188 protein-coding genes, 4 tRNA genes, 2 rRNA genes, 1 pseudogene and 2 riboswitches (2 of these 197 running past the window's edge) are annotated in these 191,196 nt (G+C 65.2%); of the genes and pseudogenes, 108 read left to right on the forward strand and 87 right to left on the reverse strand.

Features of this window, described 5'->3' with window-relative positions; all coding sequences use genetic code 11:
• Together argF and I6F33_RS00520 are read left to right on the forward strand one after the other, a co-directional pair.
• Nucleotides 1–350 carry the 3' end of an ornithine carbamoyltransferase gene (gene argF, locus I6F33_RS00515; protein WP_036042744.1) on the forward strand. The gene continues 586 nt to the left of window position 1, outside the view, so only the last 350 of its 936 coding nucleotides appear in the window; the start codon falls outside the window, past its left edge; the stop codon is at nucleotides 348–350.
• A gap of 265 nt (nucleotides 351–615) precedes the next feature.
• On the forward strand, nucleotides 616–1,623 hold the full coding sequence (locus tag I6F33_RS00520) for an Hsp33 family molecular chaperone (RefSeq protein ID WP_109142180.1): 1,008 nt from the start codon (nucleotides 616–618) through the stop codon (nucleotides 1,621–1,623).
• 160 nt (nucleotides 1,624–1,783) lie between these two features.
• Here I6F33_RS00520 and apaG read toward each other — a convergent pair whose 3' ends face one another.
• Nucleotides 1,784–2,176 carry a Co2+/Mg2+ efflux protein ApaG gene (apaG, locus tag I6F33_RS00525; RefSeq protein ID WP_024337101.1) on the reverse strand — a complete coding sequence of 131 codons (393 nt, stop codon included), beginning with the start codon at nucleotides 2,174–2,176 and terminating at the stop codon, nucleotides 1,784–1,786.
• A 194-nt stretch (nucleotides 2,177–2,370) separates the two neighbouring features.
• Between apaG and I6F33_RS00530 the strand changes: the two genes are divergently transcribed.
• Genes I6F33_RS00530 through I6F33_RS00540 form a run of 3 tightly spaced genes read left to right on the forward strand, consistent with a single transcriptional unit; the run spans nucleotide 2,371 to nucleotide 5,408 of the window.
• Nucleotides 2,371–3,627: an OpgC domain-containing protein gene (locus I6F33_RS00530; RefSeq protein ID WP_036020420.1), complete on the forward strand. Its 1,257-nt coding sequence runs from the start codon at nucleotides 2,371–2,373 to the stop codon at nucleotides 3,625–3,627.
• Nucleotides 3,627–4,406: a lipolytic enzyme gene (locus tag I6F33_RS00535; RefSeq protein WP_036020422.1), complete on the forward strand. Its 780-nt coding sequence runs from the start codon at nucleotides 3,627–3,629 to the stop codon at nucleotides 4,404–4,406. Before I6F33_RS00530 ends, I6F33_RS00535 begins: the two co-directional genes overlap by 1 nt.
• Before the next feature lie 12 nt (nucleotides 4,407–4,418).
• Complete coding sequence (locus tag I6F33_RS00540) at nucleotides 4,419–5,408, forward strand: SGNH/GDSL hydrolase family protein (RefSeq protein WP_035996374.1); 990 nt, start codon at nucleotides 4,419–4,421, stop codon at nucleotides 5,406–5,408.
• A 114-nt stretch (nucleotides 5,409–5,522) separates the two neighbouring features.
• On the opposite strand, the gene I6F33_RS00545 is transcribed toward I6F33_RS00540, so the two are convergent.
• Nucleotides 5,523–6,710 (reverse strand): O-succinylhomoserine sulfhydrylase, encoded by a 1,188-nt coding sequence (locus I6F33_RS00545; protein ID WP_036042741.1) that lies wholly within the window; start codon nucleotides 6,708–6,710, stop codon nucleotides 5,523–5,525.
• Nucleotides 6,711–6,786: 76 nt separating this feature from the next.
• Nucleotides 6,787–6,866: riboswitch (SAM riboswitch) on the reverse strand.
• Nucleotides 6,867–6,976: 110 nt separating this feature from the next.
• On the opposite strand from I6F33_RS00545, the gene I6F33_RS00550 reads away from it, so the two are divergent.
• The 4 genes from I6F33_RS00550 to I6F33_RS00565 all read left to right on the forward strand — a co-directional run bounded on the left by I6F33_RS00550 (nucleotide 6,977) and on the right by I6F33_RS00565 (nucleotide 11,565).
• Nucleotides 6,977–8,083: a 2'-deoxycytidine 5'-triphosphate deaminase gene (locus tag I6F33_RS00550; RefSeq protein WP_225128481.1), complete on the forward strand. Its 1,107-nt coding sequence runs from the start codon at nucleotides 6,977–6,979 to the stop codon at nucleotides 8,081–8,083.
• Nucleotides 8,084–8,188: 105 nt separating this feature from the next.
• The gene (locus tag I6F33_RS00555; protein ID WP_035996379.1) at nucleotides 8,189–8,602 is read left to right on the forward strand and encodes a PAS domain S-box protein; all 414 of its coding nucleotides are present in this window, start codon (nucleotides 8,189–8,191) and stop codon (nucleotides 8,600–8,602) included.
• 105 nt (nucleotides 8,603–8,707) lie between these two features.
• Complete coding sequence (locus tag I6F33_RS00560; RefSeq protein ID WP_225140678.1) at nucleotides 8,708–9,760, forward strand: hypothetical protein; 1,053 nt, start codon at nucleotides 8,708–8,710, stop codon at nucleotides 9,758–9,760.
• 365 nt (nucleotides 9,761–10,125) lie between these two features.
• Nucleotides 10,126–11,565: an MATE family efflux transporter gene (locus tag I6F33_RS00565; protein WP_225140680.1), complete on the forward strand. Its 1,440-nt coding sequence runs from the start codon at nucleotides 10,126–10,128 to the stop codon at nucleotides 11,563–11,565.
• Here I6F33_RS00565 and I6F33_RS00570 read toward each other — a convergent pair.
• The 5 genes from I6F33_RS00570 to I6F33_RS00590 form a co-directional block, all read right to left on the reverse strand.
• Nucleotides 11,562–12,038 carry a hypothetical protein gene (locus I6F33_RS00570; protein WP_225140682.1) on the reverse strand — a complete coding sequence of 159 codons (477 nt, stop codon included), beginning with the start codon at nucleotides 12,036–12,038 and terminating at the stop codon, nucleotides 11,562–11,564. The two genes, I6F33_RS00565 and I6F33_RS00570, sit on opposite strands and share 4 nt — an antisense overlap.
• Before the next feature lie 114 nt (nucleotides 12,039–12,152).
• Nucleotides 12,153–12,554, reverse strand: coding sequence for an SRPBCC family protein (locus I6F33_RS00575; protein ID WP_225140684.1), 402 nt, complete (start codon nucleotides 12,552–12,554; stop codon nucleotides 12,153–12,155).
• A 150-nt stretch (nucleotides 12,555–12,704) separates the two neighbouring features.
• Nucleotides 12,705–13,064 carry a VOC family protein gene (locus I6F33_RS00580; RefSeq protein WP_225140686.1) on the reverse strand — a complete coding sequence of 120 codons (360 nt, stop codon included), beginning with the start codon at nucleotides 13,062–13,064 and terminating at the stop codon, nucleotides 12,705–12,707.
• Between the two features lie 58 nt (nucleotides 13,065–13,122).
• Entirely contained in the window at nucleotides 13,123–13,962 is an 840-nt protein-coding gene (locus I6F33_RS00585) for a helix-turn-helix domain-containing protein (protein WP_036020435.1), read from the reverse strand.
• A gap of 9 nt (nucleotides 13,963–13,971) precedes the next feature.
• Nucleotides 13,972–14,550 carry a methylated-DNA--[protein]-cysteine S-methyltransferase gene (locus I6F33_RS00590; protein WP_225140688.1) on the reverse strand — a complete coding sequence of 193 codons (579 nt, stop codon included), beginning with the start codon at nucleotides 14,548–14,550 and terminating at the stop codon, nucleotides 13,972–13,974.
• A 172-nt stretch (nucleotides 14,551–14,722) separates the two neighbouring features.
• Here I6F33_RS00590 and I6F33_RS00595 point away from each other — a divergent pair.
• The 4 genes from I6F33_RS00595 to I6F33_RS00610 all read left to right on the forward strand — a co-directional run bounded on the left by I6F33_RS00595 (nucleotide 14,723) and on the right by I6F33_RS00610 (nucleotide 16,427).
• Nucleotides 14,723–14,796, forward strand: a tRNA-Gly gene (locus tag I6F33_RS00595).
• An 83-nt stretch (nucleotides 14,797–14,879) separates the two neighbouring features.
• Complete coding sequence (locus I6F33_RS00600) at nucleotides 14,880–15,212, forward strand: hypothetical protein (protein WP_035996388.1); 333 nt, start codon at nucleotides 14,880–14,882, stop codon at nucleotides 15,210–15,212.
• Between the two features lie 135 nt (nucleotides 15,213–15,347).
• A complete protein-coding gene (locus I6F33_RS00605) occupies nucleotides 15,348–15,929 on the forward strand; it encodes a helix-turn-helix domain-containing protein (RefSeq protein WP_074447667.1) in 582 nt (193 codons plus the stop codon).
• A 24-nt stretch (nucleotides 15,930–15,953) separates the two neighbouring features.
• Nucleotides 15,954–16,427, forward strand: a complete 474-nt coding sequence (locus tag I6F33_RS00610) for a GNAT family N-acetyltransferase (protein WP_225128494.1) — start codon at nucleotides 15,954–15,956, stop codon at nucleotides 16,425–16,427.
• Between the two features lies 1 nt (nucleotide 16,428).
• Here the strand turns inward: I6F33_RS00610 and I6F33_RS00615 are convergent, their stop codons facing one another.
• Entirely contained in the window at nucleotides 16,429–16,956 is a 528-nt protein-coding gene (locus I6F33_RS00615) for a DUF1003 domain-containing protein (protein ID WP_109142190.1), read from the reverse strand.
• Between the two features lie 110 nt (nucleotides 16,957–17,066).
• Here I6F33_RS00615 and I6F33_RS00620 point away from each other — a divergent pair, with 110 nt between their 5' ends.
• The 8 genes from I6F33_RS00620 to I6F33_RS00655 all read left to right on the forward strand — a co-directional run bounded on the left by I6F33_RS00620 (nucleotide 17,067) and on the right by I6F33_RS00655 (nucleotide 25,796).
• On the forward strand, nucleotides 17,067–18,140 hold the full coding sequence (locus tag I6F33_RS00620; RefSeq protein ID WP_225140690.1) for a LacI family DNA-binding transcriptional regulator: 1,074 nt from the start codon (nucleotides 17,067–17,069) through the stop codon (nucleotides 18,138–18,140).
• Between the two features lie 85 nt (nucleotides 18,141–18,225).
• Nucleotides 18,226–19,677 (forward strand): xylulokinase, encoded by a 1,452-nt coding sequence (gene xylB / locus I6F33_RS00625; RefSeq protein WP_225140692.1) that lies wholly within the window; start codon nucleotides 18,226–18,228, stop codon nucleotides 19,675–19,677.
• Nucleotides 19,678–21,000: a xylose isomerase gene (gene xylA, locus I6F33_RS00630; RefSeq protein WP_225140694.1), complete on the forward strand. Its 1,323-nt coding sequence runs from the start codon at nucleotides 19,678–19,680 to the stop codon at nucleotides 20,998–21,000.
• 13 nt (nucleotides 21,001–21,013) lie between these two features.
• Nucleotides 21,014–21,772, forward strand: a complete 759-nt coding sequence (locus I6F33_RS00635; protein WP_109145592.1) for an ATP-binding cassette domain-containing protein — start codon at nucleotides 21,014–21,016, stop codon at nucleotides 21,770–21,772.
• A complete protein-coding gene (locus tag I6F33_RS00640) occupies nucleotides 21,772–22,842 on the forward strand; it encodes an ABC transporter permease (RefSeq protein WP_192893049.1) in 1,071 nt (356 codons plus the stop codon). The genes I6F33_RS00635 and I6F33_RS00640 overlap by 1 nt, the downstream gene beginning before the upstream one ends.
• 93 nt (nucleotides 22,843–22,935) lie before the next feature.
• Complete coding sequence (locus I6F33_RS00645; RefSeq protein WP_057028437.1) at nucleotides 22,936–23,868, forward strand: sugar-binding protein; 933 nt, start codon at nucleotides 22,936–22,938, stop codon at nucleotides 23,866–23,868.
• Between the two features lie 104 nt (nucleotides 23,869–23,972).
• Nucleotides 23,973–24,950, forward strand: a complete 978-nt coding sequence (locus I6F33_RS00650) for an aldo/keto reductase (RefSeq protein ID WP_225113049.1) — start codon at nucleotides 23,973–23,975, stop codon at nucleotides 24,948–24,950.
• A 3-nt stretch (nucleotides 24,951–24,953) separates the two neighbouring features.
• Nucleotides 24,954–25,796 carry an amidohydrolase gene (locus I6F33_RS00655; protein ID WP_109142195.1) on the forward strand — a complete coding sequence of 281 codons (843 nt, stop codon included), beginning with the start codon at nucleotides 24,954–24,956 and terminating at the stop codon, nucleotides 25,794–25,796.
• Nucleotides 25,797–25,978: 182 nt separating this feature from the next.
• On the opposite strand, the gene I6F33_RS00660 is transcribed toward I6F33_RS00655, so the two are convergent.
• Nucleotides 25,979–27,208, reverse strand: a complete 1,230-nt coding sequence (locus I6F33_RS00660) for an ABC transporter substrate-binding protein (RefSeq protein ID WP_225140696.1) — start codon at nucleotides 27,206–27,208, stop codon at nucleotides 25,979–25,981.
• 115 nt (nucleotides 27,209–27,323) lie between these two features.
• On the reverse strand, nucleotides 27,324–28,250 hold the full coding sequence (locus tag I6F33_RS00665) for a class I SAM-dependent methyltransferase (RefSeq protein ID WP_225140697.1): 927 nt from the start codon (nucleotides 28,248–28,250) through the stop codon (nucleotides 27,324–27,326).
• A gap of 66 nt (nucleotides 28,251–28,316) precedes the next feature.
• Between I6F33_RS00665 and I6F33_RS00670 the strand changes: the two genes are divergently transcribed.
• From I6F33_RS00670 to I6F33_RS00690, 5 genes are all read left to right on the forward strand, one after another.
• Nucleotides 28,317–29,354, forward strand: coding sequence for a ligase-associated DNA damage response exonuclease (locus tag I6F33_RS00670; RefSeq protein WP_225140698.1), 1,038 nt, complete (start codon nucleotides 28,317–28,319; stop codon nucleotides 29,352–29,354).
• Nucleotides 29,351–31,012 carry an ATP-dependent DNA ligase gene (locus I6F33_RS00675; protein WP_225140699.1) on the forward strand — a complete coding sequence of 554 codons (1,662 nt, stop codon included), beginning with the start codon at nucleotides 29,351–29,353 and terminating at the stop codon, nucleotides 31,010–31,012. The genes I6F33_RS00670 and I6F33_RS00675 overlap by 4 nt, the downstream gene beginning before the upstream one ends.
• Before the next feature lie 135 nt (nucleotides 31,013–31,147).
• Entirely contained in the window at nucleotides 31,148–31,453 is a 306-nt protein-coding gene (locus I6F33_RS00680; RefSeq protein WP_035996474.1) for a DUF6460 domain-containing protein, read from the forward strand.
• A gap of 27 nt (nucleotides 31,454–31,480) precedes the next feature.
• Nucleotides 31,481–32,215 (forward strand): MBL fold metallo-hydrolase, encoded by a 735-nt coding sequence (locus tag I6F33_RS00685; protein WP_225140700.1) that lies wholly within the window; start codon nucleotides 31,481–31,483, stop codon nucleotides 32,213–32,215.
• 3 nt (nucleotides 32,216–32,218) lie between these two features.
• Nucleotides 32,219–33,544, forward strand: a complete 1,326-nt coding sequence (locus tag I6F33_RS00690) for an MATE family efflux transporter (RefSeq protein ID WP_225140701.1) — start codon at nucleotides 32,219–32,221, stop codon at nucleotides 33,542–33,544.
• A gap of 123 nt (nucleotides 33,545–33,667) precedes the next feature.
• Here the strand turns inward: I6F33_RS00690 and I6F33_RS00695 are convergent, their stop codons facing one another.
• Entirely contained in the window at nucleotides 33,668–34,765 is a 1,098-nt protein-coding gene (locus I6F33_RS00695; RefSeq protein ID WP_035996478.1) for a quinone-dependent dihydroorotate dehydrogenase, read from the reverse strand.
• A complete protein-coding gene (locus I6F33_RS00700) occupies nucleotides 34,762–35,106 on the reverse strand; it encodes a DUF952 domain-containing protein (RefSeq protein WP_035996479.1) in 345 nt (114 codons plus the stop codon). The genes I6F33_RS00695 and I6F33_RS00700 overlap by 4 nt, the downstream gene beginning before the upstream one ends.
• A 292-nt stretch (nucleotides 35,107–35,398) precedes the next feature.
• On the opposite strand from I6F33_RS00700, the gene I6F33_RS00705 reads away from it, so the two are divergent.
• Entirely contained in the window at nucleotides 35,399–36,055 is a 657-nt protein-coding gene (locus I6F33_RS00705) for a helix-turn-helix transcriptional regulator (protein ID WP_225140702.1), read from the forward strand.
• Between the two features lie 9 nt (nucleotides 36,056–36,064).
• Here I6F33_RS00705 and I6F33_RS00710 read toward each other — a convergent pair whose 3' ends face one another.
• The 3 genes from I6F33_RS00710 to I6F33_RS00720 all read right to left on the reverse strand — a co-directional run bounded on the left by I6F33_RS00710 (nucleotide 36,065) and on the right by I6F33_RS00720 (nucleotide 42,445).
• On the reverse strand, nucleotides 36,065–37,708 hold the full coding sequence (locus tag I6F33_RS00710; RefSeq protein ID WP_036020521.1) for a lysine--tRNA ligase: 1,644 nt from the start codon (nucleotides 37,706–37,708) through the stop codon (nucleotides 36,065–36,067).
• A gap of 353 nt (nucleotides 37,709–38,061) precedes the next feature.
• Complete coding sequence (locus tag I6F33_RS00715) at nucleotides 38,062–41,487, reverse strand: tetratricopeptide repeat protein (protein WP_225140704.1); 3,426 nt, start codon at nucleotides 41,485–41,487, stop codon at nucleotides 38,062–38,064.
• 370 nt (nucleotides 41,488–41,857) lie between these two features.
• A complete protein-coding gene (locus tag I6F33_RS00720) occupies nucleotides 41,858–42,445 on the reverse strand; it encodes a PadR family transcriptional regulator (RefSeq protein ID WP_036020538.1) in 588 nt (195 codons plus the stop codon).
• A gap of 195 nt (nucleotides 42,446–42,640) precedes the next feature.
• On the opposite strand from I6F33_RS00720, the gene I6F33_RS00725 reads away from it, so the two are divergent.
• From I6F33_RS00725 to I6F33_RS00740, 4 genes are read left to right on the forward strand one after another with little or no spacing between them, the layout of a single operon-like run.
• Entirely contained in the window at nucleotides 42,641–43,027 is a 387-nt protein-coding gene (locus tag I6F33_RS00725) for a nuclear transport factor 2 family protein (RefSeq protein WP_036020541.1), read from the forward strand.
• 39 nt (nucleotides 43,028–43,066) lie between these two features.
• A complete protein-coding gene (locus I6F33_RS00730; RefSeq protein WP_225140705.1) occupies nucleotides 43,067–44,857 on the forward strand; it encodes an acyl-CoA dehydrogenase C-terminal domain-containing protein in 1,791 nt (596 codons plus the stop codon).
• A gap of 55 nt (nucleotides 44,858–44,912) precedes the next feature.
• Nucleotides 44,913–46,121, forward strand: coding sequence for an acetyl-CoA C-acetyltransferase (locus tag I6F33_RS00735; RefSeq protein WP_225140706.1), 1,209 nt, complete (start codon nucleotides 44,913–44,915; stop codon nucleotides 46,119–46,121).
• A 19-nt stretch (nucleotides 46,122–46,140) separates the two neighbouring features.
• Nucleotides 46,141–48,354: an FAD-dependent oxidoreductase gene (locus tag I6F33_RS00740; protein WP_225140707.1), complete on the forward strand. Its 2,214-nt coding sequence runs from the start codon at nucleotides 46,141–46,143 to the stop codon at nucleotides 48,352–48,354.
• A 129-nt stretch (nucleotides 48,355–48,483) separates the two neighbouring features.
• Here I6F33_RS00740 and I6F33_RS00745 read toward each other — a convergent pair whose 3' ends face one another.
• The 3 genes from I6F33_RS00745 to I6F33_RS38455 form a co-directional block, all read right to left on the reverse strand.
• Nucleotides 48,484–48,828 carry a hypothetical protein gene (locus I6F33_RS00745; protein WP_225140708.1) on the reverse strand — a complete coding sequence of 115 codons (345 nt, stop codon included), beginning with the start codon at nucleotides 48,826–48,828 and terminating at the stop codon, nucleotides 48,484–48,486.
• A gap of 372 nt (nucleotides 48,829–49,200) precedes the next feature.
• Nucleotides 49,201–49,509, reverse strand: coding sequence for a hypothetical protein (locus I6F33_RS00750; protein ID WP_225140709.1), 309 nt, complete (start codon nucleotides 49,507–49,509; stop codon nucleotides 49,201–49,203).
• Between the two features lie 227 nt (nucleotides 49,510–49,736).
• Nucleotides 49,737–49,859, reverse strand: a complete 123-nt coding sequence (locus I6F33_RS38455; protein ID WP_338060675.1) for a hypothetical protein — start codon at nucleotides 49,857–49,859, stop codon at nucleotides 49,737–49,739.
• Nucleotides 49,860–50,117: 258 nt separating this feature from the next.
• Between I6F33_RS38455 and I6F33_RS00755 the strand changes: the two genes are divergently transcribed.
• The 3 genes from I6F33_RS00755 (at nucleotide 50,118) to I6F33_RS00765 (ending at nucleotide 52,762) form a co-directional block, all read left to right on the forward strand.
• Nucleotides 50,118–50,612 carry a MarR family winged helix-turn-helix transcriptional regulator gene (locus tag I6F33_RS00755; protein ID WP_035996519.1) on the forward strand — a complete coding sequence of 165 codons (495 nt, stop codon included), beginning with the start codon at nucleotides 50,118–50,120 and terminating at the stop codon, nucleotides 50,610–50,612.
• A gap of 99 nt (nucleotides 50,613–50,711) precedes the next feature.
• Nucleotides 50,712–52,082, forward strand: a complete 1,371-nt coding sequence (locus I6F33_RS00760; RefSeq protein ID WP_225140710.1) for a glutamate--cysteine ligase — start codon at nucleotides 50,712–50,714, stop codon at nucleotides 52,080–52,082.
• 113 nt (nucleotides 52,083–52,195) lie between these two features.
• Nucleotides 52,196–52,762: a PAN domain-containing protein gene (locus I6F33_RS00765; RefSeq protein ID WP_225140711.1), complete on the forward strand. Its 567-nt coding sequence runs from the start codon at nucleotides 52,196–52,198 to the stop codon at nucleotides 52,760–52,762.
• A 109-nt stretch (nucleotides 52,763–52,871) separates the two neighbouring features.
• On the opposite strand, the gene I6F33_RS00770 is transcribed toward I6F33_RS00765, so the two are convergent.
• From I6F33_RS00770 to I6F33_RS00785, 4 genes are all read right to left on the reverse strand, one after another.
• Nucleotides 52,872–53,438, reverse strand: coding sequence for a nucleotidyltransferase family protein (locus I6F33_RS00770; protein WP_225140712.1), 567 nt, complete (start codon nucleotides 53,436–53,438; stop codon nucleotides 52,872–52,874).
• Nucleotides 53,439–53,448: 10 nt separating this feature from the next.
• Nucleotides 53,449–54,228 (reverse strand): signal peptidase I, encoded by a 780-nt coding sequence (lepB, locus tag I6F33_RS00775; RefSeq protein ID WP_036020560.1) that lies wholly within the window; start codon nucleotides 54,226–54,228, stop codon nucleotides 53,449–53,451.
• Nucleotides 54,225–55,652 (reverse strand): metalloprotease TldD, encoded by a 1,428-nt coding sequence (tldD, locus tag I6F33_RS00780; RefSeq protein WP_109145594.1) that lies wholly within the window; start codon nucleotides 55,650–55,652, stop codon nucleotides 54,225–54,227. The genes lepB and tldD overlap by 4 nt, the downstream gene beginning before the upstream one ends.
• Nucleotides 55,653–55,764: 112 nt before the next feature.
• Nucleotides 55,765–56,298, reverse strand: coding sequence for an invasion associated locus B family protein (locus tag I6F33_RS00785; protein ID WP_035996576.1), 534 nt, complete (start codon nucleotides 56,296–56,298; stop codon nucleotides 55,765–55,767).
• A gap of 458 nt (nucleotides 56,299–56,756) precedes the next feature.
• On the opposite strand from I6F33_RS00785, the gene coxB reads away from it, so the two are divergent.
• From coxB to I6F33_RS00830, 9 genes are all read left to right on the forward strand, one after another.
• Nucleotides 56,757–57,611 (forward strand): cytochrome c oxidase subunit II, encoded by an 855-nt coding sequence (coxB, locus tag I6F33_RS00790; RefSeq protein WP_035996579.1) that lies wholly within the window; start codon nucleotides 56,757–56,759, stop codon nucleotides 57,609–57,611.
• Nucleotides 57,612–57,694: 83 nt separating this feature from the next.
• On the forward strand, nucleotides 57,695–59,311 hold the full coding sequence (gene ctaD / locus I6F33_RS00795) for a cytochrome c oxidase subunit I (protein WP_035996582.1): 1,617 nt from the start codon (nucleotides 57,695–57,697) through the stop codon (nucleotides 59,309–59,311).
• Between the two features lie 61 nt (nucleotides 59,312–59,372).
• On the forward strand, nucleotides 59,373–60,317 hold the full coding sequence (locus tag I6F33_RS00800) for a heme o synthase (RefSeq protein ID WP_225140713.1): 945 nt from the start codon (nucleotides 59,373–59,375) through the stop codon (nucleotides 60,315–60,317).
• The gene (locus tag I6F33_RS00805) at nucleotides 60,314–60,490 is read left to right on the forward strand and encodes a CoxF protein (protein WP_197949212.1); all 177 of its coding nucleotides are present in this window, start codon (nucleotides 60,314–60,316) and stop codon (nucleotides 60,488–60,490) included. The genes I6F33_RS00800 and I6F33_RS00805 overlap by 4 nt, the downstream gene beginning before the upstream one ends.
• A 5-nt stretch (nucleotides 60,491–60,495) precedes the next feature.
• Complete coding sequence (locus tag I6F33_RS00810; protein WP_225140714.1) at nucleotides 60,496–61,149, forward strand: cytochrome c oxidase assembly protein; 654 nt, start codon at nucleotides 60,496–60,498, stop codon at nucleotides 61,147–61,149.
• A gap of 78 nt (nucleotides 61,150–61,227) precedes the next feature.
• Nucleotides 61,228–62,124, forward strand: coding sequence for a cytochrome c oxidase subunit 3 (locus I6F33_RS00815; RefSeq protein ID WP_035996590.1), 897 nt, complete (start codon nucleotides 61,228–61,230; stop codon nucleotides 62,122–62,124).
• Between the two features lie 97 nt (nucleotides 62,125–62,221).
• Nucleotides 62,222–62,623: a DUF983 domain-containing protein gene (locus I6F33_RS00820; RefSeq protein WP_225140716.1), complete on the forward strand. Its 402-nt coding sequence runs from the start codon at nucleotides 62,222–62,224 to the stop codon at nucleotides 62,621–62,623.
• Nucleotides 62,620–63,375 (forward strand): SURF1 family protein, encoded by a 756-nt coding sequence (locus I6F33_RS00825; protein ID WP_225140717.1) that lies wholly within the window; start codon nucleotides 62,620–62,622, stop codon nucleotides 63,373–63,375. Before I6F33_RS00820 ends, I6F33_RS00825 begins: the two co-directional genes overlap by 4 nt.
• Before the next feature lie 115 nt (nucleotides 63,376–63,490).
• Nucleotides 63,491–63,856, forward strand: a complete 366-nt coding sequence (locus I6F33_RS00830) for a nuclear transport factor 2 family protein (RefSeq protein ID WP_035996598.1) — start codon at nucleotides 63,491–63,493, stop codon at nucleotides 63,854–63,856.
• A 1-nt stretch (nucleotide 63,857) separates the two neighbouring features.
• Here I6F33_RS00830 and I6F33_RS00835 read toward each other — a convergent pair whose 3' ends face one another.
• Nucleotides 63,858–65,195 (reverse strand): histidine kinase, encoded by a 1,338-nt coding sequence (locus I6F33_RS00835; RefSeq protein ID WP_109142212.1) that lies wholly within the window; start codon nucleotides 65,193–65,195, stop codon nucleotides 63,858–63,860.
• A gap of 86 nt (nucleotides 65,196–65,281) precedes the next feature.
• Between I6F33_RS00835 and I6F33_RS00840 the strand changes: the two genes are divergently transcribed.
• From I6F33_RS00840 to I6F33_RS00865, 6 genes are all read left to right on the forward strand, one after another.
• The gene (locus tag I6F33_RS00840) at nucleotides 65,282–65,926 is read left to right on the forward strand and encodes a response regulator transcription factor (protein WP_028178165.1); all 645 of its coding nucleotides are present in this window, start codon (nucleotides 65,282–65,284) and stop codon (nucleotides 65,924–65,926) included.
• Between the two features lie 552 nt (nucleotides 65,927–66,478).
• Complete coding sequence (gene thrC, locus I6F33_RS00845; protein ID WP_225140719.1) at nucleotides 66,479–67,897, forward strand: threonine synthase; 1,419 nt, start codon at nucleotides 66,479–66,481, stop codon at nucleotides 67,895–67,897.
• Complete coding sequence (locus I6F33_RS00850) at nucleotides 67,894–69,183, forward strand: pitrilysin family protein (RefSeq protein ID WP_036020577.1); 1,290 nt, start codon at nucleotides 67,894–67,896, stop codon at nucleotides 69,181–69,183. The genes thrC and I6F33_RS00850 overlap by 4 nt, the downstream gene beginning before the upstream one ends.
• A 35-nt stretch (nucleotides 69,184–69,218) precedes the next feature.
• Nucleotides 69,219–69,806 (forward strand): GNAT family N-acetyltransferase, encoded by a 588-nt coding sequence (locus tag I6F33_RS00855; protein WP_035996611.1) that lies wholly within the window; start codon nucleotides 69,219–69,221, stop codon nucleotides 69,804–69,806.
• A gap of 100 nt (nucleotides 69,807–69,906) precedes the next feature.
• Nucleotides 69,907–70,557, forward strand: coding sequence for a hypothetical protein (locus I6F33_RS00860; protein ID WP_035996613.1), 651 nt, complete (start codon nucleotides 69,907–69,909; stop codon nucleotides 70,555–70,557).
• Between the two features lie 16 nt (nucleotides 70,558–70,573).
• Nucleotides 70,574–70,768 carry a hypothetical protein gene (locus I6F33_RS00865; protein ID WP_128265946.1) on the forward strand — a complete coding sequence of 65 codons (195 nt, stop codon included), beginning with the start codon at nucleotides 70,574–70,576 and terminating at the stop codon, nucleotides 70,766–70,768.
• An 18-nt stretch (nucleotides 70,769–70,786) separates the two neighbouring features.
• Here I6F33_RS00865 and I6F33_RS00870 read toward each other — a convergent pair whose 3' ends face one another.
• From I6F33_RS00870 to I6F33_RS00890, 5 genes are all read right to left on the reverse strand, one after another.
• Complete coding sequence (locus I6F33_RS00870; RefSeq protein ID WP_225140721.1) at nucleotides 70,787–71,272, reverse strand: ATP F0F1 synthase subunit B; 486 nt, start codon at nucleotides 71,270–71,272, stop codon at nucleotides 70,787–70,789.
• Nucleotides 71,273–71,277: 5 nt separating this feature from the next.
• Complete coding sequence (locus tag I6F33_RS00875) at nucleotides 71,278–71,838, reverse strand: F0F1 ATP synthase subunit B (RefSeq protein WP_036040220.1); 561 nt, start codon at nucleotides 71,836–71,838, stop codon at nucleotides 71,278–71,280.
• Nucleotides 71,839–71,898: 60 nt separating this feature from the next.
• Complete coding sequence (locus I6F33_RS00880; protein WP_008541273.1) at nucleotides 71,899–72,129, reverse strand: F0F1 ATP synthase subunit C; 231 nt, start codon at nucleotides 72,127–72,129, stop codon at nucleotides 71,899–71,901.
• Nucleotides 72,130–72,181: 52 nt separating this feature from the next.
• Nucleotides 72,182–72,931: a F0F1 ATP synthase subunit A gene (locus I6F33_RS00885; RefSeq protein WP_035996621.1), complete on the reverse strand. Its 750-nt coding sequence runs from the start codon at nucleotides 72,929–72,931 to the stop codon at nucleotides 72,182–72,184.
• 98 nt (nucleotides 72,932–73,029) lie between these two features.
• Nucleotides 73,030–73,404: an AtpZ/AtpI family protein gene (locus tag I6F33_RS00890; RefSeq protein ID WP_035996624.1), complete on the reverse strand. Its 375-nt coding sequence runs from the start codon at nucleotides 73,402–73,404 to the stop codon at nucleotides 73,030–73,032.
• Nucleotides 73,405–73,479: 75 nt separating this feature from the next.
• On the opposite strand from I6F33_RS00890, the gene I6F33_RS00895 reads away from it, so the two are divergent.
• The 3 genes from I6F33_RS00895 to I6F33_RS00905 are packed head-to-tail and all read left to right on the forward strand — an operon-like array spanning nucleotide 73,480 to nucleotide 74,766.
• On the forward strand, nucleotides 73,480–73,722 hold the full coding sequence (locus I6F33_RS00895) for a hypothetical protein (protein WP_192893052.1): 243 nt from the start codon (nucleotides 73,480–73,482) through the stop codon (nucleotides 73,720–73,722).
• A 41-nt stretch (nucleotides 73,723–73,763) separates the two neighbouring features.
• Entirely contained in the window at nucleotides 73,764–74,279 is a 516-nt protein-coding gene (locus I6F33_RS00900; protein ID WP_036040226.1) for a hypothetical protein, read from the forward strand.
• A gap of 13 nt (nucleotides 74,280–74,292) precedes the next feature.
• Nucleotides 74,293–74,766 carry a secondary thiamine-phosphate synthase enzyme YjbQ gene (locus I6F33_RS00905; protein ID WP_225140732.1) on the forward strand — a complete coding sequence of 158 codons (474 nt, stop codon included), beginning with the start codon at nucleotides 74,293–74,295 and terminating at the stop codon, nucleotides 74,764–74,766.
• 121 nt (nucleotides 74,767–74,887) lie between these two features.
• Here the strand turns inward: I6F33_RS00905 and I6F33_RS00910 are convergent, their stop codons facing one another.
• The 6 genes from I6F33_RS00910 to I6F33_RS00935 all read right to left on the reverse strand — a co-directional run bounded on the left by I6F33_RS00910 (nucleotide 74,888) and on the right by I6F33_RS00935 (nucleotide 80,330).
• Nucleotides 74,888–76,513 carry an MFS transporter gene (locus tag I6F33_RS00910; RefSeq protein WP_225141286.1) on the reverse strand — a complete coding sequence of 542 codons (1,626 nt, stop codon included), beginning with the start codon at nucleotides 76,511–76,513 and terminating at the stop codon, nucleotides 74,888–74,890.
• 245 nt (nucleotides 76,514–76,758) lie between these two features.
• The gene (locus I6F33_RS00915) at nucleotides 76,759–77,154 is read right to left on the reverse strand and encodes a hypothetical protein (protein WP_035996630.1); all 396 of its coding nucleotides are present in this window, start codon (nucleotides 77,152–77,154) and stop codon (nucleotides 76,759–76,761) included.
• A 64-nt stretch (nucleotides 77,155–77,218) separates the two neighbouring features.
• Nucleotides 77,219–77,542 (reverse strand): hypothetical protein, encoded by a 324-nt coding sequence (locus I6F33_RS00920; protein WP_035996632.1) that lies wholly within the window; start codon nucleotides 77,540–77,542, stop codon nucleotides 77,219–77,221.
• The gene (locus I6F33_RS00925) at nucleotides 77,539–77,859 is read right to left on the reverse strand and encodes a YggT family protein (RefSeq protein ID WP_035996633.1); all 321 of its coding nucleotides are present in this window, start codon (nucleotides 77,857–77,859) and stop codon (nucleotides 77,539–77,541) included. Before I6F33_RS00925 ends, I6F33_RS00920 begins: the two co-directional genes overlap by 4 nt.
• Before the next feature lie 201 nt (nucleotides 77,860–78,060).
• Entirely contained in the window at nucleotides 78,061–80,040 is a 1,980-nt protein-coding gene (locus I6F33_RS00930) for a sodium:solute symporter family protein (RefSeq protein ID WP_036040224.1), read from the reverse strand.
• 11 nt (nucleotides 80,041–80,051) lie between these two features.
• Nucleotides 80,052–80,330 carry a DUF4212 domain-containing protein gene (locus I6F33_RS00935; protein ID WP_035996678.1) on the reverse strand — a complete coding sequence of 93 codons (279 nt, stop codon included), beginning with the start codon at nucleotides 80,328–80,330 and terminating at the stop codon, nucleotides 80,052–80,054.
• A 269-nt stretch (nucleotides 80,331–80,599) separates the two neighbouring features.
• Between I6F33_RS00935 and I6F33_RS00940 the strand changes: the two genes are divergently transcribed.
• From I6F33_RS00940 to I6F33_RS00950, 3 genes are all read left to right on the forward strand, one after another.
• A complete protein-coding gene (locus I6F33_RS00940) occupies nucleotides 80,600–81,208 on the forward strand; it encodes a hypothetical protein (protein WP_057028414.1) in 609 nt (202 codons plus the stop codon).
• A gap of 72 nt (nucleotides 81,209–81,280) precedes the next feature.
• Nucleotides 81,281–83,416 (forward strand): DUF294 nucleotidyltransferase-like domain-containing protein, encoded by a 2,136-nt coding sequence (locus tag I6F33_RS00945; protein ID WP_225140734.1) that lies wholly within the window; start codon nucleotides 81,281–81,283, stop codon nucleotides 83,414–83,416.
• 184 nt (nucleotides 83,417–83,600) lie between these two features.
• Entirely contained in the window at nucleotides 83,601–84,281 is a 681-nt protein-coding gene (locus tag I6F33_RS00950; RefSeq protein ID WP_035996645.1) for a response regulator transcription factor, read from the forward strand.
• A gap of 5 nt (nucleotides 84,282–84,286) precedes the next feature.
• Here the strand turns inward: I6F33_RS00950 and I6F33_RS00955 are convergent, their stop codons facing one another.
• Nucleotides 84,287–87,118 carry a winged helix-turn-helix domain-containing protein gene (locus tag I6F33_RS00955; protein WP_225140736.1) on the reverse strand — a complete coding sequence of 944 codons (2,832 nt, stop codon included), beginning with the start codon at nucleotides 87,116–87,118 and terminating at the stop codon, nucleotides 84,287–84,289.
• A gap of 195 nt (nucleotides 87,119–87,313) precedes the next feature.
• Between I6F33_RS00955 and I6F33_RS00960 the strand changes: the two genes are divergently transcribed.
• From I6F33_RS00960 to I6F33_RS00975, 4 genes are read left to right on the forward strand one after another with little or no spacing between them, the layout of a single operon-like run.
• The gene (locus I6F33_RS00960) at nucleotides 87,314–87,733 is read left to right on the forward strand and encodes an organic hydroperoxide resistance protein (RefSeq protein ID WP_035996651.1); all 420 of its coding nucleotides are present in this window, start codon (nucleotides 87,314–87,316) and stop codon (nucleotides 87,731–87,733) included.
• Between the two features lie 35 nt (nucleotides 87,734–87,768).
• Entirely contained in the window at nucleotides 87,769–88,797 is a 1,029-nt protein-coding gene (locus I6F33_RS00965) for an alpha/beta fold hydrolase (protein ID WP_225128525.1), read from the forward strand.
• A 52-nt stretch (nucleotides 88,798–88,849) separates the two neighbouring features.
• Nucleotides 88,850–89,413, forward strand: a complete 564-nt coding sequence (locus tag I6F33_RS00970; protein ID WP_225140738.1) for a cytochrome P460 family protein — start codon at nucleotides 88,850–88,852, stop codon at nucleotides 89,411–89,413.
• Nucleotides 89,414–89,430: 17 nt separating this feature from the next.
• Nucleotides 89,431–90,252 carry an SDR family NAD(P)-dependent oxidoreductase gene (locus I6F33_RS00975; RefSeq protein ID WP_035996659.1) on the forward strand — a complete coding sequence of 274 codons (822 nt, stop codon included), beginning with the start codon at nucleotides 89,431–89,433 and terminating at the stop codon, nucleotides 90,250–90,252.
• 11 nt (nucleotides 90,253–90,263) lie between these two features.
• Here the strand turns inward: I6F33_RS00975 and I6F33_RS00980 are convergent, their stop codons facing one another.
• Both I6F33_RS00980 and hemA read right to left on the reverse strand, forming a co-directional pair.
• On the reverse strand, nucleotides 90,264–93,773 hold the full coding sequence (locus I6F33_RS00980; RefSeq protein ID WP_109145597.1) for a PAS domain-containing hybrid sensor histidine kinase/response regulator: 3,510 nt from the start codon (nucleotides 93,771–93,773) through the stop codon (nucleotides 90,264–90,266).
• 182 nt (nucleotides 93,774–93,955) lie between these two features.
• On the reverse strand, nucleotides 93,956–95,185 hold the full coding sequence (gene hemA, locus I6F33_RS00985; protein ID WP_035996665.1) for a 5-aminolevulinate synthase: 1,230 nt from the start codon (nucleotides 95,183–95,185) through the stop codon (nucleotides 93,956–93,958).
• A gap of 267 nt (nucleotides 95,186–95,452) precedes the next feature.
• Between hemA and aroQ the strand changes: the two genes are divergently transcribed.
• Complete coding sequence (gene aroQ, locus I6F33_RS00990) at nucleotides 95,453–95,884, forward strand: type II 3-dehydroquinate dehydratase (protein ID WP_035996668.1); 432 nt, start codon at nucleotides 95,453–95,455, stop codon at nucleotides 95,882–95,884.
• A 170-nt stretch (nucleotides 95,885–96,054) separates the two neighbouring features.
• On the opposite strand, the gene I6F33_RS00995 is transcribed toward aroQ, so the two are convergent.
• From I6F33_RS00995 to I6F33_RS01010, 4 genes are all read right to left on the reverse strand, one after another.
• On the reverse strand, nucleotides 96,055–97,116 hold the full coding sequence (locus tag I6F33_RS00995; RefSeq protein ID WP_035996672.1) for an MBL fold metallo-hydrolase: 1,062 nt from the start codon (nucleotides 97,114–97,116) through the stop codon (nucleotides 96,055–96,057).
• Nucleotides 97,117–97,253: 137 nt separating this feature from the next.
• Nucleotides 97,254–99,410 (reverse strand): methyl-accepting chemotaxis protein, encoded by a 2,157-nt coding sequence (locus I6F33_RS01000; protein WP_225140740.1) that lies wholly within the window; start codon nucleotides 99,408–99,410, stop codon nucleotides 97,254–97,256.
• Between the two features lie 161 nt (nucleotides 99,411–99,571).
• Entirely contained in the window at nucleotides 99,572–100,297 is a 726-nt protein-coding gene (locus tag I6F33_RS01005; protein ID WP_035996788.1) for an outer membrane protein, read from the reverse strand.
• A 224-nt stretch (nucleotides 100,298–100,521) separates the two neighbouring features.
• On the reverse strand, nucleotides 100,522–100,842 hold the full coding sequence (locus I6F33_RS01010) for a hypothetical protein (RefSeq protein WP_035996689.1): 321 nt from the start codon (nucleotides 100,840–100,842) through the stop codon (nucleotides 100,522–100,524).
• Between the two features lie 189 nt (nucleotides 100,843–101,031).
• Between I6F33_RS01010 and I6F33_RS01015 the strand changes: the two genes are divergently transcribed.
• On the forward strand, nucleotides 101,032–101,316 hold the full coding sequence (locus I6F33_RS01015; protein WP_035996692.1) for a hypothetical protein: 285 nt from the start codon (nucleotides 101,032–101,034) through the stop codon (nucleotides 101,314–101,316).
• A 32-nt stretch (nucleotides 101,317–101,348) separates the two neighbouring features.
• Here I6F33_RS01015 and I6F33_RS01020 read toward each other — a convergent pair whose 3' ends face one another.
• From I6F33_RS01020 to I6F33_RS01055, 8 genes are all read right to left on the reverse strand, one after another.
• On the reverse strand, nucleotides 101,349–102,290 hold the full coding sequence (locus I6F33_RS01020; protein WP_157285637.1) for an AEC family transporter: 942 nt from the start codon (nucleotides 102,288–102,290) through the stop codon (nucleotides 101,349–101,351).
• 105 nt (nucleotides 102,291–102,395) lie between these two features.
• Nucleotides 102,396–102,605 carry a hypothetical protein gene (locus tag I6F33_RS01025; RefSeq protein ID WP_035996696.1) on the reverse strand — a complete coding sequence of 70 codons (210 nt, stop codon included), beginning with the start codon at nucleotides 102,603–102,605 and terminating at the stop codon, nucleotides 102,396–102,398.
• The gene (locus I6F33_RS01030) at nucleotides 102,602–102,778 is read right to left on the reverse strand and encodes a hypothetical protein (RefSeq protein WP_192893053.1); all 177 of its coding nucleotides are present in this window, start codon (nucleotides 102,776–102,778) and stop codon (nucleotides 102,602–102,604) included. Before I6F33_RS01030 ends, I6F33_RS01025 begins: the two co-directional genes overlap by 4 nt.
• A gap of 361 nt (nucleotides 102,779–103,139) precedes the next feature.
• Nucleotides 103,140–104,759, reverse strand: a complete 1,620-nt coding sequence (locus tag I6F33_RS01035; RefSeq protein WP_225140742.1) for an ABC transporter ATP-binding protein — start codon at nucleotides 104,757–104,759, stop codon at nucleotides 103,140–103,142.
• Between the two features lie 2 nt (nucleotides 104,760–104,761).
• Nucleotides 104,762–105,601: an ABC transporter permease gene (locus I6F33_RS01040; protein ID WP_035996700.1), complete on the reverse strand. Its 840-nt coding sequence runs from the start codon at nucleotides 105,599–105,601 to the stop codon at nucleotides 104,762–104,764.
• Complete coding sequence (locus I6F33_RS01045) at nucleotides 105,598–106,569, reverse strand: ABC transporter permease (protein ID WP_035996702.1); 972 nt, start codon at nucleotides 106,567–106,569, stop codon at nucleotides 105,598–105,600. The genes I6F33_RS01040 and I6F33_RS01045 overlap by 4 nt, the downstream gene beginning before the upstream one ends.
• Before the next feature lie 199 nt (nucleotides 106,570–106,768).
• Entirely contained in the window at nucleotides 106,769–108,319 is a 1,551-nt protein-coding gene (locus I6F33_RS01050) for an ABC transporter substrate-binding protein (RefSeq protein ID WP_035996790.1), read from the reverse strand.
• A 301-nt stretch (nucleotides 108,320–108,620) separates the two neighbouring features.
• Nucleotides 108,621–108,932: a hypothetical protein gene (locus I6F33_RS01055; RefSeq protein ID WP_225140744.1), complete on the reverse strand. Its 312-nt coding sequence runs from the start codon at nucleotides 108,930–108,932 to the stop codon at nucleotides 108,621–108,623.
• Nucleotides 108,933–109,112: 180 nt separating this feature from the next.
• Between I6F33_RS01055 and irr the strand changes: the two genes are divergently transcribed.
• Nucleotides 109,113–109,598 carry a Fur family transcriptional regulator Irr gene (gene irr, locus I6F33_RS01060; RefSeq protein WP_225140746.1) on the forward strand — a complete coding sequence of 162 codons (486 nt, stop codon included), beginning with the start codon at nucleotides 109,113–109,115 and terminating at the stop codon, nucleotides 109,596–109,598.
• A gap of 29 nt (nucleotides 109,599–109,627) precedes the next feature.
• Here the strand turns inward: irr and I6F33_RS01065 are convergent, their stop codons facing one another.
• Nucleotides 109,628–111,175 (reverse strand): winged helix-turn-helix domain-containing tetratricopeptide repeat protein, encoded by a 1,548-nt coding sequence (locus I6F33_RS01065; RefSeq protein WP_225140748.1) that lies wholly within the window; start codon nucleotides 111,173–111,175, stop codon nucleotides 109,628–109,630.
• A 133-nt stretch (nucleotides 111,176–111,308) separates the two neighbouring features.
• On the opposite strand from I6F33_RS01065, the gene mddA reads away from it, so the two are divergent.
• Together mddA and I6F33_RS01075 are read left to right on the forward strand one after the other, a co-directional pair.
• On the forward strand, nucleotides 111,309–112,097 hold the full coding sequence (mddA, locus tag I6F33_RS01070) for a methanethiol S-methyltransferase (protein WP_225140750.1): 789 nt from the start codon (nucleotides 111,309–111,311) through the stop codon (nucleotides 112,095–112,097).
• An 88-nt stretch (nucleotides 112,098–112,185) separates the two neighbouring features.
• Complete coding sequence (locus tag I6F33_RS01075; protein WP_225140752.1) at nucleotides 112,186–112,608, forward strand: GFA family protein; 423 nt, start codon at nucleotides 112,186–112,188, stop codon at nucleotides 112,606–112,608.
• A gap of 80 nt (nucleotides 112,609–112,688) precedes the next feature.
• Here I6F33_RS01075 and I6F33_RS01080 read toward each other — a convergent pair whose 3' ends face one another.
• A complete protein-coding gene (locus I6F33_RS01080; protein ID WP_036020653.1) occupies nucleotides 112,689–112,913 on the reverse strand; it encodes a hypothetical protein in 225 nt (74 codons plus the stop codon).
• A 234-nt stretch (nucleotides 112,914–113,147) separates the two neighbouring features.
• Here I6F33_RS01080 and I6F33_RS01085 point away from each other — a divergent pair, with 234 nt between their 5' ends.
• On the forward strand, nucleotides 113,148–113,432 hold the full coding sequence (locus I6F33_RS01085) for a hypothetical protein (RefSeq protein WP_036020657.1): 285 nt from the start codon (nucleotides 113,148–113,150) through the stop codon (nucleotides 113,430–113,432).
• Nucleotides 113,433–113,567: 135 nt separating this feature from the next.
• On the opposite strand, the gene I6F33_RS01090 is transcribed toward I6F33_RS01085, so the two are convergent.
• From I6F33_RS01090 to I6F33_RS01105, 4 genes are all read right to left on the reverse strand, one after another.
• The gene (locus tag I6F33_RS01090; protein WP_035996724.1) at nucleotides 113,568–115,502 is read right to left on the reverse strand and encodes a sensor histidine kinase; all 1,935 of its coding nucleotides are present in this window, start codon (nucleotides 115,500–115,502) and stop codon (nucleotides 113,568–113,570) included.
• Nucleotides 115,499–116,182 (reverse strand): response regulator transcription factor, encoded by a 684-nt coding sequence (locus tag I6F33_RS01095; protein ID WP_036020692.1) that lies wholly within the window; start codon nucleotides 116,180–116,182, stop codon nucleotides 115,499–115,501. The genes I6F33_RS01090 and I6F33_RS01095 overlap by 4 nt, the downstream gene beginning before the upstream one ends.
• A gap of 159 nt (nucleotides 116,183–116,341) precedes the next feature.
• Nucleotides 116,342–116,569, reverse strand: a complete 228-nt coding sequence (locus I6F33_RS01100; RefSeq protein ID WP_036020661.1) for a hypothetical protein — start codon at nucleotides 116,567–116,569, stop codon at nucleotides 116,342–116,344.
• Between the two features lie 137 nt (nucleotides 116,570–116,706).
• Nucleotides 116,707–117,573 carry an alpha/beta fold hydrolase gene (locus I6F33_RS01105; protein WP_225140753.1) on the reverse strand — a complete coding sequence of 289 codons (867 nt, stop codon included), beginning with the start codon at nucleotides 117,571–117,573 and terminating at the stop codon, nucleotides 116,707–116,709.
• Nucleotides 117,574–117,715: 142 nt separating this feature from the next.
• Here I6F33_RS01105 and I6F33_RS01110 point away from each other — a divergent pair, with 142 nt between their 5' ends.
• Complete coding sequence (locus I6F33_RS01110) at nucleotides 117,716–118,093, forward strand: VOC family protein (protein ID WP_225140755.1); 378 nt, start codon at nucleotides 117,716–117,718, stop codon at nucleotides 118,091–118,093.
• Nucleotides 118,094–118,108: 15 nt separating this feature from the next.
• On the forward strand, nucleotides 118,109–118,993 hold the full coding sequence (locus I6F33_RS01115; protein WP_225140757.1) for an arginase family protein: 885 nt from the start codon (nucleotides 118,109–118,111) through the stop codon (nucleotides 118,991–118,993).
• Nucleotides 118,994–119,082: 89 nt separating this feature from the next.
• On the opposite strand, the gene I6F33_RS01120 is transcribed toward I6F33_RS01115, so the two are convergent.
• Nucleotides 119,083–119,167 (reverse strand) — tRNA-Leu (locus tag I6F33_RS01120).
• A gap of 156 nt (nucleotides 119,168–119,323) precedes the next feature.
• On the opposite strand from I6F33_RS01120, the gene I6F33_RS01125 reads away from it, so the two are divergent.
• Nucleotides 119,324–119,863: a disulfide bond formation protein B gene (locus tag I6F33_RS01125; protein WP_036020670.1), complete on the forward strand. Its 540-nt coding sequence runs from the start codon at nucleotides 119,324–119,326 to the stop codon at nucleotides 119,861–119,863.
• Between the two features lie 3 nt (nucleotides 119,864–119,866).
• Here I6F33_RS01125 and I6F33_RS01130 read toward each other — a convergent pair whose 3' ends face one another.
• Together I6F33_RS01130 and I6F33_RS01135 are read right to left on the reverse strand one after the other, a co-directional pair.
• Complete coding sequence (locus tag I6F33_RS01130; protein ID WP_225140759.1) at nucleotides 119,867–120,952, reverse strand: AbrB family transcriptional regulator; 1,086 nt, start codon at nucleotides 120,950–120,952, stop codon at nucleotides 119,867–119,869.
• Between the two features lie 100 nt (nucleotides 120,953–121,052).
• The gene (locus I6F33_RS01135; protein ID WP_035996742.1) at nucleotides 121,053–121,334 is read right to left on the reverse strand and encodes a PsiF family protein; all 282 of its coding nucleotides are present in this window, start codon (nucleotides 121,332–121,334) and stop codon (nucleotides 121,053–121,055) included.
• A 201-nt stretch (nucleotides 121,335–121,535) separates the two neighbouring features.
• Here I6F33_RS01135 and I6F33_RS01140 point away from each other — a divergent pair, with 201 nt between their 5' ends.
• Entirely contained in the window at nucleotides 121,536–122,018 is a 483-nt protein-coding gene (locus I6F33_RS01140; RefSeq protein WP_225140760.1) for a hypothetical protein, read from the forward strand.
• Between the two features lie 108 nt (nucleotides 122,019–122,126).
• Here I6F33_RS01140 and I6F33_RS01145 read toward each other — a convergent pair whose 3' ends face one another.
• The gene (locus I6F33_RS01145; protein ID WP_035996748.1) at nucleotides 122,127–122,675 is read right to left on the reverse strand and encodes a TetR/AcrR family transcriptional regulator; all 549 of its coding nucleotides are present in this window, start codon (nucleotides 122,673–122,675) and stop codon (nucleotides 122,127–122,129) included.
• A 107-nt stretch (nucleotides 122,676–122,782) separates the two neighbouring features.
• Between I6F33_RS01145 and I6F33_RS01150 the strand changes: the two genes are divergently transcribed.
• The 3 genes from I6F33_RS01150 to I6F33_RS01160 all read left to right on the forward strand — a co-directional run bounded on the left by I6F33_RS01150 (nucleotide 122,783) and on the right by I6F33_RS01160 (nucleotide 124,429).
• Entirely contained in the window at nucleotides 122,783–123,211 is a 429-nt protein-coding gene (locus I6F33_RS01150; protein WP_225140761.1) for a thioesterase family protein, read from the forward strand.
• A gap of 3 nt (nucleotides 123,212–123,214) precedes the next feature.
• Nucleotides 123,215–123,658, forward strand: coding sequence for a PaaI family thioesterase (locus I6F33_RS01155; protein ID WP_036020678.1), 444 nt, complete (start codon nucleotides 123,215–123,217; stop codon nucleotides 123,656–123,658).
• A gap of 111 nt (nucleotides 123,659–123,769) precedes the next feature.
• Nucleotides 123,770–124,429, forward strand: a complete 660-nt coding sequence (locus I6F33_RS01160; protein ID WP_035996797.1) for a DsbA family protein — start codon at nucleotides 123,770–123,772, stop codon at nucleotides 124,427–124,429.
• An 80-nt stretch (nucleotides 124,430–124,509) separates the two neighbouring features.
• On the opposite strand, the gene I6F33_RS01165 is transcribed toward I6F33_RS01160, so the two are convergent.
• The 3 genes from I6F33_RS01165 to I6F33_RS01175 all read right to left on the reverse strand — a co-directional run bounded on the left by I6F33_RS01165 (nucleotide 124,510) and on the right by I6F33_RS01175 (nucleotide 126,865).
• Nucleotides 124,510–124,716, reverse strand: coding sequence for a hypothetical protein (locus tag I6F33_RS01165; protein WP_035996755.1), 207 nt, complete (start codon nucleotides 124,714–124,716; stop codon nucleotides 124,510–124,512).
• 80 nt (nucleotides 124,717–124,796) lie between these two features.
• Nucleotides 124,797–125,867 (reverse strand): phospholipase, encoded by a 1,071-nt coding sequence (locus I6F33_RS01170; RefSeq protein ID WP_225140762.1) that lies wholly within the window; start codon nucleotides 125,865–125,867, stop codon nucleotides 124,797–124,799.
• A gap of 26 nt (nucleotides 125,868–125,893) precedes the next feature.
• Nucleotides 125,894–126,865 (reverse strand): S1C family serine protease, encoded by a 972-nt coding sequence (locus I6F33_RS01175; RefSeq protein ID WP_225140763.1) that lies wholly within the window; start codon nucleotides 126,863–126,865, stop codon nucleotides 125,894–125,896.
• Between the two features lie 264 nt (nucleotides 126,866–127,129).
• Here I6F33_RS01175 and I6F33_RS01180 point away from each other — a divergent pair, with 264 nt between their 5' ends.
• The 6 genes from I6F33_RS01180 to I6F33_RS01205 all read left to right on the forward strand — a co-directional run bounded on the left by I6F33_RS01180 (nucleotide 127,130) and on the right by I6F33_RS01205 (nucleotide 134,427).
• Nucleotides 127,130–128,548, forward strand: coding sequence for a M20 family metallopeptidase (locus I6F33_RS01180; RefSeq protein WP_036020686.1), 1,419 nt, complete (start codon nucleotides 127,130–127,132; stop codon nucleotides 128,546–128,548).
• A gap of 259 nt (nucleotides 128,549–128,807) precedes the next feature.
• Nucleotides 128,808–130,598 (forward strand): peptide ABC transporter substrate-binding protein, encoded by a 1,791-nt coding sequence (locus I6F33_RS01185; RefSeq protein ID WP_225140764.1) that lies wholly within the window; start codon nucleotides 128,808–128,810, stop codon nucleotides 130,596–130,598.
• A gap of 26 nt (nucleotides 130,599–130,624) precedes the next feature.
• Nucleotides 130,625–131,584, forward strand: a complete 960-nt coding sequence (locus tag I6F33_RS01190; protein WP_225140765.1) for an ABC transporter permease — start codon at nucleotides 130,625–130,627, stop codon at nucleotides 131,582–131,584.
• A complete protein-coding gene (locus tag I6F33_RS01195; protein WP_225140766.1) occupies nucleotides 131,550–132,467 on the forward strand; it encodes an ABC transporter permease in 918 nt (305 codons plus the stop codon). Before I6F33_RS01190 ends, I6F33_RS01195 begins: the two co-directional genes overlap by 35 nt.
• On the forward strand, nucleotides 132,467–133,462 hold the full coding sequence (locus tag I6F33_RS01200; protein ID WP_035996773.1) for an ABC transporter ATP-binding protein: 996 nt from the start codon (nucleotides 132,467–132,469) through the stop codon (nucleotides 133,460–133,462). The genes I6F33_RS01195 and I6F33_RS01200 overlap by 1 nt, the downstream gene beginning before the upstream one ends.
• The gene (locus I6F33_RS01205) at nucleotides 133,459–134,427 is read left to right on the forward strand and encodes an ABC transporter ATP-binding protein (RefSeq protein WP_225140767.1); all 969 of its coding nucleotides are present in this window, start codon (nucleotides 133,459–133,461) and stop codon (nucleotides 134,425–134,427) included. Before I6F33_RS01200 ends, I6F33_RS01205 begins: the two co-directional genes overlap by 4 nt.
• A gap of 29 nt (nucleotides 134,428–134,456) precedes the next feature.
• On the opposite strand, the gene I6F33_RS01210 is transcribed toward I6F33_RS01205, so the two are convergent.
• Both I6F33_RS01210 and I6F33_RS01215 read right to left on the reverse strand, forming a co-directional pair.
• Nucleotides 134,457–136,361, reverse strand: a complete 1,905-nt coding sequence (locus tag I6F33_RS01210) for a diguanylate cyclase (protein ID WP_036020705.1) — start codon at nucleotides 136,359–136,361, stop codon at nucleotides 134,457–134,459.
• Nucleotides 136,362–136,534: 173 nt separating this feature from the next.
• Nucleotides 136,535–136,756, reverse strand: coding sequence for a dodecin (locus I6F33_RS01215; protein ID WP_036020706.1), 222 nt, complete (start codon nucleotides 136,754–136,756; stop codon nucleotides 136,535–136,537).
• 178 nt (nucleotides 136,757–136,934) lie between these two features.
• On the opposite strand from I6F33_RS01215, the gene I6F33_RS01220 reads away from it, so the two are divergent.
• Nucleotides 136,935–137,816 (forward strand): DMT family transporter, encoded by an 882-nt coding sequence (locus tag I6F33_RS01220; protein WP_225140768.1) that lies wholly within the window; start codon nucleotides 136,935–136,937, stop codon nucleotides 137,814–137,816.
• Nucleotides 137,817–137,836: 20 nt separating this feature from the next.
• Here I6F33_RS01220 and I6F33_RS01225 read toward each other — a convergent pair whose 3' ends face one another.
• The 6 genes from I6F33_RS01225 to I6F33_RS01250 form a co-directional block, all read right to left on the reverse strand.
• Nucleotides 137,837–138,394, reverse strand: a complete 558-nt coding sequence (locus I6F33_RS01225; protein WP_057028390.1) for an HNH endonuclease — start codon at nucleotides 138,392–138,394, stop codon at nucleotides 137,837–137,839.
• 200 nt (nucleotides 138,395–138,594) lie between these two features.
• Nucleotides 138,595–139,572, reverse strand: a complete 978-nt coding sequence (locus tag I6F33_RS01230; protein ID WP_225140770.1) for a peptidyl-alpha-hydroxyglycine alpha-amidating lyase family protein — start codon at nucleotides 139,570–139,572, stop codon at nucleotides 138,595–138,597.
• 144 nt (nucleotides 139,573–139,716) lie between these two features.
• Complete coding sequence (locus I6F33_RS01235) at nucleotides 139,717–141,480, reverse strand: NAD(P)/FAD-dependent oxidoreductase (RefSeq protein ID WP_225140772.1); 1,764 nt, start codon at nucleotides 141,478–141,480, stop codon at nucleotides 139,717–139,719.
• 163 nt (nucleotides 141,481–141,643) lie between these two features.
• Nucleotides 141,644–143,170: an acyl-CoA synthetase gene (locus tag I6F33_RS01240; RefSeq protein WP_225141288.1), complete on the reverse strand. Its 1,527-nt coding sequence runs from the start codon at nucleotides 143,168–143,170 to the stop codon at nucleotides 141,644–141,646.
• 22 nt (nucleotides 143,171–143,192) lie between these two features.
• Nucleotides 143,193–144,374, reverse strand: a complete 1,182-nt coding sequence (locus I6F33_RS01245) for an ABC transporter substrate-binding protein (RefSeq protein WP_035996813.1) — start codon at nucleotides 144,372–144,374, stop codon at nucleotides 143,193–143,195.
• A 34-nt stretch (nucleotides 144,375–144,408) separates the two neighbouring features.
• Nucleotides 144,409–145,383, reverse strand: a complete 975-nt coding sequence (locus I6F33_RS01250; RefSeq protein WP_035996871.1) for a nitronate monooxygenase family protein — start codon at nucleotides 145,381–145,383, stop codon at nucleotides 144,409–144,411.
• 181 nt (nucleotides 145,384–145,564) lie between these two features.
• Here I6F33_RS01250 and I6F33_RS01255 point away from each other — a divergent pair, with 181 nt between their 5' ends.
• Nucleotides 145,565–146,452 carry a LysR family transcriptional regulator gene (locus I6F33_RS01255; RefSeq protein WP_035996816.1) on the forward strand — a complete coding sequence of 296 codons (888 nt, stop codon included), beginning with the start codon at nucleotides 145,565–145,567 and terminating at the stop codon, nucleotides 146,450–146,452.
• Here the strand turns inward: I6F33_RS01255 and I6F33_RS01260 are convergent.
• Nucleotides 146,449–147,102 carry a DNA-3-methyladenine glycosylase gene (locus tag I6F33_RS01260; protein WP_057028386.1) on the reverse strand — a complete coding sequence of 218 codons (654 nt, stop codon included), beginning with the start codon at nucleotides 147,100–147,102 and terminating at the stop codon, nucleotides 146,449–146,451. The two genes, I6F33_RS01255 and I6F33_RS01260, sit on opposite strands and share 4 nt — an antisense overlap.
• A 123-nt stretch (nucleotides 147,103–147,225) precedes the next feature.
• Between I6F33_RS01260 and I6F33_RS01265 the strand changes: the two genes are divergently transcribed.
• The 3 genes from I6F33_RS01265 to I6F33_RS01275 all read left to right on the forward strand — a co-directional run bounded on the left by I6F33_RS01265 (nucleotide 147,226) and on the right by I6F33_RS01275 (nucleotide 150,277).
• Nucleotides 147,226–148,053, forward strand: coding sequence for a nucleotidyltransferase domain-containing protein (locus I6F33_RS01265; protein WP_225141290.1), 828 nt, complete (start codon nucleotides 147,226–147,228; stop codon nucleotides 148,051–148,053).
• The gene (gluQRS, locus tag I6F33_RS01270) at nucleotides 148,050–148,922 is read left to right on the forward strand and encodes a tRNA glutamyl-Q(34) synthetase GluQRS (RefSeq protein ID WP_225140775.1); all 873 of its coding nucleotides are present in this window, start codon (nucleotides 148,050–148,052) and stop codon (nucleotides 148,920–148,922) included. The genes I6F33_RS01265 and gluQRS overlap by 4 nt, the downstream gene beginning before the upstream one ends.
• Nucleotides 148,923–149,023: 101 nt before the next feature.
• Nucleotides 149,024–150,277 carry an ATP-binding protein gene (locus I6F33_RS01275; protein WP_109142242.1) on the forward strand — a complete coding sequence of 418 codons (1,254 nt, stop codon included), beginning with the start codon at nucleotides 149,024–149,026 and terminating at the stop codon, nucleotides 150,275–150,277.
• On the opposite strand, the gene I6F33_RS01280 is transcribed toward I6F33_RS01275, so the two are convergent.
• A complete protein-coding gene (locus I6F33_RS01280) occupies nucleotides 150,204–151,097 on the reverse strand; it encodes a YihY/virulence factor BrkB family protein (RefSeq protein ID WP_109142243.1) in 894 nt (297 codons plus the stop codon). The genes I6F33_RS01275 and I6F33_RS01280 overlap by 74 nt on opposite strands.
• A gap of 312 nt (nucleotides 151,098–151,409) precedes the next feature.
• Between I6F33_RS01280 and I6F33_RS01285 the strand changes: the two genes are divergently transcribed.
• The 6 genes from I6F33_RS01285 (at nucleotide 151,410) to I6F33_RS01310 (ending at nucleotide 155,475) form a co-directional block, all read left to right on the forward strand.
• Nucleotides 151,410–151,604 (forward strand): twin transmembrane helix small protein, encoded by a 195-nt coding sequence (locus tag I6F33_RS01285; protein WP_036020744.1) that lies wholly within the window; start codon nucleotides 151,410–151,412, stop codon nucleotides 151,602–151,604.
• Nucleotides 151,605–151,606: 2 nt separating this feature from the next.
• On the forward strand, nucleotides 151,607–152,179 hold the full coding sequence (locus I6F33_RS01290; protein ID WP_057028384.1) for a cob(I)yrinic acid a,c-diamide adenosyltransferase: 573 nt from the start codon (nucleotides 151,607–151,609) through the stop codon (nucleotides 152,177–152,179).
• Nucleotides 152,180–152,306: 127 nt separating this feature from the next.
• Nucleotides 152,307–153,056, forward strand: a complete 750-nt coding sequence (locus I6F33_RS01295; protein WP_157286821.1) for an electron transfer flavoprotein subunit beta/FixA family protein — start codon at nucleotides 152,307–152,309, stop codon at nucleotides 153,054–153,056.
• Nucleotides 153,056–154,000 (forward strand): electron transfer flavoprotein subunit alpha/FixB family protein, encoded by a 945-nt coding sequence (locus I6F33_RS01300; RefSeq protein WP_036020748.1) that lies wholly within the window; start codon nucleotides 153,056–153,058, stop codon nucleotides 153,998–154,000. Before I6F33_RS01295 ends, I6F33_RS01300 begins: the two co-directional genes overlap by 1 nt.
• Nucleotides 154,001–154,194: 194 nt before the next feature.
• Entirely contained in the window at nucleotides 154,195–155,076 is an 882-nt protein-coding gene (locus I6F33_RS01305) for a 3-hydroxybutyryl-CoA dehydrogenase (RefSeq protein ID WP_035996839.1), read from the forward strand.
• Nucleotides 155,077–155,280: 204 nt separating this feature from the next.
• Entirely contained in the window at nucleotides 155,281–155,475 is a 195-nt protein-coding gene (locus I6F33_RS01310) for a hypothetical protein (RefSeq protein WP_036020754.1), read from the forward strand.
• Between the two features lie 4 nt (nucleotides 155,476–155,479).
• On the opposite strand, the gene I6F33_RS01315 is transcribed toward I6F33_RS01310, so the two are convergent.
• Complete coding sequence (locus I6F33_RS01315; protein ID WP_225140776.1) at nucleotides 155,480–156,145, reverse strand: TlpA disulfide reductase family protein; 666 nt, start codon at nucleotides 156,143–156,145, stop codon at nucleotides 155,480–155,482.
• Between the two features lie 100 nt (nucleotides 156,146–156,245).
• Here I6F33_RS01315 and argH point away from each other — a divergent pair, with 100 nt between their 5' ends.
• The 3 genes from argH to lysA all read left to right on the forward strand — a co-directional run bounded on the left by argH (nucleotide 156,246) and on the right by lysA (nucleotide 159,320).
• The gene (argH, locus tag I6F33_RS01320; RefSeq protein ID WP_225140778.1) at nucleotides 156,246–157,643 is read left to right on the forward strand and encodes an argininosuccinate lyase; all 1,398 of its coding nucleotides are present in this window, start codon (nucleotides 156,246–156,248) and stop codon (nucleotides 157,641–157,643) included.
• Between the two features lie 94 nt (nucleotides 157,644–157,737).
• Entirely contained in the window at nucleotides 157,738–158,031 is a 294-nt protein-coding gene (locus I6F33_RS01325; RefSeq protein ID WP_225140779.1) for a lipoprotein, read from the forward strand.
• Between the two features lie 23 nt (nucleotides 158,032–158,054).
• Complete coding sequence (lysA, locus tag I6F33_RS01330; RefSeq protein ID WP_225140780.1) at nucleotides 158,055–159,320, forward strand: diaminopimelate decarboxylase; 1,266 nt, start codon at nucleotides 158,055–158,057, stop codon at nucleotides 159,318–159,320.
• A gap of 131 nt (nucleotides 159,321–159,451) precedes the next feature.
• Here the strand turns inward: lysA and I6F33_RS01335 are convergent, their stop codons facing one another.
• Together I6F33_RS01335 and I6F33_RS01340 are read right to left on the reverse strand one after the other, a co-directional pair.
• Nucleotides 159,452–160,342: an NAD(P)-dependent oxidoreductase gene (locus tag I6F33_RS01335; protein WP_109142248.1), complete on the reverse strand. Its 891-nt coding sequence runs from the start codon at nucleotides 160,340–160,342 to the stop codon at nucleotides 159,452–159,454.
• A gap of 218 nt (nucleotides 160,343–160,560) precedes the next feature.
• Entirely contained in the window at nucleotides 160,561–160,944 is a 384-nt protein-coding gene (locus I6F33_RS01340; protein WP_028134137.1) for a carboxymuconolactone decarboxylase family protein, read from the reverse strand.
• A 169-nt stretch (nucleotides 160,945–161,113) separates the two neighbouring features.
• Here I6F33_RS01340 and I6F33_RS01345 point away from each other — a divergent pair, with 169 nt between their 5' ends.
• Nucleotides 161,114–163,783, forward strand: a complete 2,670-nt coding sequence (locus tag I6F33_RS01345; protein WP_225140781.1) for a TIGR02302 family protein — start codon at nucleotides 161,114–161,116, stop codon at nucleotides 163,781–163,783.
• Between the two features lie 203 nt (nucleotides 163,784–163,986).
• Here the strand turns inward: I6F33_RS01345 and I6F33_RS01350 are convergent, their stop codons facing one another.
• Both I6F33_RS01350 and I6F33_RS01355 read right to left on the reverse strand, forming a co-directional pair.
• Nucleotides 163,987–164,361 (reverse strand): response regulator, encoded by a 375-nt coding sequence (locus tag I6F33_RS01350; protein WP_035996894.1) that lies wholly within the window; start codon nucleotides 164,359–164,361, stop codon nucleotides 163,987–163,989.
• Between the two features lie 37 nt (nucleotides 164,362–164,398).
• Nucleotides 164,399–165,277 carry an MJ0042-type zinc finger domain-containing protein gene (locus I6F33_RS01355; RefSeq protein ID WP_225128574.1) on the reverse strand — a complete coding sequence of 293 codons (879 nt, stop codon included), beginning with the start codon at nucleotides 165,275–165,277 and terminating at the stop codon, nucleotides 164,399–164,401.
• A gap of 180 nt (nucleotides 165,278–165,457) precedes the next feature.
• Here I6F33_RS01355 and ftsE point away from each other — a divergent pair, with 180 nt between their 5' ends.
• The 4 genes from ftsE (at nucleotide 165,458) to I6F33_RS01375 (ending at nucleotide 168,847) form a co-directional block, all read left to right on the forward strand.
• Nucleotides 165,458–166,117: a cell division ATP-binding protein FtsE gene (gene ftsE / locus I6F33_RS01360; RefSeq protein WP_057028593.1), complete on the forward strand. Its 660-nt coding sequence runs from the start codon at nucleotides 165,458–165,460 to the stop codon at nucleotides 166,115–166,117.
• Nucleotides 166,110–167,078 (forward strand): ABC transporter permease, encoded by a 969-nt coding sequence (locus tag I6F33_RS01365; RefSeq protein ID WP_035996909.1) that lies wholly within the window; start codon nucleotides 166,110–166,112, stop codon nucleotides 167,076–167,078. The genes ftsE and I6F33_RS01365 overlap by 8 nt, the downstream gene beginning before the upstream one ends.
• Before the next feature lie 282 nt (nucleotides 167,079–167,360).
• Complete coding sequence (locus I6F33_RS01370) at nucleotides 167,361–168,065, forward strand: YdcF family protein (RefSeq protein ID WP_225140782.1); 705 nt, start codon at nucleotides 167,361–167,363, stop codon at nucleotides 168,063–168,065.
• Nucleotides 168,066–168,076: 11 nt separating this feature from the next.
• Nucleotides 168,077–168,847 carry a 1-acyl-sn-glycerol-3-phosphate acyltransferase gene (locus tag I6F33_RS01375; RefSeq protein ID WP_225134267.1) on the forward strand — a complete coding sequence of 257 codons (771 nt, stop codon included), beginning with the start codon at nucleotides 168,077–168,079 and terminating at the stop codon, nucleotides 168,845–168,847.
• A gap of 97 nt (nucleotides 168,848–168,944) precedes the next feature.
• On the opposite strand, the gene I6F33_RS01380 is transcribed toward I6F33_RS01375, so the two are convergent.
• Nucleotides 168,945–169,556 carry a gamma-glutamylcyclotransferase gene (locus tag I6F33_RS01380; RefSeq protein ID WP_109142250.1) on the reverse strand — a complete coding sequence of 204 codons (612 nt, stop codon included), beginning with the start codon at nucleotides 169,554–169,556 and terminating at the stop codon, nucleotides 168,945–168,947.
• A gap of 110 nt (nucleotides 169,557–169,666) precedes the next feature.
• On the opposite strand from I6F33_RS01380, the gene I6F33_RS01385 reads away from it, so the two are divergent.
• Nucleotides 169,667–170,851, forward strand: a complete 1,185-nt coding sequence (locus I6F33_RS01385; protein WP_036020798.1) for a DUF2125 domain-containing protein — start codon at nucleotides 169,667–169,669, stop codon at nucleotides 170,849–170,851.
• Nucleotides 170,852–170,970: 119 nt separating this feature from the next.
• Here I6F33_RS01385 and I6F33_RS01390 read toward each other — a convergent pair whose 3' ends face one another.
• Genes I6F33_RS01390 through I6F33_RS01400 form a run of 3 tightly spaced genes read right to left on the reverse strand, consistent with a single transcriptional unit; the run spans nucleotide 170,971 to nucleotide 173,883 of the window.
• On the reverse strand, nucleotides 170,971–171,906 hold the full coding sequence (locus I6F33_RS01390) for a prephenate/arogenate dehydrogenase family protein (protein WP_035996931.1): 936 nt from the start codon (nucleotides 171,904–171,906) through the stop codon (nucleotides 170,971–170,973).
• Complete coding sequence (hisC, locus tag I6F33_RS01395) at nucleotides 171,903–173,000, reverse strand: histidinol-phosphate transaminase (RefSeq protein ID WP_225140783.1); 1,098 nt, start codon at nucleotides 172,998–173,000, stop codon at nucleotides 171,903–171,905. The genes I6F33_RS01390 and hisC overlap by 4 nt, the downstream gene beginning before the upstream one ends.
• 34 nt (nucleotides 173,001–173,034) lie before the next feature.
• Nucleotides 173,035–173,883: a chorismate mutase gene (locus tag I6F33_RS01400; RefSeq protein ID WP_036040392.1), complete on the reverse strand. Its 849-nt coding sequence runs from the start codon at nucleotides 173,881–173,883 to the stop codon at nucleotides 173,035–173,037.
• Between the two features lie 155 nt (nucleotides 173,884–174,038).
• Nucleotides 174,039–174,118: riboswitch (SAM riboswitch) on the forward strand.
• Nucleotides 174,119–174,212: 94 nt separating this feature from the next.
• Between I6F33_RS01400 and I6F33_RS01405 the strand changes: the two genes are divergently transcribed.
• Both I6F33_RS01405 and metW read left to right on the forward strand, forming a co-directional pair.
• Nucleotides 174,213–175,415: a homoserine O-acetyltransferase gene (locus I6F33_RS01405; RefSeq protein WP_035996975.1), complete on the forward strand. Its 1,203-nt coding sequence runs from the start codon at nucleotides 174,213–174,215 to the stop codon at nucleotides 175,413–175,415.
• A gap of 2 nt (nucleotides 175,416–175,417) precedes the next feature.
• On the forward strand, nucleotides 175,418–176,080 hold the full coding sequence (metW, locus tag I6F33_RS01410; protein WP_035996939.1) for a methionine biosynthesis protein MetW: 663 nt from the start codon (nucleotides 175,418–175,420) through the stop codon (nucleotides 176,078–176,080).
• Nucleotides 176,081–176,196: 116 nt separating this feature from the next.
• Here metW and I6F33_RS01415 read toward each other — a convergent pair whose 3' ends face one another.
• Nucleotides 176,197–177,060, reverse strand: coding sequence for an alpha/beta fold hydrolase (locus I6F33_RS01415; protein ID WP_225140784.1), 864 nt, complete (start codon nucleotides 177,058–177,060; stop codon nucleotides 176,197–176,199).
• 213 nt (nucleotides 177,061–177,273) lie between these two features.
• Here I6F33_RS01415 and I6F33_RS01420 point away from each other — a divergent pair, with 213 nt between their 5' ends.
• Complete coding sequence (locus I6F33_RS01420; protein ID WP_109142255.1) at nucleotides 177,274–177,927, forward strand: TIGR02594 family protein; 654 nt, start codon at nucleotides 177,274–177,276, stop codon at nucleotides 177,925–177,927.
• Nucleotides 177,928–178,054: 127 nt separating this feature from the next.
• Here I6F33_RS01420 and I6F33_RS01425 read toward each other — a convergent pair whose 3' ends face one another.
• A complete protein-coding gene (locus I6F33_RS01425) occupies nucleotides 178,055–178,843 on the reverse strand; it encodes an MOSC domain-containing protein (protein ID WP_225140785.1) in 789 nt (262 codons plus the stop codon).
• A gap of 238 nt (nucleotides 178,844–179,081) precedes the next feature.
• Here I6F33_RS01425 and clpB point away from each other — a divergent pair, with 238 nt between their 5' ends.
• A complete protein-coding gene (gene clpB, locus I6F33_RS01430; protein ID WP_225140786.1) occupies nucleotides 179,082–181,721 on the forward strand; it encodes an ATP-dependent chaperone ClpB in 2,640 nt (879 codons plus the stop codon).
• A gap of 41 nt (nucleotides 181,722–181,762) precedes the next feature.
• Here the strand turns inward: clpB and I6F33_RS01435 are convergent, their stop codons facing one another.
• A complete protein-coding gene (locus tag I6F33_RS01435) occupies nucleotides 181,763–182,182 on the reverse strand; it encodes a nuclear transport factor 2 family protein (RefSeq protein ID WP_225140787.1) in 420 nt (139 codons plus the stop codon).
• A gap of 576 nt (nucleotides 182,183–182,758) precedes the next feature.
• Between I6F33_RS01435 and I6F33_RS01440 the strand changes: the two genes are divergently transcribed.
• Nucleotides 182,759–183,049 (forward strand): helix-turn-helix transcriptional regulator, encoded by a 291-nt coding sequence (locus I6F33_RS01440; RefSeq protein WP_225128593.1) that lies wholly within the window; start codon nucleotides 182,759–182,761, stop codon nucleotides 183,047–183,049.
• Nucleotides 183,048–183,192, forward strand: a pseudogene (locus I6F33_RS01445) (AAA family ATPase); the annotation flags it as partial. The gene I6F33_RS01440 and the pseudogene I6F33_RS01445, both read left to right, overlap by 2 nt.
• Before the next feature lie 59 nt (nucleotides 183,193–183,251).
• Here I6F33_RS01445 and I6F33_RS01450 read toward each other — a convergent pair.
• The 3 genes from I6F33_RS01450 to I6F33_RS01460 all read right to left on the reverse strand — a co-directional run bounded on the left by I6F33_RS01450 (nucleotide 183,252) and on the right by I6F33_RS01460 (nucleotide 187,435).
• Nucleotides 183,252–183,515 (reverse strand): hypothetical protein, encoded by a 264-nt coding sequence (locus tag I6F33_RS01450; RefSeq protein WP_035996955.1) that lies wholly within the window; start codon nucleotides 183,513–183,515, stop codon nucleotides 183,252–183,254.
• An 82-nt stretch (nucleotides 183,516–183,597) separates the two neighbouring features.
• On the reverse strand, nucleotides 183,598–185,217 hold the full coding sequence (locus tag I6F33_RS01455; RefSeq protein WP_225140789.1) for an SMP-30/gluconolactonase/LRE family protein: 1,620 nt from the start codon (nucleotides 185,215–185,217) through the stop codon (nucleotides 183,598–183,600).
• Between the two features lie 154 nt (nucleotides 185,218–185,371).
• On the reverse strand, nucleotides 185,372–187,435 hold the full coding sequence (locus I6F33_RS01460) for a M23 family metallopeptidase (protein WP_225140791.1): 2,064 nt from the start codon (nucleotides 187,433–187,435) through the stop codon (nucleotides 185,372–185,374).
• 1,109 nt (nucleotides 187,436–188,544) lie between these two features.
• On the opposite strand from I6F33_RS01460, the gene I6F33_RS01465 reads away from it, so the two are divergent.
• The 4 genes from I6F33_RS01465 to I6F33_RS01480 form a co-directional block, all read left to right on the forward strand.
• Nucleotides 188,545–190,033, forward strand: a 16S ribosomal RNA gene (locus I6F33_RS01465).
• A gap of 192 nt (nucleotides 190,034–190,225) precedes the next feature.
• Nucleotides 190,226–190,302, forward strand: a tRNA-Ile gene (locus I6F33_RS01470).
• 33 nt (nucleotides 190,303–190,335) lie between these two features.
• Nucleotides 190,336–190,411, forward strand: a tRNA-Ala gene (locus tag I6F33_RS01475).
• Nucleotides 190,412–190,796: 385 nt separating this feature from the next.
• Nucleotides 190,797–191,196 (forward strand): 23S ribosomal RNA (locus I6F33_RS01480); it runs 2,447 nt beyond the window's last position.
• The 16S and 23S rRNA genes sit together here with 2 tRNA genes alongside, the layout of an rRNA operon.

The following is a 191,196-nucleotide window of genomic DNA, read 5'->3' on the forward strand; positions in this document are numbered from 1 at the left end:
AGGCCATGCGCGACTGGATCAAGGCGACGGGCGCGCCGATCGTGCTCGGCACCGATCCGGAAGCCGCCGTGCGCGGCGCCGATTGCGTCGTCACCGACACCTGGGTGTCGATGGGCGACAAGGAGGGCGAGCACCGCCACAACGTGCTCAAGCCCTACCAGGTCAATGCCAAGCTGATGTCGCTGGCCAAGGCGGACGCATTGTTCATGCATTGCCTGCCGGCCCATCGCGGCGAGGAGGTCACCGACGAGGTGATCGACGGGCCGCAATCGGTCGTGTTCGACGAGGCCGAAAACCGCCTGCACGCGCAGAAGGGCATCTTGGCCTGGTGCTTCGACGCGGTGAAGTAGGCGCGCTGGAAGCCCGGCTGCGGCCTCACACGCAATTGTCGTCCCGGACAAGCGCGCCAAAAGCGCGCGCAGATCCGCAGGAAGTCGTTTGGCGAAGACTCGGAGTTGCCATCTCGCTCGATGACGTGGTCCTGTGGTTATGGGTCCCGGGCTCGCGCGTTGCGCGCCCCGGGACGACACCGAGCTTGCTGTAGCGTTGTGCACCCTCATCGCATCCGGAACGCGCCCCCTTCCATTTCCGCCCTCCGACCCCAGATAAAGCGCCATGGTTTCCCAGTCTCCTGACATGAACACCGGGCCTGAAGGCCCGGTTCGCGCGCCATCATCGGTTCCGATCGATGACGCCGTGCTGCCTTACGAGGTCGACGCGCTTGACGTGCGCGGGCGCCTGGTGCGGCTTGGCCCCGCGCTCGACGACATCCTCACCAAGCACGATTATCCCGCAGCCGTGGGCAAGCTGCTCGGCGAGGCCATCGTGCTGACGACGCTGCTCGGCTCGACGCTGAAATTCGAGGGCCGCTTCATTCTTCAGGCCCAGACCGACGGTCCGGTGTCGTTCCTGGTGGTCGACTACAAGGCCCCGGACCGCCTGCGCGCCTATGCGCGCTTTGACGCCTCGCGCCTGGGCACGGCCAAGGATTCCGGCACGCTGCTCGGCCGCGGCCATCTCGCCATGACCATCGACCAGGGCCCCGACATGAGCCGTTACCAGGGCCTGGTTGCGCTCGACGGCGGCAGCCTGGAAGACGCCGCCCACGAATATTTCCTGCGCTCCGAGCAGATCCCGACGCGCGTGCGCCTCGCGGTCGGCGAGGAGTGGCGCTCGAGCGACGGCGGCAAGCATCGCTGGCGCGCCGGCGGCATGCTGATGCAATTTCTGCCGAAGGCGCCGGAGCGCGCGCGGCAGGCGGACTTGCATCCCGGCGATGCGCCCGACGGCACCGAGGTGCACAGCGTCGCGGAAGACGATGCATGGGTCGAGGCACGCTCGCTGATCGAGACGGTCGAAGACGTCGAGCTGATCGATCCCGAGCTCTCCGGCGAGCGGCTGCTCTACCGCCTCTTCCACGAGCGCGGCGTGCGCGTGTTCAATCCGCAGGTGCTCGAGGCGCGGTGCTCCTGCTCGCGCGATGCGGTCGCCGCGATGCTCAAGAGCTTCTCGCACGACGACCGCGCCGCCATGGTCAAGGACGACAAGGTCGTCGTCACCTGCGAGTTCTGCTCGTCGGTGTATCAGTTCACGCCGCACGAGGCGGGCGTCGAGGACGCCTGAGCCTACCCGCGTCGCTGCACTCGCAATGTCGAGTGGAGCAGTGCCACACGCGCGGTGTCATCGCCCGACTTGATCGGGCGATCCAGTACTCCGAGACGATGCTGATCGCAACGAGAGGCCGCGGCGTACTGGATGCCCCGGTTACGGCGAACTCGCCTCTCTAATTCAACACCCGCTTGTTGTCGGGGCTGTCCAGCGAAAACGTCGGCACGTCGATCTCGAAACGCTCGCCGGTTTCGCTGACCATCTGGTAGCGGCCGGTCATGAAGCCCGAGGCGGTCGAGAGCGGCACGCCGGAGGTGTATTCGAAGCGTTCGCCGGGGGCGAGGATCGGCTGCTCGCCGACCACGCCTTCGCCCTTCACCTCCTGCTGGCGGCCGGAGGCATCGGTGATGATCCAGTGCCGCGTCTTGAGCTGCACGGTCTCCTCGCCCGAATTGGTGATGACGATGGTGTAGGACCAGAAGTAGCGCGAGCGGTCGGCCGACGATTGCTCCGGAACAAAGTTCGGCTCGACGGTCACTTCGATCTGGCGGGTCACGGCGCGGTACATGGCTGTCATCATACCGAATCCGCCTCGGGAACCAAACCCCGCCGGCGGCTTTGGCGACATCGTCCCGCCAGAATTGGAGGAAAAGCACACCACCGAGGGAGACACCCTTATGTGATCCGCGCGCTTTGCGAGACGACACCCGGACCATTACACTGCTTCGACGTCGCGATTTGCGGAACGGTTTCCAGGCCCCGATGACCATTGCCGACCAAGTGACGGGATCGACCATCGCAGGAACCGCGGGCGCCAAGCCTGCGGGGACCAAGGCGCGCGCCGCGGCACCGGCCATCACGCTGCCCGCCATCGGCGAGCGCGAGCTCCGGCTCGATCTGTTCCGCGGGCTCGCGCTGTGGCTGATCTTCATCGACCATCTGCCGCCCAGTCTGCTGACCTGGTTCACGATCCGCAATTACGGCCTCAGCGACGCCACCGAGATCTTCATCTTCATCTCCGGCTACACCGCGGCCTTCGTCTATGGCCGGGCCATGCTGGAGAGCGGCGTTCTCATCGCCACCGCGCGCATCCTGCGCCGGGTCTGGCAGATCTACGTCGCCCACGTCTTCCTGTTCACGATCTTTCTCGCCGAGATCTCCTATGTGGCGACCAGGTTCGAGAACCCGCTCTACACCGAAGAGATGGGCATCATGGACTTCCTCAAGCAGCCCGACGTCACCATCGTGCAAGCGCTGCTGCTGCGCTTCCGTCCCGTCAACATGGACGTGCTGCCGCTCTACATCGTGCTGATGCTGGCGCTGCCTCTGATCCTGTGGTCGATGAAATGGCGGCCGGACGTCACGCTCGGGCTGTCGGTCCTGCTCTACGCGGTGACCTGGGAGTACGACCTTTACCTGTCGGCCTATCCGAACGGCTTCTGGGCCTTCAATCCGTTCGCCTGGCAATTGCTGTTCGTGTTTGGTGCCTGGTGCGCGCTCGGAGGAGCGCGTCGCATGTCGGGCATCCTGGCCTCGCCCGTGACGATGTGGATCTCGATCGCCTATCTCATCGCGGCGTTCTACGTGACCTTGACCTGGTACGTGCCCCAGCTCTCCCAGTTCATGCCGAAGCAGATCGAACAATGGATGTATCCGATCGACAAGACCGACCTCGACGTGCTGCGCTTCGCGCACTTCCTGGCGCTGGCGGCGCTGACCGTACGCTTCCTGCCCCGCGATTGGCCGGGCTTGAAATCGCGCTGGCTGCGACCATTGATTCTATGTGGTCAGCATTCGCTCGAGATCTTCTGCCTCGGCGTCTTCCTGGCCTTTGCCGGCCATTTCGTCCTCGCCGAAATCTCCGGCGGGCCGGTCATGCATGCGTTGATTAGCCTCTCCGGAATCCTGATCATGTGGGGGGTGGCCTGGGTCATTTCGTGGTACAAGCGTGTGGCTGACAAGAGCGGTGCGAAAACCAAAAACGCCGTCGGCAACGCCGATCTGGCGGGAGGGGGCTGATGAAGGCGAAGGTTCTCCTGAGCCTGGTCCTGCTATGCGGTAACCTCGCCGCGCCCACGGCGCGCGCGGGCGATGCCGCGTCTGCCGCATCCCCTATGCCTGCGGCCTGCGAACTGCCGTCCTATCTGTTGACCAGCGAAAGCCAGCTGCCCAAGGTCGCCGAGGCGATCAAGGCCGGCAAACCGCTCGACATCCTGGTGATCGGCAGCCGCTCGACCACGATTCCCTCGTCGGAGAGCAGCTCCTATCCGGCGCGCATGGAGGCGATCCTCAAGGAGAAACTGCCGCCCTCCGAGCCGGTGCACGTCTCCGTAGAAATACAGAGCAAGAAAACGGCAGAGGAGACCGCGTCCACCTTCGTTAAGCTGATGGAAGCAAAAACGCCTACTTTGGTCATCTGGCAGACCGGGACCGTGGATGCTATCCGATCCATCGATCCCGACGAATTTCGTAGCGCGGTGACCGACGGGGTTGTTGCGTTGCAAAAGGCAGGGGCGGACGTCGTCTTGATGAATTTGCAATATAGCCCGCGCACCGAGACCATGATCTCGGCGCAGCCTTTTCTCGATAATATGCGCGTCGTGGCACAGGAGCACGACATCCCGCTGTTCGATCGTTTCGCGATCATGCGGCAGTGGAATGAACAGGGTCAGTTCGACCTGTTCAACCCGTCCCGCGGGCCTGAGCTGGCGAAGCAGGTCCATGATTGCCTTGGCCGGGCGTTGGCACAGTTCGTGATTGACGCTGCTCATCTGGAGCCGGCCCAGCAGCAAAATTGAGGTCTAGCGTTAATGAGTTCTCTCCGCCCTTTTTGCCTGACGTCATGGCTGGCCGTGCCTGCAACAGCAGTGCTGTTGTTGCTGACGCCCGCCTCGCATGCGCAGACGCCGGCTGCACAGCCGGCGACCCCCGCACCCGCCCAGTCGCCTGATCCCGCGCCCGCTACGCCGTCCCAGACCACCGTCGCCGCGAGGTCGCCCGAGCAGCGCGGCGTCACCTCGCGCGCCATCGACAAGGTGAAGGAGGTCGCAAAGTCCGCCGCCGACATCTTCAGCCGCGTGCCCTGCCTGCCGCCGAAGGGCGGCTCCAAGGCGATGGGCTCGCTGCCGCATGTTGCGAGCAAGCTGGTCGCCGGTCAGCCCGTCGTCATCGTCGCTTTCGGCTCCTCGTCGACCCAGGGGTTCGGCGCGAGCTCGCCGGAGTTCAATTACCCCAATCGTCTCGCCGCGCAGCTGCGCCGGCACTATCCGACCGCCGACATCAGCGTCATCAATGCCGGCGTCGGCGGCGAGGACGCCCCCGAGATGATGAAGCGTCTGCAGACGCAGGTGATCGACAGGCATCCGGATCTCGTGATCTGGCAGGTCGGCACCAACGCCGTGCTGCGCAATCTCGATCCTGCCGATACGGCCAAGCTGGTCGAGGACGGCATCAGCCGCATTCAGGCCGCCGGCGGCACCGACATCGTGCTGGTCGATCCGCAATATTCGCCGGCCGTCAACCAGCGCAAGGAGAGCGCCGGCAAGATGATCAAGCTGCTCGGCAACGTCGCCGAGCTCCGCAAGGTCGGCATTTTCCCCCGCTTCGAGGTGATGCGCGACTGGCACGAGAACCAGTCGATCCCGGTCGAGGGCTTCGTCATCGCCGACGGCCTGCACATGAACGATTGGGGCTATGCCTGCTTCGCCCAGCTGCTCGGCGACGACATCATCCGCTCCGTCGGCCAGATCAAGCTCGGTGTGAGCGTGCCCGCCGATGTGAGAACGTACCGGCCGATGTGAGAGGGTGCGTAGGGTGGGTTAGGCGAAGCCGTAACCCACCACTGTCTATCTCCGCGGATGCAGCAGAGGTGGATTACGCCTTCGGCTAATCCACCCTACGAGACCTCGCTTCCCTCACGCCTTCTCCAGCGCCGCGGTGAGATCCTCGATCAGGTCATCCGCGTGCTCGAGCCCCGCCGAGAAGCGGATAAATCCCTCGCTGATGCCGAGCGCGGCGCGGTCTTCCGGCTTGAGGCGCTGATGCGTCGTGGTCGCCGGATGCGTGACGAGGCTCTTGGCGTCGCCGAGATTGTTGGAGATCTTGGCGAGCTTCAATTCGTTGAGCACACGGAACGCCGCCGCCTTGCCGCCCTTCACCTCGAAGCCGACCAGCGTCGAGCCGCCGCGCATCTGCTTCTTCACCAGCGCCGCCTGCGGATGATCGGCGCGGCCGGGATAAACCAGCCGCGAAATCTTCGGATGGCTCGCCAGCACCTCGGCGACGCGCGCGGCCGTGTCGGTCTGCGCGCGCACGCGCACGCCCAGCGTCTCCAGGCCCTTGAGCAGGACCCAGGCATTGAACGGCGAAATCGACGGGCCGGTCTGGCGCATGAAATTGTGGATGTGCTCGGCAATGAAGGCTTCGGAGGACAGGATGATGCCGCCGAGACAGCGGCCCTGGCCGTCGATGTGCTTGGTCGCAGAGTAGACGACGACGTCGGCGCCGAGCGCGAGCGGGCTCTGCCAGATCGGGGTTGCAAACACGTTGTCGACGACGAGCCGCGCGCCGCCCTTGTGCGCGATCTCGGCGATCGAAGGGATGTCGAGCACGTCCAGCGTCGGGTTGGTCGGGCTCTCCAGGAAGAACGTCTTGGTGTTGGGCCTCAGCGCCCGCTGCCACTGGTCGAGATCGAGCCCATCGACCAGCGTGGCCTCGATGCCGTAGCGCGGCAACAGGTCCTGGATGACGTAGAGGCAGGAGCCGAACAGCGCACGGGAGGCGACCACGTGATCGCCGGCCTTGAGCGGCGCCAGGATCGCAGTCGTCACCGCCGCCATGCCGGTTGCCGCCGAGCGCGCGGCCTCGGCGCCTTCGAGCTCGATCATGCGGCGCTCGAACATTGCAATCGTCGGGTTGGAATAGCGCGAATAGATGAAGCCGGGATCTTCGCCCTTGAAGCGCGCCTCGCACTCCTCCGCGCTGGCGTAGACATAGCCTTGCGTCAGGAACAGCGCCTCCGAGGTCTCGCCATATTGCGAGCGCAGGGTGCCGGAATGGACCAGGCGGGTTTCGGGGCGATAAGTGGCAGACGACTTCGACATAGGACCCTCTCCGACATGACCGTCGAGGCGAAAACGGTCACAAAAAAACCGGCCTGGATATCTCCACGGGCCGGGATCACAGAGGTCCCCGGCCTGTTTAGCGACTTATTTAACGTGGCTGCAAGCCGGCCGGCTCAAATCACCACGGGATAAGTGATGCTCATATTCCGCAATGCCCTTTCCGTCAAGGCGTCCATCGGATAGCCGTAAAAGACTTGTATTTCCGGCATGTCCGGATGCACTCGACCCCTGATGAGGACCCCCGGTTGACGTTCACGGTCGCCGCCGACGCCAATGGTATCCTGCCCGACCGCATGATCGCGGCGATGGCGGAAGAAGGTCTCATCCTGCCCACCTACGACTTCGTCGAGAGCCAGATCCAGCCGGCGAGCCTCGATCTGCGCCTCGGCGACATCGCCTATCGGGTCCGCGCCAGCTTCCTCCCCGGGCCCGGTGCCACCGTGGCAGAGCGCATCGACGAGCTGAAGCTGCACGAGTTTAGCCTCGCCGACGGCGCGGTGCTCGAGACCAACTGCGTCTACATCGTGCCGCTGCTCGAGAGCCTCGCGCTGCCGCCGGAGATCGTCGCTGCCGCCAATCCGAAGAGCTCGACCGGCCGGCTCGACGTCTTCACCCGCGTGATCGCCGACGGCACCCGTCGCTTCGACATGATCGGCGCCGGCTATCACGGCCCGCTCTATGCCGAGATCAGCCCGAAGACGTTCCCGGTGCTGGTGCGCGAGGGCTCGCGTCTCAGCCAGGTGCGCTTCCGCACCGGCGATGCCATCCTCAATGCCGACGAGCTCGATGCGCTGCACGCCAGCGAGCGTCTCGTCGACATCGACGATGCCGATCTCTCGGGCGGCGTTGCCGTCTCGGTCGATCTCTCCGGCGAGAAGGCGAGCGGCTTCGTCGGCTACCGCGCCAAGCGCCACACCGGCGTCGTCGATGTCGACCGCCGCGCGGGCTACGCGGTGGAGGATTTCTGGGAGCCGATCTCGGCGCGCCCCGACGGCAGCCTGATCCTCGACCCCGGCGAGTTCTATATCCTCGCCTCCAAGGAAGCGGTGCAGGTGCCGCCCGATTACGCCGCTGAGATGGTGCCGTTCGATCCCCTGGTCGGCGAATTCCGCGTGCACTATGCCGGCTTTTTCGATCCCGGCTTCGGCTATGCCGGCGCTGGCGGGCTGGGATCGCGCGCCGTGCTGGAAGTGCGCTCGCGCGAGGTGCCGTTCATCCTCGAGCACGGCCAGATCGTCGGCCGCCTCGTCTACGAGAAGATGCTGGCCCGCCCCGACGCCATGTACGGCCAGCGCATCGGTTCCAACTACCAGGCGCAAGGCCTCAAGCTCTCGAAGCATTTTCGGGTGTAGCCCGATCCTGTAGCCCGGATGGAGCGCAAGCGTAATCCGGGAAGGTCTCACTTGTGGCGCGATCCCGGATTACGCTTTGCTCCATCCGGGCTACAAGGTGGTGACATGATTGAGCCATCCCAACTCGACGCACAGATCATCAACGACGTCGCGGACGCGCTGATCTATTCCGATCGCTCCGGCACGATCACACGCTGGAATCGCGCATCGACCGCGCTGTTCGGCTTCACGGCCGACGAAGCGCTCGGCCAGAATCTCGATCTGATCATTCCCGAACATCTTCGCGCCGCGCACTGGAAAGGCTTCGACGCCGCGCTCGCGAGCGGCACCATGAAGCTTGCGGGCAAGCCGACGCTGACCCGCGCGCTGCACAAGAGCGGGCGCAAGCTCTACATCGAGATGACCTTCGCATTGGTGCGAGACAACGATGGCGCGGTGCAGGGATCGGTGGCGATGGCTCGCGACGTCACGGAGCGCGTTGAGCGCGAACGGGCGGCCAAGGCGGCGCAAAATTCGTGATGCGGAATTGACGGAAAGCCGCGCAGGGAGGCCTGCACGCGCGTCATGTTGCCTGTCACCGGCGGCGGTGACACACTCGATCAAAACCATGATCAGGGAGCGAACATGACCACCGCACCAGACCTCGCGCGGGAAGCGCAATGGAAGCGCTGGCGTGCGATCGCCGATCTCTATCACGCCTGTTTCACCGGGCTGATCCTCACCGTCGTCACGCGCCGCGGCACGGCGGATGCCGCAGAATTCGTCTTCCGCGTGTTTCGTCGGCAGCAGCAGGAGCGTTTCCTGCCGGGGCTCAGGAAGCTCGGGATCGACCATCTGCCGCCGGCGGTCGCGGCTGCGCAATACCACTATCTCTCCAACTGGATCGGCGGCGTTCATGTCGAATACATGTACGAGAGCGACACCAAGGCTTGGATCCGCTATCCGCCGCCGCGCTGGATCTGGAAGGGCACTGCGATCTGTGGTGTGCCGGGCGAAGTCTCCCGCGCCATGCTGCGCGGCTGGCACGCCAACAACGGAGTTGCGCTCGGCGATCTCAGGCTCGGCTTCGTCTGCACCAAGCAGAGCGTCGACGGCCAGGACGGGCTCGAAGGCTATTACCATCTTTACGACCATCCGCTCGAGCTCGACGAGCGCCTGGTGTTCGCGCGGCACCTGGAGGCGCCTTTGTTCGATGCGACGACGGCGCCCGCATTGCCGGTCGCGAGCTGGCCAAGACCGCGGCTGGAAAAGGCCTATCGCAATTACGCGATGGAATATGTCCGCACTGCCGCGCCCGTGATGGTGCAGCTGTTCGGTCCGGAGGATGCCGGCTATCTGCTGCACCTCACCGGCAAGCTGATCGGCATGCAATATTTCGACGAGGTCGCCGCGGCGCTGGCGACGACCCGCGGCGGCGCGCGAGAATTCGCATCGTTCCTGAACGCTCTGCTTGCCGCGCAGGATGATGCGGCCGAGATGACGCAATCGGAAGGCACGTTCGAGATCCGGCAGCAGAGCTGGAAGCTGATGGACGACGTCGCCGATTATCATCGCGCCTGCGCCAAGGTGCTGGAGGGATTGTTCGAAGGGCTCGCCGCAGGCTGCGGCCGGCACATCGGCGTGCAGATGCGCACCGCGGTAGGCGGGCGCCCACCGCTGGTGTGGACCATCGGTTAGGCGACGGCCGCAGCGGGCCTCACCTCGCCCCGCTTGCGGGGAGAGGTCGGATTGCATCGAAGATGCAATCCGGGTGAGGGGGAGTCTCCGCGAGTCCAACTCTCGCCGTCTTCGCGGATAGAGCCCCTCACCCCCACGCTCTCGGCGCGAGCAAGGCTCGTCGCGGCCCCGCAAGAACGGGGAGAGGGAGAAGAACGAATTCCACCGCTTGAAATGCGCTGCCGCAGGGCACGCCTGCATCGGGCGCAGGCAGAATTGGAGCACGCCGTGCTAACACGCCTCAGCCGCGCCATTCGCGCGAACGACGCCATTGGCACACCAAGTGATTGCTGCGCTGCAAACGGCGCCTGCGCCCGGGAGAGGACATGTCCGACATCGCCGAAATCCCGGTCGATGAGCAAGAGCGCCCACTGCCGCCGCCTTCGCCGCCGATCAGAAGCGCCCTGACCGAGGGGCCGATTCTGCGCACGCTGCTGTCGCTCGCCTGGCCGAACGCGATCGGTCTGTCGGCCGGCATTTGCGTGGTGATCGCCGAGACCTCCTATGTCGGCCGGCTCGGCGTCGAGGCGCTGGCGGCGATGGCGCTGGTGTTTCCGACGATCATTCTGACCATGACGATGTCCGGCGGCGCTATGGGCGGCGCGGTGGCTTCGGCCATTGCGCGTGCGCTCGGCGCCGGGAATCGCGAGCGCGCCGGCATATTGGCCGTGCACGCGATGCTCATCGGCATCAGCTTCGGCCTCGTCTTCATGCTGGGCATGTTGATCTTCGGGCCGAGGCTGCTCGAGATGCTCGGCGGCCGCGGCGATGTGCTGACGCATGCGATCGCCTACACGCAGGTGTTCTTCGGCGGCGCCGTGCTGCCCTGGCTGCTTAACACCATGGCGGGCATCCTGCGCGGTACCGGCAACATGAAGCTGCCGTCGTTCCTGATCCTCAACTCCGCGGCCTGGCAGATCGTGCTCGGCGGCACGCTCGGTCTCGGGCTCGGGCCAGTGCCGCAGTTCGGCATGCGCGGCGTCGCCGCTGGCGCGCTGATCGCCTATACTATGAACATCGGCATCATGAGCTGGTACCTGTTCTCCGGCCGCGCGCGGATCACGCTGAAGCTGCGCGGCCTGCGCATCCAATGGGCGATGTTCTTCGACATCCTCAAGGTCGGCGCCATCGCCTGCTTCTCGCCGCTGCAATCGGTGCTGACGATCTCGATCTTCACGCACATGCTGGCGCAGTTCGGCACTGCGATCCTCGCCGGCTACGGCGTCGGCGCGCGGCTCGAATTCCTGCTGACCTCGATCGCATTCTCGTTCGGCATCGCCTGCGTGCCGATGGTCGGGATGGCGATCGGCGCCGGCCGCATCGCGCGGGCCCGGCGCATCGCCTGGACCGCCAGCGTTGCTGCTTTCGTGGCGGTCGGCGTGCCGGCGTGCCTCGTTGCGATCTTCCCCGATCTCTGGGTCAACATGTTCACCGACAGTGTGGCGGTGCGCGCGGCGAGCCATCAATATCTTTCGACGGTCGGGCCGTTCTACGCCTTCTTCGGCCTTGCGACGACGATGTATTTCTCCTCGCAAGGCGCGGCCAAGGTGATCGGGCCCGTGCTGGCGCAGACCGCGCGGCTGATCTACATCGCCGGAATCGGCTGGTGGCTGTCGAGGCACGGCGCCAGCGCGCAGAGCTTCTTCTGGCTCGCCGCGAGCTCGATGGTCGTGCTCGGCCTCTTGTCGTGCTCCAGCGTCGTGCTGACACGCTGGGGACCGCGCGAGACGCCTGCGATCAAGCCGGCGCTTTCGGCTGCCGATTAACGGTGCTTGCGGCGATGGCCGCCGCCGCCGGTATTGGCGAGACGCATCAATTGCGGGATCATCGCCATCATGTCGCTGCCGCCGCTGCCGCCGAGCATGCCCATGATGTCGCCGCCGCCCATGCTGCCGATCCCGACCGGCATGGTGCCGCCGCCCATCGGCGCGTAACCGCCGTAGCTCGGTGCACCGAATCCGCCGCCGAAATTGTCGCCGCCCATCATGCCGCCGAGCCCGCCGCCGCCGTTCTCCATCATGCGGCTCATCATCGGGCCCATGGTCTGCATCAGCATGGCGAAGCGGCGCTTGCCCATCTTCGCCTTCATCATCTCCAGCATCGGCGCCATCTGGGTCATCATGTCCTCGCCGCCGGCTCCTCCGCCGCCGAGGAATTGCGCCTTTGCCGGCACGCTCGAGATTGAAAACAGCAGCAGCACCGCGGCCGCCTGGCAGATCACCTTGTCCGCACCTCTCATGGCATGCTCCTCGCGTGCGTGGCGCCGCCGGGAGAGCGGAGCCGACCGGACGCACGAGGGGCATGGTTAGGGCGGTCGAGGACGGGCTTCTGTGAGACAACTCACAGTGAATGATCAGGCCGAAGCGGGCGGAAACGCCTTGTGCATGGCGGCCACCGCCTCCTTGGTTTGCCCCTGAACGTAAGGCGCGAGCTCGTTCGGCAGCATGTCGATGATCCAGACGAGACGGCAGCTCGCCTCGCCCTCGGCAATGACCTGCACCGAGGCGCTGTAATGCCTCAGCCGCTCGTTGCTGATGGCATAGACGAGGCGCCGCCGCGTATCGTCGCAATCGACCAGCACCTCGCGCGCGACCGAGCCGTTGGCGAAGGTGACGATGCGCGCATCGCCATCGAGCGTGCACGCCGTGACGAAGCCCGCCACCAGCCGCCGATGCAGCGCGCCGAAATCGCGCACCGCGTCCCAGACGTCGCGCGCGGAGGCGGGGAGGGAGATGTCGTTGTGGATGGAGGCCATGATCTCTCCTGGAATGCGTAGGGTGGGCAAAGGCGCGCTCTTCGCGCGCCGTGCCCACCATTTATCGGGCATTGTCGCGAGCAATTGGTGGGCACGCTACGCTTTGCCCACCCTACGCGATCTCGCAATGACGGAGCGAGTGGCTAGCGCTCACGCGCAAACCGCCTCGACATTGTTACCATCAGGATCGATCAGGAACGCCGCGTAATAGGTCGGGCTGTAATCCCTGCGCGGGCCGGCGCCGCCATTGTCGCGGCCGCCGCTCCTGAGGCCTTCGCTGTGAAATGCCTTGACCGCATCATGATCCCCGGCGCGGAAGGCGATGTGGACGCCGTCGGCCTTGCGGCCCTTGTTCAGGTGCAGCCACAGCGCCGGCTCGCCCTTCGGCCCGAAGCCGGCATAACCGTCGCCGCTCGAGCACAGGACAAACCCGAGCGGCGCCAGCACCGCGCTGTAGAAGCGCGTGGCGGCGTCGAGGTCGGCAACGCGCAATCCGATGTGGTCGTACATGTTCGTCTCCATTGCGAAGAAGCGTGCCGCGAAGGGCACGCGCCGGAGACGACCCTAGTCAGTTGAGGGCAAGCTGCTCTTGGAGAATCTTGCGCTCCCCCTTCGACGCCTGCCGGAACTTGGTCGGCGACACGCCGGCGGCGCGATGGAAGGTGCGGACGAAATTGGAGAGATCGCCGAAGCCGACGTCATAGGCGATATCGGTGACGGCGATGTCCTCGTCAGCGAGCAGCCGTGCCGCGTGGCGCAGCCGGGAGCGCACCAGATATTGGTGCGGGGTGACACCGAGCACGGCCGAGAACAGCCGCAGGAAATGAAACGGGCTCAATCCCGCCTGCTTGGCTGCTTGCTCGAGGTCGAGCTCGGCATGCGAGTTATCGTCGATCCACAGCGCCGCCTCCACCGCGCGGCGGCGGTCGCGTGCGGTGGGAGTGGCCGGCTTGCGCGCTTTGCCCGAGACGGCGTCGACAAAACGGCCGGCCAGGATCTGGCCGATCTCGTCGAGGCCGAGATCGCTGTTGCCTTCTGCTGCCGTCTGGGCCAGCTCGCCCAGCACCATCAGCTCGGGCAGCGGCGGCGTTGCGCCGATCTGCCAGACCTCGCGCCGCCCGCCGAGGGCGTCGACCAGGTCCTCGCTGAAGAAGAAGCCGAGGCAGACGTCGCCGGACACGTGCTCATGCGTGCAGGTGTATTCCTCGCCGGGGGCGCCGATCAGCATCGAGCCCGCCACCAGCTCGAAGAAGCCGGCGCGGCAATGGCAGCCGAAGCTGCCGGAGCGCACATAGGCGATGGAATGGCCGGTGCGGCATTCCGCAAACGGCCTGTCGTCCGGTCCCGCATCGCAGCGAAACTCGGAAGCCGTGATCGAGGGCGTCGTCAGCAACGTGGTGGCGTGCATCCCGCGTATTTAGGTAGGCGCGCGGGGCGGAGCAACCGGCAGCAGCACCTCGAACAGCGTCTTGCTGGCGATGGGATGGGCCCCTTCCAGCGCCAGCAGCCGCCGCTTGGAGATCACGCCGCCATAGGGCGAGAGCCGGTCGGTGTAATTGCCAGCCTCCAGCACCCGGTGGCAGGGCACGATCAGCATGAAGGGATTTTTCGCAATCGCCTGCGCCACGGAATAGGACGCGCCGGTGGCGCCCAGCGCCCGGGCGACCTCGTGATAGGTGCGTGTCTCTCCGCGCGGAATGCTGCAGGTGTACTCGTAGACGCGCCGGTCGAAGCCGGGCACCCCGCCGGCGTCCAGGCTGACCTCGGAGAAGTCGGGATCGTGACCTTGCAGCAGGCCCGTGATGCCCTCGATCGCAAGCTCGGCGTTCTCGGACGGGCGCTGCTCTCGCGCCTCGGGATGGACCTGGAAAATCCGGCGGCGGGTGTCGATCTCCCGCGCCTCCGGCAATTGCACGGCGACCACGCCGGTGCCGCTCCAGATGATGCCGCAACGGCCGATGGCCGTATCGAATATCGCGTAAGCCCGCCCCACCATGCACACGCCCCACTCAGTGCACGTTTCTCCCCGGAGAAGCGATCATAACACCGCCACAATCCGGCGCACCTGGAATCTTATCAGGACGTTAACAACCGCCCCGCTGGTCGCGCCAAACCGCTTGGCGGCAGGCGCCGTCTCGGCTAATCAGGAGGGCGCGGCTTGCGCATCCGCGGGCGTAGTTCAATGGTAGAACGGCAGCTTCCCAAGCTGCATACGAGGGTTCGATTCCCTTCGCCCGCTCCAAGCTCCTGAAAAGATAGCATCGGCCGTATCCTATCCAGCAGTCGGAGCTAGGCGAACTGCAACTGGCCTCAAGGTGTTGGTCCATGTGGGCATCCGTCAAAAAGATTCTGGCGAAATCCAATCTCCTGAATCAGGCCCTGGGCGACGTCGTGTTTGAAACGCCTGAAATCAAAGGCGGATATCCACGCTCTTTCCTTCAATGGCGAGTCAAGAAGAGCGTTGAGGGTGACCAATATTTCGTCGCTCTCAGAATGCGCCCCGACGCCTATGCAGGCCCGGAAGGGGAGCCGGTCAACTATATGAACTTCGACATCGAAGCCGCGCAGCGCCTACGGTCCGATCTCGACCTTTGTATTCGCGAGTATCACCGGCTGGTGGGCGATGCCTCCGCGCAGGGGCGAGCAAGGGGCGAATGACGCCGCGCTCGCGAACAGGATCAAGATTCTAATATATTGGTCTTGGAGACCCCGCATTGGCCACTCGTTGGCTTAAACTCCCTCATGCTTTGGCGGGGTGCGGTCCTCCTGTCGGGCCATATTCGGATGAAACCCATGGACCAGCAAAAACTCGATCGCGCCATCGGTCGGCGCCTGAAGACGCTGCGGACGCAGGCCGGAATGACGTTGAACGAGCTTGCAGGCCGCTCCGGCGTCAGCCGGGCCATGATCGGGCGGGTGGAGCGGGCACAGAGCAGTGCGACGGCGGCGCTGCTCAACAAGCTCTGCGCGGCGCTCGACGTCACGCTCAGCGATGTCGTCGCGCTCGCCGAGAAGCCGCCGGAGCGCCTGGTGCGGCTGGCGGACCAGCCGCTCTGGCGCGACCCCGACAGCGGCTATCGCCGGCGGCACGCCTCGCCGCCGGATGCGGCCAGCGGCATCGAGATCATCGTGGTCGACCTTCCCGCCGGCGCGCGCGTCTCCTACAGCCCCTGGGGCCGCAACGCCTTCACCCAGCAGCTCCTGATGCTGGAGGGCGCCATCGCCGTGCATATCGACGCCAAGGCGGTGCGGCTGCGCGAGGGCGATTGTCTGGATTTCGACGTGATGCGCGCGGTGATCTTCGAGAACGAAACCAAGCAGGACGCGCGCTACGTCATCATCGTCAGGCGCGGCGCGTCCTACGGCAAGATGTGAGGGCAAAGCGTGGAGACGAGCACGATGCAGATCCGGACCGGCGACACCTATGATCCGCGCGTCGTCGCGCTGCTCGATCACCACGTTGCTGCTGCGCGGGCGCAGACGGCGCCGGGCAGTGCCCATGCGCTCGATCTCGCGGGCCTGCGTGCACCCGACGTCGCATTCTGGACCGGCTGGGACGGCGAGACGCTGGTCGCGACCGGCGCGCTGAAGACGCTTTCGGCTGGCCATGGCGAGGTCAAGTCGATGCACACGCTGCAGACCGCGCGCCGGCGCGGCTATGGCGGCCAGATGCTGCGCCACATCATCGCGGAAGCCCGCGCGCGCGACATGACGCGGCTCAGCCTCGAGACCGGCTCGTGGGACTATTTCAAGCCGGCACACGCACTCTATCTGGCGCACGGTTTCGTCGCATGCGGCCCGTTCGAAGGTTATGTCGAGGATCCCAACAGCCTGTACCTGACGCTCGACTTGTCGGCGCCAGAGCGCGAATAGCTTAAGAGCGTGTCTCCTCGATCTTGTCGAGCACGCGCTCGGGGGCGATGTCCCGGGCCGCCTCCTGCAAGTCGCGCTCCGCGTCCGGCTTGACGTCGAGCCGCTCGGCGACCTGAGTGAGCAGGCGGGCCACCTTGGTCAGCTCGTGCTCGGCGAGCAGGCTGATCTGGAGATCGAGATCGGCGCGCTTGTCGGCCGCCGCGGTCATGCGGTTCTGCGAGATCAGCACGAAGGTGGAGAGGAAGATCGCCTCCACCGAGGCGATCATCGCCAGCATGACGAAGCTCTCGTCCCAGGCCGGAATTCCCGGAATCCAATGCAGGTTGGCGATGATCCAGAACCCGAACAAGGCGAGGTGCAGGTAGACGAAGATCATGCTGCCGGTGAAGGCCGTGATCGCGTCCGCGACCTTGTCCTGGCCGCGTGCCGCCTGCTGCTCACGGCGCCGCCGCGCCACCAGTGCCTGGATGTTGCGCTCGAGCGTCGGGCTCAGCCCCTCGCCGGAATCATGGGTGATGTCGTTATGCACGCCCCGGCAACGGTCCGCTCGCGGAGCCGTTCCTGTAAGGGGAAGCAAAAAGACCGATCCCCTCATCAAATGAGTTGCGTACCTCAAAACACCTCTGCTAGCCTTCAGCCATGGCCGAGACCTTGACCCCGACTGTGCTGACGCTGAAGGACATCGCCCGCGAGGCCGGTGTCAGCCTCGCCACGGTCGATCGCGTGCTGCACAACCGGCCGGGGGTCCGCCCGGATACGGTCCGGCGCGTCAAGGACGCCATTGCGCGCAATTCGTTCCAGCCGCATGTGGCGGCCGCCGAGCTCGCGCGCGGCCGGGCCCGCCGCTTCGCCTTCGTGATGCCGTCGGGCTCGAACCCGTTCATGCAGCAGATCGAGGCCTATCTCGGCGAGATGGCGGGCTGGCTGTCGGCCCGCCGCCTCAATGTCGAGATGATCGCAACCGACGTGTTCGAGCCCGCCGCGCTCGCGGCCTCGCTCGAGGCGCTGTCCGGCGACTATGACGGCGTCGCCGTGGTGGCGCTGGACCATCCGAGCGTCCGCGCCGCCATCAATGACCTCGTCGATGCCGGCGCCAAGGTCGTGACGCTGGTCTCGGATGTGCCGTCGTCGCGCCGCCACCATTATGTCGGCATCGACAACATCGCCGCGGGCCGCACCGCCGGCGCGCTGGTCGGGCGCCTGGTCGGCCAGAGGTCCGGCAAGGTCGCGATCATCGCGGGCTCGCAGGGCCTGCGCGATCATGCCGAGCGCATCTTCGGCTTCAACCAGGTGATGGCGTCGGAATTCCCCGATCTCAGCGTGCTGCCGGTGCTGGAAGGGCGCGACGAGGACGATCGTTCGGAGCAGCTGCTGGCGCGGCTGCTTGGCAAGCATGGCGACATCGTCGGCCTCTACAACGTCGGCGCCGGCACGCAGGGCGTCGCCAAAGCGCTGAACGACAAGGCCCAGAACGCGAAGGCATCCGGCGCGGCCGGGCGCGACAAGCAGGTGGTGTTCGTCGGGCACGACGTCACCGCGCTGACGCGCCGCTTGCTACTGCAGGGCGTGATGGATGCCGCGATCTCGCAGAACCCCGGACATGAAGCGCGCGCGGCCGTCCGCGTGCTGCTCGCGCTCGCCCGCGGCGAGCCGATCTTGAGTGAACAGGAGAAGATCCGGATCGACATCGTGATGCGGGACAATCTGCCCTAGCGGCAGGTGAACTTGGAAACGGGACCGCCAGCGGGGAAAAGCGACGCAAGATCGCTCTCCCGCGGCAGGCGAAAGGGAGGACGATTTGTATCTCGGGATCGACATCGGCACGTCCGGTGTGAAAGCGGTGCTCGTGAGCGAAGCCGGCGCGGTGACCGCGACGGCGGCGCGCGAGCTTGCGCTGTCGCACCCGGCGCCGCTGTGGTCCGAGCAGGATCCCGACGCCTGGGTCGATGCGGCCGTCGGCGCCGTCGACGATCTCGCCGCGCGCCATCCGCGCGAGGTTGCGCAGGTGCGCGGCATCGGGCTGTCGGGTCAGATGCACGGTGCGACGCTGCTTGGCGAGGACGGCCGGCCGCTGCGTCCGGCCATCCTCTGGAACGACGGCCGCTCGCAGGCCGAATGCGCCGCGCTGGAGCGGCGCTGTCCCTCGCTGCACGCGATTGCCGGCAATCTCGCGATGCCGGGCTTCACCGCGCCGAAGCTACTCTGGGTGGCACGGCACGAGCCGAAGATCTTCGACCGCGTGGCAAAGGTGCTGCTGCCGAAAGCCTATGTCCGCTATCGCCTCACCGGCGAGATGGTCGAGGACATGTCGGACGCGTCAGGCACGCTGTGGCTCGACGTCGGCCTGCGGCGCTGGTCCGCGCTGCTGCTGCATGCCACCGGGCTCGATCTGCACCACATGCCGCGCCTCGTCGAGGGCAGTGCGGTGAGCGCGGTGCTCGCGCCTGAATACGCGCAGCGCTGGGGCATGGCGAAAAATGTCGTGGTCGCGGGCGGCGCCGGCGACAATGCGGCCAGCGCGATCGGGCTCGGCGCCATCGCGCCGGGCGATGCCTTCCTGTCGCTGGGAACGTCGGGTGTCCTGTTCCGCGTCACCGATCGCTTCGCCCCCGCGCCGGCTTCGGCGGTGCATGCCTTCTGCCACGCGCTGCCCGGCCTCTGGCACCAGATGGGCGTGATGCTGTCGGCCGCAGCTTCGCTCGCCTGGCTGGCCGGCGTGATGGAGACGCCGGCCGCAGCGCTCCTGGCGCCGCTCGGCGAGCGCGTCGATGCACCTGGCACGGTCCAGTTCCTGCCTTATCTCGACGGCGAGCGCACGCCGCACAACGATGCCGCCGCCAGCGGTGCCTTCGTCGGTCTGCGCGGCGCGACCGGGCGCTCAGAGATCGTGCAGGCAGTGCTCGAAGGCGTCGCCTTTGCCGCGCGCGACAATCTGGCGGCGCTGAGCACAGCCAGCGGGCCGATCGGCGAGGTCGATCTCGTCGGCGGCGGCTCGCGCTCGCCGCTATGGGCGCAGATCTGCGCCGACGTGCTCGGCATGCCCGTCCACCGCGTCGAGGAAGGCGAGGTCGGCGCCGCGCTTGGCGCTGCGCGGCTCGGCCGGCTCGCCGCGACCGGCGAGAACCCCGCGGACGTCTGCACGCGCCCGCGCAGGCTCGCAAGCTTCACACCCCGCCCGTCCGTCGCTGCGGCCTATGACGAGGCCTATCGGCGATGGCGCGCGCTTTATCCCGCATTGAAGGAGCCTTAAGTGAACGCGCCAGCCAAATTCTTCGATGCAAGTGTACCCGTCGCCTTCGGCGGCAAGGAGGCCGAAGGTGCGCCCGCCTTCCGCTGGTACGACAAGGACCGCCTGGTGCATGGCCGCCGGCTCGAGGATCACTTGCGCTTTGCGGTCTGCTATTGGCATTCGTTCTGCTGGCCGGGTGGCGATCCCTTCGGCGGCGAGACCTTCCTGCGGCCTTGGCACCACGGCACCGACGCGATGGCGATGGCTCGCGCCAAGGCCGATGCCGCCTTCGAGCTGTTCCGCCTGCTGGACGTCCCCTTCTTCACCTTCCACGACGTCGATGCGGCGCCGGAGGGCGCTTCGCTCGCCGAGTCCGTCGCCAACCTCAACGCCATCGCCGATCTGTTCGAGCAGAAGATGGCATCGAGCAAGGTCCGCCTGCTCTGGGGCACTGCGAACCTGTTCACGCACCGCCGCTACATGGCGGGCGCGGCCACCAATCCGGACCCTGACATCTTCACCTATGCCGCCGGCCAGGTCCGTGCTGCACTGGAGGTGACTCACCGGCTCGGTGGGCAGAACTACGTGCTGTGGGGCGGACGCGAGGGCTACGAGACGCTGCTCAACACCGATCTCAAGCGCGAGCTCGACCAGCTCGGCCGCTTCGTCTCGCTCGTCGTCGAGCACAAGCACAAAATCGGCTTCAAGGGCCCGCTGCTGATCGAGCCGAAGCCGAAGGAGCCGACCAAGCATCAATATGATTTCGACGTCGCCACCTGCTACGGTTTCCTCGAACGCTACGACCTGCTCAAGGACGTCAAGCTCAACATCGAGCAGAACCACGCCATCCTCGCCGGCCATTCCTTCCATCACGAGGTCGCGCTGGCCGAGGCGCTCGGCGTGTTCGGCTCGCTCGACATCAACCGCGGCGACGATCTGCTCGGTTGGGACACCGACCAGTTCGCGATGAACGTGCCGGAGCTGGCGCTGGTGTTCCACGAGATCCTAAACCGCGGCGGCTTCACCACGGGCGGGCTCAATTTCGATGCCAAGATCCGCCGTCAGTCGATCGATCCCGATGATCTCATCCATGCCCATGTCGGCTCGATGGATGCCTGTGCGCGGGCCTTCCTCGCCGCCGCCGACATGCTCGACGCCGGCACGCTGAGTGCGCCGCTCGCAAAACGTTACGAGGGCTGGGCGAGCCCGGAGGGCCGCGCCATTCTCGGCGGCCAGCGCTCGCTCGCCGATCTCGCCGACCGTGCGATGTCTCCCGGGTTCGATCCGCAGCCGCGCTCGGGCCGGCAGGAATATCTGGAATCCCTGGTCAACCGCTATGTCTGAGGAAACGCCGCTGATGACGAAGACTGACGCGACGCCGGTGCTCGAGCTCACCGGCATCGGCAAGGAGTTCGGCGCGATCCGCGCGCTGCACGATGTCGATATGCAGGTCTGGCCCGGCGAAGTGGTCGGCCTGATGGGTGACAACGGCGCCGGCAAGTCGACGCTGGTGAAGATCATCGCCGGCAATTTCCGCCCCACGCATGGCGAGATGCGCTTTGCCGGCAGCGCGGTGCATTTCAACCGGCCGGTCGATGCCCGCGCCGTCGGCATCGAGGTCGTCTACCAGGACCTCGCGCTCGCCGACAATCTCACGGCGGCCGCCAACGTCTTTCTCGGCCGCGAGCTGAAGCGCAGGTTCGGACCCATTGCCTTGCTCGACCACAAGGCGATGGCGTCGCGCGCGCTCGAGCTGTTCGGCGAGCTGCGCTCGGAGACGCGACCCGACGATCTCGTCAGACAGATGTCGGGCGGCCAGCGCCAGGCGGTCGCGATCGCGCGCACCCGGCTGTCCAATGCGCGGCTGGTGATGATGGACGAGCCGACCGCCGCGATCTCGGTGCGCCAGGTCGAGCAGGTGCTCGGCCTGATCCACCGGCTCAAGGAGCAGGGCGTCGCCGTGATGCTGATCTCGCACCGCATGCCCGACGTGTTCGCCGTATGCGACCGCGTCGTCGTCATGCGGCGCGGCGAGAAGCGCGCCGACAAGTCGATTCACCAGACCTCCCCCGAGGAGGTCACCGCCCTCATCACCGGTGCGAAGGAGGCGGCGTGATGGCCATGCCCTTGGAATCCCCGATCAGCTTCACCAATGTCGGCAAGATCAGGTGGTGGCAGCGCGGCATCTTCGCCTCGCAGACCGGCTACGTCCTGCTCGCGCTGGCGGTGCTGCTGGTGATCATGCATTTCGCCAGCCCCTATTTCTTCACCCAGGGCAACATGCAGAACGTGGCGAAGAACTTTTCCTTCATCGCCATCGCGACGCTCGGCGTCACCTTCGTGATCATCACCGGCGGCATCGACCTGTCGGTGGGATCGATGATGTGCTTCTCCGCCATGATCACCTCGATGGTGATGACCGAGCTGTCGGCGCCCGGCTCGCCGCTGGTGCACATGGCGGCCGACGGCAAGACCGTGCTCGCCAATGTTCCGGGGCTGATCCTGCTCGTCTCGATCCTCGCCGGCCTCGGCGCCGCGCTGATTGCCGGCCTCGTCAACGGCTTCTGCATCGCCGTGCTCGGCCTGTCACCCTTCGTCACCACGCTCGGCATGCTCTCGATCGTGCGCGGGCTCGGCTATGTCGTCTCCAACGGACGCGGCAGCTTCCCGGGCGGGCCGGACGCCGATTATTTCTATGCGCTCACGTCCGGTGACGTGCTCGGCGTGCCGGCGCCGTTCATCTATCTCGTGATCCTGGCGCTGACCATGGCCGTGGTGCTGCACCACACCTCGTTCGGCCGCCACGTCTTCGCGCTCGGCGGCAACGAGAAGGCGGCCGAGCTCACCGGCATTCCGGTGGTGCGGGTGAAGATCGAGGTCTACGTGATCTGCGCGCTCGCCGCGGGCCTGCAGGGCATCATCATCTCCGGCTGGCTCGGATCGGCGCCGGCCAACATGGCGATGTCCTACGAGCTCAACGTGATCGCGGCGGCCGTGATCGGCGGTGCCAATCTCGCCGGCGGCATCGGCGGCCCGCTCGGGGCCATCGTCGGCTGCGTGCTGCTGGAGGTGATCCGCAACGGCCTCGTGCTGGCCCAGGTCAGCTCGTACTGGCAGCAGACGTTGGTCGGCGTGATCATCATTCTGGCTGTGCTGGTCGACCGCGTCCGCTCGCGGATGACCTGAAATGACGACATCTCGGGAAGGCAAGGAAAACGTCGCCTATCCGCTTCCCGGGGGCTTTCGAGGGGATAGGCACCAACAAGAGTGGAGGAGACAATGAGGAAACTGCTTCTTGCCGGCATCGCGGTTGCGATGATGGCGACGCCGGCATTTGCTGCGAACTACCGCTTCGTCATCGTGCCGAAGGCGATGAACAATCCGTTCTTCGATTTTTCGCGCGACGGCTGCCTGAAGCGCGCCAAGGAGCTCGGCAACATCGAGTGCATCTACAAGGGACCGGTCGAGCATGAGCCGGCGAACCAGGCCCAGATCATCCAGGACTTCATCACGCAGAAGGTCGACGGTCTCGCCATCTCGGTCGCGGACGTCGCGGCCATGACCAAGTCGATCGAGGCGGCGACCGCCGCCGGCATTCCGGTCATCACCTTCGATGCCGACGCGCCGGGCTCCAAGCGCATCGCCTATATCGGCACCAACAACAAGGAGTTCGGCCTGGCCCTCGGCAAGGAATTGCTGAAATTGCGGCCTGACGGCGGCAAATACGCGATGGTCTCCGGCGGTCCCGGCGCAAAGAACCTGGCCGAGCGTGTCGACGGCGTGCGCGAGGCGCTGAAGGGCTCGAAATGGACCGAGGTCGCGGGTTCGCCGAGCTTCTGCAACGACGATCCCGCGCTCGCGGTCCAGCAGATGACGGACATGCGCACCGCAACGCCGGATCTCGCCGCCATCGTTCCGATCGGCGGCTGGCCGATGTTCGCGCCCGAAGGTTTCAAGGCCTTCGCCAGCAGGAACAAGAAGGACATCGATTCCGGCAAGTTCACGCTGGTCGTCGCCGATACGCTGAAGATGCAGCTCGAGCTGCTGCGTGACGGCTATGCCAATGCGCTGGTCGGCCAGCGTCCGTTCGAGATGGGCGAGAAGGCGATGGACACGCTGCTCGCCATCAAGAAGGGCGAGAAGGTGCCGGAGATCGTCTACACCGGCCTCGATCTCGTCACCAAGGACAACGTCGCGAAGATGTTGAAGTAGGAGCGCTGCCCAGCCCCGCGCTTCTGCATGCCTCTCCCGCTTGCGGTTTCCGCAAGCGGGAGAGATGATTTGGAATGGACGACGACTGCTGGAAGGCGATGGGAATGAAAAGGTCGCGGCTCGGCGCTCTCGATGTCACCTCGATCGGCCTCGGTTCAGCCCCGCTCGGCGGATTGTTCTCGCCCGTCAGCGATGCGGATGCGCAAGCGACGATTGAACGCGCCTGGTCGCTCGGTGTCCGATTCTTCGACACCGCCCCGCTTTACGGCTTCGGCCTCGCGGAGCGGCGGCTGGGCGCCTTCCTGCGGCAACAGAGGCGCGACTCCTACGCCATCTCGACCAAGGTCGGCCGCCTGCTGCGCGCACCGGACAATGCTGCGCCGGAGGACGAGCACTACAAGGGCACGCCGCGCGAGCGGCCGGTGTTCGATTTCAGCTATGACGGCGTGATGCGGTCGGTGGAGGAGAGCCTGCAGCGCCTCGGCCTCGACCGCGTCGACGTCCTGCTCGTGCATGATCCCGACGATCACTATGACGATGCCGTCACCGGCGCCTTCCGCGCGCTCCAGCGCCTGCGCGAGGACGGCACGGTGAAGGCGATCGGCGCCGGCATGAACCAGTCGGGGATGCTGGCTCGCTTCGCCGAGGCCGTGCCGGTCGACTGCTTCCTGCTCGCCGGCCGCTACACGCTGCTCGACCAGGGCGCACTGGATGCGCTGTTTCCGCTGTGCCAGGCCAGCAATATCGGCATCCTGCTCGGCGGCATCTACAACAGCGGCATCCTGGCCAATCCGCGGGCCAGCGCGAAATTCAACTATCAGGATGCTGATGCTGCGCTCGTGGCACGCGCGCTGGAGCTCGACGAACTTTGCCGCGGGCACGGCACCGAGCTGAAAGCCGCCGCGCTGCAATTCTGCATGGCCCATCCGGCGGTGACGGTCGCCGTGATGGGCGCGCGCAATGCCGCCGAGGTCGCCGACAACATCGCGATGTCTGAGAAGGCGGTGCCGCCGGCATTCTGGCAGGAGCTGCGGGCACGAAAGCTGGTCGATACGCGCGCGCCGCTTCCTGGCGGAGGTTGAGGCATGATCGTCGATGCACACCAGCATTTCTGGGATCCGGCGCGCGCCGATTATCCCTGGATGGAAGGGGACGAGCTGGCGCCGATCCGCCGTGCCTTCGGCCCGGCCGATCTCGCGCCGCTGCTACAGGCGAACGGCATCGAGGCCAGTATCGTGGTGCAATGCCGCTCCGCGCTGGAGGAGACCGAGGAGTTTCTGCGTATCGCGGCCGCAACGCCCTCGGTGGTCGGCGTGGTCGGCTGGGCCGATCTCACCGATGCGGCGCTCGGCGAGACGCTCGACCGGCTGCGCGCTCTGCCTGGTGGCGACAAGCTGGTCGGCATCCGCCACCAGGTCCACGACGAGCTCGATGCGGATTGGCTGCTGCGCGAGGACGTCCAGCGCGGACTCACGGCCGTGTTCGCCCACGATCTCGCTTACGATTTCCTTGTCCGCAGCCGCGAGCTGCCCGCGGCGGTCGCAACCGCGCAGGCCTTTCCGCACGCGCGTTTCGTGCTGGATCACGCCGCCAAGCCGCCGATTGCCGCCGGCGGGAGCGCGGAATGGACCGAGCGCATCGCAGCGCTGGCTGCCTGCGGCAATGTCTGGTGCAAGATCTCGGGATTGGCGACCGAGGCGGTCTGGGACGACTGGAATGCAGAACGGCTGTTTCCGTTCGTGGAGCACGCCGCGAAATGTTTCGGCGAAGACCGGCTGATCTTCGGATCGGATTGGCCCGTATGCCTGCTCGCGGGAAGCTACGGCGAGATCAAGACCGCGCTGGAGACCTGCCTGGCGAGGCTCGGCCCGCGCGTGCGGGGCAAGGCTTTCGGCGTGAATGCCAAGGCTGTGTATCGCTTGGGTTAATCTGCAGTGGATGTGCGCTCTTACCCTCTCCCCTTGTGGGAGAGGGTGGCTCGCCGCGAAGCGGCGAGACGGGTGAGGGGTCTCTCTCCGCGAGCTCGCGTGTGGATAGATACCCCTCATCCGGCGCTTCGCGCCACCTTCTCCCACAAGGGGAGAAGGAAAAGGCGACGGGGCCCGCCTCGCTACTCCGACATCGGCTTGTCGGAGATGTCCCAGTCTTTCCCGGTGAAGGTGGAGATGAACAGCGTCTTCATCGGTGTGTAGTCCTCGGGCGTGTAGCTGTAGGTGACGCCATCGAGGAAATACGGCGAGTGGAAACCTTGCAGGTTCGATGCCTGCTTCAGCACGTTGGCGCGGGTGAGCTCGTTGCCGCAGCGGCGCAGGATCTCGGCCATGGTGGCGGCCTGCCCATAGCCGGCGAAGGCGATGGTGTTGTCGGGATCGATCGCCGGCGTGTACTTCTTGCGCAGCTCCTCGAACGCCATCACGTCCGGGTCCTTCTCCCATTTGGGCAGGCCGACCTCCTTGTTGTAGCGGATCGCGACGATGCCGGTGGCGTTCTCGAGCCCCGCGGCATTGAGGATCGAGCGGCCCGTGGATCCGGCGGACAGGAGGTGCAGCGGCTTCCAGCCGAGCTCGGCCACTTTCCGGATCGACTGCGACGAGGCCTTGCCGGTCGAGATGTTGTAGAAGACGTCGGCTCCGGACTTGGAGAGATTGATGAGCTGGGAATCGACGGTCGGCTCGGTGAGATCGTAGGTCTGCTCCATGATCACTTGCGCGGTGCCGCCGGCGTCAGCCAGCACCTTCTTGAAGGGACCGAGGAAGTCGCGGCCGAAATCGTCGTTCTGGTAGAGGATGCCGATCTTCGCGTTCGGCTTCACGCTGACGACGTGGCGCGCGAGGATGCGCGCCTCGGTCGGATAGAGCGGCAGGCCCGCCATCGTCCACTTGAACTCTTTCGGATTATTCCACTTCGACGCGCCGGTGTTGAGCAGGAGCTGCGGCACGCCCTTGGAGTTCAGGTATTTGTGCACGGCGGTCTGCGGTGCGGTGCCGAGCGAGCCGTACAGCGCGAGCACTTCTTCCTGCTCGACTAGGCGCCGCGTCGCCTCGACGCATTTCGGCGCGCTGTAGGCGTCGTCCATGGTGAGGAACTTGACCTTGCGCCCGTTGATGCCGCCCTTCTCGTTCAGCATCTGGAAATAGGCTTCGCCGACGCGGCCGAGCACGCCGTAGAGCGAGCCGGGGCCGGAATGCGGCACGGTCTGACCGATCTTGATCTCGGTGTCGCTGGCACCCGCATCGTATTTCTTCTCCACGGCCCAGACGTAGGGCGCGGGCAATGTCGATGCGGCGATGGTGGCGAGCGCGCCGGCGCTGAAATCGCGCCGCGATGGATTCTTGGTCATTGTTGTTTTCTCCCTGATGCGCGCATTGTGCTGACATCGCAGCTCGGCTCGCAAGTGGGAAGTCGCAGCTTTGCGACGCAATGACGCTCAAATCGCCAGGCGTTAGCGCCTAGACTCAAGTTTTCTCGGCGACGACGACGAGGCCACGCACCGGCTCGTTGTTCTCGTTGCGTGGCGAGGCCGGCTCCAGCGTCAGCAGCTTCATCCCGGCCTTCGCGATGGCGCCGCGCACATATTCCGCGGAATGGGCATAACGCAGGCCATCGCCGAGCACGATGCCGTTGCCGTCATGCGTCTCCAGAGTGAAGGCGAGCACGCCGCTGGATACGAGCACGCGCCTGACTTCGCTCAGCACCGGTGCGAGATCGGAGAGATAGACGAACGCATCGGCGGCCACGACGAGGTTCGCGCTGGCATCCAGCTTGCCGCGCAGGCCCTCGATCATGTCGGCGACTTCGAGCTCGGCATAGAGGTTGGTCGCCCGCGCCTCTTTGATCATGCCGGGCGACAGATCGATGCCAATGAAATGATCGACCTGCTTGGCGAAGGCGGCAGCCGCGAGCCCGGTGCCGCAACCGAGATCGATGGTGCGCTTGAAGTAGGCCGGCTTCTTGGCGGCGACGCGTGCCGCGAGCACCGCCTTGAAGATCAGCGCAGGGGCGCGATAGCCGAGATCGTTGATCAGCGCGTGCTCGAACCGCGGCGCGTATTGGTCGAACAAGGCCTGCACATAGGCCTTGGGCATCTCCGCCAGCTCGGTATCGCCGAGCCGCATCAGGTGCAGGCCGGCGCCGTGCTGATCCTCAGGGTCGCACCGCCGTGCTTCACGGAAGGCCGCGATGGCCTTGTCGCGCTCGCCGAGTTGCTGACGGATTTCGCCGAGCGTGAACCAGGCCGAGGTGAAATCAGGTGCGAGCTCGATCGCCTGCTCCAGGAGGTCTGCGGCGGCGGGCAGGTCGCCCTTGAGCTGGAGATCGCGCGCGAACTCGAAGCGGCGGTCGGCCATGAGATCGCCGGAGGTCAGGAACAGGCGGAGCGGCATCGAGGAACCAGAAAACGAAATGGGTAAGTGACTCGAAGATGTAATGGTTCGACTTATATAACAGGCATGCGCCCCAAAGACATCCTGCTGCCAAATGCTGCCGGCCTGTGCTGCAAGCCCGGCGGCTTCCATATCGACCCCGTCCGCCCCGTGGAGCGGGCCGTGATCACCCACGGCCATTCCGACCATGCCCGTGCGGGCCATGGCGCGGTGCTGGCGACGCAGGAAACGCTGGACATGATGCGGCTGCGTTACGGCGAGAACTTCGCCGGTTCGACCCAGGCCATCCGCTATGGCGAGGAGATCCGGCTCGGCGACGTCAAGATCAAGTTTCACCCGGCCGGCCACGTGCTGGGATCGGCGCAGGTCGCCGTCTCGTGCAAGGACACCTGCATCGTCGCCTCCGGTGACTACAAGGACGCGCCGGACCCGACCTGCGCGCCATTCGAGCTGGTGCCTTGCGATGTCTTCATCACCGAGGCGACGTTCGGCCTGCCGGTCTTCAGGCATGGCGATGCGAGCGACGAGGTCAAGAAGCTGCTGGCTTCGGTCGCGCTGTTTCCGGAGCGCGCGCATCTCGTCGGCGCCTACTCGCTCGGCAAGGCGCAGCGCGTGATCAAGCTGCTGCGTCTGGCCGGCTATGACGCGCCGATCTACCTGCATGGCGCGATGGAGACGATTACGCATTACTATCAGAGCCGCGGGATCGACCTCGGCGAGCTCAAACCAGTGAAGGGCATGAAGAAGGCGGCGCTCGCCGGCACCATCACGCTGGCGCCGCCCTCAGCCACCTCCGATCTCTGGACGCGGCGCTTTCCCGATCCGGTCACCGCCTTCGCCTCCGGCTGGATGCGCGTGCGCGCCCGGGCGCGGCAGCGCGGCGTCGAGCTGCCGCTGGTGATCTCCGATCATGCCGACTGGGACGGCCTCACCGCGACCATCGCGGCGACCGGCGCCGGAGAGATCTGGGTCACTCACGGCCAGGAAGATGCGCTGGTGCATTGGTGCCGGAGCAAAGGCCTGAAGGCACGGCCGCTCGACCTCGTCGGCTATGGCGACGAGGAGGAGAGCGAGACGCCGATTCAAGCCGAGGCCGAAGCATGAACCGCTTCGCCGAGCTGCTCGACCGCCTCGCCTATGAGCCCGGCCGCAACAACAAGCTGCGGCTGATCACCGGTTATTTCCGCGAGGTCGACGACCCCGACCGCGGCTATGCGCTGGCTGCGCTGACCGGCGCACTCAGCTTCAAGCACGCCAAGCCCGCGCTGATCCGCGACCTCATCGCAGCACGCACGGACGAGGTGCTGTTCGGGCTGAGCTACGACTATGTCGGCGATCTCTCCGAGACGGTGGCGCTGATGTGGCCGAAGGCCGCGCTCGCCGCCCACAACAACCCGCCGCCACCGAGCCTCACCGAGGTCGTTACCACGCTGCGCACGCTGGGCAAGACCGAGCTGCCCAAGCAGCTCGAGCGCTGGCTCGACGAGTTAGATGAGACCGGGCGCTGGGCGCTGCTGAAGCTCGTCACCGGGAGCTTGCGGATCGGCATCTCCGCGCGCCTTGCCAAGACTGCGGCCGCAGCGCTCGGCGACAAGGACCCACACGAGATCGAGCTGATCTGGCCGGGGCTCGTCCCGCCCTATCTCGACCTGTTCGCCTGGCTGGAAGGCCGCGGCGACAAGCCCGTCAATCGCGATCCCGCGCCGTTCCGGCCGGTGATGCTGGCGCATGCGATCGAGGACAACGATTTCGCCGCGCTCGATCCCGCCGACTACATCGCCGAATGGAAATGGGACGGCATCCGCGTGCAGGCGGTGGCCGGGCGCGACGAGCGCGGCCATATCACCGCGCGGCTCTATTCGCGCACCGGCGAGGACATCACGGGAAGCTTTCCGGATCTCGTGCCGTCGCTGCGCCTGCCGGGCGCAATCGACGGCGAGCTCTTGATCCTGCGCGAGGGCCGGGTGCAGAGCTTCAACGTTCTGCAGCAGCGCCTCAACCGCAAGGTCGTGTCGCCGAAGCTGATCAAGGAGTTTCCGATTCACCTGCGCGCCTACGATCTGCTCGGCGACGACGAGAACGATCTGCGCGAGCTGCCTTTTGCCGAGCGGCGCGAGCGGCTGGAGCGATTCATCGTCAAGCTCGACGATCCCCGCATCGATCTCTCGCCCACCGTGCCCTTCGATAGCTGGGAAGCACTGACCGCCGCGCGGGCCGATCCCGCCAGCGCCGGCGCCGGCGAGGATGCGGACGCCGTCGAAGGCGTCATGCTGAAGCGGCGCGATGCGCCTTATCTGCCGGGGCGGCCGAAGGGGCAATGGTGGAAGTGGAAGCGCGACCCGCACGTCATCGACGCCGTCCTGATGTATGCGCAGCGCGGCCACGGCAAGCGCTCGTCCTATTATTCCGACTACACCTTCGGCGTCTGGACCGAGACCGAGAATGGCGAGGAGCTGGTGCCGGTCGGGAAAGCCTATTTCGGCTTCACCGACGAGGAGCTCTTGCAGATCGACCGCTTCGTCCGCCGCAACACCACGGAAAAGTTCGGCCCCGTGCGTCATGTCGTGCATGAGGGCGACAAGGGGCTGGTGCTGGAGGTCGCTTTCGAAGGATTGCAGCGCTCGCCCCGGCACAAATCCGGCGTCGCCATGCGTTTCCCCCGCATCAGCCGCCTGCGCTGGGACAAGCCGCCGCGCGAGGCCGACCGGCTGGAAACGCTGGAGAAGATGCTGAAGGCCGAGGCAGCGGAGATCGAGGTGTGAACTGTTGCCACGAGGACGGTGCGCTCCCTCTTCCGCCCGAATTAAACTCCCGTAACCCGATTGACGGCCCCTTGCGGGTTCCCCATGTCCCCCGCCGTGCCTATAATGGGGTCGAATCCCCGCGAGGAGTTTGCGATGGTCCAAGACGTCAGAGATTTGCCGGCCGGCCGCAGCGACGGCCTGCACCGCTTTCTCGGCGGCTCGCCGCTGGCGGTCGCGTTCCGCCTGGTGCTGCTCTCGATCCTGGTCGGCGTCGTGCTGGCGACGATCGGCTTCGACCCCTGGAACATCATCCACAGCATTCGCCTGTTGTTCCAGCGGCTGTGGGACCTCGGCTTCGATGCGGTGAACTGGCTGTGGCGCTACTTCCTGCTTGGTGCGGTCATCGTGATTCCGATCTGGCTGCTGTCGCGCGTGTTCGGCGCGCCGCGCGGCCGGTAAGGATCGGATTGAGGGAGTGCGCAGCCGATGCAACTGCGTTTCGTCGGCTGCGGTGATGCCTTCGGTTCCGGCGGCAGGCTCAACACCTGCTTCCACGTCTCGGGGCGCAAAGCGAACTTCCTGATCGACTGCGGCGCGTCGGCGCTGCCGGCGCTGAAGCGGCTCGAGATCGATCGGGGCGACATCGACCTGATCCTGATCACGCATTTCCATGGTGACCATTTTGCCGGCCTGCCGTTCGTTCTGCTCGACGCGCAATTCTCGCGGCGAACGCGGCCGCTGACGATCGCGGGCCCGCAAGGCATCGACAGGCGGCTGCGCGAGGTGATGGAGGCGCTGTTCGAGCATTCCTCGAACACCAAGCGGCGCTTCGAGCTGAACGTGGTCGAGCTCGCGCCCGGGCAAAGCCAAAGCTTCGGCGCGGTGAATGTGACGCCCTATCCGGTCGTGCACGGCGAATCAGGCGGACCGTTCCTCGCCTATCGCATCGCGGCCGAGGGCCGCACGCTCGCCTACACCGCCGATACCGAATGGACGGAGACGCTCATTCCGCTGGCGCATGGCGCGGACCTTTTCATCGCCGAAGCCTATATGTACGAGAAGGTGGTCAAGAATCACCTCAGCCTGAAGACCTTGGAACAGCATCTGCCCGACATCGGCGCCAAGCGGCTCGTCCTCACCCATATGAGTGACGACATGCTGTCGCGCCTGGGCGAGGTCGAGCACCTCGCCGCCGAAGACGGCATGGTGCTCGTGTTCTGAAAGATGCACGCACCCGTCCATCACCGCGTCGGTAGCCGGCAGGTCTTCGCCATTGCAGGTCCGGCGATGGTCGCGAACCTCACGACGCCGCTGATCGGCGTGGTCTCGACCACCGCGATCGGGCGGCTCGACGATGCCGCGCTGCTCGGCGGCGTCGCGATGGCCTCCGTCATCTTCGACTGCCTGTTCTGGTTGTTCGGCTTCCTGCGCATGAGCACGCTCGCCTTCACCGCGCAGGCGCTCGGCGCGGGCGAGACGCGCGAGCAGACCGTGATCCTGGTGCGCGGTTTCATCGTCGCCGGCCTGATCGGTGCGGCGCTGATCGTGCTGCAGCTGCCGCTGGCAGGCGCACTGTTCGACCTGATGGGCGGCAGCGAGGGCGTGACGCAGGCCGCAAAGACCTATTTCATGATCAGGATCTGGTCCTCGCCCTTCGCCTTCGCCAATTACGTCATCCTCGGCTGGCTGGTGGGGCAGGCCCGCGCCAATCCGGCCCTTGCGCTCCAGGTCGTCATCAACCTCATCAACATGGTGGCGACGATCCTGCTGGTGCTGGTCTACGACACCGGCATTGCCGGCGCGGCGATCGCCGCGCTTCTGTCCGAGACGATCGGCTTCATGCTCGGCGTGATCGTGTGCAGGCGCCATGCACTCGGCGGTTTTGCCATACCTCGCGCAACGCTGTTCGATCGCGACAAGCTGATGCGGCTCCTGGCGGTGAATACCGACATCCTGATCCGCACCGCGGCGCTGATCGCCGTGTTCCTGTTCTTCACCGCCAAGGGCGCGCGGGCCGGCGACGTCACGCTGGCCGCGAACTCCGTGCTCAACAATTTCCTCCTGGTCAGCGCCTTCTTCCTCGACGGCCTTGCCAATGCGGCCCAGCAGCTTTGCGGCCGCGCCTTTGGCGGCCGCGACGCCAAGGGATTTGCGGATTCGACCAGGCTGGTGCTGCTCTGGGGGCTCGGCTTCGCAATTGTCGTCGCCGTGCTGTTCGCCGCGTTCGGCCCTCACATTATCGACGTCATGACGGCGAGCGAGGACGTCCGCCGCGCGGCGCGCGAGTTCCTGCCCTTCATCGTGCTGGCGCCGCTCCCCGGCGTGTTCGCCTTCGGTTTCGACGGCATCTATGTCGGCGCGACCTGGGCGCGGGAGATGCGCAATCTGATGCTGCTCTCGCTCGCGATCTTCTTCGCCGCCTGGCTGGCGCTGCAATCGTTCGGCAATACCGGCCTGTGGAGTGCGCTGATCGCGTTCTACGTCGCGCGCGGCGGCTTGCAGGGCGCGAGGTATCCGGCGCTGTATCGCGCGACGTTCGTGAAGCCGTAGAAGAACCGTAGCCCGGATGGGGCGCAGCGTAATCCGGGGGCTTTGTCCATGCCGATAGCTTCCCGGATTGCGCTGCGCTCCATCCGGGCTACGAAGTCTGCGCAGGCGGGGAGAGGCGAAGAGCTACATCCCCGGCCAGTCTTCCGCCGTCAGCGTCGCCGCATCGGCGCCGACGATCTCCGACAGCGAATCCCGCCCTGTCCGCAGCAATGTCGAGGTCAGGTCGCGCTTGATCTCGTCGACGAGGCCGAGGCCCTTGTAGACCAGCGAGGAATAGAGCTGGATCAAACTGGCTCCGGCGCGGATCTTGGTCAGCGCGGCGCCGCCCGAATCCACGCCGCCGACGCCGATCAGCGGGAATGCGCCCTCGACGCGCACATAGGTTTCCGCGACCATGCGCGTCGACAGGCGGAACAGCGGCCGGCCGGACAGGCCGCCTTGCTCCTTCGCCCGCGTCTCTTCACGCAACGTGCTCGGCCGCGCGACCGTGGTGTTCGACACGATCATGCCGTCGACCCGGCGCGAGCGCGCGACCTGCACGACATCGTCGAGCTGGGCGAGGCTTAAATCCGGCGCGATCTTGAGCAGCACGGGCGTGTCGCCGGCCTTCTGCCTGACACGCTCGCGGGCCTCGATCACGCGCGCGAGCAGATCGTCGAGCAGCGCGCCTTCCTGAAGGTTGCGCAGGCCCGGCGTGTTCGGCGAGGAGACGTTGACGGTGAAATAGCTCGCCACCGGCGCGAAGGTCTCGATGAGCTTGACGTAGTCGCCGACGCGGTCCGGCGAATCCTTGTTGGCGCCGACATTGACGCCGACGATGCCGCCGTGCTGCGCGCGCGCGGCAAGCCGGCGCAGAGCCGCCTCCGCGCCGTCATTGTTGAAGCCCATGCGGTTGATGATCGCCTCGTCGCGCTCGAGACGGAAGAGCCGCGGCCGCGGATTGCCGGCTTGCGGCTTCGGCGTCACCGAGCCGATCTCGACGAAACCGAAGCCGAGCCGCAGCAGCGCGTCCGGCACCTCGGCGCTCTTGTCGAACCCCGCGGCCATGCCGATCGGATTGGGAAAGTTCAGCCCGAAGGCGCGCACCGCGAGCTTGGGATCATCGGCGCGCGGCTTGACCGGCGGCAGGAAGCGTAGGCCCTGGATCGCGAGGCGATGCGCGTCCTCGGGATCGAGCCAGCGCAGCACCGGCAGCGAAAAGGCGTCGAACGCGCGGATCACGGCAACAGCTCCGGAACATCGTGACTGCCGTCAGAGCGCATGTTGAGGTTCATCACCGCCAGGACCGCGCCGAGATCGAGCTCGCCATAGAGATGCGGGAAGAGCTCGTCATTGCGCGAGCGTTCCCAGCGCAACTCGCTGCCGAGCGCGTCGCCATCGACCTCGACCAGGAACAGCGCGCGCTGCCCGAAATAGTGCTTGCGCAGGGTCTCGGGAACCTGGGCCGCGGTCGAGAAATGGATGAACCCGTCGCGCGCGTCATCTGCGCTGCCCCGGTAGACACCCTGCCGTTCCGCCTCGCGCCAGGCCGAGGCCGGACAGATTTTGTAGATCTTGACCACCGCTACCGCAGCCTTGTTTGTTCTTTGAGTCTCTTGGGTTTTTTCGCTTTTCGCGGGTCCTCGAAACCCGGGCGCGACCGTAAAGCCCGCCCCTTCCGAACTCAAGGCTTAGAGCCTTTTCCGCGCCGATGAAATCGGCTCGGGGCTCCAGATTCCCGTTTTGCGCGCTTTCCTGACGCGAACGGCTACCCGCTTCGTTTGCGAACGCCGCCTCGGTCGCCTCTTGCGCGAAAAACGGAAAACCGGTTGATTTGAGGACAGTTTTCCTGAGTTGCGACGGGCTGGGCCTTCCATGGTCAGACAGGCCAAAGCGCAGAGGATGCTGACTCACGACCAGATCTGGGCCGCGCTGGACCGGCTGGCGGCGCGCGCCGGACTGTCGCCGTCCGGCCTTGCCAAGCGTGCCGGGCTCGACCCCACCACCTTCAACAGGTCCAAGCGCGTCACCGCCGACGGCCGCGAGCGCTGGCCCTCGACCGAATCGATCGCAAAAGCGCTGGCGGCGGCCGACGCCTCGATCGACAGCTTTGCGAAGCTGATTGATGACGACGGTGGAAGCGGCCGCGGCTCGGTGCCGCTGCTCGGCTTTGCACAGGCCGGAATGAGCGGCGCCTTCGATGAGGCCGGTCTTCCAACCGGCAGGGGCTGGACCGAGATCGCGCTTCCGATCGGAGAGGACGGTCAAGTCTTTGCGCTGGAGATTTCCGGCGCTGCGCTACTGCCTGCCTATCGCGACGGTGACATCATCCTGGTCTCGCCTGCGGCGCCGATCCGCAAGGGTGATCGCGTGGTGGTCAAGATCAAGACGGACGAGATCACGATTGCGACCCTGAAGCGCCGCACGGCAAAGACCCTGGACTTGGCGCCCCTCGATGCGTCACAGGCGGCGCGAACGGTCGCGGCGAGCGAGGTCGCCTGGGTTGCGCGCATCATCTGGGCGAGCCAGTGATGGCGTCGCTCACGCACTCCTCGCCAGCGCGCCGTCGATCATGTTGACCGCGTTTTGCACGCCGTAGACCGCGACGAAGGAGCCGAAGCGCGGGCCCTTCTCCTGGCCGAGCAGGACCTGGTAGAGCATGTTGAACCAGTCCAGCGTGACGCCGGGGCGGCCGTCCTTGCCCTTCTTGACCTGGTCGAGGAACGGCTCGCGGCGGCCGATCTCGTAGACGACGTTCTGGATGTCCTCGGCGGATGCGTCCTGCGCAAGCTGCGACAGCGCATCGCGCAAATCCTGCAGCGCGGCGCGCTCGCTGTCCGTGGGTACGCGGAACTGCTTCGTCGGCGCGACGAAGTCGCGATAATAGTTGATGGCATAGCCCACCATCGCATCCAGCTTCGGATGGGTCTGCGGGCTCACGCCGGGCCGGTAGCGGCCGATGAAGCCCCACAGCGTCTCGGCGTTCTCCGCGTTCGACGATGACACCAGCGTCAGGAGCAGCTGGAAGGTGACGGGCATGTCGCCCGTCGGCGGCTTGCCGTTGTGGATGTGCCAGACCGGATTGCCGAGCTGCTGCTTGCCGTCCTGCTTCGGAAAGCCGTCGAGGAATTGCTGGTAGTCGTCGACATTGCGCGGGATGACGTCGAAATACAGCCGCTTGGCCGCCTTCGGCTCGCGGTACATGAACAACGAGAGCGATTCCGGTGAGGCGTAGCGCAGCCATTCGTCGATGGTCAGGCCGTTGCCCTTCGATTTCGAGATCTTCTGGCCCTTCTCGTCGAGGAAGAGCTCGTAGTTGAAGCCTTCGGGCGGCGTGCTGCCGAGCGCTCTGGCGATCGCGCCGGACAGCTTCACGGAATCGATCAGGTCCTTGCCCGCCATCTCGTAGTCGACGCCGAGCGCGACCCAGCGCATCGCCCAGTCGGCCTTCCACTGGCACTTGACGTTGCCGCCGGTGACGGGCGTTTCAACTTCCTGGTTGGTATCGGGATCGACGTAGGTCACCGTGCCCGCCGCGACGTCGCGGCGGATCATCGGCACCTGCAGCACGACGCCCGTGGTCTTGCTGATGGGCAGGAACGGCGAATAGGTCGCGCGACGATCCGGTCCCAGCGTCGGCAGGATGATCGCCATGATCTTGTCGTAGGCGGCGAGCATCTTCAGCAGCGTCGCATCGAAGCGGCCCGACGTATAATAGTCCGTCGAGCTCGCGAACTCGTAGTCGAAGCCGAAATGATCCAGAAACGCGCGCAAGCGCGCGTTATTGTGCGCGCCGAACGACGGATATTCGTTCGAAAACGGATCCGGCACCCGCGTCAGCGGCTTGCCGATATGAGCAGCCAGCATCTCCTTGTTCGGAACGTTGTCGGGCACCTTGCGGAAGCCGTCCATATCGTCGGAGAACGCCAAAAGGCGCGTCTTGACCTTGTCCTCGGTGAGCACGCGGAAGGCGTGGCGCACCATCGAGGTGCGCGCCACCTCGCCGAACGTGCCGATATGCGGCAGGCCGGACGGACCATAGCCGGTCTCGAACAGCACCTCGTCCTTCGGGCTTTTCTTCAGCCGCGCGACAATGGCCTTCGCCTGCTCGAACGGCCAGGCGTTGGATTGTTCGGCGAGCGCACGCAACTCGCTCGGGTTTGCGGCTAGATCAATAACGGACATCAGGGGCCTCCGGGCCGCGGAAAATAGCGATTTCCCGGCAGAATGCAAAAGCTGCGAGCTGATTCCCCCAGCCGTCTCCCGCTGGCGCAGGGGCTAGCGCATTTGGGAGTTTTCCCCTGCGGCCATCCTTCGAGACGCCCGCTTTGGGCGGGCTCCTCAGGATGAGGGCGGAGTGCGCGGCAGCGGTTTCAACGAGCACTGATGCTGATTAGCCTCATCCTGAGGAGGCGCGTTAGCGCCGTCTTGAAGGACGAGGCGTGCGCGCAGCCCGCCGCCACAAGTCATATGCGCTAGCCATGCGCTTGCGGGGGAGGGTTGGGAGTGTCTCCGCGTCGGATCGAATGCGATGCGGCTCAATGCGCCGCTGAGGCCGAGCGTTTCGTCGCCACTTGCTTGGGGGCCGGCTTCGCGCTGGCCTGCGGTGCGCTGTCCCAGCCGCCGTTCGGGGTCGCAACGTTGACGGCATCGTCGGGCTGCGGCTCGGCGCTGAAGGTCTGGATCGCGAGCTTGGCGGCCGCCAGCGATTGCGGGTCGAGGCGCTTGGCGACGTCGTCGCGCTTGCCGGCGGCATCCGCATCGCCCTGGGCGGCAGCTAAGCTGAACCATTTGTAGGATTCGGCGAGGTTCTGCTCGACGCCGATGCCGCGGGCATAGAGGATGCCGAGGTTGAACTGGCTATCGGCGACGCCGCGATCGGCCGCTTTCCGGAACCACTGCGCCGCGCTCTTGTAATTGGCGCCGCGACCGCCGCCGTCGGCATCGAGCACGGCGAGATTGTGCATCGCCTTGGCGTTGCCGCGCTCGGCGGCCTGGGTGTAGTAGCGGCGCGCGATGTCGGCGTCCTTCTTCACCCCTAGGCCCTTTTCGTAGAGCGTGCCGAGGCGGAAGATTGCGGGGACGACCCCGGCCTGCGCCGCGCGGTCGTACCACTTCGCCGCTTCGTCGTAATTCGTGGCAACGCCCTTGCCTTCGGCAAAACGCACGCCGATCTCGTAGGCCGCGGTCGCATCGCCCTTCATCGCGGCGCTGCGCAAGGCCGGGCCGCCGATGCCGTCAGGCAGCTTCTCGCTCGGCGGCACCTGAACGACGCCGAGCTTGGCGCGACTCGTGCCCGACAGCGCGCCGGTGACGTCGCTTGAGACCGGCGGCATCGCCGCGGCGGGCGCTTGCGGGATCTCAACGGAGGCCGAGCTGCCGGAACCGGGAAGAGGCGCCGGCGCGGCATTGTTCTGCGATTGCCGTCCGATCGGTGTCGGCGATGTCATCGACGGGGTGACCTGCTCGGGCGCGGCTGGCTTGGTCTCGACCGGCGGCGGCGCCGGCTGCGGTGCCGGCTCGCTCGGGATGTTTTGCATCGCCTGCGGCGTCGGTGACGAGCTGCCGCCTTCGAGCAGGTTCATCGCCATCTTGAAGGTGCCGAGCACGATCACGACCACGCTCGCGCCGACCAGCAGCGAGCGGATTTTTGAGGTGATGGTCGAGCCGCCTTCCTGGCCCTTCTCCTTGGTGCGGGCGATCGCGGCCTTGGCGCCGCGGGCCGGCTTCTCGGGCGGCTGTGCGGCGGCAGCTTGCGCCGCGCGGCGGGCGGCCGCGATGAAGCTCGACGACGACACCGGCTCCTTCGGTGCGGCGGCAATTCCGCTGATCGCGTCCTCGGAGGCGGCGATGCGCTCCGACGGCGTGGCGAGGCGTCCGCCCGGCCGTGTGCCCGGCTCGAGCGGGTGATCCGGCGGCAGTTCCGGCGCGAGTGCAGCGCGCGCCGTGTGCGGCTCCAGGATCTCGCTGATCGCGCGCGGGGGAACCGGCGGCGCCGCCGGCACGGGCGGCGGCGCGGCGGGGGTGGCGGCGTGGAACTCGCGCGGTGCGGCGACGAAGGCAGCCGGCGGCGCCTGCGCGGCAGCTGGATTGGGCAGCTCGGGCTTCGGATCGTATTTCGGCGGCTGTGCTGGCGGTTGCGGCCGCGGCTCGCGCGCCATCGGCGCCGGCTCCATCGCCGCCGCCATCGGCATCGACATCGTCTGTGGGGCGGGGGGAGGCGGCGCGGTGCGCACCGCGCGCAGATCGCCCTCGATCATCGAGAGGCGATCGACGACGTGACCAAGCGCGCTGTGGACGGCCTCGAGCGAGTCCTGGGTGTGCCGGTTGGTCTCGGCCTGACTGAAGCGGATGTCGGAGAGCTCGCGCTTGACGAGGTCGACCATGCCGGAATCGGGCGGCGGCGCGGAGCTGCGGCTCTCGGCGAGGGCCGCATAGGTCGCCTGCTGCCGTTCCAGGTGCCTGAGGATGTCGTGCAGCCCGTCCTCGACGCGGCTCAAATTGCCGTTGCGCGGATCGGCGGCGGCCTCGATCCGCTCCAGGAGATAGGAAACACGCTGCTCGAGATGGGCGAAGGTCGAGGCGGAATCGTTGCCGACCTGCATGCGGTCGAAACGGTCCGACAGCGCGCGGATCGCAGCTTCGAGATGCTCGGTGCTCTCGGACGGCTGCGGCCGCTCGCGGGTTTCCAGCGCCGCCGTGAGCGCCGCGATGCGCTGCTCCAGCGCCGCGAAGCTGTCGCCATGGCCGGAGGCGCGGGTGATCTGGTCGACCTTGGACGACAGCAGCTGTACGTCTTCGGATAGCCGTGCCAGCGCCTCGTTGGAGGCGACGTTGGAGACGATGGCGCGCAGCGCGGAGATCGCGCCTTCGAGCTGCTGCACGGTCGAGGGATCGTCATTGGCGCGCAGGATCAGGTCGAGCTTGGCGCCGAGATTGCGGATCGCCTCGTCGTATCCGGTGAGCTGCTCGGCCGGCGTCAGCGTGCGCAGTACCTGCTTGATGTCGGACAGTGCGCGCTCGATGCCGGCAAGAACCTGCCCGTCGGTGCCGTTGTAGCGGGTCTCGTCGATCCGGCGGTGCAGCGAGCGGATCTCGTTCTCAATCGATTCGATCGCGCGCCGCGGCATCGCCTCGGTGATGGCGGCGCGGATTTCGGCCAGCTCGCTGCGGAAGGCGTTGATGGCCTGCTCGGTATTGTCGGGCCGCTGCAGCGATTCGATCTGGCTCGTGATCTTGAGCAGATGGCGCTCGAGCGCGGAGAAATCCGGCCCCGGCTGCGGTGGCGGCGGCGCATAGCCAGGGGCGGGCGCCATCGGCGGCGCGCAAGGAGCCGTTGGCGCAAGCGGCGGCGCGGCACGCGGCGGCATCTGCCGCGGCGCAAAGCCGTCGAGCTCGCTCTGGCGCGCGGTGATCTCGGCGACCGCGACGTCGAACGAAGCCGGGCTCAGGGGTGGTGAGCCGCGATAGACCTGCGCGGCGGCGCGCTCGACGGCATCGGCCTGGCGCTGGCGCGTCTCGGCCGGGGTGAGGCGAGGGGCCTGCGGCTGCGGCGCTTGCCGCTGTGGACGGGAGATCTGCGACAGGCGCGCGTCGAGCCGCGAGATCGCATCGTTGAGCTGGCGCGCGACGCCCTGCTCACGCGAGACGTCTGGTCGTGAGGAGTCTTGTCTTGAGGAGTCTTGGCGCGGCGCGGGTTTCGAGATCCGCTCGATCTGCTGGGTGATCGCGTCGAGCCGCTGGTGGATGTCGGCGACTTCGCGGCTCTCCTGACTCGGTCCTTGGCTCGGCACGTGCTGCGGACGCTGATCGTAGGATCCGCGGAAGTTGGGCGGGGCAGTATCGCCGAGCGTGGAGTTCAGCCAATCGTTGAGCGACATGCCGGCACGGCGCGCAGCAGCCTCGGCCCGCTCCCGGACGGATGGATCGATGCCGTCGACACTCCACGATACGCGCGAATTCATGACTCTGTCCGGTTCCGACTTCGGCACCCCACCCCGGCGCCTCCAGCTTCCCCACGCGTGCCGGTTGCAAAGACAATCGAATTTGGCGCGGGTCGTCTGCCTCGAAAACCGACTTTTTCCTGTTACGGTAAATAACGAGTTAAGGAAGGCGGCGTGGCTGTCTTAAAGTTGGGCGGCGGGAACTGGGGGGCGGTGTTGTGTCGCGCATCCGGGCCCCGAAACAAACCGGTGTCATGCCCCGCGAAGGCGGGGCATCCAGTACGCCGCGGCTCCTCGGTTCTAGCCGCGCCGTCTCTGGAATACTGGATCGCCAGCCTTCGCGGGCGATGACAGCGGGGAGGCGGAAAGGGCTCGCGTAACGTCGGCGCCCTCAGCCCTTCTCGCGCTTGCCATCCTCGATCGGCACCACCGTCGCCTTGCCGCTCATCGCCGACAGCGCTTCCAGCGCCTCCTCGCAGAAATCGGCCACCATCTGCTCGTGGCGGGCGCCGAGCTGGAGCAGCAGCAGATTGCCGAGATCGAGCCGTCCCTCCGCCGTGCCGTCGGGAAAGCGCTTCTTCAGGATGCGCTCGTAATTGGCGTGGCGGTCGCGGTGGTGCTCCAGGCGGGCCATCAGGTCGGTGCGCATGGGCTCGATGTCGATGCTGTCGAGCGCATGCAGCCGCACCAGGAGGTCGTCCTTGATCGAGGGCGGCGTGCTTGGCCGCGCGGCCCAGTGCCGCAGTGCTGTTCGGCCCTCGGGAGTCAGCGTATAGATCAGTTTATTGGGCTTGCCCGACTGCACGACCTCGCGGCCCTGGATGTAGCCGCGGTCCCGCAGCTTGGAGAGCTCGCGGTAGATCTGCTGATGGTCGGCCTTCCAGAAGAAGCCGATCGAGGAATCGAACGTCTTGGCGAGTTCGTAGCCCGTCATCGGGCGTTCCGTCAGGCATGCGAGGATTGCGTCGCCCAGTGCCATGATCGGCCCCCTTCTTTAGGTTTGACCAAGCTGCTTGACTTTATGCGCATCGGCGCATATGCGTCAATGTGCATATGAGGCGGCGTGCAGGCGGGCCACAGGCCCGGCTGAATAATCAAGTGAAATCAATCTCCTCGCTACTGTGCATGGGGTTGTTTTCGCACTTTTGCCCTTAGCCTAGGGAGGCACCTGAGAATGACCGGCCTCGATTCCTGGTACGCCTACATGAAGTCTCACGACCGCACCGCGCTCTGGGACCTCCTGCATCCCGACGCCGTGTTCGAAAGCCCGGTCGTGCATACGCCGCAGCGCGGCCGCGACATCACCTTCAAATACCTCTCCAGCGCCGAGAAGGTGCTCGGCGGCCCCGGCTTCACCTATGTCGGCGAGTGGCGCAGCGACAATGGCGCGGTGCTCGAATTCAAGAATGTCATCGACGGCATCGAGATCAACGGCGTCGACATCATCAGCTTCGATAGCGAGGGGCGCATCACCCACTTCAAGGTGATGGTGCGTCCGCTCAAGGCGATCAACATGCTGCACCGCCTGATGGCGGAGCAGCTTGCCGCCGCCCAATCATAAGCCCAACATCCTCCTCAAGCCCCATGCCGGGAGACCACTATGCCGATCTATAAAGCCCCCGTCGAAGACGTGAACTTCCTGCTCAACGACGTCTTCCAGATCGATCGCTACGACAATCTCGCGGGCTTCTCCGATGCGTCGAGCGACGTGCGCGAGGCCATCCTCGGCGAAGCCGCCAAGCTCGCCGAAGAGGTGCTGCAGCCGCTCAACCGCGTCGGCGATCTCGAAGGCTGCAAGCGTGCGGATGACGGCAGCGTCACCACGCCGAAGGGGTTCAAGGAGGCGTTCAAGCAGGTCGCCGAGGGCGGCTGGCTCGGCCTGTCGGCGCCGACCGAATATGGCGGCCAGGGCCTGCCGGTGACGCTGAGCCAGGCGGTCAATGAATTCCAGATCTCCGCCAACATGGCGTTCTCGATGTATGGCGGCCTCACCATGGGCGCGACCGCGGCGCTCTTGGTGCACGGCACGCCCGAGCAGAAGAAGACCTACGTGCCGAAGATGGTGGCCGGCGAATGGACCGGCACCATGAACCTCACCGAGCCGCATTGCGGCACCGATCTCGGCATGCTCCGCACCAAGGCAGTGCGGCAGGCGGACGGCAGCTTCAAGATCACGGGCACCAAGATCTTCATCTCGGCCGGTGAGCACGACTTGGCCTCCAACATCATTCACCTCGTGCTCGCCCGCATCGAGGGCGCGCCGGCCGGCATCAAGGGCGTGTCGCTGTTCGTGGTGCCGAAGTTCCTCGTCAACGCCGACGGTTCGGTGGGCGCGCGCAACGGCGTCGTCTGCGGCTCGATCGAGCACAAGATGGGCATCCACGGCAATTCGACCTGCGTGATGAACTACGACAACGCCACCGGCTGGCTGATCGGCGAAGAGAACAAGGGCATGCAGGGCATGTTCGTGATGATGAACGAGGCCCGGCTCGGCGTCGCCGTGCAGGGCCTCGCGCAATCCGAGGTCGCCTATCAGAACGCGGTCGCCTATGCCCGCGAGCGCATCCAGGGCCGCGCGCTGTCAGGCGTCAAGGCGCCGGACAAGCCGGCCGACCCGATCATCGTGCATCCCGACGTGCGCCGCACGCTGCTCTCGATCCGCGCGTTCAACGAGGCCGCGCGAGCCTTCGTGATGTGGACCGCGCTGAAGAGCGACGTCGCCCACCGCTCCGAAGACCCCAAGGACCGCCAGGCCGCCGACGACCACATGGGCCTGATGACCCCGGTGCTGAAGGGCTTCCTCACTGACTATGGCTTCGCCAACGCGGTGCAGGCGCAGCAGATGTATGGCGGCCACGGCTACATCGCCGAGCAGGGCATGGAGCAGTTCGTGCGCGATGCGCGCATCGCCATGATCTATGAAGGCGCCAACGGCATCCAGGCGCTCGACCTCGTCGGCCGCAAGCTGCCGCGCGACGGCGGCCGCGCCATCATGGCCTTCTTCGGCGAGGTCATGGCGTTCGCCAAGGAGAACGGCGGCGACGAGGCGCTGAAGCCCTTCATCACGCCGCTCTCGACCTCGCTCGGCCATCTGCAGCAGGCGACGACCTGGCTGATGCAGAACGCGATGGCGAAGCCCGACAATGCCGGTGCCGCCGCAACCGACTACCTGCATCTCTTCGGCTTCGTCGCGCTGGGCTACATGTGGGCGCGGATGGCCAAGGTGACGAATGCCAAGATTGCCGAGAGCGGGGCGACGCCCTATCTCTCCACAAAACTCGTCACCGGCCGCTTCTTCATGGAGCGGATGCTGCCGGAGACCGCCGCCAATCTCGCGCGCATCCAGGCCGGCTGCGCCACCATCATGGAACTGCCGGCGGAAGCTTTCTGAGCCTGCTTCCGCTGCCTGCTCCCAATCGTACCGAACATCACATCAGGAGGGCGTCATGCCTGAGGCATTCATCTACGACCACGTTCGCACCCCGCGCGGCCGCGGCAAGGCGGACGGCGCGCTGCACGAAGTCACCGCGCTCGCGCTTGCGACCGTGCCGCTGAAGGCGCTGAAGGACCGCAACAACCTGCCCGAGGATTCGGTCGATGACGTCGTGCTCGGCGTCGTCGATCCGGTTGGCGAAGCCGGCTCCGACATCGCGCGCTTCGCGGCGCTGAAGGCCGGTCTCGGCGAGGCCGTCCCGGGCGTGCAGATCAGCCGCTTCTGCGCTTCCGGCCTCGATGCCGTGAACTTCGCAGCGGCGCAGATCATGAGCGGCCAGCATGAGCTCGTGATCGGCGGCGGCGCCGAATCCATGAGCCGCGTCGGCATCGGCGCCTCCGGCGGGGCCTGGCCGATGGATCCCTCGATGGCGGTGCCTGCCTACTTCATGCCGCAGGGCGTGTCGGCCGACCTGATCGCCACCAAGTACGGCTTCTCGCGCGACGACGTCGACGCCTATGCCGTGCAGAGCCAGCAGCGCGCCGGCAAGGCCTGGGACGAAGGCCGCTTCAACAAATCCGTGGTGCCGGTGAAGGACATCAACGGCCTCACCATCCTCGCCAAGGACGAGCACATGCGCCCCTCGACGACGATGCAGTCGCTGGCGCAGCTGCAGCCGTCGTTCACGATGATCGCGCAGATGGGCGGCTTCGACGGCGTCGCGGTGCAGTCGCATCCGGAGATCGAGCGCGTCAATTACGTGCACCACGCCGGCAATTCCTCGGGCATCGTCGACGGCGCCGGCGCCGTGCTGCTCGGCAGCAAGGAAGCTGGCAGCAAGTACGGCCTGAAGCCGCGCGCCAAGATCCGCGCATTCGCCAACATCGGCTCGGAGCCGGCGATGATGCTGACCGGTCCGGTCGACGTCACCGAGAAGCTGTTCGCGCGCTCCGGCATGAAGAAGTCGGACATCGACCTGTTCGAGCTCAACGAGGCTTTCGCCTCGGTCGTGCTGCGCTACATCCAGGCCTTCGACATCGACAATGCCAAGATCAACGTCAATGGCGGCGCGATCGCGCTCGGTCACCCGCTGGGGGCCACCGGCGCAATGATCCTCGGCACCGTGCTCGACGAGCTCGAGCGCACCAACAAGTCCACCGCCCTGGTCACGCTGTGCATTGGCGGCGGCATGGGCACCGCGACCATCATCGAGCGCGTCTAAGGGTTGAGGAGCAACCAACATGTCGTACAAGAACTTCAAGGTTGAGACCGATTCCGACGGTATTGCGCTCGTCACCTGGGACATCCCAGGCCGCTCCATGAACGTGCTCGACGAGACCTCGACCAACGAGCTCGAGGCGATCGTCAAGGCGACCACGGCGGATGCCGCGGTGAAGGGCGTCGTCATCACCTCGGCCAAGGAAGCGTTCTGCGCCGGCGCCGACCTGTCCATGCTCGAAGGCATGAACCAGGCCTATGCGAAGGTTTTCAAGGAGCAGGGCGAGACCGCGGCGAACCAGATGCTGTTCGACCAGAGCCGGCGCTTCTCGCAGGTGCTGCGCGGAATTGAAACCTCAGGCAAGCCGTGGGCGGCGGCGATCAACGGGCTCGCGCTCGGCGGCGGCTTCGAGATCACGCTGTGCTGCCATTATCGCGTCGCGGCGGAGAATCCCAAGACGCGCCTCGGCCTGCCCGAGGTCAAGGTCGGGCTATTCCCCGGCGCCGGCGGCACGCAGCGCGTGCCGCGCCTGGTGCCGCCGCAGGACGCCATGACCATCCTGCTCAAGGGCGACCCCGTCACCGTCGACAAGGCCAAGGCGCTGAATTTGATTCACGCCATCGTGCCCGCAGCCGACCTCATCAAAGCCGCCAAGGACTGGATCAAGGGCGGCGGCAAGGCCGTCGCGCCGTGGGACGAGAAGGGCTTCAAGCTGCCCGGCGGTCCGGTGTTCTCCAAGGCCGGCATGATGATGTTTCCGGCCGGCAACGCGATCTATCGCCGCGAGACCTACGACAATTACCCGGCCGCGCGGGCGATCATGAGCTGCGTCTATGAAGGCCTGCAGCTGCCGATCGACGCCGCGCTGCGGGTGGAGTCGCGCTACTTCACCTCGGTGCTGCGCTCGAAGGAAGCGGCTGCGATGATCCGCAGCCTGTTCCTGTCGATGCAGGAGCTCAACAAGGGCGCGCGTCGTCCGAAGGATGTGCCCGCCACCAAGGTGAAGAAGATCGCCGTGATCGGCGCCGGCTTCATGGGCGCGAGCGTCGGCTATGTCTCGGCCCGCGCCGGCCTCGACGTCGTCCTGATCGATCGCGACCAGGAGAGCGCGGACAAGGGCAAGGCGCATGCCCAGAAGGTGATCGAGGAGCAGATCAAGAAGGGCCGCGCCAAGCCTGCGGACGCCGAAGCGCTGCTCGCGCGCATCACGCCGACCGCAGACTACGCCGCGCTGAAGGACGTCGACCTCGTCATCGAGGCCGTGTTCGAGGACCGCAAGGTCAAGGCGGAGACCTTTGCCAAGGCGCAGCAATATCTGAAGCCTGATGTGATCTTCGCCTCCAACACTTCGACGCTGCCGATCACCTCGCTGGCCGAGAGTTTTAAGGATCAGGGGAAGTTCATCGGCATTCACTTCTTCTCGCCGGTCGAGAAGATGATGCTGGTCGAGATCATCCTCGGCAAGAACACCGGCGACGTCGCGCTCGCGACCGCGCTCGACTACGTCCGCCAGATCGGCAAGACGCCGATCGTGGTCAACGACTCCAGAGGCTTCTTCGCCAATCGCTGCGTCGGCCGCTACGTCGCCGAAGGCAACGAGATGTTCCTGGAGGGCGTGCCGCCCGCCATGATTGAGAACTGCGCCAAGATGGCCGGCATGCCGGTCGGCCCGCTCTCGCTCTCGGACGAGGTCGCGCTCGATCTCGGTCTCAAGATCATGAAGGCGACCGAAGCCGATCTCGGCCCCAACGCGATCAATCCCGAGCAGAAGAAGCTGATGGTGGAGATGGTCGAGAAGCAGGGCCGGCTCGGCCGCAAGAACAGCAAGGGCTTCTACGATTACCCCGAGAAGGGCAAGGGCCAGAAGAGCCTGTGGCCGGGCCTCTCGGCCTTGCAGCCGAAGCAGCTCGATCCCGATACGCTCGATATCGAGGAGCTGAAGCAGCGCTTCCTGGTGGTGCAGGCGGTGGAAGCTGCGCGCACCGTTGAGGACCACGTCATCACTGATCCGCGCGAAGCGGACGTCGGCTCGATCCTCGGCTTCGGCTTCGCGCCGTTCACCGGCGGCACCCTGTCCTACATCGACTTCATGGGCACGAAGAAGTTCGTCGAGCTCTGCCACAAGCTGGAGGCCAAGTACGGCTCGCGCTTCACCCCGCCGAAGCTCTTGGAAGAGATGGCCGCGAAGGGCGAGACCTTCTACGGCCGCTTCGCGCCGAAGAAGGCGGCGGCCTGACGAGAGGCTTGTAGCCCGGATGGAGCGCAAGCGAAATCCGGGAGCAGTCCTTCAACGCGAGAACCCCGGATTGCGCTTCGCTTCATCCGGGCTACGCAAATAAAGGCCGGATCATCGATCCGGCCTTCTTCATTTGCTGTCTCCGAACGGCGAGAAGGCGCGGCCCCCGACCGCATCGTCGGCGAGGCTGGCCTTCCAGCTGCCTTCGTCGCCGCGGCCGATGCGCACCTCGAAACGCCAGCCATTCTGGTTGGTGAAGGCGACGTCCGCGCCGCTCTTCGTCCTGGCGTAGCGGCAGGGATATTCGGTCGGCCGGTTCGGAAAGACGATCTTTCCTTCTCTGCTCTCGAACACGGCCGAGGTGATCTGCGGATGGATCATGAAGATGCAATTGCGTTCCGGCGCGACCGGCGTCGAGAGCCCGAGCATCGCCAGCGGCGCGCCCGCGGCGGTCATGAGGACGATCATGTTCATGGAGGCAATTGTCTCCTGGAGATGTTCTTCGACGTCGCCGCTGATCAAGTGGTTCACAAAAGGAAGGGCTGGATCATCGCTTGGGCGCTCTGCCTTGAGCCTTGTCACATCGATTGATGCGCTTTCGTCTCACCCCAGCACCCAATCCTCCACCCCGGCCACGCTCGCTTCGCCCTGGCACCGCTCTTGCTGATGATCCGCCGGATGGCCCATCGACATTGAAGGTGTCCCGCAATGATCCCCACGGTGTCTCAAGACAGCGCAGCCGGCGTTGCGGTAAGATACGCCCCCTTGTTGCTGCTGGATCGGCCGTGGCGCCGCCGCAGGCTCCTCCGGTGGCGCAGAAAAATTCCTTCGTGGTTTGGCCTGGTCTTACTCGTCCTCGTCTTTGATGTTGCGCTGGCCGTGCTTGCCTGGTTCGCCGTCGATCTCGTCCTGCACTGAAAGCTCACCTCTGTGCACGTGGAACGTCGCCGCCAAATAGGCGACCTGGCCGGCAATCAGGCAGCCGACGACGATTGGAACGCCCGTCCAGAATCCAAAGCCCGAGGTCTGAAGCACCGTCGCGGCAAGGATCGCAGTCGCCGGCGAGACCAGCAATAGAGTCCAGACTCGGAAGAATAGACCCGTCGCCAAGCCGGTGATTGCGCTCGCGAGCAGGAGGAGGATTACAGTCGTCACAATAGCTTTCCGGTCCGACGGTTAGCGTCCTGTCCCGCGCTGAAGTTGAGGCACAGGAGGATTGCTCTCACAAGGATGGCGACGTCCGCGGAGCGCAAAAGGCGGAGTTATTGTTAACCCGGACAATGCTCGTAAAATCCCCGTCAGCGCATCGCGAATCATCGGATTAGCGAATGACGCAAGCAAAGAGCCGAATCATCGGTTCGGCTCTTCGTCGACCCCGCCGGTCACGCTTCGCGAACGGCGGACCAGAGCTGATCGGCGATCATCTGGACAATCACTTGGCCTTCCGTCACGATCTGATTGCCGTCGAGGCCCAGCGCAGGGACTTGGCCCGAAGGAGGCCCCAACTTCAGATAATCCTCACCATTTCGGGCTTCTTGGCGCCGCTACCGACCTCGACCAGGCCACAGAGCGGGCTGGCCTCCACGAGCACGAGGCGGGGACGGCGGGCACACACCGGGGAAACCATCCGGTTTCGAGGAATTTCCTTCCCCTGACGCTTGGCTCGGCCGAAAGAACGACTACATGCACCTGCTTGAAATAGTCAAGATTGATGCAGGTGCATCGAATGGAGTAAGAGACGGGCGACGAGCTTGAGCGGGACCATGAAACGCAAACCATCGACCGAGGCAACCGCCGCCTGGATCCGCCTGATGCGGGTGCAGAGCCGCGTGCTCGATTGCGTCGAGCAGGACTTGAAGAAGGCCGGCTTCCCACCGCTGGCCTGGTATGACGCGCTGCTCGAACTGTCGCGGGCGCCCTCGGGCGAGCTGCGGCCGGTCGAGCTCGAGCGGCAGATGCTGATCCCGCAATATTCGACCTCACGCCTGATCGACCGCCTGGTCGACGAGGGCCTCGCCTCGCGGCGCGAATGCAAGATCGACAAGCGCGGCCAGTTCGTCGAGATCACCGAAGCCGGCCGCGAGCTGCAGAAGCGGATGTGGGGCGCCTATTCGGCCGCGATCGAGAAATATGTCGGTTCGAAACTGTCGGACGCCGACGCCGTCAAGCTCAGCAATCTGCTCGATCGCCTGGGCTGCTCGTGCGGCGAGATGAAACTGCCGCCCGCGGCCGCCAACGAAACCATGCCGTCGCGATGATCGCGCGGCAATCCCGCTCGCCCGTGCAACCGGTGGGTTCGCGGGCCGTCCCTGTCACCCGCGCGCGTTCGGTCGAAGCGCTTTTGATTAGAGTTTGATATGGCGCGAGACCAGATCGACATGACGCCGCTGCAATCACGCGACGAGCTCGTCGCGTGGTTCGAGGCAGGCTGCAAGGACCCGTCCGAGTTCCGCATGGGCACCGAGCACGAGAAAACGCCGTTCACGCTCGACGACCATCGTCCGGTGCCTTACGAGGGCGCGCGCGGCATCGGCGCGCTGCTCGAAGGCATGAAGCTCCTGCTCGGCTGGGAGCCGATCATGGAGCAGGGCAACATCATCGGCCTCTACGACGTCACCGGCGGCGGCGCCATCTCGCTCGAGCCCGGCGGACAGTTCGAGCTGTCCGGCGCGCCGGTCGAGAACGTGCACCAGACCCAGAGCGAGCTGATGGCGCACTTGGCGCAGGTGCGCGAGATCGCAACCCCGCTCGGCATCGGCTTCCTCGGCCTCGGCATGACGCCGTCCTGGTCGCGCGCCGATATCCCGGTGATGCCCAAGGGCCGCTACAAGATCATGACCAATTACATGCCGAAGGTCGGCCAATACGGCCTCGACATGATGTACCGGACCTGCACGGTGCAGACCAATCTCGACTTCTCGTCGGAAGCCGACATGGTCAAGAAGCTGCGCGTCTCGCTCGCGCTTCAACCGGTCGCGACCGCGCTGTTCGCCAATTCGCCGTTCACCGAGGGCAAGCCGAACGGCTTCCTGTCATTCCGGTCCGAAATCTGGCGCGACACCGACAATGCCCGTTCGGGCATGATGCCGTGGGCGTTCGAGGACGGCATGGGGTTCGAGCGCTATGTCGATTATGCGCTGGACGTGCCCATGTATTTCGTCAAGCGCGGCGAGGAATACATTGACGTCTCGGGCTCCTCGTTCCGCGCCTTCTTCGACGGCCGCAACAACAACCTTCCCGGCGAGCGTCCGACCTTGTCGGACTGGGCCAACCACCTCTCGACGATCTTCCCGGAAGTGCGGCTCAAGCGCTATCTCGAGATGCGCGGCTCGGACGGCGGCCCGTGGGGCCGCTTGCCGGCGCTGCCGGCGTTCTGGGTCGGGCTGCTCTACGACGATGCCTCGCTCGATGCCGCCTGGGAGATCGTCAAGCACTGGAGCGCGCATGAACGCCAGGCCCTGCGTGACGACGTGCCGCGCATGGGCTTCAAGGCGCGGATCAAGGACCGCTATCTGTTCGAGATCGCCAAGGAATGCCTCGTTCTTGCCCATGCCGGCCTGCGCCGGCGCGGCCGGATCGACCAGCTCGGCCGAGACGAAACCCGGCATCTCGAGCCGCTCGATCGCATCATCGATTCCGGCCGGACGCCGGCCGAGGAGATGCTGGATAAATTCAACGGACCCTGGAAGGGCTCGGTGGAACCGGCCTACGCGGAATACGCGTTCTAGACCTCTGAAGCCGGGCACCCAGGATTCAGTCGTTCATCGCCCATACAGGTTTGCGGCGATCAAATGACCGGCTGAAAAACCTGAGCGTCGTCAATAACTCGAAAGCTGTTCCGATGTGGAAGGGCCGCCTGTCCGGGGCCATCATGGCCAGCGCCGCGGCATGTGTCACGCTGCTTCCGCTTGCGTTTGCGAGCGCGCCGGCGCTTGCCCAGACGGCGTTCGACCGGCCCGGCGGCGACTATTTCAGTACGCCCGTCACCTCCGGCGATCCCGAGGATTGCGCGCTGCTGTGCGAGCGCGATCGCCGTTGCCGCTCCTGGAGCTTCAACTATCCCGATGTCGAAGGCGGCTCGGCCGTGTGCTGGCTGAAGAACACCGTGCCGGCCCGCGTGCCGGGTAGCTGCTGTATCTCCGGGGTGCGCGGCGCCGGCGTGATCGAGCCGCGCGTCGAAGGCGTCGAGACGTCGATCGACCGTCCCGGCGGCGACTTGCGCAATTTCGAGCTCAAGGACGGCGAAAGCGTCGAGGCCTGCAAGGCCGCCTGCACCGCCGACAACAAATGCCGCGCCTTCACCTATGCCCGCCCCGGCTACACCGGGCGCGAGGCGCGCTGCTTCCTGAAGAAGGAAATCAAGCCGCCGCGAAGGAAGGCGGGGTTCACGTCGGGCGTGGTGCGGTAGCATCCATACTCGTGCCCCGGACGCCATCAGCGCGTTTACGCGCGTCTTCGACGCGCTATGGCGGCGCTTCTTCAGCGCCGCACTGCAGAGACGGGACACGTGAGGCACCTCACTCCGCCGCGATCACCGTGATCTCCGGCCACAGCGCTTTCCAGCGCTTAGCCTTCGCTTCGTAGTTCGCCGCGGAAAAATTCGGTCCTGGATTTGGCCGCGCGATCAGTGCCGCAATGTCGTCAAACCCGCGCGGTGCGTAGACTTCGTGGCCATCGCTTGCGCGCCTGACGCCGACCTGCGTGTTCTGCGTGAGGAAGCGGTCGATGCCTTCCCTCGAGCTTCTCAGCGGCGGATACGGCAGGCCGTGCTTGGCCGGGTACCACATGTGCACGCGGGCCTGGTTGCGGACCTCGATCTTGGCGCCGAGATGCGCGAGGCGCGCATGGAGGGTGCGGATCACCGCGTCCTCGGCCTCCCACGATGTGTCGGCGTCGAAATAGAACACGTCGTAATCGGCGATGCCGTGGTCGATCGGGCGCCCCGTGAGCACGTTCCATACCGTCTGCACCAGGCATCCCGACACCAGCCACGCATCCGGCAGCGCGAGCCGGTGCAGTTCGTCGAGGATCGCGGCGTTGACCGGATTGCGTAAGGCGAGCGCGAGGAATTCGTCCTTGCTCACCTGCGACCGGTCAGTGCACGGCGGTGAAGAACCGCGACAGCCTGAATCCGGACAGCCAGGTCCATACCGGCTGGCTGCGCATGCCGAGGTCCCAGGAGCCGACCACGGCGTCCGCACGGCCGATCAGATTGTCGATCGGCAGCAGGCCGACGCCGCCGGAGCGCAGCGGCACGCGGCTATCGGCGGAATTGTCGCGGTTGTCGCCGAGCACGAACAGATGTCCCGCCGGCACCGTCACCTCGGGCGTGTTGTCGAGCGGACCGCTGTCGCGCATCTTGAAGATCAGATGCGAGACGCCGTTCGGCAGCGTCTCGACATAGCGATAGGCGGGCTCGCTGCCGCCACGGTCGTTCTCGGCGGCACCGACGCCGTCGGGCTTCAGCTCGGCCGGACGGTCGTTGATGAAGAGCTGGCCCTGCCGCATCTGGATGCGGTCGCCGGGCAGACCCACGACACGCTTGACCCAGGCCTGCGAGCGATCGCCGGGCCAGCGGAAGACGACGACGTCGCCGAGCTTCGGCGTCTCCGCGAACACGCGGCCGCTCTCCGGCAGGCTGATCTGGATCGGCAGCGACGAGGTGCCGTAGCCATAGGGGAATTTCGAGGCGAGCAGCGCATCACCAATCAGGAGCGTCGGCTCCATCGAGCCCGACGGCACGTAGAACGGCTCGGCGAGCGCGCCCTTGGCGATGAAGACCGCGGCGACGATGCCGGCGAGCTGAGCGATCTGTCCGCCCCAGCCGCTGCTTTTGCGCTTGGGGCTGACCGTGACCTTGTCTTCAACGCTCATGCGCCGGTTCCACCCACGGTGATGCGTTCCATCAGCAGCGACGGCTGGCCGACGCCGACAGGCACGCCCTGGCCGTTCTTGCCGCAGGTGCCGATGCCGGTGTCGAGCGCGAGGTCGTTGCCGATCATGCGGATGCGATGCAGGTCGGTCGGTCCGTTGCCGATCAGCATGGCGCCTTTCAGGGGCGCCCCGATCTTGCCGTTCTCGATCTTGTAGGCCTCGGTGCACTGGAACACGTATTTGCCCGAGGTGATGTCGACCTGTCCGCCGCCGAAATTCGCGGCGAACACGCCGTTCTTCACCGAGGCGATGATCTCGGCCGGATCGCGGTCGCCGGCGAGCATGTAGGTGTTGGTCATGCGCGGCATCGGCACATGGGCATAACCCTGGCGACGGCCGTTGCCGGTCGGCTTCATGTTCATCAGCCGTGCGTTCTGGCGGTCCTGCATGTAGCCGACCAGGATGCCGTCCTCGATCAGCACGGTGCGATTGGTCGGCGTGCCCTCGTCGTCGATCGACAGCGAGCCGCGGCGCGAGGCGATGGTGCCGTCGTCGACCACGGTGACGCCCTTGGCCGCGACCTGCTGGCCCATCAGGCCCGCAAAAGCAGATGTCTTCTTGCGATTGAAGTCGCCCTCGAGGCCGTGGCCGACCGCTTCATGCAGCATCACGCCGGGCCAGCCGGCGCCGAGCACGACGTCCATCTCGCCGGCGGGCGCCGGAATCGACTCCAGATTGACCAGCGCCTCGCGCAGCGCGCCGTCGGCGGCCTCGCGCCAATTCCTGCTCTCGATGAACTCGGCATAGCCGGCGCGGCCGCCATAGCCCTTGCTGCCGCTCTCCTGGCGGTCGCCCTGGCCGGCGACGACGGAGATGTTGACGCGCACCAGCGGACGGATGTCGCGATAGCTCTCACCGTCGGGCCGCAGGATCTCGACGACCTGCCAGGTCGCGCCGAGACTGACGCTGACCTGCCGCACCCGTGGATCCTTGTCGCGCAGGTAAGCGTCGATCTCGGCGAGCAGTTTTACTTTTGTCTCGAAGCCTGGGGCATCCAGGGGATTGTCGTCGCCATAGAGGCGGACATTGGTATGCGGCGGCGGCGCCGAGAAGCTGCCGGAGTAGCCGCCGCGCACGGCGGCAACCGCATCGGCAGCGCGGATCAGCGCCGGCAGCGAGACGTCGGAGGAATGCGCGTAGCCGACCGCATCGTCCTTGACGGCGCGCAGGCCAAAACCCTGCGAGGTGTCGTAGGTCGCCTGCTTGAGCCGCCCATTGTCGAACATCAGCGCTTCGGTCTGGCTGTATTCCAGGAACAGCTCGCCGTCGTCGGCGCCGGAAAGCCCACGCGCGACCTCGCTGCGAACCTGGTCGCGATCGAGATTGGCACGGTCGAGCAGGGAGGTCGTGGCAGGATTGGTCATGCGTCCGTCCATTAGCCGGGGATGTGGGGCAAGATAATGGTTTCGGATCGGTTCCGCGAGAGCGCGAAGCCTCACATTACGGAAACAAAAGGATTGTCAAGGTTAGCCGCTGCTACGGCAGCTTGTCATAGCCCTCACCCAGTCCGTTCAGGCTGAGCGGGAAGCCGATGCCTTCTTCCGGCGTCTCGAAGATGATGAAGGTCGCGGTCTTGGCGCTGCGGAGCTGGCCGAGCAGCTTGTCTTCCAGCACGACCTCGGCGACGCAGCCATTGGGCAGGCAGCGGACGAAGCCGGCGCGGCCGACGTCCTGGTTGTCGAGCTTGAGCCCGAGGCCGGAGGGCAAGAGGACCCCGAGCGGAGCGACCACGCGCATCAGCCGGCTCTTCTGGTCGGCGGTCTTGAGCACGATCACGGTCAGGCCGGCATTGGAGCGGTCTTCGGCCACCACGCTCTGGATCAGGGCGCATTGCTCGGTCTGGGCGCCGGGCGGGGTGTCGCAGCGGATCTGCCAGTCGCCATGGACGGAGCGCACCGCGCCCTGCGCATGGGCGAGCCCCGGCAGCGCCAGCAGGACCATCGCAGCCACGAGGCCGGCGAGCGCCGGGAGGCCGTTCGCCGGCCTTGCCATCGATCTCGAAAGCCCCATCGGGTCGGTCCCTCTGCTCGCCTGGGTTGCTCGCGCTTGGCGGACTGATCTGGCGGACTGATACGGAATGACGGCGTCTTGAAGGCGATTCCCAAGCAAATTCCGCGCCGCCCACACCGCCATTGCCCGCACGAATCAGGCTGCCGCGTGGCAGTCTTCCAGTGCCTACCGCGGGCAATTCCGCTGTCAAGCCGCAGCGTCCCGGGAAACGGTATTTTTGTCTGATCTTGCTGGGAAATATCTTGCCGGTGATGGCTGGCAGGCGGGGCTCAAGACTGCATTGCGATAGATCAAGAATTATGGTTTGAGAGGCTTGATTTCGCGTTCTAGCGATCTGGCCCCAATTCCTCTTAGAGGTATTCTTGCGTGGCGGTTTGTCGGACTGGCGGATCGAATAAGCGTTTCCCGCAAGCAGGGGAATGCACGTGGGGTGATCTCGGAAGGGGAGCGCGAACGACATGAGGATGTCGATGGGTCGGGTGGGCCGGCAATTGCTGGGATTGGCCACCATCGCCTTGGTGGCGACTGGAGTCACGCTGGCGACGGGTGGTGCGGCCTTGGCCGAGCTCGGGCAGCCGGCGCCGTGGGAGTGGACGCTTCAGCAGTCCGGTTCCCCGGTGATGGACAACATCGTCTGGTTCCATAACTTCCTCTTCGTGCTGATCACTCTGATCACGCTGTTCGTCCTGGCGCTGCTCGTGATCGTGGTCGTCAAGTTCAACGCGAAGGCCAATCCGGTGCCGTCGCGGACCACCCACAACACGCTGATCGAGGTGGCTTGGACGCTCGTCCCGGTGCTGATCCTGGTCGGCATTTCGGTGCCGTCGTTCCGGCTGCTGTTCCTGGAGCTCGACATTCCGAAAGCGGACCTGACCGTGAAGGCGACCGGCAAGCAGTGGTACTGGTCCTATGCCTATCCGGATAACGGCAAGTTCGAATTCGATTCGCTGATGGCGCAGGACAAGCAGCCCCGTCTGCTCGGCGTCGACAACGAGATGGTGGTGCCGGTCAACAAGGTGATTCGCGTCCAGACCACGGGTGCGGACGTCATCCATGCGTTCGCGCTGCCGGCTTTCGGCGTCAAGATCGACGCCATTCCCGGCCGTCTGAACGAGACCTGGTTCAAGGCTACCAAGACCGGCATGTACTACGGTCAGTGCTCGGAACTGTGCGGCAAGGATCACGCCTTCATGCCGATTGCGATCCGCGTGGTGAGCGACCAGGAGTTCGCCTCCTGGGTCGAGACGGCGAAGAAGAAATTTGCGAGCGGCGGCACCAGCACCTACGCCTCCGCGGCCGGCCCGACGCAGTAAGCGCCGGGGGCGGCCTGAGGGACTGAAAGCGATAAGGGTGGGACCTCCAAAGGTCCGAATGGGACGCAAGGCAGGATTTGAAAATGGCAACGAGCGCAGCGGCACACGGCGATCACGCGCATCATGACGAGCATGCCCATCCGACCGGATGGCGGCGCTACGTCTATTCGACCAATCACAAGGACATCGGCACGATGTACCTGATCTTCGCGGTCGTCGCCGGCATCATCGGTGCGGCGATGTCGATCGCGATCCGGGCCGAGTTGATGTATCCGGGCGTGCAGGTCTTCCACGAGGCCCATACCTACAACGTGTTCGTGACCTCGCACGGCCTAATCATGATCTTCTTCATGGTCATGCCCGCGATGATCGGCGGCTTCGGCAACTGGTTCGTGCCGCTGATGATCGGCGCGCCAGACATGGCGTTCCCGCGCATGAACAACATCTCGTTCTGGCTGCTGCCGGCATCGTTCGCGCTGCTCTTGATGTCGACCTTCGTCGAGGGCGAGCCGGGCTCCAACGGCGTCGGGGCGGGTTGGACCATCTACGCGCCGCTGTCGACCTCGGGCCATCCCGGCCCGGCGGTTGACTTCGCGATCCTGTCGCTGCACCTCGCCGGTGCTTCCTCGATCCTGGGCGCGATCAACTTCATCACCACCATCTTCAACATGCGCGCGCCGGGCATGACCCTGCACAAGATGCCGCTGTTCGTGTGGTCGATCCTGGTGACGGTGTTCCTGCTGCTGTTGTCACTGCCGGTGCTCGCCGGTGCGATCACCATGCTGCTCACCGACCGCAATTTCGGCACGACGTTCTTCGCCCCCGACGGCGGCGGCGACCCCGTGCTGTTCCAGCATCTGTTCTGGTTCTTCGGTCACCCCGAGGTCTACATCCTGATCCTGCCCGGCTTCGGCATGATCAGCCAGATCGTCTCGACCTTCTCGCGCAAGCCCGTGTTCGGCTATCTCGGCATGGCCTATGCCATGGTCGCGATCGGCGGCATCGGCTTCGTGGTGTGGGCGCACCACATGTACACGGTCGGCATGTCCTCGGCGACGCAGGCCTATTTCGTCGCCGCCACGATGGTCATCGCGGTTCCGACCGGCGTGAAGATCTTCTCCTGGATCGCCACGATGTGGGGCGGCTCGATCGAATTCCGCGCGCCGATGATCTGGGCGGTGGGCTTCATCTTCCTGTTCACGGTCGGCGGCGTGACCGGCGTCGTGCTGGCGAACGCGGGTGTCGATCGCGTGCTCCAGGAGACGTACTACGTCGTCGCCCACTTCCACTACGTGCTGTCGCTCGGCGCGGTATTCGCGATCTTCGCCGGCTGGTACTACTGGTTTCCGAAGATGTCGGGCTACATGTACAATGAGGGCCTTGCCAAGCTGCACTTCTGGGTCACCTTCGTCGGCGTCAACCTGGTGTTTTTCCCGCAGCACTTCCTCGGCCTGTCCGGCATGCCGCGCCGCTACATCGACTATCCCGATGCGTTCGCGGGCTGGAACCTGGTCTCGTCGGTCGGCTCATACATCTCCGGCTTCGGCGTGCTTATCTTCCTCTACTGCGTGCTGGACGCCTTCATGAAGAGGGTGCCGGCAGGCGACAATCCCTGGGGTGCCGGCGCGACCACGCTGGAGTGGACGCTGTCCTCGCCGCCGCCCTTCCACCAGTTCGAAGTGCTGCCCCGCGTGCAGTAACCAATCCCCCGCGGCGCCCGTGACGGGCGCCGCGGCGCTGTAACGAAGCGAGTAGATCTAAGTGTCCGTCCTCGACCACAACGCCATCGACATCAATCCCCACATCTCCGAAGCGGAGGTTGGCGATTATCTCGCATTGCTCAAGCCGCGGGTGATGTCGTTGGTGATCTTCACTGCGCTGGTCGGGATGGCGATGGCCCCGGGGCATTTCCACCCGGTGCTGGCGATCACCTCGCTGCTCTGCATCGCCGTCGGCGCCGGTGCCTCCGGGGCGCTCAACATGGCGCTCGAAGGCGACATCGACGCCAAGATGTCGCGCACGGCGAACCGGCCGATCCCGCGCGGCCGCATCACCCGCCCCGAGGCGATGGCGTTCGGCATGACGCTCGCCTTCTTCTCGGTGATGACGCTCGGCATCCTCGTCAACTGGGTCGCGGGCGCGCTGCTCGCCTTCACCATCTTCTTCTACGTTGTGATCTACACGATGTGGCTGAAGCGCTGGACCGCGCAGAACATCGTGATCGGCGGCGCCGCCGGTGCGCTGCCGCCGGTGGTGGCCTGGGCCTCGGTGACGGGCACGGTCGATGTCGAGCCGCTGCTGCTGTTCGCCATCATCTTCTTCTGGACCCCGCCGCATTTCTGGGCGCTGGCGCTGTTCCGCTCCGACGACTACGCGCGCGCCGGCATTCCGATGCTGCCGAACGTCGCCGGTCCCGACGCCACGCGTCTGCAGATCCTGCTCTACACCATCGTGCTGATCGCGGTCGCCGCCGCGCCCTGGGCGCTCGGCTATTTCGATGCCGTCTACGGCGTGGTCTCGCTGATTCTCGGTGCCGGCATGCTGGTGCTCGCCATCAACGTCTATCTCCGCCGCGAGCGCAGCCAGTCGCTGCGCGCGACCCGCAAGCTGTTTGCCTTCTCGATCCTGTACCTGTTCGCGCTGTTTGCGACCCTGCTGGCCGAGGTCGTGTACCGGGCGCTTGCTCCGATGGTTGGGGGCGCATGATCACCGCGATGGCCGACAAACCCGAGCCGGAAGGAATCGTCCTCACCGAGGCGCAGCAGAAGAGCCGTCGTCAGCGCTCCATCGCCATCGCTTTGGCGCTCGGCGTGCTCGTGGTGCTGTTCTTCGCCGTCACCATGGTCAAGGGGCCGGCCGTGCTCGTGCGGCCGATGTAGGAAACATGGATCACGAGCCCACCATATCGCAGGACGTCAGCGCCAAGCCGGGCCATCGCAACCCGGGCAAGGGCCGCGGGCTGGGGCGCGATGTGGTGGTCGCGTCCATCTGCGGCGGCGTGGTCGCGCTGATGGTCGGCGCCTCCTACGCGGCGGTGCCGTTCTACAATTGGTTCTGCCGCGCCACCGGCTTCAACGGCACGACGCAAGTGGCGACCTCTGCGCCGGCCACGGGCCCGATCGCGCGGAAGATCTCGGTGCGCTTCGATTCCAACGTCGCGCCCGGCCTGCCCTGGAAGTTCGAGCCGGAGCAGAGCGAGATCGAGGTCAATATCGGCCAGGTTGTGACGGTCTTCTACACCGTGACCAACCAGGCGGCGCGCGCCACTGCGGGCCAGGCCGCCTATAACGTCGCGCCCCTGACGGTCGGCGCCCATTTCCAGAAGATCAACTGCTTCTGCTTCACCGAGCAGACCATGGCACCCGGTGAGAAGCGCGAGATGCCGGTCGTGTTCTACGTCGACCCGTCGATCGCCGCCGACCACGAGAACGACGGGCTGAGCACGATCACGCTGTCCTACACGTTCTATCCGGTGCGCGATCCCGTGGTGAAACCGCTGGCATCGGGCGAAGCCGACAAGCGCAAGGGAAATCTTTGACCGCAGGGCTCACGCGCAGGCGGTTGGACGCAAGGGGATAAGTGCCGGACAGGCACGGGATTGAGGAGAGAGACGGAAATGGCCACGGCGCACACCAAGCATCACGACTATCACCTGGTCGATCCCTCTCCCTGGCCGGCGGTCGGCTCGCTCTCGGCCTTCATCATGGCGGTCGGCGCGGTCGCCTGGATGCACCACATGTTCTCGGCGGCGCCGATCGTGTTCGGCGTCGGCACCGTGGGCGTGCTCTACACCATGGCGAGCTGGTGGGCCGACGTGATCAAGGAGGCCCAGTACAAGGGCGATCACACCCGGGTCGTGCAGCTGCATCACCGCTACGGCATGATCCTGTTCATCGCCTCCGAGGTGATGTTCTTCGTCGCCTGGTTCTGGGCTTATTTCAACGCGGCGCTGTTTCCGGCCGACGCCGTTCACGCCACCCGCGATGCGGTGTTCGGTTGCGGCCTCGGCACGCAGCCCGGCGCCTGCGCGGTCCCGGGCACCTGGCCGCCGAAGGGCATCGAGACCTTCGATCCCTGGCATCTGCCGCTGCTGAACACGCTGATCCTGCTCACGTCAGGTACCACCGTGACCTGGGCGCACCATGCGCTGCTCGAGAACGACCGCCAGGGCCTGAAGTATGGCCTGATCCTCACCGTCGTGCTCGGCGCGCTCTTCACCTGCGTGCAGGCCTATGAGTACGCCCACGCGGCGTTCTCCTTCGGCGGCAACGTCTACGGCGCGACGTTCTTCATGGCGACCGGATTCCACGGCTTCCATGTGCTGGTCGGCACCATCTTCCTGCTGGTGTGCCTGTTCCGCGCCTATGCCGGCCACTTCACGCCGAAGCAGCATCTCGGCTTCGAGTTCGCGGCCTGGTACTGGCACTTCGTCGACGTGGTCTGGCTGTTCCTGTTCCTCTGCATCTACGTCTGGGGACGCGGCGCCGAGACCATGGCCAGCGCCGCGCACTGAGCCCGATCGAACCGATCAGAAAGGGCGGCCGCAGGGCCGCCCTTTCGCTTTCCGGCCGCCGGAAGTTTCGTCGGAAACTGTGATAGAGTCCGCCATCATGAACGACAGTGCCGGCACACCCCCGTCCGAAACCACCGTCCTGCAAAGCGCGCTGCGTGGGCTTGCCTGCAAATGCCCGCGCTGCGGCCAGGGCAAGCTTTATGCGGGCTTTCTGACGCTCGCGCCCGCATGCGACCGTTGCGGGCTCGACTATGCCTTCATCGATACCGGCGACGGCCCGGCGATCTTCATCATCATGTTGGCCGGCGGCATCGTCGTCGCGTGCACCCTCATCGTCGAAGTCAAATACCAGCCGCCATATTGGCTGCATGCGGTGCTCTGGCTGCCGCTCATCCTCGCCACCACGCTGTTGCCGCTGCGCTCGATGAAGTCGTTGCTGATCGCGCTGCAATTCCACCACAAGGCGGCGCCGGGCCGGTTGGTCGATCGCGCGAAATGAATGAGCCTGCGTCGCGCAAGGCCCCCGTGGCCGGCTTCGCGCTGTTCACGCTGTTCCTCACGGCTGTGTTCGTGGCGCTCGGTGTCTGGCAGCTGCAGCGCCGCACCGCCAAGCACGAGTTGATTGCGGCGCTCACCGAGCGGCTTGCGGCCGCGCCGGTTGCGCTGCCGCCGTCCGCGCAATGGGTCGCGCTCAATCCCGCCCGCGACGAATTCCGCCGCGTCAGCTTCACCGCGACCTACGCAGCCCTCCCCGATGCAATGGTCTATTCCTCCGGCTCGGCGGTGCGCAAGGACGCCTCCGGCCCTGGCACCTGGGCGTTCCTGCCGGCGCGGCTTCCCGGCGGCGAGATGGTCGTGATCGACGCGGGTTTCGTCGAGAACACGATGCAGGACCGCGGCGTCGAGGATCGCGCGGTGAACAAGCTTATCACGGGCCAACCGGTTGAGCTCACCGGCTATCTGCGCTTTCCCGAGGCGCCAAGCTGGCTGACTCCGGCGGAGAATCGCGGCAAGCGGCTCTGGTTCGTGCGCGATCATCTGGCAATCGCAAGCGTGCTGGGCTGGGGCACGGTTGCGCCGTTCTATATCGATCTCGAACGGCCCGCGCCGGCGAACCGCATCCCGCGTCCGGGACCGCTCCAGGTGAATCTCAAGGACGACCATCTGCAATATGCAATCACCTGGTTCACGCTTGCAGGCGCCGTGCTCATCGCCTTCGGCGTGTGGGCAAGAGGCCGGCGGCAGAGCTGAGCTCATTGGCAGGTCCATCGAGGGAACCCGGTATCGCCCGGGGTTTATTATTCAGCGCATATTCACGAGGGTGGTTCTAAGCCGCCAATATTGTCCGCGGCAGATTGGGTGCGGCGTGAGTGATTTCGACCAGATGGGAATTATCGTCGACTGGGTGGATGCCTGCCGTAAGGGCGACCTCACAGCCCTGCTCGACCTCTATGCCGACGACGCGCAGCTCGAATGCACCTGCGACGGCGCGCGGCGCTTTCGTGGCCGGAGCGAGATCGAGGCCTATTGGCAGCCGCGGCTCAGCGCCTTCTCCTCGGCGGGGTTCGGGCTGGAAGAGATCAATCCCGCGCCCCACGGCGTCCACCTCGAATATTCCGTCGCCGGCGCGCTGCGCATTCAGGCCTCGTTCCGCTTCAGCCCGGATGGCAAGATCCGCAGCACGCTGTGCGAACCGGCGCGACAGAATGCGCATGATGGTTGCGCCTGCTGAATTAGCCTGGTGACGGAACGTCCCGCATCGTCTCCGCCGGAAGGCGGCAGCGCACGTAGGTTCGGTCATCCACGCGCAACAGCGATAGCGATCCGCTGAGCGCGCGCACGCGCTCATGCATGCCGGTCAGGCCCCGGCCGAAGACGTTGTCCGCAGGGAAACCGCCGCCATCGTCGGAGATCTCGACGACGAGCGTCTTGTCGGCAACCGTCGCCTGCACATGTGCGTTGCCGGCGTTGGCATGTCGCAGCACGTTGGTCAGTGCCTCCTGGATCACTCGATAGACGGTCTGCGCCAGCGGTCCGCCGATTGCGCTGAGATCGCGATCGATCGCATCCGTCAGCACGATATGAGGTGCCTGCTTGCGAAAATTCCGGAGCAGCGTTTGCACGCTGCTCGAAAGGCCGAGCTCTTCGATATAGAGCGGCCGCAGCCGGTCCAGGATGCGGCGGTTGGTCTGCTGCAGGGCCTCGACCGATTGCAGCAGGTCCTGTGCCGAATTGCCGAGATGTCCCGTTGGCTCGGAGGCATCGGTCAGCGCGATCGTGCCGGCGCGGATGCTGAAGAGGAGGGGCCCGAGCTCGTCGTGCAGTTCGCGGGCGAGATCGCGCCGCTCGTCATCCTGCAGCGACACCAGGCGGTGCATCAGATAGCGATTGTCCTGGCTGAGTTGCGCCAGTGTCGCTGCCAGCGCATTGGCTTCCTCGCAGCTCTGCCGGATCTCCGGCGGTCCTCCGACCGGGATCGGCCTTGCGTAGTCGCCGCGCCGAATCCGCGTAAGACCGTCGCCGAGATGTTGCAGGGGGCGCAGGGCCGAACCGGCGAAGACATAGGCAACGGTGCCGGTGAGCACCATCAGGACAGCGACCAGGCTGGTCAGCGCAAGGAAGCCGATCCACTTCTCGAACAAGTCGGCCGATATGTCCGGGAAGAACACGATATCGCCGACATGTCTGCCGTCTATGACGATCGGAAACGCCGCTTCCATCTCTGGTATGGTGATGAGGTTGACGAACCATTGCGGAACCTTCTTCAGGTTGCGCAAGTCTTTCGGAGAAGGCGGGGGACCTCCGTCCATGCGGCGGAATTGAATATCCGTGGAGGCGTCCAAGGACTGAACAAATGCATCGAGGGTCTTTTGCGGATTGTCCGATGCGCGCAGGGTGCTGTTGAGCGCGGCGGCGATGGTCTGGATCGAGCGTCGAGCCGGCTCGTGTTCATCAGCTACCTGACCTGGTGCAAATATCCGCAGTAATATGCCGCCCAGGATCAGGGCTGCGAGAAGGCTCGCGCCGAGCGGGAGAAACAATTGCGTTCGGAACGAAAGTCGTCGCCACATTAGGTCAATTCTAACGCGTATCGGCCGGATTTGCTCTTTCCATTTATTCCCGGCGGGCTATGAGTCGAAAAACAAGAGAGTGCGCGATGCAAGATACCGCCAAGCTGGCGACGAGGGTCCTGATCGTCGACGACCATCCCGTGGTGCTGTCCGGCTGCCGCACCCTGTTCGCATCCGACCATTCAATCCGCATTGACGAGGCGAGCGATGCCAAATCCGGGCATCGCGCCTATGTCAGCAAGCGGCCCGACGTCACCGTGATCGACATCAGCCTGCCCGACGTCTCCGGGTTCGAGCTGATGCGGCGCATCCGCAAGGACGACCCCGACGCCAAGATCATCATGTTCAGCATGAACGACGATCCGGCGTTCGTCGTGCGGGCCGTCGAGCTCGGGGCGCAGGGCTATGTCTCCAAAGGCGACGATCCCAGGATCCTGCTCAAAGCGGTGCGCAAGGTGGTCGCGGGTGACAACTTCATCTCGCCGCAGCTTGCGGAAGCCGTGACGTTTTCCGGCGCGGCGATCAAGGCCAACCCCGCGTCACAGATGACGCCGCGGGAGCTCGAAATTCTTCGCTTGCTCGGACGCGGCGACAAGATCGTCGAGGTCGCCGAGGCGCTCGGCATCTCCTACAAGACGGTCGCCAACACCACGTCCCTGCTCAAGCAGAAGCTTGGCGCCAAGAACCATTCCGACCTGATCCGGATCGCAGTGGAAATCGGAATGAACTGACTTTCGCCATCGACCGAACCGGCTGCTCCGGGATGCAGCGGTTCGGCCGACGGATCGACGCCGCCGTTGGCCGGGCAATGCATTGGACAACGGGCTGACACCCATCCGCCGACACAATGGGCCGAGGCTGTATTCGTTCCCGCGACTGATTCGGGAAAAAGCGGAATTCAGGGTCAGGATCACGGCCGGGGCTTGGCTGCAACTGCCAAAAGCGAACCAGAGCCGGATCGGGAAGAATAGGAACATTTTCGACACGCGCGGGGTTTTGGACTTGACGATTTCATGACAGGCGACGAAAGCTTGCCGGAACAGTTTTGAGGGCTCGGCGACCCCGACGAGGCAACTGGTCTGCACACAACGACAGGCCTTCCAAGAGAAGGGCTGCGGCAATGCCGCAGCCCTTTTTCATTGGGCGAGGGGTACGCCGGAAGCGGTTTCCCGATGCCGCAAAACACTCTATGGTGGTTCAAAGCCACCGGCTGTTGACAAGTAATTACGTAAAATCAAAGGCTTAAGGGTCGAGCTCCGGCCCGGCCGCCTTTGGAGGGCAGTTTGACTCGCTATATCTCGACCCGGGGCGAAGCCCCCGAACTAGGCTTTTGTGACGTGATGCTGACCGGGCTTGCCCGCGACGGCGGCCTGTATGTGCCGGCGGTGTGGCCACAGCTTCCGAGCGAGACGATCGCCGGCTTCTTCGGCCGCCCCTATTGGGAGGTCGCGGTCGACGTGATTCGTCCCTTCGCCGGTGGCGAGATTTCCGACGCCGAGCTCGGGCGCATGGCGAACGAGGCCTATGCCACCTTCCGCCATCCTGCGGTGGTGCCGCTGCGCCAGATGTCCCCGCACCAGTTCGTGCTGGAGCTGTTCCACGGTCCGACGCTCGCCTTCAAGGACGTGGCGATGCAGCTGATCTCGCGGCTGATGGACCATGTGCTCGAAAAGCGCGGCCAGCGCACCACCATCGTGGTCGCGACGTCAGGCGATACCGGCGGCGCCGCGGTCGAAGCCTTTGCGGGCCTCGAGAACGTCGATCTGATCGTGCTGTTTCCGCACGGCCGCATCTCCGAGGTGCAGCGGCGGATGATGACCACGACGGGCGCGGCCAACGTCCATACGCTCGCCATCGAGGGCACCTTCGACGACTGCCAGGCGCTCGTGAAGGGAATGTTCAACAACCATCGCTTCCGCGATGCGACCTCGCTCTCCGGCGTCAATTCCATCAACTGGGCGCGCATCGTCGCGCAGGTGGTCTACTATTTCACCTCTGCCGTCGCGGTCGGTGCTCCGGCGCGCGCGGTCGATTTCGTCGTTCCGACGGGCAATTTCGGCGACATCTTCGCCGGCTACGTCGCCAAGCGCATGGGGCTGCCGGTGCGCACCCTGCGCATCGCCGCCAACGTCAACGACATCCTGGCGCGCACGCTGAAGACCGGCATCTACGAGGTGCGTGAGGTGCACGCGACGGCATCGCCGTCGATGGACATCCAGATCTCCTCGAACTTCGAACGGCTGCTGTTCGAGGCCGGCCGGCGCGATGGCGCCGGCGTGCGTCGCCTGATGGAACAGCTGAAGCAGTCCGGCCGCTTCGTGCTACCCGATGCGACACTCGCCGCGATCCGCGAGGAGTTCGATGCCGGGCGCGCTGACGAGACCGAGACTGCGGCTGCGATCCGCGCCGCCTGGCGCGAAGCAGGCGAGCTGGTCGATCCTCATACCGCCGTGGCGCTCGCCGTCGCGGACCGCGACACCACCGATACGAAGGTGCCGAGCATCGTGCTCTCCACCGCCCATCCGGCCAAGTTCCCCGACGCCGTCGAGGCGGCTTGCGGCCAGCGGCCGCAACTGCCGGCCTGGCTCGACGGCCTGATGACCAAATCCGAACACATGAGGGTGATGAAGAACGATCAGGTCGAGCTCGAGCGGTTCGTGCTGTCCGCCAGCCGCGCCGCAAAGCAGGGAGTTGCCGGATGAGCGTCGAGATGTCCAAGCTTGCCTCCGGCCTCACCGTCGTCACCGACGAGATGCCCCACCTCGAGACGGCGGCGCTCGGTGTCTGGGCCGGCGTCGGCGGACGCGACGAGAAGCCGAACGAGCACGGCATCTCGCATCTGTTGGAACACATGGCGTTCAAGGGCACGACCAGGCGCTCCTCGCGCGAGATCGTCGAGGAGATCGAGGCGGTCGGCGGCGACCTCAATGCCGGCACCTCGACCGAGACCACGTCCTATTACGCGCGGGTGCTGAAGGCCGACGTGCCGCTCGCGCTCGACGTGCTCGCCGACATCCTTGCCAATCCCGCCTTCGAGCCCGACGAGCTGGAGCGCGAGAAGAACGTCATCGTGCAGGAGATCGGTGCCGCGCAGGACACGCCCGATGACGTCGTGTTCGAGCATCTGAACGAGCTCTGCTATCCCGACCAGCCGATGGGCCGTTCGCTGCTCGGCACCGCCAAGACGCTGCGCGCCTTCAACCGCGACATGCTGCGTGGCTATCTGTCGACGCATTATCGCGGGCCCGACATGGTGGTGGCCGCGGCCGGGGCGGTCGACCACGGTCAGGTCGTCGCCGAGGTCGAAAAGCGTTTTGCGAGCTTCGAGGGGACGCCCGGGCCGAAGCCGCAGGCCGCTCGGTTCGGCCAGGGCGGCGCCAAGGTGGTGCATCGCGAGCTCGAGCAGGCGCATCTGACGCTGGCGCTCGAGGGGGTGCCGCAGACCGATCCTTCGCTGTTCTCGCTGCAGGTCTTCACCAATGTCCTTGGCGGCGGAATGTCGTCGCGCCTGTTCCAGGAGGTGCGCGAGAAGCGCGGCCTCTGCTACTCCATCTACACCTTCCACGCCCCCTACACCGATACCGGCTTTTTCGGCCTCTATACCGGCACCGATCCCGCCGATGCGCCGGAGATGATGGAGGTCGTGGTCGACATCATGAACGAATCGGTGGAGACGCTGACTGAGGCCGAGATCGCCCGAGCCAAGGCACAGATGAAGGCGGGGTTGCTGATGGCGCTGGAGAGCTGCTCCTCCCGCGCCGAGCAGCTCGCCCGGCATGTGCTGGCCTACGGGCGGCCGCAGACAGTGCAGGAACTGGTTGCCCGGATCGACGCCGTCAGCATCGAATCGACGCGGGACGCGGCCCGTGCGCTCCTGTCGCGCAGCCGGCCTGCGGTCGTCGCATTGGGCAGCGGCAGGGGTCTGGACACGGCGGTGTCTTTTGCGGAAGGATTGACACGGGCGCGCGCCAAGGCGCGGCTGCATTAGGAGCCGCGCGCGGGCCTCGCCCCGGGAAGCATCACATGGCCCTCTTTCGCCTGCCATCCAGTGGACCCGCCGCCCTGGCGCCGCGCGGCAACGGGCTGCTCCTGCGCGCGCCGCAGATGTCCGACTTCCTGCAATGGGCTCATTTGCGCGAGACCAGCCGCGACTATCTGACGCCTTGGGAGCCGATCTGGCCGTCCGACGATCTCACCCGCTCCGGCTTCCGCCGCCGCCTGCGCCGCTATGCCGAGGACATTGCCGCGGACCGCTCCTATCCCTTTCTGATCTTCCGCGAGCTCGACGGCGCCCTGGTCGGCGGCATCACGCTCGCCAATGTCCGGCGCGGCATCGTGCAGGCCGGCACCATCGGCTATTGGGTCGGCCAGCCTTATGCCCATCGCGGCTACATGACGGCCGCACTCCGGGTGCTGCTGCCGACGCTGTTCGGCGAGCTCAATCTGCACCGGGTCGAGGCCGCCTGCATCCCGACCAATGCGCCGTCGATCCGGGTGCTGGAGAAGTGCGGCTTCTCGCGCGAGGGCCTGGCGCGCCGCTATCTCTGCATCAACGGGGTCTGGCAGGATCACCTGCTGTTCGGCCTGCTGCACGAGGACTTCCGCGGCTGAGCAGCCTGATGGATGCAGCCAAATCCCTTTTTGCCGCCTTGGGTTCGCCGATATTGGCGATATAACCCGGCCGGAACATTGTCATGGAGTACGGGTGTTGATGGTGCAGGAGCTTCGGTCATCGCGGACGAGGTTGCGGCGGGGCGCAGCGGTCGTGCTGGCATTATCGGTCGGGCTCGCCTCCGTCTCGCCGGTGGCGGCACAGTCGTTGACCGACCGCTTCAAGAGCCTGTTCGGCGGCAAGTCCGACGAGCCGGCGGAGCCGAAGCCGGCGCCTGCGCCCGGGCAGCCGGCCGAAGACGACCTCGATTGCCCGCAGGTCACGGTGCGCGCGGGCGCCTCGACCTACGCGGTCGGCGCCAGCGGCAAGCCGGCGGTCGGCAATGACATCCGCTTCCAGGCCTCGATCACCAAGATGGCGCGCGAATGCTTGCGCAGCAGTGCCGGCATCACCGCCCGGATCGGCATCCAGGGCCGCGTCATCGCCGGCCCCGCCGGGGCGCCTGCCTCCGTCGAGGTGCCGCTGCGCATCGCCGTCGTGCAGGGCGGCGTCGGCGAGAAGGTGATCGCCTCGAAGGCCTACCGGACCACGGTGGCGATGTCGGAAGGCGGCAGCGTGCCCTTCACCTTCGTCGCCGAGGATCTGGCCTATCCGGTGCCGGCGCCCGCGGTCGCCGATACCTACATCTTCTATGTCGGCTTCGACCCGCAGGCGCTCTCGCCGGAGCCGAGAGGGAAGAAGAAGAAGTAGGGGAGATCTTGCGGCAATGTCAGCTGTCATTGCCCGCGAAGGCGGGCAATCCAGTATTCCAGAGGCCGCAGTGCTTGAATTGAGAAGCCTCGGCGTACTGGATCACCCGCCCCAGTGCGCAAGTGCGCACAAGGTGGGTGATGATACCGCACTTGTGGATGCTGTTACCCGACAGACAAAAAAGCCGGCGCTCGTCGCGCCGGCTTTTTGATTGGGTAGGGCAAATCCCTCAGTTCAGCTTCTGCCTGACTTCGTTGATGCCCTTGGCGAGCAGGTCGTCGGCGATCTGGCCCTTGACTGACTGCGACAGGATCGTGGAGGCAGCCTGCACGGCGGCTTCCGCGGCGGCTGCCCGGACGTCCGCGAGAGCCTGAGCCTCGGCGAGTGCGATCTTGCCCTCGGCGGTCTTGGTGCGGCGGGTGACGAAATCTTCCAATTTCGACTTGGCCTCTGCTGCGATGCGCTCCGCTTCGGCATTCGCGTTGGCGATGATGTCGGCGGCCTCGCGCTCGGCACCGGCAGTGCGCGCCTTGTAGTCGGCGAGCACCTTGGTGGCCTCCTGCTTGAGGCGCGCCGCCTCGTCCAGCTCGGCCTTGATACGAGCGGCGCGATGATCGAGCGCCGACATCGCCGTCTTGAACACCCCCACATAGGCGAAGATCACCATCAGGATCACGAAGGCGACGGCGACCCAAAACTCAGGTGTGAAGAACATCGAGACTAACCCTTCAAGGTCGCATCAACGGCGGCATTGACCGACGCTGCATCCGGAACGACGCCCGTGAGCTGCTGAACGATGGTGCCGGCTGCATCGGCCGCGATGCCGCGGACGTTGCTCATGGCGGTCGCGCGGGTCGAGGCAATGGTCTTCTCCGCCTCGGCGAGCTTGGCGGACAGTTGCTCTTCCAGCGCCTTGCGTTCGGCTTCCGCCTGCGCATTCGCCTTCTCGCGGGATTCGTTGCCGATCGCCTGTGCACGTGCGCGCGCCGACGCGAGCTCGCCTTCATAGGCCTTGAGCGCCGCCTCGGACTGGTCCTTCAGCTTCTGCGCTTCGGCGAGATCGCCCTCGATCTTGTTCTGACGCGCCTCGATCGCACCCCCGACACGCGGCAGCGCGAACCGGGAGACGATCAGATACAGCGCGACGAAGGCGATCGCGAGCGACACCAGTTGCGAAGCAAAGGTGCTGCTCTCGAAAGGCGGAAAGCCACCGCCGTGGTGACCGCCGTCGGCCTCCGTGTGAGCGCCGGTACCTTTGGCGCCGCCATGACTTTCAGCCATGGAGTTCTCCTGTTGCTGTCAGACGCGCCGCCTCCCACCTGGAAGCGGCGCGAAACGCGTTCAGAGCGGGACGAACAGCAGCAGCAGAGCGATCAGCAGCGAGAAGATGCCGAGCGCTTCGGTCACGGCGAAGCCGAAGATCAGGTTGCCGAACTGGCCCTGAGCAGCTGCCGGGTTGCGCATGGCTGCGGACAGATAATTGCCGAAGATGAAGGCCACGCCGATGCCGGCGCCGCCCATGCCGATGCACGCGATGCCCGCGCCGAGAAACTTAGCTGCTTGCGGATCCATTTTTGACTCCTTGGAAGAAAGACAGGTGTGGGTGGAAAAGCACCCGGATCACTCAGTGTCCAGGGTGAATGGCGTCGTTGAGGTAGATACAGGTCAAGATCGCAAACACATAGGCTTGCAGGAACGCGACCAGCAGTTCGAGCGCGGTGAGCGCGACGGCGAGCGCCAGCGGCATGACACCGCCGATCCAGCCGACCACGCCAAGAGACGCGCCGAGCATGGCAACGAAGCCGGCGAACACCTTCAGCGCGATGTGGCCCGCGAGCATGTTCGCGAACAGTCGAACGCTGTGCGAGACCGGCCGCAGGAAGAACGACAGCACCTCGATCGCCATGACCAGCGGCAGGATGTAGCCGGGAACGCCCGAGGGCACGAACACTTTCAGGAACTTCAGGCCGTTCTTGTAGAGGCCGTAGATCAGGACCGTGAAGAACACCAGCAGCGCCAGCGCCGCAGTGACGATGAGATGGCTCGTCACGGTGAACGTGTACGGAACGATGCCTACGAGGTTCGAGACGCAGATGAACATGAACAGCGAGAAGATCAGCGGGAAGAACCGCATGCCATCCGCTCCGGCAGTGCTGCGGATCATGCTGGCCACGAACTCATAGGAGAGCTCGGCCACCGACTGCAGACGCCCCGGAACCAGCTGCTTGCCGCTGGTGAGCAGAAGCAGCGCGATGATCCCCACCGCGACGAACATGTAGAGAGAGGCATTGGTGAAGGCGATCGTGTGATCGCCGATACGGCCGATCGTGAAGAGCGGTTCGACGTTGAACTGATGGATCGGGTCGATTTTCATCCGCGCGGCATCTCTCGTCTGCTGGACAAGCCGACCAGTGAAGATTGGTCGGCCGGCTGTGCCGGCGAGCGGCACGACAGTTAACCCGGCTAGGCCAATTACGAACCACCGCGCCTGTTCGGACCCGCGCCTGCCGTTCTCACCACATTCACCACGCCGGCGATGAAGCCCAGCAGCAGGAACGCGATGAATCCGAAAGGCGACGTCGACAGCAAGTGGTCGAACCCCCAGCCAATCCCCGCTCCGACAGCGACGCCGGCGATCAACTCCGAGGATAGTCGGAAACCAAGCGCCATCGCCGAGGCTCTGGCCGCTTTGTCTCCATCGTCACCTGCGGGTTGCTCGGTCTTGGCCCGGCGGTCGCGAAATTCGGACAACCGCTGATCAAGATTTCCGAGCCGATCGGAAAGCGCGGCTTCCTCGGGCGATCTATCGCGATCTCCATCCTCGCCGTGTCCCGTGCCCTGTGTCATGCAACGAAGACCCGAAACGCTGCGGCTGAATGGAAATTGCGCCCGTCACCCTCAAAAGCCGCGCGGACCATACTGATGGCCTATAATCAAGTCAAGCCAAGTCACGATTGCGTCCCTTCCGATTATGTATTTGATTTACTTGATGATATTGACGCGCACGGCAGCGCTGCACACAGCGTGACGCCGCACCGCAGCAGGTCTGCTTGCGAACGGCGGACGCAGCCGTGCTTTCGCCGCGCTCGCGGGATCAAAGAAGCCGCCGCGTTCGTTGATTTCGGGGGCGGCTTTTTGGCGGCGGATTGCCGGCTGGGGGTGTAGAATTGCAACCGCAGCCGCAGCAGTGCCGGGCGGAGACAATGATGAGACCTGCGACGTCATCCACGACATCATGGCTCGCGGCGGCGGCCGCGGTGATGGTAGTCAGCGGCGGCCTCGCGGCCGCGCAATCTACGCCCGACGGCGAAAATGGCCGCTACAGCATGACGCCCATCCCCGAGGGCGTGCTGCGGCTTGACACGCGCACCGGCACGGTGTCGACCTGCACCAGGAACGGCGCCGGTTGGGCCTGCTACGCGGTGCCCGACGAGCGGACCGCACTCGACGCCGAGATCGGCAGGCTCCAGGCCGAGGTCGAGCGGCTGAAGGCACAGCTCGCGGCGGGGCCAACGGTATCGGGCAAGATCGACGAGGCGCTGCCGAAATCCGATCCACTCAGGAAGCCCGAGCCCAAGGTCGCCGAGGGCGAGCGCAAGATCGAGATCCCGCTGCCGAGCGAGCAGGACGTCGACCGCATGATGTCGTTCCTGGAAAAGGCTTGGCGGCGGCTGATCGACATGGCCAACCGCGTGCAAAAAGACGTGTCGGGGAAGATCTGATGCGGGCCCCTCCATGACCTCAGCCAGATCCGTCACCCGCTCCGCACCATCGTCCGTGCAGGCAACCACCGTCACATCGACACTGCTCACCGTGCAGACGCCTGGCCGCGGCTTCACCGATCTGACCAGCGAGGCCGCACGATTCATCGCCGAGGCGCGGGCGGGCGAGGGTGCATTGACGCTGTTCATCCGCCACACCTCGGCCTCGCTGACGATCCAGGAAAACGCTGACCCTTCCGTGCTCGTCGATCTCACCACGGCGCTGTCACGGCTCGCACCGGAGAACGCCGGGTGGACCCATGACACCGAAGGCCCCGACGACATGCCGGCCCACATCAAGACCATGCTGACGCAGACTTCGCTCCAGGTTCCGGTCCTGAGCGGCAGGCTCGCGCTCGGCACCTGGCAGGCGATCTATCTGATCGAGCATCGCAGCGGCCCGCACCGCCGTGAAATCGTGCTGCAATTCATCGGCAGCAACCGATAGAGCGTTTTCGAGCGAAGTGGGTGCCGGTTCGCGTGAAGAAAACGCGTCCAAGCAAGAAGCACACAAAGCAAAACCGGCCGCGGAGACCGCGGCCGGTTCGTGCCGTCGATTGTTGCTGCGATCAGTTCGCCTTGATGTCGACGTCCTTGGTTTCCGGCAGGAACAGGAAGCCGATCACCACGGTAATCGAGGCGAAGATGATCGGGTACCAGAGACCGGCATAGATGTCGCCGGTCGAGGCCACGATGGCGAAGGCGGTGGCGGGCAGGAGGCCGCCGAACCAGCCGTTGCCGATGTGGTAGGGCAGCGACATCGAAGTGTAGCGGATGCGGGTCGGGAACAATTCGACCAGCATCGCCGCGATCGGGCCGTACACCATGGTCACGAACAGGACCAGGACGAACAGCAGGCCGATGATCGCCGCCGGCTGCGGACGGAAGACGTCGAACGGATGCGACATCTTCACGATGCCGGTGTCACCCGCCTTGGGATAGCCGGCCGCCTGCACCGCGGCGAGAACCGCCGGGTTGCTGTCCTTGGCGTTGGCGTAGGGCACGTCCTTGCCGTTGACCACGACCTTCACGCCCGAGCCGGCCGGACCCGAACTCGTCGTGTACCTGACCGACGATTGCGACAGGTAGGCGCGTGCGGTGTCGCAAGGCGCGGTGAACACGCGGGTGCCGACTGGGTTGAACAGATCGCCGCAGCTGGCGGGATCGGCCACCACCTCGACCTTGACCGACTCGATGGCCTTTTCCAGCGCCGGGTTGGCGTTGGACGTGATCATCTTGAAGATCGGGAAGAAGGTCAGCGCCGCGATCAGACAGCCGCCGAGGATGATCGGCTTGCGGCCGATCTTGTCGGAGAGCATGCCGAACACGATGAAGAAGCCGGTGCCGAGCAGCAGCGACCATGCAATCAGCAGGTTGGCGGTATAGCCGTCGACCTTCAGGATCGATTGCAGGAAGAACAGCGCGTAGAACTGGCCGGTGTACCAGACCACGCCCTGGCCCATCACACCACCGAGCAAAGCGAGCAGCACGAGCTTGCCGTTCTGCCAGTTGCCGAAGGCCTCCGTCAGCGGCGCCTTCGAACCCTTCCCCTCTTCCTTCATCTTCTGGAAGATCGGCGATTCGTTCAGGCGAAGCCGGATCCAGACCGAGATGCCGAGCAGCAGCACCGAGACCAGGAACGGAATGCGCCAGCCCCACGCTGCGAAATCGGCCTCGCCGAGCGCGGTGCGGGTGAACAGAATCACCAGCAGCGACAGGAACAGGCCGAGGGTTGCCGTGGTCTGGATGAAGGAGGTGTAGAAGCCGCGCTTGCCGTTCGGCGCATGCTCCGCGACGTAGGTCGCCGCACCGCCATATTCGCCGCCGAGCGCCAGACCCTGGGCGAGGCGCAGCACGATCAGGATGATCGGGGCCGCGATGCCGATGGTCGCCGCGTTGGGCAACAGGCCGACGATGAAGGTCGACAGACCCATGATCAGGATGGTGACGAGGAAGGTGTATTTGCGGCCGACGATGTCGCCGACACGGCCGAACACAATCGCGCCGAACGGACGCACCAGGAAGCCCGCGGCAAACGCCAGCAGCGCGAAGATATCGCGGGTTGCCGGCGGATAGGCCGAGAAGAACTGCGCGCCGATGATGCCGGCCAGCGAACCGTAGAGATAGAAGTCGTACCACTCGAAGACGGTACCGAGCGAGGAGGCGAGAATGACGAACCGTTCGTCCTTCGTCATCCCGGCGCCGGCAGATGGTGCCGATGTTGCAGTTACTGTCGTCATTCAGATTCGCTCCCGCTTGTTTTCTTTTCAAGAACCGATTCGCGCCACGCGGGCGCGCCACCAATCGGGGGCGAGCAATTACATGCCTATCGCGTCCGGCCCAATAGTACTTTCGACGCGAATCGGAAGGATCGCGGAGATGTCGGACGGGAAATCACGGAGCCGCGGGAACGAAATACCGTGGGGTCTGCAGCCTCAAACTAAAGTCCAAGGACGGAAAAGCCCATCGCGACAATCCACATCACGACTGACACCAGGGCAGACCAGTATGCGAACACCAGATAGGTTTCTCGCATCACCGCCGAGACTGTTTTTTGTGCATGCGGCTGAGGCGGGCGTCTGTCTTTTGGAAGATACAGCCACATCTCGGTGCGGCGGTGGTCTTTGGTCCGCGCCTCCTGCGCTTTCAGGAGAAGCACCAGTGTCATGATCAGGCTCAGAAAGCCTCCCGCCTGAAACGCGGAGCGCGGCAGAAACGAAAGGCCGATCATGACGCAGAATATGGCGAGGGAGGCAAATCCGCACGCGCGCAGGACCGTTTCAAAGGCGATGCGGCGCATTTCTTCCATGAGGAGGAACTCCGTCGCCTGGCTCATTGGGATCGAGATGCGTCTAGGGTAGTCCCTGCGGGGCCTGCCTTCAATGGTTCCCGCCCGCCGTTCAGAGGCCGACGCTGATGAAATTGCCGGCGGCGGGGAGCGCCAGGATAGCCGTGCCGGCCAGCCAGATCCAAAGCGAGACGCCGTTCGACTCCTGTGCGCCGGTGACGCGTTCGTAGATGGCGGCGGGAATGCCGCCCAGGATCACGGTGGCGGTCGAGACCATCAGCGAGGCGAACATCAGCGTCAGCGACATGTTTCCGAACAGAAGAGGGCCTGCGAGCGGTTGGACGTAGAGCAGGGCGAAGATCAGCCAAAGCTGGTTGAAGAGGCCGTTGATCATTCCGAAGAAGGCAATACCGATCAGGAAGAAGTTGCGGTTCATGATCCTCCTCCCGCAAGCCGCGGCGCGAGGTTGAGCACGAGCAATGTGTAGTGGAGCACGATCCGCAACCAGAACATCCAGACAAAACCGAACAGCCACACGATGGCTGGAGGAACTGCCTTCGGCGTGACGGTTGCAATGGCGGTGAGCACCGGATCGGTGAGGCGGCAGAAGAAGCGCCAGATATAGTTCGGCGAGTCGGCGTCGACGAAGAGGCCGAGCAGGAAGCGGCCGAGCATGGTGTACATCAGAGCCGCCAGAACGAAGTTCGGCAGGTGGAAATACCAGTATCTGGCGAACGAGTCGGCAATGTCCAAAATCTGTCCTCCTCCGGACCTCGCTCTGGCGCAGTATGGTCTTGCGAGGGCTGCCTGCTCGGCCCGGGCCGTCGGGCATTCTGCACCGGCCGCCGCACCCAACAATGTCAAGGCGGACGGTTCTGGGCAAGCGAGCGCCGCCGGTCGCAAACAAGAACGGGGCCTCGCAAGGCCCCGTTCGTCGCAATCGATCCGATCCGCTCAGGTCGTTTTCTCTTCGAGCACCGTGCGGCCTCGCGGCTTGCGAATCTCGTCGACATAGGCCTGCATTTCCCGCGACGGCGCCCTTCCCAGCAGGCTCACGATGATGATCACCGCGAAGCCGAATGGCGTCCCCAGCAAACCGCATGCGATGTTGTTGAGGTTGAACCAACCCACCTTGTTGGCGAGCGGGTGGGCCAGCGTCGGCCAACTCTCCATGGCGTTGGGCAATGCCATGGCCTTGGCGATGTCGACCAGCGGTGCGCCGGTGACCGGATTGAGCAGCGACGTCATGCCGAAATACTTGACGCCCGCGCCAGGGAAATAGCGCGTGACGAGCAGGTAGAACATGCACAGCCCAAATCCGGCGATGATGCCGCAGATCGCGCCCGTGGACGTCGTGCGCTTCCACCACACACCCATCACAAGCGCCGGGAAGTTGCCCGCCATCGCCAGGGAGAACGCCCAGCCGACCATGGCCAGGATATCCCCGGGCTTGGTGGCAGCCGTCGCCGCGGCAATGACTGCGACCGCCAGCAGCAGCACGCGCGCGATGATCAGCCGGCGTGCCGTCGGCGCGTTCGGATCGATCATCTTGTAGTAGACGTCATGCGACAGTGCATTGGCGATCGCGAGCAGCAGCCCGTCGGCGGTGGACAGAGCCGCGGCCAGGCCGCCGGCCGCGACGAGGCCCGAGATCACGTAGGGAAGGCCCGCGATCTCCGGTGTCGAGAGCACGATCACGTCCGTGTTGATCACGAAGTCCTGCAGCCGGACCACACCGGGGTGACCGGCAACGGCCTTGCAGGCGGCAATGACGGCGTCGATGTTGACGGCGTTCTTGCCGCAGATCTGGATCAGCCCGAGCTCGCCCCAGCTGAACAGCCAGGGCCTGATCGCGGACAGATCGCGCCCGATGATGTTCGTGTACACCTCCAGCTTCGAGAACGCCGCATAGGCAGGCGCCGAGAAGTACAGGAGGAAGATGAACAGCAGCGACCATGCCACGGATTGCCGCGCCTCACGCACCGACGGTGTCGTGAAGTAGCGCATCAAGATGTGCGGCAGCGAGGCCGTCCCGACCATCATGCACAGAATGATCGCAAAGAAGTTCAGCGGGCTATAGCTGAAGAACGGCTGAATGTGCGGCTTGAGGCTTGCCGCCGCCGCCAGTCCGTTCGCGAGCATGTCCTGTTCGCGCGCCGTGATGTCCGCGATCGCGTGCCCATAGGTCAGCTGCGGAAGCGGTATCCCGTAGATCTTGGTCGACAGGATCACGATCGGTGTCAGGTAGGCTATGATCAGCACGATGTACTGGGCCACCTGCGTCCAGGTCACCGCGCGCATGCCGCCCAGCATCGAGCAGACCAGGATGCCGACCAGTCCCGCGAAAACCGCGAGCTCGAACTGCATTCCGAGGAAGCGCGAGGCAATGATGCCCGTGCCGTAGATCTGCGCCGTGACATAGGTGAACGAGCAGGCGACGAGCACGACGACGCCCAGCGCCCGGGCGAAATTGCCGCCATAACGGAAGGACAAGAAGTCGGGCACCGTATAGGCGCCGAATTTGCGCAGATAAGGCCCGATCAGGATGGAGACCAGCACGAAGCCGCCGGTCCATCCGAGCACCCAGGCAAGTCCGTCATAGCCGAGCAGGAACAGCGTGCCCGCCATGCCGACGAAGGACGCTGCCGACATCCAGTCGGCACCGGTGGCCATGCCGTTGTAGAACGCCGGTACGCTGCGACCGGCCACATAGTATTCCGAGACTTGCGCCGTTCGCGACAGAATGCCGATGATGGCGTAGACCGCGAGCGTGAAGAACACGAACAGGTAGCCGAGAACCTTGTTCGGCACCCCGATCACTTCGAGGGCGGCGAGCAGAAGGACGAACGCGACGAATCCACCGGTGTAGAAGCCGTAGATCCGCCCGAGGTTGCTGAGAAAGTCGGAGCCGCCGGTTGAGGCCTGCGTAGCCATGTTCAATCCCCCTAATCGTCTTCTGCGAAGCCGAATTCTCGGTCGATCTTGTCCTGCTGTCTGGCGAAGACGAACAGGATGACCACGAAGGCGATCAGCGAACCCTGCGCGGCCATATAGAAGCCGAGCGGGAAGCCAAGGATCGGCAGCTTGATGGCGTTGAGCGGAACCACGAACATGTGGATGACGTATCCGAAGAAGAACCAGATGCCGAGGTTGATCAGCATCAGGCGCGAGGTCTTGCGCCAGTGGGCTTCTTCTCGTTCTTTGAGATTTTGGGAGTCAGGCATGGGCTGCATTTCCTCTGTCAGCACTCCGGCATGCGAGCCGGAGGAATCGAGGGGTTGCATACCCGTCGCTGCGGCCCCCCCGTGCCGCCTTCCAACCGGTCTTTCGCCAATTTGGAATGTCGGAGGCTAACATCAGGAGTGCCGAGGTCTTTCTAATACTTTCGGAGGGAACCGATGTTGCGGATGCGAACGGCGCTGCGGCCGTTGACAATTCGGGCGCGGCGAGCGCGGGATAGCACGGCGATTCCGTTTGGCAGGATCGGATTGCGATGAAGCTGCTGCAGAAATTCTTTCGTCCCCGGCCGCCGATTGGCGATCGCAAGGCGCTTGCCGACTTCATAGACGCGCAGTCGGCATTCATCGTGCAAAAGGGTATTTACGAGTATTCGCGTGCCCGCGCGGGCCATTACGCCAAGGTGCTGTTTGCCGAGGAAGGCTTTGCACAAGCCGTCGAACGGTCGCGCTGGCAGGCTTATCCGCTCGGGCTTGCGATGGTCGGCGAGATGGTCGAGGGGGTATTGCGCCCACATGCCGGCATGCACCGCCGGGCGGTTCTCGACCAGATGATCCTCGTCGTCCTCTCGGTTTTCGACCGTTACCCCGTGCCGCCGTCGCTCGGCGAGGACGCCTGGCTTGAGGCCCGGCGCGAGCTGGAGCAGAGGCTCGACCTTGTTGGCGGGCATGCGCCCAAGCGCGTGATGGACATTCCCGAGCCGCTGGCGGAAACCTATTTTGCGATGATGCCGATCCACGAAAAGCTGCGCGGACGGGATTTCGAGACGATCCGCAATTACCTGCGCGTCAGCCTGTGCAACATCCATGACGAATTGGTCGATCGCATCGATGCGGCTGCCGTGACCAACAGGCTGCTGGCGTAGGATCGCCCGGCCTCTGCCAATGCCCGGTTTGCCGGCCAGCATCGCACGGTCCGGGCCTTCCGAGGGAGGACAATGGATACGACGAGTGGTGCTGCCCCGCTTTTGTCGCTCGACGCCGTTGTCATCGATGCCGAAACGACTGGGCTCGATCCGCGCAAGGCGCGGGTGATCGAGCTTGCGGGCGTGCGTCTGTCGGCCGGAAAGCTGGTCGACGGCGGTTCGTTCGTTCAATTGCTGCGGCCGGCCGATCAACCGATCCCCGCCGAAACGACGCGCATTCACGGCATCGATGATGCCATGGTCGCTGAATCGCCGCTATTCGTGGATGTGTGGCCGCGTTTCGAGGCATTCCTCGGCCGGACGGTCGTCATCGGGCACATGATCGGTTTCGATCTGGCCGTCCTGAAGCGCGAATGCGATCTGGCGGGATTGCCATGGTCCCGGCCTCGAACGCTCGATACCAGACTGCTTGCGGAGATCGTTGCGCCGGACCTCGGCGGATACCAGCTGGAGAATCTTGCGGCCTGGCTTGGCATTGACGTAGCCGGCCGGCACTCCGCTCTCGGCGATGCGATCACGACGGCACGGATCTTCCTTGCGCTGCTGCCGAGGCTGCGCGAGCACGGCATCCGGACCGTCGCTCAAGCCGAGCGGGTCTGTCGCGCGCTCACCACGGTGCTCGACGATCAGGTGCGGATGGGTTGGGTCGAGCCGGTCGAAGCGACGGCTCGTATCGATGCAGAGCAAACGCTGAAGCGATTCGACGCCTATGCCTATCGCCACCGCAACCGCGACATCATGCGGTATCCCGTCATTTTCGTCGGTCCGGACGTTTCGGTGAGCGAAGCCCTGGCGCGAATGACCAGCGAGAGAATATCGGCTGTGTACGTCGGTGCGGCGGATGCGGCCGCCGACGATATCAAGGCCGTCGAGGCCGGGATCGTTACCGAGCGTGACGTGCTGCGGGCGATCGCCCGGCTCGGTGCCCCCGCGCTGGAGCTGCCGGTGCACCGCATCATGAGCAGGCCGCTGGCGGCGATTCCCGAGGACGCGCTTGTCTATCGCGCGATTGGCCGGATGAATCGCCTCAAGACCCGCCATCTCGGCGTCGTCGATGAGGCCGGCCGGGTGGTCGGTGCGTTGTCCGCGCGGGACCTGCTGCGTCTGCGGGCAGGGGAGGCCATATCGCTCGGCGACGAGATCGAGGATGCTGCGGATACGCAGGCATTGGCGCTGGCCTGGGCGAAGCTGCCGCGGGTTGCGGAGGTGCTCCTGGCGGAAGGATTGTCCGGGCGTCAGATTGCGGAGGTGATCTCCAGCGAGCTCTGCGCCCTCACCCGTCAGGCCGCTGTGATCGCCGAGCGGATCATGCGGGATCGCGGTCGGGGCGCGGCCCCCACGCCCTACACGCTGATCGTGCTCGGGTCTGCCGGGCGCGGCGAAAGCCTGCTGGCGATGGATCAGGACAATGCCGTGATCTTCGCGCAAGGCGAGCCGGGAGGCGACGAGGATCGCTGGTTTGAGACGTTCGCAGCGCACGTTGCAGATATTCTGCACGAGGCCGGTGTGCCTTATTGCAAGGGGGGCGTCATGGCGAAAAACCCACCCTGGCGCGGCTCTGTCGCAACCTGGCGGGACCGCATCGAGCACTGGGTCTGCCGCTCCAGTCCAAAGGATCTGCTGTCGGTCGATATCTTTTTCGATCTCCGGGCCGTTCATGGCGACGGCAGCCTTGCCGTCGCGGTCAGGCAGGCGGCTTTCGCGGCAGCCGAGGGGCAGGTCGCGTTCGCCAAGCTTCTGGTCGAGGGGATCAGCGTCCCTGCGAGCCTGAAATTCTTCGGCGGCATTCGCACTGACGGCGGTCGCATCGACCTCAAGGCGGCAGGGCTGTTCGGCCTGGTCGCTGCAGCGCGTGCGATGGCGATCCGATACCATGTGATGGACCGATCGACATCGCAACGCCTCGCGGGCGTGAAGGCCCTGGTTGGCCGTGGCCAGACCGATCTCGATGCGCTCGACGAGGCCCATGGTATCTTTCTGGAGCTGATCGTGTCGCAACAGATTGCGGATGTGGCGCAGGGGACGGCGCCCTCCAATGCGGTGTTGGTCAAGCCGTTGTCGGCCCGTGATCGCGAGCGATTGAGGGCAGCGCTTCAAGCGGTCGCCGTGATCGATGAGTTGACCCGAGACCTGCTGTTCAGGGATTGATGAGACTCGTCAGCGGCTTTTTGCGCTGCAACATCAGTTGGTTGACGCCTGTGATTAACCGCCTTGCGACTACGGGCGGAAGGTTGCCTTGCAAGACGGCTCCAGTCAGTAAACAATCGCAATTGCTGCTTGATCAGCAACGAGTTGAACTTCTTTCCCGATCTTTCGTCGGCCTGCGGAACAGATGACTGCAACAGCCAATGCAAACACCCATCTCGTCATCGCCGATGATCATCCCCTGTTCCGCGATGCGCTGCGGCAGGCGGTGGCGGGCGTTCTCCCCGCGGCTCGGATCGACGAGGCCGGATCCTTCGAGGATCTGACCAAGCTTCTTGAGCAGGCCTCCGAGGTCGACCTGGTCCTGCTCGACCTCTCCATGCCTGGGATCTCCGGCTTTTCCGGCCTGATCTATCTGCGTGCGCAATACCCGGCGATCCCGGTCGTGATCGTCTCGGCCTCCGACGACAGCGCCACGATCCGCCGTTCGCTCGATTTCGGTGCGTCCGGCTTCATCCCGAAGCGATTCGGGGTCGAGACCTTGCGCGACGCCATCCTCAAGGTGATGGAGGGCGACGTCTGGGTCCCCGCCGATACCGACCTCTCCGCCGCCGCCGATCCCGACATGACCCGCCTGCGGGACCGCCTGGTGACGCTGACGCCTCAGCAGGTTCGCGTCCTGATGATGCTGTCGGAGGGCCTTCTCAACAAGCAGATCGCCTACGAGCTCGGTGTCTCAGAGGCCACCATCAAGGCGCATGTCTCGGCGATCCTGCAGAAGCTCGGCGTCGAGAGCCGGACGCAAGCGGTGATTGCCGCCGCCAAGATCGCCGGCGGCCAGTGGAAGCAGGGTACGCCGACGGAATAGGGCTGCTACAGCGTGGTCAGAAGCACGCTGGCCGCTTTGATATCCGCCGTATCGGCGCCCTCGGCAAAGCCCTCGAGCGCCGATTGGAGCCATCGCTTCGCCTCGTCGCGCTGCCCGCGTCCGGCAAACAGCCCGGCGAGATCGATCGCAGCGCGCAGCTCCCAGGCCGCGGCGCCTTGCCGGCGGCTGAGATCCAGGGATTGCATGAAGTGGGCTTCTGCCTGCTCGGCGTCGGGCTCCGGCAGCGACAACAGAACTCTGCCTTTCATCCGCAGCAACTCGGGCATGTAGAGATGATCGCCGCTCTGATCGACGAGGCGGATCGCATCGTCGATCAGGCGCGCACTCTGCTCGACCTGTCCAAGCGCCAACAAGCCTTGAACCAGTGCGATGTTGAAGGTCGTGGTGAGCAGTTCGTAGCCGGCCTCGTGGAGCTCGCGTAGGCAAGCCATGATCGTATCGACGCCTTGCGCGGCGTCTCCCCGACGGATCGCCAGTTCGCCCTTCACGCCGCGGCCCACCACGAGATAGGGACCCATCGAGCGAGATTCGGCATGCGCGATGAATTGGTCGATGCTCTGCTCGGCGCCGTCGAGATCGCCGTCCCAGAGCGAGATCGAGACCGCCCAGATCAGGGCGATGCAGAGCGTGATCGGATGCTCCATCTGCGCGGCTTCAGTCACCGTCTGTTGCGCCAGCTGCCGCGCGTCCGCGGGCCGGCCCTGTAACCAGAGTTCGCGCGCCAGCGTGATGCCGGCCCGGTTGCGATGATCGAAGCCATGGATGGTGCTGATTCGTTCGGCGCCCGGCCCTTGCCATGCGACCTCCAGCATCTTCAGCGCGTCGCGGTGCTCGCCGGCCAGATGCAGCGAGACCCCGAGCAACGAATGGGCGAGGACGATCGAGCCGGGATCGCCGAGCGGCTGCGCGACCGCAAGGCTCTGCTGCGCATAGCCAAGCGCGGCATGGAACTGCCCCATCCGTTCGTGAAAGATATGCATGCGGCCGAGCAGCTGCAGCTGGTTCGGCGCGTCGCCGCGCGCCTCCGCGATCGCAAGGCTCCTGCTCAAGGCCACGCGCGCCGCCTCGCTGCCGCCGCGCGTGAACATCAGGGTCAGCCCGAGGGCAGCCTGGATGTGCATTTCATCGGCGCTGCCGCGCGCGGACGGGGTCATCGCAAGCAGTGCCCGTTCCGACCAGCGCCGGCATTCGATCAAGAGGGACATCGCGAGGAAGATCGGCGCTGCCGCGGCGGCGAGCGCAATGCCGGCGGTGGCGTCGCCGCCCGCGCCAAAGCACCAGTCCAGCGCGGCACGCACATTGTGGAGCGCGGAGAAGTGGATCGCCCGTTCGTCGGCGTTCGGCGTTGCCGCCCATGTGCTGCCGGCCTGCTCCAGCCATCGCCGGTAGTAGGTCGCGTGGCGGGCGGCGAGCGCGGCGTCGTTCGGCTCGATCTCGAGCAGATAGGCGCGCGTGGTATCGAGCAGACGGTAGCGCATCATGGCGCCGACCGGCCGCGGCGCGACCATCGATTTGGTGACGAGACTGTCGATGGCATCGAACAAATGGGAGCGGTCGGCACGTTCATCCGGGACGACCTCGAGGGCGGCGTCGATGGTGAAGTGACCTGCGAAGACCGCCAGCCTGCGGAGGACGAGGCGCTCGATGTCGGACAGCAGCCCGTAGCTCCAGTCCAGCGTCGCCCGCAACGTCTTCTGTCGCCGGGGCGCGGTGCGCTGGCCCTGCCAGAGCAGATTGAGACGCTCATCGAGCAGCGCGGCCGTCTGCTCCAGGCCGTAAGCTTCGACCCGGCCGGCGGCGAGCTCGATCGCCAGGGCCATGCCGTCGAGCTTGCGGCAGATCCTCGCGATAGTCGCGGCGTTGGTATCGTCGAGCGCGATCTGCGCGCCGCCAGCGGTCGCCCGTTCGATGAAGAGCTGAAGCGCGGGATAGGTTTGTGCAGCCGCCGCACTCAGCCCGGCACTATCAGGCGGTACGGCGAGCGGCGCCAGTCGATAGACCTGCTCGCCCTCGACGCGCAGGGCTTCGCGGCTGGTGGCGAGGATGTGGACATCAGGCGCAGCGTGGAAGATCGCCGAAGCCAGCGGTGCCGCCGCGGCGATGACATGCTCGCAATTGTCGAGGATGAGCAGCAACCGCTTGTCCCTGACATGCGCGAGCAGCGCGGGCAGGGGATCGTCGGTCTCGGCCGGCAAGCCGAGCATCAACAGGATCGAGGTGATCACGAGATCGGGATCGCTGAGCGCGGCAAGGTCGACGAAATGCGCGGCGTCGGAGAACGTCGCGAGCAGGTCGTGGGCGATCGCCACCGCGACGGCAGTCTTGCCCACGCCGCCCGGACCGACGATCGTGACGAAGCGCGAGGTGAGAAGCTTGTCGGAGATGGTGGCGACCGCCTGGTCGCGTCCGACCATCCGTTGCAGCCGATTCGGCAGCTTGACCGGCGGCAATTCCATCGGCGGGGACGAGCGCCGCGCCGCCGGAGGCTCCGTGTGCGAGATCGGCGCCACGAAGCAATAGCCGCGCCCGGAAAGCGTCGTGATGTAGCGTGCGCCGTCATTGCCGTCGCCGAGCGCCTTGCGGAGAGCGGCGATGTGAAAGCGCAGATTGGCCTCTTCGACGGTGATGCCGGGCCACACCAGCGCCATCAGATCCCATTTGCTGACGACCTCGTTCGGCCGCGACATCAGTGCGATCAGCGCGTCGAAGGCCTTCGCACCCAGCGGCACCGCGAGGCCGTCGCGCGTCACGAGCCTTTCATGTGGCGCCACGGTGAATGGTCCGAACGAGAGTCTTGGCCCGGTCGGCGTGGTCATCGCGAAATCTTGCTCATTTGCGAACCGGATAGCCAGAGGGCAGCCATCCCGCAAGGCCTGCGTTGCATCGGCCTCAGACCTTGTTTGCAGACCTCGCATCAGCTTCTGCGCCGGCCTCACAACTTCTCACAAGTCCAAACGGGTCTCCGGAGCGCGTCGCTGCTAGTCAGTTTGCGCGACTGCAAGGAGCTCTTCATGACGCAAACGGCAAAACTGCTCTACACGGCCCGGACCCACACCAGCGGCGGCCGGCACGACGGCATATCGCGCAGTTCCGACGGTCGCCTCGACGTCAAGCTGTCGCCGCCGGGCGGGGCCGGCATCGGCACAAATCCCGAGCAATTGTTTGCGGCCGGCTGGTCGGCCTGCTTCGAAGGCGCCATGGAACTCGCCGCGCGCAAGCAGAAGGTGACCCTTCCCAGGAAAAGCGCGATCGACGCGGAGATCGATCTGGTGCTCGACGAGGGCGCCTACGCGCTGAGGGCGCGCCTCAATGTCAGCCTGCCGGGACTCGACCCCGAGATCGCACGCGGCATCATCGATGAAGCGCATCAAACCTGCCCCTACTCCAAGGCCGTCCGCGGCAACATCGACGTCACGGTCGCGCTGATCTGACGCACCATCATCAACCACGACGAGGTCACACCATCATGAAGCAGCTCATCGATCAGCACCGCCGCCAGTTTCTCGGCATCGCCACCGGAGCCGCCGCCGCGGGCATCGGCGTGATCGCGTTCGCTCGTGCCGAGACGGAACCGCAGCGATCCCAAGCATCGAATGCGTCCTTCGGCGCGATCAAGCAGATCGATGCCGGCGTTCTCAACGTCGGCTATGCCGAGGCGGGTCCCTCGAACGGTCCGGTAGCGATCCTGCTGCATGGCTGGCCCTACGACATTCACGCCTTCATTGACGTCGCGCCCCTCCTGGCAAAGGCCGGCTATCGCGTGATCATCCCATACTTGCGTGGCTACGGCACGACGCACTTCCTCTCCAGCGAAACGCCGCGCAACGGCGAGCCTGTGGCCATGGCCGCGGACATCATCGCGCTGATGGACAAGCTCGAGATCAAGAAAGCCGTCGTCGCCGGCTTCGACTGGGGTGCACGCACCGCCGACATCATCGCCGCGCTGTGGCCGGACCGTTGTCGCGCGTTGGTAGCGGTCAGCGGCTATCTGATCTCGAGCCAGGCTGCCGGCAACGCGCCGTTGCCGCCGCAGGCGGAGCTGCAATGGTGGTACCAGTTCTACTTCGCGACCGAACGCGGCCGGGCCGGATACGAGAAGTACACGCACGATTTCGCCAAGCTGATCTGGAAGCTGGCCTCGCCGCAGTGGAAGTTCGACGACGCCACCTTCAACAGGAGCGCGGCGGCGCTCGACAACAGGGATCATGTCGCGATCACGATCCACAATTACCGCTGGCGGCTCGGGCTCGCCCAGGGCGAGGCAAAATACGAGCCTCTCGAAAAGAAGCTGGCCGCGGCTCCGCAGATCGAGGTGCCGACGATCACGATGGAGGGCGACGCCAACGGAGCGCCGCATCCCGAGCCGAGCGCCTATGCCAAGAAGTTCTCAGGCCGATACGAGTTTCGCCTGATCACAGGCGGCGTCGGCCACAATCTGCCGCAGGAAGCGCCACAAGCCTTCGCCAAGGCCGTCATCGACGCCGACGGCGCCTAGGCATTCGTCGGCACCTCCGTCCAGCCTCATTGATCGAGCCCGATGAAACATCATGACGATAGCCGAACCCGAAAAGAAGAAATCTCTCTACACCACGATGATCGTGCTGACCGTGGTCGTCCTCGTCGTGCTCCTGACCTGCATGCCCTACCTCGTCACGATCGCCTTCGCGGAAGGGCCAGCGGAACAGAGCGCGGCGGACGCCTCGCCGATCTTCGGCGTCACAATTCCAGCCGGCTATAAGCGGTGGGAGCTGATCGCGCCGGCCGAAGAGGCCGCGCCGCTCGACGAGCTGCGCGCTGTTGTCGGCAACCAGATCGCCATCGATGCCTATCAGGCCGGAAAACTGCCGTTCCCGGACGGCACCATCCTGGTCAAGCGCGCCTGGAAGCGAAAGCAGTCACCCGAGTTTGCGTCCGCGACGATTCCCGGCGCCGCCACCACGGTCCAGGTGATGGTGAAGGATTCCAGGAAATACTCGGCTACCGGCGGCTGGGGCTTTGGCCGCTTCATCAACGGCAAGCCGGTGGACGAGGCGCAGCACCGCACCTGCTTCGCCTGCCACGACGCCCGCGCCAAGAGCCGCGACTATGTCTTCACGCGGCTTGCGCCTTGAGACATACGGTGACTGGCTTGAAGACTTGGTTCATCAGCGGCAGCTCTCGCGGGCTTGGCCGTGCCATCACGGAAGCGGCACTCGCCGCGGGCGACCAGGTGGTTGCCACTGCGCGGACGCTCCAACCGCTTGAACCGTTGCGGGAACGTTTCGCTGAAAGACTGTGCCTTGCAACGCTCGACGTCACGGATGAAGCTGCCGCGCCGGCAGCCATCGCGCTTGCTGCGGAGACGTTCGGCGGACTCGACGTGGTCGTCAACAATGCCGGCTACGGCGACCTCGGATCGGTCGAGGATACTGGCCTGGACTCGTTCCGGCGGCAGATCGAGGCCAATTTGATAGGCACCATTATCGTCACCAAGGCGGCGATTCCGGTGCTGCGCCGGCAGCGCCGTGGCCACATCGTGCAAGTCTCGTCCGTAGGCGGCCGGATCGGCGCCCCAGCCCGCGCCGCCTATTCGGCCGCGAAATGGGGTATCGAGGGCTTTTCGGAATCGCTGGCGCGCGAGATGGCGCTGATCGGCGTGAACGTCACGATCGTCGAGCCCGGCGGCTTTCGCACCGGCTTTGCGCGAGCCGCACATGGGACCGGCGAAGGACGCCCGGAATACGATGCGCTCGTCGGCGCTGCCGTCAGGATGCAGCGCGATTACGACGGCCGGCAGCCCGGCGATCCAGCCAAAGCCGCGGCCGTGGTTCTGAAGCTTGCCGATATGGAGCGCCCGCCTCTGCGCATTGCGCTCGGAAGCGATGCCGTCGACGCCATCGCTGCGATCGATAAGCTCCGCCTCGAAGAGCTGGAGAGGTGGCGAGCGCTCAGCGTATCGACTGACTATTGACCCCGGGGGCCTCACTCCGCCGCCACCATTTGTTGCGTGCGCCACTGGCCCAGCAGGGCACGCAGCGAAGCCGGCTTCACCGGCTTGTTGAGCACCGCGATCTTCTCGTCACGCGCGGCGACCTGCACGGCGGGGCTGCGGTCGGCCGTGATCAGGATCGCAGGGATGGTATCGCCGAAACGGCGGCGGATCTCGCGGATGGCGGCGATGCCGTTGCCGCGATCGAGGTGATAATCGACCAGAAGGCCGGTGACGCGGCGGCCGGCGGTTTCGATCGCAGCGATCGCGCCTTCGGGATCGGCGACCGCGATCACCTCGGCGTCCCAAGCCTTGAGCAGCGTGCGCATGCCGTCGAGGATCGCCGCATCGTTCTCGATGCAGACGATCAGCGCGCCCGAGATCGGTGTGCGCGCCAGCGGCGTCGCGCTGGTCACGGCCGCGGTGTGGGTGACCGCCTTCGCCGTCGGCACGGTCACCGAGAACACCGAGCCGCCGCTTCGATTGCCGTCGATGGCGATGCCGTGCTTGAGCACGCGAGCCAGGCGTTCCACGATCGAGAGGCCGAGGCCCAGACCGCGCGCGATCCGCGCCCCCTGCTCCAGGCGATGGAATTCCTTGAAGATCTCGCCGCGCTTGACCGCGGGGATACCGACGCCGGTGTCGTAGACGCAGATCTTGAGCGAGGCGCCGCGGCGGCGGCAGCCGACCAGCACGCGGCCGCGCGGGGTATACTTGATCGCGTTCGAGATCAGGTTCTGGAGCAGGCGCCGCAGCAGGAGCCGGTCCGACTCGACCGGCAGCGAGCAGGGCACGAAGGCGAGCTCCAGGCCCTTGGCGCGCGCGATCGGCGCGAACTCGATTTCCAGCGACCGCATCAGATCGGCCATCTTGAAGCTCGAGATCGAGGTCGCCATCGCGCCGGCATCGAGCCTGGAAATGTCGAGCAGCGCGCCGAGGATTTCCTCGATCGCCTGCAAGGATTCGTCGATGTTCTCGACCAGCCGCGTCTCCTCGCCATTGTGCTGGCGCTCGACGAGGCTGGTGACGTAGAGCCGCGCCGCGTTCAGCGGCTGCAGGATGTCGTGGCTGGCGGCGGCGAGGAAACGCGTCTTGGAGATGCTGGCGTCCTCCGCCGCGCTCTTGGCGATGGCCAGCTCGGAGTTCAGCCGCGTCAGCTCCTCGGTGCGGTCGCGCACGCGCTTTTCCAGCGTCGCATTGGCGCGCTCCAGCGCTTCGGCGGCTTCGAAGCTCGGCGTGACGTCGGTGAAAGTGATGACGAAGCCCCCGCCGGGCATGCGGTTGGTGAGCACTTCGATCACCATGTGGCGTTCCGGCAGCCGCTCGAGATAAGGCTCGCTGTCGGTGGTGTAGGCCGCAAGGCGCCGTTCCAGCAGGGCCTCGCGCTCGAGCGGATCGTTCGGATCGCCGAGGCCGATGAACTCCAGGATCTCGCGCAAGGGCGTGCCGAACTGGATCAGATGCAGCGGCACATTGAGGAGGTCGCCGAACTGCCGGTTGGAGCAGATCAGTTGCAGATCGGCGTCGAACACGGCGATGCCCTGGCGCACATGGTTGAGCGCGGTCTGCAGGATCTCGCGGTTGAAATGCAGCGCGGCGTGCGAATCGTCGAGCAGCTTCAGCGCGGCCTTGGCGGAGACCGTCCGCTTGCGCAGCAGCAGCGACATCACGAGGCGGGAGGAGGCCGCGCCGATCGAGGAGGCAATCAGATGCTCGGCGTGTTGCAGCAGCTCGAAATCGGCGGGCGCACCGGGCTCCAGCCGCACGTTGCGCCGCGCCGAGAAGGCCTCGAAGGAATGTCGCGCGCGGTCGGGCCCGAGATATTGCGCCACCGTGGTCTGGATGTCCTGCACGGTGACGGTGCTGCGCCAGCGGCGGAAGCTCGGGGAGATCGGTGCGAGCGTATTGGGCACGAACAGATCGGCTTGCAGCAGCTCGATGGAGGATGGCCGGCGTGCCAGCGACAGCAGCACATAGGTCAGGATGTTGAGGGACAGCGACCAGATCACGCCGTGCATCAGGGGCGGCAGGTCGGCGCCGAACAGTGCCTGCGGCCGCAGCGCCTCGATGCCGAACGGGCCGTGCTGCAGCAGCAGGATGCCTGACGTCGAGGAATCCATGAAGCTCGGCATGAACAGCGTGTAGAGCCACACCGCAAACCCGACCAGCATGCCGCCGATCGCCCCGCGCGCGGTCGCGCGCCGCCAGAGCAGGCCGCCGAAGAAGCTCGGGGCGAGCTGGGCGATGGCGGCAAAGGAGAGCAGGCCGATCGCCGCGAGCTGGGTGCTGCCGAGCGCGCGATAGTAGAAATAGGCCATCACCATGATGGCGAAGATCGCGAGCCGGCGCGAGCGCAGCAGGAAGTTGCTGAAATCGGCCCCGCCGGCGCGCCCCTCCGGCCGACGTTTCAGCACCAGCGGCACCACGAGGTCGTTCGAGACCATGATGGAGAGCGCGACGCATTCGACGATCACCATGGCGGTTGCCGCCGACAGCCCGCCGACGAAGACGGCGACGCTGAGCAGGTTCGCGCCGCTCTCGATCGGCAGGGCCAACACGTACATATCAGGGTCGGCCGTGCCGAACGGGAAGGTCACGAGGCCGGCGAGCGCGATCGGGATCACGAACAGGTTGATGGCGACGAGGTAGAGCGGAAACAGCCAGCGCGCGCGGCCGACCTCGGCATCCGAGGAATTCTCCACCACGCTGACGTGAAACTGGCGCGGCAGCAGCATGATCGCGCACAGCGACAGCAATGTCATGGTCAGGAAGTTGCCGATCGACGGCGAATAATTGATGGCGCGCACCGCTTCCGGCGTCCTCATCGCGCGCTCGATCAATTCATGCGGCGAGAACATCCAGAAGGTGACGAAGATGCCGGCGGCGAGGAAGGCGACCAGTTTGATGATGGACTCGGTCGCGATCGCCAGCATCAGGCCGTGCTGGTGCTCGGTCGCGTCGGTCTGTCGCGTGCCGAACAGCACAGCGAAGGCCGCCATCGTCAGCGTCACCATCAGCGCCATGTCGCCGAGGATCGGGATGTGCGAGAAGGCCTGGTCTTCGCTCAGGATTGTGCCCAGCGAAGAAGCCACCGCCTTGAGCTGGAGCGCGATATAGGGCACCGAGCCGATGATCGCGATTGCGGCGACGGTCGCCGCCACCGCTTGGCTCTTGCCGTAGCGGGCCCCGATGAAGTCGGCGATCGAGGTGATGTTGTGGGCTTTCGCCAGCTGGATCACGCGTCGGAGCACCCCGGCCCCCAACCCGATCATCAGGATCGGGCCGACATAGATCGCGAGGAAATCGGTCGAGGTGCGGGTCGCGAAGCCGACCGACCCGAAGAAGGTCCAGGACGTGCAGTAGATCGCCAGCGACAGCGGATAGATCAGCCCGGAGGCGCGGCCGCGACCGGCCGGCGAGCGGCGGTCGCCGTGGCTCGCCACCAGGAACAGGAAGCCGATATAGCCGAAGGCGGCGGCGATCACGCCCCAATCGTGCAGCATGGGTCGGGGGCTCTCTCCCTGGGCGCCGGCGGCGCCCGAGCTCATTTTCCTTGCAAACCTAGCGCGTTGAGCGGACGCAAGCGACAGCGAAATGCCGTGCGGCGGTAGGAACTGCCGGCGTCGTTAAGCGGTGGGGCGAGCTGTCCGCCCGCTCTTACCCTCCAGGGGAGGGTAAAAGAGGCCTATTCCGCGGCCAGCGACTTCGCGCGCAGCGGCAGGCCGAGGCGGTCCCACACTTGCAGCAGCGCTTCGGCGAGCTGATCGATAAGGCCGTCGTCGTGATACGGCGAGGGCGTGATGCGCAGGCGCTCGGTGCCCTTGGCGACGGTCGGATAGTTGATCGGCTGGATGTAGATCCCGTGCTGTTCGAGCAGCAGGTCGGAAGCCTGCTTGCACTTCTCGGGATCGCCGACGAACAGCGGTACGATGTGTGTGTCGCTCGACATCACCGGCAGGCCGGCGGCATTGAGGATCGCCTTGACCCGGGCGGCACGGTCCTGGTGGCGCTCGCGCTCCCAGCTCGACGTCTTCAGGTGCCTGATCGCCGCGGTCGCGGCCGAGCAGACCGCCGGCGGCAGCGCGGTGGTGAAGATGAAGCCCGGCGCATAGGAGCGCACGGCGTCGATGATCTGGCCGTTGGCGGCGATGTAGCCGCCGAGACAGCCGAACGCCTTGGCCAGCGTGCCCTCGAGAATGTCGATGCGATGCATCACGCCGTCGCGCTCGGCGATGCCGCCGCCGCGCGGGCCGTACATGCCGACGGCGTGGACTTCGTCGACATAGGTCATCGCGCCATATTTCTCGGCGAGATCGCAGATCCTGGCGAGCGGCGCGACATCGCCGTCCATGGAATAGAGACTCTCGCAGACGATCAGCTTCGGCCGATCGGGACCGGCCGCTTTCAACAGCTCTTCGAGATGCGCAACGTCGTTGTGGCGGAACACGATCCGCTCGCAGCCGGACTGGCGGATGCCCTCGATCATCGAATTGTGGTTGAGCTCGTCCGACAGGATCAGGCAGTTCGGAATGAGCTTTGCGATGGTCGGGATGCCGGTCTGGTTCGAGACATAGCCCGAGGTGAACAGCAGCGCGGCTTCCTTGCCGTGGAGATCGGCGAGCTCGGCTTCGAGCTGCACCAGCGGATGATGCGTGCCGGCGATGTTGCGGGTGCCGCCGGCGCCGGTGCCGACGCGCGTGGCAGTCTCGACCATGGCGCCGACCACCTTCGGATGCTGGCCCATGCCGAGATAGTCGTTGGAGCACCAGATCACGACGTCGCGCTTGCCCTTGGGCGAGTGCCAGACCGCATGCGGGAACCGGCCGGCCGTGCGTTCGAGGTCGGCGAACACGCGATAACGCCGCTCGGTGTGGAGACGATCGAGGGCGGAATCGAAGAATTGGGCGTAATCCATCGGCAAACCTGCAACGGAACCTGACCAAGGGGACGGGTCTACTTAGAGCTTTTCCAGCTCCAATGTCTATGCGCTATCCCACATTTGGATCTGTGGGGCATTTGGGCAAAATGCCCTATCCGGCGCGTCTCAGTTTGATCCCGATCAATCCTGCGCGACATATAATGCTGCTCTGCACCATCTGCCGGGGCGACCCAGCCTATGGTCTTCCGTCGCGGCCCGGCGCGCGCTTTCCTTGCTCAACCAAGCTCTCGAAAGGACCCTTCCATGAAGCGCGTGATGATCCTCAACGGTCCCAACCTCAACATGCTCGGCATCCGCGAGCCGCACATCTACGGCACGACGACGCTCGCGGAGGTCAACGCGAGCTGCGAGGACGCAGCCGCCAGGCTCGGCCTCAAGCTCGCCTTCCACCAGTCCAATCACGAGGGCGTGCTGGTTGATCTGATCCAGTCGGCGCGGCAGGACGCCGAGGCCATCGTCATCAATCCGGCCGGCCTCTCCTTCACCTCGGTCTCGATCATGGACGCGATCAAGACGTTCGAGGGCCCGGTGCTGGAGGTGCACATCTCCAACATCCACGCCCGTGACGAATATCACCGGCATTCCAAGATCTCGTTCGTGGCGACCGGCGTGATCTGCGGGCTCGGGCCGTTCGGCTACATCGCGGCGCTGCACGCGATCGCGAATATGAAGTGAGGCGCCAGCCGCGCCGGAGGTCTGCTCCCTCGCCCCGTTCTTACGGGGAGAGGGTTGGGGTGAGGGGCTGTTTCGGCAATGATGGTGAGAGTTGGACTCGCGGAGACTCCCCCTCACCCGCCACGCTTCGCGTGTCGGCCTCTCCCCGCAGGCGGGGAGAGGCGAATAACTCACGTCGTCCGAAACTGCAGCACGCCGTCCTGCATCTCGGGCGTGAGGCGGCCCTCGACGATCATGTAGTTGACGTGGGCGACGAGCTCGCCGGCGGCAAAGCCCATCTGGTGCTCGTCCAGCACGTGCTTGTTGAACACCACGGGCACCAGAGCGCGCGAGGTTTGCGGCACCTCACGGCAGGCTTCCGCGATCAATCGGCAGCGCTCTTCATGGTGGTCGGCGAGCTGCTTGATGCGGGTCTTCAATCCGTAGAACGGCACGCCATGGCCAGGCAGCACCAGCACGTCATAGGGCAGCGTCGTGGTGAGGCTGGCGAGCGAGGCCAGATATTCGCCGAGCGAATTCTGGTCGGGCTCGACCGCCCAGACGCTGACATTCGGCGAGATCTTGCTCAGCACCTGGTCGGCGGAGAGGAACAGCTTGTCGTCGGCGCAATACAGCATCACCTGGTCGAGGGCGTGGCCGCCGCCGGTGATGACCTTGAAGCGGCGCGTGCCGATCACGACGTCGTCGCCATGCGAGATGCGGCGGTAGGACGGCGGCAGCACCGAGACGCGCTTCAGATAGTCCTGGCCGCGGCCGAGCAGCTTTTCGGTGAGCGACTCGTCCATGCCATGGCGGCGGAAGAACAGCCGCTGCGCCTCGCGCCGCTCCTCGGTGCCGCGGTTCTGGTGATAGACCGATTGCAGATATTCGACCTGCGACATCACCAGCGGGCAGCCGAACCGCTCGACGATCCAACCGGCGAGACCGACATGATCCGGGTGGGAGTGGGTGACGATCAGGCGCGTGATGTTGACGCCTTTCAGCGGTCCGTCGAACAGCTTCGTCCAGGCCTCGATCGTCTCCTCGTTGCCGAAGCCGGCATCGATCATCGCATAGCCGTCGCCATCGGCGAGCAGGTAGATGTTCACGTGGTTGAGGCGGAACGGCAGCTTCAGCCGCGCCCACAACACGCCGGGCCGCACCTCGACCACCTGTTCGGGGCCGGGATGCTGTTCCCAGGGGTAGCGCAGGGCCTCGGCCGAGGACTGCGGGGTGTCGGTTTTCGAGCTCATGCTATCGGCTTAAACCCAGCGCGCGCGGGGCGCCAGCCGAAAAAGGATGCTGGGCGGCGACAGCATGGCGGTCATACCGAGGCAGTTTTCCGTAGCCCGGATTGCGCTGCGCTCCATCCAGGCTACAGGACAGGGACTTACGCCGCCCGCATGTCGTTGAGGAAGGCGTCGATCTCCCCGCGCAGCATATCGGCCTCGCGGCGCAGCGCGTCCGAGGCGCCCAGCACCTCGGTGGCCGCAGCGCCGGCTTCGGCGGACGCGGTAGAGACGCCGACGATGTTGCTGGAGACCTCGCTGGTGCCGCCGGCGGCATGCTGGATGTTGCGGGCGATTTCGCGCGTGGCGGCGCCCTGCTCCTCGACCGCTGCTGCGATCGTGGTGGTGACGTCGTTGATCTCGCCGATGATCCGGCCGATGCCCTGGATGGCGCCGACCGCGGAGGTCGTGACTGACTGCATGCTGGCGATCTGGGTGCGGATCTCGTCGGTCGCCTTGGCGGTCTGGCTCGCCAGGCTCTTCACCTCGGAGGCAACCACCGCGAAGCCGCGGCCGGCCTCGCCGGCGCGTGCCGCCTCGATGGTGGCGTTGAGCGCGAGCAGATTGGTCTGCGAGGCGATGGTCTGGATCAGGTCGACGACGACGCTGATGCGGCTCGCGCTGTCGGCAAGGCTCTGCACCGTGGCGTCGGTCGCTCCCGCTTCGTCGACCGCCTTTTTGGCGATCTCGGCGGAGGTCACGACCTGACGGCTGATCTCCTGGATCGAGGAGGACAGCTGCTCGGTGCCGGCCGAGACGGTCTGCACGTTGACCGACGTCTCCTCCGCGGCGGAGGCGACCGCGTTGACCAGCGCGTTGGACTGGTCGGCGGTGTTCGACATGCTCTGCGCGGTCGATTGCATCGAATTGGCCGATTGGGCCAGATTGTCGAGCGCGGAGCGCACCGTGCTTTCGAACTGGGCGATCTTCGCCTCCATGCGCGCGGCGCGCTCGGCCTTGGCGATACGGTCCTTGTCCTGCTCGCTGGTCAGCGCGCGGGTCTCGATCATGCTCTCCCGGAACACCTGCAGCGTGTTCGCCATGACGGAGATTTCGTCGTTGTGGTTCTTCGAGCGGTAGATCTCGGTTTCGAGATCGCCGTTCGCGAGCAACTGCATCGACTGATGCAAGGCGCCGATCCGGCGCAGGATGTTACGGCCGACATAGAGCCAGACGAACAGCGCCGAGCCGACCAGCATCAGCGCGCCCAAGCCCAGCATGACCGACGTCGCGAGCGAAATCTCCTGCCGCGCCTGGAAGGTCGAGGTGTTGGTCTCTTTCTGCACGCCGTCGACGAGCTGCTGCACGCTGATGCCGAGCCCGACATTGAGCTTGCGGGTCTCGTCCAGGATGGTCTGGCCGTAGTCGATGGAGTCGAGCTCTTTCTCGCGCAGATTGAACACGCCGGTCTTGCCGGTGCCGAGCGCGAGCAGCTTTTCCGCGGTGTCGCGCAGCATCTTGTTGCCCTGGTTGTCCGGCAACAGATCGAGGTTCGACCGCAGGCGCCCCTGCGCCGTCTTGAATTCCTTCTGGATGTCATCGAGCTTGTCGCTGGTGTTCGCCGACAGCGCCGCGCTCATGTTGGCGGCGGCGAGATTACCGCTGGCGACGACGTTGCCGAGCTGACCGACGGTCTGCGCGGCGTCGGTCGCGTCTGCGGCTGACAGGTCGGCTGAACCGAGAATGGCATTGACGCGGGTCTGCGCGTCCAGCATCGCCGGACTCGCTGCGCCGACGAACGCGCCCTGCGCGGCGCGAAGCGCGTCATATTGCTTGTCGTGCAGCGCCGCGATGTCGAGCCGTTCGCGGGCGGCTTTCGTCAGGCTCTGAGCCGCCTCGTTGATGCTCTTCATCGTCTCGCTGAGCCCGGAGACGACGCTCTTGTCGCCGCCGAGCTCGATGATCTCGTTGAGCTTCTGCTGCGTCTGCTCCTGTAATTCCCTGAGTTTCTTGGTGCGCTCGTTCAGAGCGTCCTCGCTCTGCGCCGCAAGCAGGGCCGGTCCCTGCGCCGCGAGGCTCGCACTCAGCGCCGACAATTGCAGGCTGGCGGAAAGGCGCGGAATGTCCCGTCCGCTCAGTTCAGTCATGCGTCCGCCGAGATTCTGCAGCGCAAGGCCGGCGCCGGCCGCGATCACGAGGCCCATGCCCGCGATGATCGCAAACGCCGCGAACAGGCTGCCGCGCACGCCCCATTTCGGCATTCTGAAACGCGGACGGAAACTGCCAAGGAAGCGGCCAAGGCCCAAACGGATCGGCATCGAAAATTCCCCCAATGTTCTTCTATTTGTGGCTGCAGTATCGGCAGCACCGGTTAAGGAATCGCAATGAGCCCAATCGGTTGACGTTGTTCCGCAGAGCGAAAAAAGAGGGGCCGGCAACGAGGCCGGCCCCTTCATCTTGATAAGGTCCTGGTAACCGATCAGTAGCGCGCCATGGCCGGGCTCGCCCAGTTGAAGCGGTAGTTGACGCCCGCCTTGAAGGTATGGTCGTCGGTGGTGAAGGCGCCGGTGCCGGCGAGCGGACCGGCGGTGAAGCTGGCGTCGCCGAAATTGTAGTACTGGTACTCGGCCTTGGCCGACCAGTTCGGGGCGAACATGTATTCGAGGCCGGCGCCGACGGTGTAGCCGTTGCGGTGATCGCCGGTGATGACGAAGGCGGCCGGCACGCCGCCGACGGTGACCCTCTCGTTGTTGTCCGAATAGGCGTAGCCGCCCTTCACATAGACCAGGCCGGGACCCCAGGTGTAGCCGACGCGGCCCGTGATCGAGCCGAGGCCGCGCTGGTCGTTGGTGTAGGCGATGCCGCCCGGGAACACGGCGCCGACGCTGCCGGAGAGCCAGGAATACTGGCCTTCGACGCCGACCACGAAGTTCGGGTGGAACTGCCAGTCCGCACCGACCTGCACGCCGCCGAGGAAGCGGCCGTTGCCGTTGTTGCCGGTGGAAAGGCCATTGAAATTGTTGTCGCTGGAGAACGCGCCGCCGACATGGGCGCCGAGATAGAAGCCCGTCCAATTGTAGATCGGCGCGGCGTAGGCCGGCGCGGGCGTCTTGTAATAATTGCGGTTGCCGAGATCGGCACCGACGGCCGGCGCAGCCGCGCCCAACACGAGCAGCGCCACGGTCGCAAACAGAATCTTCTTCATCGTCTTGAACTCCAACACGTAAGGTCCCCGGCAGGCGCGTTTTCTGCGCCGCATTGGTTTTGCAGATAGCTCGCTTTTGACGAAAATGCTGTCACATCCGTGGCACAGCGACGGCCAACGTAACTTGTTGGGCCGTAAATGATTTTCGTGCTTAATGGCAACTTAAGAAGTGGTGAAGGAAGGCTTAAAGGCGCACTCTGTCGGTAACTTGCGCGCGCCTTGCGTTAACCAAGACGCCGCCGTGCCTCATCGCGCATCTGCGCGCGAAAGGCGGCGCGCTTTGCCGGCCTGTCTTCCTCACGCACGTCGTGTCGATCGAAGATGTCGAACTTCTCCAGGATCGGATAGCGCTCGCTCGCCATCGCGAGCACGCGCAGTATCCTGGTCCCCTCCGGCGTCGGGCCGCTGACCTCCCAGCGCCGGATGGTGTCGGCGCCGCCTCTTTCCGGCAGTCCGCAAAGCTTGGCCATGTCGGCCGCGCTGAGCTTGCGCTCGAGGGCATCGGAGAGGTCGTTGCGAAGCTGCTTCAGTTCGGCGCCGGTCATGCTTGCGTCCAGGGAAGTCACTGAAAGCAATGCACTAGCGCTGATTCGGGTCCATCCGAAGACGGTGTGAGTCCGCCGCGCTCCGGCACCTTCGTCCGCACACGGAGTTATGAAGGGAGAACCCATGGAAATTTGCCGATGCATGAACACTTGGCATATCGGGGCGCGCAACGGGTGAAGGGATCAGCCATGAAAACCATCAGACTCGCCATTTCCGCGCTGATCACGACGGGACTGCTTGCCGCACCATTCGCAGCTGAGGCGAAAAAGGTCCGGTCCAGCCGGCAATACAGCACTGGTGTGGTGGCTCCGACCTATGGCGGAGCCGGAGCGCCGGCCGCGCAACCGAGGGCGGCCTACGGATCGTCGGGACAGACGGTTGGCACTGTCACCGCGCCGTCGATCGGATCATACAATTGGCCCTCGGTCGGCGTGACCAACTCGGCTCCCACCTGGAGCAACACCACGAGATAGAGGGCTCCGGCAAGGTGGAGGCCACTGGCGGATCAACGCATGCCGCTCGCCGATCCCGAGAGCAGATAAAGCGCGATGAGCAATGTCGCGACCGATAGCATCGTCGTGATCGAGACCGTGGCCGCAACCAGCTTCTCCTCGACCTTGTGTTCATGTGCGAGGACGTAGACGGTTTTCGCCGTCGGCACGGCCGCGCAGATGACCGCCGCAACCGTGTAGAGAGGGGTGAGGCCGATCACGACGCAAAGCCCGTAGACGATGAGCGGCATGACCACCAGTTTCACCGCGGCGAGCGCAAACGACGCTTTCAGGTTGGACCGCAAGCCCTCGATGGACAGGCCAAGCCCAATGGCGAACAGCGCGCACGGCGTGAGCGCGGCAGCGATCATGTTGAGATAGGCCGCGACCGGTGCCGGAATCGGCAGTCCCGTCACCGCCCAGGTGAGGCCGATGAACGTCGACAGCACCATGGGATTGAGCAGGATCTGCTTTGCCAGTCCCATAGAGCGCACGGAGGCCCCGCGTGCATCGCGCTTTTCCAGCAGGATCACCGTGATCGGAAACATCACCGCGGCCACGAACACCGTTGCGACGGCCGCGGGCAGGACGGCGGGTTGGCCGTAGATCGCATGCAGGATCGGCAGCGCAACGAACCCGGTGTTGGTCATCGCCGCCGCCATCCCGTGAATGGTGCTGCTGGCGAGGTCGTGTTTGCCGCCTGCGCGGACCGGCACGAACACGAGCGCGAAGCAGATCAGCGAGCCGCCGCCGAAGGCGAGCAGAAAACGCCATTCCAGGAGATTGCGCGCCGGCTCCTGGGCGATCGTGACAATCAACAGCGCCGGCATCGCCACGTTGTAGGCGAAATGCACCAGGGCATCGGCCAGCGCCCGCGAGAGATAGCCGAGCTCGCCGGCGAGCCAGCCGGTGACGATGATCGCGAATACGGGAAGAACGAGGCTGGCGACCTCCATCCGGCTTCCCCCTCATTTTCGAACAGGGAGGGTAGACCGGCAATGGACTGGCGTCACTCCGTGATTTGTGGGTCGCCTTGATTTGTCGGAGGAGAATCCGCCTCGCTAGATTCCCCGGCGCCCCTGGTCTCCGATCACGCAGCGCCAGGCCGCCAGGCGCTCGGCCGGATGCTGGTTCATCCATTCGGCAAGCTGCGGCGCGCCCATCAGGCAGGCCTGCACCGAGATTTGCGCAAAGTCCGACGTGGTGACGATCTGCTCGTGACAATTGGAGGGAGAGGCGAGGCTGCAAAGCACGGCGATGATCTTGATCACGATACGTTACCTCCGTCGCGGCCGATGAACGGGCGACGGATCGCCGGCTTTCCCTGGCCCTCGTCCGTCGGATCGACCGGCGGGAAGATGCTGTCGTAGATCGCCCGCGCTTCCTGGATGAGGCGCGTTCGCTCGCGCTCGGACTTCGAGACAAATCGAATAACTTCGCCCATGTTGGCTCCGAATAACAGTGTGAGTCCGTCATGAGATGACGTCGATCATTCAAACGTCATCTATGGTCATGCCGTTAAGCTTTGAAGCGGCCGGTCCAGTCACGACCGGATAAAAAGCGCGTGACCAGGCTGCGCAGTTCCCAGCATCCCGGTGCGTCTTGCTTGCTGGGTTGTTGAGCTGCCCATCACATCACGTTCGTGCCAGCCGCGACGAGCGACTATGGCGTCAAGTCACCCCTTGCCGACATGAGCAAGGATGATCTCACGAAAGCAAATGCCGCTGAATCGAATATGTTTCGCCTCGCTCGGCGTGCAAGTTTTTGGAACCATCACGGAAATCAATGAACGAGGACGAGCCGCCTCAGGCCGCTGGCGCGTGCTCCTTCCGTCCGGGCACGGCTGCGAGCAATTCGCGCGTATAGGCGTGCTCGGGCGCGGCGAACAGTTGCGCCGTCGGCTTCAGCTCGACGATAGCGCCGCGCTGCATCACCGCGATGCGGTCGCAGATCTGGGCCGCGACGCGCAGATCGTGGGTGATGAACAGCATCGACAGGCCGAGGCGCGCCTTGAGATCTTCCAGCAACTTCAACACCTGCGCCTGCACCGAGACATCGAGCGCGGAGACGGCCTCGTCCGCGACGATGATCTCCGGCTCGAGCGCGAGCGCGCGGGCAATGCCGATACGCTGGCGCTGGCCGCCGGAGAATTCATGCGGATAGCGCTCGAGCGCGCCGGCATCCAGCCCGACCATCCTGAGGAGATCGCGGGCGCGGTCGAACGCCACCTTCGGATCGGTCCCGGCTGCGATCGGCCCGTCGGCGATGATGTGGCCGATCTTGCGGCGCGGATTGAGCGAGGCGAACGGATCCTGGAAGATCATCTGGATGCGATGGCGCTCGCCGCGCAGCACCTTGCCGGAAAGCGAGGTCAGGTCGGTCTCGCCGATCCGCACCGTGCCGCGGTCGGCTTCGATCAGTCGCATCACCAGGCGCGCTACTGACGACTTGCCCGAGCCGGATTCACCGACGAGGCCGAGCGTCTCGCCCTTGAGGATGTTGAAGTTGACCGCGCGCGCCGCATCGACGCGGCGGGCCTGGCGGAACCAGCCGCCCGACGTGACGTAGGTCTTGTCCAGCCCGATCACCTCGACGGCCTTGGCCCGATCGTCCAATGGCTCTCGCGGCGGCGGATCCATCGAGGGCACGGCGGCAAGCAATGCCTTGGTGTAGTCGTGCTGCGGCTCGTTGAAGATGGCCGCGGCCGGACCTTCCTCCACGACCTTGCCGTGGCGGAGCACCACGACCTGGTCGGCGATGTCGGCGACCACGCCGAAATCATGGGTGATGAACATCACCGCCATGTTGCGGCTCCGCTGGAGGTTGCGGATCAGCTTCAGGATCTGGGCCTGCGTGGTGACGTCGAGCGCGGTGGTCGGCTCGTCCGCGACCAGCACCGCGGGCTCGAGCGCGAGCGCCATCGCGATCATGGCGCGCTGGCGTTGGCCGCCGGAGAGCTGGTGCGGATAGGCGCGCACGATACGCTCAGGGTCGGGCAGGCCGACTTCGCTTGCCAGCGCCAGCGCCTTGGCCCGCCGCTCCTTCGGCGTGAGCAGGCCGTGCGCCTCGAACATCTCCGCCATCTGGTCGCCGATCCGCATCAACGGATTGAGCGCGGTCATCGGCTCCTGGAAGATCATCGCCAGCCGACGGCCGCGCAGATCGCGCCAGCCGTCGTCAGCGAGCTTGAGCAGGTCCCGGCCCTCGAACTGGATTTCACCGGAGGTGACCGAGACCGTATCCGGCAAAAGGCCCATCAGCGCATGCGCGCACATCGACTTGCCGGAGCCGGACTCGCCGACGACGCAGACGATCTTGCCGGGCTGCAGATCGAGCGAGACACCGTCGACCGCGAAGGGGCGCTCGGCGCCCTTGGGCAGCGCGATCCACAAGTTCCTGATGGAGACGGCGGGCGGGGCGGTCATCGTCAGCGGCCCTCCCGCGACAGGCGCGGATTGAGCGCATCGTTGAGGCCTTCGCCGATCAGGTTCAGCCCGAGCACCGAGATCAGGATGGCGATGCCGGGAAACACGGTGATCCACCAGGCCTGCCGGATCACGGTGCGGCCGGCGCCGACCATGTAGCCCCAGGAGATCAGATTGGGATCGCCGAGGCCGAGGAAGGACAGCGAGGATTCAAGCAGGATCGCGGTGGCCACCATCAACGAGGCCAGCACGATCACGGGCGACAACGCGTTGGGCAGGATCTCGCGCAGGATGATCCAGCTGTTGCTCTGGCCGGTGACGACGGCGGCCTGGACATATTCGCGCGTGCGCAGCGACAGCACCTCGCCGCGAACGAGGCGAGCGACCGGCGGCCAGCTCACCACCGCGATCGAGGCGACGATCGAATAGATCGAGGGCTGCAGGATGGCGACCAGCACGATCGCGAGCGCGAAGCTCGGAATGGTCTGGAAGAACTCGGTGAAGCGCATCAGGGCGTCGTCGACCTTGCCGCCGAAATAACCGGCCATGGCACCGATCGGCACGCCCACGATCAGCGCCGCCAGCGTGGAGACGAGACCGACCAGCAGCGAGACGCGGGCGCCGAAAATCATGCCGGCGAAGATGTCGCGGCCGAGCGCGTCGGTGCCGAGCGGCACGGCCCCGAGCGTGAACGGCGGCAGGAACGGCCGCTGCACCATGCGCCAGGGCGAGTTCGGGAACAGCATCGGTCCGAACACCGCGACAGAGATTGCAACCAGGAGGATGACGAGCCCGATGACGCCGCTCGGGCTCTTCAGCATCGATTTCCAGAACTGTTTCATGCGGCGTATTCGATCCGCGGATCGACCAGGCGATAGACGAGGTCGGTGATGAGGTTGAAGGTGAGGACCATGGCGGAGCAGATCACGAACACGCCGAGCAGCAGATTGTAGTCCCGCTGCAGCAGCGCGTCGTACATCAGCCGCCCGATGCCGGGCCAGGCGAACACGGTCTCGGTGATGACGGCGCCGCCGATCAGCGTGCCGGAATGCACGCCGGCGAGCGTCACCACCGGCAGCAGCGCGTTGCGCAGCACGTGGCGGCGCTGGATCACGGCGTCGGAGAGCCCCTTGGCGCGCGCCGTCTTGACGAAGTCGAGGCGTTTCACCTCCAGCATCGAGGCGCGCGTCATGCGGGTGTAGGTCGCCATGAAGAACAGTCCCAGCGTCATCGCCGGCATGATCAGGTGCTTTGCGACGTCGAACGCGTGGGCAAGGCCGGTGAGATTGGCGCCGACCGTCTCGTAACCGAAGCTCGGCAGCCAATCCATCGTGACCGAGAACAGGAGGATGCCCATCAGCGCCACCCAGAAGATCGGCATGGCGTAGAAGATCAGAGCGAACACGGTGATGGCGGTGTCGAGGAAGGTTCCGGCAAAGCGCGCGGCGAAGGTGCCGAACAGGATGCCGAGCGTGAGCGAGATCGCGAAGGCGGTCAGCGTCAACAACAGCGTCGCCGGCAGCCGCTCGCCGATCAGTTTTGCGACCGGAGCCTGCTGGCGGAAGGAAAAGCCGAGGTCGAGGCTGACGACGCCCTTGACGTAGATGAAGAGCTGCTCGGGCAGCGGCTTGTCGAGCCCGAACTTCTCCCGAAGCTGCTTGACGAAGACCTGATCGCTGGCCCCGGCCTCGCCCGCCATCACGATCGCGGGATCGCCGGGCGCCAGGCGGATCAGGAAGAAATTGAGAACGACGATCGCGAGCAGGACGATCACGCCCTTCAGGACGCGCTGAGCAACGAAGGAGAGCATCTAGTGAGTCATATTGGTGATGTGACCTGGCGCCACGGAGACGGAGTGACTCCCTCGCCCCGCTTGCGGGGAGAGGGTTGGGGTGAGGGGGACTTCCCGCGAGCGTATCAGCAGTTGGACTCGTGGAGACTCCCCCTCACCCGAATGTGCGCTATGCGCACATTCGACCTCTCCCCGCAGGGGAGAGAGGTAAGAGGCTTCACTTGTCGAGCCATGCGTCCTTGAAGCCGTCATTGACCCCGATCCCCGTGGTGATCAGGTTCTTGACCTTGCAGCGCATGATGGTCGGAAATTGCAGCTCGAGCATCCAGGCAACCGGCACGTCCTCGACCAGGATCTTCTGCGCCTTCTCGTAGATCTCCTTGCGCTTGGAATCCGGCGTTGCAACCGCGCCCTCGGCGAACAGCTTGTCGATATCCGGGTTGGAGTAACCCTCGACGTTGTTGAACATCTGGCCCTTGGCGATGTTGCTGGAGATGTAGTTGCGTCCCACTCCGAGCGCGGGGTCGCCGTACTGGTAGAGATAGGTAAAGGCGATGTCGTAATCCCACTCGGCGATCTTCTGGTTGCCGCCGGCGACGTCGGTGGCGATCGTCTCGATGGTCATGCCGACATCCTGGAGGTTCTGCTTGACGGCTTCGCCCCAGCGCTGCCAGGTCTCGCCATAGGCGAGCGGCAGCAGGCGGATCTTTTCGCCCTTGTAGCCGGCTTCCTTCAGCAGTGCCTTGGCCTTGGCCGGATCGTAGGGGTATTTCTTCACGTCATCGGTATAGAACTTGATGGTCGAGGCCGACGGGCCGGTGGCGACCTTGCCGAGCCCGTTCCAGATCACGTCCTTGGCGAAGTCGCGGTCGACCGCATACATGATCGCCTGCCGCACCCGCTTGTCGGCGAGCGGACCCTGGCGGTTGTTCAGCCACAGCCAGGCCAGCGGCGAGAAGAATTCCCAGCCGGCGCCGGTGACGCAGGTGTCCTTCAGCTTGGACAGCCGCGGCACGTCGAAATTCTCGACCGAGCCGCCGGGCAGCACGTCGACCTTGCCGGTCTCGTAAGCCACCGAGCGCGCGGCGGCGTCCGGGATGATCTGCCAGTAGATTTCGTCGAGATGGGGCTTGCCCTTCTCGTGGTAGTTCGGGTTCTTGACCAGTCGGATGAACGAGCCCTTCTGCCATTCCTTGAACATGAAGGGGCCGGTGCCGATGGGTGCGTTGTTGTAGGGGTTGGTCTTCCAGTCGGTGCCTGCATAGAGATGCTTCGGCACCATCGGCATCGAGCCGACCTCGAAGATGCCGAGGAACGGGCCGAACGGCTGCTTCAGTGTGAAGACCACCGTATGATCGTCCGGCGTCTCGACCTTGTCGACCTGCGCCAAATTGGTGCGGGCGCGCGCATGGGTCTGCTTCAGCATCTCGATCGAGAACAGCACGTCGGCGGCGGTGAAGGGCTTGCCGTCGTGCCAGGTCACGCCCTTCTTCAGCTTGAAGATGTAGGTCTTCGCGTCCTCGCTGACGCTCCAGCTCTCGGCGAGCTCCGGCAGGGGATCGAGCTTGGGGCTGTAGCGCAAGAGGCCTTCGAAGATGTTGCCCGAGACCATCTGGGTCGGGCCGTTCTGGACCTGCGCAAGCATCAGGCCGGGCGGCTCGGGCTGGATCACGGCATTGATCACACCCCCCGTCTTCGGCTCTTGCGCCAGCGCAGGGGCCGCAAGGCCGCAAGCCAGGAGGAGACCAAGCAACACTCGTTTTGGCATGTCGTAATCTTTCTCAAGCGAGACCAGCCGGAAACGCTTCGCACGCGCCCTCGCGCGCAAAGCGACGGTCGGTCCATCCCAGTCCCCATCCGCCATCGAGGCTCACACAGTCCCGTTCGGCGCGGCAAGATGAAAGTCGCGACAGTGCTCGCACAAAAAATGTACAGCTCGTCCTGTTTCTCCGCCTGTGCGACGGCACGGCAGATCGGCCAGCTCCGAGGGATCAGGCGGCCTTCAGAAGTGAAGAGAGCATGCAGGGGCAGTGCACAAGTCCGCGCCTGCGACCAAAAGCATCAGCCCCTCATTTTGCGCCGAGCGCCCGCCGCAATTCGTCGAGCGCCTCTGCAAGCTGCTCGCGGTGCGCGATGTCGTCCTTGGGCAGCGCGGCGACGCTGCCGGCGAGCTCCCGCAGGATTCCGGCCAGAAGGCCGAAGTTGATGTGCAGATGCACCGATTTGCGTTCATCGGCCGCACCAGGATGTTGCAGCACCAGCGCAATGCCGCTGCCGTCGAGCTTCGCCTCGAAGCGGGACGAATGCTCGAAGGTGCCGACATAGAATTTGTCGGGATATTCGAGTGCGACCTCTGCCTTGTCGGGAACCGGCTTGGACATGCGAACCTCATCTATGCCCGCGCATTCTGGCCGGGAATGAGCCGGCCCGCCTTGCGCCAGGTCAGAGGCGGTCGACGCCAAATTTGATCCGGATCAAAGCCGGCCCGCCGCTTTTGCGATCGAATGGCAAGTAGCGGGACGCGGCTGCGCATCCCGTTTGCTTGAGCCGTGAGACGATGGATGGACATTCAGGCCACGACTATCCCTGCGGATGACGACGGCGGATCCGATGTCGCCGGTCTTGAGCCGTCGCCGGATGCGGGCGTGCAGCACTGCCTGCAATTGCTCGGCAATGTCGGCTTGCGCCCGACACGCCAGCGCGTGGCGCTGGGCCGATTGCTGTTCCTGGGCGGCCATCGTCACGTCACCGCAGAAAGTCTCTACGCAGAAGCGATGGCTGCGAACGCATACCTGTCGCTCGCCACCGTCTACAACACGCTGAACCAGTTCACCGAAGCGGGCCTCTTGCGCCGGATCGCGGCCGACGGCATCAAGTCGTTCTTCGACACCGACACGTCCCTGCATCCGCATTTCTATCTCGAAGGCGAGGACGTGCTGGTCGACGTGGCCGAGGGCCTCGCCTTCACCAAGATGCCCGAGGCGCTTCCCGGCCACGAGATCGCGCGGCTCGATGTCGTCGTCCATTTACGCCGGAAGCGAACCTAGCGCTTGCGCTGCAGGGAGGCTAAGACGCCTCACTGCAACCCGGCGCGGCGGAATCCCTCCAGATAGTGTTCGCGATCTCGCTCATTGGCCCACGGTAGCTGCGTCGCGATCCAGTGCAGCGAGATGCCCGGCTGGGTGCGGCGGAGCTCTCCGAGTGCCATTTCCGCAAGCGTGCCATCGCCAGTCATGCCGGCGGAGACGGCGAGCACGCGGTATGCGCCGGTAAGATCGCCGCGGTGGCGGATCGCCTCGCGCGCCAGCGCGATGGCCTCGCCATAGTGCCGTTCGGTGAAGCGCGCATAGGCGGCGATACCGTGATAGATCGCCAATGACGGATCGCGCGGCGACAACCGGATCGCCTTTTGCGCGGCCTCGAACGAGTCGTTCGAGCGTCCGGCATAGGACAGTGCCAGCGCGTAATAGCCCTGCGCCAGCGAGAAGTTCGGATTGAGCGCGAGCGCCTGCTCGAACTCGGACAGCGCGTCTGGGAGCCTGCGGGTCGAGAAGCAGACGCTGCCGAGCGCGGCATGTGCCCAGGCGTCCTCATGGTCGCAGCGTACCGCTTTGAGCGCGGCGGCTTCCGCGGACGGCGCAACCGCGGCCAGCTCGGTCCAGCCGAGATGCACGCCGAACATGTCGTTCACGGCCAGCACCGACAACGCCTGGCCGTAATCCGGATCGATCGCGATCGCGCGCGCGAGCAGCGCCTTCGCGGCCGCATGGTCCTGCCGGGTCACGCGCCAATAATGCGACAGCGCGCGCATCAACAGGTCCCAGGCGTCGAGGCTCGCCGGCGGCTTCCGACGGCTGCGGAAATTCTCGGCGGCGTGGATCTGCGGCTCGATCGCGGCGGCGATCGCGTTGGTGATCTCGTCCTGCACGGCGAAGACGTCGACGAGCTCGCGGTCATAGCGCTCGGCCCAGAGATGACCGCCCGACACGGCGTCGTTGAGCTGCGCGGTGATGCGCACCCGGTTGTCCGTCTTGCGCACGCTGCCTTCGACGATGTAGCGGACGCCGAGCTCCTCGGCGATCTGCCTGATATGGACCGCGCGTCCCTTGTAGGTGAAGGAGGAGTTACGGGCGATCACCATGAACCAGCGCTGCTTCGACAGCGCGGTGAGGATGTCCTCGCTGATCCCGTCGCCGAAATAGTCCTGCTCGGGATCCCCGCTCTTGTTCTCGAAGGCGAGCACCGCGACCGCCGGGCGGTCCGCCATGCGCGGGGGAGCGAGCCTGGCTTCGGTCCGCGCGGGCGATGCCGCCACCTCTTCCCGGACCTCGCCGACGAACCGAAAGCCCTTGCGCGGAATGGTCTTGATCAGGCGCTGGCTCGCGCCGTCGTCGCCGAGCGCCTTGCGCGCGGCGTTGATCCGGCTGTTGAGGGCGGAATCCGAGACGATGCGGTCGTTCCAGACCTGGCTGATCAGGTCATCCTTGCTGACCACACGCGCCCGTTGCGTGACCAGATAAAGCAGCAGATCGAACACCTGCGGCTGCAACGGGACGAGTTTTCCGTCGCAATTGAGCTCCCGGAGGTCGCCGTCCAGCACGTTGTTTTCAAAGCGAAATCGCACGTTCTCGTCGTCTCAAGCAAAAATCAAAGTCGTCTCAGGCGAAAATCAATCGTCCGCGAAAGCCGCGGGACGTCCGATCCGGCATGGTGCGAAGACCAAACCGTGTCGATGCCTCGGCACAACGGAGTGTTTCATGACCCAAATTGATCATCAGGTTCATTCTCTCGGCCCGGACGTTACGGGCTCTCGTATTTTCAGGTTCATCGCCTTTCTGTACGGAATTGCGGCGTATCTCGTGTTTTTCGTCACCATTCTCTACGCGATCGGCTTCGTCATGGGGGTGATGGTGCCCAAGACCATCGATACCGGTGCCGAAGCGCCCGTCGTTCGCGCGGTCGTCATCAATCTGCTGCTGATGTCGCTGTTCGCGGTTCAACACAGCGTGATGGCACGCCGGCAATTCAAGGATTGGTGGACGCAGTTCGTCCCCAAGCCAGTCGAGCGCTCGACCTACGTGTTGTTCGCGAGCCTGTCATTGCTCCTCCTGTTCTGGCAGTGGCGTCCGCTACCCGCGGTCATATGGGAGGTCGAGAACCCTGATCTTGCCGTGACACTGGTCACGTTGTCCTTCGCTGGCTGGGTGCTGGTGTTCACCTCGACCTTCATCATCAACCATTTCGAACTGTTCGGCCTGCATCAGGTGGCGAATCATCTCGTCGGCAAGGAAATGCAGCCGCCGCGTTTCAAGACGCCGCTGCTCTACAAGTTCGTCCGCCATCCGATCTATCTCGGTTTCATCATCGCGTTCTGGGCGGCGCCGGTCATGACCGCGGGTCATCTGCTGTTCGCGGCCGTGACCACGCTCTACATCTTCGTCGGCATCGCGCTTGAGGAGAGCGATCTCGTCGATCTCTTCGGCGACGAGTACCGGCAGTACAAGCAACGCGTCTCCATGCTTATTCCCTGGCGCCGGTCGGTATAGTCTAGGCCAAGCCCCGCGCATCCAATCGAAACGGCGCGCGGGGCGCCGACGCGCGATAGCGATCCATCGGAAAAAGGGAGACGTCCAAATGAAACATGTCGGAAACTGCTTCTGCGGCGCGGTCACGGTCGAGGTCACGGGCGCGCCGGAGGCGATGGGTTACTGCCATTGCCGCTCCTGCCGCTCGTGGTCGGGCGGCCCGGTCAACGCCTTCAGCCTGTGGAAGCCGGAAGCCGTGCGCATCACCGAAGGCGCTCAGAATGTCGAGACCTTCGTCAAGACGCCGCTCAGCCAGCGCAAATATTGCAGGAAGTGCGGTGGCCATCTCATGACCAACCATCCGCCGCTCGGTCTGGTCGACGTTTTCGCCGCCACCATCCCCACCCTCGCGTTCACGCCCGTCGTCCACGTCAACTATGCCGAGACCGTGCTGCCGATGCGCGATGGCCTGCCCAAGCTGAAAGATTTTCCCGCCGAGTTCGGCGGAAGCGGCGAAATGATGCAGGAATAGCGGCGCGCCTTTGGCATTTTTTCGAGAGGGCGGCAGAGCGCCGCCCTCTCTGTCTTCTTCCAAGAGAGAAGGATGAACGACTAGCCTCCGCGCGATTCGACCACCTTGCGGCAGGAATCGGACAGCTTCGACTTGTTCTCGCGCAGGCAGGCGTTCATCTGCGGCGGCTTGCCGATATGCTCGGCGCAGAATTTGCTGGCGTCGCCGCGGCAGGCCATTTGCTCCTGCACAGATGGACCGGACTGTGCGGCAGCAGGCAGGGCGGCAGCTGCGAGCAGCAGCGCGGCAAGAACCGAAATCTTCATAGAGCACCTCTTTGGAATTCTCGTTGGTCCCGACCGGGATCAATCGGGCCGGACCATTCCGCAAAGGCCGGGCGCCGGTCCATGCCATGTTCATGGCAGCGGCCAGTCCTCCCGGCCGCGGTACCCCCATCTTCATGGCATGTATCCGCGCGCCGACTTTTGTCATTCAGGCTGCACCTCGGCTGCGAGACCCGGTGATTGCGTCGGGACGCCGAACGGAACCAGGAGAGCAAGATGTCGAAGAGAGCTGGAGCGCTGGGCGCAGGGCTGACGGTCATGGCGCTGGCGGGCGCGGCGACGGTGTCGCTGGGCACGAGCCCGGCGCAGGCCGTGGTCTATTGCAAGACCGTTGGCGTGCCCAAGGGCTGCGTGGTGCGGCCGACTGGCGCCGTGGTGGTGGGAGCGCCGGTCGCGCGGGCTGCCGTCGCGACCCCCGGTGTCGGCGCGCCCGGTGTCGGTGTGCGTGCCGGCACGCCGATGAATCGCGGCGGCCCGGTCAATCGCGTCGGCGTGCGCTGATATTTCCGCTTCATTGAATTGATGCATCGCTTCGGGCCAAGGGGCCTGCGGACGAACCCCCCGTCCTCCGCAGGCAATTTTACCCGGCCCGTCCCCTCTCTCCGTGCGCCCCACACGTTCGGGGAGGGGGCCCTTTCAGCCCGCGGCCATGTCGCTGTCGGGAAAACGTTGCGGCAATTTCAGCCGCACGCGCGTGCCGGAGGAATCAGACGTCAGGTCGAGCACCGCGCCGCAGCGCGCGGCGCGGCTTTTCATGTTGCGCAGGCCGCGCGCGGTCTGGCCGGCCCCCGCGGCCTCGCCATTGCCGGCCAGCGCAAAGCCGCCTCCGTCGTCAGTCACGCTGATCACGCCGTACGGCCCCTGGCCCGCGTCGAACGTATCGATGGTTACCGCGATGCGGCGGGCCTGCGCGTGCTTGACCGCATTGGTCACGGCTTCGTCGAGGATGCGCACGATCTGGACGACGTGCCATGGCCTGAGCTCGGGATGCAGCGGCAGGCCCTGCGGCGTCGCCACGCGCCAGTCGAGCGTGATGTCGTGCGGCCGCAATTGGGCCGTGGCGCGCTCGCGCCAGGAGCCGAGCGCCAGCATCAGGTCGCCGCCGATGTCGTCCATGGAATCGATCACAAGACGGAGATCCTTCAGCGCCGCGCGGGCGGCGTCCGTGATGCTCGCGCTCGCGCTGCCGCGCTCGGACAGCGCGACGATGCTTACGAGCTGGCCGCCAAGGCCGTCGTGCAGGTCTCGCATCAGGCGCGTGCGCTCGTTGGCGAGCGCCGCCGCGCGGGCGCGCTCCTCCTCGCGGGCAAAGCTCGCCTTCAGCCGCTCCTCGGCCTCCCGCACCCGCGTCACCAACTGGCCGGCAAAGCTGTCGACCTGGTTCAAGGCGCGGGCAAAGCGCCAGGTCAGCCCGGCGCCGATCGCGACCAGCATCGCCGAATAGGACAGGCGCGAGACGAAGATGCGATCGTTGCTCACGATGTCGAGCACTGTGAGCATGTCCTGGACCCAGCAGACCAACACGATGGTCACCGCGCAGCCGATCGTGAAGCTCGCCGCGTCCTGCCGCCGCACCACCGCGGTTGCGGTGACGCAGGCCATCAGGAACAGGCAGAGCCCGACGGTGGGAATGCCGAGCACCAGGAACAGGATGCGCGGCAGCGGCGGGCCCCCGATCAGCCCGACCACGAACACGAGGACGCCGGGCACGAACAGCAGCGTGCCGTAGCGCGGCCAGCGCCAGCCGAAGAACAGCACGCCGAACACGACGATCAGCGCGCTCTCGATCGGTGCAGAGGCCAGCAGCACCGCGGCCAGGTGCGATACCGTGGCCGGCGGCACCGGCGGCGGCGCGAATGCCTGCACCACGCCGAGCACCATCGCCGTCGCCAGTACGCCATAGACCGGCTCGTGACGCCGCATCAGCCACATGATCGCGAGGATGACGGCAAGGATCGCCTGCCAGGCGGAAAACACCACAGGCAGCGTGACGAACAGCAGCGTGCGTGTCTCATAGGCCGGGCGCAAGGCGGCATCCGGCCCGACATAGACGGTGTCGAGGAAGCCCTTGAGCGGGCCCCATACGAACAGCCGCACCGTGATCTCGTTTCCGCCCTCGCGCAGCAGCGACGCGGGGATGGCTGCGATCTGCGGCGTGTTGCGGTCGGGCCGGTTGGCGTTGGTGTCGCGTCGGGAGTCGAGCACGACGACGCCGTTGACGGCGACCTCCACCGCGTTGCTGAAGCGCGGCAGGAACACCGACCAGCCCGAGGCCGCATCGCCGCTCCGGAACGTGAAGGTGCCGGCGTAGATCGGCGGGTCGGCCAGCGAATAGCGCGACGAGGTGAAATGCGGCAGCGTCACCGGGCGCGTCAGACCGTCCTCCCGCGCCGAGAAATCGTCCACCGCGTAGTCGTCGGGATCGCTCGGCTGCAGCAACCGAATCCCCAGGATCGTGACGATCACGATCAGCGCCTGAAGCAGCAGATAGGGCACGAGGCGCGAGGCGATTAGCCGGCGCCGCGGGCGTGTCGGTGCCTTCGTAGGTGCTTTGGCCGCGATCTCGCTCACAGCTTGATCAGGCCCTGCTGCACCGCCTCGAACACCGCCTCGCTGCGCGTATGCACCTCGAGCTTGCGATAGATGTTCTTGATATGCCCAGGCACGGTCTGCTTGGACAGGCCGAGATGGCTCGCGATCTCGGCATAGCTGAAGCCTTTGGCGATGCCCCACAGGATGTCGATCTCGCGCGGGGTGAGCCTTGCCGTGTTGAGCGCGGGACCGGGCGGCGGCTCCGCCGAATTCTGCGCGGCACCTTGCGTCCTGCGCACGATGAAGCGGGCGATCGAGGCCGAGATCGGCGAATGTCCCGCGACCAGATCGCGCACCGTGGTGGCGATGTCGGTGGGGAAGGCGTCCTTGAGCAGATAGCCGGTGGCGCCGACCGTGATCGCGGAGATCACGCTCTCCTCGTCGCCGAGCGCGGAAATCACCATGATTTCGGTGTCGGGGAAGCGCTGCCGCATCTCGCGGATCAGCTCGACGCCGTGGCCGTCGGGCAGCCGCAGATCGGTCAGCAGCACGCGCGGCGCGCCGGCGGCGAGGGCCTGCCGCGCCTCCGCGAGCGTCCCTGCGCTGCGCACCTCGTAACCGGCCTTGGCCAGCGCATCCTGGAGCCGCCAGCAGGTCGGCGCATCGTCCTCGACGAGGAGGATGGTGATGGCTTCACCCGTCTCGCCCTGTTCGGTCATGATCATGGTCCCGCGATCCGCGTGTCCCCCGCGGCGCGAGGCAAGTCTAACCGCAGCCCGAAGGCCGTGACACCCATAATCATGGGGGCGGGAAAGTCACGGGACTGCCATGTGCCGACCCAACGTTGCCGCGCGACGGAGTGCCGCCGCCAATCCAGCTTACGAAAGATCAACCCGCGGCGGCGGATATCGCCGCGCCAGGACCGATAGCGACAGCGGCCGTTCGTCTTCCGGCAGCTCCAGATAGGCCAGCACGAGCGGCCGCTTCCAATCGCCGACGCCGAAATCCATCGCCGTCCATTTCTGCGGCTCGGGCCCTTCGAGCCCCCGGACCCAGACGAAATAGCGGGGAAGGTCGTCCGTGTCCGTCGTGCGTCTCCTGGCCATCGAAGCGGTCCGCTGCGTCAAGATCGTTGCCGCACGATATAGGGAATATCTGGGGGAAGTCGAACGCCCCGGGACGATCGGGGAAGCTTGCCGCCCGCGCCGGTGCCGGTTGGCGACAAAAGCGCTGTCGTTGCCCGTTAAGGTTCGATCCGTTCGAGAAATGATCGCGTCAGCGCGACAACCTCATCGAGGTTGGTTTCGAGCAGCCAATGGCCGCCATCCAGGAGATGCAGTTCGGCATCCGGCAGGTCGCGGAGATAGGCCCGCCCTGACTCCTCAGGCATGTAATGGTCCTGCGGCCCCCACAGGATCAATGTTGGCGGCTTGTGCTGCTGAAGATATCGGCGGTGCTCGGGAAACCATTGGCGGTTCGCCTTGAGGCCAAACAGAACGTCTGCGGCGGCGTCTTTCCGCCGCTCGGTCATCAGCGACCAGTGCAATCGCCAAAGGTCCGGCGCGATGAGCCCAGCCAGATCCGCACGCACGTCATTCAGGAACTCGTCGCGGAAATTTTCCTCCGTAACTGCTTCCCTCATCGCCGCACGCATCTCCTGATCGGGCAGTGACCAGAACTTCTCGATGTCAGCGTATGCCGGGCCAAGCGCATCTTCGTAAGGTATGTCGCCGTTTTGAATGATCTGGGCCACCACCCTCTCAGGCCGCATGATCGCCAGCCTCGCTCCGATCGGTGAGCCAAAATCATGAAGGTAGATCACGAAGCGTTCGATCTTCAGCTGCTTCACGAACTGGTCGAGCCACGCGGCATAGCCGTCGAAGCTGTAGTCGAAGTCATCAGATGTCCCGCTATAGCCGAACCCGGGATAGTCGGGAGCAATCAGCCGCCAATTATCGGCCAGTCGCGGCATCAGATTGCGGAATTCGTAGGATGAACAGGGATAGCCGTGCGGCAGCAGAACGACGGGCGCGCGTTCAGGACCGGCTTCTCGGTAGAAGGTATCCACGGATCCGATCCGGACCCTGCAATGTCTGACGCGTGTGTCCATGTCTTGCTTCCTTTGTAGATAAAGCAACTTCGGGGGCGGGGTTCCCAGCATCTGCTTCGTGGTGGGTAGAACCGCAGGCGGCTCTGCGGAACAACGACCGGAAGCTTACCGTTACGAAGCAACATCGGAACGGGAGGTCGTTGTGATCCACCATGTCTCGGTCGGTACGAACGATGTTCAGCGTGCGAAGCGCTTCTACGATGCCGTCTTGCCCATCGTCGGGATCACGCCGATGGCCGAGGACGAGGGTGGACTGGGCTACGGAAGCGGGACGTTTCACTTCAGCGTTCAAGTTCCGATCGATGGAAAGCCCGCGACCGTGGGTAACGGCAGCCACATCGCCTTTGCCGTCGAGAACCGCGCGATGGTCGATCGCTTCTACGCTGCCGCATTGAAGCATGGTGGCAGCGACGCTGGCGCTCCCGGGCTGCGGCCGAGTTACGACCTCAACTATTATGGGGCGTTTGTCCGCGATCCAGACGGTCACAAGATCGAGGCCGTGACCTACTCGGCACAATAGTCGCGAGCGAGCGCCATGCCGACCATGCCCTATGCAATTATCGAAGCTCCTTCGACGCTCGGCCTTGCGACCGACGGCGTGGAGCGCTTGCCCGAACAGCTGCTGAAGCTTGGACTTGCGGAGCGCATCGGCGCGCGGCGCGCCGGGCGGCTGGTGGTGCCTCCGAAAGATCCGGCGCCGGATCCCGAGACCGGCACCTTGAACGCCGGCGCAATAGCGGCGTGGTCGCCCCAGCTCGCCGACGCGGTGGAAGCGGTGCTTATCGCGGGCGAGTTTCCGCTGGTGCTGGGCGGCGATTGCACGATCTTGCTGGGCTCGATGCTCGCGCTTCGACGGCGCGGCCGCTACGGCCTGTTGTTCATCGACGGCCACGCCGATTTTTTCCAGCCCGAGGCGGAGCCCAATGGTGAGGGCGCCTCGATGGACCTTGCCTTCGTTTCCGGCTACGGCCCGTCCCTCCTGGCCGACATCGAAGGTCACGGTCCTCTGGTCCGCCCTGAAGACATTGTGGCGTTTGGATATCGCGATCACCAGGATCAGGCGGAATATGGAAGCCAGCCGCTTCCCGAAGAGCTCAAGGTGCTTGATCTTCCTGCTGTGCGGGCGCGGGGCATCGAGGCCGCTGCACGCGAAGCCGTCGATTACCTCACGCGAGCCGAGCTGGATGGCTTCTTCATCCATCTCGACGCCGATTGTCTCGACGATGCCATCATGCCGGCTGTCGATTTTCGCGTGCCGGGTGGGTTGTCGTGGGACGAGCTATCGACCGTGCTCCGGGTTGGCTTGGCGAGTGGCAAGGCGGTCGGCCTGGAGATCACCATTTACAATCCGGGCCTGGATGAAGACGGCAGCGCCGGGCGTGGCCTGGCCGATGTGCTCGCAGCAACGCTCGGGTCGTAGCTCGAGTTTGCTGAACCAGTTCGACTTCGCCAAGAGGCTTCGCCGGACACGCTTCGCCCTTCGAGCCCCGCCACGCGAAGCCCGAAGCGTGGTGCCCCTGGCCGGAATCGAACCAGCACTCCTTGCGGAACTCGATTTTGAGTCGAGCGCGTCTACCAGTTCCGCCACAGGGGCCCTCGGTCGGCCCCATAGGCGGCGTCGCGAAGCCGGCGGACTATAGCCATGGACGGGACGGGGTCAACCCGCGCCAAAGTGATACGGCCGTTCTCGACAGCCGCATGGGCCGGGGCTAGAGGCTTAGGGCGCGCGAGAGATACGAAAGAGGCTGCCGTGACCACCCAGAGTGCCGCCATACCTGCGTTCAAGCCGGGCGCCACGAGCCCCGCGCTGACCGCCGCGGTCCTGGTCACGCTGATCGGCGCAGCCACGATTGCGGGCGCCTGGTTCTTCCAGCTCGTCCTGGAGATCCTGCCCTGCCCATTGTGCCTGGAGCAGCGCTACGCCTATTACCTTGCGATACCGCTCGGTGTGCTGACGGCGCTGGCGGCGCGAAGCGGCGCGCCGCGGCCGCTGCTGCTGGCGGGGCTGGCGATCCTCACCCTGGCCACGCTCGCCAATGCCGGCCTCGGCGCCTACCATTCCGGGGTCGAATGGGGGTTCTGGAAGGGGCCGACCGATTGCTCCGGTCCGGTCGTCAACCTCGGCAGCGCCGCCGATCTCTTGTCGAAGCTCGATACCGTGAAGGTGGTGCGCTGCGACGAGGTACAATGGCGCTTCCTCGGCCTCTCGCTCGCCGGCTACAACGTGCTGATCTCCCTCGTGATGGCCGCGATCGCCGCGTGGGGATTCGTGCGGACCGCGAAGCGCTAAAGCTCAATCATCCACGTCGTCCTGCGTGCGCCCGAACAGGTGCACGATGCCCGGCGTTGCGATCGTCACGAAGACGAAACGCGACAGGTGGTGGGCGCCGACGAAGATCGGGTCGATGTGCAGCGTCAAGGCCAGCGCCAGCATCGCGTCCATCGCGCCCGGCGCGAAGGCGACGACGACGTCGGAGAATTTCACCGGGGTGGTCAGCGCCACGATGCCAACGAAGATGGCGGAGACGGCGATGGCCACGGCAAACGAGCCCAGCGCAGCGCGGAGGTGGCCGGCGAGCGTCTTGATCCGCATCCGCGCGAAACGGCTGCCGATCAGTGCGCCGATTCCGATCAGCGCAACGCCACGCACCCAGTCCGGCAGGCCGCCCTCGACCCATCCGGCACCATGCAGCACGCTGGAGGCGATCATCGCGCCGAACATCCAGCTCGCGGGAAACCTGATCAGCCGCAACACGAGCGCCGCGGCCAGCGACGCGGCGGCCAGCTCGAGCAGGTCGAGCGGCGAGGCGATGGTCGTTGTCAGCGACTGTGCAGCGGAGGGCGTGACGCCTGCAATCGCCAGCACCATCGGCAGCGCGGCGGTCAGGATCATGACGCGCATGGTCTGCACCACCGCAATGCCCGGCAGGTCGGCGCCGCGCTCGACCGCCAGGATCGTGATCTGCGACAGCGCGCCGGGACTGCCGGCCAGGAAAGCGGAGGTGCGGTCCCAGCCATGCATGCGCTGGAGGTAATAGCTCGACCCGAACGTGGAGCAGAACGTGGCGAGCGCAAGCAGGCCGATGGTGACGGGGTAGGCGCTGACCTGCTGAAGCAAATGGCGCGAGACGACCGAGCCCAGCGAGATGCCGAGCAGCACCAGCACGGTCTGGGTCAAAATCGGCGGCAAGGTCAGCTGGCGGCCGGCGATCGCGGCGATCCCGACCGCGATCATCGAGCCGGAGATCAGCCCGCCGGGAAGGCCGGCGAGCAGAAACACAAGGCCGCCGGCGGTGCCGATGACGAGCGTCTCCACCGTGCTCAGGATCGTGGCACGGCTCGGCCATTCGAACGACAGGGAGGCGGTGATGTGCTTCACGCCACCTTATCGCAAATCAGCGCGAGGCGCACAATTGCAGGCTCGTCATGCCGCAATGCGCGAGGCCTTCCGCGGAGGCTCGGAAGGAATCGTGACGGGGTTATTTCTTGTCGGCTGCGGGAGCGGCGGCTGCGCTGCCGGCCTTCGCCTCCTTTTTGCATTCGCGACGGAATTTCTTGCGCTCCTTCCCCTTCAATCCCTTCGCGTCTGCCTGCCTGGAGCATTCCAGCGATTCCGCCGATCGCTCCTTCGTTGCCCTCTTGTCGTCAACAGTGGCGGCAGTGTCGGTCTTGGCGGCCGGCGCGGCGGTCTGCGCGAAAGCGGTGCCGGTGACGAGCAGGGAGGCGAGAGCAACGGCGGCGAGGCGGGACGTGAAGGTCATGTGGTGCACTCTGCTTGCGAGAATTGCGAAGGGCTGAAACGTTGGCTCGCGTTGCTGAACGCGACATGAATGAAGTCGAGCGGCAGGATCACTATATTTTGCCGGCGCAACTCATCGCATCCTTGTCGCAAGCGGCTAACACGCTAGGATAGCAATCCGCAATTCACTTCCGTCGGGGAAGATCAAGCAGGAGACCCAGGGATGACCATTCAGACGAAATTCTTGTATGCGATCGCAGCGTCCGGTGTCGCGGCATTGCTGACGAGCGCGCCGGCACAGGCACTGACAGCGCAGGAGTGCAGCGCGAAGTACCAGGCCGCCAAGAAGGACGGCTCGCTCGGCACCATGAAGTGGAATGACTTCCGCAAGGCCCAATGCGGTGCCGATGCGACGCCCGCCGCTGCGCCGACAGGGGCTGCGCCCACAGCTCCCGCGGAGCCGAAGCAGGCCAAGAAGGAAGAGGCACCCGCCGCCGCGCCGGCCCTGCCGGCCGGTCCTGCGGTCTACCCAAACGCGGTCGATCCGAAATATGCCAAGGAGACGCCCGGCAAGGCGCGCCTGCACACCTGTGTCGACCAGTACAATGCCAACAAGACCACCAACGGCAACGGCGGCTTGAAATGGATTCAAAAAGGCGGCGGCTATTACAGCGAATGCACCAAGAAGCTGAAGGGCGCCGCCTGAGCTTCGCAGCGAAGGCCGGAGCAAGGCTCCGGCCGATTCGCCTGAATTCTCGCGCATGATCTTGTCAGAACACCTGCGCTCACCCGGCCCTTGGGGTCCGGATCATGCTCAGTCGAGCAGCTTCTCCGCAGATTTCGCCACGAGCTGCGACCGCTTGCGCGGACCGCTCTCGACGAACAACAGGCTCTGGCCGAAGATGAAGCAGTAGAACAGAAAGGCCTGCGCGTCGGCCTCCTCGGCCGCAAGGCCGGTTGCGCGATAGAGGTCGCCGACGTGCCTGAGCCGCGCCGCGTCGACGCTCGCCACCGCCGCCGCGGCGTTGTCCTCCGATCGGGCCCATTGCCGGATCGCGAGCTCGATCGCCATCCCTTCTGGATTGAGCCGCTCGGAATAAAGCTGGATCACCGCCTTCAGCCGCTCGCGGGGCGCTTGTCCGTCGAGGCTCGTCTGCTGCGCGATCGCGGCGATGCGGCCCTTGCGCCAGGCTTCGAGCATGGCCTCGAGCAGTGCGGCGCGGTCGGCGAAGCGCCGGTAGAAGCCGCCCTTGGTGACGCCGAGATTCTTGGCGAGCACCTCGACCCGCACGCCCTCCACCCCCGCGCGGGCGAGCTCGGCAAACCCAGCCTCGACCCAGACGTCGCCCTTGCCGTCGCTCATGAAGAAAGCCTCACCCGGTCTTGATACGGTGCCGTATTGCTAACGTGACACGGGTTTGATACGCTACCGTATCAACGAGCAAGGACGAAATTGCGGGAGGAAATGCGATGGAGCAGGAGGCGACCTATCGCGGCACGGTCTATCCGTGGCAATGCGACCATGTCGGGCACATGAACATCATGTGGTATGTCGGCAAGTTCGACGAGGCCAATTGGAATCTGTTCGCTCGTCTCGGCCTGACGCCGAGCTATTTGCGCATCTCCGGCCGCGGCATGGCCGCGGTGCAGCAGAACATCGCCTACAAGCGCGAGCTGCTCGCCGGCGACATCGTAGAGATCCGCAGCCATCTGCTCGAGATCAGGGACAAGTCGATCCGCTTCCGGCACGACATGACGAATGCGGAGACCGGCGAGCTCGCGGCGACGTGCGAGATCACCGGCGTGCACATGGACCGCCAGCTCCGCAAGTCCGCCCCGTTCGCCGATTGCATTCGCGAAGCGGCCTTCAAGCAACTTGCCGAACCAGCCGAGGTGTGAGCCATGACTGCCTTCGAGCCGAAAAACCCGGGCTATCGCGCGGCGGCCATCGCCATGTTCGATGCCCAACCGGCCATGCGCACGCTCGGCATCGTGATCGTCCGTCTCGCGCCGGGCGAGGTCGAGCTGGCGATGCTGCATGCGCCGGCCCTCACGCAGCAGAATGGTTTCATCCATGCCGGCATCATCACGGCCGGGCTCGACAACGCCTGCGGCGTTGCGGCCTTCAGCTTGATGCCGGCGGAGGCCGGTATCCTCACCGTCGAATTCAAGACCACGCTGCTCGCGCCCGCCCGTGGCGAGCGTTTCGTCTTCAAGGCCGAAGTGGTCAAGCCCGGCCGCACGCTGACCTTCTGCGAGGCAAAGGCCTACGCCGAGCATGACGGCAAGACCACGCTGATCGCCATGATGAGCGGGACCTTGATGGCGATGCTGCCGGCGGCTTAGTCGAGCCGGACGCGATTCGCGTGGCAATCGCGCCCGCGGCATTCTATATGACCCGTAACAATGGCCGGGGCGCGGGCGTATATCCGCAAGACGGGACCGGAACGGGACGATATGACTGGATTTGGGAATAATGGCCTTGGGCCGAGCCGGCGCGCAGCCTTGACGCTGATCGGAGCGGGCGCTCTCGCCGTGGGTGGGATCGTTTCGGCGCGCGCCGCCACCGGCGATGACGAGGTGCTGACCGAAGCCAAGGTGCTGCGCGATCCCGACACGCCGGTCGCAGGCAATCCCGACGGCAACATCACCATCGTCGAATGGTCCGACTACAATTGTCCCTATTGCCGCAAGCTCGAGCCCGAGCTGCGCCAGGTGGTCCAGGACGACGGCAAGGTGCGGCTGGTCATGAAGGACTGGCCGATCCTCGGGCCGGTTTCGGTCACCGCGGCGCGGAGCGCGCTGGCGGCCAAGTTCCAGGGCAAGTATCACCAGGCCCATGACGCCCTGATCGGCGTCAGCTCGCGCCTGACCGAGCCGCGCATCAACGAGCTGCTCGCGGCTGCCGGGGTCGACATGGACCGCTTGAAGCGCGATCTCACCGGCCACGCCAAGGACATCGACGCCATCCTCAAGCGCAACAACGAGCAGGCTGAAGCTTTCGGCTTCCAGGGCACCCCGTCCTTCATCGTCGGCAAGTATCGCGTGCCCGGCGTGCTCAGCATGACCGAGTTCGAGCAGGTCATCGCCGACGCCCGCAAGGCCAAGATGAACTGAGCCGGCGATATTTCAGGACGCAATACAAAGGCGCCGTCGCGGGTCTGCGACGGCGCCTCGTTCATGTCGATCGGACGAAATTACTTCGACGAGATCCGGACCCAGTCCTTGTGCGCGCGATCGCGCAGCGCATCCCAATCGGCCTTGGCGACGTCCCAGTTCACGATCGTTCGGTTGGTGGTCGCGATGTCGCCTTTGGCGACTGACGACGTCTGCATGGAATCATAGACGTAGACGCCGCCCGCAAGCAGCAACGCGCCCAGGATCATTCCGAAAAAAGTCTGCATGGCGAACCTCCGGTGACGGGCGATAACGTCGGCCCGGAGTGATGGTTCCGCGACTATGCGGCGCATCCAAGTGAGGTTGTTCATTCTCCATTCAGCCACTCCATCAGCTCCGCATTGATCTCGCGCGGATAGGTGTGGCTGAGGTCGTCGATCTCTCGATAGGTGACTTGGGCACCGGCGGCGGACAGCGCCGCCTGCGTCTGCCGTGCGGTCTGCACCGGAAACATCCAGTCGAGCTTGCCGTGAGTGATGAAGACCGGCAAGCCTTGCAGGCGCGTTGCGTCGGCCATCTCCGCCATCAGCGGATGGAAGGTCGCCGCAACCGGGGCGAGATGCGTGAAGGGCGAGGCGCCGTCGAGGCCGGTGACGTAGCAGAAGGTGCCGCCGTCGCTCATGCCGGTCAGCAGCATGCGCGAGGGGTCGATGCGCCAGCGGCCGCGTACAGTATCGATGATGCGCATGAGGTTCGGTGTGTCGGTGTCGTCGCCCATCAGCGCCCAGGTCGGGCCGGTCGCGGTCGGCGCCACCAGGATCGACCCGAGAGTGCGGGCGTCGCGGAGCCAGCTCCACAGAAAGCCGCGTCCGTTGCCGCTGCCGCCATGCAGCGCCATCACCAGCGGCATGGCACGCTCGGGCGCATAATATTCGGGGACATAGACCGAGAAGCCGCCGCGGCTGCCAGGCTCGTTGTGGTCGTGGAAGATGCCGGTATCTTCGCCCGCGCTGGCTTGGAGCCGCGACAACAAATCCGCATTGTCGCGATTGGCGGCGTTGAGGAAGAAGCTGCTCACCGGCGGAAACTGCGCTGCCAGCGGATAGAGCGCCTCCTGCGCGCGCGGGACAAGGCGCAGCGCGCGGAACACCGCGACGAGATCGCCATGGCCACGCTCGACCTCACGAATGCCGGCAAAGGCAGCGAGCGTCTCGCCGCAGGCGCGATCGAGCCGCTCGCGCAAGCCTCCGAACTGCTCCGGCCAATCCCCGATTGCTGCGTGCGCCGTCTGCAGCGCCTCGTCCGGCGTGCCGATCGCATCCATCACCGAGGCGAAGGCCGGTGGATGCAGATGCCGCTGGAAGAAGCCGAGCGCTTCCAGCGCATTGAGCAGCGGCGGCAGCACGGCCACGATGTCGTCCACCACGGCCTCGGTCATCGCCCGCTTCCTCAAAGCCTTTTGGATCAGTGCAGCTTCGGCGCCTTCAGGAGCTTGAAGCGATCGGTCGACGTCACGGTGACGTCGAAGGTGACGCCTTCGTGATGAACGGTGAGCGGCACGTCGACGCCAGCGGCGCCGAGCGCCCACATCTTCTTGTAGAAGGCGGTCTGGCTCGTCACCCTGTCACCGTTCACGGCGAGAATGACGTCGCCGGTCTTGAGCTCGGCGCGGGCGGCCGGGCCATTGGCGGAGATCCCGATCACCACCACGCGGTTGTCGATCTCGGTCGAATAGAGTCCGAGCCAGGGTCGTGCCGGCTTGTTGACACGGCCGAACTTGCGCAAGTCCTCCAGGACCGGTTTCAGGAGGTCGATCGGCACGATCATGTTGACGTGCTCGGCCTCGCCGTCACGTTCGCGATCGAGCTGGAGCGAGCCGATGCCGATCAGCTCGCCGCGTTCGTTGAGCAATGCCGTGCCGCCCCAGTTCGGATGCGCGGGAGCGGTGAAGATGGCCTCGTCCAGCAGATATTCCCAGTAACCGGCGAATTCCTGCTTGGCCACGATCTGGCTCGCGACCGAACGCGTGCGTCCGCCGGCGCCGCCGACCACGACGCGGTCGCCGATTCGTGTCGCCGCCGACGAACCGAGCGGCAGCGGCGCAATGTCGAGCTGGCCGAGCGCCTGCACCAGCCCGAACCCGGTCTCGGAATCGAAGCCGAGCGCATGGCCCTCCACCACTCGTCCGTCGGCGCGGTGCAGCCAGACCGACTCTGCCTCGGTGATGAGATAACCTATCGTGAGCACCAGGCCCTCATCGATCACGACGCCGTTGCCGGCGCGTTCGGTGCCCAGCGTCTCGGCACTGAAGGCGTCCGGAGGGATGATGGCGTGCAGGCCGACGACGGAGCCGAGTGCGCGGTCGAGATCGAAACCATAGTCGCTCGCCCGCGGCTGGTTCGCCGGCGGCACTCTCCATTCGGTCAGAGCGCTCATGGAGTTCTCCTGGCTGAGAGCATCGCTCCGGCAAGGCTGGCGGAGCGACGCGCGAAGCACGCCTAATTTAGGCCGGAGCAGGCCGTCTTGAAAGCCTCGTTCCCAACTATTCGGGAGAACGCCGCGTGAAATCTTGGAAAGGCCTGGAAACACATCGTCATCTGATCCGGCGCATGGCTGCTGTCCGGCGCGGTGCTAGGCGCCGTGCAGTGAAGCTGCTAACCATTGCCGCCTCGTTTGACCAAGGGATCACGGACGACAAGCATGGACAACCGCAGCGACATCTGGCGTGGCATCGACACGATCAAGGCACGCTTCATCGACCTCAGCGACAGGGTCTGGGGCATGCCTGAGGTCTGCTACACCGAGGCGCGGTCCGCCGCCGAGCATCTCGCCGAGCTCCGTCATCAGGGCTTCCGCATCACTGAGAACGTCGCCGGCATCCCGACTGCGCTGATCGGCGAGTGGGGCGAGGGCGGTCCGGTCATTGCCTTCATGGGCGAGTACGATGCGCTGCCGGGCCTCAGCCAGGAGGCGGGTGTCGCCGAGCATCGCCCGATCGAGACCGGCGGCCATGGCCATGGCTGCGGTCACAACCTGCTCGGTTCCGCAGCGCTGCTCGCCGCGACCGCGGTGAAGGACTGGCTGGCCGAGAACAAGGTGCCCGGCCGCGTGCGCTATTACGGCTGTCCGGCGGAGGAAGGCGGCGCGGCCAAGGCCTTCATGGTGCGCTCCGGCGCGTTCGAGGACGCCGACATCGCCATCACCTGGCACCCGCACAGCTTCTGGGAGGTGGCGGTAACGCCCTCGCTTGCGAATACGCGCGCGGATTTCATCTTCACCGGCCGCACTTCGCATGCGGCGGCCTCGCCGCATCTCGGCCGTTCGGCGCTCGATGCGGTGGAATTGATGAATGTCGGCGTGAACTACATGCGCGAGCACATGCCGAGCGACGCGCGCGTGCACTATGCCCTGCTCGACACCGGCGGCATCGCGCCGAACGTGGTGCAGGCCCATGCCCGCGTGCGCTATTCGATCCGCGCGCGCGATCTTCCCGGCATGGACGAGTTGGTCGAGCGTGTGTCCAAGATCGCGCAAGGCGCGGCGTTGATGACCGAGACCAAGGTCGAGATGAAGATCATCTCCGCGGTCTCCAACATCCTGCCCAACACGCCGCTGGAGCAGGCGCTGCATCAGGTCATGGAAGAGCTCGGACCGCCGCATTTCGACGATGCGGACAAGAGCTTTGCCGGCCAGATCCGTGCGACCTTGAGCGACAAGGATATCGCCTCGGTCTATTACGCGATCGGCATGGAGCCGACCGATCGGCCGCTGGCCGACTTCCTGGTGCCGCTCGATGCCAAGCGCAATCCGCTGGTCGGCTCCACCGATGTGGGCGACGTGAGCTGGGTGGTGCCGACCGTGCAGGTGCACGCACCGACGGTTGCAATCGGCACGCCCTTCCACACCTGGCAGGTGGTGGCGCAGGGCAAGAGCCCGCACGCGCACAAGGCCATGGTGCAGGCCGCCAAGGCGATGGCAGGTCTCGGCATCAAGGCGTTGACGGAACCGGAGCTGATCAAGGTTGCCAAGGCGGATCTCCAGAAGCGGACGGCCCGCACTCCTTACGTCTGTCCGTTGCCGGATCACGTCGCGCCGCCGCTCGACATGTCCGTGGCGTAGGAATTCGCCTCGATACTTCGTCTGATCCAGCGAACAAATTTTCCGCAGTGCAGCGCGCAATCCGGCAGATTTTGATGCTGGATTGCCGAACGGATGGGCTGCGGAGCGCAATTTTGCCCAACGGACAGCCAATAGACCGTTTGCATACACACGGTCCCAGTTGACGTGCACCCCATTCGGTGTGCCATCTACCGCCAGCCAAACCCGGCGGTCGCGAGCGGCCGCCTGCATCCATGTCGGAACCAGACGGGGGACAACCATGCTGGACAAAGAGCTGCGTTCGATGATCGGTCAGGTGAAGGACGGGCGGATGGACCGCCGCGCCTTCGTCAAGCGCCTCGCCGCGGTCGGTCTCACCGCTCCCCTCGCCAACCAGCTCCTCGCGCTCGGCGGCGTTGCCATGGCGCAGAGCCCCGCGGTCTACAAGCCGACCAAGCGCGGGGGCGGCGGCCCTCTCAAGGTGCTGTGGTGGCAGGGGCCGACGCTGCTCAATCCTCATTTCGCCACCGGCACCAAGGACCAGGACGGATCGCGGCTTTTCTACGAACCGCTCGCCAGCTGGGACGCCGACGGCAATCTCAACCCGATCCTCGCGGCAGAGATTCCCTCGCTTGCAAACGGCGGTCTCGCCGCCGATGCCAAATCGGTGGTCTGGAAAATCAAGCCGGGAGTCAAATGGCACGATGGCAAGCCGCTGACTGCCGACGACTTCGTGTTCACCTGGCAATACGCCAGCGATCCCGCCACGGCTGCCGTCAGCATCAGCACCTATGGTGACATCACGGTCGAGAAGGTCAGCGATCTTTCGATTCGCATCCTGTTCAAGACCCCGACGCCGTTCTGGGCCAACGCGTTCGTCGGCGCTTATGGATGCGTTCTCCCCAAGCATCTGTTTGCCGACTACAAAGGCTCGAAGTCCCGCGAGGCGCCGAACAATCTTGCCCCGGTGGGCACCGGTCCCTACAAGTTCGTCGAGTTCAAGCCGGGCGATGTGGTCCGCGGCGAGCTCAATCCCGACTATCACATGCCCAACCGTCCGCATTTCGACACGATCGAGATGAAGGGCGGCGGCGATGCCGTCTCGGCGGCCCGCGCGGTGATCCAGACCGGCGAATTCGATTTCGCCTGGAACATGCAGGTCGAAGACGACGTGCTGCTGCGTCTGGAGAAGGGCGGGAAGGGCAAGACCGTCTATGCCACCGGCGGCGACATCGAGTTCATCGCGATCAACTTCACCGATCCGAACACTGAGATCGACGGCGAACGGTCCTCGATGAAGACCAAGCACCCGATCTTCTCCGATCCGAACGTGCGCAAGGCGCTCGCCCTGCTCGTCGACCGCGACTCCGTCAAGAAGGCGATCTATGGTCGGGCCGGCCGCACCACGGCCAACTACCTCAACGGCCCCGAGAAGTTCGTCTCCAAGAACACCTCGTGGGAGTTCAACATCGAGAAGGCGTCGAAGATGCTCGATGACGCCGGCTGGAAGGTCGGCGCCGACGGCATCCGCGAGAAGGACGGCAAGAAATTCAAGCTTCTGTACCAGACCTCGACCAACGGCCCGCGCCAGAAGACCCAGGCCATCGTCAAGCAGGCCTGCCAGAAGGCCGGCATCGACGTGGAGCTGAAATCGGTCGTCGCCTCGGTGTTCTTCTCATCGGACGTTGCCAACCCCGACACCTATCCCAAGTTCTATGCCGACATCGAGGAGTTCCAGATCCCGATGACGCAGCCGGATCCGGCCCTGCACATGCGCCGCTACATCTCCGCCAATGTGGCCACCAAGGAGAACAAGTGGCAGGGGCAGAACTTCCCGCGCTATGTCAACAAGGAGTATGACGACGCCATTGCTGCCGCCGAGACCGAGATCGATCCGGTCAAGCGCGCCGCGCTCTACATCAAATGCAACGACCTGCTGTGGCAGGACACCGTGTTCATTCCGGTAATGCATCGCCTGTTGGTGGATGCCTGCTCCAACAATTTGCGGCCGGCGCTCTCGGGCTGGGCCAATCGGACCGATAACCTCCAGGACTGGTACCGGGAGGCATGAGCGCAGGCTAAACGGGCTTCTTCCCCATGAGTCAGTATGTCCTGCGTCGCCTCCTGATTGCCGTTCCGAGCCTGCTGGCGATTTCGCTGGTGCTGTTCGTCGTGCTCGCGCTCGCCCCCGGCGATCCGTTCTCCGAACTGGCCACCAATCCGAACGTGCCGCCCGAAGTGCAGGCGGCACTGCGGGCCAAGTTCGGTCTCGACGATCCGATCTACCTCCGCTACCTGCACTGGCTCAACGCCATGCTGCACGGCGACTGGGGCTTCTCCTTCGTCAGCCGGATGAACGTCGACACGCTGATCCTGCAGCGCCTGCCCGCGACACTCTACGTCATCGGCTCGGCGCAGATCCTGGCCCTACTGATCGCGATTCCGGTCGGCGTCTATGCCGCGACCAGGCCGTATTCGCTGTTCGACCAGATCGCGAATACGCTCGCCTTCGTCGGTTTCTCGCTGCCGACCTTCTTCACCGGCATCCTGTTCATCCTGATCTTCTCGGTCACGCTGGACTGGCTGCCTTTCGTCTACACCACCGACATCAAGGCCACCGGCATCCGCTGGGTGCTGGAGATGATCCGTCAGGCGATCATGCCGGTGGCCGTGCTCGGCCTGTTCCAGGCGGCGTCGATGACGCGCTTCGTGCGCTCGGCGATGCTCGACGTCATCCGGCTCGACTACGTCACCACGGCGCGGGCCAAGGGCCTCGGCCAGACCAAGGTGATCATCAAGCACGTGATGCGCAACGCCATGATCCCCGTGGTCACGCTGATCGCGTTGCAGATGCCCGCGGTGTTCGGCGGCGCCATCGTCACCGAGCAGATCTTCCGTATTCCCGGCATCGGCTCGCTGCTGATCTCCTCCATCCTTTCCAACGACACGCCGGTGGTGATGGCCGTCACCTTCGTCTTCGCGTGCCTCGTGGTGCTGTTCAATCTCATCGCGGACGTGCTTTATGGCTGGCTTGACCCTCGCATCTCCCTCCGCTGAGCGGCGCGCCTATTCGCCCTGGCGCGAAGCATGGCGGCGTTACAGCCGCCACCGGCTCGCGGTGGTCAGCGCTGTCCTGCTCCTCATCCTGGTGCTCGCCGTCGTGCTTGGGCCGTTCGTGTGGCGTGTGAAGATCAACGAGATCGACATCGTCGCGGGCCTGCAGGGTCCGTCGCTCGCCCATCCCTTCGGCACCGACGATCTCGGCCAGGACATTCTGGCGCGCATGATCTATGGCGGCCGCATCTCGCTCGCGGTCGGGCTCGCCGCGATGCTGGTCGCTGTCATCATCGGCACGGTGATCGGCGCGCTCGCCGGTATGTCGCGCGGCCCGCTCGGACACGGATTGATGTGGCTCACCGACCTGTTCCTGTCGCTGCCGCAGCTGCCGCTGCTGCTGCTGCTGATCTATCTGTTCCGCGACGGGCTGAAGCAGGTGTTCGGGCCCGAAGGCGGCATCTTCATCTTGATCGTGCTCGTGATCGGAGGTCTGCGCTGGATGCCGGTGGCGCGGCTGGTGCGTGCCCAGTTCTTGTCGCTCCGCGAAAAGGAGTTCGTCGAAGCCGCCCGTGCGCTCGGTGCCAGTCCGGTGCGGCAGGTGGTACGGCACATCCTGCCCAATGCGGTCGGCCCGGTGATCATCGCCGGTACCATCGACGTCGCCGCCGCGATCATCGCGGAATCGACGCTGTCCTTCCTCGGCCTCGGCTTCCCGCCGGATACCCCGACCTGGGGCCGGCTGCTGTTTGACGCCAAGGATTTTCTCGACATCGGCCCGCACTGGGCGCTGTTTCCGGGCGGCGCGATCTTCGTCGCGGTGGTGGCCATCAACTTCATCGGCGACGGTCTGCGCGACGCGCTCGATGCGCGACGGGTGATCTGATGGCGCCGCTGCTCGAGATCAAGGGCCTGAAAACCCACTTCTCCACGGACGACGGCATCCTCCAGGCCGTCGACGGTGTCGACATCTCCATCAACAAGGGCGAGACGCTCTGCGTCGTCGGCGAATCCGGCTGCGGCAAGACCGTGACCGCGATGTCGATCCTGAAGCTGATCGCAATGCCGCCGGGCCGGATCGCGGCGGGCCAGATCATCTTCGAGGGGCGCGATCTGGTGCCGCTGACCAGCAACCAACTCGACGAGATCAGGGCGAAGGAGATCGGCTTCATCTTCCAGGAGCCGATGACCTCGCTCAATCCGGTGCTCACCATCGGCGAGCAGATCGCAGAGAGCCTGCGGCGGCACGAAGCGGTGACCAGGAAGCAGGCGCTCGAGCGCACCATCGAGATGCTGAAACTGGTGCAGATCCCGAACGCCGAAGGCCGCGTGCACAATTATCCGCATCAGTTTTCCGGCGGCATGCGCCAGCGCGTGATGATCGCGATGGCGCTCGCCTGCAAGCCGAAGCTGATCATCGCCGACGAGCCCACCACCGCGCTCGACGTCACCATCCAGGCGCAGATCCTCGACCTCTTGCAGGACATGAAGGACCGCTTCGGCATGGCGGTGATGCTGATCACCCATGCCATGGGCGTCGTCGCCGAGACCGCGCAGCGCGTCGTCGTGATGTATGCCGGCAAGGTGGTGGAGGAGGCGCCCGTCGACGATCTCTTCGGCGATCCCCGTCACCCCTATACGCAAGGCTTGATCCGCTCGATCCCGCGCATCGATCTCGACAGCGAGCACAAGACGCGGCTCGAGGCGATCGGCGGCTCTGTGCCGATCCTGATCAACCCGCCGGCCGGCTGCCGCTTCGCGCCGCGCTGCAAGTTCGCCATGAATGTCTGCACCGAGAAGGAGCCGCTGCTGCGCGAGATCGCGCCCGGTCACCGCATGGCCTGTCATCTCGGAGATACCAGCGTGGGAGCCGCGTCATGAGCGAGCCCTTGCTCCGCGTCAGCGGCCTGAAGAAACATTTCCCGGTGCTCGGCGGCCTCTTGTCGCGCCAGGTCGGCACCGTCTATGCGGTCGACGGCGTGTCGTTCTCGGTCAACCGCGGCGAGACGCTCGGCCTCGTCGGCGAATCCGGTTGCGGCAAGTCGACGACCGGGCGCTGCGTGCTGCGCCTGATCGAGCCGACCGACGGCGAGGTCACCTTCGACGGCCAGGACGTACGCAAGCTCGGCGGCAACAATCTGCGCGCGATGCGGCGGAACATGCAGCTGGTGTTCCAGGATCCGTTCGCCTCGCTCAATCCGCGCATGACGGTCGGGGCCATTCTCGGCGAGGCCTTTACCATCCACAATCTCGCCTCCTCCTCGAAAGAGCGCGAGGAGCGCGTTGCGGGGCTTCTGGTCAAGGTCGGGCTCAAGGCCGAGCACATGCGGCGCTATCCGCATGAATTCTCCGGCGGCCAGCGCCAGCGCATCGTGATCGCGCGCGCGCTCGCGGTCGAGCCGAAGCTGATCGTCTGCGACGAGCCGGTCTCCGCGCTCGACGTGTCGATCCAGGCCCAGGTCATCAACCTGCTGGAGGACCTTCAGGCCGAGCTGAACCTGACCTATCTGTTCGTCGCGCACGATCTCTCGGTGGTCGAGCACATCTCCGACCGCGTGGCGGTGATGTATCTCGGCCGCATCGTCGAGCTCGCGAAAGCCAGCGACCTCTACCGCAACCCGCAGCATCCCTACACCAGGGCGCTACTGTCGGCGGTGCCGGTGCCAGATCCAAAACTCAAGCGCGAGCGCATCCGCCTCAAGGGCGACGTGCCGAGCCCGATGAAGCCGCCCTCCGGGTGTCACTTCCACACCCGCTGCCCGATCGCCCAGCCACGCTGCGCGGAAAGCGCGCCGCCGCTGAAGGAGGGCGCGGGCGGCCATTTCGTGGCGTGCCATCTGGCGTAGTGCTATGAATCCGTAGACGGCCGATCAGCTCACGCGCTTTTCGCGGGCCATGCTATCACCTGGCCCGACATCACCAGCCGGTCTCGGCCGCTCTCCTTGGCGACGTAGAGCGCACGGTCGGCGGCGGCGACCAGCGTACTAGAGTCCATCGCGGTCTGGGACGGAAGAGCCGCGGCGCCGCCGATGCTCGCAGTCACCAGCCGCGAAGGCGGATTTTGCGCGTGCAGCATGGCGAGATCGAGCAGCGCCTGGCGAATCGCTTCGCCGACCTCGGCGCAGCCTTCAGGACCGGTGTTCGGCAGCAGCACGGCGAATTCCTCGCCGCCATAGCGCGCCGCGAGGTCGGCCGGACGCCTGGCCTGGGCGGATAAAATCCGGGCCAGCGCGCGCAGGCAGGCGTCGCCCGCCAGATGCCCATAGAGATCGTTGAATTTCTTGAAATGATCGACATCGATCAGTAGCAGCGAGAGCTGGGTTCCGTCGCGCCGAGCCCGCGCCCATTCGTCGGCAAGGTGGTCGTCGAAGGCGCGACGATTGGCGAGGCCGGTGAGACCGTCAGTGATTGCCAGCGAGGCGAGCCTGTCCTGAAGATCCTTCTGCTCGGTCATGTCGCGCACGACCGCGACGACGCCGTCGATCACGCCGCTGTCGGACGCCACGGTGACGTGTAGCGCCGCCTCGGCCCAGATCTCGCCTTTGTCGCGATGACGCTGCCGATAGACGAACCGCGCTTCCTCCGCCTCGCCATTCTTCAGCGCGGCGATGGCCTGCTCAACTCGTTCCATGTCGTCGGCGTGAATGCCGGCCAGGGCCGAGGTGCCCATCAGTTCTTCGGCCGACCAGCCGGTGATGCGCGCGCAGGCGGGAGAGACGTAGAGCAACCGGTTATCCAGCCCGATGCGGGTCACCATGTCGCTGGATTGCTCGGCCAGCAGGCGGAAATTGGCTTCCTTGGCGACCAGGGCCTGTGCCGTGCGCTGCCGCTGCAGCAACTGACGGACCAGATAGTAGCCGATCACCGCGATCAAGAGGACGAGTCCGAGGACGAAGCTCATGCGTGCTGCTGCCGCGCGTCGCCAGGGGGCGAGCACGTCGGCCTGCGACTTGCTCGCCAGCACCATCAGGGGATAGCGGCTGCTGCGCTGGTAGTAGCTCAGCCGCTCCGCGCCATCGAGCGGCGATTTGAAGTAATAGACCGCTGCGGCGGGGCGGCTTTTCCAGCTTCTGAACAAGGGCGCATCGGACAGGTCGCGTCCGACGAAGGCGCCGCTCTCGTCACGGCTGCGCGCCAGCATGATGCCGCTGTCGTTGAGCAGAGATGCCGAGCCGTTCGGCCCGATGTCGAACCGCTCGTAGAATTTGACGAAATAGCTGACGTCGATCGTGAGCAGGGCGACGCCGGCGAAGCCGCCGTCGGAATCGTTGATCCGGCGGGATGCGGTGACGATCCACTGACCGCCGGAGCGGCTCTTGACGGGTCGCCCGATCAGCGTGCCCGTGTCCGTAGAATCGCGATGGCGTTGGAAATATTCACGGTCGCTGTTGTTGAGCTTGGAGAAATCGAGGTGCTCCGTCGTGGCGAGCCAGCGGCCGGTCGCATCATAGATGAAGATGCCGCGGATGCGTTCCGATGATTTGCGGGTGGGCAGATAGGCCTGGAGCTTCATGATCGTGTCCGGGCCCATCCCGTCGATCTCGAGCCGGTGGACCAGCCCGACGAGAATCGTATCGGCAAGCTCGAACGTGTCGTCCGCGTGCTGGATCAGCGACTGAGCGAGGTTGGTGACGTCGATTTCGGCGTTCCTCAGATCGGCGTTGCGCGCCTCCCATTCGCGCCACGCACTCAGGCCGAGGATAGCCACGCAAGTCAGCACGACGAATCCGGCCGCCCAGAGCGGAAGGCGCGTCTTGCCGAGTTCGCGGCTTGTGACCATCAGGCTTGCTCCAAATCGGAGCAAACCTCTCACTTTCGCCTTAACGGCTTGTTGCAATATCCGCGATGATTGTGCGGGGTCTGTACTCGACCGGGAACATGGCCGACATCGAGTTCCACTCTCGTCGGCCCGCTTTCATGGTGGTGTCGCCGCGCGATGGGCGGCCTGACGTCTCATCCTTCCAACGTGAAGCCGACGCGCAGCGTCACCTGAAAATGACGCACGGCGCCGTTCTCGACATGGCCGCGCGTTTGCACGACCTCGAACCATCTTATCTCGCGAACGGTCTTGGAGGCGCGGCTGATGGCGTTCTTGATCGCATCCTCGATCGAGGTCTCGGATGATCCGACGAGGTCCAGGATCTTGTAGACGTGATCGTGCTCGGCTGTGGGCATGGCCTTCCCTCATTTGGTATATTGCCATCCGAAACATGCGTATGGCGGAACGTGCGCAGGCGAGCGTGCCTGGCCCACGGTCTGAACGGTCGTGGAAGCTTCGGGTTCCTTGCTCCGCGATGGCCCGCATGCACCAGGCGAGGTGGAGCGGCCGGCGCCGGCCTGCTAAGCGCTGGGTATGGACACGGCGCGACGCGACAGGACGATCGGCTCTCTCTGCCTGTGCGTAACGGCGTTCGGCTGGGCTTTGAACTGGCCGCTGATGAAGCTGCTGCTGCAGCAATGGCCGCCTTTGTTCGCGCGCGGCCTTGCGGGTGTTTGCGCCTCGCTCATTCTCGGCACCCTGGTGCTGATCCGGAAGGAATCCTTCGCCGTCCCGCGCGAGGCGGTGCCGCGCCTCTTGTTTGCGGCCTTCACCAACGTCTTGGCCTGGATGGGTCTCGGCACGGTCGCGATGAAATATGTGAGCGTGAGTGAGGGCGCGCTGCTCGCCTATACGATGCCGATCTGGGCGATGCTGTTCGCCTGGCCGGTGCTGCACACGCGGCCGGCGCGACGAGATGTTCTCGGGCTTGTCCTCGGCATTGCCGGCGTCACGCTGCTCCTGAGCGGCGACGGTCTTGCGTTCAGCACCGACAAGCTGGTCGGCATTGCGCTCGCACTGCTCTGCGCCATCCTGTTCGCGCTCGGCAATGTGCTCAACCGCAAGCCGCTGCCGATGCCGCCGCTGGTCGTCGTCGCCTGGCAGGTCGGGCTGGGCTGCGCCACGATGCTGGTCCTCGGCGTGCTGTTCGAGCGCCCTGACGTCACCGCCATCACTCCGCTGGGGCTCGGCTGCTTCGTCTACATGACGCTGGTGCCGATGGGCCTCTGCTACGTCACCTGGTTCGAGACGCTGCGCCGTCTGCCCCCAACCACGGCGTCGACCGGCATGCTGATCGTGCCCGTGATCGGCGTCGTCTCAGCGGCGATCATTCTCGGCGAGCCGCTCGGCTATCGCGAATGGACGGCGATGGCGCTCACGCTCGGCGGCGTGACGCTGGCGTTGCAGCGGGGGTAGCAGAGCGCGCTGGCTCGCACCTACGGATCCAGCTCCGTATCCCAGTACAGATAGTCCAGCCAGCTGTCGTGCAGATAGTTCGGCGGAAACAGCCGGCCGTTGCGGTGGAGCTGGTGCACGGTGGGCGCGAACGCGGTCTGGCGCGGAAACATTTTGGACTGCGCCGGTGTGAGATTGCCCTTGCGCAAATTACACGGCGAGCACGCCGCGACCACGTTCTCCCAGGTGGTCTGGCCGCCTTTGCTGCGCGGGATGATGTGATCGAAGGTGAGGTCTTCGGGCGAGCCGCAATATTGGCAGGCGAAACGATCGCGCAGGAAGACGTTGAAGCGGGTGAAGGCGGGGTGGGTGGTCGGCTTGACGAAGGATTTGAGCGAGACGACGCTGGGCAGCTGCATTTCCAGCGTGGGACTTCGAACCGCCTGATCGTAATGTGCGACGATGTTGACGCGGTCGAGGAACACCGCCTTGATCGCGTCTTGCCACGACCACAACGACAGTGGGTAGTAACTCAGCGGCCGGAAGTCCGCATTCAGCACCAACACCGGCCAACTGCCTTGCGAGACATGTGCGTTCAAGTAACGCTCCCGGCCTCCAATATACGCTGCGAAGCAGCATGTAGTGACATACTACATGCAGCGTGACGGGATTGTGAAGCCCGTTGAGCGACTTATTCAAGCGCAAGCAATGCGGCGGCGGGGTGGCAAACGGGCTCAAAAAGCCGCGATCCAGGGGGCGCGCGGAACCGCCCCAGCATGGGCTGCCGTTGCCATGGCAGCTACTCCCGTACCCGCTCCAGCTTCTGCAGGCAGCGCGTCGCGCGCACCGCGGCCGGCATCTCCTCGTCCGGAAAGCTGGTCTCCCAATTGGTGACGCCGACCTCGCCGACATAGATATCGCCCTTCGAGTCCAGCGCGATGCCGTGCGGCGCCAGGAATTTGCCGCTGGCGACGCCCGGCCCCTCCTCGCCGCCGAGCCGCGCGATGCGATTTCCCTTGGTGTCCACGATCGACAGCCGCGGGCCGAGATTGGGTACATTGCGGTTGATGGCGAGGCCGGGGCCGAGCTCGCCGATCACGAAGGTCGGGCTCTTGGCCCCGCCGCAACAGCACAGCGCGCAGGGTCGGTGCAGATTGTTCCACTGCGTCTCGTATTTGCCCTCGCCGTCGAACACCTGGACGCGGTGGTTCTCGCGATCGGCGACATAGACCCAGCCGTCGGCATCGGTGGCGATATTGTGCACGATGTTGAACTGACCGGGATCAGTGCCCGGCTCGCCCCAGCTCTTGATCAGCTTGCCGTCGGGCGTGAATTTGTGCACGCGCGCATTGCCATAGCCGTCGGAGACGTAGATCTCGCCCTTCGGCGACAGCGCGGTGTGGGTGCAGCGGTGGAACGGCTCGCCGCTCATGAACGGCGCCGGCTTTGCAGGAATGCCGATAGTCAGCAGCACCTTGCCGTCAGTGGTGCATTTGCGCACGGTATGGTCGCCGTCGTCGGTGCAATAGAGATTGTCGTCGGCGTCGATATGCAGGCCGTGCGCGCGCGAGAACAGGCCTTCGCCAAAACTGCGCAGGAAATTGCCCTCGCGGTCCAGCACCACCATCGGGTGGGCGCCGCGGTTGAAGACGTAGACGCGGTCCTTGCTGTCGACCGCCACCGAGGCGACGTCGGTGAGCTGCCAGCCGTCCGGCAATTTCGCGAAGTTGTCGACGACGCGGTAGCGGTGCTCGCCGGTGCCGAGAATGGCTGGCATTGATCTCTCCTCTTGTCATTCCGGGGCGCGCGAAGCGTGACCTATGATGCGCAATTGCGCATCTGAGAATCCATTGGGCAGCATACTCTGTGGTTAGATGGATTCCGGGTTCGCGCTTCGCGGGCCCCGGAATGACGGCTGTAGCTATATTCGTGCCAAAATCCCTTCCTCGATCGCCTTGATCTGCAGCGCCAGATATTTCGAGTTGATCCGGCATTGCGCCAGGCTCCCGGCGATGAACCAGAGGCCGGGCTGCCTGGTGCGCGCATACATGTTGCGCAGCTCGAAGCCTTCGCCAAAACCCCAGATCGGCCCGACGCGGTCGGCGATGCCGTCGCCGAACAGCTTGCGCACCAGATATTCCTGCGGCTTGTAGCCGGTCGAGAGCACGACCAGGTCGGCGGTAATGATCGAGCCGTCCTTCATCCGCGCGCCCTCACCGTTGAAGCTTTCGATGTCGGAGAACTGCCTGAGGCTGATCTTGCCCTCGACGATCAGGTTGGAGCAGCCGACGTTGAAGTAATAGCCGCCGCCGCGGGTGAGGTATTTGAACTGCCAGCCGGTGCCGGCTTCGCCGAAATCGAGCTTGAAGCCGACGCGGGCGAGGCCGTCGAGTAGCTCCTTGTCGAGCTGCTTGGATTGCTCGGTCAGCATCACATGCGTCTTCTTCGCGAGCGGCGTCGGCATCGAGGCCGCAATCAGATCGTTGTCCTCGAGCGTGCCCTCGTTGTAGGTCGCGTAGGCCAGCTGCGCCGACGGCTCGATGTTGGTGACCAGCGTCGGCGAACGCTGCACCAGCGTCACCTCGGCGCCGCTGGAATGAAGATCCTGCGCGATGTCATGACCGCTGTTGCCGGTGCCGATGACGATGGCGCGCTTGCCGGTCCAGTTCTCGCCGTCCTCGTAGCCGCTGGAATGCACCAGCGTCCCCTTGAAATTGTCGAGGGTCGGAATGTCGGGAATGTTGGCGATGCCGCTGACGCCGGTCGCCATGATCACATGGCGCGGATGCATGGTGCGCTTGCTGCCGTCGGCGCGTCGCAGCGTGACGGTCCAGTGGCCCTTGGCCTCGTCATAGGCGCCGCCCTCGAACTCGGTGCCGGTCCAGAAGTTCAGCTCCATCGCATCGACATAGGCCTCGAACCAGTTGGCGAGCTTGTCCTTGGGGATATAGACCGGCCAGTTCGGCGGAAACGGCATATAGGGCAGGTGATTCACCTGCACCTGGTTGTGCAGGGTCAGCGCGTGATAGCGCTTGCGCCAATTGTCGCCGATCCGCATCTCGCGATCGACGATCAGGGTGTCGACCTTCAGCTGCTTCAGCCGCGCGGCAATCGCGAGCCCGGCCTGGCCACCGCCGACCACCAGCACGGCCGGATCGTGATCGGCATAGGCGCGCGCAGCGTTGCGCTGGTCGAGCCAGTTCGGCCCGCGGAAGTCGCGCGAATAGGCCTGGCCGCGCGGGCGCGAGGTGCCGAGCTGTTCCTCGAAGCCCTTGAGTTCGTCGAGCGCGGTCAGCAGCGTCCAGGCCTTCAGGCGGTCGCCGTCGGCAGTATCAGGCACGAGCCGTACGATGCCGTTGCCGCGACCGAGCGCGGTCTCGAAGTTGAAAATCGCCTCGATGCAGTTGGTGCCGGCCCGCGTCACCCAGCGCGGCGGGGCCCGGTTCGGAGCGAGCTTGAAACTGATCGGCTCTGCCTTGGACGCGAGCGCGGCCAGCGCTTGCGCAATCGTCTCGCGCCCGGCGAGCGTTTGCAGGTTCCAGCTCAGCGCCAGCACGTCGCGCCAGAAGCCGTCGGCGAGGAAGAGCGGGCCCAGCGTCGCGGGATCAGGTCTGCTTAAGGTGCGCTCGAAGTCGTCGAGCCAGGCCTGTGCGGCGATGGAAATATCCTGCGTCCGGTCCAGCATGCGCGACCTCATGGCCGTCTTCGCGGCGTTTCCTCAGAGATCGAACGCTATACGGTTTCGCCGCCCGCCAAAAGCCGCGGACCTGAGCGAGGCCGGCATGCGGCCCTGCCCGGACGGAATATGGCCCGGAATTCCGCACGTGCGGACGCGGCCGGAGAACGACTTAAGCGCCGGCCGGCCTGTGGTCCGCCCAATAGGGGTCGCGCAGCTTGCGCTTGAAGATCTTTCCGGTTGCCTCGCGGGGCAGCGCATCCAGGAACTTGACCTCCTTCGGCACCTTGAAGTTGGCCAGACGCTCGCGCAAGAAAGCCTGCACCGCGGCGGCGGAGAGCTGCTCGGCCCTGTCGGGCTCGATGCAGGCGCACAGCCGCTCGCCATATTCCGCGTCGGGGATGCCGAACACGGCGCAATCGCGCACGCCGGGCATCGCGATCAACACGTTCTCGATCTCGGCGGGATAGATGTTGACGCCGCCCGAGATCACCATGTCGCGCTTGCGGTCGCACAGGAACAGATAGCCGTCCTCGTCGAGATAGCCGACGTCGCCGACGCTGACGAGACCGTCGCGCCCGGCCTCGGCGCGCGCCTGCGCCTTGCCGTGATAGTCGAAATCGGGCACCGCGGTCTGGCGCATATAGATCTCGCCGACCTCACCAGCATCGCAGAGGCTGCCGTCGTCGCGAAAGATCTTGACGATGCCACCTTCGATGGCGCGGCCGACCGTGCCGGGCTTCTTCAGCGCCTCTTCGGCCGAGTGCCAGACCGGGATGCCGGTCTCGGTCGAGCCGAAATATTCGTTGATGACCGGTCCCCACCACTCGATCATGGCCCGCTTCACCTCGGGCGGGCAGGGCGCCGCGCCGTGCACGACGAAGCGCAGCGACGACAGGTCGTAGCGCTGCCTGACCGCTTCGGGCAGGCGCAACAGGCGCACGAACATGGTCGGCACCATGTGGATATGCGTCACACGGTGGCGCTCGATCAGCGCCAGCAGCTCCTCGGCGTCGAACCGCGGCTGAAGCACGATGGTGCAGCCGTTGCGGAAGGCCATCATGCTGTAGGAATGCGGCGCCGAGTGATACATCGGACCGTTGATCAGCACGACCTGGTCCTCGCGCGGCTTGATGCCGTAGGCGATCGCGCCGACGCGCTCCGAGGCGGCGGCCTGCTCCGGCGGCATCGGCATGCGCCGCACGCCCTTCGGCATGCCTGTGGTCCCCGACGTGTAGATCATCGCCGCCGCCCGGCGCGGCGGCTCCTCTGTTTCCGTGTGGCCGTCGCGCCAGCGGTCCCAATCGGTCAGGCCCGAAGAGACCTCGGTCAGCTCACGGGGAATGGCGAAGGTCGCCGCCAGCTCGGGCGGGGTTGCGACCACGAGCAGGCGGACATCCTCCGGAATGCCGCCGCGGATTTGTGGCAGCAGGTCGGCGTGGCAGATCAGGATCTTCGCGCCGCTGTCGGTCAGGATGTAGCGGACCTCCTCGGCCTTCAGGTGCCAGTTGATCGGCACCACGGGGCTGCCCAGTGCGGCCGAGGCCGCGACCACCTCGAACAAGGCGAAGTCGTTGCGCAGCATCATGGCAACGGGCGCACCTTCGGCAAGGCCGAGGGTGCGCAGCCCGCTCGCCGCGCGTCTGATGCGCGCCTGGATTTCGTCATGGCCGATCCGGCGTTCGCCGCTGATGATCATGGTCATTCCCATTCCGTTGGAATCAGCGATCGTCCAGCACGTCGCCGAAGCCGACCCAGCTCTTGCCGTTGAAGCGCCGCAGCTGCAGCTGCTGGAACGGCAGATAGTCGTCGGCGGCGGTGCTGACGGATATGCCGGGCAGCAGCAGCGGCAGCTTCACCTCTTTCAGCGAGGCGGACTGGCGCATGATGTTGTCGCGGCTGAAATCGTCCTTGCACGCCTTCAGTACCGTCATCAGGAGCGTCGCGTAATGGTAGCCGGCCGCATAGTTGGAGTTGGAGAGGTCCGCGTTCGGCATGTACTGCTTCATGAAGGCGAAATACTCCTTCACGCCGGGATCGCTGGCCCATTGCGGGTCCATCGTGTCCTTCTGGTTGCTCGACGAGATCAGGCCGACGGCGTTGTCGAGCCCGGCCGGCTCCAGGAACGAGATCGACGAGGCCGAGGTCGGCACGAAGAACAGCTCGGGCTTCCAGCCGAGCTCGGCGACGCCTTTGATCATCTGCGAGGTGAACTTGCCGAGCACGACGCCGAACAGCACGTCGGCGCCCGATGCCTTCAGGGTCGAGAGCTGCGAGCTGATCGTCGGCGCGCTGGTCTCGTAGGTCGCTTCCGCAACGATCATGCCGGCAGCCTTGTCGCCGAGCGCGCGCTTGAAGCCGGCGACGTAGTCGCGGCCGAAATCGTCGTTCTGGGAGAGGATGGCGATCTTGGCGCCCGGCTTGGTGCGCAGCACGTGCTTGGCATAGACCACGCCTTCGGATTCATAGGCGGCCATGCCGGGCATGGTCCATGGATATTTCTGCGGATCGGCCCATTTGGTCGCGCCGGAAAGCACGAACAGCTGCGGCACCTTCTTGCCGTTGAGGTAGCGATGCACGGCGCTGTTGGTGGCGGTGCCGAGCGAGCCGAACAGCATCAGAACTTCGTCCTGCTCCACCAGCTTGCGGGTCTGCTCGACCGTCTTCGGCGGCGAGTAGGCATCGTCCAGCGTGATGAACTTGACCTTGCGGCCGTTGATGCCGCCTTCGGCATTGATCTTCTCGAAGAACGCCTCCTGCGTGCGGCCGATCGCGCCGAAGCCGGAGGCCGGGCCGCTATAGGGCAGGGTCTGTCCGATCCGGATCTCCGTGCCTTCGGCGTGGGTGCTGTCCGTGGCGAGTGCCAGCAGGGACAGACCGATCAGTGCGGCTGCCAGCTTCATGATATCCTCCCGTTTGTGTTGTCAGTTGGAGACGTCAGGCGCTGACGCGCATCAGGAAATCCTGCCTCGCCTGATCGAATTCACGCTTCATGCGGTCGACGAGCTCCGCAACGGGCGGGGCATCGGTGATCTGGCCGATGCCCTGGCCCGATCCCCAGATGTCGCGCCACGCCTTGGATTTCATGTTGCCGCCGGAGCCGAAATTCATCTTCGATTTATCGGCGGCGGGGAGGTTGTCCGGATCGAGGCCGGCGGCAGCGATCGACGGGCCGAGATAATTGCCGTGCACGCCGGTGAACAGGTTGGTGTAGACGATGTCGTGCGCGGCGTGCTGCGTCAGCGCCGATTTGTAGGCTTGGTCGGCATTGGCTTCCTGCGTCGCGATGAAGCGCGTGCCCATATAGGCGAGGTCGGCGCCCAGCGTTAGCGCCGAGGCGATGCCATAGCCGTCGCTGATCGCGCCCGACAGCAGGACGGCGCCGTCAAACCATTGCTTGACCTCGCGCACCAGCGCGAAGGGCGACAGCGTGCCGGCGTGTCCGCCCGCACCGGCGCAGACCAGGATCAGGCCGTCGACGCCCTGTTCGGCCGCTTTGCGCGCGTGCTTGACGTTGATGACGTCGTGGAACACCAGCCCGCCATAGGAATGCGCGGCCTCGACGATCTCAGCAGGCGGCCGCAGCGAGGTGATGATGATCGGCGCCTTGTGCTTGACGCAGGTCTCCATGTCCTTCATCAGCCGGTCGTTGGAGGCATGGCAGATCTGGTTGACGGCGTAGGGCGCGACCTTCTTGCCGGGATTGCGCGATTTGTACTCGCCGAGCTCGTCTTCGATCCGGCTCAGCCATTCGCCGAGCTTCTCGACCGGACGGGCATTGAGCGCGGGAAAGGAGCCGACGACGCCCGCCTTGCACTGGGCGATCACCAGTTCCGGGCCGGAGACGATGAACAGCGGCGAGCCGACCACGGGCAGCTCGAGCGAATCCTTCAAGAGATTGGGCAGTGCCATCATGTCCTCCCGAAACGCGGCCCCGCCGGCGGGCGGATCACGAGGCGTTTCCGTTTTGATTGTCGCGCGGGCGGATGGGCCGCCCGTGGCCGCGGATTTGACCCCATTATAAGGTTGGACGGCGCCGCCCGGGCCGTTCAATAATGAACGGACGATCATTCAGGTATGAACAGGGCCGCCGATGGATTGGGACCTTTGCAAGACCTTCGTCGCGGTCGCCGATACCGGCAGCTTCACCGCCGCCGCCCGCCGCCTGCACACCAGCCATCCCACCGTCAGCCGCAAGATCGCAGCGCTGGAAGCCCAGCTCGGCACCAGATTGGTGGCGCGGGCTGCCGATGGCCTGGCGCTGACCGCGGATGGACGGACCTTGCGCGAGCACGCCGAGGCCATGGCGGCCGCAGCGCTGCGGGCCGAAACCGCAGTGGCGGCGGGTGGACACAAGGCGCGCGGCATCGTCAAGCTGTCGATCGGCGCGACGCTGGCCTCGCACTGGCTGATGCCGCGCTTGCCAGCCTTCCTGCGCGCGCACGATCATATCCAGCTCGAGATCATCACCCATCCATTTCCGGCGAGCGTGCGCCGGCGTGAGGCGGACGTGGTGCTGCGGCCCTTCGATACCGGGGAGGAGAACCTGGTCGGCCGCAAGATCGGCCGTCTCGGCACCGGCTTCTATGCCTCGCGCGATTATGCCGCCGGGCGGTCCCTGCCGGAAAGGCGCGGCGATTGGAAGGAGCACAGCGTCATCGGCTTCGCCGACCAGACGTCCAATGCGCAGCTTGCGCGCTGGAGCGACGTCGTCACGCGGCAGGCAAGGGTGGCGATGCGCTGCTCGTCCCAGGGGGACATGCTGGCGGCGGTCCGCGCCGGCATCGGAATCTCCGCGCTGTCGTGCTTCGTCGCCGAAGCCTATTCCGATCTCGTGCGCGTCGCCCCGCAGAAGCTCGCCAGCGTTGCGGATCTCTGGCTGCTGGCCCATCCCGACCTCGTCGAGCTGCCGGCGGTGCGCGCCGTAATCGAATTCGTCGCCGAATGCGCCCGGACCGACCGCGCGCGGCTGCGGGGTTAGCCCGATTCCGCGAGCACGCCCTCGCGCTTCTTCACCGCGCGGTAATAGCTCCACCACAGATGCGCCGCCGCACCGCGCAGCGGACGCCAGGGCTCGGCAATCGGCGCCATCTGCTTCTCCGTCGGCCGCGCCTTGAGGCCGAGGCCGATACGGATGCCTTCCTGCACGGCGAGGTCGCCGGCCGGCCAGGCATCGCCGTGGCCGAGGCAGAACAGCAAGTAGAGGTCGGCCGTCCAGGGGCCGATGCCGGGCAGCGCGATCAGGGTGTGATGCGCGGCGTCGGCATCCTCCTCGGCGAGCACGTCGAGATTCAGCCGCTGCGCGGCGATCTCGCGGGCGAGATGCTTGAGCGTCTTGATCTTGGCGGCGGAGAGGCCGAGCCGCCCCAGGCGGTCGGCGCGGGCGCGGCGCACGGCGTCATGGTCGAGCGGATCGAATGCGGCCGACAGCCGCCCCCAGATCGCCGCGGCGCTCGCGGTGGAGAGCTGCTGCCCGCAGACGATGTGCGCGAGCCCCGTAAACCCCGGCTCGCGCCGCCGCAACGCCGGCATGCCCGCGATCTCGAGCACGGGCTTGAGGCGCGGATCGCGCTTGATCAGCGCGTGGACGGCCTCTTCGAGATCGGACTGGGTTTCGAGGTGGATGGTCATGGCGTCATCAGCTTGCCGCAATGCGGATTTGGCGTCCTGTGGACGGCTTAGGACGATAGGATTAAGACCATACTATCGGAATCCCGGAAGCGTTCGATGACTTTGAGAAGTATTCCCGTGGAGATGGACGGCAAAAAAGTCGCCTTGATCGATGCCATGCTGGATCGCGTCGTCGAGGAACACCGAGTCTTCCTTCCACTGGCCATCGAAAGCGGAAGCCGAGCTTGGGGGTTTGCGTCTCCTGATAGCGACTATGATTGTCGTTTTGTCTATGTGCGCCGCGCGATGGATCACATTACGCCGTGGGTCAGCCGCGACGTCATCGAACTCCCCTTCGAGGGAGATCTTGACGCCAACGGTTGGGATTTGCGCAAGGCGCTCCAGCTCCTGTTGAAGGGTAATGCAGTGATCGTGGAGTGGCTGTGCTCGCCCGTCGTTTATCGCGGACGAGCATGGTTTCGCGATGAATTTCTGGCCTTTGCCAGAGAGGCTGCGAGCCGGGAGGCGATCTGCCGACATTATCTTCATCTCGGCGAGCGTCAGCGACGGGTTTATTTCGGCGATGGGACGAGCGTTCCGCAAAAGAAGATCTTCTACGCGCTTCGACCCGCGGCCGCTTTGCGATGGCTGCGCATGCGTCCGGAGGAAGCCGTCGCGCCGATGAATTTCCCCACCCTCATGAAGGAGTGTGATCCGCCGGACGAATTGAAAGCGGAGATTGCCGGTCTCATGGAGCGGAAGGCGATTTCGCACGAACTCGGCTCAGCCACGTTGCCACGCGCGGTGGCCAATTTCGTCGATTCGGAATTCGAGCTCGCGCGCGGAGCATTCGAAGGAGGTGGGGCGAGTGCATCGGAAGAATTGGTCCTTCGGGCAGAGCAGTTCTACCGTGGCGTCGTGGAGCGCCTCGAAGGGGAGAACGGCGTCAGCTTCCCGTTCCAACCTGCATGATGCTACCCGTTTTCCGATTCGCCCCCAGCCCGAACGGCTTCCTGCATCTCGGCCACGCCTATTCCGCGCTGCTCAACTTCGATCGTGCGCGAGAGACGGGGGGGCGGTTGTTGCTGCGGATCGAGGACATCGACGCGACGCGGTGCCGGCCGGAGTTCGAGGCGGCGATCTACGAGGATCTCGCCTGGCTTGCGATTGCCTGGGAGACCCCGGTGCGGCGTCAATCCGAACATCTCGCCGATTATCGCGCTGCGCTGGACAAGCTCTCTGCGCTCGGTCTCGTCTATCCCGCCTTCGAAAGCCGGGCCGAGATCGCAAGGCTGGTGGCGGCGCGCGAGGCCGGCGGGCCGTGGCCACGTGATCCCGACGGCGCGCCGCTTTATCCGGGCGAAGCCAAATCGCTCTCGGCTGACGCGCGCGCGCAGCTGATCGCCTCGGGCGCGCCCTATGCGCTGCGGCTCGACATGGCGGCCGCCTGCGGCCGCGCCGCCGGCCTGAGCTGGAACGAACTCGGCGAGGGGCCGGACGGCGAGCGCGGCATCATCCCGGCGCGGCCGGAGGCCTGGGGCGATGTCATCCTGGCCCGCAAGGAGACGCCGACCAGCTACCATCTCTCGGTGGTCGTCGACGACGCGCTCCAGGGCGCCAGCGAGATCGTGCGGGGCCAAGACCTGTTTTCCGCCACGGCGGTGCACCGCTTGCTCCAGGTTCTGCTCGGCCTGCCCGAGCCGGTCTATCGCCATCACCGGCTGATTCGGGATGAGGCGGGCCGGAAGCTGTCGAAATCGAGCCGCTCGACCGGTCTGCGCGAATTGCGTTCGGCCGGCCTCACGCCTGCCGCGATCCGCCGGCTGGTGGGATTAGGTTAAGTTTCTCTGGGGGTTAGCGAAACGTCGCCGTGACTCCGGGCGTTCCTCCGTGCCATGCTTGGCCAGCGCGGGGTTCGAAGAGGGTACTTCGAAGGGGATTCATGGCGGCGAAGACGCGTCCAGTGCGCACCACCCGGACGTCCAGGCGGCGGCCGCTTCGGAAGCGGCCCAAGGCGGCCGGCCAGTTGCGCAAGCGCAGCACCAAGGCGGCTGCGCCTGATGTCGTCCAGGCGGCGCTGGCCGCGTTTGCCCATGAGGTCCGCACCCCCCTGACCGGCATTCTCGCGATCAGCGACCTGCTCGCGACCTCCGATCTCGGCGAGCGGGAGCGGCGCTGGGCCGACACCATCAAGGCCGGCGCCGAGCATCTGGCGAGCCTCGCCACGCTGTTCGTGGATGCTGCCAGAACGGAGAAGGGCGGCAGCACGCCGCGCCAGGATCTGTTCGATCTCAAGGCGCTCGCCCGCACCGCCGGCGATTCCCTGGCCGGCCGCGCCGCGGCCAAAGGTCTCCAGGCCAAGGTCGAGATCGCCGACAAGATCCCAGGGCTCGTGGTCGGTGATTCCGTCCGCCTGCGCGCCGCGCTCGAGAACCTGATCGACAACGCCGTGAAATTTACCGACCAGGGCGGAGTGGCCCTCGCCGTCGAGCCGTGGCGTCCCGCCAAAGGCAAAGCAAAGGGCAGGGTCGGCGTCGCTTTCGCCGTGTCCGACAGCGGCATCGGCCTGACCATGGCCGAGATCAAGCGGCTTTTCCGCCCGTTCACCCAGGCCAATGTCACCATTGCCGCGCGCTTCGGCGGCGCCGGCTTGGGGCTCTCCTCGGTCAAGCAATTGGCGCGGGCGATGGGCGGCGACATCACCGTCGCTCCGCGCCGCGGTGGCGGCGCCACCTTCACATTGACGGTGTCGCTGGACTTGGCGGGACGGGGCAAGACCCGCAAGGCAAAGGACGGCAGCGAGCCCGAGGCGGCCGCTGCGCTTCGCGTTCTCAGCGTCGAGGACAATCCGTTCGGCCGCGTCGTGCTCAACACCATCCTGACCGAGCTCGGCCATCACGCCGAGTTCATCGGGCGCGGCGAGGACACCGTGAACCGGCTGGAGCAGGGCGCATTCGACGCGGTGCTGATGGACATGGTGCTGCCGGGCATCGACGGCATCGAGGCCATCCGGCGGATCCGCAGGCTGACAACGCCGCTGGCTCGGATCCCGATCATCGGCGTGTCCGGCCGCGGCGAGGACGAGGCCGCCTCGCGCGAAGCCGGGGCCGACGCCTTCCTGGTCAAGCCTGTGTCTCCGAGGGCTTTAGCGACTGCGCTGCTTGAAGCGACACGCCGTGAGGAAGCCGCGACTTGATGATCGCGGCATTGAGCTCGCCGCCGTAAACGAAGATCGCGGCGATGAAGTACAGAAACACCAGCGCGATGATCACCGAGGCGAGCCCCGCATACATGGTCACGTAGTTGTTGGCAAAGCGGGCCAGGTATTGGCCGAACACGATGCTGGAGATCAGTGACGCCACGATGGTGAAGACGATGCCGGGCAGTATCTGCAGGAAGCTGCGCCGTCCCGCCGGCAGCCAGGCGTGCAGGATGATCAGCGCCACCACCAGCGCGCCGATGGAGATGCCGTAGCGCACCCAGGTGAGGATGCTCTCGTTGGATTCGACGAACAGCGGAATGTGGCGCCGCGCCGCCTCGATAATGAGCGGACCGAGCACGATCAGGAACGCCATAGCGAGCGCCGTGAAGGCCGCAATGATCGTATAGGCAATCGACTCCAGCCGAAGCCAGTACCAGCTTCGCATCTCCACCACCGCATAGGCGCGGTTGAGCGCCACCCTGAGCGCCTCGACGCCGTTCGAGGCGAAATAGACCGACAGCGCCGCGCCGATGGTCAAAAGGCCGGTCCGGGTGGTGGTCAGCACGTCATGCACCTCGCCCGAGATCGAATCGGCGACCTGCTTGGGCCAGACCTGGAGCATCAGGCTGGCGGCCTGGTCGGCGAGTTCCTTGGAGCCGAAGAAGCCGGCGAGCGCGGTCAGCACGATCAGGAATGGGAACAGCGCCATCAGCGTCGAGAGCGCGATGTGGCTCGCGATCGCCCAGCCGTCATCGGCGAGGAACGTGTAGAACGCGTCCTCAGCGACGCAGTAGATGTAGCGGATGGCTTTCACTTGGCACCTACGCCGCTGCTGTCTCCTTCTGAACGTAGGGAGAGGCCAGGAGAACAAGCAATGGGCGCAAATCGAAAAATCATCGCGCTACCATCTGATATTCTTGGCCCAAAAGCCAGTTCGCGAAGCCCCCTTTGTCATTCCGGGGCGCGCGCAGCGCGAGGCCGGAATCCATCTAGCCGCGGCGCAAGTGGCGCGATGGATTCCGGGCTCGACGCGCCGGGTCTCGCTGCGCTCGATCCCGCCGCATCGCCCCGGAATGACGAGCTGGGGAGATGGCGGACCGGCACACACGGTGTTATCTACCCTCAAATGGCATCTTTCCTGAGTACTTTCATCCTGCCGGCCGCAGCCGGCGCCGTGGCGCTGGTGCTGCTGCTCGGGCTCATCAACATGATGCGCGGCGGCTCGCCCAACACCTCGCAGAAGCTGATGCGCTGGCGCGTGCTGCTTCAGTTCGTGGCGATCATCGTCGCGATGCTCGCGGTCTGGGCGATGGGACGCTGATCATGGTGGTGCTGAACCGCATCTACACGAAGACCGGTGACGATGGCACGACGGCGCTCGGAACCGGAGAGCGGCGTCCGAAATACGATCTGCGAATCGAGGCCTATGGCACCGTCGACGAGACCAACGCGGCGATCGGCGTGGTCAGGCTCTACACCGCGGAGATGCCCGAGCTCGATGCGATGCTCGGCCGGATCCAGAACGATCTGTTCGATCTTGGTGCCGATCTCGCCGTGCCGGAGCGGGAAGGCAAGGCCGAGCGGCTGCGGGTGGTGGCGAGCCAGGTCGAGCGGCTCGAGCGCGACATCGACGCGCTCAACGACAAGCTCGCGCCGCTGACCTCCTTCGTGCTTCCCGGCGGCACGCCGGCCGCGGCCCATCTGCATGTGGCGCGCACGATATGCCGCAGGGCGGAACGCGTGATCGTGGAACTGGCGGCCCAGCCGGGCGAGCCGGTCAGCGCGGCTGGCATCCAATATATGAATCGCCTGTCCGACTTTCTCTTCGTGGCCAGCCGGGTCGTGAACGGCAATGGCGCCGGCGACGTGCTCTGGGTTCCCGGCCAGAACCGCTGACCCATCGCGCTCGGCGCATTTCAGAAGGCCAAAATTAGACCCGTTCGCGCGTTGACCGGGGCAGATCAGGCCTTTAGGTTCCGCGCCAGTTGATAACCCCCCTCCCAAATTGAGTGAAAGAGGATCGATGAAGGTCTTAGTGCCGGTAAAGCGGGTGGTCGATTACAACGTCAAGGTCCGCGTCAAGGGCGATGGATCGGGCGTTGAACTCGCCAACGTCAAGATGTCCATGAACCCCTTCGACGAAATCGCTGTCGAGGAAGCGCTGCGCCTGAAAGAAGCCGGCAAGGCCACCGAGGTCGTGGTGGTCTCGATTGGACCTGCGCAGGCGTCCGAGACGATCCGCACCGGTCTTGCCATGGGCGCCGATCGCGGCATCCTGGTGAAGGCGGACGGCACCGTCGAGCCGCTCGCCGTCGCCAAGATCCTGAAGAAGGTTGCGGACGAAGAGCAGCCGGGCCTAATCATTCTCGGCAAGCAGGCGATCGACGACGACTCGAACCAGACCGGCCAGATGCTGGCCGCGCTGCTCGGCTGGTCGCAGGCGACCTTCGCCTCCAAGCTCGAGGTCGAAGGCTCCGACTTCAAGGTGACGCGTGAAGTCGATGGCGGTCTGCAGACCGTGAAGCTGAAGGGACCGGCGATCGTCACCACCGATCTCCGCCTCAACGAGCCGCGCTACGCCTCGCTGCCCAACATCATGAAGGCGAAGAAGAAGCCGATCGCGGAGAAGACGGTCGCCGATTACGGCGTCGACATCGCCGCGCGTCTCGAAGTTCTGAAGACGGCTGAGCCCGCGGGCCGCAAGGCCGGAGTCAAGGTCAAGGACGTCGCCGAGCTGGTGTCGAAACTCAAGAACGAAGCCGGGGTGCTCTGATGACGACGCTTCTGATTGCCGAACACGACAATGCGTCGCTCAAGGACGCCACCAACAAGGCCCTGACCGCAGCTGCCGCGCTTGGCGCGGATGTCGAGGTGCTGGTCGCCGGCCAGAACGCCAAGGCCGCGGCGGATGCCGCTGCCAAGCTCGCTGGCGTGAAGAAGGTGCTGCTCGCCGATGGCGACCTCTACGCGCACGATCTCGCCGAGCCGCTGGCTGCGCTGGTGGTGTCGCTGGCGTCCGGCTATGACGCCATCGTCGCGCCGGCGACCTCGCGCTTCAAGAACGTGATGCCCCGCATCGCCGCTCTGCTCGACGTCATGCAGGTCTCGGAGATCACCAAGGTGGTCGCGCCCGATACCTATGAGCGCCCGATCTACGCCGGCAACGCCATCCAGACAGTGAAGTCGAAGGACGCCAAGAAGGTCATCACGGTCCGCACCTCGACCTTCGCCGCAGCAGGCGAGGGCGGCAGCGCCCCGGTCGAGACCGTGGCGGCGGCGGCCGATCCGGGCCTGTCGACTTTCGTCGGTGAGGAAGTCGCCAAGAGCGATCGCCCCGAGCTGACCTCGGCCAAGATCATCGTCTCCGGTGGCCGCGCCATGCAGAGCCGCGAGAACTTCGCCAAGTACATCGAGCCGCTCGCGGACAAGCTTGGGGCCGGTGTCGGTGCCTCGCGCGCCGCGGTCGATGCCGGCTATGCGCCGAACGACTGGCAGGTCGGCCAGACCGGCAAGGTGGTGGCCCCCGAGCTCTATGTTGCGGTCGGCATTTCCGGCGCGATCCAGCATCTGGCCGGCATGAAGGACTCCAAGGTGATCGTTGCGATCAACAAGGACGAGGACGCGCCGATCTTCCAGGTCGCCGATTACGGCCTAGTGGCCGATCTCTACCAAGCGGTTCCGGAGCTGACGGCCGAACTCGGCAAGCTCGGCAAGTAAAAGGCATCGAAAACACCGGCCGGAGGTATAAACTCCGGCCGGTGCTGCGTTTCTGAGGCGTTTTCTTTGGCGTGGGCGCGCCTTGGAGACGATCCAATCTAGGTTTCGAGCCAAGGTTCTGATTAAATCGGACCTCCCGGCTCGAGGGGAAAGGCAGGGCGCGCCCCCCGCGCGCCGTTCCGGTGGATGACAATATGGCGGCAGTGATCAAGAAGGTCGGCGTGATCGGCGCGGGTCAGATGGGCAATGGCATCGCGCATGTCGCGGCGCTCGCTGGCTTCGACGTGGTGCTCAACGACGTTTCGGCCGACCGCCTCAAGTCGGGCATGGCCACCATCAACGGCAATCTGGCGCGTCAGGTCTCCAAGAAGGCCGTCACCGAGGACGACAGGGCCAAGGCGATTGCGCGTATCAAGCTAGCCGAGAAGCTGGACGATCTCGCCGATTGCGACCTCGTCATCGAGACCGCGGTCGAGAAGGAAGAGGTCAAGCGCAAGATCTTCCACGAGCTCTGCGCCGTATTGAAGCCGGAGGCGATCGTCGCCTCCGATACGTCCTCGATCTCGATCACGCGCCTCGCCGCCGCCACCGACCGCCCGGAGCGCTTCATCGGCATTCACTTCATGAATCCAGTGCCGTTGATGGAACTGGTCGAGCTGATCCGCGGCATCGCCACCGACGACGCCACCTTCGAGACCGCCAAGGACTTCGTCGGCAAGCTCGGCAAGCAGGTCGCGGTCTCCGAGGATTTCCCGGCCTTCATCGTCAACCGCATCCTGCTGCCGATGATCAACGAGGCGATCTACACGCTGTATGAAGGCGTCGGCAACGTCGAGGCGATCGACGCGGCGATGAAACTGGGCGCCCACCATCCCATGGGTCCGCTTGAGCTTGCCGATTTCATCGGGCTCGACACCTGCCTCTCCATCATGCAGGTGCTGCACGAGGGGCTAGCCGACTCCAAGTACCGCCCGTGCCCGCTGCTGGTCAAATACGTCGAGGCCGGCTGGCTCGGCCGCAAGACCCAGCGCGGCTTCTACGACTACCGCGGCGCCAAGCCGGTGCCGACGCGGTAAGGTGGCCTTGTGCCCCGGACGCAGCGCGGAGCGCCGCAGAGCCGAGGCCCAGGAACCGCGCGCTGAAGGCTAGGTCCCGGCTCTGCGGTGCGTCACTTGCGTGCCGCCCCTTGTCCGGGACACGATTGCCCGTACTGCTCCATGACAATTCATGTCGCGTTAACCTCTCGCGCCTAGGTTACGGCCGGTACGAGGGTTCGCGTAATGGACATGATGGCAATGGTCAGCAGCATGCTGGCCGCACAGCAAGGCGCGCTGCAGTCGAATATCGCGGCGACGCTGACCAAGCAGAACGCGGATATGGAGAAATCCACCGTCCTGACGCTGCTCGGCACCGGCCAGCCCTCGCTCGCCAATGTCGCCCCCGGCGTCGGCGGCAATCTCAATGTGACGGCCTAAACCCTTAAAGCGCCGCGGCGGCCTTGCCGGTTGCCGCGCGGATCAGCTTGAGCGCGTCCTCACTCGCCCATTCCGCCGGCCCCGCGATCGTCGCGATTTCACACCCCTGCGGGTCGACCAGCACGGAGGTGGGCATGCCCAGTGCCCGTCCCACGGCCTTAAGATCCTGGAACACCTTGGCTTTCTGGTCGCTGAAATAGGCGAGCCGGGTCAGGTTGGCCTCTTTCAGGAAGGTTTTCGGCTTCTCCAGGTCGCGAGTGTCGATGTTGATCGCCACCACCTCGAAATTCGGGCCCGATAGCTTGCCCTGGAGCTCGTCCAGCGCCGGCATCTCCTTGCGGCAGGGCACGCACCAGGTGGCCCAGAGGTTCACCAGCAGGGTCTTGCCGCGGAAGTCGGACAGCTTCTTCGGCTTGCCCTCGGCATCCTCGAAGGTGAGGTCGGGCAGCTTCAGCGGGGCGCTTGCCATGGTCAGCGCCGCCACCTCGCCATGGGCGAGCGGGGCGATCTTCTGCGCCGTCGCCACCGCCGCCTTGCAGGTCGGATCGCCCAAGGGCGCCCGGCTCGGGCCGAGCCCGTACAGCGCGGCGAAGCCGGCCAGCCCGACGATCGCCACGGCGGCGATGACGATGGGGATGCGGCGCGTGGCGGAGGGCTTCTGGTCGAGCATATCGTTTGTCATCCGGTCGCAGATATGGCTATCAGGGGCCTCTTAATACGGCTGGCCGCGGCCAGCAAACGTGCGGCAAATCAGGCGTGAGCAGGGGATCATGAGCAACAAGATGTGGGGCGGCCGGTTCTCGGAACGCCCCGACGAGATCATGGAAGAGATCAACGTCTCCATCGACGTCGATCGTCACCTCTTCGCCCAGGACATTGCCGCGTCCAAGGCCCACGCCGCGATGTTGGCCAATCAGGGCATCATCACGGCTTCTGATGCGAAAAATATCGGCAAGGGTCTAGACACAATCCTGTCAGAGATCGGCAAGGGCGGCTTCGAATTCAAGCGCGCGCTCGAGGACATCCATATGAATGTCGAGAGCCGCCTGTCGGAGCTGATCGGCCCGGCCGCCGGAAGGCTGCACACCGCGCGTTCGCGCAACGACCAGGTCGCCACCGACTTCCGTCTGTTCGTCCGCGACGTCATCGACGAGACCGATGCCGCGCTCGCCGCGTTCCAGCAGGCCCTGGTGGACCGCGCGCTGGAGCACGCCGCAACCGTGATGCCCGGCTTCACGCATCTGCAAACGGCGCAGCCCGTCACGTTCGGCCATCACCTGCTGGCCTATGTCGAGATGGCGGCGCGCGACCGCGGCCGCTTCCAGGACGCCCGCAAGCGCCTGAACGAATCGCCGCTGGGCGCGGCTGCGCTCGCCGGCACCTCGTTCCCGATCGACCGCCATGCCACCGCGAAGGCGCTCCTGTTCGACCGCCCGATGGCGAACTCGCTCGATGCCGTCTCCGACCGCGATTTCGTGCTGGAGACGCTGTCGGCCGCCTCGATCTGCGCCGTGCACATGTCGCGCTTTGCCGAGGAGATCGTGATCTGGACCTCGCCGCTGGTCGGCATGATCCGGCTCAGCGACAAGTTCACCACGGGATCCTCGATCATGCCGCAGAAGCGCAACCCGGATGCCGCCGAGCTGGTGCGCGCCAAGACCGGCCGCGTCATCGGCGCGCTCAACGGCCTCCTGATCGTCATGAAGGGCCTGCCGCTCGCCTATCAAAAGGACATGCAGGAGGACAAGCAGGGCGCCATGGAGGGTTTTGCCGCGCTGTCGCTGGCAATCCGCGCCATGACCGGCATGGTCCGTGATCTCGTTCCGGACGAACCCAAGATGAAGGCGGCCGCGGGCGAGGGCTATGCCACGGCGACCGACCTCGCCGACTGGCTGGTGCGGACGCTGAAGATGCCGTTCCGCGCGGCGCACCACGTCACGGGTCGTATCGTCGCCAAGGCCGCCGAGGGGGGCGTCGCGCTGCACGAGCTGACGCTCAAGGAAATGCAGGCGATCGAGCCCAAAATCACCAAGGACGTGCTCGGTGTGCTGTCGGTCGAATCGTCGGTGAAGAGCCGCACCAGCTTTGGCGGCACCGCGCCGAAGAATGTGACCTCCCAGGCCAAGGCCTGGGCGAAGCGGCTGGAAAAAGAGCAAAAATTGGGCTGAGGGCAAAATTTCGCTTATGTTTCATGGTCATCCGGCTCTCGCCAGAACGCGCCAATCTCTGTATGGTGCGCCGCGCGTAGTGGGGATTTTCGTCGTGACGTCAAAGTTTCGCCCGGCCGGCTCGGGGTGGGCCATCATTGTCTTGAGCCTGACGGCGCTCGCGCTTGCAGGTTGCGGCCGCAAGGGCCCGCTGGATCTGCCGCCGACCGCCTCCAACGCCCCCGCAGCCACCGGCGCCGCACCCGTCGAGCCCGAGACCGCGGCCCAGAAGGCGCCGAGCCTGTTCGAACCCACGGCCAGCGCGGATGCTGCGCCCGCGGCGGCCAAGGGCCGGAAGAAATCGTTTATTCTCGACCCGTTCCTGGACGAACCTCCCGGCAAGAAATAAGCCGGGACAACCGAGCCTGCGCCATGAACCATTTCGACTATCGCAACGGCGTTCTGCACGCCGAGGCGGTGAACCTGTCCGAGCTGGCTGCCACCGTCGGCACGCCGTTCTACTGCTATTCGACCGCAACGCTGGAGCGGCATTACCGCGTCTTCACCGAGGCCTTTGCCGGCGAGAAGGTGCTGGTCTGCTACGCCATGAAGGCGAACTCCAACCAGTCGGTGCTGCGGACGCTGGCCAAGCTCGGCGCCGGCGCCGACGTGGTTTCGGGCGGCGAGCTGAAGCGCGCTTTGGCCGCCGGCATTCCCGCCAGCAAGATCGTCTTCTCCGGCGTCGGCAAGACCGAGGCAGAGCTGCGCGCGGCGCTCGCCGCCGACATCCTCTGCCTCAACGTCGAATCCGAGCCGGAGCTCGAGCTGCTGTCGCGCCTGGCGACCGAGATGGGCAAGACCGCGCGCATCTCGCTCCGCGTCAATCCCGACGTCGATGCCGGCACGCACGCAAAGATCTCCACCGGCAAGTCCGAGAACAAGTTCGGCATCCCGATCGTGCATGCCCGCGAGGTCTATGCGCGCGCGGCGAAGCTGCCCGGAATCAAGGTGACCGGCACCGACGTGCATATCGGCAGCCAGATCACCGACCTGTCCGGCATGGAGACCGCGTTCCGCATCCTCTCCGAATTCGTACAGGAGCTGCGCGGCGACGGCCACGACATCAGCCACGTCGATTTCGGCGGCGGTCTCGGCATTCCCTATTACATGGATCGCGAGGCGCCGCCGGCGCCGGCCGCCTATGCCGCCATGGTCAAGCGCGTCAGCCACAATCTCGGCTGCACGCTGATGTTCGAGCCGGGCCGCATGATCGTCGGCAATGCCGGCATCCTGGTCGCGAAGGTGATCTATGTGAAGCACGGCGACGGCAAGAATTTCGTCATCATCGACGCGGCCATGAACGACCTGATCCGCCCGACACTGTACGAGGCGCATCACGACATCCTGGCGGTGAAGCAGCCGGCCAAGGGCGCCGCCACCATCAAGGCCGATGTCGTCGGCCCGGTCTGCGAGACCGGCGATTATCTCGCCCTCGACCGCACGCTGCCGACGCCCGCGCCCGGCGATCTCCTCGCGATCATGACCGCCGGTGCCTATGGCGCCGTGCAGGCCGGCACCTACAACACCCGGCCGCTGGTGCCCGAGGTGCTGGTGAAGGGCGACCAATACGCCGTGGTGCGCCCGCGCATCGAGGTGGAGCAGCTCATTGCAATGGACACGCCGGCGCCGTGGCTGTGAGGCCGCTACCAAAACCTGCAAAACAACCCCATGCACAGTAGACTGGGGGTTTCGGAATGATGCGTGGCCGTCGGGCAAAACCGCTTGAACTGTCGAGCAGATTCAGCACGACCGCGCTATTTCGCTGAACGTCAGTTTTTTCCACCTACGATCACACCCGCTTTCTTCTCGATCGGCTTGATCGCCGCGGTGAAATCGGACTCGGCGCCTTCGGCGCTGATCACCGTTTCCCACAACCGTCCGACCGCGTCGGCGACCTCCATCGACAGGCCGAGCTGCTTCATCTCCTCCAGCGCCAGCCGCACGTCCTTCACCATCAATCCCGTGGCGAAGCCGAAGTCGAAGGTGCGCGGCAGCACCGCGCGCGGAAACTTGTCGCGGCTCGCGGTGTTCATGCCCGAGCCGGCATTGATGACGTCGATCATCACGGCGGGATCGAGCCCGGCCTTCACGCCCATCACCACGGCTTCCGACGTCGCGACGATCGCGGTCGCCGACAGAAAATTGTTGGCGAGCTTCATGGTCTGCGCCGCGCCCGGCTTCTCGCCGATGAAGAACACCTTTCCGATCACCTCGAGCGCGGGCTTGAGCAGCTCGAACTCGGCTTTCGGGCCCGACACCATCACGGCAAGCGTGCCCTTCTCGGCGCCGCCGACGCCGCCGGAGACGGGACAGTCGATCTGCACGATGCCGCGCTCGGCGAGCAGCCCGTGAATCTTCACAGCCATTGCCGAGCCGACGGTGGAGAGATCGACGAAGCGTTTGGCGCGCCTGCCCTCGATCACGCCGTTCGCTCCCGTTGCGACGTCGAGTGAAGCCTGCAGCGAAGGCAAACTCGCCATGACGGTCTCGGCCTGGTCAGCGACGTCCTTCGGCGACGACGCGGCAAGGGCACCGCGCGCGACCAGCTTGCCGATAACCTCCTTGCGCGTGTCGAATACGACGAGCCTGTGCCCCGCCTCGATCAGCCGCCGCGCCATCGGGAAACCCATGTTTCCGAGCCCGATGAATCCGATGTCCATGGTGTTTCCCTTTGGTTGTTGAAAACGCGCACACCGATGTCGTCCCGGACAAGCGCGCCCTAAAGCGCGCGCCGGTCCGGGACCCATAACCACAACAAGGAGGAATCGTCCCGCAAAGGCGCCGCTCCGAGTCGTCGTAGCAACATCGTCCTGTTGCTATGGGTCCCGGGCTCGCGCTTCGCGCGCCCCGGGACGACAGTTGAGATTGGCGCTGGGTCTCACGCCTTCCCGTCGATCTCTGCGAACACCTCGCGCGCGATGCGGAAGCTGTCGACCGCGGCGGGCATGCCGCCATAGATCGCGACCTGCATCAGGATCTCGCGGATCTCCTCGCGGGTGACGCCGTTGGTCAGCGCGCCCTTCAGGTGCGCGCGAAACTCGTGCTGACGGTTGAGGATCGCGATCATGGCGATGTTGAGCATGCTGCGGGTCTTGCGCGGCAGCTCCTCGCGGCCCCACACCGTGCCCCAGCAATATTCGTTGAGCATCTCCTGGAACGGGCGGTTGAAATCGTCGACGTTCTTCAGGGCGTTGTTGACATAGGCCTCGCCCAGCACAGCTTTGCGGACTTCCAGGCCCTTGTCGTGCATCTTCTTGTCCATGGCGTTTCCTTCGTTTCCCTCGAGATTGGCGCGCGGAAATTACGGGGTTGCACCCGGCCAGTCACGTCCTCGTGTTATGCGGGAAAAGGAGGCGCTCCCGTACGGGAACGGATGCCTCAGTGCTGCCGTTGTGATAGGCTCTGCTCTACCGGGCAACCTGGAGAGTTGATTGAACGGCGTCCCCCCCGAGCCGTCAGACCCGATCCGCAACGGCGATGCGCTGTCGCGGCTGAAGCTGGCGCAGGCCCTTGATCGGGCAACTTATGCCATCGCGTGGGAGCGTGCCTGGCCCAATGCGGCGCGCCTTCTGACCGTCGTCGGCCTGTTCCTGGTGGTGTCCTGGGCCGGCCTCTGGCTGGCGCTGCCGTTCACGGCCAGGGCCGTCGGTCTCGCCCTCTTCGCCGCGATCGCGGCGGCCGCCCTGTTCCCGCTGATTCGCTTCCGCTGGCCGAGCCGCGAAGAAGCGCTCGCCCGGCTCGACCGTGGCTCCGGCATCCGGCACCGCCCGGCCACCACGCTCACGGACACGCTGACCTCACAGGACCCGGTCGCGCAGGCGCTGTGGCAGGCGCAGCGCGAGCGGACGCTTGCCTCCATTAAGCGCATTCGCGCCGGTGTGCCGCACCCGCGACTCGCGCTTCACGACCCGTGGGCGCTCCGGGCTCTGGTCATGGTGATGCTGGTCGCGACCTTCTTTGCCGCGGGTGACGAGCGTGCGATGCGCCTTGGCGCCGCCTTCGACTGGAACGGGGTGCTGGCGCCGGCCAATGTTCGCGTCGATGCCTGGGTCACGCCGCCGCTCTACACGGGTAGGCCGCCGGTCATCCTGTCGGCCGCCAACAAGGAAGCCGCGGCGCTGCCCGCCAGCGGCCCGCTTGCCGTTCCCGCCGGCTCGACGCTGATCGTGCGCTCCTCCGGCGGCAATTTGGATGTCGCCGTCTCCGGCGGCCTCAAGGAGGTCGCCCCGGCCGAAGCCAGCCCCAAGGGGACCAACGAAAGGCATTTCGCGATTTCCGGCGACGGCACCGCGCATGTCCGGGCGCCCTCCGGCCAGCCGCAATGGGCCTTCGCCGCCACGCCGGATCGTCCGCCGACGATCGCGCTCGCGAAGGACCCGGAGCGCCAGGCGCGCGGCGCGCTCCAGCTCTCCTACAAGATCGAGGACGATTACGGCGTCACCGGCGCCGAGGCGAAATTCGCCCCGCGGCCGACCGACGCCAAAGATGGTGCCAAGGATGGCCCCAAGGATGGTCCGAAGGCCGCCGCCGGTGATGGCGACAGCAGGACGGCGCCGCGGCCGCTGTTCCAGCCGCCGAAATTCCCGCTCGCGCTGCCGAATGCGCGCACCCGCAACGGCGTCGGGCAATCCGTGAAGGATCTCAGCGAGGATCCCTATGCCGGCGCCGAGGTCACGCTGACGCTCACGGCCAAGGACGAGGCCGGCAACGAGGCCGCCAGCGAGCCGTTCAACATGCGCCTGCCCGAGCGGCTCTTCACCAAGCCGCTGGCCCGTGCATTGATCGAGCAGCGCCGCATCCTCGCGCTCGACGCCAACAAGAATTCGGACGTCTATGCCGCGCTCGACGGCCTGATGATCGCGCCCGAGATGTTCACGCCGGAGCCGGGACAATATCTCGGCCTGCACAGCGTGGCCCGGCAGCTCGAAGCGGCGCGTACCGACGATGCCCTGCGCGAGGTCGTGGCGAGCCTGTGGGCGCTTGCGGTGACGATCGAGGACGGCAAGATCTCCGACGTCGAGAAGGCGTTGCGCGCGGCCCAGGAGGCGCTGAAGCAGGCGCTGGAGCGCGGCGCGAGCGACGAGGAGATCAAGAAGCTCACGCAGGATCTGCGTCAGGCGCTGAACGATTTCATGCGTCAGCTCGCCGAGCAGTTCCGCAACAACAATGACCCGCAGCAGCTGGCGCGGCCGCTCGATCCGAACACCAAGGTCCTGCGCCAGCAGGATCTGCAGAACATGATCGACCGGATGGAGCGCCTGTCGCGCTCCGGCGACAAGGATGCCGCCAAGCAATTGCTCGACCAGCTCCAGCAGATGCTGGAAGGCCTGCAGATGGCGCAGCCGGGACAGTCCGGCGAGAGCGACATGGAGCAGGCGCTCAATGAGCTCGGCGACATGATCCGCAAGCAGCAGCAATTGCGCGACAAGACGTTCAAGCAGGGCCAGGACTCCCGGCGCGACCGCTCGCGCGGCAAGCAGCAGCAGGGCGATCAGTCCATGTCGGAGCTGCAGCAGGACCAGCAGGGACTGCGCGACCGCCTGAAGAAGCTGCAGGACGAGCTTGCCAAGCGCGGCCTCACCCAGAAGGGGCAGAAGGGTCAGCAGGGCCAGCAGGCACAGAAGGGCCAGAAGGGGCAGCAAGGCGAACAGGGCCAGCCCGGCCAGAACGGCGATCAGGACGGCGACCAGGGCGATGACGGCAGCCTGGACGCAGCCGACGGTGCCATGGGCGATGCCGGATCAAAGCTCGGCGAGGGTAATGCCGACGGCGCCGTGGACTCGCAGGGCAAGGCACTCGACGCCATGCGCAAGGGTGCGCAGAAGATGGCCGAGGCGATGCAGCAGGGCGATGGCGACGGCCAGGGCGACGGCCCCGGCCAGCGTGCCGGCCGGCAGCAGAGCGGCGGCAACCAGACCGATCCGCTCGGCCGGCCGCTGCATGGGCGCGAATATGGCGACGATTATACAGTCAAGATTCCCGGCGAGATCGACACGCAGCGTGTCCGCCGCATTCTCGAAGAGCTCCGCCGCCGTCTCGGCGATCCTTCGCGGCCGCAGATCGAGCTCGACTATCTCGAGCGGCTGCTGAAGGAGTTTTGAGGGACGGCTCAGGTCTCGTAGCCCGGATGAGCGCAGCGACATCCGGGGCAGTGTTCCCGCATATTAGCTGCGCTGATGCGGGCTACGATCGCGCCACAGTTTTCGTCATTGCGAGCGCAGCGAAGCAATCCAGAGTCTTTCCGCGACGGCAGTCTGGATTGCTTCGCTGCGCTCGCAATCACGATATGGGGATACCGCCGACGCTAGCCCTTCTTCGCCGCCAGCGCGTCGGCGACCGCCGTGCGGATATCGGCGACCGAGAACGGCTTGGTCACGACGTCATGCACCAGCGCGTTCAGGTTCGAGGCGCGCTCGCGCTGGTCGGCAAAGCCGGTCATCAGCAGGATGGTCAGGTCGGGAAAATCGCGCGCCGCGGAGAGCGCCAGCGCGATGCCGTCCATCACCGGCATCTGGATGTCGGTGAGCAACAGGTCGAAGGCGCCATCCTCGCGGGTCAGGATCTCCAGCGCCTCTGCGCCGTCCTGGGCGGTGACGGTCTCGTGGCCGTCCATGGCGATGGCGCGCGCCACCAGCGCGCGCATCGAATCCTCGTCGTCGGCGATCAAGATCTTCGGCATGAGACGAACCTTGGTATCAACCTCCCCTGGGGGGCGATTATACGCTGCCGCCGGCAATGTCGCGCCGGTTGAAGAAACGAACGTCGATGTTGCGGCCTTCCGGCGGCGGTGAGGCCAGGCGCGAGCGGAAGAAGGCGCGCTCACCTGGCCGCAGCACGGTCTGCTCCAGCACCGCATTCCAGGCATAGATCTCCGCGCCCTGGGCGTCGCGCACGGCAAAACGCAGCCGCGGAATGTCGAGCGGCTTCTTGCCCTCGCCGACGATGACGCCCTCGATCACCAACACCTGTTTACCGTCCACGGTCTCGCTGGAGAGCTTGACGTCCTTGAAGGCGAGACCCCGCAAGTTCACCTCGAGCCCGACCATCTTGTAGAACGCTGCCGTCTGCGGCAGCAGCCGCACCACGTCGCCGCGCCAGAGCACCAGTGCCAGCACCAGCGCGCCCATCGCGGCGCAGGCGGTCGGCAGGCCAAGATAGGATTTGCGCGGAGCTGTGGTGGCGACCGGGCGGCTCACCCGCGCGCCGCGGCGGGGGAACAGGCTGCGGAACCAGGACTGGTGTTGCGCGCCGACGGCCTCCTCTTCGGCCTGCCGGGCCGCTGCCGACCATTCGTCCTCGGTCTCGCGGGTCTCCTCATCCGGCCAGTCGCTGGCGATCGAGGGACTATCGACGACCGGCGTATCAGTGGCGCCGTCGTCCTTGGCATAGGAGTTCCATTGTTCGGCGAGGTCGGACTGGTCGTCGGCTCGGCTGGCCGCGGCCATGGCCGGAACGGACGCCTCTTCGATGGCATCCTCGGCGTGGGCGATCCAGGTCTCCTTGCAGCGGGAGCAGCGGACCGCCCGCCCGTTCGCCCCAAGGCTCGCGAGCTTGATGGCGTAGGATGTCATACAATGGGGGCAGACGATATGCATGGACGAGCCTTGATGCATGAACGAAGGTCTTGACGATGCCACGGTCGCGGAGACCGGGCGCCCCTTATGCTACTGGGCGACCGTTAACGAACCGGAAACCATAACGGCGGCAAAACCCGTTGATCGCGTATGGCGGAGCGCCGCAAGGCGGCCCGCGCCTCCTCTCGAACGGAGCTGAGCTTGGTTCGGTTCGAAAATGTCGGATTGCGTTACGGTCTGGGGCCGGAGATTTTGCGCGACCTCACCTTCCAGATCCCCGCGCATTCCTTCCAGTTTCTCACCGGACCGTCCGGCGCCGGCAAGACGTCGCTGCTGCGCCTGTTGTTCCTGTCGCATCGACCGACGCGGGGCCTCGTCAATCTGTTCGGCCACGACATCTCGCAGCTCGGCAAGGACGAGATCGCAGACCTGCGCAAGCGCATCGGCATCGTACTCCAGGATTTTCGCCTGCTCGATCACATGACGACCTATGAGAACGTCGCGCTGCCATTCCGCGTCATGGGCCGCAGCGAGTCGAGCTACCGCAAGGAGGTGATCGATCTGTTGCGCTGGGTCGGCCTCGGCGACCGCATGGACGCGCTGCCGCCGATCCTGTCAGGCGGCGAGAAGCAGCGCGCCGCGATCGCGCGCGCCGTGATCTCGCGGCCGCAGCTGCTGCTCGCGGACGAGCCGACCGGCAGCGTCGATCCGACGCTCGGCCGCCGCCTGCTGCGACTCTTCATCGAGCTCAACAAATCAGGCACCGCCGTCATCATCGCGACCCACGACATCGGCCTGATGGACCAGTACGAGGCGCGGCGCCTGGTGCTGCACCAGGGACGGCTGCACGTCTATGAGTAGGCTGGACGAGCGCGGCGTGCTGGTCGATCTCGGGCAGGAGCGTCCGCAGCTTCCGGCCAAGGCGCGCAACATGTCGCCGATCGTGCCGCGCGCCTCGATCCACGGCAGAGCGCTGCTCGCGGTGGTCGCCATCATGACGTTCCTCGCCTCGATGGCCACGGGCACGGTGCTGCTGGTGAGTGCCTCCGCCGCCGAATGGCAATCGGATGTCGCGAGCGAAATCACCATCCAGATTCGTCCGCAGGCCGGCCGCGATCTCGATCGCGACACCGCCGCCGTGGCGGAAGCGATGCGCACGCAAGCCGGTATCGTCGAGGTCAAGCCGTTCACCAGGGACGAGAGCGGCAAGCTGCTCGAGCCCTGGCTCGGCACCGGCCTGTCGATGGACGATCTGCCGGTGCCGCGCATGATCATCGCGCGCGTGCAGCCGGGCACGCCGCTCGATCTCGGCGCCTTGCGCGCGCGCGTGGCGCAGGTCGCCCCTAGCGCCAGCGTCGACGATCACCGCGCCTGGATCGAGCGCATGCGCCTGATGACGAACGCCACCGTGCTGGCCGGCCTCGGCATCCTCGCGCTCGTCATCGTCGCAACCATCATCTCGGTGTCGTTCGCGACGCGCGGCGCAATGGCGGCGAACCGTCCGATCGTCGAGGTCCTGCATTTCGTTGGCGCCGGCGACCGCTACATCGCCAACCACTTCCTGCGTCATTTCCTCAGGCTGGGCCTGGAGGGCGGCGTGATCGGCGGCGGTGCCGCCATGCTGATGTTCGGCTTCTCCGAGTCCATCGCAGGCTGGTTTTCCGGGACTCCCGTCGGCGACCAGTTCGCCGCGCTGCTCGGCACCTTCTCGCTGCGCCCCTCCGGCTACATCGTGCTCGCGGTTCAGGCCGTCCTGATCGGCGCCATTACCGCAGTCGCCTCGCGCCAAACGCTGTTCGCGACATTGAACGATGTTGATTGAGTTTCTTTTCTTCCCTTCTCCCCTTGTGGGAGAAGGTGGCGCGAAGCGCCGGATGAGGGGTTCTGTCCACGCGTACAAATGTCGAGGTGAATGCGCGGAGAGAACCCCTCACCCGTCTCGCCGCTTTCGCCATAGCCGATGCAAAGCATCGGCGTTCTTAAGAACGGCGGCCGGCGGCCGCCTATGCGACCCTCTCCCACAAGGGGAGAGGGTGAAGAAACCGGACTCCACTTCGCCTCAAAACGTCATAAAATCAGATCGGGAAGGGATCACCGACATCGCATGAGCTCGCCGACCGACGATCGATCGCCGAAAATGCCGCGCGGCTGGCTGCGCGCGGCAATCGTGTCGACGATCGCGCTCGCCTTCGTCGGCGCGGCGGCGGGCTTCATTGCGTTCCTGGCGCAATTGCGCGGGGCCGAGAAAGTACCCGATCGCAAGGCGGACGGCATCGTGGTCCTGACCGGCGGCTCCTCGCGGGTATCGGACGCGATGGAGCTGCTGGCTGCCGGCTACGGCAGGCGGCTCCTGATTTCCGGCGTGCATCCGACCTCGACGGCGAACGACATCTCCCGCACCTTGCCGGAGAATCAGTCCTTCATGACCTGTTGCGTCGACCTCGACCGCACCGCGCTCACGACCCGCGGCAACGCGGCGGAGGCGCGGCGCTGGGCCGAGGGACGCCGATTTACGTCTCTGATCGTGGTCACCTCGAACTATCACATGCCGCGCGCGCTGGTGGAATTCTCGCATGCGATGCCGCGGACGACGCTGATCCCGTTCGCGGTGGTCGGCGAAAAATGGCGCGAGGAGCCGTGGTGGATCTCAGGCTCGACGCTGCGGCTGCTCCTGTCCGAATACGTCAAGTACGTTGCGGCCGAGCTCAGGGTGCGGCTGGAGGATTTCGGGATTGACCTTTGGCCTGAGATGTCGGAGCAGCCTGCAGGTCAGCAACCGAAGCGGCCAGCCACCGCGCAGGCCAATTGATCGGACCATCGATGTTCCTGATTTTCCTGCGATCGCTCGTGTTCAACGTGCTGTTCTACGCCGTGCTGGTCTGTCTGGCGATCGTTGCGCTGCCGACCTTTGCATTGCCGCCGCGCGCCATGCTGACGGTGGCGCAATGGTGGGCCAAGGCCACGCTGGTCCTGATGCGCCTGGTCTGCAACATCAAGGTGGAATTCCGCGGGGTGGAGAAGATCCCGACAGGACCGCTGCTGATCGTGGCCAAGCATCAGTCGTTCTGGGAGACTTTCGTGCTGCCGGGCTTTTTCAATCGCCCGATCTTCATCCTCAAGCGCCAGCTGATGCAGATCCCGGTGTTCGGCCAGTTCCTGGTCAAGACCGGGATGATCGCGATCGACCGCAATGCCGGCGTGAAGGCGCTGCTCGATATGACGCGGCGCGCGCGCGAGGCGGTGCGCAGTGGAAAGCAGCTCGTGATCTTTCCGGAAGGCACGCGCCGTGCGCCGGGCGCGCCGCCCGATTACAAGACCGGTTTTGCGCAGATCTATTCCTCCTGCGGCGTGCCGTGCCTGCCGATCGCGCTCAATTCCGGCCTGTTCTGGCCGCGCCGCACCTTCATGCGCTACCCGGGCACGCTGGTGGTCGAGTTTCTCGAACCGTTGCCGCCGGGCCTGCCGAAGGACGAGTTTCTCGCACGCGTGCAAGCGGCGATCGAGGACGCGACCGCCCGGCTCGTCGAAGCAGGACGGAAGGAGCAGGAGCAGTTGATCGGCTCGGCGCCGAGCTACGCGCCGACCGGCTAAAGCGCGATGAGATTGGGATGAATCTTCATCGCGCTCTAGGTTGTTGTTTACGCATGATCTTTCCGGAAAACCGCTTCGCACTTTTCCGGGTCATGCTTTAGCGGCTCTCCCGATCCTGGTCCCGAGCCGCCGCGTGCAGGGAATGCGCATCACCGTGCAGCATCAATGCAAGCTGATGCAGCTGCGTGTCGCGAAAGCCTTCGGCCTCGATCGCCTTCACCGTCGCGGTGACGTAGTCGCGGTTGGCGCCGGACTGGCCGTGGCCCTGGACGACATGGCGGTGCTGCTCGGCGAGCGAGAGGCGGCCGGCATATTGCACATGACCGCGGTCGACGACGTAGGCGAGCGCGGCGACGCGCTGGCGTGCATCGTTCTCCAGCCACACCGAGCGCATCACCTCGCGATAGACCGAGGTGACCTGCTCGCGTGCGCGCAAATAGGCGACCACTTCGGCACGGTTCTTCTCGGCGACACGGAAGGCGATGCCGCGGCAGGCGCCGCCGCGGTCTAGTCCGAGCACCAGGCCCGGCTTCTCCGGCGTGCCGCGATGCACGAAGGAATAGACGCAGAGCGCGCGATGCTCGCCGACCAGCCGCGCCGGGACGCGCTCCTCGAAATCGAAGCCCGGCCGCCACATCAGCGAGCCGTAGCCGAACACCCAGAGGTCGCCTTTGGCTGTGGTGACGGAGGGGAGGGTGATTTCGGACATTTCGGGGACGGCTACCAGAACCCTGCGCCCAAGCGAAGCGATTTCTGCGCCTTTCGTCGCAGGCCCGCCCCGCTTACATTTGCCTGAATCTGGCGTCAAAGGGTCGCCGCATGTCCAATATGACCGTTGCCACTGGCCGCCGCTCCCGCTGGGGCCTTTTCATCGCCCCCGTTCTCGTCCTGGTCCTCGCCGTCGGCTGGACCTGCTTCTGGTTCTATGCGGCGTGGCAGGCCGAAATCGTCGCCGACGCCTGGCGAGCGCAGGAGGCCAAGGCCGGCCGCATCTATGATTGTGCCAAGCGCTCGATCGCCGGCTTCCCGTTCCGCTTCGAGGTCCAGTGCTCCGGCGCCAGCGTCGCCCTGGTCTCGCAGAACGCGAGCAAGACGCCGTTCACGGCCAAGCTCGACAACATCCTGGTCGTGGCCCAGGTCTACGACCCCAAGCGCATCATCGCCGAATTCGCAGCGCCCGCCACGCTGATCGACGGCATTACGCAAAACACCTTCACCGTGAATTGGAGCAAGGGCCGCGCCAGTGTGGCGGGTCTGCCGGCTGTGCCGGATCGCGCTTCCATCGTGTTCGACGACCCCAGCCTCAACCGTCTCGATGGCAGCGTGCAGGTGCCGCTTGCGCGCGCCAAGCAGGTCGAGCTGCACGGGCGCCTTGCCGATGGCTCGCCGGCCGATCATCCGGTGATCGAGACCGTGCTCCATGTCGCGCAGGGCAGCATCCAGGGCGTGCATCCGCTGCTCGCCGAGCCGTTCGAGGCGGACACCCGCGCCAAGATCACCGGCCTCTCCGACCTCACGCCCAAACCGTGGCCGCAGCGCTTCCGCGAGATCCAGGCCGCCGGCGGTCACATCGAGATCGTGCAGTCGCGCATTCAGCAGGGCGAGATGATCGCGGTCGCGGCCGGCACGCTCGGCCTGTCGCCCAACGGCCGGCTCGACGGCGAATTGCAGATGACGGTGACCGGCCTCGAGCGCGTGATCCCGGCGCTCGGCATCGAGAAGATGCTGGAGGAGGGCGTGCCGCAGGCCACGCTGGACCGCGTTGCGCCGGGCGTGAAGTCGCAGGACCTCAACAATCTGTTCGGCGCGCTCGACCGCGCCGTGCCGGGCCTCGGCAAGGTCATCAAGCAGAACGCCAATGCCGGCGTTGCCGCCGGCATCAATTCGATCGGTACCGAGAGCACGCTGGAAGGCAAGAAAGCGCGGAGCTTCCCGCTAAAATTCGTCGACGGTGCCGTGCTGCTCGGCCCGGTCAAGGTCGGCCAGATCCCGCCGCTGTATTAGTTGGCTCCCGTAGCCCGGATGGAGCGCAGCGCAATCCGGGGTTCTTGATCACAGCTGGCACTGTCCCGGATTACGCTTGTGCTCCATCCGGGCTACGCAGCTTTGTCCGGGCTACAGGCTCACGGCTTCTTCAGCGCCGCATGCGGCCGGCCGAAATCGGGCGCGGCGGAATCCTGGCCGATCTCGACGATGCCGCGGCGGATGGCGCGGGTGCGGGTGAAGTGGTCGAACAGCGCCTCCCCGTCGCCGCGGCGGATCGCGCGGGTGAGTTTGGCGAGATCCTCGGTGAAGGTGCCGAGCATCTCCAGCACGGCCTCCTTGTTGGCGAGGAAGACGTCGCGCCACATCGTCGGATCGGACGCCGCGATGCGCGTGAAATCGCGAAAACCGCCGGCGGAGAATTTGATCACCTCGGATTCCGTCACCTGCGCCAATTCGTCGGCGGTGCCGACGATGGTGTAGGCGATCAGATGCGGCAGGTGGCTGGTGATCGCGAGCACGAGGTCGTGATGATCCGGCGTCATCACCTCGACCTTGGCGCCCATCGCCGCCCAGAACGCGCGCAGGTGATCGGTCGCCGCTGCGTCGCTGCCATCAGGCGGGGTCAGGATGCACCAGCGGTTGATGAAGAGCTCGGCGAAGCCCGAATCCGGGCCGGAATGCTCGGTGCCTGCCACCGGATGCGCCGGCACGAAATGAATGCCGCCCGGCAGATGCGGGGCCATGTCGCGGACCACAGCGCCCTTGACCGAGCCGACGTCGGAGACGATCGCACCCGGCTTGAGATGCGGCGCGATCTCCTGCGCTACGGGTCCGCAGGCGCCGACGGGAATGCAGAGGATGACGAGATCGGCATCCCTCACGGCCTCCGCATTGGTCGCCACCACCTGATCGACGATGCCGAGCTCGGCGACACGCGCGCGTGTCTTCTCCGAGCGTGCGGTGGTGACGATTTCACCGGCAAGCCCCTGGAGCTTCGCAGCGCGGGCGATCGAGCCGCCGATCAGGCCGAAGCCGATCAGCGCCACGCGCTGGAAGTGCGCCTGCGCGCTCATTTGCCGCCCATGAAGTCGCGCAAGCCTTCGACGACGAGGCGGTTGGCCTCCTCGGTGCCGATGGTCATGCGCAGCGCATGCGGCAGGCCGTAATTCTTCAAGCCGCGCAGCACGAGCCCCCGCTTGGTCAGGAAGGCATCGGCGTCATCGGCGGTCCTGCCCTTATCGGTCGGGAAGTGGATCAGCACGAAATTGGCGACGCTCGGCGTCACCTTCAGCCCCAGCTTGCCGATCTCCTCGGTGAGCCAGTTGCGCCAGGTCTCGGTGAACTGCTTCGACATCGCCTGATGCGCGGTATCCTCGATCGCGGCGACCGCGGCATACATCGCCGGCGTCGACACGTTGAAGGGACCGCGGATGCGATTGACCGCGTCGATGACGTGCTCGGGCCCGAACATCCAGCCGATGCGCAGCGCGGCAAGACCGTGGATCTTGGAGAAGGTGTGCGTCACCACCGTGTTCTCGGTGGTGGCGACGAGCTCGATTCCCATCTCATAGTCGTTGCGCGAGACGTAGTCGCAATAGGCGGCGTCCAGCACCAGCAGCACGTGCGAGGGCAGGCCGGCGCGCAGCCGCTTGACCTCGTCGAACGGAAGATAGGTGCCGGTCGGGTTGTTGGGGTTGGCGAGCCAGACCAGCTTCGTCTTCGGCGTCACGGCCTTCAGGATGGCGTCGACGTCGGCGGTGAGGTTGGTCTCCTGGGCGATGACGTTCCTGGCGCCGACCGCCATCGTCGCGATCGGGTAGACCAGGAAGCCGTGCGCGGTGGAGATCGCCTCGTCGCCCTGGCTGAGATAGGTGTGCGCGAGCAGATTGAGGATCTCGTCCGAGCCGGCGCCGCAGATGATGCGGTTGGGATCGAGCCCGAACGAGCGGCCGATCGCCTCGCGCAGCACGCGCGAGGTGCCTTCCGGATAGTCCTCCAGATGATCTGCCACGCGCTTGAAGGCTTCGATCGCCTTGGGCGAGGGCCCGAACGGCGTCTCGTTGGCCGAGAGCTTGAACACCTTGCGGCCCGGCTCTGGCACCGGGCTCTTGCCGGGCGTGTAGGGCGCAATATCGAGAATGCCGGGATTCGGCACGGGGCGGGACATCTTGGACTCCGGATAGGCTGGGCTGCTCGCGATTTTACGATTTCGGCCCGGTCGGGGGCACCGTATAGCGCGTTGCGTGGCTGCCGACGAGGGCCACAGAGCGCACCGAGGCCCCCGCCTCGATCAGGGCAGCCCTGATCTTGTCGATGCTGGTCGCGCCGGTGACCGAGACCAGCAGCGCCGCGCCGTCGAAGGCGGTATCGGGCACGGCCACGATCTCGGCGAGCGGCGACAGCGCGCGGGCGACCTCGGCGTTCCATCCCGATACGCGCACGCTGAAGGTCTCGACCTCCGTCACCAGGGCGCTGTCGGCGACGCGCGAGATCGCGAACACCGGCAATGCGGCCGGATGATCGGCACGCTCGATGAAGGGCATCCGCGCGATGATCTTTGGTGCGCCGTCCGCTTCCAGCTCCAGCCACCATGGCGTGCGGCTCGAGGTCGCCGAGACCATTGCCAGATCACCCTTGGATTTCGCTACCGCCTCGACCGCGGCCTGTGCGCTGAAATGCGCGACGTAAGGCACGGTGAAGCCGAAATTGAAGCGCACGGAATCGCGCATCGCCGCCTCGCTGGCCGAGATGTCGGCATGCACCGAGAACGGCGCCTGTACGTAAGTGAAGGTCGAGATGATGACGCGCCAGATGCTCTCGACCGTGTCGAGCGGCAGGATGCCGCGATGACGCTGCACGATCTCGCGCATCATGGCAGCCTCGCGCGCGGGCCGGAACGCCGAGCCGACCTCCTGGGTCTGCTTCACCTGGATCAGGCGATCGATGATCTCGCCGCGCTGCATGAGGAGGCGATGCATGCCCTCGTCAATCGCGTCGATCTCCTTGCGCAGTTCCTGCAGCGATGGTGGCGCGGGCGGACGTTGGGACATGTCTGGTCGTCGATCGTTCCGATGGGGATGTCCTGATTAGGCAGTCGTGGCGGCGAAAGCAAAGAGAAATGACGTGCTTTGCGGGCGTTGCGGCAGAGGCGAATTGGGTCGATGCGGGCCGCGACTTGACGAAAACCGCCCAAGACGGTAGCTTTTGCCCGTTCCGTGGTCATTTGAGCCGGCCGGCTTGCAGCCACGTTAAAAAACTCGCTAAACAGGCCGGGGACGCTTCCGATCCCGGCCGAACCTATCGTTCAGGCCGGGTTTTTCATGGCCTGATGTCAGCGGCGCGGTCGAGCAGCCAGTCGCAAACGAGGTCGATGTCCGAGATGGGTAGCGTCAAGTCGATACCGAGTCCTGCGATCAGCGCCGACGAGCGGTCGCACGAGGTCGATCATCCAAGCTCGCTGGTTGCGCATTTCGGCACCGAGCAGCCGCTGCGGCTCGATTGCGGCGTCGATCTCACCCCGTTCCAGATCGCCTACCAGACCTATGGCGAGCTCAATGCCGATCGCTCCAACGCCGTGCTGATCTGTCATGCGTTGACCGGCGACCAGCATGTCGCCAACGTACATCCCGTCACCGGCAAGCCGGGCTGGTGGGAGACGCTGGTCGGTCCCGGCCGACCCATCGATCCCAAGCACTACTTCATCATCTGCTCCAACGTGATCGGCGGCTGTATGGGCTCGACCGGGCCGGCGTCGATCAATCCCGCCACCGGCAAGGTCTGGGGCCTGGACTTCCCCGTCATCACCATTCCGGACATGGTGCGCGCGCAGGCGATGCTGATCGACCGGCTCGGCATCGACACGCTGTTTGCCGTCGTCGGCGGCTCGATGGGCGGCATGCAGGTGCTGCAATGGACCGCCGCCTATCCTAGCCGCGTGTACTCCGCGCTGGCGATCGCCTGCGCGACGCGGCACTCGGCGCAGAACATCGCCTTCCACGAGCTCGGCCGCCAGGCCGTGATGGCCGACCCCGACTGGCATGGCGGCGGCTATGCCGATCGCGGCATCCATCCGCATCGCGGGCTCGCGGTGGCGCGGATGGCGGCGCACATCACCTATCTCTCGGACGCGGCGCTGCACCGCAAGTTCGGCCGGCGCATGCAGGACCGCGAGCTGCCGACCTTCTCGTTCGACGCCGATTTCCAGGTCGAATCCTATCTGCGTTACCAGGGCTCGTCCTTCGTCGAGCGCTTCGACGCCAATTCCTATCTCTACCTGACGCGGGCGATGGACTATTTCGACATCGCCGCCGACCATGGCGGCGTGCTGGCCAAGGCCTTCGCCGACATCAAGACCCGCTTCTGCGTGGTCTCCTTCACCAGCGACTGGCTGTTTCCGACCTCGGAATCGCGCGCGCTGGTGCACGCGCTGAACGCTTCGAGCGCGCGCGTGTCATTCGCCGAGATCGAGACCGATCGCGGCCACGACGCCTTCCTGCTCGACGTGCCCGAATTCTTCGACATCTCCCGCGCCTTCCTGCAATCGGCTGGCAAGGCGCGCGGGCTCAACCTCGAGGACCGTTAGCGATGTCCGTGCAGGAAGTGCTGCCGCTGGACGGCGTTGCGGCCAGGCCGTCCGGTGATTATCGCGCCGATCATCGGCTGGTCGCCGAGATGGTCAAGCCGGGCTCGAAGGTGCTCGACGTCGGCTGCGGCGACGGCGATCTGCTTCAGCTGCTGGAGACCCGCGGCATCGACGGCCGCGGCATCGAATTGTCGCGCGAGGGCGTCAACCGCTGCGTCGCCAAGGGGCTCGCGGTGGTGCAGGGCGATGCCGACACCGATCTCGTCAACTATCCCGACGATGCCTTCGACTACGTGATCCTGTCGCAGACGCTGCAGGCGACGCGGCAGCCGAAGGTCGTGCTGGAGAACCTGCTGCGCATCGGCCGCCGCGCCATCGTCTCGTTCCCGAATTTCGGCTTCTGGAAGATGCGGCTCCAGCTCCTGATCGGCGGCCACATGCCGCGCACGGAGAATCTGCCGGCGACCTGGTACGACACCGCCAACATCCATTTCTGCACCATCAAGGATTTCGTGCAGCTCTGCGACGAGATCAACGTCAAGATGGAGCGCTCAGTCGCGCTCGATCTCTACGGCCGCCCGGTGCCGCTGAACCTGCCCTGGTGGGTGTGGAACATGTTCGGCGAGCAGGCGGTGTTCTTGCTGAGCCGCGGCGGGGGGAAGTAGTTTCTCTCCGTCATTCCGGGGCGATGCGAAGCATCGAGCCCGGAATCCATCGTCCAACAGCGCCTGCAGCCCGATGGATTCCGGGCCTGCGCCTTCGGCGCATCCCGGAATGACAGCTAGTGGGAAACCAGCGACCGCGGGTCCCGCACCGGCCAACGTCCTGCTTCCACCAGCGTCACGAACCGCTCGACACTCTCGTTGAACAGCGCGGGCTCCTCCAGGTTCAGCACGTGGCCGGACTTCGGAAACATCGCGAGCCCCGCCGCGGGCAGGTGCTTCTTCAGGAACAGGCTGGCGCCCACGCAAGGCTCGTCCTCGTCGCCGCAGATGATCAGCGCGGGTGTTGCCGCGCCTCTGATCGCGTCCGTCATCGTGTAGATCGAGGGACGGCCGCCCTGGAATCCGCGCATGGTGCGCGCCGATCCCTTGGCATCGTGCCGCGCCAGTGCGGCGTAGAAATCGGCATGCCCGCGTGGATCCTTCACCATGAACGGAATCCGGCTCGGCGCCTCGCGCGTCACTTTCGCGACCTCCACCGAGCCCAGCGTCTCGAACTGCTCGGCATTGGCGCGACACTGCTTGCGCCAATCGTCGAGGTTCTCGAGCTCCGAGCCGGAGCCGACGCCGGCGAGCGTCATCGACAGTGCGCGCTGCGGCGCGTTCAACCCGATCTGCAACGAGGAATAGGCGCCCATCGAAAGACCGACGAGATGCGCGCGCTCGATGCCGAGATGATCGAGCACCGCAAGCGCATCGGTGTAGAAATGCGTGTAGGTGTAGACCTCGCCGTCAGGCACGTCCGACGGCGTGTAGCCGCGCGCCGAATAGGTGATGCAGCGATGGCCACGCGAGAAGTAGCGCATCTGCGGCTCCCAATTGGTATAGTCGGCCGCGAATTCGTGCAGAAAAAGTATCGGCGTTCCCTGGCCCGCCTCCTCGAAATAGATGCGGACGCCGTCCCTGGTCGTGGCATGGGGCATTAACCGTTTCCCTCTGTTTCAAGCCGTGTTCGAGGATCGCAGTTAATTCTGTTGTCGGCAATGCGGCAGCAGCGCCGAGCACGAACACAAAATCATTGCAGCCATTCGCGGGCGTTGCGTCTTTTTCTCGCCACATCGGGCGGCTTAACGGCCAAACGGATGTCGGCCATTGCACGGGCCGGCGGGAAGTGGGGGTGTCAAGAAGGATGAAGAATGTTCGAGTTGTTTGCGTCTCGCCTGTCGCGTTGTGTTGTCGCGCTGGCGCTGTTCTTCGCGGCGTTCGCCGTGTTCGTTTCTCCGGCCTCGGCACGGCCGTATCATCGTCATAGCGCAGAGCGGCACGGTTACGTGCATCACGCCAGACATCATCACCACCGTCACTATCGCCATCATGCCCGCAGTTCGCGCTTCGAGCGCAGCGCGGCGCAATTGCAGGCAAGCGGCTTCGCCGACACCCAGGCGAGCTATGATCCGAATGCCAATGCCAGCGGTGCCGGCATGAACGGAGGCTTCAGCGGAGGATCGGGTCTCGTCTCCGAGGCGCGCCGCCATATCGGCGGCAATCCGACCGGGCGCGGCCGCCTGTGGTGCGCGCGCTTCATGAACATGGTGCTGGAGCATACCGGCCATCGGGGCACCGGCTCCGACATGGCGAGCTCGTTCGCGCGCTACGGCACGCGCATCTCGGGTCCGCAGGTCGGCGCCATCGCCGTGATGTCGCGCGGCCGCCGCGGCGGTCATGTCGGCATCATCACCGGCATCGACGCGCAGGGTAATCCGATCATGATCTCCGGCAACAACGGCAACCGAGTCCGCGAAGCCCCGGTCTCGCGCGGCAAGATCTATGCGTATGTGATGCCGAACTGACGGTGGAGCTGTAGCGACGGTCTCGTAGGGTGGGCAAAGCGAAGCGTGCCCACCACCTCCCTCCGCTCGACGAGATGGTGGGCACGGCGCAAGAGCGCCTTGCCCACCCTACGGCAGCGGAGTTAGCTCACAGCAGCTTCGGCTCTTCCACCGCCACCACATCGCCGACGCCGACGTCACCGTCGGCGATCACCTCGGCATAGATGCCGCAGTCCATATGGCCGAGATGGCGCGAGAGCGTGGGCGGGATTTCGAGATCGCGCTTGGCGGTCTCGGGGTCGACATTGGTGGCCGGGCAGCGGACGATGCGCTTGATCACCTTCAGTCTGGCCTGCCCGATCGCGAGCGTCTGGCCGACGAGGTCGAGCTCCGACCAGGCCGGCCAGCCTTTCAGGTAGAGATTGGCGCGGAAGCGCAGCGGATGCACGGCGACGCCGCCGAGCATGGTCTCGATGGCGCGGACGCTGTCGAGATTGATGATGGAGACGACCTTGCGCGCGACGTCGGAGAAGCTGTGGTCGCGGCCGGACAGAACCTTGGGCGGGCCCTTCAACTCGTGTTGGAAGTTTTCGCGAAAATAGGCCTCGATGGCGGCGCGCCCGGCGGCGGTCTCGAGATCGCCGCTGGCGACGGTCTGACCGTTCTTGCGGATGGTCAGCACGTTGGTTTCGTCGTGGAACTTGCTGTCGAGCTCAGCCAGCCGCTCATTGCGCGCCAGCATCAGAAACTGGATTTTCGGCTTCCACTCGGGCGCCGCGGGGTCGAACCCGCTCGGGCCGTTCTCAATGGCGTAGCGGCGGTCGGCGTATAGCGTCTGGCCGACCCGCAAAGCGGCGCTCGACAGGCGTTCCGGCGTCAGGCCCTTGACCGGATAGCGGTAGAGGCCGGTGATCTCGGCGGTATGGCTGGCTGTCATGCCGCTACTTAAGGGATTCGGCCTGCGAGCGCCAAGCCCGCGCACGCGCGCACGAAATTGTGAAGTTGCCTCTTTCGCATCCGCAACCTGCTTCCCACATCTGGCTCAGGCCGGCGGCAATGCCGGCAAAAGGCCGTTTGCTGCTTGAGAAACCTCAAGGCGGCCAGCGGAAACCCAATGAAGATGCCGTGTTGGGGTGCCTGTGAGGGCCCCAAGGGCAGGCCGAGGGACAGAAAAGATGAATATCGAGAAATATACCGAACGCTCCAGGGGCTTCATCCAGTCCGCGCAGTCGCTCGCGATGCGCGAGGGGCACCAGCAGTTTTCCACCCTGCACGTCCTGAAAGTCCTCCTGGACGACAATGAGGGGCTCGCCGCCGGTCTGATCGACCGCGCCGGCGGTAATTCCCGTGCAATCCTGAAGGCGACCGAGGACGCCCTCAACAAGGTGCCGAAGGTCTCCGGCGCCGGCGCCGGGCAGATCTATCTCGCGCCGGAGCTGGCCCGCACGTTCGACGCGGCCGAAAAGGCTGGCGAGAAGGCCGGCGACAGCTTCGTCACGGTCGAGCGGCTCTTGCTCGGGCTCACGCTGGAGAAGACCAGCGAGGCTGGCACCATCCTCAATAAGGGCGGCGTCACCCCGCAAAACCTCAACGCGGCGATCGAGGCGCTGCGCAAGGGCCGCACGGCCGACTCCGCAACCGCCGAGAACGCCTACGATGCCCTGAAGAAATATGCCCGCGACCTGACTCAGGCCGCGCGCGACGGCAAGCTCGATCCGGTCATCGGCCGTGACGAGGAGATCCGTCGTACCATCCAGGTGCTGTCGCGGAGAACCAAGAACAATCCCGTCCTGATCGGCGAGCCCGGCGTCGGCAAGACCGCCATCGCCGAAGGCCTCGCGCTGCGCATCGTCAACGGCGACGTGCCGGAGAGCCTCAAGGACAAGAAGCTGCTCTCGCTCGACCTCGGTGCATTGATCGCCGGCGCGAAATACCGCGGCGAGTTCGAGGAGCGGCTGAAGGCCGTGCTGCAGGAAGTGACCGGCAGCGAGGGCACCTTCATCCTGTTCATCGACGAGATGCACACGCTGATCGGCGCCGGCAAGGGCGACGGCGCGATGGACGCCTCCAACCTGCTCAAGCCGGCGCTCGCGCGCGGCGAGCTGCACTGCATCGGCGCGACCACGCTCGACGAATATCAGAAGCACGTCGAGAAGGACGCCGCGCTGGCGCGGCGCTTCCAGCCGATCTTCGTCAGCGAGCCCTCGGTCGAGGACACCATCTCGATCCTGCGCGGCTTGAAGGACAAGTATGAGCAGCATCACGGCGTGCGGATCACCGATTCCGCGCTTGTTGCGGCGACGACGCTGTCCAACCGCTACATCACCGACCGCTTCCTGCCTGACAAGGCGATCGACCTCATGGACGAGGCCGCGGCGCGGCTGAAGATGCAGGTCGATTCCAAGCCGGAAGAGCTGGATTCGCTCGACCGCGAGATCATCCGGCTCAAGATCGAGCAGGAGGCGCTGAAGAAGGAAAGCGATGTCGGCTCCAAGTCCCGGCTCCAGACCCTGGAGAAGGACCTGGCCGAGCTCGAGGAGAAGTCGGCGGCGCTGACGGCGCGCTGGAGCGCGGAGAAAAACAAGCTCTCCGACGCCCAGAAGCTGAAGGCCGAGCTCGACGGCTTGCGTGTCGAGCTCGCCAATGCGCAGCGGCGCGGCGAATTCCAGAAGGCCGGCGAGCTGGCCTATGGACGGATCCCGCAGCTCGAGAAGCAGCTTGCCGATATCGAAGCCAAGGAGAACTCGGGCGAGATGATGGAGGAGGCGGTCACCGCCAACCACATCGCGCAGGTGGTCTCGCGCTGGACCGGCGTGCCCGTCGACAAGATGCTGGAAGGCGAGAAGGAGAAGCTCCTGAAGATGGAGGAGCAGCTCGGCAAGCGCGTCGTCGGCCAGGCCGAGGCCGTGCGTGCGGTCGCAACCGCCGTGCGCCGCTCGCGTGCCGGCTTGCAGGACCCGAACCGCCCAACGGGCTCGTTCATGTTCTTAGGGCCGACCGGCGTCGGCAAGACCGAGCTGACCAAGGCTCTCGCGGAGTACCTGTTCAACGACGAGACCGCGATGGTCCGCCTCGACATGTCCGAATACATGGAGAAGCACTCGGTCTCGCGGCTGATCGGCGCGCCTCCCGGCTATGTCGGCTATGACGAGGGCGGCGCGCTCACCGAGGCGGTGCGGCGCCGGCCCTACCAGGTCGTGCTGTTCGACGAGATCGAGAAGGCGCATCCTGATGTCTTCAACGTGCTGCTGCAGGTGCTCGACGACGGCCGCCTGACCGACGGCCAGGGCCGCACCGTCGACTTCCGCAACACGCTGATCATCATGACCTCGAACCTTGGTTCGGAATATCTGGTGAATCAGCCGGAGGGCGAGGACACCGCGGCGGTGCGTGAGCAGGTGATGGGAATGGTGCGGGCGCACTTCCGCCCCGAATTCCTCAACCGTGTCGACGAGATCATCCTGTTCCACCGGCTGCAGCGCAGCGAGATGGGCCGCATCGTCGAGATCCAGTTCGCGCGGCTGCAGAAGCTCCTGACCGATCGCAAGATCGTGCTGAGCCTCGATGCCGCGGGCCGCGACTGGCTCGCTGCCAAGGGCTGGGATCCCGCCTACGGCGCAAGGCCCTTGAAGCGGGTGATCCAGCGCTACCTCCAGGACCCGCTCGCCGAGATGATCCTCGCCGGCGACGTCAGGGATGGCGACAATGTCGCGATCTCGTCCGAAGGCAATGTGCTGACCTTCAACGGCAAGGCGCCGCAGACCGCCGAGATCACCCAGTTCGAGGCGCCGGTGGCGAAGCGGAAGCTGAACTGATGAAATACACGCCCTCCGCGCCAACCTCGCGGAGGGCGTTTTCAATCCGCTAAGAACGCGTCCACCACTGCCTGATCGCGGTCGTAGACCCAGCATTCGCTCAGCAGGCCTTCACGCACGGCATAGACCAGCAACCGTTCCAATTCAGCCGTGCGACCGTCCCGGCTGAATGATTCCCGTGCGAGAATGGCGCCGCGCCGCGGCCCGGCCATGACGTCATCGATGGCGAGCAGTTTTCGGTTGGAGCGGCGTGCGACCTCGGCCAGAGTGGCAAGCGCGGCCGCCTTGCCGCGGTGAGTGCCGGCGAGCGGATTATGGCCGGCATAGTGCAGCATGAATTCATCGTGGTAGCAGGCGGCGATCGCGGCGCGGTCACCGGCCTGCCAGGCGGCCGCGTAGCGCGTCACGGCGGCGCGGATAGCGGCGATTTGTGCGGCGTCGTCTACCAGAACTCTGTCCATCGATATGATCTCCCGGGTCATCGGCAGCGCTGTGCCGGTGCGCTATGATGAGGCATGACCTCGCCTTCCGGCTTTCAGGAACTGGCTATCAGCACGCCGCCCAGCGGCGGACCAAAGAGGGCGCGGATGCTCGATTGGGACGCGCGGGTGCTCTATCTCGGTCCAGCCTTCGGGCTGACGCCCCACCGCAATGCCACCGGCGTGCTGGCCGTCGCGCTCGACGGGGCGATAGGCGTAGCTAACGATCCGAGGGCGCGCTCACCGTCTTATCGCGAGACCCGCAGCGTGCTGATCATGCCCAACAGTCTGCACCATCTCCGCACCGATGCTGGACGGATGGCCTTCCTCTATGTCGATCCCCTCGGCCGCGATATCGAGGCGCTTCGCTCACGAATGAAGGAGGTCGGATCGAGGGCCGCGTTCGACATGATCGACGAGAGGTCGGTCGTCGCGCTGTTCGGCGCCATCGCGGAGCGACGCCTCGCATCTGAGGACGCGCAGCAAGCAGCCCGCGATATGCTTGGGATCGGATCAAGTCCGCAGCCAGATGCAAGAATTGCCGCCGCCATCGAGCGGATGCGCGAGCAGCCCAGCGGTTCGCACACCCTTGCTGAACTCGGCCGCAGGGCCGGACTTTCGTCCTCGCGCTTCCTGCATCTTTTCAAGGACGTCACGGGTGTGCCGCTCCGCCGCTACCGGATCTGGTCCCGGATCGGCGCTGCCGCGCGGGCGGTCGCACAAGGCCAATCGCTGACCGAGGCCGCGCATGACGCGGGCTTTTCCAGCTCCGCGCATTTCAGCACGGCCTTCCGCGACATGTTCGGTATGATGCCGTCGGAATTGTTCGCACGGGTGCGTGCGGGTTAACGTCTTCAACGTGCTGTTGCAGGCGCTCGGCGACGGCCCGCTGGCCGAGGGCCAGGGCCGTACCGTCGATTCCGCGACATGCTGATCATCATGGCCTCGAACCTCGGTCCGAGTATCTCGTGAACCAGCCGGAGGGTGAGGATCTGAAATGAAAGCCGCCCCGGAGGGTCACCTCTCCGGGGCGTCCTGTTTTGCTGTCTGGCTAGTTGCCAGGGGCCGAGGCGGAGCGCGGCTCGACGCCGTCCTCCTCGTCCTCCTCCAGCTCCGACAAAATATCCACCAGCTCGCGCACCCGGCCCTGCGCCAGCGGGCGCAGATCGTTGATCATCGGCTCATCGTTGGCGAGCCAGGCCTGGGCCTCAGCAAGCTCCTCAGCGGTCGCGCCGGTCCCGATGATCTGGGCAATGGTGACGTCATCGGCGCGGTCCACGGCCTTGACGACATCGTCGCGTGAGAGGCGCGTCATGAGCGATCCTCCTGCTGGCTTCCGTCAGCGTCTAACCGGGGAACCGGCGTGACGGTTCCCGCCAGTCCCGTGCACGTAGCTCCTACTTCTTCACCACCTTGTAGATCGCATTCTCGACATCCGAGCTGACGTAGATCGCGCCCGTCGCGCCGACTGCGACGCCGGTGGGGATATGCGTCGGCAAGCCGCCGGGGGCGCCGGTCAGACCGATCGGGAGATTGGCTGCGATTTCGGTGACCTTGCCGGATTCCGGCACGATCTCGATCAGCCGCTTGGCGCCGACTTCGGCGACGATCAGCTTACCGTCGCCGGTGCGCGCGATGCCTTCTGGCATCTTCAGATCCTTGGCGATCACGGTCTTTTCGCCGGTGCTGTTGATTTTGGAGATGATGCCAGCAAAAGCCTCGGTGACGTAAACCTCGTCGCCGGCCCCGCGGACGAGACCCATCGGACCCTCGAGCGCGCCGATCAGCGTGGTGCGATCCTTGCCGTGCTCGCCGCTCACCTTGACCAGCGACTTGGTGCCGAGCTCGGCTACCAGGATGCTGCCGTCCGCGAGCACGACCGCGTCATGCGGCGCCTTGAAGCCGTGCAGCATGTCGCGCGTCGCGCCGGTCTTGCCGTCGATCACCTGCACGGTGCCGGTGAACCAGCTCGACAGGACCACGTCGTTGCCCTTCGCCGTCGCGCTCATCGGATATTCGAGCGTCGTGCCAGCGGCGTGCATGCGCGCCTTTTCGGTGACCTCGCCGGTCACGCCGTCCACCGTGCGATAGGCGAACAGGTCGGCGACGTGGATCGTGTCCTTGCCGTTCTCCGAGGTGACGCCGATGCCGCCGGGCAAAGCGAGCTTGCCGATGATGATCTGCTTGGCATGACCGGTCGCGGGATCGACCTCCTGGATGCCGTTGTCGGCCATGTTGGAGACGTAGATGCGGTCCTTGTCGTCGATGGCGAGATTGTCCAGCGACGGCTTCAGCTGCGCGACCATGGTCTTGGCGCCCGATTTGGGATCGACCCGGACGAGCTGGCCGAGCGCGGTGTCGATCACGATGAGATTGCCCTTGGAATCGAAGTTCACGGCGGCCGGGATCTTGAAGCCGTCGGTGACGACACTCAGCTCGGCCTTGTCGACGTCGACCCTTGCGACCTGGCCCTTGAACCAGAGCGGACCATAGAGCTTGTCGTCGGGACCGAACTCGAAGCCGTTGAGGCCGCCCATCTTCTCCATGATCTGGCGGGGCGGTTTGACGCCCTCGACGTCGATCTCGTAGAGCGCATCGCCGAGGAAAACGGTGGTGGCGTAGAGCCTGCCGTCCTTGCGGAAGGCGAGCGAGTTGATGCCGGGCAGCCCGGACGCGAGCTTCTTGATCGGTCCGTCGCCCTTGCGCGCATAGAGATCGCCGGCGAGGAAGCCGGTCCAGGCCATGGTGCCGTCGGGTGCGAACGCAATGTCGTCGGCCATCCCCACCGGTGCCGGGATTGCAACCTTGGCGCTGCCGCCGGCAATGTCGACCTCGTAGAGCGCAGCGCCCGCGACGCTGCCGGCAAACAAATGGCCGGCCTTGTCGACACCGAGCCCGTGCACGCCGTGGAATGCCGAGCCCGGCACGAGTCTCGTGACCTCCCAGCCGTCGGCCGATGCGCTCGTTGTGGCGAACAGCGCAGCAATCAGGGCTGCGCAGGCGAGCCTGTTTCTCATGGCGTGACCTCCCATTTTTTGGAAAGTATTCGCCCGTCCTGCGGCTTTGGCAAACGAAACTTGACGTTGTGTCGCCGCGAAGCGGCCTCGCTGCGTAGCGTGCTCGTTTGAAATTCTGTTTGAAAACGCCGGCCGATATCGGCGCGTTGCCGACTTACCGGTTGGTGACCTGCAGCGGCCCGCCGGTGGCGTCCGACATGCGGGCGATGGCGCCGCCGCGGCCGCTCATCATGCCGTCGAGCCGGTCGCGCTCCTTCTCGAAGCTCGCCAGCATCGGGCCCTCCAGCGAACGGCCGCGCGGTAGCTTCACGCGCATCGGATCGACGAAGCGGCCGTTGACGAGGATCTCGTAGTGGACGTGCGGGCCGGTCGACAGGCCGGAGGAGCCGACGAAGCCGATCACCTGGCCCTGCCGCACCTTCTTGCCGGGCTCCATGCCCTTGGCGAAGGCCGACATGTGGCCGTAGGCAGTCTCGTAGCCGTTGGCGTGCTTGATGCGGATGTACTTGCCATAGCCGCCCTCGGGGCCGGCCTTCTCGATCATGCCGTTGCCGGAGGCGAAGATCGGCGTGCCGTAGGAGGTGGACCAGTCGACGCCGGTATGCATCTTCACGTAGCCGAGGATCGGGTGGCGGCGGCCGCCGAAGCCGGAGCGCATGATGGCGTTGTTGACGGGCTTTCTGACCAGGAACTTCTTCGCGCTCTTGCCGGTCTCGTCGTAATAGTCGACGAGGCCGTCGTCGGGGCTCTGGTAGCGGTAGTATTTCTTGGTCTCGCCGCCGACGGTGAGCGAGGCGAACAGCACCTCGTTCTTCTCGGTCGCGGTCACGCCCTCGTCCTCGCCCGCGTAAAACACGTCGAAGGAATCTCCGGGCTGCACCTTGCGCTGGAAATCGACGTCGTAGGAGTAGATCTTGATCATGTCCTCGATGACGGGCATCGGGACCTTGTTGCGCATCGCGGTCTCGTAGATGCTCTGGTAGAGCCGCACGCCGGAGCCGTCATCGTCATCCTCGTCGTCGCTGCTGGCGTTGGCCGCAGTATCGGCGACGGTATTCATGCTGGAGACGTCGACGGCGACGTATTTGCCGAGATCGGACAGCGCCGCGATCGCTTCCACCATCGTGTCGTTTGCAACCACGACGCGATAGGGCTGCAGGCGGGCGCCGGGACTTGCGGGCGCCATCAGGATGCGGAGCTTCTCGCCTTCCTTCAGGCCGCCGTCGCGGCCGCGCGGTCCGAGCGTCGCGGTGATCGCCTTGATCTCGTCGGCATTGGCGCCGAGATCGCGCAGCACGCCGGCGACGCTGTCGCCCTTCTTGACCATGTGGACGCGTTCACCGTTGGGATTGCCGCCGGTGATCTGCTCCTTGGTCTTGGGCAGCAGCGTGACGTTCTCCGGCACCACGCGCGTCTCGAAGCCGGCATAGGGATCGGACGGCGAGGCCTCGGCGGCGTAGGCGGTTCTGATGTCGGAAGGGCCGGTCGCGCCGGAGATGTCGGCAGCCGTGTTGGCGAGCGAGGCGTAGCGCACCCCGCCATTGCCGCGCCAATTGGCGGCATCGCGCACCCGCATCAGGATGTCGTCGAGTGCCACCACCGCGGAAATCTTGGCCTTCGGCAGCACCGGCGACAGGTCCTTGGTGACGAAGGACACTTCCGCGTCGGGCTCGACGGCTTCGGGATTGTTGGGATCGTCGGACGCCGTCTTCGGGTCGGAGCCGACATCGGTCAGCAGGCGCTGGGCGTTGAACGGCGGGATCTTCGCCGACAGATCGCTCGTCGTCATCGACAGATTGCCGGCGATCCGCACGAACGGACGCACCCGCATCACGTCACGGTTGCCGACGCGGGCAACCGTCGAAACGCGCATCACGTTGCGCGAGGCGGTGGATTCGCTCGGCGGCGGCAGGCGATCGCTCTTGTGCAGCGTGGCGGCACGATCGGCGGCGCCGAATGCTCCGCGCAGCGCGCCTTCGACCCGCTCCGGCACCTTGGCGAAGGTCATCTCGCCGTCGAGCGAAGCGAAAACGGCGCCGCCGATCAGGGCTGCGCCGCAGAGTCCGGTCAAAATTGTCCCGCTGAACCATTGCACCGAGACGCGGCGGCGGTCGATCACCGCGGCTTCAGAACCATCGACGGACAGCGGCGGCTCGTGGCCGAGATCGATGATCCCGGTCTCACGCCCGAAAGTGCCGCGTGACGTCCTGTGGTTCAACCCAAGTCCCCCAACTCAACGACCCAAGATGCCCGGTTTCGAACCTGTCCCAGGCTGCCCTCTTGAACGGGGATCGCCGGAGCAGGCAAGCCGCACAACTGTCCGCGCCCAGAAAGCCCCTTGATGGGGCCGGCCGAAATTACGAACAGCTGGACGGGTAAAGCTCTCTCGATGTCTTTCGAATGCCGAAGGAAGGTCGCGTCATTTGCAACATCGCCTTCCTCTGACCCCATGAAAATCGCCGGCAGCCCCCACAGGCGTCCCCGCGATTCAAGCTTGTCTCTTATCAGAACGCCGCGGGATTGTGGCTCAAGTACGGCGCCAAATATGGAAAAAGTTTCCTAAATGCCGGGCCGTAAAGGCCCCCGTCAGATCACGGGCTGAGCTCGGGCGGGGTGGTTCTAGCGGGCGAGGCGGGCGTCCTGGGGGCCGACAGCCCTTGGGACGGCGCGCCCCCAGGGTGGCGGGGGTGCGGAGGAGAGGCCCCCGGGGGAGGCCGCCAGGGAGGGCTCCAAGGCGCCCTCCGGAGCCCGCCGGCGGGCAAACTTTTTTTCAGATTTTTTGCCGGGCGGGCTCGTTCGATGTGCCCGGCGGCTTTCTAAATGGCTGGAATCGTGGGTGTTTTCTCGCTGGTCCGCTGTGCGACGATTTGTTGACGATTGGCGTTGACAGGCCGGAAGGTGGGGCCTATAACCCCAACCACTGAGCGCGGCGCCGCCGGGTCACTGACCAAGGCGAGCGAACGCGCCACTGATGCTCCTCACCTTGTTGAGTGACACAACAGCCGACACCAGTCGGTTGGAGTTCATCCATCGTCGGTAAGGGTGTCGGAACCCTTCCTCTCAGGAAGGTTGAGACCTCCACGGTCTCGGGCTGTTTGACAAGTGAAGATGAAGAAAGAGAAACGTGGACGGCGGAGTCCTTGCGGGTCTCGCTTCCGAGAAGCTTCGGCTTTTCTGATCGAGACCGGACGAAAGACTTCGGCGGTACACGTTTTAAAGGAAACACCATCGTTGCCAGCGATGTGAATCGCGGGCAGCACATCGACTTCGGTCGATAATGGTGGGACCTCGTCAAACGTTGTGATCAGCCGGTTCAAAGTTCAAGTCCAACTTGAGAGTTTGATCCTGGCTCAGAGCGAACGCTGGCGGCAGGCTTAACACATGCAAGTCGAGCGGGCGTAGCAATACGTCAGCGGCAGACGGGTGAGTAACGCGTGGGAACGTACCTTTTGGTTCGGAACAACACAGGGAAACTTGTGCTAATACCGGATAAGCCCTTACGGGGAAAGATTTATCGCCGAAAGATCGGCCCGCGTCTGATTAGCTAGTTGGTGAGGTAATGGCTCACCAAGGCGACGATCAGTAGCTGGTCTGAGAGGATGATCAGCCACATTGGGACTGAGACACGGCCCAAACTCCTACGGGAGGCAGCAGTGGGGAATATTGGACAATGGGGGCAACCCTGATCCAGCCATGCCGCGTGAGTGATGAAGGCCCTAGGGTTGTAAAGCTCTTTTGTGCGGGAAGATAATGACGGTACCGCAAGAATAAGCCCCGGCTAACTTCGTGCCAGCAGCCGCGGTAATACGAAGGGGGCTAGCGTTGCTCGGAATCACTGGGCGTAAAGGGTGCGTAGGCGGGTCTTTAAGTCAGGGGTGAAATCCTGGAGCTCAACTCCAGAACTGCCTTTGATACTGAAGATCTTGAGTCCGGGAGAGGTGAGTGGAACTGCGAGTGTAGAGGTGAAATTCGTAGATATTCGCAAGAACACCAGTGGCGAAGGCGGCTCACTGGCCCGGTACTGACGCTGAGGCACGAAAGCGTGGGGAGCAAACAGGATTAGATACCCTGGTAGTCCACGCCGTAAACGATGAATGCCAGCCGTTAGTGGGTTTACTCACTAGTGGCGCAGCTAACGCTTTAAGCATTCCGCCTGGGGAGTACGGTCGCAAGATTAAAACTCAAAGGAATTGACGGGGGCCCGCACAAGCGGTGGAGCATGTGGTTTAATTCGACGCAACGCGCAGAACCTTACCAGCCCTTGACATGTCCAGGACCGGTCGCAGAGATGTGACCCTCTCTTCGGAGCCTGGAGCACAGGTGCTGCATGGCTGTCGTCAGCTCGTGTCGTGAGATGTTGGGTTAAGTCCCGCAACGAGCGCAACCCCCGTCCTTAGTTGCTACCATTTAGTTGAGCACTCTAAGGAGACTGCCGGTGATAAGCCGCGAGGAAGGTGGGGATGACGTCAAGTCCTCATGGCCCTTACGGGCTGGGCTACACACGTGCTACAATGGCGGTGACAATGGGATGCTAAGGGGCGACCCTTCGCAAATCTCAAAAAGCCGTCTCAGTTCGGATTGGGCTCTGCAACTCGAGCCCATGAAGTTGGAATCGCTAGTAATCGTGGATCAGCACGCCACGGTGAATACGTTCCCGGGCCTTGTACACACCGCCCGTCACACCATGGGAGTTGGTTTTACCTGAAGACGGTGCGCTAACCCGCAAGGGAGGCAGCCGGCCACGGTAGGGTCAGCGACTGGGGTGAAGTCGTAACAAGGTAGCCGTAGGGGAACCTGCGGCTGGATCACCTCCTTTCTAAGGATGATCCTTCAGCGAGCTCACGCTCACTATCGGATCGTTTTAGAAACATCAGTGGCCAACAGATCGCCAGATCGTTGAGCTGCATTGGCGGGATTTCGCCGTCTTCGTTTCTCTTTCTTCGCGGACGAACACGCGCTGGGCCTGCATCAAGCAGGATCCCACGGTCCCTGACGGGATATGCGTTAGGGGCTTGTAGCTCAGTTGGTTAGAGCGCGCGCTTGATAAGCGTGAGGTCGGAAGTTCAAGTCTTCCCAGGCCCACCACTTTCATCGAGTGAGCATTCGTCTTCTGGTTACGGGGCCATAGCTCAGCTGGGAGAGCGCGTGCTTTGCAAGCATGAGGTCGTCGGTTCGATCCCGTCTGGCTCCACCAGATGGTTTGATCACCGAGATCTTGCACCGTCGTCCGCGAAACATCACTTCGCATCCTGCTAGTCTGGATAGACAGCAAGATGCGTGTTTTCTGACATCGTAAAGAGGAGATCGATCCGAGTTGGGTCGTGCAGCAGATTGTTGCGCGAATCCTTCATTATCTCCGGATCATTTTCGGCGCTCGCTTTCAGCCGTGAGGTTGAATGCGAGTTGTAAAATGATCCTTTTAGCGAAGCTTGACCGCCTCGCTATCGGAACGATCTTACGAAGCAAGCTGGTCTTTCTAGTCAATGTCCGGCTGCACGTAGCATTCATCGAGGGTGCGCGCCGTAAGGCAATCGTGCAGACAACATTCTGCCGAGTGTGTGGACATTGATAATGAGAGCAATCAAGTGCCTTAAGGGTGTTCGGTGGATGCCTTGGCGCTGAGAGGCGATGAAGGACGTGCTACGCTGCGATAAGCCGTGGGGAGCTGCGAAGAAGCTTTGATCCGCGGATTTCCGAATGGGGAAACCCACCTTCGATAGCCGGAACTCCAAGACCTTGTGTCTTGGTGTTCGACCAGAAATGATCGGGACCATGACCCTAGAGGTTTTGGATTTCCGGTTATCAAGAGAAGGTATGAGACTTCTGAATACATAGGAGGTTTCAAGCAAACCCAGGGAACTGAAACATCTAAGTACCTGGAGGAAAGGACATCAACAGAGACTCCGTTAGTAGTGGCGAGCGAACGCGGACCAGGCCAGTGATACATCAAAGACAATCGGAACCAGTCAGGAAAGCTGG

The organism is Bradyrhizobium sp. BRP20 (genome assembly GCF_020194215.1).
Lineage (GTDB): Bacteria > Pseudomonadota > Alphaproteobacteria > Rhizobiales > Xanthobacteraceae > Bradyrhizobium > Bradyrhizobium yuanmingense.

Excerpts from the sequence above, each read along its gene's own strand:
- I6F33_RS01385 (WP_036020798.1), top strand. The coding sequence starts at position 169,667 with ATGTCCAATATGACCGTTGCCACTGGCCGCCGCTCCCGCTGGGGCCTT.
- I6F33_RS01135 (WP_035996742.1), bottom strand. The coding sequence starts at position 121,334 with ATGACCTTCACGTCCCGCCTCGCCGCCGTTGCTCTCGCCTCCCTGCTC.
- I6F33_RS00655 (WP_109142195.1), top strand. The coding sequence starts at position 24,954 with ATGATCGTCGATGCACACCAGCATTTCTGGGATCCGGCGCGCGCCGAT.
- I6F33_RS01030 (WP_192893053.1), bottom strand. The coding sequence starts at position 102,778 with ATGGGCGAAGTTATTCGATTTGTCTCGAAGTCCGAGCGCGAGCGAACG.
- hemA (WP_035996665.1), bottom strand. The coding sequence starts at position 95,185 with ATGGATTACGCCCAATTCTTCGATTCCGCCCTCGATCGTCTCCACACC.
- I6F33_RS01390 (WP_035996931.1), bottom strand. The coding sequence starts at position 171,906 with ATGAGCGCGCAGGCGCACTTCCAGCGCGTGGCGCTGATCGGCTTCGGC.
- I6F33_RS00560 (WP_225140678.1), top strand. The coding sequence starts at position 8,708 with ATGACCACCGCACCAGACCTCGCGCGGGAAGCGCAATGGAAGCGCTGG.
- I6F33_RS00875 (WP_036040220.1), bottom strand. The coding sequence starts at position 71,838 with ATGGCTGAAAGTCATGGCGGCGCCAAAGGTACCGGCGCTCACACGGAG.
- I6F33_RS01300 (WP_036020748.1), top strand. The coding sequence starts at position 153,056 with ATGACGACGCTTCTGATTGCCGAACACGACAATGCGTCGCTCAAGGAC.
- I6F33_RS01180 (WP_036020686.1), top strand. The coding sequence starts at position 127,130 with ATGGACAACCGCAGCGACATCTGGCGTGGCATCGACACGATCAAGGCA.
- I6F33_RS01085 (WP_036020657.1), top strand. The coding sequence starts at position 113,148 with ATGTCGAAGAGAGCTGGAGCGCTGGGCGCAGGGCTGACGGTCATGGCG.
- lysA (WP_225140780.1), top strand. The coding sequence starts at position 158,055 with ATGAACCATTTCGACTATCGCAACGGCGTTCTGCACGCCGAGGCGGTG.
- I6F33_RS01145 (WP_035996748.1), bottom strand. The coding sequence starts at position 122,675 with ATGAGCGACGGCAAGGGCGACGTCTGGGTCGAGGCTGGGTTTGCCGAG.
- I6F33_RS00680 (WP_035996474.1), top strand. The coding sequence starts at position 31,148 with ATGGTCCAAGACGTCAGAGATTTGCCGGCCGGCCGCAGCGACGGCCTG.
- I6F33_RS00715 (WP_225140704.1), bottom strand. The coding sequence starts at position 41,487 with ATGAATTCGCGCGTATCGTGGAGTGTCGACGGCATCGATCCATCCGTC.
- I6F33_RS01275 (WP_109142242.1), top strand. The coding sequence starts at position 149,024 with ATGGCGGCGAAGACGCGTCCAGTGCGCACCACCCGGACGTCCAGGCGG.
- I6F33_RS01400 (WP_036040392.1), bottom strand. The coding sequence starts at position 173,883 with ATGTCCCAACGTCCGCCCGCGCCACCATCGCTGCAGGAACTGCGCAAG.
- I6F33_RS01435 (WP_225140787.1), bottom strand. The coding sequence starts at position 182,182 with ATGGACAGAGTTCTGGTAGACGACGCCGCACAAATCGCCGCTATCCGC.
- I6F33_RS00570 (WP_225140682.1), bottom strand. The coding sequence starts at position 12,038 with ATGAGAGGTGCGGACAAGGTGATCTGCCAGGCGGCCGCGGTGCTGCTG.
- I6F33_RS00980 (WP_109145597.1), bottom strand. The coding sequence starts at position 93,773 with ATGCTGCACGATTGGGGCGTGATCGCCGCCGCCTTCGGCTATATCGGC.
- I6F33_RS01380 (WP_109142250.1), bottom strand. The coding sequence starts at position 169,556 with ATGTCCGAAATCACCCTCCCCTCCGTCACCACAGCCAAAGGCGACCTC.
- I6F33_RS01105 (WP_225140753.1), bottom strand. The coding sequence starts at position 117,573 with ATGGACACACGCGTCAGACATTGCAGGGTCCGGATCGGATCCGTGGAT.
- I6F33_RS00885 (WP_035996621.1), bottom strand. The coding sequence starts at position 72,931 with ATGAAAATCGACCCGATCCATCAGTTCAACGTCGAACCGCTCTTCACG.
- I6F33_RS00545 (WP_036042741.1), bottom strand. The coding sequence starts at position 6,710 with ATGTCGAAGTCGTCTGCCACTTATCGCCCCGAAACCCGCCTGGTCCAT.
- I6F33_RS01350 (WP_035996894.1), bottom strand. The coding sequence starts at position 164,361 with ATGCCGAAGATCTTGATCGCCGACGACGAGGATTCGATGCGCGCGCTG.
- I6F33_RS01305 (WP_035996839.1), top strand. The coding sequence starts at position 154,195 with ATGGCGGCAGTGATCAAGAAGGTCGGCGTGATCGGCGCGGGTCAGATG.
- I6F33_RS01195 (WP_225140766.1), top strand. The coding sequence starts at position 131,550 with ATGGCTGGCTTGACCCTCGCATCTCCCTCCGCTGAGCGGCGCGCCTAT.
- I6F33_RS01175 (WP_225140763.1), bottom strand. The coding sequence starts at position 126,865 with ATGAGCGCTCTGACCGAATGGAGAGTGCCGCCGGCGAACCAGCCGCGG.
- I6F33_RS01335 (WP_109142248.1), bottom strand. The coding sequence starts at position 160,342 with ATGGACATCGGATTCATCGGGCTCGGAAACATGGGTTTCCCGATGGCG.
- I6F33_RS00870 (WP_225140721.1), bottom strand. The coding sequence starts at position 71,272 with ATGTTCTTCACACCTGAGTTTTGGGTCGCCGTCGCCTTCGTGATCCTG.
- I6F33_RS01095 (WP_036020692.1), bottom strand. The coding sequence starts at position 116,182 with ATGACCGAACAGGGCGAGACGGGTGAAGCCATCACCATCCTCCTCGTC.
- I6F33_RS00890 (WP_035996624.1), bottom strand. The coding sequence starts at position 73,404 with ATGACACAGGGCACGGGACACGGCGAGGATGGAGATCGCGATAGATCG.
- I6F33_RS01245 (WP_035996813.1), bottom strand. The coding sequence starts at position 144,374 with ATGAAGCTGGCAGCCGCACTGATCGGTCTGTCCCTGCTGGCACTCGCC.
- I6F33_RS01155 (WP_036020678.1), top strand. The coding sequence starts at position 123,215 with ATGACTGCCTTCGAGCCGAAAAACCCGGGCTATCGCGCGGCGGCCATC.
- I6F33_RS00810 (WP_225140714.1), top strand. The coding sequence starts at position 60,496 with ATGGATCACGAGCCCACCATATCGCAGGACGTCAGCGCCAAGCCGGGC.
- I6F33_RS01035 (WP_225140742.1), bottom strand. The coding sequence starts at position 104,759 with ATGACCGCCCCGCCCGCCGTCTCCATCAGGAACTTGTGGATCGCGCTG.
- I6F33_RS01005 (WP_035996788.1), bottom strand. The coding sequence starts at position 100,297 with ATGAAGAAGATTCTGTTTGCGACCGTGGCGCTGCTCGTGTTGGGCGCG.
- I6F33_RS00930 (WP_036040224.1), bottom strand. The coding sequence starts at position 80,040 with ATGGCTACGCAGGCCTCAACCGGCGGCTCCGACTTTCTCAGCAACCTC.
- I6F33_RS00620 (WP_225140690.1), top strand. The coding sequence starts at position 17,067 with ATGGCCGAGACCTTGACCCCGACTGTGCTGACGCTGAAGGACATCGCC.
- I6F33_RS00835 (WP_109142212.1), bottom strand. The coding sequence starts at position 65,195 with ATGTGGCGACGACTTTCGTTCCGAACGCAATTGTTTCTCCCGCTCGGC.
- I6F33_RS00635 (WP_109145592.1), top strand. The coding sequence starts at position 21,014 with ATGACGAAGACTGACGCGACGCCGGTGCTCGAGCTCACCGGCATCGGC.
- I6F33_RS01365 (WP_035996909.1), top strand. The coding sequence starts at position 166,110 with ATGAGTAGGCTGGACGAGCGCGGCGTGCTGGTCGATCTCGGGCAGGAG.
- I6F33_RS00660 (WP_225140696.1), bottom strand. The coding sequence starts at position 27,208 with ATGACCAAGAATCCATCGCGGCGCGATTTCAGCGCCGGCGCGCTCGCC.
- I6F33_RS01080 (WP_036020653.1), bottom strand. The coding sequence starts at position 112,913 with ATGAAGATTTCGGTTCTTGCCGCGCTGCTGCTCGCAGCTGCCGCCCTG.
- I6F33_RS00955 (WP_225140736.1), bottom strand. The coding sequence starts at position 87,118 with ATGACCACGCCGACCGGGCCAAGACTCTCGTTCGGACCATTCACCGTG.
- I6F33_RS01285 (WP_036020744.1), top strand. The coding sequence starts at position 151,410 with ATGGCATCTTTCCTGAGTACTTTCATCCTGCCGGCCGCAGCCGGCGCC.
- I6F33_RS00815 (WP_035996590.1), top strand. The coding sequence starts at position 61,228 with ATGGCCACGGCGCACACCAAGCATCACGACTATCACCTGGTCGATCCC.
- I6F33_RS00905 (WP_225140732.1), top strand. The coding sequence starts at position 74,293 with ATGACCTCAGCCAGATCCGTCACCCGCTCCGCACCATCGTCCGTGCAG.
- I6F33_RS00540 (WP_035996374.1), top strand. The coding sequence starts at position 4,419 with ATGAGTTCTCTCCGCCCTTTTTGCCTGACGTCATGGCTGGCCGTGCCT.
- I6F33_RS00910 (WP_225141286.1), bottom strand. The coding sequence starts at position 76,513 with ATGACGAAGGACGAACGGTTCGTCATTCTCGCCTCCTCGCTCGGTACC.
- I6F33_RS01010 (WP_035996689.1), bottom strand. The coding sequence starts at position 100,842 with ATGACCGGCGCCGAACTGAAGCAGCTTCGCAACGACCTCTCCGATGCC.
- I6F33_RS00690 (WP_225140701.1), top strand. The coding sequence starts at position 32,219 with ATGCACGCACCCGTCCATCACCGCGTCGGTAGCCGGCAGGTCTTCGCC.
- I6F33_RS00530 (WP_036020420.1), top strand. The coding sequence starts at position 2,371 with ATGACCATTGCCGACCAAGTGACGGGATCGACCATCGCAGGAACCGCG.
- I6F33_RS00665 (WP_225140697.1), bottom strand. The coding sequence starts at position 28,250 with ATGCCGCTCCGCCTGTTCCTGACCTCCGGCGATCTCATGGCCGACCGC.
- I6F33_RS01290 (WP_057028384.1), top strand. The coding sequence starts at position 151,607 with ATGGTGGTGCTGAACCGCATCTACACGAAGACCGGTGACGATGGCACG.
- I6F33_RS01455 (WP_225140789.1), bottom strand. The coding sequence starts at position 185,217 with ATGAGAAACAGGCTCGCCTGCGCAGCCCTGATTGCTGCGCTGTTCGCC.
- I6F33_RS00720 (WP_036020538.1), bottom strand. The coding sequence starts at position 42,445 with ATGGCACTGGGCGACGCAATCCTCGCATGCCTGACGGAACGCCCGATG.
- I6F33_RS00670 (WP_225140698.1), top strand. The coding sequence starts at position 28,317 with ATGCGCCCCAAAGACATCCTGCTGCCAAATGCTGCCGGCCTGTGCTGC.
- I6F33_RS01370 (WP_225140782.1), top strand. The coding sequence starts at position 167,361 with ATGAGCTCGCCGACCGACGATCGATCGCCGAAAATGCCGCGCGGCTGG.
- apaG (WP_024337101.1), bottom strand. The coding sequence starts at position 2,176 with ATGTACCGCGCCGTGACCCGCCAGATCGAAGTGACCGTCGAGCCGAAC.
- I6F33_RS00860 (WP_035996613.1), top strand. The coding sequence starts at position 69,907 with ATGGTGCAGGAGCTTCGGTCATCGCGGACGAGGTTGCGGCGGGGCGCA.
- I6F33_RS01420 (WP_109142255.1), top strand. The coding sequence starts at position 177,274 with ATGTTCGAGTTGTTTGCGTCTCGCCTGTCGCGTTGTGTTGTCGCGCTG.
- I6F33_RS00900 (WP_036040226.1), top strand. The coding sequence starts at position 73,764 with ATGAGACCTGCGACGTCATCCACGACATCATGGCTCGCGGCGGCGGCC.
- I6F33_RS00755 (WP_035996519.1), top strand. The coding sequence starts at position 50,118 with ATGAAACGCAAACCATCGACCGAGGCAACCGCCGCCTGGATCCGCCTG.
- I6F33_RS00805 (WP_197949212.1), top strand. The coding sequence starts at position 60,314 with ATGATCACCGCGATGGCCGACAAACCCGAGCCGGAAGGAATCGTCCTC.
- I6F33_RS00855 (WP_035996611.1), top strand. The coding sequence starts at position 69,219 with ATGGCCCTCTTTCGCCTGCCATCCAGTGGACCCGCCGCCCTGGCGCCG.
- I6F33_RS01255 (WP_035996816.1), top strand. The coding sequence starts at position 145,565 with ATGGATTGGGACCTTTGCAAGACCTTCGTCGCGGTCGCCGATACCGGC.
- I6F33_RS00935 (WP_035996678.1), bottom strand. The coding sequence starts at position 80,330 with ATGCCTGACTCCCAAAATCTCAAAGAACGAGAAGAAGCCCACTGGCGC.
- I6F33_RS01295 (WP_157286821.1), top strand. The coding sequence starts at position 152,307 with ATGAAGGTCTTAGTGCCGGTAAAGCGGGTGGTCGATTACAACGTCAAG.
- I6F33_RS00725 (WP_036020541.1), top strand. The coding sequence starts at position 42,641 with ATGACCGGCCTCGATTCCTGGTACGCCTACATGAAGTCTCACGACCGC.
- I6F33_RS00960 (WP_035996651.1), top strand. The coding sequence starts at position 87,314 with ATGACGCAAACGGCAAAACTGCTCTACACGGCCCGGACCCACACCAGC.
- I6F33_RS01205 (WP_225140767.1), top strand. The coding sequence starts at position 133,459 with ATGAGCGAGCCCTTGCTCCGCGTCAGCGGCCTGAAGAAACATTTCCCG.
- I6F33_RS01000 (WP_225140740.1), bottom strand. The coding sequence starts at position 99,410 with ATGCCGATCCGTTTGGGCCTTGGCCGCTTCCTTGGCAGTTTCCGTCCG.
- I6F33_RS00740 (WP_225140707.1), top strand. The coding sequence starts at position 46,141 with ATGTCGTACAAGAACTTCAAGGTTGAGACCGATTCCGACGGTATTGCG.
- I6F33_RS00555 (WP_035996379.1), top strand. The coding sequence starts at position 8,189 with ATGATTGAGCCATCCCAACTCGACGCACAGATCATCAACGACGTCGCG.
- I6F33_RS00995 (WP_035996672.1), bottom strand. The coding sequence starts at position 97,116 with ATGAGCTCGAAAACCGACACCCCGCAGTCCTCGGCCGAGGCCCTGCGC.
- I6F33_RS00760 (WP_225140710.1), top strand. The coding sequence starts at position 50,712 with ATGGCGCGAGACCAGATCGACATGACGCCGCTGCAATCACGCGACGAG.
- I6F33_RS00645 (WP_057028437.1), top strand. The coding sequence starts at position 22,936 with ATGAGGAAACTGCTTCTTGCCGGCATCGCGGTTGCGATGATGGCGACG.
- mddA (WP_225140750.1), top strand. The coding sequence starts at position 111,309 with ATGACCCAAATTGATCATCAGGTTCATTCTCTCGGCCCGGACGTTACG.
- I6F33_RS00825 (WP_225140717.1), top strand. The coding sequence starts at position 62,620 with ATGAATGAGCCTGCGTCGCGCAAGGCCCCCGTGGCCGGCTTCGCGCTG.
- I6F33_RS01165 (WP_035996755.1), bottom strand. The coding sequence starts at position 124,716 with ATGCAGACTTTTTTCGGAATGATCCTGGGCGCGTTGCTGCTTGCGGGC.
- I6F33_RS00580 (WP_225140686.1), bottom strand. The coding sequence starts at position 13,064 with ATGTACGACCACATCGGATTGCGCGTTGCCGACCTCGACGCCGCCACG.
- I6F33_RS01240 (WP_225141288.1), bottom strand. The coding sequence starts at position 143,170 with ATGATCATCAGCGGCGAACGCCGGATCGGCCATGACGAAATCCAGGCG.
- coxB (WP_035996579.1), top strand. The coding sequence starts at position 56,757 with ATGAGGATGTCGATGGGTCGGGTGGGCCGGCAATTGCTGGGATTGGCC.
- I6F33_RS01170 (WP_225140762.1), bottom strand. The coding sequence starts at position 125,867 with ATGACCGAGGCCGTGGTGGACGACATCGTGGCCGTGCTGCCGCCGCTG.
- I6F33_RS00970 (WP_225140738.1), top strand. The coding sequence starts at position 88,850 with ATGACGATAGCCGAACCCGAAAAGAAGAAATCTCTCTACACCACGATG.
- aroQ (WP_035996668.1), top strand. The coding sequence starts at position 95,453 with ATGAAGCGCGTGATGATCCTCAACGGTCCCAACCTCAACATGCTCGGC.
- I6F33_RS00850 (WP_036020577.1), top strand. The coding sequence starts at position 67,894 with ATGAGCGTCGAGATGTCCAAGCTTGCCTCCGGCCTCACCGTCGTCACC.
- I6F33_RS00840 (WP_028178165.1), top strand. The coding sequence starts at position 65,282 with ATGCAAGATACCGCCAAGCTGGCGACGAGGGTCCTGATCGTCGACGAC.
- I6F33_RS00710 (WP_036020521.1), bottom strand. The coding sequence starts at position 37,708 with ATGTCCGTTATTGATCTAGCCGCAAACCCGAGCGAGTTGCGTGCGCTC.
- clpB (WP_225140786.1), top strand. The coding sequence starts at position 179,082 with ATGAATATCGAGAAATATACCGAACGCTCCAGGGGCTTCATCCAGTCC.
- I6F33_RS01375 (WP_225134267.1), top strand. The coding sequence starts at position 168,077 with ATGTTCCTGATTTTCCTGCGATCGCTCGTGTTCAACGTGCTGTTCTAC.
- I6F33_RS01415 (WP_225140784.1), bottom strand. The coding sequence starts at position 177,060 with ATGCCCCATGCCACGACCAGGGACGGCGTCCGCATCTATTTCGAGGAG.
- I6F33_RS00785 (WP_035996576.1), bottom strand. The coding sequence starts at position 56,298 with ATGGGGCTTTCGAGATCGATGGCAAGGCCGGCGAACGGCCTCCCGGCG.
- I6F33_RS01450 (WP_035996955.1), bottom strand. The coding sequence starts at position 183,515 with ATGACGCGCCTCTCACGCGACGATGTCGTCAAGGCCGTGGACCGCGCC.
- gluQRS (WP_225140775.1), top strand. The coding sequence starts at position 148,050 with ATGATGCTACCCGTTTTCCGATTCGCCCCCAGCCCGAACGGCTTCCTG.
- I6F33_RS00535 (WP_036020422.1), top strand. The coding sequence starts at position 3,627 with ATGAAGGCGAAGGTTCTCCTGAGCCTGGTCCTGCTATGCGGTAACCTC.
- I6F33_RS01200 (WP_035996773.1), top strand. The coding sequence starts at position 132,467 with ATGGCGCCGCTGCTCGAGATCAAGGGCCTGAAAACCCACTTCTCCACG.
- I6F33_RS01050 (WP_035996790.1), bottom strand. The coding sequence starts at position 108,319 with ATGCCAAAACGAGTGTTGCTTGGTCTCCTCCTGGCTTGCGGCCTTGCG.
- I6F33_RS01250 (WP_035996871.1), bottom strand. The coding sequence starts at position 145,383 with ATGGCACTGCCCAATCTCTTGAAGGATTCGCTCGAGCTGCCCGTGGTC.
- argH (WP_225140778.1), top strand. The coding sequence starts at position 156,246 with ATGAGCAACAAGATGTGGGGCGGCCGGTTCTCGGAACGCCCCGACGAG.
- I6F33_RS00915 (WP_035996630.1), bottom strand. The coding sequence starts at position 77,154 with ATGAGCCAGGCGACGGAGTTCCTCCTCATGGAAGAAATGCGCCGCATC.
- I6F33_RS00650 (WP_225113049.1), top strand. The coding sequence starts at position 23,973 with ATGAAAAGGTCGCGGCTCGGCGCTCTCGATGTCACCTCGATCGGCCTC.
- I6F33_RS00820 (WP_225140716.1), top strand. The coding sequence starts at position 62,222 with ATGAACGACAGTGCCGGCACACCCCCGTCCGAAACCACCGTCCTGCAA.
- hisC (WP_225140783.1), bottom strand. The coding sequence starts at position 173,000 with ATGTCCCGCCCCGTGCCGAATCCCGGCATTCTCGATATTGCGCCCTAC.
- I6F33_RS00965 (WP_225128525.1), top strand. The coding sequence starts at position 87,769 with ATGAAGCAGCTCATCGATCAGCACCGCCGCCAGTTTCTCGGCATCGCC.
- I6F33_RS00705 (WP_225140702.1), top strand. The coding sequence starts at position 35,399 with ATGGTCAGACAGGCCAAAGCGCAGAGGATGCTGACTCACGACCAGATC.
- I6F33_RS00920 (WP_035996632.1), bottom strand. The coding sequence starts at position 77,542 with ATGAACCGCAACTTCTTCCTGATCGGTATTGCCTTCTTCGGAATGATC.
- I6F33_RS00765 (WP_225140711.1), top strand. The coding sequence starts at position 52,196 with ATGTGGAAGGGCCGCCTGTCCGGGGCCATCATGGCCAGCGCCGCGGCA.
- I6F33_RS00730 (WP_225140705.1), top strand. The coding sequence starts at position 43,067 with ATGCCGATCTATAAAGCCCCCGTCGAAGACGTGAACTTCCTGCTCAAC.
- I6F33_RS00685 (WP_225140700.1), top strand. The coding sequence starts at position 31,481 with ATGCAACTGCGTTTCGTCGGCTGCGGTGATGCCTTCGGTTCCGGCGGC.
- I6F33_RS00585 (WP_036020435.1), bottom strand. The coding sequence starts at position 13,962 with ATGCACGCCACCACGTTGCTGACGACGCCCTCGATCACGGCTTCCGAG.
- I6F33_RS00940 (WP_057028414.1), top strand. The coding sequence starts at position 80,600 with ATGAAGCTGCTGCAGAAATTCTTTCGTCCCCGGCCGCCGATTGGCGAT.
- I6F33_RS01140 (WP_225140760.1), top strand. The coding sequence starts at position 121,536 with ATGACCATTCAGACGAAATTCTTGTATGCGATCGCAGCGTCCGGTGTC.
- I6F33_RS01075 (WP_225140752.1), top strand. The coding sequence starts at position 112,186 with ATGAAACATGTCGGAAACTGCTTCTGCGGCGCGGTCACGGTCGAGGTC.
- I6F33_RS01310 (WP_036020754.1), top strand. The coding sequence starts at position 155,281 with ATGGACATGATGGCAATGGTCAGCAGCATGCTGGCCGCACAGCAAGGC.
- I6F33_RS01355 (WP_225128574.1), bottom strand. The coding sequence starts at position 165,277 with ATGCATATCGTCTGCCCCCATTGTATGACATCCTACGCCATCAAGCTC.
- I6F33_RS00745 (WP_225140708.1), bottom strand. The coding sequence starts at position 48,828 with ATGAACATGATCGTCCTCATGACCGCCGCGGGCGCGCCGCTGGCGATG.
- I6F33_RS01190 (WP_225140765.1), top strand. The coding sequence starts at position 130,625 with ATGAGTCAGTATGTCCTGCGTCGCCTCCTGATTGCCGTTCCGAGCCTG.
- I6F33_RS01215 (WP_036020706.1), bottom strand. The coding sequence starts at position 136,756 with ATGCCCACAGCCGAGCACGATCACGTCTACAAGATCCTGGACCTCGTC.
- tldD (WP_109145594.1), bottom strand. The coding sequence starts at position 55,652 with ATGACCAATCCTGCCACGACCTCCCTGCTCGACCGTGCCAATCTCGAT.
- metW (WP_035996939.1), top strand. The coding sequence starts at position 175,418 with ATGTCCGTGCAGGAAGTGCTGCCGCTGGACGGCGTTGCGGCCAGGCCG.
- I6F33_RS01340 (WP_028134137.1), bottom strand. The coding sequence starts at position 160,944 with ATGGACAAGAAGATGCACGACAAGGGCCTGGAAGTCCGCAAAGCTGTG.
- I6F33_RS01425 (WP_225140785.1), bottom strand. The coding sequence starts at position 178,843 with ATGACAGCCAGCCATACCGCCGAGATCACCGGCCTCTACCGCTATCCG.
- I6F33_RS00610 (WP_225128494.1), top strand. The coding sequence starts at position 15,954 with ATGCAGATCCGGACCGGCGACACCTATGATCCGCGCGTCGTCGCGCTG.
- I6F33_RS00735 (WP_225140706.1), top strand. The coding sequence starts at position 44,913 with ATGCCTGAGGCATTCATCTACGACCACGTTCGCACCCCGCGCGGCCGC.
- I6F33_RS01315 (WP_225140776.1), bottom strand. The coding sequence starts at position 156,145 with ATGCTCGACCAGAAGCCCTCCGCCACGCGCCGCATCCCCATCGTCATC.
- I6F33_RS01185 (WP_225140764.1), top strand. The coding sequence starts at position 128,808 with ATGCTGGACAAAGAGCTGCGTTCGATGATCGGTCAGGTGAAGGACGGG.
- I6F33_RS01440 (WP_225128593.1), top strand. The coding sequence starts at position 182,759 with ATGCGCGAGCAGCCCAGCGGTTCGCACACCCTTGCTGAACTCGGCCGC.
- I6F33_RS00865 (WP_128265946.1), top strand. The coding sequence starts at position 70,574 with ATGTCAGCTGTCATTGCCCGCGAAGGCGGGCAATCCAGTATTCCAGAG.
- I6F33_RS00880 (WP_008541273.1), bottom strand. The coding sequence starts at position 72,129 with ATGGATCCGCAAGCAGCTAAGTTTCTCGGCGCGGGCATCGCGTGCATC.
- ctaD (WP_035996582.1), top strand. The coding sequence starts at position 57,695 with ATGGCAACGAGCGCAGCGGCACACGGCGATCACGCGCATCATGACGAG.
- I6F33_RS01235 (WP_225140772.1), bottom strand. The coding sequence starts at position 141,480 with ATGCTGGACCGGACGCAGGATATTTCCATCGCCGCACAGGCCTGGCTC.
- lepB (WP_036020560.1), bottom strand. The coding sequence starts at position 54,228 with ATGAGCGTTGAAGACAAGGTCACGGTCAGCCCCAAGCGCAAAAGCAGC.
- irr (WP_225140746.1), top strand. The coding sequence starts at position 109,113 with ATGGACATTCAGGCCACGACTATCCCTGCGGATGACGACGGCGGATCC.
- I6F33_RS00945 (WP_225140734.1), top strand. The coding sequence starts at position 81,281 with ATGGATACGACGAGTGGTGCTGCCCCGCTTTTGTCGCTCGACGCCGTT.
- I6F33_RS00640 (WP_192893049.1), top strand. The coding sequence starts at position 21,772 with ATGGCCATGCCCTTGGAATCCCCGATCAGCTTCACCAATGTCGGCAAG.
- I6F33_RS00575 (WP_225140684.1), bottom strand. The coding sequence starts at position 12,554 with ATGGCCTCCATCCACAACGACATCTCCCTCCCCGCCTCCGCGCGCGAC.
- I6F33_RS01055 (WP_225140744.1), bottom strand. The coding sequence starts at position 108,932 with ATGTCCAAGCCGGTTCCCGACAAGGCAGAGGTCGCACTCGAATATCCC.
- I6F33_RS01115 (WP_225140757.1), top strand. The coding sequence starts at position 118,109 with ATGCCGACCATGCCCTATGCAATTATCGAAGCTCCTTCGACGCTCGGC.
- I6F33_RS00605 (WP_074447667.1), top strand. The coding sequence starts at position 15,348 with ATGGACCAGCAAAAACTCGATCGCGCCATCGGTCGGCGCCTGAAGACG.
- I6F33_RS00565 (WP_225140680.1), top strand. The coding sequence starts at position 10,126 with ATGTCCGACATCGCCGAAATCCCGGTCGATGAGCAAGAGCGCCCACTG.
- I6F33_RS00600 (WP_035996388.1), top strand. The coding sequence starts at position 14,880 with ATGTGGGCATCCGTCAAAAAGATTCTGGCGAAATCCAATCTCCTGAAT.
- I6F33_RS01220 (WP_225140768.1), top strand. The coding sequence starts at position 136,935 with ATGGACACGGCGCGACGCGACAGGACGATCGGCTCTCTCTGCCTGTGC.
- I6F33_RS01100 (WP_036020661.1), bottom strand. The coding sequence starts at position 116,569 with ATGGCCAGGAGACGCACGACGGACACGGACGACCTTCCCCGCTATTTC.
- I6F33_RS01260 (WP_057028386.1), bottom strand. The coding sequence starts at position 147,102 with ATGACCATCCACCTCGAAACCCAGTCCGATCTCGAAGAGGCCGTCCAC.
- I6F33_RS01160 (WP_035996797.1), top strand. The coding sequence starts at position 123,770 with ATGACTGGATTTGGGAATAATGGCCTTGGGCCGAGCCGGCGCGCAGCC.
- I6F33_RS01020 (WP_157285637.1), bottom strand. The coding sequence starts at position 102,290 with ATGGAGGTCGCCAGCCTCGTTCTTCCCGTATTCGCGATCATCGTCACC.
- I6F33_RS01150 (WP_225140761.1), top strand. The coding sequence starts at position 122,783 with ATGGAGCAGGAGGCGACCTATCGCGGCACGGTCTATCCGTGGCAATGC.
- I6F33_RS00675 (WP_225140699.1), top strand. The coding sequence starts at position 29,351 with ATGAACCGCTTCGCCGAGCTGCTCGACCGCCTCGCCTATGAGCCCGGC.
- I6F33_RS00590 (WP_225140688.1), bottom strand. The coding sequence starts at position 14,550 with ATGGTGGGGCGGGCTTACGCGATATTCGATACGGCCATCGGCCGTTGC.
- I6F33_RS01210 (WP_036020705.1), bottom strand. The coding sequence starts at position 136,361 with ATGGTCACAAGCCGCGAACTCGGCAAGACGCGCCTTCCGCTCTGGGCG.
- I6F33_RS01265 (WP_225141290.1), top strand. The coding sequence starts at position 147,226 with ATGGACGGCAAAAAAGTCGCCTTGATCGATGCCATGCTGGATCGCGTC.
- I6F33_RS00895 (WP_192893052.1), top strand. The coding sequence starts at position 73,480 with ATGGCCTATAATCAAGTCAAGCCAAGTCACGATTGCGTCCCTTCCGAT.
- I6F33_RS00950 (WP_035996645.1), top strand. The coding sequence starts at position 83,601 with ATGACTGCAACAGCCAATGCAAACACCCATCTCGTCATCGCCGATGAT.
- I6F33_RS01015 (WP_035996692.1), top strand. The coding sequence starts at position 101,032 with ATGAAAACCATCAGACTCGCCATTTCCGCGCTGATCACGACGGGACTG.
- I6F33_RS01045 (WP_035996702.1), bottom strand. The coding sequence starts at position 106,569 with ATGCTCTCCTTCGTTGCTCAGCGCGTCCTGAAGGGCGTGATCGTCCTG.
- I6F33_RS01405 (WP_035996975.1), top strand. The coding sequence starts at position 174,213 with ATGGGTAGCGTCAAGTCGATACCGAGTCCTGCGATCAGCGCCGACGAG.
- I6F33_RS00520 (WP_109142180.1), top strand. The coding sequence starts at position 616 with ATGGTTTCCCAGTCTCCTGACATGAACACCGGGCCTGAAGGCCCGGTT.
- I6F33_RS01230 (WP_225140770.1), bottom strand. The coding sequence starts at position 139,572 with ATGCCAGCCATTCTCGGCACCGGCGAGCACCGCTACCGCGTCGTCGAC.
- I6F33_RS01040 (WP_035996700.1), bottom strand. The coding sequence starts at position 105,601 with ATGAAACAGTTCTGGAAATCGATGCTGAAGAGCCCGAGCGGCGTCATC.